General features: G+C 69.6%; 170 protein-coding genes and 22 pseudogenes (1 of these 192 only partly in view). 95 read left to right on the forward strand and 97 right to left on the reverse strand.

Annotated features, from left to right (window positions below; genetic code table 11):
• A protein-coding gene (locus tag SCK26_RS36800; protein WP_318205725.1) for a non-ribosomal peptide synthetase crosses the window boundary here: on the forward strand, positions 1–7095 show its 3' portion. The gene continues 243 nt to the left of window position 1, outside the view; the window shows 7095 of its 7338 coding nt (coding positions 244–7338); its start codon lies beyond the left edge, outside the window; it ends in the stop codon at positions 7093–7095.
• Positions 7096–7233: 138 nt separating this feature from the next.
• Positions 7234–8220: a TauD/TfdA family dioxygenase gene (locus tag SCK26_RS36805; protein WP_318205726.1), complete on the forward strand. Its 987-nt coding sequence runs from the start codon at positions 7234–7236 to the stop codon at positions 8218–8220.
• 408 nt (positions 8221–8628) lie between these two features.
• Here the strand turns inward: SCK26_RS36805 and SCK26_RS36810 are convergent, their stop codons facing one another.
• From SCK26_RS36810 to SCK26_RS36850, 9 genes are all read right to left on the reverse strand, one after another.
• Complete coding sequence (locus SCK26_RS36810) at positions 8629–10920, reverse strand: lantibiotic dehydratase (RefSeq protein ID WP_318205727.1); 2292 nt, start codon at positions 10918–10920, stop codon at positions 8629–8631.
• Positions 10921–10930: 10 nt separating this feature from the next.
• Complete coding sequence (locus SCK26_RS36815) at positions 10931–11194, reverse strand: acyl carrier protein (protein WP_318205728.1); 264 nt, start codon at positions 11192–11194, stop codon at positions 10931–10933.
• A gap of 102 nt (positions 11195–11296) precedes the next feature.
• Positions 11297–12259, reverse strand: a complete 963-nt coding sequence (locus tag SCK26_RS36820) for a threonine/serine dehydratase (RefSeq protein ID WP_318205729.1) — start codon at positions 12257–12259, stop codon at positions 11297–11299.
• Positions 12256–13809: an amino acid adenylation domain-containing protein gene (locus tag SCK26_RS36825; protein WP_318205730.1), complete on the reverse strand. Its 1554-nt coding sequence runs from the start codon at positions 13807–13809 to the stop codon at positions 12256–12258. Before SCK26_RS36825 ends, SCK26_RS36820 begins: the two co-directional genes overlap by 4 nt.
• Positions 13806–16127 (reverse strand): lantibiotic dehydratase, encoded by a 2322-nt coding sequence (locus tag SCK26_RS36830; RefSeq protein ID WP_318205731.1) that lies wholly within the window; start codon positions 16125–16127, stop codon positions 13806–13808. Before SCK26_RS36830 ends, SCK26_RS36825 begins: the two co-directional genes overlap by 4 nt.
• Positions 16120–17073 carry an ornithine carbamoyltransferase gene (locus SCK26_RS36835; RefSeq protein WP_318205732.1) on the reverse strand — a complete coding sequence of 318 codons (954 nt, stop codon included), beginning with the start codon at positions 17071–17073 and terminating at the stop codon, positions 16120–16122. The genes SCK26_RS36830 and SCK26_RS36835 overlap by 8 nt, the downstream gene beginning before the upstream one ends.
• Before the next feature lie 94 nt (positions 17074–17167).
• A complete protein-coding gene (ectB, locus tag SCK26_RS36840) occupies positions 17168–18463 on the reverse strand; it encodes a diaminobutyrate--2-oxoglutarate transaminase (RefSeq protein ID WP_318205733.1) in 1296 nt (431 codons plus the stop codon).
• A gap of 205 nt (positions 18464–18668) precedes the next feature.
• Positions 18669–19334, reverse strand: a complete 666-nt coding sequence (locus SCK26_RS36845; protein WP_318205734.1) for a response regulator transcription factor — start codon at positions 19332–19334, stop codon at positions 18669–18671.
• Positions 19331–19963, reverse strand: coding sequence for a response regulator transcription factor (locus tag SCK26_RS36850; protein ID WP_318205735.1), 633 nt, complete (start codon positions 19961–19963; stop codon positions 19331–19333). Before SCK26_RS36850 ends, SCK26_RS36845 begins: the two co-directional genes overlap by 4 nt.
• Positions 19964–20734: 771 nt before the next feature.
• On the opposite strand from SCK26_RS36850, the pseudogene SCK26_RS36855 reads away from it, so the two are divergent.
• Positions 20735–21027 (forward strand): annotated as a pseudogene (locus tag SCK26_RS36855) (IS630 family transposase); the annotation flags it as partial.
• Between the two features lie 21 nt (positions 21028–21048).
• On the opposite strand, the gene SCK26_RS36860 reads toward SCK26_RS36855, so the two are convergent.
• Positions 21049–21588 (reverse strand): GNAT family N-acetyltransferase, encoded by a 540-nt coding sequence (locus tag SCK26_RS36860; RefSeq protein ID WP_318205736.1) that lies wholly within the window; start codon positions 21586–21588, stop codon positions 21049–21051.
• Positions 21589–21993: 405 nt separating this feature from the next.
• On the opposite strand from SCK26_RS36860, the gene SCK26_RS36865 reads away from it, so the two are divergent.
• The 6 genes and pseudogenes from SCK26_RS36865 (at position 21994) to SCK26_RS36895 (ending at position 29652) form a co-directional block, all read left to right on the forward strand.
• Positions 21994–22557, forward strand: a complete 564-nt coding sequence (locus tag SCK26_RS36865; protein ID WP_318205737.1) for a TetR/AcrR family transcriptional regulator — start codon at positions 21994–21996, stop codon at positions 22555–22557.
• A gap of 76 nt (positions 22558–22633) precedes the next feature.
• Positions 22634–23536 carry an SDR family NAD(P)-dependent oxidoreductase gene (locus SCK26_RS36870; protein ID WP_318205738.1) on the forward strand — a complete coding sequence of 301 codons (903 nt, stop codon included), beginning with the start codon at positions 22634–22636 and terminating at the stop codon, positions 23534–23536.
• 143 nt (positions 23537–23679) lie between these two features.
• Positions 23680–24413: pseudogene (locus tag SCK26_RS36880) on the forward strand (transposase); the annotation flags it as partial.
• 552 nt (positions 24414–24965) lie between these two features.
• The gene (locus SCK26_RS36885; RefSeq protein ID WP_318205739.1) at positions 24966–27035 is read left to right on the forward strand and encodes a hypothetical protein; all 2070 of its coding nucleotides are present in this window, start codon (positions 24966–24968) and stop codon (positions 27033–27035) included.
• Positions 27032–28567 (forward strand): ABC transporter substrate-binding protein, encoded by a 1536-nt coding sequence (locus SCK26_RS36890; protein ID WP_318205740.1) that lies wholly within the window; start codon positions 27032–27034, stop codon positions 28565–28567. The genes SCK26_RS36885 and SCK26_RS36890 overlap by 4 nt, the downstream gene beginning before the upstream one ends.
• 485 nt (positions 28568–29052) lie before the next feature.
• The gene (locus SCK26_RS36895; protein WP_318205741.1) at positions 29053–29652 is read left to right on the forward strand and encodes a YdcF family protein; all 600 of its coding nucleotides are present in this window, start codon (positions 29053–29055) and stop codon (positions 29650–29652) included.
• Positions 29653–30284: 632 nt separating this feature from the next.
• Here SCK26_RS36895 and SCK26_RS36900 read toward each other — a convergent pair.
• The 3 genes from SCK26_RS36900 to SCK26_RS36910 all read right to left on the reverse strand — a co-directional run bounded on the left by SCK26_RS36900 (position 30285) and on the right by SCK26_RS36910 (position 32491).
• The gene (locus SCK26_RS36900; protein WP_318205742.1) at positions 30285–30818 is read right to left on the reverse strand and encodes an AAA family ATPase; all 534 of its coding nucleotides are present in this window, start codon (positions 30816–30818) and stop codon (positions 30285–30287) included.
• A gap of 102 nt (positions 30819–30920) precedes the next feature.
• Positions 30921–31097 carry a hypothetical protein gene (locus SCK26_RS36905; RefSeq protein ID WP_318205743.1) on the reverse strand — a complete coding sequence of 59 codons (177 nt, stop codon included), beginning with the start codon at positions 31095–31097 and terminating at the stop codon, positions 30921–30923.
• A gap of 587 nt (positions 31098–31684) precedes the next feature.
• Positions 31685–32491 (reverse strand): SDR family oxidoreductase, encoded by an 807-nt coding sequence (locus SCK26_RS36910; RefSeq protein WP_318205744.1) that lies wholly within the window; start codon positions 32489–32491, stop codon positions 31685–31687.
• A gap of 64 nt (positions 32492–32555) precedes the next feature.
• Between SCK26_RS36910 and SCK26_RS36915 the strand changes: the two genes are divergently transcribed.
• The 8 genes and pseudogenes from SCK26_RS36915 (at position 32556) to SCK26_RS36955 (ending at position 39084) form a co-directional block, all read left to right on the forward strand.
• Positions 32556–33341 (forward strand): helix-turn-helix transcriptional regulator, encoded by a 786-nt coding sequence (locus SCK26_RS36915; protein WP_318205745.1) that lies wholly within the window; start codon positions 32556–32558, stop codon positions 33339–33341.
• A 385-nt stretch (positions 33342–33726) separates the two neighbouring features.
• On the forward strand, positions 33727–34542 hold the full coding sequence (locus SCK26_RS36920) for a class I SAM-dependent methyltransferase (protein ID WP_318206176.1): 816 nt from the start codon (positions 33727–33729) through the stop codon (positions 34540–34542).
• A gap of 521 nt (positions 34543–35063) precedes the next feature.
• Positions 35064–35338: pseudogene (locus tag SCK26_RS36930) on the forward strand (hypothetical protein).
• Between the two features lie 18 nt (positions 35339–35356).
• Positions 35357–35692, forward strand: a complete 336-nt coding sequence (locus SCK26_RS36935) for a hypothetical protein (protein WP_318205746.1) — start codon at positions 35357–35359, stop codon at positions 35690–35692.
• A 118-nt stretch (positions 35693–35810) separates the two neighbouring features.
• Positions 35811–36272 (forward strand): GNAT family N-acetyltransferase, encoded by a 462-nt coding sequence (locus SCK26_RS36940; RefSeq protein ID WP_318205747.1) that lies wholly within the window; start codon positions 35811–35813, stop codon positions 36270–36272.
• A gap of 188 nt (positions 36273–36460) precedes the next feature.
• A complete protein-coding gene (locus tag SCK26_RS36945) occupies positions 36461–36643 on the forward strand; it encodes a hypothetical protein (RefSeq protein WP_318205748.1) in 183 nt (60 codons plus the stop codon).
• Entirely contained in the window at positions 36640–36801 is a 162-nt protein-coding gene (locus SCK26_RS36950) for a hypothetical protein (RefSeq protein ID WP_318205749.1), read from the forward strand. Before SCK26_RS36945 ends, SCK26_RS36950 begins: the two co-directional genes overlap by 4 nt.
• A 921-nt stretch (positions 36802–37722) precedes the next feature.
• Entirely contained in the window at positions 37723–39084 is a 1362-nt protein-coding gene (locus tag SCK26_RS36955) for a cytochrome P450 (protein ID WP_318205750.1), read from the forward strand.
• A gap of 349 nt (positions 39085–39433) precedes the next feature.
• Here the strand turns inward: SCK26_RS36955 and SCK26_RS36960 are convergent, their stop codons facing one another.
• Positions 39434–39700 (reverse strand): hypothetical protein, encoded by a 267-nt coding sequence (locus tag SCK26_RS36960; protein ID WP_318205751.1) that lies wholly within the window; start codon positions 39698–39700, stop codon positions 39434–39436.
• A 1286-nt stretch (positions 39701–40986) separates the two neighbouring features.
• On the opposite strand from SCK26_RS36960, the gene SCK26_RS36965 reads away from it, so the two are divergent.
• The 3 genes and pseudogenes from SCK26_RS36965 to SCK26_RS36975 all read left to right on the forward strand — a co-directional run bounded on the left by SCK26_RS36965 (position 40987) and on the right by SCK26_RS36975 (position 42271).
• Complete coding sequence (locus SCK26_RS36965) at positions 40987–41346, forward strand: hypothetical protein (RefSeq protein ID WP_318205752.1); 360 nt, start codon at positions 40987–40989, stop codon at positions 41344–41346.
• A 37-nt stretch (positions 41347–41383) separates the two neighbouring features.
• Positions 41384–41683: pseudogene (locus tag SCK26_RS36970) on the forward strand (transposase); the annotation flags it as partial.
• A 213-nt stretch (positions 41684–41896) separates the two neighbouring features.
• On the forward strand, positions 41897–42271 hold the full coding sequence (locus SCK26_RS36975; protein WP_318205753.1) for a peptidoglycan-binding domain-containing protein: 375 nt from the start codon (positions 41897–41899) through the stop codon (positions 42269–42271).
• 384 nt (positions 42272–42655) lie between these two features.
• On the opposite strand, the gene SCK26_RS36980 is transcribed toward SCK26_RS36975, so the two are convergent.
• On the reverse strand, positions 42656–43186 hold the full coding sequence (locus tag SCK26_RS36980) for a hypothetical protein (protein ID WP_318205754.1): 531 nt from the start codon (positions 43184–43186) through the stop codon (positions 42656–42658).
• 173 nt (positions 43187–43359) lie between these two features.
• Here SCK26_RS36980 and SCK26_RS36985 point away from each other — a divergent pair.
• The 4 genes and pseudogenes from SCK26_RS36985 to SCK26_RS37000 form a co-directional block, all read left to right on the forward strand.
• A pseudogene (locus tag SCK26_RS36985) lies at positions 43360–43500 on the forward strand (XRE family transcriptional regulator); the annotation flags it as partial.
• 3 nt (positions 43501–43503) lie between these two features.
• Positions 43504–43797 (forward strand): hypothetical protein, encoded by a 294-nt coding sequence (locus SCK26_RS36990; RefSeq protein ID WP_318205755.1) that lies wholly within the window; start codon positions 43504–43506, stop codon positions 43795–43797.
• A 268-nt stretch (positions 43798–44065) separates the two neighbouring features.
• Positions 44066–44500, forward strand: a complete 435-nt coding sequence (locus SCK26_RS36995; RefSeq protein ID WP_318205756.1) for a hypothetical protein — start codon at positions 44066–44068, stop codon at positions 44498–44500.
• A gap of 269 nt (positions 44501–44769) precedes the next feature.
• On the forward strand, positions 44770–45300 hold the full coding sequence (locus SCK26_RS37000) for a DUF6584 family protein (RefSeq protein WP_318206177.1): 531 nt from the start codon (positions 44770–44772) through the stop codon (positions 45298–45300).
• Between the two features lie 633 nt (positions 45301–45933).
• On the opposite strand, the gene SCK26_RS37005 is transcribed toward SCK26_RS37000, so the two are convergent.
• The gene (locus SCK26_RS37005; RefSeq protein WP_318205757.1) at positions 45934–46368 is read right to left on the reverse strand and encodes a VOC family protein; all 435 of its coding nucleotides are present in this window, start codon (positions 46366–46368) and stop codon (positions 45934–45936) included.
• A 577-nt stretch (positions 46369–46945) separates the two neighbouring features.
• Between SCK26_RS37005 and SCK26_RS37010 the strand changes: the two genes are divergently transcribed.
• Positions 46946–49270, forward strand: coding sequence for a glycoside hydrolase family 9 protein (locus tag SCK26_RS37010; RefSeq protein WP_318205758.1), 2325 nt, complete (start codon positions 46946–46948; stop codon positions 49268–49270).
• 132 nt (positions 49271–49402) lie between these two features.
• On the opposite strand, the gene SCK26_RS37015 is transcribed toward SCK26_RS37010, so the two are convergent.
• Positions 49403–50059, reverse strand: a complete 657-nt coding sequence (locus SCK26_RS37015) for a cytochrome P450 (RefSeq protein ID WP_318205759.1) — start codon at positions 50057–50059, stop codon at positions 49403–49405.
• A gap of 173 nt (positions 50060–50232) precedes the next feature.
• Between SCK26_RS37015 and SCK26_RS37020 the strand changes: the two genes are divergently transcribed.
• A complete protein-coding gene (locus SCK26_RS37020; RefSeq protein WP_318205760.1) occupies positions 50233–50838 on the forward strand; it encodes a lytic polysaccharide monooxygenase in 606 nt (201 codons plus the stop codon).
• 124 nt (positions 50839–50962) lie between these two features.
• On the opposite strand, the pseudogene SCK26_RS37025 reads toward SCK26_RS37020, so the two are convergent.
• Positions 50963–51247, reverse strand: a pseudogene (locus SCK26_RS37025) (IS5/IS1182 family transposase); the annotation flags it as partial.
• A gap of 320 nt (positions 51248–51567) precedes the next feature.
• A complete protein-coding gene (locus SCK26_RS37030; protein WP_318205761.1) occupies positions 51568–52548 on the reverse strand; it encodes a hypothetical protein in 981 nt (326 codons plus the stop codon).
• A 226-nt stretch (positions 52549–52774) separates the two neighbouring features.
• Here SCK26_RS37030 and tap point away from each other — a divergent pair, with 226 nt between their 5' ends.
• The 3 genes from tap (at position 52775) to SCK26_RS37045 (ending at position 56339) form a co-directional block, all read left to right on the forward strand.
• On the forward strand, positions 52775–55006 hold the full coding sequence (tap, locus tag SCK26_RS37035) for a telomere-associated protein Tap (RefSeq protein ID WP_318205762.1): 2232 nt from the start codon (positions 52775–52777) through the stop codon (positions 55004–55006).
• A 9-nt stretch (positions 55007–55015) separates the two neighbouring features.
• On the forward strand, positions 55016–55573 hold the full coding sequence (gene tpg, locus SCK26_RS37040) for a telomere-protecting terminal protein Tpg (RefSeq protein ID WP_318205763.1): 558 nt from the start codon (positions 55016–55018) through the stop codon (positions 55571–55573).
• A 376-nt stretch (positions 55574–55949) separates the two neighbouring features.
• The gene (locus SCK26_RS37045) at positions 55950–56339 is read left to right on the forward strand and encodes a transposase (protein WP_412080820.1); all 390 of its coding nucleotides are present in this window, start codon (positions 55950–55952) and stop codon (positions 56337–56339) included.
• Positions 56340–56436: 97 nt separating this feature from the next.
• Here the strand turns inward: SCK26_RS37045 and SCK26_RS37050 are convergent, their stop codons facing one another.
• The 6 genes and pseudogenes from SCK26_RS37050 to SCK26_RS37085 form a co-directional block, all read right to left on the reverse strand.
• Positions 56437–57744, reverse strand: coding sequence for a ricin-type beta-trefoil lectin domain protein (locus tag SCK26_RS37050; protein WP_318206178.1), 1308 nt, complete (start codon positions 57742–57744; stop codon positions 56437–56439).
• A gap of 74 nt (positions 57745–57818) precedes the next feature.
• Positions 57819–59801, reverse strand: a complete 1983-nt coding sequence (locus SCK26_RS37055) for an alpha-L-fucosidase (protein ID WP_318205764.1) — start codon at positions 59799–59801, stop codon at positions 57819–57821.
• Between the two features lie 68 nt (positions 59802–59869).
• Positions 59870–62278, reverse strand: coding sequence for a ricin-type beta-trefoil lectin domain protein (locus SCK26_RS37060; RefSeq protein WP_318205765.1), 2409 nt, complete (start codon positions 62276–62278; stop codon positions 59870–59872).
• Positions 62279–62671: 393 nt separating this feature from the next.
• Positions 62672–63356: pseudogene (locus SCK26_RS38115) on the reverse strand (arabinofuranosidase catalytic domain-containing protein); the annotation flags it as partial.
• 140 nt (positions 63357–63496) lie between these two features.
• Positions 63497–65104, reverse strand: coding sequence for a glycoside hydrolase family 27 protein (locus SCK26_RS37080; RefSeq protein WP_318205767.1), 1608 nt, complete (start codon positions 65102–65104; stop codon positions 63497–63499).
• A gap of 302 nt (positions 65105–65406) precedes the next feature.
• The gene (locus SCK26_RS37085) at positions 65407–66369 is read right to left on the reverse strand and encodes an RICIN domain-containing protein (RefSeq protein WP_318205768.1); all 963 of its coding nucleotides are present in this window, start codon (positions 66367–66369) and stop codon (positions 65407–65409) included.
• A gap of 756 nt (positions 66370–67125) precedes the next feature.
• Here SCK26_RS37085 and SCK26_RS37090 point away from each other — a divergent pair.
• Both SCK26_RS37090 and istB read left to right on the forward strand, forming a co-directional pair.
• Entirely contained in the window at positions 67126–67569 is a 444-nt protein-coding gene (locus SCK26_RS37090) for a hypothetical protein (RefSeq protein WP_318205769.1), read from the forward strand.
• Between the two features lie 72 nt (positions 67570–67641).
• The gene (istB, locus tag SCK26_RS37095) at positions 67642–68349 is read left to right on the forward strand and encodes an IS21-like element helper ATPase IstB (RefSeq protein ID WP_318206179.1); all 708 of its coding nucleotides are present in this window, start codon (positions 67642–67644) and stop codon (positions 68347–68349) included.
• 204 nt (positions 68350–68553) lie between these two features.
• On the opposite strand, the gene SCK26_RS37100 is transcribed toward istB, so the two are convergent.
• The 4 genes and pseudogenes from SCK26_RS37100 to SCK26_RS37115 all read right to left on the reverse strand — a co-directional run bounded on the left by SCK26_RS37100 (position 68554) and on the right by SCK26_RS37115 (position 70802).
• Positions 68554–69267, reverse strand: coding sequence for an N-acyl homoserine lactonase family protein (locus SCK26_RS37100; RefSeq protein ID WP_318205770.1), 714 nt, complete (start codon positions 69265–69267; stop codon positions 68554–68556).
• A 254-nt stretch (positions 69268–69521) separates the two neighbouring features.
• A complete protein-coding gene (locus SCK26_RS37105; protein WP_318205771.1) occupies positions 69522–69779 on the reverse strand; it encodes a DUF6221 family protein in 258 nt (85 codons plus the stop codon).
• Positions 69780–69812: 33 nt separating this feature from the next.
• Positions 69813–69994: pseudogene (locus SCK26_RS37110) on the reverse strand (IS5/IS1182 family transposase); the annotation flags it as partial.
• Positions 69995–70079: 85 nt separating this feature from the next.
• Positions 70080–70802, reverse strand: coding sequence for an MIP family channel protein (locus SCK26_RS37115; protein WP_318205772.1), 723 nt, complete (start codon positions 70800–70802; stop codon positions 70080–70082).
• 544 nt (positions 70803–71346) lie between these two features.
• On the opposite strand from SCK26_RS37115, the gene SCK26_RS37125 reads away from it, so the two are divergent.
• Positions 71347–71520 (forward strand): hypothetical protein, encoded by a 174-nt coding sequence (locus SCK26_RS37125; RefSeq protein ID WP_318206192.1) that lies wholly within the window; start codon positions 71347–71349, stop codon positions 71518–71520.
• Positions 71521–71840: 320 nt separating this feature from the next.
• The gene (locus tag SCK26_RS37130) at positions 71841–72050 is read left to right on the forward strand and encodes a hypothetical protein (RefSeq protein ID WP_318205773.1); all 210 of its coding nucleotides are present in this window, start codon (positions 71841–71843) and stop codon (positions 72048–72050) included.
• 50 nt (positions 72051–72100) lie between these two features.
• On the opposite strand, the gene SCK26_RS37135 is transcribed toward SCK26_RS37130, so the two are convergent.
• Positions 72101–72601: a DUF4232 domain-containing protein gene (locus SCK26_RS37135; RefSeq protein ID WP_318205774.1), complete on the reverse strand. Its 501-nt coding sequence runs from the start codon at positions 72599–72601 to the stop codon at positions 72101–72103.
• Between the two features lie 136 nt (positions 72602–72737).
• Between SCK26_RS37135 and SCK26_RS38120 the strand changes: the two genes are divergently transcribed.
• Positions 72738–73187, forward strand: coding sequence for a hypothetical protein (locus tag SCK26_RS38120; RefSeq protein ID WP_412080881.1), 450 nt, complete (start codon positions 72738–72740; stop codon positions 73185–73187).
• A 480-nt stretch (positions 73188–73667) separates the two neighbouring features.
• On the opposite strand, the gene SCK26_RS37140 is transcribed toward SCK26_RS38120, so the two are convergent.
• The 3 genes from SCK26_RS37140 to SCK26_RS37150 all read right to left on the reverse strand — a co-directional run bounded on the left by SCK26_RS37140 (position 73668) and on the right by SCK26_RS37150 (position 77099).
• The gene (locus SCK26_RS37140) at positions 73668–75239 is read right to left on the reverse strand and encodes an alpha/beta hydrolase (protein ID WP_318205775.1); all 1572 of its coding nucleotides are present in this window, start codon (positions 75237–75239) and stop codon (positions 73668–73670) included.
• A 180-nt stretch (positions 75240–75419) separates the two neighbouring features.
• Positions 75420–75728 carry an AzlD domain-containing protein gene (locus SCK26_RS37145; RefSeq protein ID WP_318205776.1) on the reverse strand — a complete coding sequence of 103 codons (309 nt, stop codon included), beginning with the start codon at positions 75726–75728 and terminating at the stop codon, positions 75420–75422.
• Between the two features lie 438 nt (positions 75729–76166).
• The gene (locus SCK26_RS37150) at positions 76167–77099 is read right to left on the reverse strand and encodes an NmrA family NAD(P)-binding protein (RefSeq protein ID WP_318205777.1); all 933 of its coding nucleotides are present in this window, start codon (positions 77097–77099) and stop codon (positions 76167–76169) included.
• A gap of 101 nt (positions 77100–77200) precedes the next feature.
• Here SCK26_RS37150 and SCK26_RS37155 point away from each other — a divergent pair, with 101 nt between their 5' ends.
• A complete protein-coding gene (locus SCK26_RS37155) occupies positions 77201–77833 on the forward strand; it encodes a TetR/AcrR family transcriptional regulator (RefSeq protein ID WP_318205778.1) in 633 nt (210 codons plus the stop codon).
• A gap of 240 nt (positions 77834–78073) precedes the next feature.
• On the opposite strand, the gene SCK26_RS37160 is transcribed toward SCK26_RS37155, so the two are convergent.
• The 4 genes and pseudogenes from SCK26_RS37160 to SCK26_RS37175 form a co-directional block, all read right to left on the reverse strand.
• Positions 78074–78562, reverse strand: coding sequence for a carbonic anhydrase (locus tag SCK26_RS37160; protein ID WP_318205779.1), 489 nt, complete (start codon positions 78560–78562; stop codon positions 78074–78076).
• A 502-nt stretch (positions 78563–79064) separates the two neighbouring features.
• Positions 79065–79261: pseudogene (locus SCK26_RS37165) on the reverse strand (DUF4872 domain-containing protein); the annotation flags it as partial.
• Between the two features lie 125 nt (positions 79262–79386).
• Positions 79387–80739 carry a uracil-xanthine permease family protein gene (locus tag SCK26_RS37170; protein WP_318205780.1) on the reverse strand — a complete coding sequence of 451 codons (1353 nt, stop codon included), beginning with the start codon at positions 80737–80739 and terminating at the stop codon, positions 79387–79389.
• Positions 80736–81860, reverse strand: a complete 1125-nt coding sequence (locus tag SCK26_RS37175; protein ID WP_318205781.1) for an aryl-sulfate sulfotransferase — start codon at positions 81858–81860, stop codon at positions 80736–80738. Before SCK26_RS37175 ends, SCK26_RS37170 begins: the two co-directional genes overlap by 4 nt.
• Before the next feature lie 192 nt (positions 81861–82052).
• Between SCK26_RS37175 and SCK26_RS37180 the strand changes: the two genes are divergently transcribed.
• A complete protein-coding gene (locus SCK26_RS37180) occupies positions 82053–82607 on the forward strand; it encodes a helix-turn-helix domain-containing protein (protein WP_318205782.1) in 555 nt (184 codons plus the stop codon).
• 45 nt (positions 82608–82652) lie between these two features.
• Here SCK26_RS37180 and SCK26_RS37185 read toward each other — a convergent pair whose 3' ends face one another.
• Entirely contained in the window at positions 82653–82970 is a 318-nt protein-coding gene (locus tag SCK26_RS37185; protein WP_318205783.1) for a membrane dipeptidase, read from the reverse strand.
• Between the two features lie 502 nt (positions 82971–83472).
• Here SCK26_RS37185 and SCK26_RS37190 point away from each other — a divergent pair.
• Together SCK26_RS37190 and SCK26_RS37195 are read left to right on the forward strand one after the other, a co-directional pair.
• The gene (locus SCK26_RS37190; protein WP_318205784.1) at positions 83473–83850 is read left to right on the forward strand and encodes a hypothetical protein; all 378 of its coding nucleotides are present in this window, start codon (positions 83473–83475) and stop codon (positions 83848–83850) included.
• Positions 83851–83854: 4 nt separating this feature from the next.
• Complete coding sequence (locus tag SCK26_RS37195) at positions 83855–84508, forward strand: hypothetical protein (protein ID WP_318205785.1); 654 nt, start codon at positions 83855–83857, stop codon at positions 84506–84508.
• A 393-nt stretch (positions 84509–84901) separates the two neighbouring features.
• On the opposite strand, the pseudogene SCK26_RS37200 reads toward SCK26_RS37195, so the two are convergent.
• The 3 genes and pseudogenes from SCK26_RS37200 to SCK26_RS37210 all read right to left on the reverse strand — a co-directional run.
• Positions 84902–84985: pseudogene (locus tag SCK26_RS37200) on the reverse strand (IS5/IS1182 family transposase); the annotation flags it as partial.
• Between the two features lie 247 nt (positions 84986–85232).
• A complete protein-coding gene (locus tag SCK26_RS37205) occupies positions 85233–85865 on the reverse strand; it encodes a transposase (RefSeq protein WP_318205786.1) in 633 nt (210 codons plus the stop codon).
• The gene (locus SCK26_RS37210) at positions 85775–85981 is read right to left on the reverse strand and encodes a winged helix-turn-helix domain-containing protein (RefSeq protein WP_318205787.1); all 207 of its coding nucleotides are present in this window, start codon (positions 85979–85981) and stop codon (positions 85775–85777) included. Before SCK26_RS37210 ends, SCK26_RS37205 begins: the two co-directional genes overlap by 91 nt.
• A gap of 172 nt (positions 85982–86153) precedes the next feature.
• Here SCK26_RS37210 and SCK26_RS37215 point away from each other — a divergent pair, with 172 nt between their 5' ends.
• Entirely contained in the window at positions 86154–86642 is a 489-nt protein-coding gene (locus tag SCK26_RS37215; RefSeq protein WP_318205788.1) for a hypothetical protein, read from the forward strand.
• Positions 86643–88151: 1509 nt separating this feature from the next.
• Positions 88152–88346, forward strand: a pseudogene (locus SCK26_RS37225) (IS630 family transposase); the annotation flags it as partial.
• 146 nt (positions 88347–88492) lie between these two features.
• Here SCK26_RS37225 and SCK26_RS37230 read toward each other — a convergent pair.
• Entirely contained in the window at positions 88493–88918 is a 426-nt protein-coding gene (locus SCK26_RS37230) for a helix-turn-helix domain-containing protein (RefSeq protein WP_318205789.1), read from the reverse strand.
• Positions 88919–88993: 75 nt separating this feature from the next.
• Here SCK26_RS37230 and SCK26_RS37235 point away from each other — a divergent pair, with 75 nt between their 5' ends.
• Entirely contained in the window at positions 88994–89914 is a 921-nt protein-coding gene (locus SCK26_RS37235) for an NADP-dependent oxidoreductase (RefSeq protein ID WP_318205790.1), read from the forward strand.
• Between the two features lie 426 nt (positions 89915–90340).
• Here SCK26_RS37235 and SCK26_RS37240 read toward each other — a convergent pair.
• Positions 90341–90478, reverse strand: a pseudogene (locus tag SCK26_RS37240) (transcriptional regulator); the annotation flags it as partial.
• 852 nt (positions 90479–91330) lie between these two features.
• On the opposite strand from SCK26_RS37240, the gene SCK26_RS37245 reads away from it, so the two are divergent.
• The 3 genes from SCK26_RS37245 (at position 91331) to SCK26_RS37255 (ending at position 93634) form a co-directional block, all read left to right on the forward strand.
• Positions 91331–92245 (forward strand): YceI family protein, encoded by a 915-nt coding sequence (locus tag SCK26_RS37245; protein WP_318206180.1) that lies wholly within the window; start codon positions 91331–91333, stop codon positions 92243–92245.
• Between the two features lie 118 nt (positions 92246–92363).
• On the forward strand, positions 92364–92999 hold the full coding sequence (locus SCK26_RS37250) for a YceI family protein (RefSeq protein ID WP_318205791.1): 636 nt from the start codon (positions 92364–92366) through the stop codon (positions 92997–92999).
• A gap of 71 nt (positions 93000–93070) precedes the next feature.
• Positions 93071–93634, forward strand: coding sequence for a GNAT family N-acetyltransferase (locus SCK26_RS37255; RefSeq protein ID WP_318205792.1), 564 nt, complete (start codon positions 93071–93073; stop codon positions 93632–93634).
• A 188-nt stretch (positions 93635–93822) separates the two neighbouring features.
• Here the strand turns inward: SCK26_RS37255 and SCK26_RS37260 are convergent.
• From SCK26_RS37260 to SCK26_RS37280, 4 genes and pseudogenes are all read right to left on the reverse strand, one after another.
• Positions 93823–94227: pseudogene (locus SCK26_RS37260) on the reverse strand (alpha/beta fold hydrolase); the annotation flags it as partial.
• A gap of 590 nt (positions 94228–94817) precedes the next feature.
• On the reverse strand, positions 94818–95978 hold the full coding sequence (locus SCK26_RS37270; RefSeq protein ID WP_318205793.1) for a serine hydrolase domain-containing protein: 1161 nt from the start codon (positions 95976–95978) through the stop codon (positions 94818–94820).
• 210 nt (positions 95979–96188) lie between these two features.
• Positions 96189–96554, reverse strand: coding sequence for a hypothetical protein (locus SCK26_RS37275; protein WP_318205794.1), 366 nt, complete (start codon positions 96552–96554; stop codon positions 96189–96191).
• 79 nt (positions 96555–96633) lie between these two features.
• Positions 96634–96925, reverse strand: a pseudogene (locus tag SCK26_RS37280) (transposase); the annotation flags it as partial.
• 3 nt (positions 96926–96928) lie between these two features.
• Here SCK26_RS37280 and SCK26_RS37285 point away from each other — a divergent pair.
• Positions 96929–97291 (forward strand): annotated as a pseudogene (locus tag SCK26_RS37285) (transposase); the annotation flags it as partial.
• Positions 97292–97426: 135 nt separating this feature from the next.
• On the opposite strand, the gene SCK26_RS37290 reads toward SCK26_RS37285, so the two are convergent.
• Positions 97427–97954, reverse strand: coding sequence for a GNAT family N-acetyltransferase (locus SCK26_RS37290; protein ID WP_318205795.1), 528 nt, complete (start codon positions 97952–97954; stop codon positions 97427–97429).
• A gap of 89 nt (positions 97955–98043) precedes the next feature.
• On the opposite strand from SCK26_RS37290, the gene SCK26_RS37295 reads away from it, so the two are divergent.
• Positions 98044–98814 (forward strand): transposase, encoded by a 771-nt coding sequence (locus SCK26_RS37295; protein WP_318205796.1) that lies wholly within the window; start codon positions 98044–98046, stop codon positions 98812–98814.
• Positions 98815–98970: 156 nt separating this feature from the next.
• Here the strand turns inward: SCK26_RS37295 and SCK26_RS37300 are convergent, their stop codons facing one another.
• The gene (locus SCK26_RS37300) at positions 98971–99462 is read right to left on the reverse strand and encodes a helix-turn-helix domain-containing protein (protein ID WP_318205797.1); all 492 of its coding nucleotides are present in this window, start codon (positions 99460–99462) and stop codon (positions 98971–98973) included.
• Positions 99463–99555: 93 nt separating this feature from the next.
• On the opposite strand from SCK26_RS37300, the gene SCK26_RS37305 reads away from it, so the two are divergent.
• The 3 genes and pseudogenes from SCK26_RS37305 (at position 99556) to SCK26_RS37320 (ending at position 102153) form a co-directional block, all read left to right on the forward strand.
• Complete coding sequence (locus tag SCK26_RS37305; protein ID WP_318205798.1) at positions 99556–100053, forward strand: hypothetical protein; 498 nt, start codon at positions 99556–99558, stop codon at positions 100051–100053.
• Between the two features lie 403 nt (positions 100054–100456).
• Positions 100457–101114: pseudogene (mobF, locus tag SCK26_RS38125) on the forward strand (MobF family relaxase); the annotation flags it as partial.
• 364 nt (positions 101115–101478) lie between these two features.
• The gene (locus tag SCK26_RS37320; RefSeq protein ID WP_318206193.1) at positions 101479–102153 is read left to right on the forward strand and encodes a hypothetical protein; all 675 of its coding nucleotides are present in this window, start codon (positions 101479–101481) and stop codon (positions 102151–102153) included.
• 441 nt (positions 102154–102594) lie between these two features.
• Here the strand turns inward: SCK26_RS37320 and SCK26_RS37325 are convergent, their stop codons facing one another.
• A complete protein-coding gene (locus SCK26_RS37325) occupies positions 102595–103128 on the reverse strand; it encodes a MarR family winged helix-turn-helix transcriptional regulator (RefSeq protein ID WP_318205799.1) in 534 nt (177 codons plus the stop codon).
• Positions 103129–103266: 138 nt separating this feature from the next.
• Here SCK26_RS37325 and SCK26_RS37330 point away from each other — a divergent pair, with 138 nt between their 5' ends.
• Both SCK26_RS37330 and SCK26_RS37335 read left to right on the forward strand, forming a co-directional pair.
• On the forward strand, positions 103267–103806 hold the full coding sequence (locus tag SCK26_RS37330) for a phenolic acid decarboxylase (protein ID WP_318205800.1): 540 nt from the start codon (positions 103267–103269) through the stop codon (positions 103804–103806).
• Between the two features lie 438 nt (positions 103807–104244).
• Positions 104245–104871, forward strand: coding sequence for a hypothetical protein (locus tag SCK26_RS37335; protein ID WP_318205801.1), 627 nt, complete (start codon positions 104245–104247; stop codon positions 104869–104871).
• A gap of 268 nt (positions 104872–105139) precedes the next feature.
• On the opposite strand, the gene SCK26_RS37340 is transcribed toward SCK26_RS37335, so the two are convergent.
• The 3 genes from SCK26_RS37340 to SCK26_RS37350 form a co-directional block, all read right to left on the reverse strand.
• Positions 105140–105997 carry a hypothetical protein gene (locus tag SCK26_RS37340; protein WP_318205802.1) on the reverse strand — a complete coding sequence of 286 codons (858 nt, stop codon included), beginning with the start codon at positions 105995–105997 and terminating at the stop codon, positions 105140–105142.
• A gap of 401 nt (positions 105998–106398) precedes the next feature.
• Positions 106399–106635, reverse strand: a complete 237-nt coding sequence (locus SCK26_RS37345; protein ID WP_412080821.1) for a hypothetical protein — start codon at positions 106633–106635, stop codon at positions 106399–106401.
• Between the two features lie 250 nt (positions 106636–106885).
• Positions 106886–107752: an SDR family NAD(P)-dependent oxidoreductase gene (locus tag SCK26_RS37350; protein WP_318205803.1), complete on the reverse strand. Its 867-nt coding sequence runs from the start codon at positions 107750–107752 to the stop codon at positions 106886–106888.
• A 57-nt stretch (positions 107753–107809) separates the two neighbouring features.
• Between SCK26_RS37350 and SCK26_RS37355 the strand changes: the two genes are divergently transcribed.
• A complete protein-coding gene (locus tag SCK26_RS37355; protein WP_318205804.1) occupies positions 107810–108274 on the forward strand; it encodes a MarR family winged helix-turn-helix transcriptional regulator in 465 nt (154 codons plus the stop codon).
• Between the two features lie 531 nt (positions 108275–108805).
• Here SCK26_RS37355 and SCK26_RS37360 read toward each other — a convergent pair.
• Positions 108806–109312: a helix-turn-helix domain-containing protein gene (locus tag SCK26_RS37360; RefSeq protein WP_318205805.1), complete on the reverse strand. Its 507-nt coding sequence runs from the start codon at positions 109310–109312 to the stop codon at positions 108806–108808.
• 56 nt (positions 109313–109368) lie between these two features.
• Between SCK26_RS37360 and SCK26_RS37365 the strand changes: the two genes are divergently transcribed.
• Both SCK26_RS37365 and SCK26_RS37370 read left to right on the forward strand, forming a co-directional pair.
• Entirely contained in the window at positions 109369–110937 is a 1569-nt protein-coding gene (locus tag SCK26_RS37365) for an MFS transporter (RefSeq protein ID WP_318205806.1), read from the forward strand.
• 624 nt (positions 110938–111561) lie between these two features.
• Positions 111562–111780 carry a hypothetical protein gene (locus SCK26_RS37370; protein ID WP_318205807.1) on the forward strand — a complete coding sequence of 73 codons (219 nt, stop codon included), beginning with the start codon at positions 111562–111564 and terminating at the stop codon, positions 111778–111780.
• 863 nt (positions 111781–112643) lie between these two features.
• On the opposite strand, the gene SCK26_RS37375 is transcribed toward SCK26_RS37370, so the two are convergent.
• The gene (locus SCK26_RS37375; RefSeq protein WP_318205808.1) at positions 112644–113177 is read right to left on the reverse strand and encodes a hypothetical protein; all 534 of its coding nucleotides are present in this window, start codon (positions 113175–113177) and stop codon (positions 112644–112646) included.
• 276 nt (positions 113178–113453) lie between these two features.
• Positions 113454–113837: pseudogene (locus tag SCK26_RS37380) on the reverse strand (LysR substrate-binding domain-containing protein); the annotation flags it as partial.
• Between the two features lie 93 nt (positions 113838–113930).
• Between SCK26_RS37380 and cynS the strand changes: the two are divergent.
• Both cynS and SCK26_RS37390 read left to right on the forward strand, forming a co-directional pair.
• The gene (gene cynS, locus SCK26_RS37385; RefSeq protein WP_318205809.1) at positions 113931–114401 is read left to right on the forward strand and encodes a cyanase; all 471 of its coding nucleotides are present in this window, start codon (positions 113931–113933) and stop codon (positions 114399–114401) included.
• Between the two features lie 150 nt (positions 114402–114551).
• Entirely contained in the window at positions 114552–115049 is a 498-nt protein-coding gene (locus SCK26_RS37390) for a nucleoside deaminase (RefSeq protein ID WP_318205810.1), read from the forward strand.
• A gap of 16 nt (positions 115050–115065) precedes the next feature.
• Here SCK26_RS37390 and SCK26_RS37395 read toward each other — a convergent pair.
• Together SCK26_RS37395 and SCK26_RS37400 are read right to left on the reverse strand one after the other, a co-directional pair.
• Positions 115066–115626 (reverse strand): annotated as a pseudogene (locus tag SCK26_RS37395) (IS5/IS1182 family transposase); the annotation flags it as partial.
• A gap of 111 nt (positions 115627–115737) precedes the next feature.
• Positions 115738–116637: an alpha/beta hydrolase gene (locus tag SCK26_RS37400; RefSeq protein ID WP_318205811.1), complete on the reverse strand. Its 900-nt coding sequence runs from the start codon at positions 116635–116637 to the stop codon at positions 115738–115740.
• A gap of 85 nt (positions 116638–116722) precedes the next feature.
• Here SCK26_RS37400 and SCK26_RS37405 point away from each other — a divergent pair, with 85 nt between their 5' ends.
• Together SCK26_RS37405 and SCK26_RS37410 are read left to right on the forward strand one after the other, a co-directional pair.
• Positions 116723–117313 carry a TetR/AcrR family transcriptional regulator gene (locus SCK26_RS37405; RefSeq protein ID WP_318205812.1) on the forward strand — a complete coding sequence of 197 codons (591 nt, stop codon included), beginning with the start codon at positions 116723–116725 and terminating at the stop codon, positions 117311–117313.
• Positions 117314–117596: 283 nt separating this feature from the next.
• The gene (locus SCK26_RS37410; RefSeq protein WP_318206181.1) at positions 117597–118226 is read left to right on the forward strand and encodes a hypothetical protein; all 630 of its coding nucleotides are present in this window, start codon (positions 117597–117599) and stop codon (positions 118224–118226) included.
• 144 nt (positions 118227–118370) lie between these two features.
• On the opposite strand, the pseudogene SCK26_RS37415 reads toward SCK26_RS37410, so the two are convergent.
• A pseudogene (locus tag SCK26_RS37415) lies at positions 118371–118989 on the reverse strand (transcriptional regulator); the annotation flags it as partial.
• A 387-nt stretch (positions 118990–119376) separates the two neighbouring features.
• Positions 119377–119751, reverse strand: a pseudogene (locus SCK26_RS37420) (nuclear transport factor 2 family protein); the annotation flags it as partial.
• A gap of 73 nt (positions 119752–119824) precedes the next feature.
• Between SCK26_RS37420 and SCK26_RS37425 the strand changes: the two are divergent.
• Both SCK26_RS37425 and SCK26_RS37430 read left to right on the forward strand, forming a co-directional pair.
• Positions 119825–120187 (forward strand): hypothetical protein, encoded by a 363-nt coding sequence (locus tag SCK26_RS37425; protein ID WP_318205813.1) that lies wholly within the window; start codon positions 119825–119827, stop codon positions 120185–120187.
• A gap of 481 nt (positions 120188–120668) precedes the next feature.
• Positions 120669–121547 carry a TylF/MycF/NovP-related O-methyltransferase gene (locus tag SCK26_RS37430; RefSeq protein ID WP_318205814.1) on the forward strand — a complete coding sequence of 293 codons (879 nt, stop codon included), beginning with the start codon at positions 120669–120671 and terminating at the stop codon, positions 121545–121547.
• Between the two features lie 125 nt (positions 121548–121672).
• Here the strand turns inward: SCK26_RS37430 and SCK26_RS37435 are convergent, their stop codons facing one another.
• The 7 genes from SCK26_RS37435 to trxB all read right to left on the reverse strand — a co-directional run bounded on the left by SCK26_RS37435 (position 121673) and on the right by trxB (position 128518).
• Positions 121673–123178 carry a peptide ligase PGM1-related protein gene (locus tag SCK26_RS37435; protein WP_318205815.1) on the reverse strand — a complete coding sequence of 502 codons (1506 nt, stop codon included), beginning with the start codon at positions 123176–123178 and terminating at the stop codon, positions 121673–121675.
• Positions 123179–123268: 90 nt separating this feature from the next.
• Positions 123269–123508 (reverse strand): hypothetical protein, encoded by a 240-nt coding sequence (locus SCK26_RS37440; RefSeq protein ID WP_318205816.1) that lies wholly within the window; start codon positions 123506–123508, stop codon positions 123269–123271.
• Positions 123509–124107: 599 nt separating this feature from the next.
• Positions 124108–124857: a transposase family protein gene (locus SCK26_RS37445; protein WP_318205817.1), complete on the reverse strand. Its 750-nt coding sequence runs from the start codon at positions 124855–124857 to the stop codon at positions 124108–124110.
• A gap of 436 nt (positions 124858–125293) precedes the next feature.
• Positions 125294–126100 carry an ABC transporter ATP-binding protein gene (locus SCK26_RS37450; RefSeq protein ID WP_318205818.1) on the reverse strand — a complete coding sequence of 269 codons (807 nt, stop codon included), beginning with the start codon at positions 126098–126100 and terminating at the stop codon, positions 125294–125296.
• 212 nt (positions 126101–126312) lie between these two features.
• A complete protein-coding gene (locus tag SCK26_RS37455) occupies positions 126313–126858 on the reverse strand; it encodes an OsmC family protein (protein WP_318205819.1) in 546 nt (181 codons plus the stop codon).
• Positions 126859–127165: 307 nt separating this feature from the next.
• Positions 127166–127492 (reverse strand): thioredoxin, encoded by a 327-nt coding sequence (gene trxA, locus SCK26_RS37460; RefSeq protein ID WP_318205820.1) that lies wholly within the window; start codon positions 127490–127492, stop codon positions 127166–127168.
• Between the two features lie 48 nt (positions 127493–127540).
• Positions 127541–128518, reverse strand: a complete 978-nt coding sequence (trxB, locus tag SCK26_RS37465) for a thioredoxin-disulfide reductase (RefSeq protein WP_318205821.1) — start codon at positions 128516–128518, stop codon at positions 127541–127543.
• Between the two features lie 132 nt (positions 128519–128650).
• Here trxB and SCK26_RS37470 point away from each other — a divergent pair, with 132 nt between their 5' ends.
• Positions 128651–129301, forward strand: coding sequence for a GntR family transcriptional regulator (locus SCK26_RS37470; protein ID WP_318205822.1), 651 nt, complete (start codon positions 128651–128653; stop codon positions 129299–129301).
• Positions 129302–129554: 253 nt separating this feature from the next.
• Here SCK26_RS37470 and SCK26_RS37475 read toward each other — a convergent pair whose 3' ends face one another.
• From SCK26_RS37475 to SCK26_RS37485, 3 genes are read right to left on the reverse strand one after another with little or no spacing between them, the layout of a single operon-like run.
• Positions 129555–130088 (reverse strand): DinB family protein, encoded by a 534-nt coding sequence (locus SCK26_RS37475; RefSeq protein WP_318205823.1) that lies wholly within the window; start codon positions 130086–130088, stop codon positions 129555–129557.
• A 39-nt stretch (positions 130089–130127) separates the two neighbouring features.
• The gene (locus tag SCK26_RS37480; protein WP_412080822.1) at positions 130128–131315 is read right to left on the reverse strand and encodes a flavin monoamine oxidase family protein; all 1188 of its coding nucleotides are present in this window, start codon (positions 131313–131315) and stop codon (positions 130128–130130) included.
• Positions 131312–132355 carry an alcohol dehydrogenase catalytic domain-containing protein gene (locus SCK26_RS37485; RefSeq protein WP_318205825.1) on the reverse strand — a complete coding sequence of 348 codons (1044 nt, stop codon included), beginning with the start codon at positions 132353–132355 and terminating at the stop codon, positions 131312–131314. The genes SCK26_RS37480 and SCK26_RS37485 overlap by 4 nt, the downstream gene beginning before the upstream one ends.
• A gap of 202 nt (positions 132356–132557) precedes the next feature.
• On the opposite strand from SCK26_RS37485, the gene SCK26_RS37490 reads away from it, so the two are divergent.
• From SCK26_RS37490 to SCK26_RS37505, 4 genes are all read left to right on the forward strand, one after another.
• Entirely contained in the window at positions 132558–133517 is a 960-nt protein-coding gene (locus tag SCK26_RS37490) for a LysR family transcriptional regulator (protein WP_318205826.1), read from the forward strand.
• Between the two features lie 122 nt (positions 133518–133639).
• Positions 133640–133921, forward strand: coding sequence for a hypothetical protein (locus SCK26_RS37495; protein ID WP_318205827.1), 282 nt, complete (start codon positions 133640–133642; stop codon positions 133919–133921).
• Between the two features lie 182 nt (positions 133922–134103).
• Positions 134104–134883, forward strand: a complete 780-nt coding sequence (locus SCK26_RS37500) for an SDR family oxidoreductase (protein WP_318205828.1) — start codon at positions 134104–134106, stop codon at positions 134881–134883.
• Positions 134884–134940: 57 nt separating this feature from the next.
• On the forward strand, positions 134941–136356 hold the full coding sequence (locus SCK26_RS37505; RefSeq protein WP_318205829.1) for a mycothione reductase: 1416 nt from the start codon (positions 134941–134943) through the stop codon (positions 136354–136356).
• A 22-nt stretch (positions 136357–136378) separates the two neighbouring features.
• Here the strand turns inward: SCK26_RS37505 and SCK26_RS37510 are convergent.
• Positions 136379–137070: pseudogene (locus tag SCK26_RS37510) on the reverse strand (IS5 family transposase); the annotation flags it as partial.
• Between SCK26_RS37510 and SCK26_RS37515 the strand changes: the two are divergent.
• Positions 137069–138280 (forward strand): competence protein CoiA, encoded by a 1212-nt coding sequence (locus SCK26_RS37515; RefSeq protein WP_318205830.1) that lies wholly within the window; start codon positions 137069–137071, stop codon positions 138278–138280. The pseudogene SCK26_RS37510 and the gene SCK26_RS37515 overlap by 2 nt on opposite strands.
• The gene (locus SCK26_RS37520; protein ID WP_318206182.1) at positions 138261–138521 is read left to right on the forward strand and encodes a hypothetical protein; all 261 of its coding nucleotides are present in this window, start codon (positions 138261–138263) and stop codon (positions 138519–138521) included. The genes SCK26_RS37515 and SCK26_RS37520 overlap by 20 nt, the downstream gene beginning before the upstream one ends.
• Here the strand turns inward: SCK26_RS37520 and SCK26_RS37525 are convergent.
• Positions 138508–139092 carry a DUF6233 domain-containing protein gene (locus SCK26_RS37525; RefSeq protein WP_412080823.1) on the reverse strand — a complete coding sequence of 195 codons (585 nt, stop codon included), beginning with the start codon at positions 139090–139092 and terminating at the stop codon, positions 138508–138510. The genes SCK26_RS37520 and SCK26_RS37525 overlap by 14 nt on opposite strands.
• A 218-nt stretch (positions 139093–139310) precedes the next feature.
• Between SCK26_RS37525 and SCK26_RS37530 the strand changes: the two genes are divergently transcribed.
• Positions 139311–139508: a hypothetical protein gene (locus SCK26_RS37530; RefSeq protein ID WP_318205831.1), complete on the forward strand. Its 198-nt coding sequence runs from the start codon at positions 139311–139313 to the stop codon at positions 139506–139508.
• Positions 139509–139716: 208 nt separating this feature from the next.
• Here SCK26_RS37530 and SCK26_RS37535 read toward each other — a convergent pair whose 3' ends face one another.
• Positions 139717–140352, reverse strand: a complete 636-nt coding sequence (locus SCK26_RS37535) for a TetR/AcrR family transcriptional regulator (RefSeq protein WP_318205832.1) — start codon at positions 140350–140352, stop codon at positions 139717–139719.
• A 107-nt stretch (positions 140353–140459) separates the two neighbouring features.
• Between SCK26_RS37535 and SCK26_RS37540 the strand changes: the two genes are divergently transcribed.
• Positions 140460–141398 (forward strand): alpha/beta hydrolase, encoded by a 939-nt coding sequence (locus tag SCK26_RS37540; protein WP_318205833.1) that lies wholly within the window; start codon positions 140460–140462, stop codon positions 141396–141398.
• Between the two features lie 314 nt (positions 141399–141712).
• Here the strand turns inward: SCK26_RS37540 and SCK26_RS37545 are convergent, their stop codons facing one another.
• Together SCK26_RS37545 and SCK26_RS37550 are read right to left on the reverse strand one after the other, a co-directional pair.
• Positions 141713–141868, reverse strand: a complete 156-nt coding sequence (locus SCK26_RS37545) for a hypothetical protein (RefSeq protein ID WP_318205834.1) — start codon at positions 141866–141868, stop codon at positions 141713–141715.
• Between the two features lie 875 nt (positions 141869–142743).
• Entirely contained in the window at positions 142744–143142 is a 399-nt protein-coding gene (locus tag SCK26_RS37550) for a hypothetical protein (protein WP_318205835.1), read from the reverse strand.
• A gap of 41 nt (positions 143143–143183) precedes the next feature.
• Here SCK26_RS37550 and SCK26_RS37555 point away from each other — a divergent pair.
• The 6 genes and pseudogenes from SCK26_RS37555 to SCK26_RS37585 all read left to right on the forward strand — a co-directional run.
• Positions 143184–143467: pseudogene (locus SCK26_RS37555) on the forward strand (transposase family protein); the annotation flags it as partial.
• Positions 143468–144205: 738 nt separating this feature from the next.
• Positions 144206–147769, forward strand: coding sequence for a LamG domain-containing protein (locus SCK26_RS37560; RefSeq protein ID WP_318205836.1), 3564 nt, complete (start codon positions 144206–144208; stop codon positions 147767–147769).
• Between the two features lie 144 nt (positions 147770–147913).
• Positions 147914–154438: an RHS repeat-associated core domain-containing protein gene (locus SCK26_RS37565; RefSeq protein WP_318205837.1), complete on the forward strand. Its 6525-nt coding sequence runs from the start codon at positions 147914–147916 to the stop codon at positions 154436–154438.
• A gap of 11 nt (positions 154439–154449) precedes the next feature.
• Positions 154450–154776, forward strand: coding sequence for a hypothetical protein (locus SCK26_RS37570; RefSeq protein ID WP_318205838.1), 327 nt, complete (start codon positions 154450–154452; stop codon positions 154774–154776).
• A gap of 1031 nt (positions 154777–155807) precedes the next feature.
• On the forward strand, positions 155808–156326 hold the full coding sequence (locus tag SCK26_RS37580; RefSeq protein WP_318205839.1) for a hypothetical protein: 519 nt from the start codon (positions 155808–155810) through the stop codon (positions 156324–156326).
• 84 nt (positions 156327–156410) lie between these two features.
• Positions 156411–156908 carry a DUF6420 family protein gene (locus SCK26_RS37585; protein ID WP_318205840.1) on the forward strand — a complete coding sequence of 166 codons (498 nt, stop codon included), beginning with the start codon at positions 156411–156413 and terminating at the stop codon, positions 156906–156908.
• Between the two features lie 292 nt (positions 156909–157200).
• Here the strand turns inward: SCK26_RS37585 and SCK26_RS37590 are convergent, their stop codons facing one another.
• Entirely contained in the window at positions 157201–158385 is a 1185-nt protein-coding gene (locus tag SCK26_RS37590) for a hypothetical protein (RefSeq protein WP_318205841.1), read from the reverse strand.
• On the reverse strand, positions 158382–162476 hold the full coding sequence (locus SCK26_RS37595) for a hypothetical protein (RefSeq protein ID WP_318205842.1): 4095 nt from the start codon (positions 162474–162476) through the stop codon (positions 158382–158384). The genes SCK26_RS37590 and SCK26_RS37595 overlap by 4 nt, the downstream gene beginning before the upstream one ends.
• An 802-nt stretch (positions 162477–163278) precedes the next feature.
• Here SCK26_RS37595 and SCK26_RS37600 point away from each other — a divergent pair.
• The 3 genes from SCK26_RS37600 to SCK26_RS37610 are packed head-to-tail and all read left to right on the forward strand — an operon-like array spanning position 163279 to position 166954.
• A complete protein-coding gene (locus SCK26_RS37600) occupies positions 163279–164490 on the forward strand; it encodes an ABC-three component system protein (protein WP_318205843.1) in 1212 nt (403 codons plus the stop codon).
• Positions 164487–164972, forward strand: a complete 486-nt coding sequence (locus tag SCK26_RS37605) for a three component ABC system middle component (protein WP_318205844.1) — start codon at positions 164487–164489, stop codon at positions 164970–164972. The genes SCK26_RS37600 and SCK26_RS37605 overlap by 4 nt, the downstream gene beginning before the upstream one ends.
• A 32-nt stretch (positions 164973–165004) precedes the next feature.
• Positions 165005–166954 (forward strand): DUF3732 domain-containing protein, encoded by a 1950-nt coding sequence (locus SCK26_RS37610; protein ID WP_318205845.1) that lies wholly within the window; start codon positions 165005–165007, stop codon positions 166952–166954.
• 311 nt (positions 166955–167265) lie between these two features.
• Here SCK26_RS37610 and SCK26_RS37615 read toward each other — a convergent pair whose 3' ends face one another.
• The 4 genes from SCK26_RS37615 to SCK26_RS37630 form a co-directional block, all read right to left on the reverse strand.
• Entirely contained in the window at positions 167266–168342 is a 1077-nt protein-coding gene (locus tag SCK26_RS37615) for an ATP-binding protein (protein ID WP_318205846.1), read from the reverse strand.
• The gene (locus SCK26_RS37620) at positions 168339–170669 is read right to left on the reverse strand and encodes a Mu transposase C-terminal domain-containing protein (RefSeq protein ID WP_318205847.1); all 2331 of its coding nucleotides are present in this window, start codon (positions 170667–170669) and stop codon (positions 168339–168341) included. The genes SCK26_RS37615 and SCK26_RS37620 overlap by 4 nt, the downstream gene beginning before the upstream one ends.
• 86 nt (positions 170670–170755) lie before the next feature.
• Positions 170756–171460: a TnsA-like heteromeric transposase endonuclease subunit gene (locus SCK26_RS37625; protein WP_318205848.1), complete on the reverse strand. Its 705-nt coding sequence runs from the start codon at positions 171458–171460 to the stop codon at positions 170756–170758.
• Positions 171461–171527: 67 nt separating this feature from the next.
• Positions 171528–172481: a TniQ family protein gene (locus tag SCK26_RS37630; RefSeq protein WP_318205849.1), complete on the reverse strand. Its 954-nt coding sequence runs from the start codon at positions 172479–172481 to the stop codon at positions 171528–171530.
• Positions 172482–172672: 191 nt separating this feature from the next.
• On the opposite strand from SCK26_RS37630, the gene SCK26_RS37635 reads away from it, so the two are divergent.
• From SCK26_RS37635 to SCK26_RS37645, 3 genes are all read left to right on the forward strand, one after another.
• On the forward strand, positions 172673–175096 hold the full coding sequence (locus SCK26_RS37635; protein ID WP_318205850.1) for a DEAD/DEAH box helicase: 2424 nt from the start codon (positions 172673–172675) through the stop codon (positions 175094–175096).
• 221 nt (positions 175097–175317) lie between these two features.
• Positions 175318–176177 (forward strand): IS5 family transposase gene (locus SCK26_RS37640; RefSeq protein ID WP_412080882.1). Its coding sequence is split into 2 segments (ribosomal slippage): positions 175318–175663 and positions 175663–176177, totalling 861 coding nucleotides; the frame shifts between segments, so codons are not numbered across the junction.
• Positions 176178–176198: 21 nt separating this feature from the next.
• The gene (locus SCK26_RS37645; protein ID WP_318205851.1) at positions 176199–177137 is read left to right on the forward strand and encodes a hypothetical protein; all 939 of its coding nucleotides are present in this window, start codon (positions 176199–176201) and stop codon (positions 177135–177137) included.
• Between the two features lie 364 nt (positions 177138–177501).
• Here SCK26_RS37645 and SCK26_RS37650 read toward each other — a convergent pair whose 3' ends face one another.
• On the reverse strand, positions 177502–178080 hold the full coding sequence (locus SCK26_RS37650; RefSeq protein WP_318205852.1) for a hypothetical protein: 579 nt from the start codon (positions 178078–178080) through the stop codon (positions 177502–177504).
• A gap of 628 nt (positions 178081–178708) precedes the next feature.
• Here SCK26_RS37650 and SCK26_RS37655 point away from each other — a divergent pair.
• The 4 genes from SCK26_RS37655 (at position 178709) to SCK26_RS37665 (ending at position 182775) form a co-directional block, all read left to right on the forward strand.
• On the forward strand, positions 178709–178972 hold the full coding sequence (locus SCK26_RS37655; RefSeq protein WP_318205853.1) for a helix-turn-helix transcriptional regulator: 264 nt from the start codon (positions 178709–178711) through the stop codon (positions 178970–178972).
• A gap of 173 nt (positions 178973–179145) precedes the next feature.
• The gene (locus SCK26_RS38130) at positions 179146–180123 is read left to right on the forward strand and encodes a DUF6083 domain-containing protein (protein ID WP_412080824.1); all 978 of its coding nucleotides are present in this window, start codon (positions 179146–179148) and stop codon (positions 180121–180123) included.
• A 109-nt stretch (positions 180124–180232) separates the two neighbouring features.
• Positions 180233–181672, forward strand: coding sequence for a UvrD-helicase domain-containing protein (locus SCK26_RS37660; protein WP_318205854.1), 1440 nt, complete (start codon positions 180233–180235; stop codon positions 181670–181672).
• 243 nt (positions 181673–181915) lie between these two features.
• A protein-coding gene (locus SCK26_RS37665; RefSeq protein WP_412080883.1) for an IS5 family transposase occupies positions 181916–182775 on the forward strand; the annotation gives its coding sequence in 2 pieces (ribosomal slippage) (positions 181916–182261 and positions 182261–182775; 861 coding nt in all).
• Between the two features lie 78 nt (positions 182776–182853).
• Here SCK26_RS37665 and SCK26_RS37670 read toward each other — a convergent pair.
• Both SCK26_RS37670 and SCK26_RS37675 read right to left on the reverse strand, forming a co-directional pair.
• The gene (locus SCK26_RS37670; protein ID WP_318205855.1) at positions 182854–183624 is read right to left on the reverse strand and encodes a transposase; all 771 of its coding nucleotides are present in this window, start codon (positions 183622–183624) and stop codon (positions 182854–182856) included.
• Positions 183625–183631: 7 nt separating this feature from the next.
• Positions 183632–183976 (reverse strand): hypothetical protein, encoded by a 345-nt coding sequence (locus SCK26_RS37675; RefSeq protein ID WP_318205856.1) that lies wholly within the window; start codon positions 183974–183976, stop codon positions 183632–183634.
• 219 nt (positions 183977–184195) lie between these two features.
• Here SCK26_RS37675 and SCK26_RS37680 point away from each other — a divergent pair, with 219 nt between their 5' ends.
• The gene (locus SCK26_RS37680) at positions 184196–184630 is read left to right on the forward strand and encodes a DUF6283 family protein (RefSeq protein WP_318205857.1); all 435 of its coding nucleotides are present in this window, start codon (positions 184196–184198) and stop codon (positions 184628–184630) included.
• Positions 184627–185055 (forward strand): hypothetical protein, encoded by a 429-nt coding sequence (locus SCK26_RS37685; protein ID WP_318205858.1) that lies wholly within the window; start codon positions 184627–184629, stop codon positions 185053–185055. The genes SCK26_RS37680 and SCK26_RS37685 overlap by 4 nt, the downstream gene beginning before the upstream one ends.
• Before the next feature lie 443 nt (positions 185056–185498).
• Here the strand turns inward: SCK26_RS37685 and SCK26_RS37690 are convergent, their stop codons facing one another.
• From SCK26_RS37690 to SCK26_RS37730, 9 genes are all read right to left on the reverse strand, one after another.
• Complete coding sequence (locus SCK26_RS37690; protein WP_318205859.1) at positions 185499–185732, reverse strand: hypothetical protein; 234 nt, start codon at positions 185730–185732, stop codon at positions 185499–185501.
• 255 nt (positions 185733–185987) lie between these two features.
• Positions 185988–187166, reverse strand: coding sequence for a Wadjet anti-phage system protein JetD domain-containing protein (locus tag SCK26_RS37695; protein ID WP_318205860.1), 1179 nt, complete (start codon positions 187164–187166; stop codon positions 185988–185990).
• A 2-nt stretch (positions 187167–187168) separates the two neighbouring features.
• Positions 187169–190600, reverse strand: coding sequence for an ATP-binding protein (locus tag SCK26_RS37700; RefSeq protein ID WP_318205861.1), 3432 nt, complete (start codon positions 190598–190600; stop codon positions 187169–187171).
• Positions 190597–191181 carry a DUF4194 domain-containing protein gene (locus SCK26_RS37705; protein ID WP_062760430.1) on the reverse strand — a complete coding sequence of 195 codons (585 nt, stop codon included), beginning with the start codon at positions 191179–191181 and terminating at the stop codon, positions 190597–190599. Before SCK26_RS37705 ends, SCK26_RS37700 begins: the two co-directional genes overlap by 4 nt.
• Positions 191178–192647 (reverse strand): DUF3375 domain-containing protein, encoded by a 1470-nt coding sequence (locus SCK26_RS37710; protein ID WP_318205862.1) that lies wholly within the window; start codon positions 192645–192647, stop codon positions 191178–191180. Before SCK26_RS37710 ends, SCK26_RS37705 begins: the two co-directional genes overlap by 4 nt.
• A 154-nt stretch (positions 192648–192801) precedes the next feature.
• A complete protein-coding gene (locus SCK26_RS37715) occupies positions 192802–194163 on the reverse strand; it encodes an AAA domain-containing protein (protein ID WP_062760432.1) in 1362 nt (453 codons plus the stop codon).
• Entirely contained in the window at positions 194153–195661 is a 1509-nt protein-coding gene (locus tag SCK26_RS37720) for a hypothetical protein (RefSeq protein WP_318205863.1), read from the reverse strand. Before SCK26_RS37720 ends, SCK26_RS37715 begins: the two co-directional genes overlap by 11 nt.
• Complete coding sequence (locus SCK26_RS37725) at positions 195658–196797, reverse strand: hypothetical protein (protein WP_318205864.1); 1140 nt, start codon at positions 196795–196797, stop codon at positions 195658–195660. Before SCK26_RS37725 ends, SCK26_RS37720 begins: the two co-directional genes overlap by 4 nt.
• A 47-nt stretch (positions 196798–196844) precedes the next feature.
• Complete coding sequence (locus SCK26_RS37730; protein ID WP_318205865.1) at positions 196845–197690, reverse strand: hypothetical protein; 846 nt, start codon at positions 197688–197690, stop codon at positions 196845–196847.
• A gap of 135 nt (positions 197691–197825) precedes the next feature.
• Here SCK26_RS37730 and SCK26_RS37735 point away from each other — a divergent pair, with 135 nt between their 5' ends.
• The 3 genes from SCK26_RS37735 (at position 197826) to SCK26_RS37745 (ending at position 204910) form a co-directional block, all read left to right on the forward strand.
• Entirely contained in the window at positions 197826–199148 is a 1323-nt protein-coding gene (locus SCK26_RS37735; RefSeq protein WP_318205866.1) for an exonuclease SbcCD subunit D, read from the forward strand.
• A gap of 5 nt (positions 199149–199153) precedes the next feature.
• The gene (locus tag SCK26_RS37740) at positions 199154–202324 is read left to right on the forward strand and encodes an SMC family ATPase (protein ID WP_318205867.1); all 3171 of its coding nucleotides are present in this window, start codon (positions 199154–199156) and stop codon (positions 202322–202324) included.
• A gap of 156 nt (positions 202325–202480) precedes the next feature.
• Complete coding sequence (locus SCK26_RS37745; RefSeq protein WP_318205868.1) at positions 202481–204910, forward strand: DEAD/DEAH box helicase; 2430 nt, start codon at positions 202481–202483, stop codon at positions 204908–204910.
• A 177-nt stretch (positions 204911–205087) separates the two neighbouring features.
• On the opposite strand, the gene SCK26_RS37750 is transcribed toward SCK26_RS37745, so the two are convergent.
• Positions 205088–205585, reverse strand: a complete 498-nt coding sequence (locus tag SCK26_RS37750) for a hypothetical protein (RefSeq protein WP_318205869.1) — start codon at positions 205583–205585, stop codon at positions 205088–205090.
• A gap of 308 nt (positions 205586–205893) precedes the next feature.
• Between SCK26_RS37750 and SCK26_RS37755 the strand changes: the two genes are divergently transcribed.
• From SCK26_RS37755 to SCK26_RS37770, 4 genes are all read left to right on the forward strand, one after another.
• The gene (locus SCK26_RS37755; protein ID WP_318205870.1) at positions 205894–207270 is read left to right on the forward strand and encodes a hypothetical protein; all 1377 of its coding nucleotides are present in this window, start codon (positions 205894–205896) and stop codon (positions 207268–207270) included.
• 410 nt (positions 207271–207680) lie between these two features.
• Positions 207681–207890 carry a hypothetical protein gene (locus tag SCK26_RS37760; protein WP_318205871.1) on the forward strand — a complete coding sequence of 70 codons (210 nt, stop codon included), beginning with the start codon at positions 207681–207683 and terminating at the stop codon, positions 207888–207890.
• Between the two features lie 11 nt (positions 207891–207901).
• A complete protein-coding gene (locus tag SCK26_RS37765; RefSeq protein ID WP_318205872.1) occupies positions 207902–208963 on the forward strand; it encodes a hypothetical protein in 1062 nt (353 codons plus the stop codon).
• A 333-nt stretch (positions 208964–209296) separates the two neighbouring features.
• Positions 209297–209833 (forward strand): hypothetical protein, encoded by a 537-nt coding sequence (locus SCK26_RS37770; protein WP_318205873.1) that lies wholly within the window; start codon positions 209297–209299, stop codon positions 209831–209833.
• Between the two features lie 56 nt (positions 209834–209889).
• Here the strand turns inward: SCK26_RS37770 and SCK26_RS37775 are convergent, their stop codons facing one another.
• Entirely contained in the window at positions 209890–210810 is a 921-nt protein-coding gene (locus tag SCK26_RS37775) for a helix-turn-helix transcriptional regulator (RefSeq protein WP_318205874.1), read from the reverse strand.
• Positions 210811–210819: 9 nt separating this feature from the next.
• The gene (locus SCK26_RS37780; RefSeq protein ID WP_318205875.1) at positions 210820–211110 is read right to left on the reverse strand and encodes a hypothetical protein; all 291 of its coding nucleotides are present in this window, start codon (positions 211108–211110) and stop codon (positions 210820–210822) included.
• A gap of 715 nt (positions 211111–211825) precedes the next feature.
• Between SCK26_RS37780 and SCK26_RS37785 the strand changes: the two genes are divergently transcribed.
• The gene (locus tag SCK26_RS37785) at positions 211826–212569 is read left to right on the forward strand and encodes a TIGR02391 family protein (RefSeq protein WP_318205876.1); all 744 of its coding nucleotides are present in this window, start codon (positions 211826–211828) and stop codon (positions 212567–212569) included.
• A gap of 604 nt (positions 212570–213173) precedes the next feature.
• Here SCK26_RS37785 and SCK26_RS37790 read toward each other — a convergent pair.
• Positions 213174–214115 carry a hypothetical protein gene (locus SCK26_RS37790; protein WP_318205877.1) on the reverse strand — a complete coding sequence of 314 codons (942 nt, stop codon included), beginning with the start codon at positions 214113–214115 and terminating at the stop codon, positions 213174–213176.
• Between the last annotated feature and the right edge of the window lie 937 nt (positions 214116–215052).

The following is a 215052-nucleotide window of genomic DNA, read 5'->3' on the forward strand; positions in this document are numbered from 1 at the left end:
CTGGCGGCCCGGCACGAGGTGCTGCGCACCCGCTATCCCGCGGTGGACGACGAGCCGGTCCTGGTGATCGACGAACCGGGACCGATCGCCCTGACCACCGTGGACCTGCGCGCCGCGGACGACCAGGACGGCGGCCCCGGCGAGGCCCTCGCGCGGGCCGAGCGGCGGCTCGCCGAACTGGTGGCCGAGGACGGCCGGCGCCCCTTCGACCTGGCGGCCGAGCATCCGGTCCGGGCGCTGCTCGTCCGGCTCGGCGACGAAGCCCACGCGCTGCTGCTGACCCTGCACCACATCGCCACCGACGGATGGTCCGAGAGCGTGCTGCTCGGCGAACTCGACCAGCTCTACGAGGCCTTCGCCGCCGGGCGGCCCGCGCCTTCGCAACCGGCCGGCCCGCAGTACGCGGACTTCGCCGCCTGGCAGCGCGAGCACCTCTCCGGTGACCGCCTGGCGGCCCAGCTCGCCTACTGGCGCACCACCCTGGCCGGCCTCACTCCGCTGGCGCTGCCCACCGACCGGCCGCGCGGCCCGGTCCGGGACCCCGCAGGCGCCACCGCGTCCTTCACCATCCCGGCCGAACTGGTCGAGCGACTCGTCGAGTTGGGACGAGGCGAGGGCGCGACCCCGTTCATGGTGTTCCTGGCCGCCTTCCAGCTGCTGCTCGGCCGCAGCTGCGGTCAGCGCGACGTGGTGGTCGGTACCCCGGTGGCGGGCCGGGACCGGGCCGAGACGCAGGCCATGGTCGGCCTGTTCGCCAACACGGTGGCACTGCGCACCGATCTGTCCGGTGCCCCGTCCTTCCTCGAACTCCTCGGCCGGGTCCGGGAGACCGCCCTCGGCGCGTTCACCCACCAGGAGACGCCGTTCGAACGACTGGTGGACGAGCTGGCGCCCGAGCGCGACCCCTCTCGCAACCCGATCTTCCAGGTGGTCTTCCAGCTGACCGCCCACACCCCGGCCGAGCCGGGCGCGCTGCGCGCCGAGCTGCGGCCGGTGGACTGGCGCACCGCCAAGTTCGACCTCGGCCTGGCGCTCGGCAGCACCGCCGAGGGCACGGTCACCGGCCAACTGGAATACGCCACCGCGCTGTTCGACGAGGCCACGATCCACCGGACGATCGCGCGCTACCTGCGGCTGCTGGCCGACATCGTCGCCGACCCGGGCAAGCCGATCGACCGGCTGGAACTGCTGCCGGACGCCGAACGCGCGCTCCTCACCTCCTGGAGCGGCTCCGGCCGCAGCCACGCCGTCCAACGGACCCTGCCCGAGGTCTTCGAGTACTGGGCCGGCCGTACGCCCGACGCGCCCGCCGTAGGCTGCGACGGCGTCTCGCTCAGCTACGGCGAGCTGAACGCCCGGGCCAACCGCCTGGCCCACCGGCTGCGCGCGCTCGGCGCCGGTCCGGAGGAACTGGTCGGAGTACGCTTCGAGCGCGGGCTCGACCTGGTGGTGGCGTTGCTCGGCGTGCTCAAGTCCGGGGCGGGCTACCTCCCGCTGGATCCGGCACAGCCGGCCGACCGGCTCGGCTTCATCCTGGCCGACGCCGGGGTGACGACCCTGGTCGCCGACCGGCGCACGGGCGAGGAGGCCGTCACCACCCTGCTGCTCGGCGAGGACGACCGCCTCTGGCCCGACACCGACCCGGTCCCGCTCGCCAGTCCCGGCAACACCGCGTACGTCATCTACACCTCCGGCTCCACCGGAGCGCCCAAGGGCGTCCAGGTCACCCATGCCAACGTGCTGCGGCTGCTGGACTCCTGCCGGCAGGACTTCGGCTTCGGCCCCGAGGACGTGTGGACGCTCTTCCACTCCTACGCCTTCGACTTCTCGGTCTGGGAGCTCTGGGGCGCGCTGCTGAACGGCGGCCGGGTCGTCGTGGTGCCGTTCGCCGTCTCCCGCTCGCCGCAGGACTTCCTCGACCTCCTGGTCACCGAGCGGGTCACCGTGCTCAACCAGACGCCCTCGGCGTTCCGCGGTCTTCAGGAGGCGGTGGCGCTGGCCGGCCTGCGGCCCGAGGCCCTCGCCGTGCGGACCGTGGTCTTCGGCGGCGAGGCACTGGACGTCACCGAACTGGCGCCGTGGTTCCGGCGGTTCGGCGACCAGCGGCCGTCCCTGGTCAACATGTACGGCATCACCGAGACCACCGTGCACGTCACCTATCGCCCGATCCGGGCCGGCGAGGAGGCCGGCGCCCGGCGCAGCCCGATCGGCCGTCCGCTCGGCGACCTGCGGCTGTACCTGCTGGACGCCGACCTCAACCAGGTGCCGATCGGCGTCCCGGGCCAGCTCCACGTCTCCGGACCCGGCCTGGCGCGCGGATACCTGGGCCGTCCGGGCCTGACCGCCGAGCGGTTCCTGCCCGACCCGTTCGCCACCGTGCCGGGGAGCAGGATGTACCGCACCGGCGACCTGGCGCGCTACGGCGCCGACGGCGAACTGGAGTTCCTCGGCCGGGTCGACGAGCAGGTGAAGATCCGCGGCCACCGGATCGAGCCCGGCGAGATCGAGGCAGTCCTCGGCAGCCTGCCCGAGGTGGAGAGCAGCCTGGTGATCGCGCACCGCCGCCCGGGCGAGCGGGAGGCCCGGCTGGTCGCGTACGTAGCGCCACGGGCCGGCCACTCGGTCGAGGTGGCGGAGCTGCGGGCCCGGCTCGGCCGCAAACTGCCCGGCTACATGGTGCCCGCCGTCTTCGTCCCGCTGGACGCCTTCCCGATGACGGCCAACGGCAAGATCGACCGCCGGGCGCTGCCCGCCCCGGAGGCGCACGGCGCCCGCGGAGCCGGCGAGTACGTCAACCCCCGGACCTGGACCGAGCAGATCGTCGCAGAGACCTGGGCCGAGGTGCTCGGCCTGCCGAAGGTCGGCGCACTGGACAACTTCTTCGAGCTGGGCGGCGACTCGATCCGTGCGATCAAGGTGATCGGCGCGCTGCGCCGGCGCGGCATCGACCTGACGGTGCAGAACCTCCTGGTGCACCAGAGCGTCGAGGGCCTGGCCGGGTTCGCCGAGACGGCCGCGCCCGGCGGGCCGGCGAGCGCCGAGGAGGAGCGGGTCGCGCCCTTCGCGCTGCTGTCGCCCGCCGACCGCGCGGCCCTGCCGCCCGGCCTGGTCGACGCCTACCCGCTCGCGATGGTGCAGGCCGCCATGGTCTACCAGATGCTCGCCGACCGGGACGAGAGCCCGTACCACAACATCACGCTCTTCCCGTTCATCGACGACGCGCCGTTCTCGCTGCCGGCACTGCGCGAGGCGGCCGCGCAGCTCACCGGGCGGCACGAGATCCTGCGCACGAGCTTCGACCTCACCGGGTTCTCCGAGCCGCTGCAGCTCGTACACGCCGAGGCCGTCGCCCAGGTCGGCTACGACGACCTGCGCGGGCTCGACGAGGAGCAGGCGCGGGCGGAGCTGGAACGGTTCACCGCCGAGGCCCGCCGCGCCCCCTTCGACATCGGCGAGGCGCCGATGCTGCGCTTCCACGTCCACCAGACCACCGACGACCGCTGGACCTTCTCCTTCATCGAGTGCCACGCGATCCTCGACGGCTGGAGCCACCACTCGCTGATCGACGAGCTGATGAGCGACTACCGGGCGATCCGCGACGGACGGACCCCGGCCGAACCGGCCGCGCACACCGTCCGGTTCGCCGACCACGTCGCTCTGGAGCGCCGTTCGCTCGCCTCCGCCGAGGACCGGGAGTTCTGGCGGGCGCAAGTAGCCGGCTTCGAGCGGGTCGCCCTGCCGTCCGCCTGGGCCGCCGATCCGCGATCCGGCGAGCGGCCGTTCCAGGTCACCGTGCCGTTCCGGGACCTGGAGCCGGGCCTGCGCCGGCTGGCCGCCACCGCCGGCGTGCCGCTCAAGAGCGTGCTGTTCGCGGCCCACCTGAAGGCGATGGCCACGATCAGCGGCAGCCACCGCTTCCACAGCGGCCTGGTCTGCAACGGCCGCCTGGAGACCGACGGCGGCGAGCTGGTCCGCGGCATGCACCTCAACACCCTGCCGCTCGGCGTCGAGCTGACCGGCGCCACCTGGTCCGAACTGGCCGGGCAGGTCTTCACCGCCGAGGTGGAGGCATGGCCGCACCGCCGGTTCCCGCTGCCGGAGATGCAGCGCGCCTGGGGCGAGGGCACCCCGCTCGTCGACGTCGCCTTCACCTACCTGGACTTCCACGTCCTGGACAGCCGGCAGATCGACTCCGGCAAGGTGGTCGACGTCAGTCCCAACGAGTTCGCGCTGGACGTGTGGACCTTCCCCGGCGTGGTCTTCATCTCCGGCCGGCCCGAACGGATCAGCCGCGCGGGCGGGCGCCGGCTGGCCGCGCTGTACCGGCGGATCCTGGAGGCGATGGCCGCCGACCCGCTGGGCGACGCCCGGGGCAGCGTCCTGGGCGCCGAGGAGCACGCCCGGCTGGCCGAGTTCGCGACCGGCCCCGCCGCGGCATACCCGGACGCCTGCCTGCACCAGCTGTTCGAGGCGCAGGCCGAGCGGACCCCGCGGGCCACGGCGCTGCGCTGCGCCGACGGCAGCACCGTGGACTACGCCGCGCTCAACGCCCGCGCCAACCGGCTGGCCAGGCGCCTGGGCGAGCTGGGGGTCGGCCAGGAGTCCCGGGTCGGCGTGCTGCTGCGCCGCGGCCCGGAGCTGGTGGTCGCGCTGCTGGCGGTCCTCAAGGCGGGCGCCGGCTACCTGCCGCTCGACCCGGGCCACCCGGCGGCCCGGCTGACCGGACTCGTCGCCGAGACCGGCGCCCGTGTGGTGGTCACCGAGACCGCCCTGGCCGGCCTGCTCACCGCGAGTTCCGCCGAGCCGCTGCTGGTCGACAGGGACCCCGGCATCGCCGCCCAGGACCCGGACAACCCCGGCCTCCCGGTGACGCCCGAGTCACTGGCGTACGTGATCTACACCTCGGGCTCGACCGGAACCCCGAAGGGCGTGATGATCGAGCACCGCAACCTGGTCAACTACGTGTGCTGGTGCCTGGACGGTTACCGGCCCCTGGGCGGCACCGGCGCTCCGCTGTACTCCTCGATGGCCTTCGATCTCCCGGTCACCTCGCTCTTCCCCGCGCTGCTCTCCGGCCAGCCGGTCACCCTGACCGAGGACGACGGCACGCCGGGGATCGACGCCCTGGTGGCGGAGCTGGAGCGCGGACGGTTCGGGTTGCTGAAGCTGACACCCTCCCACCTCGCGCTGCTGAACCAGACGCTGTCGCCGCGGGCGCTGCGCCGCGCGGCCGGACGCCTGATCGCCGGCGGCGAGGAACTCACCCGGGAGATGGTCTCGCGCTGGGCCGAGCACGCGCCGGACACCGTGGTGGACAACGAGTACGGCCCGACCGAGACCACCGTCGGCTGCTCCCGCCTCGAAGGCACCCCGGGCGAGCTGCCGGCCGGGGTGCTGCCGATCGGCCGTCCGTTCGCCAACACCACGATGCGGGTGCTGGACCGCGACCTGGGACTGGTGCCGGTCGGAGTGGTCGGCGAACTGTACATCGGCGGGGCCCAGGTGGCCCGCGGATACGCCGAGCGGCCGGGGCTGACCGCCGAACGCTTCGTGCCGGACCCGTACGCCGCGCGCCCCGGCGAGCGGCTCTACCGCTCCGGCGACCTGGCCCGCTACCGGGAGGACGGAGTGCTGGAGTTCGCCGGCCGGGCGGACCACCAGCTGAAGATCCGCGGCTACCGGATCGAGCCGGGCGAGGTGGAGGCCGCGCTGCGCCGCGAGGCCCGGGTGCGCGAGGTCGCGGTGCACGTGATCAGCACGCCGGCGGGGGAGAGGGAACTGGCCGCGTACCTGGTGCCGGCGGGCGGCGGCACGCTCGATCCGGTGGCGCTGCGCGACCGGCTGGCCCAGGTGCTGCCGGCCCACCTGGTGCCGTCCAGGTACCTGGTGCTCGACGAGCTGCCGATGACCGCGAGCGGCAAGATCGACCTGGCAAGGCTGCCGAAGGACACCCAGCCGGTCTCCGGCCGCCCCTACCGCGCCCCGCGCACGGCCGTGGAGAACATCCTGGCCCGGGCCTGGGCCGCGGTGCTCAAGCGCGAGCAGGTGGGAATCGACGACAGCTTCACCGAGCTGGGCGGTCACTCGCTGACCGTGATGCAGGTGATCACCAAGCTGCGGGCCGAGTACGGCTACAAACTCTCCTTCCAGGACTTCTACCGGCACCGGACGGTGGCCGAGCTGGCCGCCGTGGTGACCGGCGACAAGACCGCGGAGGACACCGGCGACCCGGACGGCCCGGGCGGCGCGCAGGCCAGGGCGGCGGATTCGATCGTGTGGCTGCGCCGCACTGGCAGCAGGCCGCCGCTGTTCTGCGTGCACCCCGGCAGCGCCCACTGGTTCGCCGAGCTGGCCGACCACCTGGACCCGGACCAGCCGGTGGCCGCCTTCGAGTGGCCGGGCCTGAGTCGTCCCTGCCCGGCGCCGAAAAGCGTCGAACAGGTCGCCGAACTGAACCTGGCCGAGTTGCGGCGGATTGCTCCCAGCGGCCCGTACCACCTGCTCGGCTGGTGCGGCGGCAGTCAGATCACCACCGAGATGGCGCGCCGCCTGCACGCGGCGGGCGAGGAGGTCACCTTCCTGCTCCTCGACCCCGCACTGGACACCTACGAGCGGGAGAACATGCACGAGTTCGTCCGGCGGTTCGAGCGGGCCGAGGCGGCGTTCGCGCAACTCACCGACGCCGCACGCTCCGGAGCCGGCCCGGAGCGGGTGGCCGAGCTGCGGCAGCGGGCCGGTGACCTGCTCAACGGAATCCTGGACGACGGAGAGGTGGCCCCGCCGGAGCCGGGCGACGACTTCTGGCCGGGCCGGGTCCGGGTCTGGCGGGAGCTGCTGCAGACCCGGCTGGCCTACCGCCACACCCCGTACGAGGGCCGGCTGCACCTGCTCGCGGGTGACGACGTCGCGGCGGGCGAGCACGAGGTCGCGGAAGGCGTCAGCTTCGCGGACTTCACCGCGCGCTGGCGGGAGCTGGCCTCCGGCGGGCTGACGGTCCACCGGGTGGGCGGCGACCACCTGGGCGTCCTGAAGGCCCCTCATGTCGCCGAGGTCGCGGCGGTGCTGAGCGGCCTGCTGGCCGGCGAGCAGCGGTAGGCGACCGGGCCGGGGCGGGCGGCCGGGCCCGCCCGTCCCGGTGCCTGACCAACCGGCCGGTGCGCGCACGGTCCCTCCGCCGGGCCCGTCGCCGAGCGCCGGCCGCGACCACGCACCACCGACGAAGGAAGCGAACCGATGCCCCCCGTTCTCACAGCGGACTCGTACGACAGCGCGGTGACCCTGGACCCCGGCGTGTCCATGGCCGTCGAGAGCCTGGCCGCCGGCCTCCTGTCCTTCGCGGACGGACGGATCGACGATCCCGCCTGGATCCGCCAGGCCGGCCGGCAACGCCACGAGCTGCCCGCCTCCTTGCGCAGGTCCCTGGCCGACTTCGGCCGCGACCCGGGGCCGGCCGGCGCGCTGGTGATCCGCGGCCTGCCGGTCGACGAGGAGCTGATCGGGCCGACCCCGGTGGCCAGCGGCTCCGTCCGGCGCCGGGCCACCATGCCCGCGGCCGTCCTGATGCTCCTCACCCACGCCCTCGGTGAGCCGATCTCCTTCCGGCCCGAGAAGTCCGGCGCCATGGTCCACGACGTCGTCCCGGTGCCGGGCAACGAGCGGTTCCAGGGCAACGAGGGCTCGGTCCTGCTGACCTTCCACACCGAGAACGCCTTCCACCCGCACCGCCCCGACTTCGTCCTGCTGCTGTGCGTGCGGGCGGACCACGACCGGGTGGCCGGGCTGCGCACGGCCTCCATCCGGCAGGTGTACCACCTGCTCGGCGCCGGCCACCGCGAAGCGCTCTTCGAGCCCGAGTTCAGCACCGCGCCGCCGCCCTCCTTCGCACTGCCCGCGACGCACTCCCGGCCGCACCCGGTGCTCAGCGGCGCTCGCGAGGACCCGGACCTGCTGGTCGACTTCGCCGCCACCGAGCCGCTCACCGAGCGGGCGGCGCAGGCCATGCTCGAACTTCAAAGACTCTTCGCGGCGCACGCGCTCACCCACCACCTGCTGCCCGGTGACCTGGCGATCGTCGACAACCGGGTGACGGCGCACGGCCGTACCGGTTTCGCGCCGCGCTACGACGGACGCGACCGCTGGCTGCACCGCACCTTCGCGACCCGGGACCTGCGCCGCTCGCGCGTGCACCGGGCCGGCGACGGCCACGTCCTGACCGGCTGACGTCCCGAGCCGGCGGCGGACAGGGCCGGATGCCGCGGCCGAACGTGCCGAGGCGTCACCGTCCCGTCCGCCGCCGTCCTGATCTCGGTCGTGGCCGCGGCGAGCCGCCCGCCGCGGCCCCGCTCCTCCCGCGGCCGGCCGCCGGACCCGGCATCCCGGCCGGAACCGTGGCGCTGCGGGAGCCAGGACGGGGCGGCGTGCACCGCGCGGCCGCACGGGTGGGCCCCCGCCTCGGCGGGGGCCCACCCGTGCGGCCGGTCGGCCGAGCCGGCGCCGCCCGGCACCGGCCCGCTACCGGCCCCCGCGGAGGCGTATCCGTACCGATAACCGCCCCGAGCCGTGGCGGCTCGGGGCGGCATGGTGCCGGGCCGCCCCGGTGGGTCCCCGTGGCGGCCCGGCCGGCCGGTGTCAGTCTCTGAGGGCGACGAAGCGCAGCTCGCTGGTGTAGCGATGGCCCTGGTCGTCGGTGAGCCAGGTCTGCTGCGGGCCGGGCAGCATCTCGGTGACCGTCAGCCGGCCCTCCGGGTCCTGCCGGGCCAGCCGCCGGACCGCCTTGGCGAACAGGTTGACGTACGCCGGGCTCTGGAAGTCCACGTAGAACGGCCGCGGTTCGGCCGGCGTGGTGACGAAGACGAACCGGGGCAGCCCACTCGCGGCGTGCCAGCGGCGGACCCGCACGAAGCGGCGCGCCTCGTTCTTGTCCTGGGCGCAGTCCAGCGCGCCGCCGGCGTACCGCCAGGTCTCCCGGGCCAGTACCAGCCGGTCCACGGTGATCCGGGGCGTGTGATCGGCCTCCGGCAGCAGCCGGCACAGGTCGATCACCAGCGAGGTCAGCACGTGCGCGAAGACGTCCAGCACGCCGAAGACCGCACCGTCGGGCAGCCGGACCACCAGGCGGCCGTCCTGCCGCTCCACCACCGCCTCGGCGCTCGGCACGGTGCGCTCCCGACGCGGGTCGGCGCCGTGGTCGAGCAGGGCGATCTGGTAGTCCTCGGGGCGGACCAGGGCGTGCCGGACCCGGGTGGAGAGCCGGGCCCGGTGCTCCTTGGGCAGCAGCGGCATCAGCCGCGGCCGCGGGTGGTCCCGGCCGGTCTGCGCGAACAGCTCGGCCGGGGCCGGGTGCTGGTGGACGAAGAGCGAGGCGCCGAGAGTGTTGATGGCCACGTGCAGCTCGCCGAGCACCAGCTCGAACTCGCCCCGTTCGACGGCCTGCGGGCCGTCGGCGGCGAGCATCACGTCCGGACTGAGGTAGCGCGCCGCGGTCCAGCCGGCCGACCGCTCGCCGAAGGCGGCCCGCACCGCCCCGGCGATGTCCGCCGCGGCGACCACGACGTTGCCCTCGCGTTCCGGCAGGCGCAGGATCACGGACCAGCGGTGCCAGAACTCGCGCTGCAAGGCGGCCGCCTCGCCGACCGCGTCACCGTGCAGGATCGGCATGCAGGCGAACCAGAACGACGCCAGGTCCACCGGCCCGCCGGCCGTGCTCAGCCGCTCGTGGACCTGTTCGGCCAGGGCCAGCACCCGGGAGGCCAGCCGCGAGGTCAGCCAGCCCGCGCTGGTCATGAGCAGGTCCAGCGGCTCCAGCGCCCGCAGTACCTCGGTGCCGGCCGTGGCGGTCGCGGCCCTGATGCTGTCCGAGTAGACGAGGGTGCGGCAGGGCGCGGTGGTGCCGCCCTTCTCGCGGGCCGCCGCCGTGTCGGTCAGCTCCCGGAAGCCGGCTTCCAGGGCGGCCAGCGCCGCGGTCAGCTCGGGCCCGGTGGCCGCCGCGGCGACTGCGGCCCGGCCGCGTTCGAGCACCTCCAGCATGCCGAGGCCGCGCCGGCGCGCCTGCTCGTCGCCGACCCGCTCCAGCCAGTCCCGCAGGTGCCGTTCGGGATGGGTGCCGGCCGGCACCTCCAGCTTGCGGACGATCCAGCGCCGCCGCACCAGCTGATCGAGCAGGTCCTCGACCTGCTGCGGCGTGGCCCGGCCGGCCAGCTGCCGCCGGATCTCCCGGACGGGGCGCCGGCCGTCGCACAGCCGCAGGGCCGCCAGCTCCAGTTCGGTGGCCGGCTGCGCGGGCCGGCCGGGCGGCAGGACCGCCGCCGCGCCGGTCCGCAGGTACGGCATACGGCGCGGGGCGACCCATTCGCGCAGCCGCGGGTCGGCGTCCAGGACCTTGGCCAGCTCGTCGATCGACCAGCTGGAGAAGTACACCTCGGTCCCGGCCACCAGGCCCTCGCCCGGTTCCACCGTCACGCCGGTCCGGTCCGGGTCGAGAGTGCCCCAGCCGACCGGTCCGAAGAAGCCGATGGTGTCGTTCTTGACGCAGAACCGCTGCCAGTAGTGCGCCACCAGTTCCTCGCGCTGCCGGTGGCCGCTGGTCCGCCCGGCCGCGCTCGGCTCCCAGCGCACGAACGGTTCCACGGCACGGCCGACCACCGCGCGGTTCTGCCAGGCCACGGCGGCCTGGAAGTCCGGCCGGGCGGCGATCCGCTGCAACTCCCGGGCGCCGTCCACCGCGGCCTCGGCGAAAGCCGCCTCGAAGGTCTTCCACGCGGCCCCGGTCAACGCGGCCCGAGGGCCCAGCGCGTCGGCTGCCCGGGCCAGTTCGGGCGCTGCCAGCCGCAGCACCCCGTCGGCCGGGAAGCCCGGCCCGCGCAGGGCGAACTGCCGCCACAGCCGCCATGTGTCCCCCAGCGGGACAGTCGTCCCACCCATGGTGCCTCCTCTAGCTCAGGTGGGCGTCGGCGATGACGACCATGGCGAGGTCCTCGGGCGACGGGTAGGTGAAGACCAGGGCGACCGGCACCTCGACACCGACGGCCTGTTGCAGCCGGGCGGTGATCTGGAAGGCGCTGAGCGAGTCGCCGCCCGCCTCGAAGAAGTCGCTGGAGGTGTCCAGCCCGTCGTCGCCGAGCGTCTCCCGGTAGAAGGAGGCGATCAGCTCGGGCAGTTCTGCCGCCGTCACCTGCGGACTGTGCGTGCTGGTCATCCGGTACCTCCGAGTCAGTGGTTGTCTGCTGTACGGGTCAGTCGGCGCGATGCCGGGAAACGGTGCGGTACCGCCGGCCCGGTGCCGGCGGTACCGCGGGGGTCAGACGGCACCGTCCGGAGGACGGTCCGGCAGCCCGGCGGACAGTGCGGCGGGCGTGTTACCGCCCGACACCACGACGGCGACGCGCTCGCCGCGCAGCCGGCGGCCCGCCGGACAGAGCGCCCCGGCCAGCGCGACGCTGCCGCTGGGCTCGGCGGGGACGCCCGCCCGGTGCAGCAGCCGCATGGCCCGCAGGATCGCCTCGTCCGCGACCACGACCAGCGCGTCCACCCGCTCCCGGACGATCGGGAACGTGACGGTGCCCGGCAGCTGCCCGCGCAGCCCGTCGGCGACGGTGGCCGACGGCGGCACGGCGACCGGTCGTCCGGCGGCCAGCGAGCGGGCGTACCGGTCGGCCCCGACCGGCTCCACGCCGATGATCCGCACCGGGTGGCGGACCGCCCGCGCGGCCAGGCAGATACCGGCGAGCAGGCCGCCGCCGCCGGTCGGGACGAAGACGGTGTCGACCTCGGGCGCCTGCTCGAAGATCTCCAGGCCGACCGTGCCCTGGCCCGCGACCACCAACTCGTGGTCGGAGGAGGGCACGAACAGCGCGCCGGTCCGTTCCGCGTGGGCCAGGGCCCGCCGTTCCCGCTCGGTCACGCCGCCGTCCACCCGGAGCACCCGCGCGCCCAGCGAGCGGATGACCCGCTCCTTGTCGGCGCTGGCCCCGGCCGCCATCACCACGGTGACCGGGACGCCGAGGGCCCGGCCGTTGCGGGCCACCGCGATGCCGTGGTTGCCGGAGGAGCCGGCGACGATCTCGCCGGCGGTGGCACCGGCCATCGCGTTGGCGGCGCCGCGGACCTTGAAGGAGCCGCCGTGCTGGAGGTGTTCGGCCTTGAGCAGGATGCCCGGCAGCGCGTCGAGGGCCAGCAGCGGGGTGCGGCGCACCCGGGCGGCGATCCGGTCGGCCGCCGCCCGGACGTCCGCCAGCCCGAGCCGGGTCGGCAGGGCCGTCACGGTGTCCGGCCCGGGGGCGGGGAGGCCAGCGCGCGGCGGTCGGTCTTGCCGGTGCCGGTGGTGGGCATCCGGTCGATCCGGACGAAGCGGCGCGGTATCAGATGGAACGGCAGGGTCCGCATCAGGTGGGCGCGGAGCCCGGCGTCGGTGATCCCGGCCAGTGACCCGGAGACATGGGCGACCAGGTAGGCGCGGCCCTGGCCGTCGCTCTCCGCGGTGACCACGGCGCCGGTCACCGCGGGATGGCTGAGCAACTCGCCCTCGATCTCCGCCGGGTCCACCCGGTAGCCGCGGATCTTGATCTGCCGGTCGCTGCGGCCCAGGTACTCCAGGTTGCCGTCGGGCCGCCGCCGGGCCAGGTCGCCGGTCCGGTACATCCGCGCTCCGGGCGGCCCCGCCGGATCGGGCAGGAAGCGCTCGGCGGTCAGCGCGGGGCGGCCGCAGTAGCCGCGCGCCACGCCGGCGCCGGCGATGTGGATCTCGCCGACCTCGCCGTCCGCCACCGGGTCGCACCCGCCGTCCAGCAGCCGGACGGCGACCCCGTCGATAGGCGTGCCGATCAGATCGGCGGTGGTCTCCGGCCGTTCGGACAGGTGCAGCCGGGTCGAGGTCATGGTGCACTCGGTCGGGCCGTACTGGTTGACCAGCGCGCCGCCGAGCGCCCGGCGGCCGCCGGCGGCGAGGAACGGACGCAGCGACTCCCCGCTGGAGACGGTCAGCCGCAGCCCGCGCAGCTCCGGGGCGATCGCCTCGTGCCGGGTCAGGAAGGTGAGCAGCGACGGCGTGGCGCTGAGCACCGTGTCCACGCCGAACCGCCGCACTGTCTCGGCGAAACCCTCCGCCCGGAGCAGTACCGAGCGGTCCGCCAGCACCAGCCGGGCGCCGGCGACCAGCGGGGCGAATGTGTCCCGGACCGACGCGTCGTAGCCGAGCGGAGCCAGTTGCAGCGCGGTGGTGTGCGGGCCCAGCCCGTAGTCGCGGGCGATGAACCGCAGGTAGCGGGTGAGCCCGCGGTGCTCGATCAACACCGCGTTGGGCGCACCGGTCGAGCCGGACGTGTGCGAGACGTACGCCAGCGAGGACGCCACGATCCGCGGCGGCGCGGTTCGCTCGGCCGCCTCCGACGCGCCGTCACCGCCGGCCCGGGCCCCGGAGTCGATCAGCACGGTCGGCCCGGGGACGGCGAGCCGGAGCTTCCCGGCCAGAGCGGCAGTGGTGAGCAGGACACCGGCCCGGGCGCTGTCGGTCATCGCCCGCAGCCGTGGCGGCGGCGCGTCCACGTCCAGGGTGAGGAAGGCACCGCCGGCCCGGGAGACGGCGGCCATCGCCACGACGGCGTCCGGGCCGCGCTCCAGCGCCACCGCGCAGACCCGCTCGGGACCGACTCCGCGCGCGGCCAGGTACCGGGCCAACCCGTCGACACGGGTCATCAGTTCGCCGTACGTCAGGACGCCGTCCGCGGTGACCAGGGCGGGGGCGCCGGGGGTCGCCGCGGCGTGCGCCGCGATCGCGTCGACGTAGCACGGCTCCACGGTCGGATCTTCGATCATCCGGCACCGCCCGGCAGCTTCGAGCGGTCGACCGCGACGAAGCGCAGCTCGGACGTGTACCTGTTGCCCAGGTCGTCGGTGAGCCAGGCCTGGTCCGGCGCCGGGAGCATCTCGGAGACGGTCAGCCGTGCCTGCGGGTCCCGGGCGGCCAGCCGGCGGATCGCCTTGGCCAGGATGTTGACGTACACCGGGCTGTCGAAGTCCACGTAGAACGGCCGGGGTTCGGCGGGCGAGACCACGAAGACGTGCCGCGGCAGCTCCGTCGCGGCCCGCCACCGGCGGGCCCGGACGAACCGCTTCGCCTCGCTCTTCTCGGTGGCGAACGGCAGCTGACCGGCGGCGAAGCGCCAGGTCTCGCGGGAGAGGACCATCTTGTCCACGGTGACCCGCGGGGAGTGGTCGGCGTCCGGGCGGAGCCGGAACCGGTCCATCACCCGGTTGGTCATCGCGTGGCAGAAGACGTCGAGCAGGTCGAACACGGCGCCGTCGGGCAGTTCGGCGACCAGCCGGCCCGCCCGCTCCTCCACCGCGACGTCCGCACAGCGCACGGTGCGCGGCCGGCGCGGGTCGGCCGTGTGGTCCACCAGCGCGACGTAGTAGTCCTGCGGGCGGTCCAGCGCCGGCCGGCTGCGCGCGGACCAGCGGATCAGCGGCAATTCCTTGGGCAGCATCGGGACCAGCCGGGGCCCGGGGAAGTCCGCCGTGGTCTCCGCGATCAGCTCCTCGCGGTCCGGGTGCTGGGTGACGAAGAGCGAGGCGCCCAGCGTGTTCATCGCCACGTGCAGCTCGCCGAGCACCAGACTGAACTCGCCCCGCTCCACGGCCCGCAGGTCCTCGGCGATGAGCATCACGTCCGGGCTGGCGTAGCGGGACAGCGACCAGCCGGTGCCCGGCTCCCCGAACGCCTTGTGCACCTGCTCGGCGATGTCGGCCGAGGCCCGCTCCACCCGGCGGACACCCTCGGGGGCCGCGATGACGGCCGCCCAGCGCTCGCGCAGTTCCTCCTGGATGGCGTCGATGTCGGCGATCGAGCGGCTGTGCGGAGCGGGCAGGCACTCGAACCAGAGCGAGCCCAGGTCCACCGTCCCGTCCCGCGCGCACAGCCGCCGGTAGGCCTCGGTGATCCGCGCGCCGACGACCTCGGCGAACCGGTCGGTCATCCAACGGGAGGCGGTCAGGCACAGCTCCAGCGGGGTGAGGGCCTCCAGCACCGCACTGCCGAGCCGGGCGGTCGCCGAGCGGCGGCAGTCCGCGTACACCAGCGAGCGGTTGGGGGCCGTCCTGGCGCTCTTCTCGCGTTGCGCCGGGGCCTGCGTCAGGCGGGCGAAGTCGGCCTCCAGGGCGGCTAGCGCCGCGACCAGCTCCTCCGCGTCGGTCCCGGCGGCCTGCACCTGGTCCCGGCCGTGTTCCAGCACCGCGAGCGCGGCCAGGGCCGGTTCGCGGACCACCGGATCGCCGACCCGTTCCAGGGTCTTTCGCAGGTGGCGCTCGGGGTGGGCGGAGCCGGGGACCTCCAGCCGCCAGACGATCCAGCGCCGCCGGACGAGCAGGTCGAGGACCTCCTCGACCTGCCGCGGCGCGGCCCGGTCGGCCAGCTCCCGCTGGATGTCCCGGGCCGGGCGCACCCCGTCGCAACGCAGCAGCACCTGGCGTTCCAGCTCCGACACCGGCTGCGCGGGCCGCCCCGGGAGCCGTACCTGCTCCTCCTCGATCCGTAGGTACGGCAGCCGGCGCGGCGCCAGCCAGGGACGCAGACCAGGATCGCGGTCCAGCGTCCTGGCCAGCTCGTCGATCGACCAGCTGGAGAAGAAGACCTCGGACCGGGTGATCAGACCCGTGCCGTGGTCCACCTCGATCCCGCGCAGCTCCGGGTCCAGGGTGGCCCAGCCGACCGGTCCGAAGAAACCGATGGTGTCGTTCTTGACGCAGAACCGCTGCCAGTAGTGCGCCACCAGCTCCTCGCGCTGGCGCGGCATGCTGGTGCGGCCGGCCGCGCTGGGCGTCCAGGCCAGGAACGGCGCGATGCCGGTGCGCAGCACCGCCCGGTTCTGCCAGGCCACCGCCGCCCGGAAGTCGGGCCGGCGGGCGATCCTCTGCAACTCCTGCGCGGTCTCCACGGCCGCGGCGGCGAAGGCGGTCTCGAAGGACCGCCAGTCGGCTCCGGCCAGCTCCGCTCCGGCGCCGAACCGGTCGGCCGCCTCGGCCAGGTCCGGCGGCGCCAGCCGGAGCACCCCGGTCACCGGGAAGCCGGGTCCCCGCAGCGCGAAGTGCCGCCACAGGCGCCAGCCGCCGCCGGGCAGCAGCACGGGCTCACGCATCGCCGCCTCCCGCCGAGGCGCCGCCGACACACCACTCCAGCACCGCGCGCGCACTGTGGTACTTGTTCTCGGCCTGCTCGAAGGCGATCGAGGCAGGACCGTCCAGCACTTCGGCGGTCACCTCGTCGCCGCGGTGCGCGGGCAGGTCGTGCATGAACAGCGCACCGGGACTGCTCTCCATGACGGCCTTGTCGACCCGGAACGGCTCGAAGGCCCGCCGCCAGCCGGGGTCGGCCTTGGTGGTGCCGGTGGTCTGCCAGCGAGTGGTGTAGATCACGTCCGCCTCGGGCAGGTCGGCCGGGTCGTGCCGCTGCGTCACCAGCGCGCCGCCGGCCGCCGCGTACTCGGCGGCCCGGTCGAGGTAGTACTGCTCCACCCCGTACCCCCGCGGAGTGCGCAGGTGCAGCTGGGTGCCGGGGTAGCGGGACAGCGCCAGGGTCAGCGCCGAGGCGGTGTTGTTGCCCTCGCCGAGGTAGAGCACTCGCAGGCCGTCGATCCGCCCGAACCGGCGCAGCAGCGTGGTGAGGTCGGTGAGGGCCTGGGTGGGGTGCTCGGCGGCGCTCATCGCGTTGATCACGGCCATCCGCCGCTGGGCGGCGAAGGCCCGCAGCTCGGCCTCGCCGCCGGCGGTCCTGGTCACCAGCACGTCGAGCATCCGGGACAGCACCGCAGTGGTGTCCTCGACCGTCTCCCCGGTGTTCTCCTGGAGGTCACCGGGGCCATAGGTGATCAGTCGGCCGCCCAGGCGCAGGGCGCCGGCCGAGAAGGCGGTGCGGGTGCGGGTGGAGGTCTTGCGGAACAGCACGCCCACCACGGCGTCGTGCAGCGGGCGGGCGTCCTCCCGGCGGCCGGCGGCGTACTCGGCACCCCGCCGCACGATGCCGTGCATCTCCTCGAAGGCGAGGTCGTCGATCGAGATCAAATGTCGGCGTAGCGGACCGGACATCTGCGGTCTCCTTCTTTGACGCGCTTGACGGGTTTGACGGGCTTGACGGTCTGGAACAGGGGTTGACGGACCCGGCGGCGTCGCCGACCGGTCGTCAGATGGTCCGCAGGCCCTGCCGCAGCACGTCGAGGCCGCGATCCAGCACGGCGGGGTCGATGGTCAGCGGCGGCAGCAGCTTGACGACCTCGTCACGGCGGCCGCACAGCTCGACGATCAACCCGTGCTCGAAGGCGTACCGCTGCAGCCGCTCGCCGCGCAGCGGGCCGACGCCGAGGTCGATGCCGAGCGCCATCCCGCACCCGCGCGTCACCAGTCCCCGTCCCCGCGCGTCCAGTTCGGCGCGGAACCGGTCCAGGCGGTCGATCGAGGCGGCGAGCCGGGCGTGGAAGAGATCCTGTCGCCACAGCTCGCAGGCCGCGGTGGCGGCGACGAAGGCCAGCTGGTTGCCGCGGAACGTCCCGGTGTGCTCGCCCGGCTCCCAGACGTCCAGCTCCCGCTTGAACAGGACCATGGAGAGCGGGAACCCGTAGCCGCTCAACGACTTGGAGAGAGTCACCACATCGGGGGTGATCCCGGCGTGCTCGAAGCAGAAGAACCGGCCGGAGCGGCCGCAGCCGGCCTGGATCTCGTCCAGGATCAGCAGGATTCCGTGCCGCTCGGTCAGCTCACGCAGGGCGCGCAGCCAGCCGGCGCTCGCCGGATAGACGCCGCCCTCCATCTGCATCGGTTCCACGATCACCGCGGCGGGCAGCTCGACGCCCGAGGAGGGGTCGGTGAGCAGCCGCTCCAGGTAGCCGATCGAGTCGAACCCGCCCTGCGGACCGTCCTCGTACGGCACGAACGTGACGTCCTGCCCGCTGACCCCGCCCGCCCGGCGGGCCCGGCGGCTGCCGGTCACCGCGAGCGAACCACGTGACATGCCGTGGTACGCGCCGGTGAACGCCACCAGGCCGGAGCGGCCGGTCTGCTTGCGGGCGAGCTTGAGCGCGGCCTCCACGGCGTCGGTGCCGGTCGGCCCGGTGAACTGCACCTTGTAGTCCAGCCCGCGGGGCCGCAGCACGGTGTCGGCGAAGGCGGTCAGGAAGTCCCGCTTGGCCACGGTGTACATGTCCAAGCCGTGCGCGAGGCCGTCGGCGGCGAGGTAGTCGGCCACCCGGGCCTTGATGAAGTCGTTGTTGTGACCGTAGTTGAGCGTTCCCGCACCGCAGAAGAAGTCGACGAACGTCCGGCCGTCCTCGGCGAACAGCTCGGCGCCCTTGGCCCGTTCGAAGACGGCCGGGAACGTACGGCAGTACAGCCGGACTTCCGATTCCAGCTCCTCGAATATCTTGAACTCCGGTGCTGGCCGCGACTCGTGACCGGTGATCGGGGTGTCCTCGGCGATGTCCATCGGGTCCTCTCGGCAGGGAACGCAGCCGCTGTAGCCGCTCGTGGCAGCGCGGGTGGAGGGAGAGCCGCCATGCCCGCCGGGCGGACATGGGCAGGAGCAGCGTGCCGCCGGACCGTGGCACGGCACCAGGGAACGAATGGCAGCCGCGCGGCCGCGTCGTTGCGCGTTTGTCCCGGTCCGGCACTTCGTGCGGCCCGGTCCGGGGTCAGATCAGCCCGGTGCGCACCGCGTGCGCCACCGCGTGGGCCCGGTTACGTACCTGGAGCTGGCCCATCAGCTCGTAGATCACGTTCTTGACGGTGTGCTTGGAGCAACGCAGCGTCGCGGCGATCGCCTCGTTGCCGTGGCCGTCCGCCATCAGCCGCAGCACCTCCAGCTGACGGCCGGTCAGCGTCGGGGTGCCCGGCCGCCGCCCGGGCCCGGCAGGCTCCGGCGTTTCGTCGAGCAGGCGGGCCAGCGCCAGGTGGGAGAGCCGGCCCTCGCCGCGGTGAGCCGAGTGAATGGTCGCGGCCAGCCGCTCCGGCGTCGCCTCGGCGGACAGCACCATGGCCCGCGCGCCCGCCCGCAACGCCTGCAAGGCGCCGTGGCGGGACAGCACGTCGGCCACCACCAGCAGCTGCTCGCGACCGTCCGGCAGGCCGGGCCGGATGACCCCGATCGCGGCCTCCACGGTGTCGCCGACGGCCACCAGCACGTCCTGCGGGAACGGGTCCGGCGTTTCGGCCGGCCGGAGCCCCGCGCTGATCAGTTTGGCCTCCACCACCGCGCGCGCCGTCGCGTCGCTCGACCGCACCCGCACCCGCACCCGCACCCCCGCCCGCGGCGTGGTGGCGGCCGAGGCGGTCGCGGACGGGGCCGCCGTCGCGATCACAGCAGTCCCGTCCGCAGGGCGAAGGCCACCGCGTGAGCCCGGTTGCGCAGCTGGAACCGCCGGGTGACGTCGTGGACCACGGTGGTCACGGTCCGGGGCGAGTAGCACAGTTCACGTGCGATCTCCTCGGTCTCCCGGCCGTCCGCGACCAGCCGCAGGACCGCCCGTTCCCGCTCCGACAGCGCCGAGCCGCCGGGCGCCGCCACACCGCCCGTGTCCGGGCGGCGGACGTCGGCACCCTGGCCGTGCTTCAGCAGCCCGTTCAGCAGGTCCGGCGGCAGCGTGCAGTCACCCGCCGCGGCCGCCACCACCGTCGACGCCAGGCGCTCGGCGGTGCACTCGGAACGACGCAGCAGCCCTCGGATGCCCGCAGCGAACGCCTGGACCGCGTCATCGGCCGCCAGTTCGGTCGCGACCAGAACCACTTCCTGTCGCTCGTCCGCCTCGCGCCCGGCCCGCACCGCGTTCATCACCTGCGGGGCCACCCGGTCCACCATCATGACCGCGACCTGCGCCCGCTCCCCGGACAGCGCCACCGCGATGTCGCCGTGGTACTGGAGGCTGCTCCGGGTACCAGCCTCCAGTATCGGGTCCTGCGCGACGATGCTGACTCTCACCGGTTCGCCCATCGGCTCCTCCTGGGAATCGGCCTCTGCCTGACAGGACAAGAGCATCGGCCGCGGCGCCACGAGCGGCATCGGGGGCGGGCACCCAGTTTCTCCGACCCGACGACGGCGCGGACCGGCAGCGCCGCGACCGCCCCGCACCACCGTCCCCGCGCCCTTCACCGCCCGCCCGGCCCTGCGCCCGCAGTCGCCGTCCGCACCGCCCCACCTGCCCGCCGCCACCGGGTTCCGACGGGCACCGCCGGTGCACCGCCGGGCCCGCAACGGAAACATGGGGGCGATGCCCCCATATCCGCTACGGCCCTTCCCCGAGACCCCGCCGAAGAGCGGCGGGAAGGACCACCGCACCGGCCGCCGGCTCTCCTCCGGAGCGACGACGCCCCGCCGCCGATGAGGACCGCGACGGGGTCACCGGCGCCCCGGCTGCTGCCGATCCGACCCACGCCGAACTCGACGCGCAACGCCGCGCGGCCCGGGCGCTGGCTGCCCGAGGCGCCTCGGGCAGCCAGTGGGCGGGCGTGGGCCCGGGCGACAGCCGAGGGCCTCACTTCGGTGGCGGACGTACTGACCGGACAAGAGCCGGCACCGGACGCGCCGGCCGGCACGAGAAGCGGTGCGGGATCAGATCACCGCACGGCTGCCCACTTGACCCGGGTCGGCGTCGGCGCATTGGCCGACTGTTCTTCGAGTTCGTCCAATTCGCACGACGCGCGGTGTACCGCTCCCGCAATTGGAGACGCAGCACGCGTCGGACCGTAGAAGGCCCAGCCGCCGCAGAAAGGGGCCGGGAACACGCCGGCGGCGCTGAAGCCGATCCGCGCCGCCCGGCCCGCCGGCGCCCCCATCTACGTGATCCTGGACAACCTGTCCGCCCACAAAGGCGCCTACATCCGCCGCTGGGCGAAGAAAAACAAGGTCGAGCTCGGGCCCTGCACGCCTACCTGCGCTGGCGCAACGCCAACGCCCGTCACCGCGACGTCCTGGCCGCCGAACGCAAGGAACGCGCTCGCGTCCGCAGCGAGCAAGGCATCCGCCGGGGCGGACGCCCCCTCGCCACCGGAGCCTGATCAGGCGATCCAGCGCAGGCGTCAGATCCTCGCACCACGGGCGATGCGGTACAGCACGTTCGGACGCAATGGCCCTTCGGGGGCGGTGGGGTCGTCGAAGTCGTCGACCGGGTCCCGGGTCATGCCGATCCGTCGCATCACTGCCTGCGAACGGAGGTTGGTGGCCGTTGTCACAGCAAGGATCTCGGAAAGCCCAAGAGTGTCGAAGCCGTGGGCCAGGACTGCCAGCGCGGCCTCGGTGGCGTAGCCCTGGCCCCAGGCCGAGCGGGCGAGCCTCCAGCCGATCTCCACTCCCGTGAACGGCATGCCGTCATCCACCTGGTCCAAGCCCGCGAAGCCGATGAACGCGCCCGTGGCCCGCACCTCGACCGCCCACCATCCGTAGCCTCGCTGGTCGAACTCGGCCTGGAAGCGGGCCACGGAGGCATCGCACTGTTCACGGGTAAGCAGGTCACCCAAGTGCTCCCGAACCTCGGGATCGGCGTTCATCGCCGCCCATGGTCCAAGGTCGGAGTCCCGCCATCGACGGAGAGTGAGGCGATCGGTACGCAGTTCAGCCATGCTGCCCAAGCCAACGTGAGCTGTGCGCCCGAGGCAATCCCCTTTTTTCCTCAGGACGACATCGCCACGCAGAAGGAAGGATGAAGAAGGGCAGCAGTCGTGCCCTCCTCTCCGTGCCGAAGGCGTCGGCCATGGGGGGGCTGGGCCGGCTCGGGCCGCTGGCCTCGGCCCGACCGTCTTCCGTCCCATCGACACCGACGAGAAGAGAGGAACCCGGTTCCCTTTGCTCGAAGGCCCGGCGACGGCAGGCGGGCGGTCCTTGGTCTCGGCCGTGACCAAGACCACCGCTCCTGAGCCGACCGAGGCTCAAGCGGGTGGCTGCGTGGTACCTGCCGCCGGTGTACGCCGAGGGAAGAGTGCCCTCCCGCATTTGACTGACCGATCACTCTCCTACATGCTGTCCTCATGCCCAGGCCGAGGAGTGACGACAAGCGCGCGGCGATCATGGCCGCCGCCACGCGGATCATCGCTGTCCAGGGACTGGGGGCGGCGACGGCGGCGATCGCGAAGGAGGCCGGTGTCTCGAACGGGTCGCTGTTCACCTACTTCGACACCAAGGCGGATCTACTGAACCAGCTTTACCTGGAGCTGAAGGGCGAGATGGGGGCAGCCGCGCTCGGCGGCCTGCCCGCAGCCGATGCGCGCACCCAGATGCTGCACGTGTGGTCACGATGGATGGACTGGGCAACGGCCTATCCCCTGAAGCGCCGCACTCTGGCCCAGCTCCAGGTCTCCGACGAGATCACGGCGTCCACCCGTGAGTCCACACACCGGATCATGACAGGCATCGGGGAGATCCTGGAGCGCAGCCGGGCGAACGGCCCGATGCGCGACGCCCCGGCGGCTTTGGTGTTCGCGCTGTCCAATGCCCTGGCCGAGGCCACCATCGACTACATCATCGGCGACCCGGACCGTGCCGACGCGCACAAGCAGTCCGGTTTCGACGCACTCTGGCGGATGATCGGCTGACCCGCCCCGGACCCATTTCCTCGCACTCGCGCACACCCATAAATGACTGTCTAGTCAGACATTCACAAGGAGTGTCATGCCCGACAAGGTGTACGTCATCACCGGCCCGACCTCCGGCTTCGGCCGCCGCACCGCCCTCGAACTGGCCAAGCACGGCACCGTCGTGCTGGTCGGCCGCGACGCAGCCAAGCTCGACGACGTGCGCAGCAGCATCGAAGGCAGAGACGGAAAGGCCGTGTCCGTCCTCTGCGACCTCTCGGACCTGACGAGCGTGCGACGCGCCGTCGCTCAGATCACCTCGCTCGGCCTTCCGATCACTGGCGTGCTCAACAACGCCGGGATCTTCCCCACCCGTCCCGGTACGAACGCCCTCGGCTGGGACATCACCTACGCGACCAACCACATCGGGCCTTTCGTGTTCACCGAGACGCTCGTGCCCCACCTCGAAGACGGCACACAGGTGGTGTTCATCGTCTCGGCTGTGGAGGATCCGGAGCGCAAGGCCGCCACCATGTCCGGCTTCCGCGGCGCCCGGTACATCTCGGCCGAGGCGAGCACCCGTGGCGAGTGGAAGCCCGGCGGCTCGAAACTGCCCGGAGGAGACGCCTACGCCACGTCCAAGCAGTGCAACCTGGCAACGGTGCTCGCCTTCGCCCGCGAAACACCCCGACTGCGGTTCAACGCCATCGAGCCCGGCTTCGCGCCCGGCACGAATCTCGGCCGTGACGCCGGCCTGCTCCTGCGTCTGCTGTCGAAGTGCGTGCTCTCGCCACTGGCCCCGCTCATCAAGTACTGGACCAACCCGGGCACCGCTGCTCGCATGATCACCCGGATACTCACCGACGAATCGGACACCACCGGCGTCTACTACGACGAGAAAGGACGACCAATGCGGGGTTCCGCACAGGTGCACGACCCGGCGTTCAACGCCCGGGTAGTCGCCGAGACCCGTGCACTACTGGGGACAGCGCACGTCTGAGGAAAGACTTCGGGTAGTCCCCGGGCAACCGGACTCGGCCCACCGTACGGATGGCTTCGCCCCCGCTCGGCCCGCACCTGATAGGCATCGAGCGTGTCGCGAGAGGAGTCCGGCCAGTGAGCCTCCCGCACCCCGCCCAGCAGGTGAAGAAGCGTATGGGGTCGTACCCGCGTGTCCGCACCGAGGGCGGCGGCCGGACGGTGGTCTCGCAGGCCGGGGGCGTGCTGCTGGTCGAGACCGTCCGCAAGACCGGTCCGGACGCCGCGATATCAGCGGCGCTGACGCCGTGGCGGAAGTCACGGTCGGTGGACGACCCGGGCAAGATCCTGCTGGACGTGGCCCTGGCGGTCGCGCTGGGCGGCGAATGCCTCGCGGATGTCGCCATGCTGCGGGCCGAGCCGGCCGTGTTCGGGCCGGTGGCCCCCGACCCGACGGTCTCCCGCCTCATCGGCACCCTTGCCACTTCCGGCGAGAAGGCCCTGCAAGTCATCCGTGCCGCGCGGGCTGAAATCCAGCGACAGGTCTGGCGGTTGCCCGACGGGAAAGCGCCTGATGCGGGCGGGATGGTGACCGTCGACCTCGACGGGGTGCTGGTGATCGCGCACTCGGACAAGGAGGACGCCGCACCGACGTGGAAGTGAACCTACGGTCACCATCTGCTGATGGAGTTCGTCGACCACGGACCGGGGGGACGGGTAAACCGGTCGCGGCCCTGCTCAGACCAGGCAACGCGGGATCAAACACGGCTGCTCAACTGGCCTTGGCCCGACTACCGGAGAAGTACCGGCGCGGGCGCCGGACGTTGATACGGACCGACTCCGCGGGCGGCACCCACGACTTCGTCGCCTGGCTCGCTCAGCGGGGACGGTGGCTGTCCCTCACGGATGTGTACGGCATGCGGGCGGACCGTATGAGGTCTCCTCCCGCTCTCTGCTGACATACAAGGCCCTCTTGAGCAGAAGGGTGATATGCAGCCCTTCAAGGTCCGACTCGCGGATTCCTAGGAGTACGCCGAAAGATCACCGGCTGGAATGAAGACGGCCACACTGCGACAGCCTCAAGGGCGCATCGTCCGCTGGAGGCGGGCAGTTGACGGCGCGCCCACAGCCGGGTGACGACCTCCTGACCCCCGGGCACCCGACCCCGTACCGGGACCGGGCCGGGGGCGAGCGCAGCAGATGCCGACGTTTCTCCGCAGTAGACACCGCCGCTGTGACCGTTCACGTTCGTCGGCAGGCGTGATCGTTCCGCCGCGGGTGCCGGGGGCTCTGATTACCGCTGCTGGCGGGTTCTCTTCGCGCGTACCTCTCCGTAATCACCTGGGAGGCGGAGAATTCGTAGAAGCGCATGCTGCGCGGGATGTGAGGTGCGACACTCATTCTTCTCAAGCCTGACGAGGCGTCACTGAATCGGACCACGGGGGATCGCAGTGACCTTGTACGGACGGTCGGCCGTGTTCAACGAGCTGGTGCCCGAGCTGGTGGGGCTCAAGCCGGAGGGGCACAGCCTGTTGCCTATCCCTGACGGGAGCCCGCTGCTGGTCCGGTGCACCGGCGGACGGTACTCCGGCAAGACCGCGTTGCTGGAGCGACTCGTGGAGCGGTACGCGCAGCGCGTACCGCAGGCGTACGCGGATCTCGGGGCAGACGATTTCGGTCAGCCCGGGCTAGCACCCCCGGACGACGGCACCGCCAACGCGTCGCGCACGACGGATCTCCTCTTCTACTTGATGGACAGGCTGAGTCAGCAGCCGCGGCAGTTCCGCGGGAAGCTGACCTTTCCACGGCTCACCCAAGGGCTGCTCGCGGTCACCAGCTGGCAGGCGGTCCAGCCCGCCGAACTGGCCGCGGCGCGGAGCCGACTGGCTGGACTGCTCCGGGAGAGCCAGCCGGACGTGCAGAAACGCAGGGACCAGGTGGCGGGCTGGATCACGCAGGTCACGGAAGGCCTCGGCACTGTGCCGGGACTGGGCCCGGGGCTGAGGGAACTCGTGCCGCCGCTCGCGGAGATCGTCACCACCGAGCTGCTCGGTCCTCACGCCAACAGGGACGGACTGAAGTGGTGGTCCAAGCGGCGGGTGAACTCCCAAGGCGACGCGCACGCCCAGCTGACCGAGCTCGCCATGCGGTTCCGTGGCGACCGCGATGACCGGCGACGCGCCGAACGGCACCTGCACGCCGCTCTCCTGGAAGACATGGCCGACCACTACACCCTGCTGCGCAGGATGAACCGCGTGCCGCGCCCGCTGCTCCTGCTGGACAACGTCCACACGGAGCTGGGCCAGGAGGTCTGGGACACGCTGACCCGCGTCTGGCACGAGGAGACCCCTCGGGCCTGGCCGGGTGTTGTGGCTACGTCCCTCGCCGCGGAGCCGGCCGTCCCGGATCCGGACGGCGCACCGTCGACCCGGAATGCGGCGGGCCCGTTCTGGAGACAGGAGAAACCGGAGGCCCCTCCCGGCTGGGTGCTGCGACTGCCGCTGGCGCGACTCGGCCTTGACGAGGTCAAGGAGATGTTCGGCGCCGACCGGCCGGAGCCCGGCGCGGCCCAGGTGATCCACCGGCTCAGTGCCGGACGGGCAGGGATCGCGCACACGCTGGTGCAGGCCGTCCGGGGACAGATTCGCCGCGGGGAGCCCGTCGACGTCCGCTCGCTGCTCGACCTGCCGTACGGCGCCGAACCGGCACCGCACGTGAACGAGCGGCTGCTCGGGATCCTGATCCCCGCCCAGGTCGCCAGAGCGCGCCTGGTCTACTACGCCCCGGCTCTCGACGACACGGCCGCACACCACCTCAGCGCCCACTACCCGCCCGGCGACCCCGGGGGTGTACCCGTGCAGGAGACCCTGGCCCGACTGCGGGACGACCACTGGGGCCGCTGTCCCTGGCCGGGCATCGACGGACCGTTCGTCGCCGACCCCACCCTGCGCACCCTGCTCCTGCACGACCTGCGACTACGGACACAGGAGACACCGGAGGCCGAACGGTGGAAGAACATCCACCTCATGCTGCGCTCCCTGTACGCACCGGACGCCTACGGCAGCACCACGGCGTCACACGACGTCCGCTACCTGCACCACTCGCTCGCGATCGGTGACACGGACACGGTCGCACGGGCCCTGCACCGCCGCCTGGCCCAGCAGGACGCCCCGTCCTGGCTCGCCGCCCTCAGCCTGATCTGCGCGGCACCGCACCCGCCGGCCAACCTGACCGCCCCACCCGCAGCGACCCTGTCCTGTCCGGCATGCACGACCGACGACGACCTCGTGCACCAGGCCGTTCTGCTCCTGCTCATCAACCTCTGGGAACAGTCGCACCCTCTCGCACCACCTGACATGGAAAAAATCAACAGTGTCCGATTGCAACTGCTCACGCTCGCGCAGTGGAGCGCCCCCGCGGCCCAACGGGTCTTCTTCCAGGCGCACGAGCAGTGGCCGCCGCTTTTGAACCGCTGGCGTCAGGCACCCGACTTGCCGACCTACGGAGAGGCCCGCACATGAAGCTCTGGCCCGCCGGCCCCCTCTATCAAGCGCTGCTGGCCATAGCCGCTGCCACCGCCGTCGCGTTCGGCGGCTACTTCGTCTACCGCTCCTGGTTCGCCGACAACCCGGCCTGCGCCACCGGGGTGTCGAAGCGCGGCCCCCAGAACGAGTGCGTGGGGGTCACAGACGGCGCCTTTTTCTACAACAACAACAAGCTGAGGAAGATTTTCGACCTCATCCGTGACGAAAACAGCTCGGCCGAAAAAGCGGCCCAGGAGCAAAATTCGTCACCCGCGACCATCGCGTTGATGATCCCCATGACCTCCGGCAATCCCGCCGAGCAGGCGGAGCAGGTCGAGCAGGTCAAGGGTGCCTACCTGGGCCAGTACCACGCCAACCACAAGGCCTTCACACAACCGCCCATCCGCCTCCTGCTCGCCAACCCCGGCCGCGGCTACAAGCAGTGGCGGGTGGTCGCCGACCAACTGGAGAAAGCCACGTCCGACGACAACCTGCGGGCAGTGGTCGGCATCAACATCAGCCTCCCTGAGACCAAGGCGGCCATCGGCCATCTGACCCGAAAGAACATCCCGGTGGTTGCCGGCCCCATGACAGCAGACGACATCGCGAACGACAAGGACCACCTACATCGGTACCCAGGGCTGGCCCGCGTCGCCCCGAGCAACTCCGACCAGGCCGACGCCCTCGCCTTCTACAGCAAGGACATCAAGCCCGCCGAGACGATGGTGATCGAAGACAGCCGTGACGGCGACAACTACCTGGAGAGCCTGCGCAAGAGGTTCGAGAAGCTCGCGGAAGGCGCCCCCCGCGCACCGGAGACCTTCATCTCCCCGCCCGACTTCAACGACGAAGGATACCTCGCCAACACCTTCGACCAGATGGTCCCGGACATCTGCACCTCACCCGCGAAGACCATCTACTTCGCCGGACGCCCAGTACAACTGAGGCAGTTCCTGTTCGAGTTGGGCGAACGCAGCTGTAACAAGCACTACACCGTCATCACCGGCTCGCACGCCGCCACACTCACGGTCGACGAGAAGTTCACCGCCCACTGGGACGCTCTCACCAAAAGCAAGGGAATCACCCTCCGCTACGCCGCACTGGCCCACCCCGACGCCTGGGGCGACAACAGCACCGAGACGACCGGAGGCAGCAAGGCTGCGTTCCAGGAACTGACCAAGCAGCTTCCCAAGGCCGGGGCGAAGCCATCCGACCTCGTTGACGGACGGATCATCGTCACCTACGACGCGGTCGTCACCGCGGTGAAGGGCATTCGCATGAACGCCATGGACAAGGTGAAGATGCCCAGTCTCGCCCAAGTTGCCAGCAGCTGGCCGCGCCTGCACGGCGAAAAACGGGTCCAGGGTGCCAGCGGCTGGATCTGCCTCGACCAGTACGGCAACCCTTACAACAAGGCGGTCGCCATCGTCCACCTCGACCCGCGCAAGAAGACAGCCGTCTTCGACCGCATCGCCTGGCCCAGACACCGGGCTCCGGACGCCGACTGCTCGATCCTCAACGAAGAATGAACACGAGGGGTGGTCGACGGCCATGGATCATCAGAGAAAGAGGAGGTCACCGACCAAAGTGATCACGTCCTTCCAAGTCGTGCGCTTGTAGACAGCCGCGGTACGGCCCGTTGCTGGAGGCCTTGCCGCCGGTCAGGCTGCCAGGACTGGCGGCGCCCGCCCTGCCCGGCCTCGCCGAGGGCCACCCAGGCGACGTCCGTGGTGGGCCACTCGTCGAGCGGCCCGGGGCTGTCCCGTGGTCGCCGTCCAGGACGACCTGCGCCGTCGGCTGCCTCCGAAGACAGGGCTCATGCCGGCCGGATGCCTGGCCGGGGTGCGCGTCGCCGCGCTCGGCGGGATGTCCGAGAGCGGGCAAGACCACCGCGGGTGAACGTGCGCACCGCTCACAGCTACTCCTGGCTGAAGACCGGCTAGCTCATCGACGACGCCTAGTAGCGTGGCTGGTTCCTTCGCGGCCCGATACCGAGGTGTCCTAGAGTCGCCCCATGCGGCGAAGGACGGGGCTGGCAATAGCCGGGGTTGCAGCCCTGGCCTGGGGCGAGTGGTTGAACTGGCGCTGGTCTCGAGCGCTCGTGGGGAGTAGCGGGGGCGCCTCCGAGGCCGTGGTGGTGTTGGGGTACCGGAATCCCCAAGCGACGGCGAACTTGATCAACCGGTGGAGAGTCCGTGCTGGAATCCGCTCCATCGCCGCTGACGGTGCGCATGGGACCTGCGTGATCTTCAGCGGCGGTGCGACCAGTAGCGGCGCCACGGAGGCACAGCTGATGGCTGACTACGCGAAGTCGGTGCTTGGGTTCGACGGCACGGTGCTCCTCGAAGACCAAAGCACGACGACGTGGGAGAACATCACGAACGTGATCCCACTGCTTGAAGAGATGGATCACATCAAGATCGCCTCCCAGCCGGCTCATGCGCTCAAGGCCCGTGCGTACCTGCGGCGGCAGCGCCCCGATCTTGCAGCGAAGCTGGTGCGCGCGGATGACTACCGCCCTGGCGAGTGGATGGTCGTCAAACCGTTGTTGGCTCTGTACGGACTGTGGACGCTCCGCGGCCTCAAGGCCGACGCGCGAAAGGTATCGCTGTAGACACCCGCTGCTTCTTGGGCTCACGCATGGTGGTTCGTGGCCGACGCCAGCAGATGACGGTCATACCTGAGCCGTAGCCGAGTTCCTGCGGTAGGTGTTCGAAGGGGGCCCGGTGTGCAGCCCGAAACGGGAGGCCTTGGAACACCAGCCGTGCCGGATGCCGTGTGTGCGGCTGGCGGAGAAGGATCTGCTGCTGTTCGACCCTGCATCGCCCACTGGCGGTCCCGGCACTTCTGCGACCCGCTGCCGTTGCTGCGCCCGTACCGCACCGCGCCCTGGACACCCGCCCCTCTCACCGCGGCGGACGACCGGGGACTGCACGCGCGTATGGCGACTGCACACCCGGCTACACCCTCAGCAGCCAGACCAAGCTCGTCTACGACTGCACCACAACGAATGCGTACGAAAACAGGTGGACACACGTCACCGCGTACTACGGCAGCCTGGTCCTCAAGGGTTGGGTCTGCAACAACTCCCTCCCGTTCGAAAGCCAATGGGAATGCCCGCGTGGGACCAGCCTGCGGCTCAGCCCCGGCCCGCCCGGCTCTCGGTCCGCGGCTGCTGATGCTGCGCCCGTTCCGCGCCGCACCGCTGGATACCCGGCCGCCCGCCTCGCCGCGGCGGCCGGCCTCCTATTCGTCGCAGCTCTTGACGGCCTCTGCGATCTGCCGGGCGACCTGGGCGGGGGTGAGGTGCGTGGTGTCGACGACCTCGGCCTCGGCGTGCAGCCACGTGCGGGCCGCCTGGGCGTAGGGCTCGAGGTACTGGAGACGGAACGGGGAGTTGGGGCCGAGAACGGTGTCGCCCGCGATGCGTGCGCGGAGGGTGTCCTGGTCCGCGTGGAGGACGAAATGCCGGACCGGGATTTCGTGCTGGGCAAGGCCCGAACTGATCTCCCGCCAGTACTGCTCGACCAGGACGGTCATGGGCATCACCAGCGTTCCGCCGGTGTAGTCGAGGACGCGTCGGGCGGTTTCGACTACGAGGGGCCGCCATGGCGGCCAGTGCTGGAAGTTGTCCGTCGCGGGCAAGCCCGGCTTGATGTCCATGAGGGTCTCGCCGACTTTCTCGGCGTCGAACACCCGTGAGTCCGGGATCAGCTGCTGGACGAGCGCACTGGCCGTCGTCTTGCCTGCGCCGTGGGTGCCGTTGAGCCATACGATCATGGACTTGACGCTAGCGTCGTGCGGGCCCACGTGGACAGGCAGAGTAGAAGATCCGGTGCAGTCGATCGCCTTGGCGAGTTGCTTGGCGGAGTCTTCGAACGGTCACGGCCCACGCCGACGAGCTCCAGGGCGCTGCGCGAGCTGGGCACGCCCGAGCAGCCCGAGCAGTGCGAAGGCGACGAAGCCGTCCGTGACGAGTTCTCCCGCCATGCCGGGTCGTACGTCCAGGCCGACGTCGACGCCCGGCTCGCCCACGCCCTGGCCGCGCACTGCGGGCACTACGCCGACCGGCCGTACGCGAGGCCGCCGTCGCCCTTCTGCCGCAGCGTGGCCTCACGCACGCCGCGCTGCTGTCCGCGCTCCCCGACTGGTCTCCGGCGCCGACGTCGACCGACTGGCGTATGCCGCTCAGCCGCCACCGCCGAACCCGGAGCCGTCGCTGACCTCGCCGCATTCCTCGCCCGCGCCCGGTCGTAGCGCAGTACTCGGGCGGCCCGTGTCGTCTGGGGCTGTCGAGCTACCACCTACCACGCAGGGGCACCGAGTGCGGAGAATGGAAGGGACGCCCACCGCAGGAACGGCGGATCCGCCAGAAGCGGAGCATGACACGACGGCACGATCCGCAACTGGTCGACGCGATGTGGCGGGCAACCGATCTCAGGCGGGCCTACCTCGCCCGGGACCGCGACAAAGTCGCGACGTGCAGGAGCAGGCTTGTTGTCACCGAGCTGCGGGGCGCCCTGTTCCCGTCACGCCGGCGCGGACAGATGCACCGGCTGCCGTCGAGGTGTCCCGTACTCAATGCCGGTGACAACCTGCCGCAGGTGACGCGCGGAGACCCGGATGTCGCGGGGTGCTCCGTACCGTCACGCACGGGAGGCGAGGTGCCGCCATTCGTTCCACATGTCGAGCCGCTTGCGATAGGCCGCCTCGACAACCGGATAGGGGTAGGTGCCGAGGAAGAGCCGCAAGGGTGGTTCGTCGGTGTCGACGAGGTTCAGGACAACGGCGGCGGTGCTTCGCGCGTCCTGGGGCGTGCGGGCGGACGCACCGGCCCGGCGCGCGGCGCGGACGGGTTCGTAGGCGGGGAGCGGCTTGGTGTGCACCGCGGAGGCGCCCGACCAGTCGGTGCCGTAGGGGCCGGGTTCGACGAGGGTCACGTGGATTCCGAACGGGGCGATCTCCTGGGCCAGGGCCTCGCTCATCCCCTCCAGGGCCCACTTGGAGGCGTTGTACAGCCCGAGCGTGGGGAAGGCGGCGAGACCACCGAGGCTGGAGACCTGCAGGATGTGACCGCTGCCCTGGGCCCGCAGGTACGGCAGGGCCGCCTGCGTCACCCACAGCGGGCCGAACAGGTTGGTGTCGAGCTGGGCGCGCGCCTGTTCCTCGGTGGTCTCCTCGACCATGCCGAACAGGCCGTAGCCCGCGTTGTTGACGACCACGTCGAGGCGGCCGAAGGTTTCGGCGGCCCGCTGCACCGCGGCAGCCGCGGCGGTGCGGTCGGTCACATCGAGGGGTAGCGGGAGCACGTCGTCTCCGTGGGCGTCCACGAGGGGCCGCAGGGTCTCGGGATCGCGTGCGGTGGCGGCGACGCGGTCGCCTCGGCCGAGAGCGGCTTCGGCCCAGATACGGCCGAAGCCACGGGACGCGCCGGTGATGAACCAGGTCTTCATGACATCGAGCCTGCGCCGTTCGCAACCTCGGCAGCCAGCACCCTTGCAGGGTTACCCTCGCACCATGGCGGCCGACAATCTCCTGGGAGACTTCCTCAAGGCCCGGCGCGGACGGGTCGCTCCGGCGGACGCGGCGGTGCCCGCCGGAGGGCGTCGCCGGGTGGCAGGACTGCGCCGGGAGGAGCTGGCCCGGCTCGCCGGAATCAGCGAGCCGTACCTGGTCCGGCTCGAACAGGGCATCGACCGGCACCCCTCGCCCCAGGTGCTGCGCTCCCTCGCGCGGGCGCTGAAGCTGGACGCCGACGCCTCCGCCCACCTGCACGCCCTCGCCGGCCCCGCCCCCGTGCCGCCGTCACGGACCGAAGTCTCCGAGGACGTGCACCGGCTGCTCGACGCGTGGACGGACCGCCCTGCGTACGTCCGCGACCGGTGCTTCGACGTGCTGGCGGCGAACAAGCAGGCCCGTGCGCTCGCCCCGATGTACGAGCCCGGGCGCAACCTGGTCCGAGCGGTGTTCCTCGACCCGGCGTCCCGCCGGCTCTTCCCCGACTGGGCGGAGGTGGCCGCGCAGACCGCAGCGGCCCTGCGCGCCGAAGCCGACCTGCGCGCCCCCAAGACCGTCCGTCTGGTCGCCGACCTGGAGACGGACGAAGAGTTCCGTCGTCTGTGGATGCGGCACGAGGCACGGCCCGCCCGTGACGAACTCAAGCGCTTCGCGCACCCGGTCGTCGGCAGCCTCGCTCTGCGAAGGCAGGCGCTCACCGTCGGCGGCACCGGGCAGCAGGTGATCATCGTGTACCAGGCGACGGCCGGGAGTCCGTCCGAAGCGGCCCTGGCACGTCTTCTGTGACGCACCGGACGTCTGCCGTGGGCCACGCAGTGCCGATGGTGGTTCCGGTGACAGAAGGCCTGCTGAATGATTCGTTCTTCACCACGGATGACGGCGATCCGCAGGAAGACAGGATCTGTTCGCCCCCTGCGGGCAGGTGCCCTGGCTCATTCGTAAGCAGTGGCAATCAGATCACCGCGGTTTCGGCGGTCCAGCTGCGTACGACGTCGCGGGCGCTCCGGACCCACTGTCACGCTGACGGAGCGCGAGCGGCACACCGGTGCCACGCTCCCTTGAGGAAGCCGGCGGTGCGGCATGCTGCAGTCCGGTGACAGCGAATCCCTTGGGATCGATCATCTAGGCTGGCGCGGTGACTGATGACCAGGAGCGGGTGCAGCCGTCGGGAGTGTGGGCCACGGCGGTGGGGGTGGCCCGGGTGCGGGCGCTGGAGACCGAGCGGGAAAACGCCCTGTTCCGCGACCCACTGGCCAAGGCCTTCGCCGCGGCCGGCGGTCTATGGCCCTCCTCGCCGCCGCTGCCCGATGACGAGGCCGCGCGCCGCCGCCGGCTGGCCGTGTCGTTCTCCATCGTCATCAGGACGAAGTTCCTCGACGACCTGTTGCAGCAGGCCTCCGCGTCCGGGATCCGGCAGGTCGTGCTGCTCGGCGCCGGCATGGACAGCCGGGCCTTCCGGATGGACTGGCCCGAGGGCACCCGGCTGTTCGAGGTCGACACCGCCGCGCCACTGGACTTCAAGGCTTCAGTGCTGCGCCAGGAGCGGGCCGTCGCACGCTGCGAGCGGATCACCGTCGCGGTGGATCTGCGTGAGGACTGGCCAGGCGCGCTGGCCGCCGCAGGGCACGACCCTGCGGTGCCGACCGTGTGGATCGCCGAAGGACTGCTGATCTATCTGCCCGAGGACGCGGTGGAACTCCTGCTGGCCCGGATCAGTGCGCAGTCGGCGGCAGGCAGTCGGATGGGACTGACGTTGGGCTCGCGCGGCGTGATCGAGAGCTTCGGCGCGGACGCCGAGCCGGGATCGGCGGCGTCCATGTGGGTCTCGGAGATGCCCGACGACCCGGTGGGCTGGCTGGCCGGCCACGGCTGGGAGGCCGACAGCCACACCCTGCGCGAGCGTGCTGCCGCCTACGGCCGCCCCATCAACACTCCTCCGCAGCGCGAGGAGCGGCCCGGCGGACTGATCTCGGCGGTCCGCCGGTAGATCGCCTCCAGGTGGGCGGTCGAACTTGTGGCAATCGGTCAAGGTTCACTCCCACAGGACGGCGGCCGGCCGGCTCGACGCCTCGGCCGTGACCCAGCAAGCTCCGCAGGCTGGATCTGCTGGGTCCTGGGTCCGGCGTTTTCCCTGGTCGACGCGGAGCGACGCCGTTCCTGGGTCCAGCCGGGTCCTGGGTCCGCGCACGTGGCTTCCGTCGAAGTGGTCCCGACCCGCCGCGGTCCGGCGACACCGCGGTGAGACCCGCCCGTTCCGCGCCCTCCGGAGCCCTTGAAGAGCGAATACCCGGCCCCCGCCGACACTGCCCGGCAGCAGCTGGACCCCGCGGCCGCCGAAGCCGTACGCGTGTACGCCGCCCGCACCCGGGCTACACCGCCGACCAGTTCGCCGGCGTCCTGGAGGCGATCGCCGCCAACGGCCTCCCGCCGGTCGACGAGTGCACCCCCCCGGGAGGAGCTGCGCGAGCAACACCTCGCCCGCCTCGCCCGCCAGCGCCCGACCACCGCCTGACGACCCCGCGACACGGACCGCGCCGCGCCCGGATCGCCTTCTCCGACTCCGCCGCCAAACAGCTGGAGAACATCACCAGCGAAGCCCAGCTGCACGCCTTGGACCGCGCCTTGGTCGTCGTCTCCGTCGACCCCGACATCGGCGAACCGACCCCCGGCGACACCGCCGGCCCCCAACTGCGCCGGCAACTGACGACATCGAGCAGGTCCGCGCCCTGTACTTCGTCACCGCGCTCCGCACCGTGGTCGTCGTCGCATACCTCAAGGTCTGACCGGCGAAAGAGCCACCCGTGCCGTCGATTCTTCAGGAGCCCTCCGGCCGCCGTGAGCACGGAGGGCTCCGCACGCTGGTGGAGTGCCCGTCCAAAGCCACCGTGCTCCGCGAAGGCCCACCGCAGGACTCCGGGGCGGGCGCGACCTGGCTCACCTTCCTGCGCCCGCCGCACACCGTCAGCCTGGCCGGGTGGTCCGGCGCCGCGGACCACCCGGCCAGCGGCACGATGCCGTGCGGCACCGTGCTCGACTACCGCTCCGGTGAGCAGCCGCTCCGGTCGCACGCCGAACTGCGGCTGACCCCGCTGACCGGCGTCGACCCGGTGGCACACATCCGCACCGCGTTCCCCTGACCTGAACTTTCCTTTGGAGGCGAACGGTGTACGCCCTGCGTCCCGTGCACGGCGGTGCGTGTTCTGGAGAACTGGTGCCGCTTCAGTCAACGTTCGCCACGTCTGCCAGACTGCGCGGGTGATCACCAGACTCGCACGAGAGCAGGACTTGCCTGGCCTTCTTGGCTTGGCAGCTGGGGTCGAGCACTGGTTCGGCCCGATGGTCGACAATCCCGGTTTCCTTAGCGCCGTGGACAAGCACATTCGCCGGTCCACGGCGCTGGTCGCCGTCTCGGGATCGAATGTCCTCGGCGGCCTGCTGTTTGGGGGCAAGGCCCCGCTCTACCACGTTCACTGGCTCGTCGTCTCGGAGGAGGAACGCGGAAAGGGCGTCGGTCGTGCGTTGCTGGCGGCTGCGACACGTAGGTTCGTGCGGGGTCCGGGCAGCATTGAGGTGATTACTTTCGGGGCCGACCACCCGGGCGCAGTCGCCAGCGGTGCACGCGCCTTCTACGAGTGCCTCGGTTTCAGCCCGGCCGAGGCCGCCGATCCGGGCCCGGAAGGCGGTTCACGGCAGGTCTATCGCCGGGCCGTCATCTGAGTCAGGCAACGTTTGCCCTGCCGACAGCGATCTGGAGGAACTGCGTGAGCTGGCCGCCGCGGCCGGCCCGCTCGCGGTCGCGGCCGCCCTGGCCGGCGCCCCGGACGCGGGCGCCACCGGCTACGCGACCGTGCTGCAGCGCCTGGTGGCGGCCGATCCGGCCGCCAAGAGACCACGGACGTCCCGCCGTGCTCGCCGCCCTGTACCGGCCGGAGCCCGGCGCGTACTACCTCGCCGCCGCGCACCATCCCGAGGTCTTCCCCGTCAGCCCGGTCGAGGCCGTGCTCGCCGTTGTCGCCCTCAGCCGTGCCCTGACCGCTCCCGCTGACCCGCATGTCCCCGACGCGGCCCAGTGCGCCGGCCGGGCGTGATCCGCCTGCTGACCTTCGTGTGGTGCACCGGTGGCGACCTCGGCGGTAACCTGCCGGCCGTGCTGGACCGCCTGCACACCCTCGCCGAGTCCCTCACCCGCCCTGCCGCCGGCCAAGGCGGCAACGCCCGCCGCCGACCCCCCAGCGGCTGGGCGTAGGGGAAGAAGACGAGCTGCCCGCAGACCTGCTGGACACCCACCCGGCGGTGCGCGCGCTGGCCTGCCTCCTCGACTACGGTGGATCACCGACGTCCCCGCTGTGCTTACCGTCCGGGCCCGGGGTACCTGAGCGCATTCTTCCCGCCGCCGCGAGTGCCGCGCACCGCCCCGGCGGCCGGCAGGCCAGCGCCGTGCTGTCGCCGACCAGGCGCTGTTCGACCCGCAGATGCCGGTGGGGCGGACCGGCGCCGACCTGCTGACCGTCCTGGACCGCCCGCACGCTCTCGCTCGACCCCGCACCCGCCCCGCCGCCGCCCGGCCCGGACGCCCCGCGCCCGCAGTCGATGTCGTAGGCACCAGCGAGGAACATGTCCCGGCGGGGCCTGTCGGACTCGGACCCGGCGCTGTGAGCGCTGGGACGTCTGCTGTAGTACGCCGCCGCCCGGGCCCGCACCGGCGCCGGATCCTGCACCGGTCGCCGACGTGCCGGCCGCGCGCTGGTGACGAGGTGATCGCGAGTCGATGAAGGCGTTTTCGACGTCGGGATTGATCTGCTGCAGCCGGGCGAGGAAGAACTCCGTTCAGCGTCCGGTGACTTCCTTTCCCGAACCGGACATCGCTCCGATCGAACAGGCCCCTGCACAGCCCCGTCGCAGGCCGCGGCCGGCCGAGGCCGCCGCCCTGCACCGGGCCCGGACGGACTCGTGCCAACTCGGCCCAGGCAGGGCCAGTGAGAACAACCCCCGCTCGCGCGGGGACGACAACCGCAGGGTGATGGTCTGCTCGTGGTTCGCCAGGAACCGAGCAGGGCTACCTCACCGGACGAACGGGCAGAACCTTATGGGCTCGGGCGCGCACCGCCCTTGCCCGGCACCACCCCCGCCGGCAGAGCCGCCGGCCCATTCGCCCGAAGGGACGACGATGAGCACCTCCGTCACCCACGCCTCCCCGCCGGTCGCTCCCGGCCGGATGCCCGTGATCGGACACGCCCTCGCCCTGCTGCGCCGCCCCCTGGAGTTCCTCGACTCCCTGGCCGCCTACGACGGCCTGGTAGCCGTCCACCTGGGACCCAGGCCCTCCTACGTCCTGGCCGCCCCGGAACTGGTCAACCGCGTTCTGGTCACCGATGCGGCCCGGTACGCCAAGGGCCGCTCCTTCGAGAAGCTTCACGACTACCTCGGCCAGGGCCTGGCCACGTCCGAAGGCTCCTTCCATCTCCGTCAGCGGCGATTGATGCAGCCGGCCTTCCACAGTCGCCAGATCGCCCTCTACACCCGCACAATGGCGCGGATCGCCGCCGAACGGGCTTCATCGTGGTGTCCCGGCCAAGTCCTCGACGTCACGCGCGAGATGCACGACCTCTCCCTGTCCGTGGTGACCGCGACGCTGTTCTCCACCGCGCTGGACGACGGTCTGCGCGCCGACATCCACCACGCGATGCCCATCGTGCTGCGCGGCATGTACACACGCGTCCTGGACCCCACCGACCTGTGGCACCGGCTCCCGACTCCGGGTAACCGGCGTCTTTCGGACGCACACCGGCGCCTGCGCCGCGCCATCGACCACCTCATCCGCACCCGGCGCGAGGCCCCCCGGATGGGCGACCCGGACCTGCTGTCGATGCTTCTCGCGGCCCAGGACGGCCACGGCGGCGAGGCGATGACGGACCGGCAGGTCCACGACGAGCTCATGACGCTGCTGGTCGCCGGCACCGAAACCGTCGCCGGGGGCCTTGCCTGGCTCTTTCACGAACTCGGGCGGAACCCGGACGTCGACCGCGAGCTCCACACGGAACTTCGGCACCTGGACGACGGTTGCCCGGCGCCCGAGGAACTGACCCGGCTCCCGTACACCCGCCGCGTGCTCGACGAGGCCCTGCGCATGCGCAATCCCGGAGGCATGACCATCCGGCGGGCGGTCACCGACGTCGAACTGGGCGGCCACCATTTCCCCGCCGGGACCGAGTTCATCTTCAGCGCCCTGGTCCTGCACCGGAACCCACGCCTGTTTCCCGATCCGACCCGCTTCGACCCGGACCGCTGGCTGCCCGATCGGCCTCCCGTCCCGCGCGGCGCGTTCGTCCCGTTCGGCGCGGGCGGCCACCGGTGCATCGGGGACTCCTACGCACGCATGGAGATGACGGCGGTGACCGCGGCCGTGGTCAGCCGGTGGCGCCTGGATCCCGTGCCCGGAGCACGGGTACGAGGCGTCATGACCTCCACCAATAACCCCACCGGCCTCCTGATGCGGGCCCGGCCCCGACAGGAGCCCGGGCCGGCCTGACACGACCAGCCGCACGCCGCAGGGTTCAAGGCGATCCTTCCGCTTGACGGGAGATCCGCACGCCTCGGTGCTCCGGGCGGATCCACCCGAAGCACCGATTCGGTTGTCCGCGTCCGCACCGCTGGTGCACGCTGCTGGCCGGACGCAGCAGGCCGGGCAGGTTACGGGGCGGTGGGAACGGTTGTCTCGCCGGTATCGGTGTCCTGCTCCCCTCGGGCCGGTGGGGTGGCGAGGCTCGCGGGTTCGCCGTCGGCCGGTGTGCTGTTCTCGGTGGCCGGGACGTTCGAGGCGGGGGCAGTGCCGTCGTCGAGGGTGATGGTGACCGGCTCGCCGCGGGGGGTGAGGCCGGTCAGGCTGTTCTCGATCCGTTCGTACAGGGGGGTGGCCGTGGTTTGGGGCTGGAGCCGAGCCGGGGCTGCAGCCCTTCCACGGCTCCGCGCGGGTGCGTGATCTCGTGCTGCAGCGAGGCGAGCCCGGAGCGGGCTTCCTCCAAAGCGGTGCTGAGTTCCCGTTTGATCTCCTCGGCCGCTCGGTGCAGCGGGTCCGGGCCGTCGTGCTGGTCGGCGGCCGGGCTTTCGCCGGTATTGCCGTCGGGCGCGGTGAGCGCGGTGAGCACGGGGCGAGTTCGGCTTTCCAGCGAGGCCCGACAGCAGGGCATGCCCGCCCAGTGCTGCTCCTGCGCCGATCAATGCCGCCGCGAGCAGGTGCAACAGGTGACGTCGGCGACCCGGATACGGATTGTCGGGGCCATCCGCGGAGACCGGCGCCGCGTCCACGCCCGAGTCGGACGGGGTAGCGCCGCTGTAGGGGACGGGTCGCCCCTGGCCCAGGGCGAGGCGTCGGCGAGCGTCCCGCCATCGCTCGATGTCGGCTTCATCGAGCCCGTAAGCGTGGGTGAACACCGCGACGAACGGCTCGCTGGGCAGGGTGTTGCGGCCGAGGGTGGTGGCGATCGTGCTGACGGGCATGGCGTCCCCGGAAGCCGTGGATTTTCCTTCCGGCCGGCGGTAGGTCAACCCGCTCCAGATCCGCAGCGCGCGCAATGCTGCTGTGAACTCCTCCGGAGTGCCGGCCTGCTCCGGTTGCGGTGCGTCCGGCGGCACCTCGGCCCTGTTCCTCTCTCGTCCTTGTGGCATCGCTCCGGGGAGCGGCCGGCACCGGCACGCGGTTCGGGCGAACTCGTCAGGTGCGGTGTTCGGCCATGTTCGGAACGCTGGTGAGCAACGTTCCGAAGATTCGCGAACGCCTTACCAGGTTGCTCCTGCCTACCGCCATTGAGACGCTTCGGGCCGTTGTCGCCGGCCGGCGCCGTGCAGAGGCCGGCGGGAGGCCCCGGCCCAGGGGTATTCATGGGTGCCTGCCCGGCCGGGGCCGGCATGGCGACTCACCAACGCGTCAGGCCCGTGGAAGGCGGAGCATGAAATCGAGCTGGACGTACTCAGTCGTAAGTGCCGCAGGTGCTGTCCTGGCCCTGGGGATTTCCGTTGCGCCCGTCCAGGCCGCACAGTCGGCTCCGGTGGCGTCGCCACCGCGTGCCGTACAGGCGAACTGCGGCTGGGAAGGACCCGACGTGGTCCACGCGGAAGGCACCATCATCAAGGACCGCGCAGCCGTTCATACCGGCCCCGCGGCCGAGTGCTGGGTCACCGACCACCGGTCCCTCAACAGCGGAGTGGAGATCTACTGCAAGTACACGAACACTGCGGGAAATCTCTGGTACTACACCACATTCGGGTGGATCTATAGCTCGTACATCAGGGTCGACAAAGTGTCGATGCCTCCGGGCTACATAACCAGCTGCTAGTCGCGGAAACGCGTCGAGGTACCCGCGTCATCCGCGAGGAACGTATCTGCCGTCTTCGGCACGATATTCACCCGCACCAGACTCTGAAAGGACATCACATGCGCAAGAATGCCATCGGCGTGCTCGGAGCGTCGCTTGTCCTGGGCCTCGCCCTTACCGGCACTGCGGTGGCGGACGTCGGGACGGACGCGTCGAGCGGTGCGTCGGCCACCTCCGCCAAGTTGGGCGCGGTGTCCGGCCGTTTCTACGTGGACGGCGTGAGAATCCGCAACGCGCCTAGCCTCGACGCGGGTGTGAACGGGCTCGGGTACATCGGTCACAAGGTGACCGTGTACTGCTTCACCAAGGGGCCGCTGGAGACCGTATGGTGGCGTATCACCGACATCACGACCGGGGTGCCCGGCTACATCGAGCAGAGTTACGGCGGCCCCAACAGCCCGCTGAACGAGCGCTGTTAGAGCGCGTCTCTTTGATGAGTTCATCAGTTGATCGGATATGCCTGTCCGATTAGTGATCACTGATGTGATGTGGGACGGATCGAGCCGCTGATGCCGACCGATCCGGTCCGGGGGCGGCGGTGGGCCGACCACCGCCGCACGTTGGAGGCCATCGCGTGGAAGTACTGCACCAACTCGCCTTGGCGTGACCTTCCCGACGAGCTTGGTTCGTTCCAGACCGCTCACAAGCGGCTGATCAGGTGGGCCGTCGACGGCACGTGGGAGAAGATCTTCGCCGCCCGTCCTCGCGGCAGCCGATGCCACTGACGGCATCGGCTGGGCGGTGCCGGTCGACTCCGCCGCCATCCTTATCCGGGCACGACGCTGACCGAAGAGACAGAACCTAGCCCACGCCCGCCTCCCCATGCCACGTTATAAACGTAGGAAAACCGGGTGCGAAAACTACCTTCCTGAACAGGCGAATCAGGGTTTCTTGGAGGTCAGTCCAGCCCGTCGCAGCAGGCGGCCGACAGTCGATTCAGGACGTCACGCGGGGCCGCCAAATCAAGAGATGGAGGAGATCATGGGATTACGAAAGAAGATAGCGACATATGCCGCCGCAGGCGCAGCGGTCTTCGCGGCCCTCACCGCATCGGCAGTCGCCTCTCCCGTCCCCGCCTCAGCAGCAGTACCTGCGGAGAGCGCCTGCCCCTACAGCAGTACCCACCCGCCGCTCGGCTACGGCGACACCGGATCAGCAGTCAGGCATGCGCAGTGCCTGCTCAACATCTACGGCTATCGGATCGCCGAGGACGGAATGTACGGGTCTGCAACGTTAAACGCCGTTTACGACGTTCAGGGGCGGTGCGGCATCGACCAGATCGGCGGGGTGGACGCAATCACCTGGAACTGTCTGCACCCGGACAAGAGCCCCAACCCGCGCTGAACCTCGTTATGAGGCCCACCTTGCGCTGGGCCCTCATCAGGACGTGGGCACGGCCTCGCACAGCGGGGCGCTGCCCGATGCGCGCAGGCACGGCCTGGCGGAGAACGGCAGGCAACTCCCGGGCGGTGACACGCTGCGCAACCCGTCGCCCATAGGCCTGAAGGCTGCGGCTCGCGAGTTGGGGCGACTGGTGGGGGAGATGGGCGGCCCGGCCCGTGGCGCCGGGCGTGCGGGCTGTTTCGATTTCGTCAGGCGACGGCAGTTCAGGCCGAATGCAGTTCAGGAGCTCGATCGTTCCGACCAATGCTCGGCTTCGGTTTACGAGACGACAGTGGGGCCGGACAGGATCACCCTGCCGACCCCACGGTTCGTTTCTCCGGCTGTTCACCGGCTGAGACGGACGCGCGGTCCCCATGCGAACTCGAGGTCGTCCAGGAAGAAGACCTTCAGCTCCTTCTCCCACTGACCGCGCATGAGCATCGGCGCGGCTTCCATCCGCTTCAGGATGACCAGCGTCTCGGGCTGCCCAACCAGCGCGTAACGGCCGTGCGAGGCGGGTCGACTGCCCGGCCCGTACGCCCGCAGCAGCTCCTCCAAGCGGGCGCGGCGCTGTTCCACGAACGCCTCCAGGCGCTCGACATACTCCTCGTGTTCCCCAGCGCGCACCGCGCTCAGCGCCACGTCCGGGAACTCCCCGTCCGGCCGGTGACGCTCGCCCGGCGCGGCAAGGGCCCACGGGGACCGTTCTACTGCCGCCAGGACGTCCCTCGCGTCCAACCCCGGAGCCGAAGCCGGTTTCTCCACCCGAGCCTCCAACGGGGCCGGGGAGCCAGGCTGTTGAAGGCGGGCCAGCGGCGGGATGCTGTAGGCGGCGATGGTCGCCGGCGGCGTGCCCAGCGCCTCCGGGTGGGCCATGAGCAGGCGTGCCAGGGCGTGGCCGTGGTCGCTGCCGTGCGGTGGCTGGGGAGTGCTGCCGTCGCCCCGATCGCCGGGGTAGGCGAGGTGTCAGGGGTATACGACGGTGCGGTGGAAGAAGCCGGTGAGCACCTCGAACAGGTCGCTCGCTTCAGGGCCGGGTTCGTACCCCGGCCGGCGCCGGCGACCAGTACCTCGAGGAGATCGCAGCCGAAGCCCTCAGGGAGGTGTACTTCCAGGCCAACGGCCGCCGCGCCGGCAGCCTGGAGGAGGTCCGGTTCACGGACGTCGAGCACCTCGAATTCGAGCTGTAGCGCATGTGGTCCGCAAAGGGGTTCGCGCTGAACGAGATGCACGGCTTCGGCGGACAGCACCCCTGGGAGGGCGTCTTCACCACCCTGGCACCTTTGCTCAATCATCCCGACGACGACGGTCCCCACCTCACGCCGGCCCAGTGCGCCGCGATCCTGCCCCGCCTGCAGGAGATCGCCGGCCGGCCTCGCGGCAAAAGCACCGACCCGCTGCTCCAACGGCACATTGACGACGCCCGCCGGCTGGTGGTCGTTCTGCAGCTGTGCGTCGAGAAGGACGTCGACCTCCTCTTCGGCTGACACCTGACACCGGTAAGCAGTACCGGCGCGCTCCGACCAGCCCCGGTGGGGGGCGGGCATGTTCCTCCCGTGCCGGCCGGGAACGAGGCTTCACAGTGATCGGCCCGCGGGCCGAGGAGACGTGCAGAATGGCAAGAGAGAACTACTTCTGCCGGTGGTTCTGCATGGTCTGCCTTCGCCTGCCCGTGATCGACTGATCGGCGGCGCCGGGGGTGCCGGGTCTCTCCCGTCGCCGTCACGACCGATCACTTGACGAAGGAGCATGCACATGCGCAAATGCAAGAGTGTCCTCGCGGCAGTCGCGACCCTGGCCGCGTTCGCAGGCGTCGGGATGGCAGCGGCGCCGGCGCAGGCCGCGACCTACTGCAGGGACAAGGGCGCGACGTACTTCTGCGAGTACGGCATCTCGACCACCGAGTTCGCCAACGGGACGAAGGAGGAGTTCGTCGTCGGCACCGACCACGCGGTGTGGACGAACTGGACCTACCCCGACGGCTCATGGAATGGATGGATCTCCATGGGCGGATGGGTCCAGAGCCACATCGATGCCGACCCGCAGCAGCAGACCAGCGACTCCCTCATCTTCATCTCGGCCATCGGCTCGGACGGCAACACGTGGTTCCGGGCTCGCTACGCCAACGGTACGTGGTCCAGCTGGCAGGTGAGCTGCTTCGTCAACCCCGACGGCCACTTCTGCCCGTAACCACCGCGCGCACCGGGTCGGCGCGGGCCTGCGTACCGACGTGGGCGCGGCGGTGCATCTTCCTCTGGTCCGCCGGTGATCCGATGGCCAGGAGCCGGGCGAAGTCCATCCGGTGCCTCGCGCCGACACCCACGGCACGCTTCGTAAGGTGGTCCGTAAGTGCAGGTGTCCCGTCTCAGTAGGTTCGGTCGATGCCCACCGCCGAGGCAGCCAGTGCTCGGCAACAAACCAGGTCGACGCGGATCTGTACGGTATCCGATCATGTGTTCATGCCGCTGAGAGAGACACTTGCCCGAGTCGACGCAGACCTGGCCGCCGGCCGGATTCCCGTCGCACGCCAGCGTTTGCGCGGTCTTGTCTCATCCTTCCCGTACGACCTGACGCTTCGTCGGCGTCTGGCCGGGGTGTACCGGCTTTACGGCGATGCCGCCGAGGCCGGACGCTGGATGTACCTCGAAGAGGACCGCGACGCCGACGAGACCGCCGCCTTCGAGGCGCGGTACGGGTCTCCCGGGTGGCGGATGAAGGCCCTCGCCTGGCGCGGCCCCGAGGCGATGGCTGCCACCCCCTTCGCGGAGAAGCAGCTGGTGGCAGTGCGGACCGCCTGCGCCGAAGAGCTGGGGCACCCCGTGGACTGGGACGACCCCGCCTCGCATCGGGACGACCTAGAGGAGACCTACGAGGAGGCGCGCTCCGGGCCGTGGACGGTCGGCGGTGTGCTGGCGAGCGTCGGCTGCCTGGTGGGGGCCCTTGCGTTCCTCGCGATCTGGGTCAATGGAGTCGTCGCCCTCTTCGACTGACCCACAGGACACCACGGGCCGGCGGGGAGCCCGCTCAAGGTCGGGTGGCACGCCGAGGACTACCGTGAACGGCACGCCTGGCGACGGGTGCGACGATCTCGCGATGTCCGCTGTGGTCACGGCGTCACGGCCGCCATGGACAGCCCGTTCACTGGGTCGGCTCCCGCCGTTTCGCCACGTTGGTGACACAGCTGCGGGACCAGGGAGCTGACGCGGCCCGCACAGGTCGGCCGTGGAACGGGCCACTGGAGAATCGGGTGCTGCTGGCCACGTACTGGCGCACAAGCCCTGACACCGTCCGCAGTCACCGCAGGGACTTCAGAAGATCACGTATCCCCCGATGGTCACGCGGGGGCCCTACCTGTCTCCAGCCGGGGCCGCCACGCGATGGTGAAGTCGCGAGTGAGCCTCGCGTGCGCCTGCACCTCTCGCCGCGCACCGCCCGGCACATGACGGCCGCCCTCATACAGCCTCGAAGTGTGCGGCCGCTTCGAGGCGGGCCTCAAGGCGGCACAGGGCAGTCGGCTCTGACCGCCGCGCACCCCCCGCCTGTCCCGGCGATACGGTGCCACAGGCCGCCGCGTACCGGCTCGTGGGGAGCGGCACGAGGGGACGAGGAGAGGTACGCGGCCCTCAGTCGAGGCAGAACTCGTTGCCCTCGATGTCCTGCATCACGATGCACGACTCGTTCTCGTCATCGGCGGGCAGCAGCCGCACGCGCACCGCGCCGAGCGCGACCAGCCGTGCGCACTCGGCTTCCAGGGCGGCGAGGCGTTCTTCACCCACGAGCCCGGTGCCGGCCCGGACGTCAAGGTGCACCCGGTTCTTGACGACCTTGCCTTCGGGAACGCGCTGGAAGAACAGTCGCGGACCCACACCTGTGGGATCGATGCAGGCGAACGCCGATCCCTGTCGCTCAGGCGGCAGCGAACGGTTAAAGTCGTCCCACGTGGCGAACCCCTTCGGGGGCGGCGGTACGACGTACCCCAACACCTCACACCAGAAGCGAGCCACGGCCTCAGGGTCCGCACAGTCGAAGGTGACCTGGAACTGCTTGATCGATGCCATCGGATCACCATAGTGGCGCTTGCGGCCGGCGGGACAGCACAGGTCCACGGCCTGACGTATCCGGCCCGGCGCCTCGCGAGAAGTGATGGAGTGCTGAGGGCGGGGGCGACGGAGACGGCACGCACGTCGCCGCCGCGCTGGGCCGCCCGCCACGCGCCACCCGCGATCACTGGTCCCGCGGGCTGCCGGAGGACGACTCGACTGGCCGCCGACCGGCGCCGGGCCGGTTCCGGAGGCAGAGGTCTGCGGACGGCCGCTCCCGAGCCCTCGCCCACGGCGAAGGCGAGCCGAGGCCCAGGGCCCGGCCCACACGGCGTCCGGGGGAAGTGCGTGCGGGATATTGACAGTTGCTGTACGCACTGGCTTCATGAACCAGTGGTTGGGAGCGCTCCCACTCACTCCTGTCTCCATATCCCGAAGCACCGCGCCGCAGCACGAACTCCCCCTGCCCACCGCACGGAAGGAACGTCCGTTGCGCCCGCTCGCCTTCTTCCCCGCCCGAAGAGCCTCCGCGCCCCCCGCGGCGGCTCCCGAGATCCGCCCGGCAGTCCCGACCGGTGCCCGACGCTCCCGACTGGTGAGTGCGTGGGGAGCCGCGGTCGCCGTCATCGCCGGCCTGCTGCTGCCGTCGGCCGCCCCCAGCTCCTCCTCCGCCGCGTCGGCCGCCATCAACTACGGCGAGGCACTCCAGAAGTCGCTCTGGTTCTACGACGCGCAGCGGTCGGGGAAACTCCCGGAGGACAACCGTGTCTCCTGGCGCGGCGACTCCGCCCTCGGCGACGGCAAGGACGCCGGTCTCGACCTGACAGGCGGGTGGTACGACGCCGGGGACCACGTCAAGTTCGGTCTCCCCATGGCCTTTTCCGCCACCCTGCTCGCCTGGGGCGGCGTCGAGCAGAAGTCCGCCTACGCCGCCTCCGGCCAGCTCCGGTACCTCCAGGACAACCTGCGGTTCGTCAACGACTACTTCATCAAGGCGCACCCGTCCGCCAACGTGCTGTACGGCCAGGTCGGCAACGGCGCCGACGACCACAAGTGGTGGGGGCCGGCCGAAGTCATGCCGATGGCACGGCCCGCGTACAAGATCGACGCTTCGTGCCCGGGCTCCGACCTGGCGGGCCAGACCGCCGCGGCCATGGCGTCGTCCTCCATGGTGTTCGCGGACAGCGACCCGGCGTACGCGAACAAACTGCTCACCCACGCCAAGCAGTTGTACGCGTTCGCCGACACCTACCGCGGCAAGTACAGCGACTGCATCACCGACGCCCAGGCGTACTACAACTCCTGGAGCGGCTACAACGACGAGCTGGTGTGGGGCGCCGTCTGGCTGTACAAGGCGACCGGTGACGCCACGTACCTGGCGAAGGCCGAATCGGCCTACGACAAGCTGTCGACCGAGCCCCAGACGACCACCCGCTCCTACCGCTGGACGCTCTCCTGGGACGACACCTCCTACGGCTCGTACGTGCTCCTCGCCCAGCTCACCGGCAAGCAGCGGTACGTCGATGACGCCAACCGGTGGCTGGACTGGTGGACGGTCGGTGTCAACGGGACCAAGGTGCGCTACTCGCCCGGCGGGCAGGCGGTCCTCGACAGCTGGGGATCGCTGCGGTACGCCGCCAACACCGCGTTCGTCGCGCTGTCGTACGCCGACTGGCTGACCGGCGACCCGGTGCGCAAGGCCCGCTACCACGACTTCGCGGTCCGGCAGATCAACTACGCGCTCGGCGACAACCCGCGCAAGTCCAGTTACGTCGTCGGCTTCGGAGCGAACCCGCCGACGAAGCCGCACCACCGGACCGCTCACGGCTCGTGGACCGACCAGCTCACCAACCCGGTGGACAACCGGCACGTCCTGTACGGCGCGCTGGTCGGCGGGCCGAGCGCGGCGGACGACGCGTACACCGACGACCGGTCCAACTACGTGAACAACGAGGTGGCCACCGACTACAACGCGGCCTTCACGGGCGCCCTGGCCCGTTTGTACGCCGAGTACGGCGGCAGCCCGCTCGCCGACTTCCCCCGGGCCGAGAAACCCGACGGGCCCGAGATCTCGGTCCAGGGGTCCGTGAACGCCTCGGGCCCCGGCTTCACCGAGATCAAGGCGTACCTGATCAACAAGTCGGCGTGGCCCGCACGCGCGCTGACGCACGCTTCCCTGCGCTACTACTTCACCCTCGACGGCGGGGTCACGCCCGACCAGATCAGCACCACCACCAACTACAACCAGTGCGGCAAGGTGTCCGGTCCGACGCACTTCGAGGGCGACGTCTACTTCGTCACCGTGGACTGCTCCAACGCGGTGATCGCTCCGGCGGGCCAGTCGGCATACCGGAAGGAGGTGCAGTTCCGCATCGTCTCGGCCGGGGCGTGGAACCCCGCGAACGACTGGTCCTACCAGGCGATCCCGACGACGCCGGGCAGTACGCCGGTGGACGCGCCGCACATCGTGCTGGCGGAGGGTTCGGACACGCAGTGGGGGGCGGAACCCGACGGCACCACGCCGCCGCCCACACCTACTCCCACTCCCACTCCAACTCCCACTCCGACGCCCACCCCCACACCTACTCCCACGCCCACGTCCCCCTCGACCCAGTGCGCCGTGACCTACGCCGTCACCAGCACCTGGAACGGCGGCTTCACCGCCGATGTCGATGTGCGGAACACCAGCACGGTGGCGGTCAACGGCTGGCGGCTCGGGTTCTCGTTCAAGGGTGCCGAGAAGGCGACGAACGCCTGGAACGCCACCGTCTCGCAGACCGGCGCCGACGTCACCGCCACGAACGTCGCGCACAACGCCACGATCTCGCCGGGCTCCAGCGTGAGCTTCGGATTCCAGGGCACGGGCACCCCCGCCGGGACGCCCGCGGCCTTCACACTGAACGGGAAGGACTGCGGCTGACCGGTGGTTCGTTGACCTGTACCCCTGCCGGCCCGCGTCGGGCAGACCATCGAGTGGTACACGGAAGGCTGTGCACCGCGGAGTCCGCACGCGGGCCGGCGCCGGTGGGGCCAGGCGGCCGGGCTGGACATCTCAGCCACGCGCGAGGGGATGCGCGAGCATGGGCAGCGGTCCGGTGCCGAGGGTCGTCCCCGGGCGGGGGCGGACCTCGGCTCCCGGAACGGGGCACAACCGCCGGCGGGCGCAGAGTGTGCTGAGCGCCAGGAGCGCCTCGACGGTGCCGAAGTGTTCGCCGATGCACTTGCGGCTGCCGGCACCGAAGGGGATGGACGCCCCTCGGGGCACGGCGCGGGCGCGGTCCGGGCGCCATCGGTCGGGGGCGGAGGTCCCGGGCTCGGCGAACGGGTGACGGCCGGGTCGGTCGTCAGCGAGTGCTCCCGCGCCCAGGCGTACATCCGCGTGCCTCGCCGGTCCCACGCGGGGTTGAGGCCGCGTGGGGACAGAGGCATGCAGAGGTCGGGGAACTTGTAGCCGAGCTTCGGCGACATGGCCACGGTCTGCGCGCCCGCATGTGGTTCCGTCACATGCGAGGGCGCCGGTACGCGATGAGTGATGCCGTGCGCCCCCGCCCGGAGATTGCGGGCGCGGGCCCGCGGCCAGTGGGGTGGGGACTGCTCGGGTTCCGCACACCGCCACACGCCGTGGAGGCGAGGGGCGCAGTGGCGCACCCTCACTTTCCCGTCTGGGGAAGGGTGACTCCCGGCTCACGGCAGCATCCCTGCTCGCCACCCACCCTTGTGATCAACTCTGTTGGGTTTATTGACATTTCACTCAGACGCCCTACCGTTGGGAGCGCTCCCACAACAGCTTGCAACTGGAAGGAGTCCCCCCACATGCGCATACAGAGTCCGTTAACCGGGCGTTCGCGGTCGTCCCTCCGTCGGCCTCTCCAGGCGCTCGCCATGCTGTTCGCCGTGGTTGTCGGCGCGCTGGCCTGGTCGGCCCCCGCCCAGGCCCACGGCACCATCGTCGACCCCGCCTCCCGCGCGTACCAGTGCTGGAAGACGTGGGGCAGCAACCACACGAACCCGGCCATGCAGACCCAGGACCCCATGTGCTGGCAGGCCTTCCAGGCCAACCCCGACACCATGTGGAACTGGATGAGCGCGCTCCGCGACGGCCTCGGTGGCCAGTTCCAGGCGCGGACCCCCGACGGGACGCTCTGCAGCAACAACCTCTCGAGGAACGCCAGCCTCGACAAGCCCGGGCCGTGGAAGGCCACCACTGTCGGCAACAACTTCTCGGTCCACCTGTACGACCAGGCGTCCCACGGTGCCGACTACTTCAAGGTCTACGTGAGCAAGCAGGGCTTCGACCCCACGACCCAGACCCTGGGCTGGGGCAACCTCGACTTCATCACGCAGACCGGCCGCTACGCACCGGCACAGGACATCACGTTCCCTGTCCAGACCTCCGGCTACACCGGACGCCACATCCTGTTCGTGATCTGGCAGGCCTCGCACCTCGACCAGGCCTACATGTGGTGCAGCGACGTGAACTTCGGCTGAGCCGGGGAGCGCCGCGCACGGCACCGGTTTCTGCCGGCCGGCCGGACTCCGTCGGGGCAGGGTACCTGTCTGATCACCCTGCCCCGACGGGAAAACCATGACCAATGGCATGCGGTTCATTCACGACCGTCCAACGCACCCTGCCCAGCCCTGAGCCATGGGCGGCGGCACCGCGTCGGGCGGTCGTCGGCTTGACGCCGCGCTTCCACAGCAGACGGCGGTCCTTGTCGAAGTCGTCATCCCGGTCGGCGTACAAGAGCCGGGGGTGCGTGGGGGCGTTCGCCGGATCGGTAAGACCGCGTCCGGCAGCGACAGAAGCCGGGTGACGTCATGCCGGCGGTCGCCGGTGAATGTGACGCCGAGCGGTGCTGTGACGATCGACGACCAGATGGCGCTTGGGCGGGGGCTGCCCCGGTCATCTGTGCTGGTGATCGGCTGGAGCGAGCGGCATGGCGTGACTGGGGACCCACTGCCGACGGAGCGCTGTGGCCGAGGCTCGGCCCATGTCCTCGGTCGCCGGTCCGGAGACGATCGCGGCGGCTGTCGACCGACTGATGCTCGCGGGCCGACTACCTCCCCGACTCCTGCGGCACGCGGTGCACGCAACGCCACCGTCGGCAGTCAATGTCTGGGGGCCAAGCCCGTATTCTCCGTACCCGCCCGGCCCGAACCGCTCGGGGCCTACTTCACGTCGATGAAGTCGGCCGCGGAGTCGAGGGTCGGTGACGGTCAGTCGCCGGTCTCCGGCGGATAGCCGTCGTCGAGGACGATGCGGATGGTCTGGCCTTGCCCGGCGGGGTCGGTGAGTTCGGCCGCGATGCGGTGGTACGTCATCGTGGCCAGGGCCCATTCGCTCTGCAGCGGAGCCGCGGTGGAGCGGGTGTTCCACAGCTCGATCAGCAGGGCGATGAGGGAGCGCCCGGACAGGACGGTCTGGACGCGGCCCTCGCGGCCGTCCTTGATGTCCTCGACGGAGGGCGGGGTACGGAAGTGGCTGTGGCCGGCGGCCAGGGCGGCGAGCCACTCCCAGGTGTCGCGGTGCGCGATCAGTTCGACGCCGGCCACGCCGGCGGCCTTCAGCAGCAGGACTCCGTGGGCGATGCGCGGGTCGACCGCTCCGGCGGAGGCCTGCGGCGCGGCTGCGGGGGAGTGGTCGGCGGGGGAGTGGTCGGCGGGTGTGGCGGAGCCCTGGTAGGCGGCCTCGATGGCCTTCTTCAGCGCCGGGTCCTGTTCCTGGGCGCCGTCCTCGGGCTGCGGCTGGTGCTCGGTGTTCTCCATGGTTTCCCCCTGGTGTGCGGTGTCGGCGGCGGTTTCGGCGGAGGCGGGCGGCCAGGCTTCGGCGGAGTCGGTCAGGCCATAGCCGGTTTCGGGGCCGGTCGGCTGCTCCGTCTCCCCCGAAGGCGTGGGCGTGCTCTCGCCCGGCGTCCGGGGCGGAGCGGAGGGCCGTAGGACGTCGGCGAGGTCGAGCAGCTGCCGCAGTTCGCCCCGTGTGTCGTTCAGGTCGCTGATCATCCGGTCCTGACGCCGGCGAATCTCCCGGTTCTCCTCGCGCAGGCCAGTGACGCCCCCCTCGATCCTCTCCAGGATCTTCAGGCGGCTCTGGACCAGCTCGCCGTGCAGGGCGGTCAGCCCGACCGTCGGATCGTCGAGACGCTCGACCTTCTGCTGCGCCGCCTCCAACTGGCGCTCTATATTGGCGAGCTTCTGCATCGCCTTATCGAACGAACATTTCCACCCCACGTGACCCCCTGATTACTCCAAGCGACGAGGACCGCTCCTACCTCCCCATGAAGATCTCGCGTCACGCGATCGTTTCCGGTCTTTCCTCGGCCGGATCACGCCACCCGAATCCGAACGCTATTTGTACGCGACACGTACGCGATGTGAGCGCTGTTGGTACGCTCTTAGAGGTAGGGTGTCGGTCAGGAGGTGCTCCATGTCCGAGTTGTTCGACGCGGTCGACGCGCTGGTCGCGTCCCGCGCCTCGCTGCCGCCGCCGGCGGAGCGCAAGCGGCTGCGTGTCTCGCACGGCCTGACGATCGACGAAGTGGCCACCGCGCTGCGGGTGCGCCGGGCGACGGTGTCCGGCTGGGAGAACGGCAAGACGGAGCCCCGTCCGCCCGAGCGCGACGCCTACGCCCGGCTGCTGGACAAGCTCGCGGAGCTCTACCCCGCCGACGCCACGGCCGCGCCGGTTCAGGACGCGGCGGTACCGGCCACGTTCACCGCACCCGACCCGGCAAAAACGCAGACTGTGTCCACAGGCCAGGCGTCCGAGGCCGCGGGCATGACTGCAACCGAGAACACCCAGACCTCTGCCCCTGTCGCTGCCGCTCCGGCGGCCGCGCCCCGTCCGGCGCGCACCACCGGGACGTCGTCGACGTCGCGCCGCCCGGGTGCGAGGAAGGCTGCCCCGGCCGGCACTGCGGCGGGCGGTACCGACCCGCGGTTCGGGAACGGGCCGCTCGCGGTCGTCGATGTTGAGGACGGCAAGGTGCTGGCGTACTGCGTCGGCGGCCTGGTCCTGGACGTGCCCGCCAGGAGCATCCCGGCCCTGGTCGACTGGACGCTGCGCGAAGCGAAGCTCGGGCAGCCGAAGCTGTCCGGGCCGGGCAAGGACGCCGATCCGCTGCTCGTGCTGACCGAGGCCGCGCTGGAGCGCTACGGCCTGCCCGTGACGCTCACGGAGGAGCAGAAGCACGCCGGGCGGATCCCGGAGAGCCACAAGGTCGTCAAGCAGCTCGCGCGCGCGGAGTGGAAGCTGACCAAGCGCGGGTTCGGGCCGTGGGCACGGATCTACCGCCCCGCGACCGGCTCGGAGCGGGCCTGCGTGCAGCTGTGCATCCCGTCGTGGAACGCGCTGGACACCCGGCACTGGGGTCATGCCGCACAGCTCCCGCCGGCCGAACTCGCCCGGATCCTGGGCGTGTACGCCTCGCGCGTGCTGACGCCGCGCGGCTCCACGGCCGTGACCGGCCTGGAGCTGATGACCGCGCTGCACCCGCCGACCCGGGCCTCCGAGCCGGACGCCGACGGCCGTCGGCACTCCGAGCACAACCCCGGCTCGCTGGGCAAGGACCCGGTCGACCCGGCGCCGTGCGAGGCCCCCGACGGCCACCCCGTCCTCAAGGATCTGCCCCGGTTCCACGTGCGCGGTCCGGGGGAGAAGCTGTTCGAGGAGGCCTACGACTGGGCACGACCGATGACCGACGCGGAGTGCACCCTGCGGCACCTGGTCGGCATCGACGTGAACATGGCCTTCGCGGCCGGCGCGAACGGTCTGACCGTCGGCCTGGGCGAGGCGACGCACGTCAAGGCCCCCGCGTTCGACCCGAAGCTGCCCGGCTCCTGGCTGGTCGACCTTTCCCACGTCGACCTGTCCCGCGTGAAGGTCGGCAAGGAGTGGGTGCAGCTGGACGGCAGCCTGCTGCCGAGCCCGTTCACGCCGAAGGGCGAGCGCCCCGAGGGCCCGGCCTGGTACGCGACGCCCACCGTGGCGTACGCGGTGGAACTCGGCTACGAAGTGCGCCCGGCCGAGGCGTACGTCCGGTACGACAACGGCCGCTACCTGGACGGCTGGTACCAGCGGCTGCGCGACGCCTACCTCGCCACGATGGCCGACCTCGGCGTGCACGCGGACATGGCGCCGGCCGACTTCCTCGCCGCGATGGACGGCTACAAGGACCGTGACCCGGAGCTGGCGATCGTCGTCTCGGCGATCAAGGCCACGGTCAAGGGCGGCCTGGGCAAGCTCCGCGAGCGGCCCCGCGGAGAGGGCTGGCGGCCGGGCGAGCCGTGGCGGGCCCTGTCCCGCCCGACGTGGCGGCCGGACATCCGTGCGGCCGTCATCTCCCGCACCCGCATCAACCTCCACCGCAAGATCGTCAAGCATGCGGCGTTCACCGGGCAGTACCCCATCGCGATCCTGTCCGACTGCGTCGTCTACGCCGCCGCCGGCCCCTCGCCGCTGGACTTCCTGCCCTACCGGGACGGCGTCGCGCTGCCGGGCGGGTTCAGGCTCGGCGTCAACCCGGGCCTGGTCAAGCACGAAGGCACCCAGTCCGTCCTGTGGGGCGAGGAAGTCCGCGAGCGGTTCGACGCCCCGGAGCTCAACCTCGCCCGGTACATCAAGGACGGCACCGTCACCGACGTAGACAACGGGGAGTAGGAGAAGGCGATGAGCCTGTTCGGGGACGGCCTGGAGGCCGCGGTGCAGAAGGCGTTCACCCGCCCGGCGCCCAAGAGCGCGCCCGCGCAGATGCGGTACCTGGTCAGGCAGCTCAAGGGCACGAAGGCGGTGGCCCAGCTGCTGAGGATCTCCCAGCGCACCGTCGAGCGGTACGTGAAGGACCAGATCAAAAAGCCCCGCCCGGAGCTCGCCGCGCGCCTGGAGCGCGAGGTGAGGAAGCGCTGGCAGCCACAAATCCGGGCCAAGGCCCGGCAGAAGGCAGCGACCACGGACGGCATCGTCATCGACACCCGCGCCCGCATGGGCTACACCGCGCCGATCGGGTCGACGGACCAGGACCGCATCCGGCACCTGACCGTCGCCCTGCCCCCGCAGTACGCCGCCCGCCTCTTCGACGCCCAGGAGGCCGGTGCCAGCGACGCCCGCCTCCAGGAGATCGCAGCCGAAGGGCTCAAGGAGGTGTACTTCCAGGACGGCGGCCGTCGCGCCGGCAGCCTGGAGGAAGTCCGGTTCACGGACATCGAGCACCTCGAATTCGAGCTGTAGCAGCCGCGCCCCGAGTAGCACGCGAGCGTCGGACCGCCGTTGCGGTCCGGGGCTCGCTCACGTATCCGGGGGGTGGACGTTCAGGCACGTGATGCCGTGTGCAGCGACGCCGCCGCGCGCCGGTCACCCCGCACCGTGGCGTGCCGGGGCAAGGCTGGTGCCGATGGTCGCATGACGCGCACGGCGTGTCGATCGCGCCGGCCGAAGAAGTGGGGTACCCAGACGGTGAGGTGCAGGCCGGCCGCCAGGTAGTGCATGTGCCAGGCGAAGGCCGCCGCCTCCGCGCACCGGATCGTGCGTCGCGCCGGGCATCTCGCCGTCGATCCCTGCTGCCGAAGTCACAGACCGCTTATCGGCGGCCGCCCTGGCCTGCTACATGGCCGGCCAACCCTCGCGGCTGATCTACCGACCCTGCCCGGACCGCGACTCGCTCACCGTCTTCCAACTGCCGTCCTACGCACCCGACCTCGATCCGGTCGAAGGTATCTGGTCCGTCCTGCGACGCACCACCACAGCCGACCACGCCTTTGCCGACCCCGACGACCTGATCACTGCCGTCCGGCGCCTCCTACGTCGGCTCCACCACCGCCCCGACGTCCTCGCGGCTGCCTCACCGCCACCGGACTCCGACGCCAGCCATCATGACGGCATCACGCATTCAAGCTCGGTTGGCAACCGGTGCGGGATGTCTCTTCGGTGCGCTACCGTGCCAGTTCTTGCCAACGTGCACAGGCATATTGCAGCGCACCAGCGACTTCCGCGCTGAACGGCATCAGCCGCAGGCAACCGGCTCCGAACGATGCGAGGTCGCGATGCTTGGCCCGGGGCCAGGCCGGAACGGTGCCGTGCCTGGCCCCGGTGTGTCAGTTCTGCAAGCGCCAGTGCTGGTTCGTACCGCCCGTGCAGTTCCATAGCTGGACTTTGGTCCCGTTGGCGGTCCCCTGGCCGTTGGCATCCAGGCAGAGCCCCGAGCGCACCGCTGTGATCGTGCCGTCGGAATTGATGTTCCATTGCTGGTCTGTCTGTCCGTTGCAGTCCCAGATCGCCGCCGGAGTGCCGTTGGCCGCTGTCTGGCCGGCGCCCAGGCACTTGTTGCCGTAGACGACCAGTTGCTTCCCGGAGGTGTAGGTCCACCTTTGGTTGGAGCCACCGTTGCAGTCCCACAGTTGTGCCTGTGTGCCGGTGGTCGTGGTGGAGTTGTTGATGTCGAGGCAGCGTCCTGACTGCTGGCCGACGATCTCCTGGTTGCCCGCGGACGGCGGCGAATTCGAGTCGAACTGTGTGAAGAACTGCCACACCGCTGCCGATGTCCAGGTGTGCCAGCCGTCACCGGTGGAACCGTCTATGGGACCGGGGTCGTGGCCCGCTCCGTCGAACGCGGCCCAGACGACGGGGTATCCCGACCGGCAGCCGGAGTAGGCGGTGATGATGTGCGTCAGGCTGCCGTAGGCGGGCTCGGGCGGGTTCTGCGGGGTGCAGCCGTTGTTCCGGACGAAGGTGTCGCGCAGTTGACGTCCGGACGCGATGGGCAGCACGTTGTCCCTGATGCCGTGCAGGCCCATGTAGGCGACGGGCTGGGTACCGCCGTCGCATCCGCTGAGGTTCGCGCCGGAGTAGACCGCGACGGCGCGGAAGACCGCGGCCCGGGAGCAGGCGAGGGCGTACGACATCGCACCGCCGTAGCTGAAGCCGGCGGAGAACAACTGCGCGGTGTCCACGCACAGGCTCGCTTCGATCTGGCTGACCATGGCATCGACGAAGGCCACGTCCTGGCCGCCAGGGTTGGCCCAGCCGTTGCCGTTGCCCTGGGGGGCGACGAAGATGGTGCTGTTGTTCGCGTCGGCCAGGCGCCGCAGGCCGTAATAGGACCAGTTGTACCCGTCCGTTCCGCCTGAGTCCACGTCGTTGGCCGTGCCGCCCCGCCAGTGGAATCCGAAGATCAGCCGGTAGGGGTGGTTGTTGTCGTAGCCGGCGGGGACCCGCAGGATGTAACTGCGGGTCTGGCCGCCGCTCTGGATGGTGTGGGTGCCGCTCGTCAGCGCCGGGGCCTTGCCGCAGCCGGCGGTCGCCCGGACGGTTCCGGTGGTGGCCGGCCCGGTCATTGCACGGGCGCTGCTGAACGAGGTGCCCGCGGCCGACAGGACGAGGAGTATCGCAGCCGCGATCGACATGAAGAGTGGTCTGCGTTTCATGCATTCCTTCTTCGGTGGGTGAGGAGGGGCAGGGGATGCCGGTGGCCGGCGTTTCAGATGCCGGCGATGGCCCATTCGTTGTTGGTGCTGGAGTTCGGCGTCCACATCACCGTGGGGGAGCCGGCCGTGGTGCTGCCACTGCCGTCGAGTGCGGTGCCGGTGCCGCGGTTGACGATCTGGTAGCGGTTGCCGCCGAGGCTGTGGAGCGACCACTGCTGGTTGTCGCCGCCGTTCCACGCCGCCTGGCGGGCGGGAGCGCCGTTGGCGGAGTCGCCCCAACTGTCGGCGGCCATGCCGTTGGTTCGGTTCATGATGCGGTAGTAGCCGTTGCCGAGGTCGATCAGCTGCCACTGCAGGTTGGCGCTTCCGTCGTAGTTCCACTGCTTGAGGTTGGAGCCGGAGGCCACAGTGCCCCCGCTGTCGAGCACCAGCCCGCTGGTCACGTTGGCGATCTTCACCCAGGTGGTCGAGCCGCCCGGCCCGCCCAGTGGGGGGATCCGACCGGAGAAGGTGAGCTTGACCGTGTAGGCCAGGGCGCTGAACGGCGGGTTGGCCGAGGGCATGGTGAGGTGCAGGCCGGATGCGTCCTGGACCGGTGCCGGCAGGTCGGTGTAACTGCCGGCGGCGTTGTTCAGCAGTTGGGCGCTCGTCAGGGTGCTGAGGTTGAACTGGTTGGAGTTCAGGGTCGTGATGGTCATGGTGCCGCCCTGCCAGCCCAGCGCGGTGGCGTAGAGGAACTTGTCGTCCTGGCTGCGGGTGAACCGGACGTCCTTGGCGGTGCCGGCCACCGGTCCGCTGAACGAGCCCCCGCCCATCTTGGTGGGGCCCTCGCCGTAGCTGGTCCAGGAGCGAGTGGAGTAGACCGCTTCCCCGAAGCGGCCGAGCCAGTCGCCCATGCCGAGCAGGATGGACTGCTGCCCGGAGGGTATGACGCCGGCGGCCGTGGGTGCGATGTTCAGCAGCATGTTGCCGCCCTTGCTGACCCGGTCGATCAGCGAGTGGAGCAGTGCCTGCGTCGAGTAGTAGCCGATGCCCGTGGTGTAGCACCAGCTGGAGGAAGAGATGCTGTCGTCGGTCAGCCAGTAGGGGGTGAGCAGCCCGGCCGGGCCGCCGCGTTCGAAGTCGTAGACCTCGCCCTTGTCGTTGAGGCCGTCCTTGTAGGTCGCGGCGACGTCCTTGTTCCAGGAGACGGCCTGGTTGTAGTAGTGCGCGAGGAACTGGAGGCGGTAGGACTCCTGCACCAGGCCCAGGTCGAAGTCCTGCCAGATCAGGTCGGGCTGGTAGCCGTCGATGATCTCGACCAGCTTGTCGAACCAGAGTTTGTTCTCCGCTGACGAGCCCTGCTGGCCGTAGAGCATGCGCAGCGTCGCGTCCGACTGGGACGGCACGTGGTCGTAGTAGCCGTTGAAGTGGTAGGCGTGGTGCAGTGAGGCCATGAACTTCAGCCCCTGCCCGCGGATGGATTGCGCGTGCAGTCCCACGAGGTCGAGTCGGGGGCCGTGCTGGACCGAGTTCCACGGGTTGGTGCGGCTGTTCCACATGGAGAAGCCGTCGTGGTGTTCGGCGACGGGGCCGGCGAACCTGGCGCCCGCGGACTTGAACAGCCGGGCCCAGGCGTCCGGGTCGAAGTCGCCTCCCTTGGAGGCCAGTTCGGGTGCGAATCGCACGTAGTTGCCGGCCTTGTCGCGGGCACCGTCGATGAAGTTGTGGTACGGCCATACCGAGGGATCGCCGTAGGTGGCGATGTGGTGCCTGTTCTCGTTCGAGCCGCCGATGTACATGTTGCGCGGGTACCACTCGTTGCCGAACGCGGGGACGCTGAAGACGCCCCAGTGGTAGTAAATGCCGAACTTGGCGTCCTGGAACCAGGCCGGGGCCGGGGGGTGCCGGTCCACTGACGGCCAGCTCGCGGTGTAGCTGCCGGGACCGTCGGTCGCGGCGGCTTCGGGGGCGAACCGCAGCAGGCCGAAGGCCGTGGCCGCGCCGGCCGCCGCCAGCAGCCGACGGCGGCTGACCGGTGGGGAGGAGGAAGACATGTGGAGGCCTCTCGGGAGTGGTCGACTGGGGTGGTGCGGGAGCCGGTGGTCGTCGGCCGGTCACCGGATCAGTCGCGCGTCCACTGCTGGTTTCTGTTGCCGTTGCAGGTCCACAGCTGGAGGAGGGTGCCGTTGGCCGTTCCCCCGCCGGTGGCGTCCAGGCACAGGCCGGACTGGTCGCCGGTGATCGTGCCGTCGGCGTGGAGCGTCCACTTCTGGTTGCTGCCGCCGTTGCAGTCCCAGATCTCCACCTTGGTTCCGGGGCTGGTGCCCTGGTTTGCGGCGTCCAGGCAGGCGCTTCCGTAGACCCGCAGCTCACCGGCCGAGGTGTTCGTCCACTGCTGGTTGGTGCCTCCGTTGCAGTCCCAGAGTTCCACCTGGGTGCCGGCCGTCTGCGACTGGTTCGGCACGTCCACGCACCGGCCGGACGCGGCTCCGACGATCGCGCCTGTCGTGCCGCCGTCGTTCCCGCCGCTGCCGGGGGTGATGGACAGGTTGTCGAACTGCGCCGTCTCACCCTGGCTGGTCGCGTAGCCGGCCTGCCCGCCGGCCCAGGTGCGGTCGCTCACGGAACCGACCGTGGCACCGTCGATGACGGCGGTGATGGCGGTGCCGGAGAAGGTGAGGGCCAGGGAGTGCCACCGGTTGGTGCCCAGGGCCGTGGTCGTGCCACGGGCCAGGGTGGTGACGTTGCCGTTGGTGTTCGAGTTCAGGACCGACCAGGCCCCGGTGTCGCTCACCCGCAGGTGGTAGGCGTTCAGTCCTCCGGTACTGCTGTAGTCCTGTGCGCCCGCACGGCCGATCAATTCCGCGTATCCGGGCTGTTCGAGCAGCACGTCCGACGAGACGGTGTAGTTGCTCCAGCTCACGTCACCGAGCAGGGCGTGCGGATCGGACAGCGCGTCCCAGGTGATCGGCTTCTGCGGGCTCATCTGGCGCACGCACCTGCCACTGCGGCCGCCGCCACAGCCCACCTCCTCGAAGGCGCCCTGCCAGTCCATGAGGTACCTGGCCTCGGTGCCGGTGGCATAGCCGTCGAAGGAGTCGGTGTAGGGCAGCTTCAGCGTGCCCTGGGCGGGACCGGTGGCGGTGCCCTTGCTCTGGCCGGTCGTGGTGGTCAGGGTGTACACGCGGCCCGGCTGGACGGTGAGGCTGAAGCCGCTGCCGGACGGGGTGATGTCCGCGGTGTGCGCGAAGTAGTCGGCCGGGTTGCCGGAGGTGACGTCGGTCGACCAGACGTGAACGGTGTTGGTGGACAGTCCCCCGGTGACGTTGAAGTTCAGCGTCTGGGCGCTTCCCGCGTCCATCGTCTCGACGACCGTGGAGTAGTCGGAGCCGTTGGGGGACTTCAGGGAGACGTAGCTGCCGTTGTTCCGGTTGCCGCCGATGTAGCCGCTGGAGGCGTCGAGGTAGTGCCAGCCCGGGGCGGTGAACTGGCTGGTCTGCGCCATGACCCAGGCGTTCTTGCCGATCGCGTAGTGGCCGGACCAGGGCTGCGGAGCCAGGACGAGACCCATGGTGGGGTACGGCAGGTTGGGCGTGACCGAGGCGACCACCGGCCAGTTGAAGTACGCGGTCATCCGGCCGTCGATGTATCCGCGGTTGATGCCGCGGGCCATGGCCTGTGCTCCCCCGTTGTAGTCGTCCGAACCGTTCTCGCTGGCCCACAGCGTCTTGCCGGATGAAGTGGCGGCCGACGGCACCGAGCAGTTGGACTGGGACGACCGGTAGCCGCAGGGGTAGTGGGTGCCGATGACGCTCACCGCGGAGGCGAACGCCGGGTTGGAGTTGATGTCGTTCGCCACCGACCAGTCCGAGTCGGCCGCGACGATCTTGACGTTGCGGTAGCCGTTGCTGTCGAGCGCGCCGCGCAGTTGCTCGTACCAGGAGATGTTGTAGCCCCGCTCGTTCCACCCGCCGAGGTAGTCGATGCTCAGCCCGTGCTGCTTGGCGCAGCCCAGCCACGAGAGCAGGTAGTCGACCATGTCGGTGGACCAGAAGTTCCCGCCGCCGATCCAGCCGGGTGCGCCCCAGGCGAGCCCGTTCAGTTTGATGTTCGGGTTGCGGGCCTTGGCCTGTTCCATCAGCCACCATTCGTATCCCCGGTCGCAGTTGAGGTCGGACCGGGTGTGCTGGTGACTCGGCTCGGACCCCGAGGTGGAGTTGGTGTCCCCGCCGATCTCCGTCTTGAGGATCTGCACGGAGGCGCCGTAGCCGGGCTTGAACAGGTAGTCCAGGATCTGTCCGCGCTGGGGCTCGGGGTAGTCGATCAGGAGTCTGCTGTTGCCGCCCCCGCCGCTGATGGCGCCGACGCCGTCGAAGGTCCGGCCGCCGGAGGCGCCGTTGATCGTGATGGAGGTGGCGGCCTGGGCCGGGGCGGCGGTCGTGGCGACGATGCCGCCGGCGGTCAGGAGCAGGCCCGCGAGCACGGCCGTCAAGACGCGCAGGCGCCGGAACAACCGGCTGAATGCTGACACGGTGGAGTCCTTTCGCAGGTGGGAGGTGTCCCGTGCGGGGGCCCGGTCACGGGGCCCGATGGCTGTGCGGTCGTCCGTTACCGGCCGGCTGCGGGCCGCCCCCGCTCTTGATCAGCGCTCCGGCCGGGTTCGGGGCGACGCGGCACGCCCGGTCGCCGTGCATCGCGTAGGTGTGTCCCCTCGCCCACGCCGGCCGGCGGTCTGTGTGCCGACGCCTTCTCGTCCTCATCCGGTCCTCCTGTGCGGTCCGTCGCTGCGGCGTGTGTGAGGGGCGGGACGGGTCCCGCGCGTGGGCGGTGCGGTGACGCGCCGGGGCGGGGGCCGCGTGCCGCCCCGGCCGGTTGCTGCGGGTCCTTCGAGGGGCCAGCTCGGTGACCATTTCTGGTTGGACCTGTTGTTCCTCAGCCGCGCGCTGACGAACGGGTGGTGCACACCGGTGTTGCCGGGATCCCTGTCGGAGCCCGTGTTGGTGTGGTGCATCCCGTTCTCCAGGTCGGCCTCGACCCGTGGACCGCTGCCGGTGCACCCGCCGAACCAGCAGGCGTTGCCCCAGTGGACGGCGTTCATGGTGGCGTTGCCCGTGTCGGTGTGGGAGTTTCTCGCCGCTGCCGCAGTCGAAGCAGCACCACTGGTTCGTGTAGTCCGACGACCTCACCATGTGGATGCCCTCGGGCTGGGAACCGGTGGCCACGCCGTTCGCGTGGTCGATCCGGTAGCGGGCATCGGGCTTGACCTTGACACCGAAGTCCTGGTGACCACCCGCGGTCACCGGCAGGGCCATGGCGTCGGCTCCGGCGTCGCCTCTCGGAGAACCTCTGGATCTGGTACAGCGGCCCGTTGTACGACGCGAAGAGCGCCCTGGTGGTGGAGTGCGCCGTCACGCACGGCGTACCGCCCGCGGCGTAGAGGTCACACGCCACGACGCGTCGGCCGCGGTGGCCTTCGCCGGGTGGGCCGAAGACCGGGCGGTGGTGGCCGTGCTGGTCCGCGAGGACGCGGCGAACTCCGTGCTACCGAACGCGGCCAGGAGCGTGGCTTTCCACCGCCTTGGCCAGCGGTCGACGGCTGATCCGATCACGAAACCTCCTCTGTGACGGTGCCACCCCACGGCGGCGCCGTAGCTGTCCCTGGTCGGTGCGGAGGCACCCGGTTGTCCGCGGCCGGCAGGCACGCGGCAGGCAGACCGGACGGGGCTCCGCCGGGGCGGGAAGGGGGGACTCATGCCAGCGTCCACCGCTGGCTGCTGCCGCCATTGCAGGTCGACAGCTGGACGAGGCTTCCGTCGGCGCCGGCCCCTCCGGCGACGTCCAGGCACAGGCCGGACTGGACGCCGGTGATCGTGCCGTCGGCGTGCAGCGTCCACTGCTGGTTGGTCTGACCGTTGCAGGTCCAGATCTCCACCTTCGTCCCCGGTGTGGTCTGGTTGTCGTAGGCGTCCAGACACCTCAGACTGCTGCCGGAGTAGACGGTGAGCTGGTTGGAGGCGGAACGCGTCCAGGTCTGGTTGGCACCGCCGTTGCAGCTCCAGATGTTCACCTGGGTGCCGGCGGTCGTGGTCGAGTTCGGGACGTCCAGGCATTTGCCCGAGCCCAGCCCGTGCAGCTCACCGGTCACAGTGGTGCCGCCGCTGCTCGTGCCGCCCGCGACCCGGTACATCACCGTGCCGTGTGCGGGCACCGAGGCGCTGATCGTCCCCGAGGTCGTCGAGGACGCCCCCGACCACAGGTCGGTCAGGGTGTAGGAGGACGCCCCGGTCTTGCCGATCGCGGCCGCGCTGGTGGTGATGGTCGCCGTCGAGCCCGTCTCGTTGAACAGCGCCACCGACACGTCCCCGTTCGCCAGCGGCTTGGCCAGGACGTCCAGGCCCCCCGAGGCGGAGACCATGACGCCCTGCCTGCCCAGCGGGTCCTGGTCGACCGCGATCACGCGGGAGTTGGTCAGGGTGGCCAGGGTGTCCCTGCTGGCCGACGGGATGTTGGTGCCCGCGATCAGCGGCGCGGCCATCTCCGCCCACAAACTGAACTCGCTACGGCTCTCGGTGGCCGTCAGCGAGCCGTTGCCGACCTCCAGCATGTCCGGGTCGTTCCAGTGGCCAGGGCCGGCATAGGAGGCGAGCCCCACGTTGCTGTGGAAGATGGAGAGCATGCTGGAGAAGCTCGCGTTGATGTCCCCGGTGGTACGCCAGCTGTTGCCCACGCCCGCGCCCCAGGTCCACACGTTCTCCTGGCCCCAGTTGCACAGACTGAAGAGGATGGGCCGGCCGGTGGCCGCCAGGGCGTCGCGCATCGCGGTGTACCGGGTACGAGCGGGCGCTCCGGTGTTGTTGCAGTTGTCGTACTTCAGGTAGTCCACGCCCCAAGAGGCGAACGTCTGCGCGTCCGTGGTCTCGTGGCCCAGGCTGCCAGGGTACCCGGCACAGGTCGCGGTGCCCGCGTCCTCGTAGATCCCCAGCTTGAGCCCGAGCGAGTGCACGTAGTCAGCGGTGCCCTTGATGCCGTTGGGGAACTTGGCCGGGTCCGGCACCAGGCGGCCGGCGGAATCGCGGCTGTGGGTCATCCAGCAGTCGTCTATGTTGACGTACGAGTAGCCCGCCGCCTGCATGCCGTTGGTGTGCATGGCCTGGGCGGTGGACTTGATCAGCGACTCGGAGACGTCGCATCCGTACGCGTTCCAGTCGTTGAAACCCATCTGCGGTGTCAACGCCAGCCCGTTGCCCAGCGCGGTCGCGGGCTGCGCCGTCTCCAGGGCGAGAAGGGGGGCGGCCACGGCGAGCAGTACGACCGTGAACGTGAGCGCCAGGATCCTGCGCAAGGACGTCAGTGGCATCAGCGGGGACGGCGTTCGCGGTCGCCCCGATCTCTCGATGGTCATGGACATGGTTCATCGCTCCTGGGGTCGAGTTCCGGAGAACACATGCACGGCAGCGGAGGTGGGCTCGCGGCGGCGGCCCCCGGCCATGCGGGGAGGACACCGTCCTCTGAGCCTGTGAGGACGCGCTCGGCGGCAGCCGGCCGCGACGATGTCGGCCCGCACCGCGTTGCCGGTCGCGCCGGAGGGGGAGCCGGCGACGATCGCTCCCTCGGTGCTCTGAAGCCAGCCGTGGGCGGGAGCGCGCGGCGCCGGTCACATCACATGACGTTGCAGTGCCGGTCGGCGCCGTCGTCGGAGTCCCGGATCTGAACGAGGGCTCCGTGGGCACTCCGCCTTGCGGGAGCCTCCAGGGCCCGGCGTGAAGCGATGGTGGCCGGGGTGCAGGTTCCATCGCCGTTCCGGTTGGCCCGCCGGTGCTGGTCCGCTCCGCTGTCGGCATCGCAGGTCTCCCTCCACGTGCCGTTCGCCGTCTGTCCGCCCGCCTCGTCCGGAACCCGCCCACTGGCGCTGTTCGTCGGCGTGTACGAGCTGTCGCCGTTCCGACTCGCCCGCCGCTGCGGATGCACGCCGCTGTGGGAATCCCGCACCCGCAAGGGCGTGCCGTTCGCTGTTCGTCCGCCGCCACGTCCAGCACGCGCCCCGCGGCGGCACCGGTCAGCTCGTACACCTGACCCGTGACGATGCCCCCGGGCCCCCGTGGCGCCGCCCAGCGCGGACAGGACCGCGTCGTCGACCGATTCCTGATTTCCGCTCCCGTTGCACAGCGGTGGGCTGTCGCCCGATCGCCACGAGTCGCTGTCCCGGATACGCCAGGCGGGGACGCCGGTGCAGCGGGGGACCTTCGGACACGCCCGTACGGTGTCGGCGTAGGCGGTCGGCGACGCCTGGGCGATGTCGAGTTCGGTGGTCGGCACGTCCACGCGGCGGGCGGCCAAGCCGGCCGGCGTGCTCTGGAAAGCTCGACGGCGGTCCGCCCGAGGGCAGTGATGTGGTTGTTGTCGAGGATCGTGGCGTAGGGAAGATCGCCGGCCTTCCCGGCGACCACGGCCGCTCCGAAGCAGCGTCCGTTGTCGGCCGCGCTCGGCGCGCCCGAGATCGCCTGGGCCGCGGGCGCCGCCGCGTCGGCCAGGGTCGGCACCGTGCCGACCGTCACATCGGTGGCCGAGGTCAGGGCCTTGCGCAGACGAAGTCCCTCGTTGAGCCAGGACATCAACGATCACTCTCCTTGTGTGGGGGGTGGGACGCCGTCCGCGAGACGGTGCCGCGGGGGAGGCGGGTCACTGGCTCAGCAGACCGGCAGAACGGTCCCCCGCTGGTCGCCGCCGCCGTTGCACATCCGGATCTCCACCGCCGCGCCGTTTGGCCGTACCGGAGCCCGTCACATCCAGTCGCGTCGTCGGAGTGCACCCGGCGGCACCTCGCACCACGACGCCCGGGCGCAGACGCGGAACGGTGCCTGGTTCTAACCTGCACTCCCATAAGGCTGCTTGATGCGGCCATGACAGATACATGAGGTGACGTGCTCCTTACGGCTCGGCCGCTACGGCGGGCGGTCCGGAGGTGCGCTGCTGGCAAGCGGAGCAACCCCGACTGGTTCGATATGCCGAACGAATATCGGAGTATCGAGCAACGTGGATAATAGGGAACCAGTGACCGGCGTCAATGCCTGCAACACGATTCGACAATCGCCTCGAAACGTTCGCAGCGCCCGTGACGGCACGACGCCGTAGGCCAACCCGACCAAATCGCCTGGCGGGACTGCGTGGCCGGGCACCCATCCGCAGCGGATCGGCGCCGGCTCCACGGACGGCACGGACACAGCCGGTCGCCGACCGGGTGCCAGACCCTCAGCTGGATTTACGAAGAGCGTCCGAAATTTCGAAACGTCCAGGGGGCGTTGAGTCCGTTTCGGTTAGCGGCCGCGTCCGGGTTGTCCGAGGAGTCCCTGGCGGACGAGTCGTCCCGGGCGGGAGCGGGTGACGTTCACCGAGGTCTGGGTGCGGGTCGACGGCGAAGCGTTCTGGGCCGCGGCCCGCGAGTCGCGGGGACGCTCGGAGGGGACACGGGCTCTGATCGAGGTCTTGCTGCTGCACCGGCGGCTGCCCGACGAGGCGGTCGTCGCGGGCATGAAGGCGGTCCCGGAGGCCGGTTCCGTCTCGCCGGACCTGGTGGCTAACGAGGCCCGCAAGGCGGTCGCCGCGGCGGGTGGTCCACCACCGGTCTTGATCGCCCCGCAAGCCGCCGTCGGCACGGTCACCGCCGAGCCCGACACGGCGGTGCTGACGGAGCCGGAACCGGAATCGGCCCAGGTCATCACTCTGCCGCAGAGGCGTCCTGTCCTGCCGCCGGACTCCCGGCCCGAACCATCGCTGGCCGCCTACGACCAGTTGCTCTCTATCCAACCGAAAGGCTCAGCATGACGCAGAGCACCACCCCCACCCCACCCGGCCGAGGCGATCGATGCGGCCTGCCGGAGCCTTGGCCTGTCCGGGATTCGCGCACGCTGGGACGAGTTCGCCGCCCAGGCCCTGCGCGAGCGGGCGTCCTACGCGGACTTCCTGGCGGACCTGCTGGAGAGCGAGTGCGAGGACCGTGATGCCCGCCGCAAGGTTCACCGGGTGAAGGGGGCCAACTTCTCCCGGGCCGAAGCGGATCGAGTACTTCGACTTCTTGAAAACACCAACGTTCCGCAAGAAGTGATCAACACCCTCACCCAGCCCGCTTGGGTCCGGGCGGGCAACGCGCTCTGCCTGATCGGTGACTCCGGCACCGACAAGTCGCACCTGCTGATCGACCTGGGCACCGCGATCGCCGAGGCCGGCGGCCGCGTCCGCTACACAACCGCGGCGAACCTGGTGAACGAGCTGGCCGAGGCCGCCAGCGACAAGCAGCTGGGCCGCACCATTAAGAAGTACGGTCGGGTCGACCTCCTCTGCCTGGACGAGCTTGGCTACGTCAAGCTCGACCGCCACGGCGCCGAGCTGCTGTTCCAGATCTTCACCGAGCGCGAGGAACGACATGCGATCGCCGTCGCGTCGAACCGGCCATTCACCGAGTGGGACCCGACCTTCACCGACAAACGCCTCTGCCAGGCCATCGTCGACCGGCTCACCTTCGAAGCCCACATCATCGAGACCGGCACCCAGCCCTTCCGCCTCGCCAGCACCACCGCCAAGCGCAAGGCGGCCACCGCCGCCTGATCTCACCGTCACCACCAACGGGCGGGCGCCACAACACGGCGCCCGCCCTTTCGCATTCCTGTCAGGGGAAGCGGCCGGGCGGGCGTCGTGAATCCCACGCTACCGCCACCGACCCCGGCCAACAGACACGATCCGGCTCCGCTCCAGGACCGCCAGGAAACGTCACCGGATCGAGGGTTGTCCTATGTGACAGGAGGTCGGGCTTCAGCCACCTTCAGTCTGTGGTGGTTCCCAGACCGAGCAGTCGTGGGCGAAGAGCACGCGTCGTGGGTCGAAGTCGGCGAGTCGATCCAGCCAGTGCTGATAGGGAGGAAGTGGCTGTTCCACGCCGTGAAGTGTCGCGTGGCGGGCCAACTGCTCAGACGCGAAGTGGGAAGCGAAGTCGTATGCCTGGCCGGCGAGTACTACTGTGCCGTCGCTTTGCTGGAGGACCAGTGACTGGTGCCCTTGGGTGTGACCGGGTGTCGGAATGATCCAGATTCCGGGCCAGACCTCGGTCTCGCCGGCGACCTCCTCGTAGGTTGCCCCGGGGAAGTCGATCAGCTCGTCGACTGTGTAGTTGCCCCGGCGTGCGGTGGCCAGTTCGACGTCCTGCACCAGGATGGGCTTGCCGCCCAAGAGAGGGTTCCCGCCGATGTGGTCAAAGTGCAGGTGGCAGTTCACGATCACGGAGACGTCGTCAAGGGCGACACCGGACGCGGAGAGGGCATCCTGCAGCGCACGGCGGCGAGGCCGATAGTGCGCTTCGGTTTCGGGGTCTGCATCGCCGATGCCGGTATCGAAGAGGAGCAGCCCGTTGTCGTGTTGCACCAGGTAAGCAAGAACCGGTTCTACTCGCGGTTGCGGGCCGCCCACTTCTGAGGCAGGCCGGATGAAGTACCCGAGATCGAGTCGACGCACCGCCATGTTCTTCCGCATGCAGTCATCCTTGCGGGCCACCGTCTGAAATCCAGCCGGTCTGCTGACAGCGGAACCATCATGGGCCCCGCTGAGACCCGGCAAGGGCGGGGCCAGAAATATCCGTTCCCTCCGTGACGCGTCAGAGCCCTTCACTCGCATGGGGCAAAAGTGGGGCCAGAACAACCCGTTCAAGTGGGGCCAAAACTGCCCGGCGAAAACACAAGGTCGGTCTGCCTTCTGCAACACCCCTTAGGGGCTGTCTCCTTGAATGGCTATGGGCGCCATTCCTGCTGGTAGGCGGGGTGTTCGGCGTATGACTGGCCAAGGACTCGTAGTGCGTATGCCAGGCCAGGCGAGCGGGAGTCCGAGGGGTCCATGGCTTTGTAGTCGTTCGCCAGTTGCTCGATCAGATCGAGCATGGGGAGGTGGCTGTCGAGAAGGGCCTTGCCGCCCAAGGTGCCAGCCACGTAGGCGTAGGCGTGGTTGTCGTCATTGACGCGTGCGATGAGGAACCGTACAAGATCGTCCATGTGGCCATCTTCGCGGACAAGGCGCTTCAGGGGTCACGCGGCTGTCCAGATGAGGATGGTAGCGAGGTGGAGTGCGGCCTGGTAGGCGATGGCGAGCTTGTCCGTTCGCATGGCCAGGCCGCGCCGTTCCTTGAGGCGGTTGGCGTTGCGCTGCTTGTACGCCTCGGCGTCGAAGGCCGGGGGCCTCCGTCGCGGCCTCGCCGTAGTCGGTGGCCGCCCAGTCCCTCGGCGTGCGCCTCGCCACCCACGACGAGTTCGAGTTCGCCGCAATGGTCGCAGAGCTGGTCGACTGACGGCCCGTCAGTCCGCCGCCACCTCGTCGGCGATCGTGCGCTCCTCGCCCGCCGGGTGAGTCACGTGGTGGACGAGCGCCGCGAGCAGACCGCCGACCAGTGGCGCGACGATGAACAACCACAGCTGCGACAGCGCGGAACCACCGGCGAACAGGGCCGGGCCGAGGCTGCGCGCCGGATTGACCGACGTGCCGGTCAGCGGGATGCCGATGAGGTGGATGACGGCGAGGGCGATGCCGATCGGCAGGCCGTCGAAGCCGACGACCGCGACCCGGTGCGTCACCCCGAGCACCACGAACACCAGGAGGAAGGTGAGGACGACCTCGGCGAGGAACGCGCCGCCGGTGTTGATGTGCACCGCGGACCGGTCCCCGTATCCGTTGCTGCCGAAGGCGCCGTCGGCACGGAAGCCGGGCACTTGCTTGGCGAGCAGAAAAAGCAGGGCCGCCCCGGCGATGCCGCCGACGAACTGCGCGATCCAGTAGCCGATCGCGGCGGTCACGTCGATGCGGCGGGCGCACAACATGCCCAGGGTCACCGCCGGATTGACGTGGCACCCGGAGATCGGTCCGAGCGCGTAGGCGAGGGCGAGCAGCACGAAGCCGAAGGCCAGCGCGATCCCCACGGTGCCGATGAACTCGACCCCCAGAACCGCGCAGCCCACGGCGAAGAAGACCAGGAGCAAAGTCCCGAGGAACTCCGACGCCAACGCCCGCGTGCGCTTCGCCATCGCCACCACCCTCACTTACGTCATTTTCAGTCGTGTCGTAAGGAAGCCTCAGCCGGACGGGGTACGCGCGCCCGTCGGAGGGCCGTGATACGGGGCCGAAGGAGTGACGGACGGACGTCGCCGGCCCCGCATCGGCCGCCTCGCGACGGCAGCGCGTGCGGCTTCGGCAGGCCGCCCCATCCAGAAGTGCAGGCGACTTCGCGGAAGGGCCGCCGGTGCGCCCGGTGCGTCGTGGAAGCCCGCGTACAGCGGCCTGCTCGAGGTGCCGCTCGACCCGCTCCCGCAGCGCGCGCCGATCGACACGACCGTGCTGCCGCTCGCCACCGGCGGCAGCACCACGCACGACCTGGCCCACGACCACGCGCCGCGCCCCGTCCTGACCTCCGAGGGGCGACACACATCTGCCCGGCTGGCCACCCTGGAAGCCGACGTGTTCCCGGGCCGGCCGCAGGGTCGGGTGGGTTCTCATGCCGTGACGGGCGCCCGTCGGTTTGCACGCGCGCGGGTGCGTCTGGCAAGGTCGCCGGTCCGTTCCGCTACGCGAATGATGCGATCCGGAAGTTCCTGCTCTCCTGTGCTCCGTTGCGGATCGTCCCCCTCCGTCAAGTACCGCAGAATCGTCTTCCTCGACTACGCCGACCTGGTCGAGGGCCCCCGCGACCCGTCGGCCATCGCCCGGCTGGGCGGCTGCCTGCGGACGGTAGCGGTCGAGCGGTGAGCAGTCGTTCGCCGCGTACCCGAGGTGGGTCGTACAAGTGGCGCTGCTCTGTGGGCGGGCTCATCGTGGGGGCGAGGGACGCGGGCTCCTGGTCCGTAGGCTCTGCCCACCGGTCCCGAGGTCGGTGACAGCCGTCGTCCGCACAACTGCCGAGATCATGGGATCTGCGTATGAAGCGAATGGGAACAGTGAGGGCAGGGGCGCTGCTGAGCCTGGCCCTGTTGGGGTTTTCCGCCCCGGCGGCGGTCTCCGCCGGGACCGGCGGCGCGGGGACAGCACCGAGCGTGCTTTGTGGCACGGACGGCGCCACGGGTCTGGCGGTGTCGACCGGAAGCGCGGCGGACTGCGCGGTCGCCCTGCGGGTGGCAGGCGCCTACACCAAGGCCGGGACGCGGGGGAGCGGGGCGGTCACCACGGTCGACGCGGACGGTACCGTGTGGCGCTGCCAGGAACGGCAGGGCGACCCGAACCCCTACCAGGAATGTGTGGACACGACCGACGAGACCCGGCACATCACGCTGACCTCATGACACCCACCGGTTCTGCCCCTGGGGCCCGGGTCGGCCGGAGCTGGTACGGGTCAGGTGACCGGGCTGACGTAGTTGCCCGGGCGGCTGGCGGCCTCCTGCCGGGTGACGCTGCCCCACCGCCACGTGAGGGTCTTCACGGTGCCGCCGGGCAGGGTGACCACGGCCTGGTCGGGACGGATGGTCTCGTTCCCGTTCTTCCCGGTGTCGCCGAGGAAGGTGATGGTGAACCTCGCGGTCTTGCCGGGGGCGAGATCCACGCTGCCGCCTCCCCGCTGTTGGAGCAGCGTCTCCGGCACGCCGTTCGTGGTGAGCTTGACCGACGGGGCGCCGAGCAGGGAGCAGGCACGGTCCCCGGTGTTCTTCACCTGGACGCGGGCCGTCTCCTGCCGGTCGCTGCCGCCGCCCGGCTTGGCCGTACCACCTGCCCAGGACAGGGCGACGTGATCACAGGCAGGTGAGCCGGGGGCGGCCGTGGCCGGGACGGCGACGGAGAGGGAAGAGACCAGGGCGCCGGCTGCGACCCAGCGTGCGAGGTTCAGGACGCGCTGCATAAGGACCTCCTTTGAGTGTGGCGGCAGTGCTGGCAGGTATCTGGTACCGCGTACGGGACGACGGACCCCTCTTGAACCACGAACCACTGAACGCTGAACCGCTGAGCGCTGAACCGCTGAGCGGGAGCTGGCTTTCCTGGCGGGCGGGTCGCGTCGGCTGGTGGTGACAGAGCTGTACCGGATGGCCGGGCAGGGCCGGCTGACCGTGGCGGAGGACGGCACGGTCACCGTCCATGACGGCGCACACCCGACCGGGGCGGCGGATGGTGTCGAGAAGGCGCTTATCAAGGCGGCGGGCATCTCCCGCAGCGAGCGAGTGGGAAAGTGGTGGTCCGGCCCGCCGAGGGCTGCGCGGTGCAGACATTCGGTGATGCCTGCGGGCGGAGGATCTGCTGATCCACCCCCCTACGGCGCCGGCAGCACCGTGCGCGGCGCCTGCCGTGGTGGTCGGCGGTCCTCACTCCGGCGTCGGCGGTACGGGAACTCGCCACCGGTACTCCGGCCGCCGGTGGGCCGGTGTGGCCTGCCGACGAGCGTGGCCGTCATCGCGATGCTCGTCAGACCGCCCTGGGACCGGGTGCCGTAGCGATTCCAGTCGACGCCCGACACCCTGCGCGGTGAAGGAGCACGTCCGGCGTCCCGGCGTCCGGTCGACGCTCCGACCGCTCTTGCCGTCACCCCTGTGGGCGCGGTGGCCCTCGGCGGGCCGGCCGCCTCGCGCAACCCGGAGCCCGAGGCGCTGGTCATCACCCCGGGGACCTGGAGGGCCGGGGACCTGGAGGGCCGGGGACTTGGCGGGCCGGGGACCCGGCCTACGGCGGCTCCTCTGCCATCGGTGATGGCACGTCAGGGCTTTGGGGTTCGTGCGGATATGCCGGCGCGGGCGAGGATGGCGGGTGTGGCGCAGGCGACGGTGGGAGATGCGGAAGCGCAGGGGCGGGACGGACGACGTGCCATGGGCGAGGCAGCCGGGCACATGGAACCTCCCGACGCGGAGCCCCCTGCCCCGGACCCGTCTGTGGGAACCGCCCCGCCCGCGTGCGGGACCGGCTCCCCGGAGGGTGACCTATCGCCCTGCGGGGGTCTGCCGACCAGCCCCGCGCGGACCCGAGGCCTCGCAGGTCGGGTCGTGCGGGGGCAGCCGTCCCGTGCGCAGGTAGGCGTTGACCAGGTTGTCGACACACGCGTTGCCGTACTCGCCGTACAAGCCGTGCTGGCGGGCACCCTTCACGGTGAGGAGCCGGGAGCTGGGCCACTGCCCGCGCATGGCCTCGGCGCCGGAGTAGGGGGTGCGGGGGTCGCCGGTGGCGGCGACCAGCAGGGCCGGGACGTCGTTGTCGAGTACGGTCGGCGCTTCGGCGGGCCGGTCCCAGAACTCGCAAGGCGTTATGTTGTCGGCCACCGGCCCGGTCAGGGGGAACCGCTCGCGGGAGTCCTCGACCGCACGCCAGTAGCTGCCGACACCGCGCCGCTCCGCGACGTCGCCGCAGACGATCGCGGTCATCTGTCCGGCGGAGGCCGAGCCCGCGCCGGTCAGCAGGAATTCCAACTGCCCGGCCAGCTGGTCGGACGGTTCGACCGGTTCGCGATCCGCGGCGCGCGCCAGCAGCCGTACGGTGCCGGCCAGGTCGGCTCGCCGCTGGTCGAGATCGCTGCCGAGACCGCCGAGGAGGACGGCGGGCAGCACGTGCTCGTCCAGCAGGTACTCCTTTCCGATCCGCAGTGACCTCTGTGCCGCGGCGTCGAGGACGTGCTTCACGGTGGCCAGGACCTGGCCGCGCGTGGCGCCAAGCCCGTAGGTGCCGTCCCGCGTGGCGGCCCAGGATGCCCACGCGCGCAGGGCCGCCTCGTTGGCCGCCTCGGCGCCGCGCAGCAGGGCGGGGCTGTAGCGTGGCGGGAACATGACGCCGTCCAGGACCATGCGTCCGGTGCGGCCGGGGAAGAGCTGGGTGTAGACCTCGCCGAGGTAACTGCCGTAGGAATAGCCGACGTAGGACAAGGTGTCGGCGCCGAGCGCGGCTCGGATGACGTCCATGTCGCGGGCGGTGTTGCGGGTGGTCACATAAGGCAGCACGTCGCCCTGGGCGCGTTCGCACTGCCGGGCCAGCTCGCGGGCCACGGTGACTTCCTCGCGGTAGGCCGCCGAGTCGGTGCCCGCGGAGCGGAGCGGTGCCGAGCCGAGATTCCAGCCGCAGTCCAGGGGGGTGCTCCGGCCGACGAAGCGCGGGTCCATGCCGATCAGGTCGTAACGCTCGGCGACCGTTCCCATCACCTCCGACTTGGTCAACGGCATGTGGAGCCCGGGACCGGCCGGGCCGCCGTCGTTGAACAGCAGCGGGCCCGCGCGGTGGGCGGTGTCGGTGGCCTTCAGACGGGAGATGGCGACGGTGAGGGTGCGGCCGCCGGGCTTGGCGTAGTCGAGGGGCACGGCGATGTCGGCGCAGTCGGCGCCGGCGGCGTCCAGTCTCCGGCCGAGTTCGTCTCCGGGGCCGAGGGCGCAGGCGTGCCAGTCGACGTGCCGGCGGTGAAAGCGGGCTAATGGGTCGGGGTCGGCGGTGGCCGCGGTCGCGGTCGTCGTGAGGCCGGCGAGCACCACCGCACATGTCGCGAATACCGTGATGCGTCGGGAAGTTGGCATGACGACACGCTAGGTGCGGCGGACGCCTCAGCGCACCCCGGGAAAGCCCTGAAACCAGGTGGGGTGATCCCCCGAAGGCATTCAGGGCACACCCCTGAGATTCGCCGCCCGACGGCGTGAACCGTGGTGGACAAGGGTGCTTGCGGCCCTCCCGGAAGGGGCGGGTGGCTGGGTGGGCGGTCAAGTCGTCAGCCTGCGTACGGTGGCGGCCAGGAGGGCTGCGCCGATCAGGACGGCGGGCATGGGCAGTCGGCACCGGCGGAGGAGCGGGACGGCCGTCAGGGCCGCGAGGAGGGCGGGATCGACCGTTCGCCGCCTGTCGCCGGCGATCTCGGCGGTGACGAGTCCTGCCAGCAGCGCGGGGGCCATGAGTGCGATCACCGCCCGGGCGCGAGGGGGCAGCTCTCGCTCGCCGAGCGCAAGCGGACCGGCGGCTTTGAGGGCGAAGCCGAGGGCGGCGACGGCTGCGACGGCCGGCCATGGGGTCATCGCGGGGGCTCCGTTCCGAGCCGTTCGCTCGAGTGCCGCCGGCGCGGACCGTCCTGGTCCTCCTTCGGCAGGGGACGTGCCATAGCCGTCAGAGAGGCGCAGGCGGCGCCGACCAGCGCGGGCCCGGCAGGGAGGAGGAAGGACAGTCCCGCGGCGATGGTGCCGCACAGCAGCGTGCGGCCCTCCCCGAGTCGGTCAGCCCGCCTCCCTGCACATACCTCACGCCCCAGGGCTACCGGTGCCGATAGCCGGCTGTCAGGCGAACGGCACCGACATCACCCAATCAAGTTCAGTTGCTGTTCCGCCAACTCCGACCAGGTAGCGGTTGCGGTGAACGAACCCGTGGTCGGTCGTCACCGTCTCCGTGTTACAAAGCGGCAGGCCGGCCAATGGGTGCCGGGCGAATCCGGCATCCGCTCCGGCGGGCGCTGCCGAAGGTCACAGCGCCGGATGCCCATGGCCGGACGCGGGTGTCAGCTGCTCATCGGCCCACTCGGCGAAGGTGGTGAGCGGGATGCCCAACTCGTGGGCGAATTCGGGCCGGGCGGGCTGGAGGACCACGTTGTTCCACTCGTGTCCGGCTCCCCACTTCGGCATGCCCGCGTCGAGGGCCTCTTGCAGACTCATGGAAGGCGCGGTCACCGGCACGCCCCAGGCGGCGGACAAGGTTTGCGCGATCTGTTCCATCGTGCGCAGGTCACCGGCCAGTTCCAGTTCCACCCGGTGGAACCGGTCGGGGTCTCGGAGGGCGTGCGCCGCGGCGGTGCCGATGTCCCGCACGGCCACCAGGGCCAGTTCGGTATCCGGTTTCAGCACCGTCAGCAGGCCCCCGCGGGGTCCCCGGGGCGCCAGCTGGGGCAGGTTCTCCATGAAGAAGGCGGGCTTGATCACCGTCCAGCGGGCAAAGCCCGCGTTGCGTACCGCCTCCATGATCGCCTGCTTGGTGTGGAAGTAGTCGGCCATCGCCGCCCAGCGGCCTTCGGCCCAACCGGGGACCTGGGTGTGCTCACCGACTCCACTGGTCGAGGACTGCACGAACTGCCGCACTCCCTCGGCCTTCGCCGCCTCCACCAGGTTGGTGGCCTGGGTGAGCTCGCCCGCGAAGTCCACACTGGTATCGGTCATCGGCGGCATCTGCACGGAGAACACGGCGCGGACCCCCTCGACCGCCGGGCCGAGGGTGGCCCGGTCGGAAAGGTCCGCTCGCACCAGCTCGGCGCCCAGCGCCTCGATCGCCCGTGCGGGCTCCGACCACGGATCGCGTACGAGTGCGCGTACGGGTATCCCGGCGGCCAGGAGTGCGCGAGCTGTGGCCCCGCCTTGCCGGCCGGTGACTCCGGTGACCAGGACGGTATCGCTGTCGACGGGCATGGCCGCTGCTCCTCACGAGCCGGAGGAAGAAAACGGCGGGGCCCGCCGTTTTGTCTGCCGCTACGATATGGCGGGGCCCGCCGTTTAGCAATGGGGAGACCATGACCGGCCAACGCTCAGACGCCCGACGCAATTACCGACGGATCCTCGCTGTCGCCGAAGCCGAGGTCGCCGCGCACGGTGCCGACGCATCCCAGGAGCAGATCGCCCGGAGCGCAGGCGTCGGATCGGCGACCGTACGCCGCCACTTCCCCACCCGTCGGGCCCTTCTCGAAGCCGTCTTCCAAGAGCGCATCGAAGCTCTGTGCGAACATGCCCACCGGCTGAGTGCGGCCGAGGACGGCCGCACCGCCCTCTTGGAGTGGCTCCGCGCTCTTGTGGCCTATGCGGTCTCGGCCCGCGGATTCGCCAACATCCTCAGCTACGAGCCCCCCACCGAAGAACCCTCCGCGCACTCCTGTGGCATGAGAATCGAGGCGGCCGGAAATCCCCTGCTGCAGCGAGCCATTCACGACAGGGCGGTCGCACCGCATGTCACCTTCCACGACCTGCTGACCCTCGCTGTCGGCATCGCCCTGGCCACCGAGCATCACGAGGACCCCGACACCCAGGCCGGCCGCCTCTTCCGCCTCGCTGTGGAAGGGCTCAGCCCCGGGCACGGCACCGCTGGGGTGCGCGGGAACTCCGTCTCTTCGGAACTGGTGACAGAAAGCCTGCCGAACGAGCGCGCGTGACAAGCGGGATGCCTAGTCGGTGACAACTACCGAGCTTTGGATCAATTCGCGGGCCGATGCACAGCGCTCTGGCGATGGCCCGCACCTTCTGTCGCCCTGAATGCGCGGCCCTATGAGCAGCCCTCGGCAGACCGCCGGCCCCTCGCCACCCGCACGGTCGCTCCCCGCGAGCCGGTCGGCCCTGCCCGCATCGGCCGACGCGCCGTACGGCGGCAGGCAAAGGGTGCGGCGGGGACCCGGTCAGCGGACTTCCGTGAGCCTGCCCGTGGCCACGTCGAAGACGAAACCGCGGACGCGGTCCTTGTGGACGACGAACGGGTCGGCCTTGATGCGCGCGACGGACTGCCGTACGTCCTCCTCCAGGTCGGCGAACGCTTCCGCCGCCCAGGGCGGGCGGATGCCGGTGTCCTTCTGGACCGCGTCCTTGAACCCGTCCTCGGTGAAGGTCAGCATGCCGCAGTCGGTGTGGTGGATGAGGATGATCTCCTCGGTGCCAAGAAGGCGTTGGCTGATGGCGAGCGAGCGGATCTCGTCCTGGGTCACCACCCCGCCGGCGTTGCGGATGACGTGCGCCTCGCCGTCGTTCAAGCCGAGGATCGCGTAGACGTTCAGCCGGGCGTCCATGCAGGCCAGGACGGCGAGTTGACGGGAGGGCGGCAGCGGGAGCGGACCGGAGAAGGTCTCGGCGTAGCGGGCGTTGTTGGCGAGCAGCTCATCGGTGACGGACATGACGGACCTCGGTTCTCTCGTACGGGGAAGGGCACGGGCGGGGTGATGGCGCAGAGCGGGATCACGAGGCCCGGCTACAGAAACCGTCGAAGAGATACACACGACGCGAGGGCCAGAAGCCCGTCAACGTCGCGACCCAGGTCGGCATCACACCAGTGAACTCCTCAACGCCGGGCCAGGCAAGAGAATGCATGTTCGGCGCCGGCGCCGCGACGGCCGTCGGACCGCCGTAGGATCCGAGAGATCGCCCCCGCGGTGGCGAGCCTGTCCGTACCGCCGCCCGCCCCTGCTGCTGATCACTCACCAGAGCCACAACTGCTCGGTAAAGCCCCAACCCGCATGGCCGTGGTCACACCGGCGTCGGACCCGGCCACCGACCGCTACTGGGGGCTCAGGGAGACCGTCTCCCGGATGGACCTCTGATCCAGTTGGGCAAAGAAGCCGCCCCTGGGGGCGGCCTGGAACAGACCGCTGCCCTCCTGGACGCACCTTGCCGGGCGGCTCATGCGGGGAATGCAACCTTCAGGCGGCTCAGTGCGCGCATGGCGTCGCGTTCGATCCGGGAGAGGTCGCCGAGGACCGAGCCGGCCTGGTCGAGGCACTGGCATCGCCCGTCTCACCGGCCTTCGCGATCAGTGCCGCCGTGTGCGTCCACAGGCCGGCCGCCTCGGTGTACAGGGTGTGACCGATGCGCACGTGGTGGTGCGGCAGGCTGGAGCGCTACGGCGTGGAGGGACTCCAGGTCACCTGGTGACCGTCGGCCCTGCCGCCTGACTCCGGCTCTTCCGCGTTGCGCGAGCAGGTGCCGCAGGATGTCGGCGTGGTCACTCCGGTACACGCGGCTCCGCCGGGACGGCGGCTCGGCGCACCCGGTCGAACCGGCCGAGCAGCGCGGTGAGAAGGACCGCCGTCAGGGTTCCGGCGACGACGCCGCTGCCGAGAATCGTACGGGCCCACTCGGGGAACCCCGCGTACAGCTCCGGGCTGAGCAACGGCAGCAGTCCCACCGTGAGCGCGAGCGCGGCCGTCAGGTTGCCCGTACCCGGACCGGACAGGTCGGCTCGGCGGAGCATCTCGACGCCCATCACGGCGATGACGGCGTAGACGACGAGTGCGGAGCCGCCCACGACGGCCTCGGGCATGCCGGCCAGCGCCCGCGACACGGGCGTGACCAGGCCGACGACGATCAGGAGCACGCCTGCCCCGGCGGTCACGAAGCGGCTGCGCACCCCGGTGAGCCGGCCGATGCCGATGTTCTCGGCGCTGGTGATCATGAGGGATGTGCCGAACAGCCCGCCGGCCAGGGAGACGAGGGCGTCGGCGCGGGCGACGCGCGGAACGTCCCGTTCGGGAGCGGGGGTTCGGCCCACGGTCTCACTGTTGAGCACGGTCTGCCCGGTGATCTCGGCCAGCGTGGTGAGGCTGAACACGAGCAGCGGAAGGGCGGCCACGAGGTCGAAGCGGGGTGGACCGAAGGGCAGGAACGCGGGCAGCGCCAAGCCCTTGCCGGCCGCGGGGGCGAAGGCGCCGAGTCCGGTCGTCACCGCTACGACGGTTCCGGCCGCCATCCCGATGAGGACGGAGGTCTGACGCCAGACTCCGCGCAGCAGCACGTACGCGGTGACGGTCGCCGCGACCGTGAGCGCGGCCAGGAGCACCGCGCGCGGCTCGCCCCTGCCGTCCGGGCCGGTGACGAGCCGGGCGGCGACGCGGATCATGGCGATCCCGATGAGCAGGACGGTCACGCCCATGACCAGGGGTGGGAAGAGCCGTACGACCAGGGTGTACAGGGGAAGTACGGCGAGCAGCAGCGCTGCCGCCAGGAGGACGGAACCGGTGGCGGTCGGCGCGCCGTGTTCCTGGGCGATCTGGAGGAACAGCGCCGTCGCGGCACCGCCGGGCAGCATGACGAACGGCAGGCGGCCGCCGATCCGCCACACCCCGAGGGACTGGAGCAGGGCGCCCGCGCCGCACAGCAGGAGGACGGCGCTCAGCAGCGAGGCCGTGGCACCGGGCGGCATCCGCAGGGTGCCGGCGACGAGGAAGACAGTGGAGACGGGGGCGGCGATCAGCGCCAGGACGTGCTGGGCGGCGAGCGGCACGAGCCGCCGCAACGGCACCCGCGCGTCGACGGCTTCGGCGGAGCGGGAGGCGGCAGGGGCCGGGATGCTCGTCATGCCGTCACGTCCAGCCACGGGATGTCGGCCGCCGTGTAGCGGTAGGCGCGGAAGACGGCGTTGGGTTCGGACGGGAAAAGGCCCCGGACCTCGCTTTCGCGGTAGCCGGCGAAGTACGGGACGACGTACTCCCAGCACAGGTAGCCGTCCTTCGTCACCTCGAACAACCGCCCGGACGGAGAGTCGGTCACGAGCGTGTTGCCGTTCGGCAGGCGCTGTGCGGAGCCCATGAAGGGCGCGAAGAAGAACTCGCGGGCCGGGTCGTGGTACTCCCACACGATGTCTTCGCCCGCCCGGTCGATCTCGATGACGCGGGAGTACGGCACGTCGTGGCCGGGCCGGAAGACGCCGTTGTCGAAGACCAGCAGCCGGCCGTCGTCCAGTTCGGTGGGCGCGTGCTGCTGGCTGACCGTGCCGGGAGGGCTGCGCCAGAGGATCTCGCCGGTCTCGCGGCTGATGACGACGACGGCCGATACGCTGCGCAGGCTGGCGAGGATGTTGCCGTCCCGCAGAGGCGTGACACCGTTGATGAGGGGCCAGTGTTCACGGGCGTACGCCTCGTGCAGCGGGAAGGACGCGCGGTCGAGGTGCTCGGCGGCGCGCCAGGACCACAGGAGTTCATCGTTCGGGCCGACCTCCCTGATGGTGTCCGCCCAGACGATGCCGCCCGCGGCTTCGGAGCCGGGCGCTCCGCCCTGTACGGCCGCCGCTTGGGCGCCGGTCAGGGCCTCCAGGGCCGTATAGAGTATCCGGCCGTCTTCGAGGTGGTGGGCGTCGTGGTGCTGGAGGGGGTCGCGATGCTCGCGCAGTACCGTGCCGTCGGGTGCGGCGCGGAGCATGACGCCGCCCCGGTACCTGTGCCACATCGGGAAGAGGGCCTTCTCCCCCGGGAGTACCCCGTTGTAGGCGAGGGTTCCGTCAGCCAGGAGACGGGCGTGACGGCCGGGCCGGTAGGGGAGGTCCCAGCGGTGGACGGTGCGGCCGTGGATGTCGACGAGGTAGACCTCGCCGCTGCCGGTGAGCGGCGCGTAGAGGGTGTAGCCGTCGCACACGGCCGTCTCGTCGAGGGCGATGAGACCGGTGGGACGCCGGCGGCGTGAGTTCTGGTCGATCGATGGCACGTCGCAACTCCTCGTTCTTTCAAATTTTCTTTGATGTGATCAATTGAATTTGACAGTAGAGACGTTGTGTGACGGGCGTGTGTCGGCAGTACGAAACCGCCTGCGGCCTCTCGGCGGGTGCCGCGTAAGGTGCCGTCAGGCATCGGCGACCAGCGAGAACGGCGCCGCGGGGCGGGAAGGGACGGGACAACCATGGAGGCCGGGAACACACTTCGGGTCGGTGCTGCCGTACGCCGTCGCCGCCGGGCACTCGATCTGACGCTCGCCGAAGTGGCACGGCGCAGCGGGCTCTCCTCGCCGTTCCTGAGCCAGATCGAGAACGACCGGGCGCGCCCCAGCATGCGCTCGTTGCAGCGGATCGCGGACGCCCTCGGCACCACGGCGGTACAGCTCCTCGCGGCCTCGGACGAGACCCGCACGGTCGACGTGGTGCGCGCGGGCGACGACAGCGGACTCGACCGACAGGCGCGCGTGCGGCCGGTGGTGCGCGGCCGACATCAGCTGCACGCGCTGGAGTTCGTCGGCGAGCACGAGGCGGACCGCGAGTTCCTGCACCGCAATGACGAGCTGATGTACGTGGCGGACGGCTCGGTCGAGGTGGAGGCCGAGGGGCGGATCCACCGGCTGGGGCGCGGGGACACGCTGCTGCTGTCCGGCGGCGTCCGGCACCGCTGGTGCTCCACGGAGCCGGGTGCGCGGGTCCTGGTGGTCGCTGTCGGCGACCACGTGGAGGTGGTCGAGTCCTGACGGGTGACACGGCGCGCCGGTACGCCAGCCCCGGTGCGGCGCGGTTCAGCCCCGAGACAGCAGGGAACAAGGGCTTGCTGCGAAAGCGTATCCGACTCCAACCGGTGCTACACGGTCGGCATCGGCTGACTGCGCACTGCCTGCCAGCGCCCGGCCGTAGGCGGTGAGCCCCTCGTCGACCTCGTCCAGGCAGCCACCGCCGGCGGCGTTGCGGTTGTTGTAACTGGGCAGCATCGTGCGGACACCGAGATCGTAGAACTGCCGCACCCGCTCCAGCCGTCCCGCGAGCGGACCGGAATCCTCCAGGTCGAAGGCCACCGCCACGTTCCCGTCACGGCCGACGGCTAGCAGTGCTGCTCCCACAGCAAGCGCGGGCGGCGTGGTACTGAATCTGCGTGTGCCATCTCAGGGATCGTGCCCATCTCTTCCCATCCCCAGACCGGACCCCTTCAGCCGGAATTCCTCCCAGCGGGCTCGCATCACCGGACTTCTCGCTGTCACGTCGCTTCGAGCGGTGCCCGCGCTCCGCACGCGTGCGCCGCCCGAACCCGAAACCGTTGTCGCGCCGGCGCGCAGCTCGTGCTCACTTGGACCGGTGCGCTCGGCGCTTCACCAGGAGCCGGGTCGTATGGCACGCTGCGGCCATGTGCCTGCTGGAGAACCTCGACGACATCGAGCGCCCTCTGGAACAAGCGGCGCACCTCCGTTCTCGAACCGCGTCGTCAACCGTGCGCACCGGAGCGGACTGTTGCATGGACAGACGTGCGACCAAAAACTCAATGGGCTGAATTCCGGAGCAGATGCGGCACTCACGGCTTTCGTGTCACCTGTCGCCGTAGCGGCGCTCCTTCTTGCAGTCCCAGCCATGCCTGCACACGCGGCTACGTACTGGAACAAGCACGTCAAGTGCGAGGCGGTCGACCCGGACGGCCGCCGGATCCCCACCCGCCTGGGCAACGGCGAACTGGGATGGAACCACTTCTCCGGCAAGCACAACATCAGGAAGTACGCGCTCGTCAATATTCCCCTCCGGGACGAAGTCGACAAGGTTGACGGGGCCGATCTGCAGTACTGGGGGTGGGCCTCACACCGGGCCCACGGGCGCGTCAAACTCATCGTGAAGGCCCGCTACGGTCGCAGGACGGACGACAGGCGTTACGACGCCGGAGGAGGACACGTGATCAGCGTGATCACCGCCTGCTGCAACGGCATGCGGAAATGTCCCGACTGGGTGAATGAGTAATGCGGTGAGCGACGACGAACGCGAGATCGAAGACCTCCAGGTCGAGGTAGCCGCCCTCCTGTCGGACCACGTCTACGCCCCACTCCTGGAAGACCAGCACGTACGCGGAGTCCTGCCCGCCCCGTTGCAGACGCCGGCTGTGCGGGCGGTCCTCGGTGACCGGACCGAGACCAACCCGGCGCGGCTGACCGCGTACGAGATCCCCCTCAGAGCCGGCGAGGACCTGCGCACGCCGCACGACGTCGTCGCCCTCCTGCGGGCCGTGCACACCGGAACCCACATCTACCCGCGCAGCCGGGTCACCTCGGTCATGGGCATGGACCTCTACCTCGTCGACCCGGCCGAGGTGACGCAAGCCCCGTTCACCAAGGACGACTGGGCTGCCACACTTCTGCGCTGCCTGGCACATCCGACTGATCCTGTCGAGGAACGGCACGGGGCGCGGCTGCGCGGCTTCCTGTTCCGCGACGGGGGAGTGCTGCGCCTGTACATGGACAGCGACGAGGTCGCCGGAGTGATCGCCGCCGAAGCGCGGCTGGGCGGTGCGCTGACCGCGCTGCTGGCCGTGCTGCCGTCCCTGCTCGGCGAGGAATACCGGATCTCCCAGGAGCCGGACGACCCCCACTGCCGGTATCTGGTGGATCTCACCGACTGGTGAAACCCCGCACCGGGCCACCTGCCGCATCAGCGGGCTGCCTGCCCACCTGGTTGGGCAGCCACCGCCCAAGTCACCGTTCCGGTGCGGGTGTCGTTCGCGTCAGTGACGGGTCTCTTGACGCGGACCACGAGAGGCCCTGGTGAGGAGCCCCGGCTTGCGAGGCAGACAGGTGGTCAGCCGCTGCCTACACCGCAGCCGATCTCCCAGGGCCGAACCCGCTGCGGCAGGCAGCACAACAGGCGCTGACGACCACAACCTGGCATCGACAGGCCGTAGCCCCACCGCCAGATGCAGTCGGGGGCGAACCGGTGCCGCGGCACGGGGCGCCGTCGGCAGGCCGGCCAGGAACGGCGGTCGGGGGGCGGCGCCGGTGTCAGCGCGGCCCGGGAAGCCGATTCGATTCGGGCGGCACCGGGATCGGCGGAGAATGCGCCAGGACTTCAATCGTGGCACACCGAGCTCGACCGGTGCCCGGCTGCGCACGGCGCACGGTGTCGGGTCGGTATTGCTCAGGTTGAACTCGTGAAGTCGACCAGTTTCGGTCTACGTACCCACCCTGCCGACTACGTACGAGGCGTCTGCGATGCGGGTATTGGCGCGGGTCCAAGGGGTGGGGCAAGCGTCCCCAAGCGCCGACCTCCCCTCCCCACGTCCCTCACCCGCCCCTACGTTGGAGTGAGCACGAAACACGAAGAGTCTCCGGGAGGCAGACCTCAGTCGGTCGTCATCCCTGTCCCGTAGCAAGGAGAAGAGGAACCGTTGGCACCGCCATGGGGGCCATCGGCGCCGGGGTGAGCGCCGGCGGTATCCGGGTGACCGTCAACATGATTACGCGGGTGAGGTGCGTGAGGTCGGTGGCGGCGAAGTCGGCCAGGTGCCGCTTGAGGAGCGACCAGATCCCCTCGGCCGGGATCAGCTCTGGTGCGCAGGAGGGCATCTGAAAGATCTGTAACCAGTCCTTGTGCTCCTCGGTGAAAGCGGCCAGCTCTCGGACCAGGTGCAGGGTCAGGTTGTCCCAGCACCACACCACCGGGGTGCCGAGCTGGATGCGGGTCATGACGATCAGGTCGCGGTACTGGCGCCAGGTGAACGCCTTCGCCTCGCCCCGGCGCCCGTGCCAGACGTGCAGCTTGAAGAAGCACCGGCAGCGGCGTCCGGCGCGGTGACAAACCACGCCGGCGATGTTGCCCCGTCCCCGGTTGTGACCGCGTACCCGCACCACCGGCCGGGCTCGGCGCGGTGCCCGGGTGTGTCCCTTGGGCGGCCTCAGCTCCTGGCCTGCCTCGTCCTCGCAGCGAATGTGGGCGCCCAGGTCCGCCGCGGTCCTTTTACCTGTCCCCACACCTCGGCCTTCCACATCCTGATCGCCTCGTCGTCGCGTTCGATCGCCCGCCGCAGGGGCACCTGTGCGGACCGGCCGTGCCGCCGCAACAGCTTCCACATGCTTTGGATCGTGTACCCGACGTGATACATCAGGAGCTCCAGAGGTCGACATGCGCGGTTGCTGCCCCGTGAGCAAGGTGGTTAGCTAGATTTGGCAACACGAATCGGGGAGCTGCTCGATCACTACCCCGCATGAGGACTTCATTCCCGCGGACCGCCGTACCTGCGCTATCTGTCAAGCCTAGGTATGCGAGGTGTGAAGATGAAACTCGGACATGCTGTGGCAGTCGCAGTTCTGCTGGCTCCCATCCCATTCGCGGGTATGACGGATCCCGCTGCGGCGGCAGCCGTTCACATCGTCACTGTCAAGGTGGAACTGATTGCCAAAGATGGGCCGCCGTTCTGGGACATGAAGCGAATCACGCCCCCGCGGAAGAATATCACTCTTGATCACAGTAAGCGAACAAGGAGTGTCACGTTCGAAGTTTGCGCAGATGGCGCCATTGCTGTACTGAAATTGCGAGCTACCCTACTCGGCGACGAAAAGGTTGCCGTCAGGCCGAATCTACTACTTTACGATGGGCCGCCTTGTAGCAGTAATGACCTCGCCGCCTCGGTCTATCCTTCGAGTCAAGTGATAGCCGGGGGTACGGGAAAGACGGGCTGGGAAATACACTTGCCCAGCGAGAAATTCGCCTCGTTCGATTATGCCCACACATCTATTGATGTCAGCCATAACCTCTGGCCATAACAACGACTAACACCTTGACGTGGTCCGGTGCTGACGGCCGTTTCAGAGCCGACACTTGAGCGTTCGCGACGGAGGCTCCTCGAATCGCCTGTTGCCTCATTACCCGAGGGGTGCCAGCTCGACACCCCATCCGGCACAGCGAGCCGAGCCCGGCGCACATCCACGAGCCCGTCGCCGACGCGGCCTCCACCCCGCGAAGGTTGCGTTCACCCTGCCGTCTCGCTCGGCTCGGCCACCGCCGTGCCCAGCTCCATCACTCCGCCCCAACCCTGCCCCGCGGCGTCGTACTGCCCGGCCCCAGCTTCCGCCGTCCTGTACGACGACGCGGTCGCGTGGGGAAGGTGCTGCTGCTCACGGCGGGCTCGCCCGTCCCGCGCGCCGGTGCCGTACGTCCGGGGGCCGCCGTTCGGTCCGCCCTGTTCGGCTTGGCCACCGTCAGGCTCCGCAGTCCCGCGCCGACGGCCGCGCATGCCGCCTGGCGCGTGCCGGCTCCGTGCGCCGGCCGTGGTCGGCGCGTCGTCGACCGGGTCGGCCGGTCTCCGGCATCACGCGGTGGCGGTTGGTCCGAGTCTACGCTGAGCGCCTTCACATCTCGGGAAGTTCGGTTGGTACGGAGGAGCGCGCTCGGGCAGGACTTCCGGCAGTTGCGGGGCGCCTACGCGGTCAGCGCAGCGGGCAGTGCCGTCGGCATGGGGGCATTGCCGTTGATTGCCCTCCTGGTGCTGGACTCCTCTGCGTTCCAGGTCTCCTTGCTCTCTGAAGCCGGGCGGGTCCGTCCGTTTTCGGTCATCCCTCAGGGACCGGGAGGCAAGGGACGGGCAGGGGGTAGGCGCGTAGGTATGGATGGCACACGATTGCGGCAGGACAAACGGAGCCCCCAGGAAGCGCGTGCCCGGGGAACCATGGGAATCTGGCGATGGGCCAGGTGGGTGGCGCTCGTCCTTGCGGTCGGCTGGGCGGTGAACTGGGTTGTCAATCTCGCCCGGGGTGAGGGAGGACGGGATCTGTGGTGGCCTCTGGTCAGTACCGTCATCTGGGCAGGACTGACCGCGTACGGCTTCAGGACCTACCGCCGGATCAGGACAACGACTTTGCCCACCGTCACCGGCCGTCCGCCTGCCTGACTGCCCCCCTTGCCCGGCGCCGGCCTCGGTCGGCCCGCTTCCTGTCGCCTGCCGTAGGAGTCGGTCGACCCCCGCGCCGGCAGGTCGACCTGTGACACGGCGCGCAGACCTGGCGCGGCAGAAACCGAGGCAGGCCAAGGAAGACGCCCGCCTTCACCGCTTCAGCGGGTGCTCCGTCTCTACCGGCACGAGGCAGCGGTGCGGGCGGACTCCGGCCGTGCCCCTTGGACAGGCGCTGCGGGAGATGTTCTCCCGGCGGCGGCCTGCTCACCGAGGCGGATGGTCGCTCGCTGGCGGGCTGTAGCCGACCCCATCGCCACGCACGTGCACCCGGCCGGATTCGACCCCGACACGGGCGCGCTTACCCTGTGCGGGGCCTCCGCCGCTCTGGTCCCTGCTGCGGCGCGGCTGGATCTCCAACATCGCCTCCAGCACCCCCGAACACCTCGTCCAGCGCATCCGACGCGGTGTCCGCCACATCCAGTACCGCAGCCACCTCAGAGACTGTCGCCTCGCCGAAACAGGACTGACCATCAATCCCAGATCACCGAAGACGACATCACAAGTGCAAGCTCAGTGATGACAGGGAGGGTTGGCGACTCCGGCAGCGGGCGTGAAGAAGGCTGCTGTCGGCTCGGAACTTCGTGATCATCCGTCAGCTCTGGCCGGCGGCCGATCCTTGGAGCATGCGCGACGGCGATGGCGTCAACGTGGCGTGGTCGAGAGTCATGGACCGGGTACGGGCGGCTCCGCCGCCACGCCCCGGTCGTAGTTCGTACGGGCGGTCTGGACTTCCTCGATATGGCATTCGGCCCATGCCTTGATCGAGGCCATCACCGGCAGCAGGCTGCGGCCGAGTGGAGTGAGCTGGTAGTCCACCCGGACGGGTACCGACGGGGTCACCGTGCGGGTGAGCAGGCCGTCACGTTCGAGGGCACGCAGCGTCTGGGTGAGCATCTTCTGGCTGACTCCGGCGATGATCCGGTTCAGGTCGCGGTACCGCAGCGGCCCGTCGGCCAGCGCGTTCAGCACCAGGCTCACCCACTTGTCGCTGATCCGGTCCAGCAGCTGCCGGGCCGGGCAGGTGGCGAGGTAGGCGTCGTAGGCGGCGCGCTCATCGGCGCGGCGCTGAGCGGCGTTGCGGGTGGCCATGGCACTCCCGGGTCGGGTAGGCACTCCGAAGTGCGTACTTCCCGGTGGAGAGTAACACCCCATAGGTTCGTGCACATGAAAGCTGTGATCATTCGTTCCTTCGGTGGCCCTGAAGTCCTTGAGATGGCGGAGGTACCGGTGCCGGAACCGGGTACCGGCCAGGTCCGGATCCGGGTCACCGCGGCGGCTGTCAACCCGGTGGACGTCCAGACCCGCTCCGGCGCGCTCACGGCGGCCGGCCTGCTTCCTGAGCGGGAGGTCATCGGCATCGGCTGGGATGTCGCCGGCATCGTCGAGGCGCTCGGGCCCGAGGTCGTCGGATTCCAACTCGGCGACGCGGTGATCGGGTTGTCAGACCGGCTGGCGCTGTCGCTCAAGACGCAGGCCGAGTACGTGGTGCTGGACGCGGACGCGGTCGCTGCGGTGCCGGCCGGCACCGATCTGGTGGCTGCGGCGACCCTGCCCTTGGGCGGACTCACCGCTGCTCAGGCACTCGATACCACCGGGGCCAAGCCCGGCGACACACTGCTGGTCACCGGAGCGGCGGGGGCGGTGGGCGGCTACACGGTGCAGCTCGCCGCGCTGGCCGGCGTGCGAGTGATTGCAGTCGCGGGCGCCGACGACGAGGAGTTGGTGCGCGATCTCGGCGCGGACCTCTTCGTGCCGCGGACCGCGGACCTGCCCGCGGCGGTGCGCGGCCTGGTGCCCGGCGGCGTACACGCCGCGGTCGACGCGGCGTCCGTGGGCATGCCGGCGCTGGACGCGGTGCGCGGCGGGGGCTCGCTGGTCAGCGTGCTGGGCAACGCGCCGACGCCGCTGCGCGGCATCCGGGTGGGCAATGTGTGGATCCGCGCGGACGGCCCCCGCCTCGCCAAGCTGGCCGCCGCCGGACTGCGTCCGCGGGTCGCCGACGTCCTGCCGCTGGACAAGGTCGCCGAGGCGCATCGCAGGCTGGCGGCGGGTGGGCTGCGCGGTCGCCTGGTGCTGGTGCCTTGATGCGAAAGGAACGGACGACGCAGCCGACCGTGACGGCGGGGTAACGACATCAGCCGCCGAACGGGGCACCGATTCGGCGACTTGGGGACTCGACGATTCCGGCGGAGCGGCCGGTGGCCAGCAGACGGCAGCGATCGCCGTTACAACCGGCGGTACGGCCGTCGCCGCATGCAAGGTGTGGGTTGGACGGTTCTCGATGCTGGACCCGTCTTTCCGGGGGCAGCAATGCGGTGCCGACCACAGGGAGGCCGACGGTTCTCTGTGGCTCGGCCAGTCCGCCGACCCCGGGTTTCGAGGCATGGCGGGCGAGGAACCGGGCGAGGACCGCTCGTGTCCTGACAGGTAGCCCGGCGCGCAGGGCAGCGGGCATCGGTCACTCGTCTGAGTGACGGGACAAGCAGACTGCGCATCCAGATCAATGCCCAGGACTACCCGCAGCAACTGCAAGCGCTCGTACGACTCAGTGCCCGGGCGGGCCGTGTGGATGCCGAGTTGCTGGTTGTGATCGGAGTTGACGAGGACCTCGCAGTCGAGTTCGAGGATACCGATCGCAGGATGCCGGAAGAGGTCGACGATTCACTCATGGCCGACTCCCGGGCCGTGCTCTTCACCGTCACCCGACGCTCCGCCTCCAGGCCTGGGGACCGCTCGCCCGGGGCAGCCTCACCGCCGACCCCGACACGCCGGTGAGTCGGGGTCGTCGCGGATCTCGCCCGGCGCAAGGGGACCACAACCACAGACCGTCCCCCTGTGGTGGCTGCAACGCCACCCGGTGGGCATCGTCCCGGTCATCGGCACGGCCCGGCCCGAACGCATCGCCGCCTGCCTGGACGCGGCCCTGCTCGAGCCGGACCTCACCCACGAGGAAAGGGGACGCACTGTGGGTCGCCGCGCGCGGCGTGTCCCTCTCCTGCAACGAGGAGCGGAACTCGGAGCAGGCGAATCCCCGCGTCAGGTGACTCGGTGCGCGCGAGGCCGGCGCGCAGCAGGCCGATCGACGGGCAGTGTGGATATCGAGATACTCGTCGATGTCTGGCAGCGCCTCCTTCTCACCGGCCCACGGAAGGACGGCGGCACGACGAGTTCTGTGTCAGGCCCGTGATGAATCCGCAGATCGGTTGTGAACATCCGGTCCCTTTTCCGTGCCGTTCACCACAGCATTGCCGCAAAGCAGCGAATCGAGCTGTGGCGATATGGCCGGTCGATGTACCGATATGTGGCCTCGCCTCCGTCCCCAGGTAGGTTGAGCAGCTTCGACACCGGTTCGAGTGACCGACTCGCGGAGCGCTTTATGATCGTCGGTGAACTACTGGCCTTGCGTCCGTCCTCCTGTCGTCCACATTTCTGGGCGACCGGGAATGCAAGAACTCTGAGCGAGTCGCGTGACCGAGACGCAGGAGAAGAAGGGTGAACTCCATGGCTCTCGGGCTGCTCCGTCGTCGGCGTTCCCGTGGTGCCTCCGGTGCCGTGTCGAGCATTTCGGTCCCGCTGCCGCCCGGCGCCGGGGCGTTCGGCTTCGAGGTGCTCGATCCCATGGGGCAGCCCATGGGCGGAGCCGAGGTCACCGTGACCGCGCTGGACAGCCACCGGATCGCGACGCGTGGCGCCACGGACCCCCACGGCTACTTCATAGCCACGCTGCCACCCGGCTCCTACAGCGTGATGATCGTGGCCGAGGGCCTGTCACCCGCCCGCGAGGACCTCGACATCGCGGCCGGGGTGGCCCGGCCCACCGCACAAGTCACGCTCCAGCCCGCCCGCCAGCTGGAACTTCCGACAGCCGGTACCTGGCTGTTCGACCCTCCGCACACCGCGATCCGGTTCATCGCCAAGCACGTCGGCATGGCCCATGTCCACGGGCGGTTCACCCGCTTCCAGGGCAGCATCCGCATCGCTCCGAACATGGCCGACTCGCAGGTGGCGGTGCGCATCGACGCCTCCAGTGTCACCACGGGCAACAACACCCGCGACAATCACCTGCGTTCGGCCGACTTCCTGGACGTCGAACGCTACCCGTACATCGACTTCACCAGCACCCGGTTCGCCCACCGCGGCGGCTCCAAGTGGACCGTGCACGGCACCCTCACCATGCACGGCACCAGCCGCTCCGTCGGCCTCGACACCACTTACCTCGGGTCGATCAACGGGGGCTACGAACAGGAACTGCGCTGCGCGGCCCTCGCGAAGGCCGAACTTCATCGGGAGGACTTCACCCTCAACTGGCGCTCCATGCTCGCCCGCGGCATCGCCGTCGTCGGGCCGACCGTCCAACTGGAGTTGGACGTACAGGCGATGTACCGCACCCACGACACGCCCACGCCACCGAAGTAACGCTGGGTAGCGGGTTCACCGTCGACCGCGTCCACCTCGGGCGGGATCACCGATCGGGGCAGCGCCCCGGCGACACCTTGGCAGCACAGAGCAATCAGATGGAAAAGGGCTCACGATCATGGGTATCTTCGGCCGACGCCAGACCGTCGTCAGCGAGCCGCCCCCGGCTCTCGCGGGGGCCACGTCCCAGGGTGTCGCACTCGACCCGGCACTTCAGGCCCTGACCGGGCGATGGACGATCGACCGCCCCCACAGCCACATCGGATTCTCCGTACGGCACGCCATGGTGACGACGGTCCGGGGGGCTTTCACCGATTACGACAGCACGTTGTACTTCGACGGAGCCCAGCCCTCCGAGTCGCGGGCCGACCTCGTCATCCGGGTCGCGAGCGTCGACACAGGCGTGGAGCAAAGGGACGCGCACATTATCGGCGCCGACTTCTTCGACGCGCGCCAGTACCCGGAAATGACCTTCCACAGCACCTCCACCGTCCACGAAGGCGGAGAGACCTTCCGCATGACCGGGGACCTGACCATCCGCGACGTCACCCGGCCCGTCGACCTGCAACTCGACTACCTCGGCTCGGTGCTGGACCCATTCGGCTTCGAGCGGGCCGGCTTCGACGGCACCACCACCATCGACCGCACCGAGTGGGGCCTGGTCTACAACCAGCGCCTCAAGGCAGGGGGCACCATGGTGAGCGAGAAGGTCCGGCTGCAGTTCGACATCTCCGCGATCCGGTCGACGTCGTAGGCGGCGTCGGGAGCGCCCGGAGCCGCAGGAAACCGTTGGGCCGCTCGGCTTGCTCAAGGCATGATCGGCTCGTGGACACCTACCTGGAGACCGAGCGTCTCACCCTGCGCCGCTTCACTGCCGATGACGCGGACCTGCTGATCGAGCTGGACAGCGACCCGGCGGTGATGCGCTACCTGACCGGCGGCAGTCCCACCCCGCCGGAGATCGTCCGCGAGCGTCATCTGCCGAACATCCTCGCCGGCTACGAGAAGTGGGGCGGCCTCGGACTGTTCGCCGCGCACGAGAAGGACGGCGGCGCATTCATAGGCTGGTACATCCTGCGTCCCGAGCCGGAGGGTCCGCTCGGCGAGGTCGAACTCGGTTACCGGCTGCGGCGGGCGGCTTGGGGCAAGGGCTATGCCACCGAGGGCTCTCGGGCTTTGCTGGCCAAGGCGTTCACGGAGCTCGGTGTACGCATGGTCTGGGCCGAGACGATGTCCGTGAACCGCGGTTCGCGCAACATCATGGAGAAGCTCGACATGTCACTCGCGGACACCATCCCCACTCCCTCCGATATGGAGATGGTCGAGGGCTCCGAGCATGGCGGCGTACGTTACGAGATCACCAAGGAACAGTGGGAGCGGCAGCGCTGAGGTCGCACGTCCGGCGCCGAATGCAAGGGGAAGCGGACCGGGGTGGCATACGGGATTCGGTCAAGCGCGGGTGTTTGGTGCGGCCGTACGGACACAGCGAAGAACGCTCGTACACGAGGCAGGAGTTCGGCTGCGACCGGCTCACTTCTTCTTCGGATCGGGATCGAGGTCGAAGAAGTGCGTGCCGGTGGGCGCCAGTGCGGGCCGGCGATGCTGGAGCTGTCGGCGATCGATGCCCTCACCATCGCTCCACCGTCCGGCCAGGCGGCGACGAATGGTGCACCACCGGCCGGAACACCGGAGTCGAGGAAGACCGCGTGTGCTGGCCGGCCGCCGATCCGCCCGGCGGCCTGACCGCTCGGGATGCCCGAGTAGCTGTGGCCTACGAGAACGACTGCACGGAGGTCCTGGCGCTCGGCCTCGTCAACGATGTCCTGGACGTGAGTCTGCTGCCCGGCCGGCACATCTTGCTTCTCCGCGATACCGGACAGCGTCAGTAGGTGGACGCCATCAGTACAAAGTTCGTCATGGCCGCACCGCAGCGGAGCAGCCCGACGACCACTCCGGCAGTACTTTCGAATGCCTCGCCGCATCGCCCGGCACCTCGCCACGATGGGGCTGATCAGAGCCGCGGACGCGGAGGCCACATAGCGCGTCGAGGGGATCGGCGCGGAGAAAGCCCCGGTCGTCGTCGCTGGACTCGCCGAGCTGGCCGAGCAGATCGACCGGCTGGCGGCGGCTGGGCCCTCGATGACCAAGCCGGGCGTCACTGCGCCCGTCCCGGAAGGGAAGGAGACGAAGGGCGACGCCGCCGCGGGCCCGTTGGCCGGAACAAGAAGCCGTGTGTCCTGGAGGTGTCATCGGTGGCCAGGTGTTTCGTGCGCCGGCCGGAGGTCGCCGGAGGCGACGTACCGTCCCGGCAACAGCGTCAGCGGCGTCGTCGGAGGGCCGGTGATCCCGCCGGTCAGCGCTTCTGGGTTCGAGATGGAGATCGGCGGGAATCTGGTCCGCGGCCTGTTCGGGGAACGGCATCCGGACCTGGCTGAGCCGCCGCTCCGCGAAGTGGTGGGCTGCCTGGGGCGACCAGCCGTCCGTTCCGCCGCCGTACGGCGAGGCCGTTCATGCGGGCATTGGCGCGCCTTGGCCACGGCACACGTCTCCGCCGGCGGAGTCCAGCAGTCCCTCAGGAGCCGCAGAACTCGGCGTCGACGACCCGCTGTTCGTGGACGTTCCAGTCGCCGTTGAAGTTCATCGACAGCACGTGATCGCCGTCCGCCGTTGCCGTGGTCTCCGAGATGGAGCCCTGGATGCCGCCGTTGTGCCCCCATACCTCGGTGCCGCATGACAACGTCATTTTCATCAGTCCCAGGCCGTAGGAGAAGTGCGGCACGTTCCCGACCGACACGGTCGTCATCATCTTCTCCAGCTGGGGCTTCTGAAGGAGCCGGCCGGAGAACAGGGCCCGGTAGAATCGGTTGAGATCGCGGTTGTCGGAGATCATCTCTCCGGCGGCGCCCGCGAAGGAGGGGTTGAACTCGGTGACATCGTAGGTCGCGCTGTCCGGTTCCCCGGGTCCGGCGAGTTCCCCGGTCAGCTTCGAGTAGGCGCGCCCGCTCGGCCCCGGGAGCAGAGGGCTGGCCCCCGGCACACTCGTGGAATCCAGACGCAGGGGGCGGAGGATGCGGTGCTCGATCTCGTGGGCGTAGGTGTGTCCGGTGGCCTTCTGGATCACCATGGAGGTGATCACATAGTTGGTGTCCGAGTAGCTCCAGCCGTCGCCGGGGGCGAAGGCGGGCCGGTGGGAGATGGCGAGCCGGACGACCTGGCGGGGCGTCCAGGTGTCGTAGCGGTGCCGGAGGAAGTCGGTGCTGAACTCCTGCCTTTTGAAGGCTTCGTCGTCGGTGTAGCTGTAGATGCCGCTGGTGTGGTTGAGGAGCTGCAATAGTTTGACCTTGCTGCCGTCGTTGCCGTTTCCCGCCACCAGACCCGGCAGCCAGTCGTCCACGGTGTCGTCCAGGCTCAGTTTTCCTTCGGCTTCCAGCTGGAGCATCACCGTGGCCACGAACGTCTTGGTGATCGAGCCGGTCCGGAACCGGTCATCGGTGCGCGGCTTCCGGCCGGTCGCCAGATCCTCAGTGCCCGCACGCCCCGCCCAGGTGGTGTGCCCCAGCTCGGCGAGGGCGATACCACCAGGCGGACCTTCTCGCACGACCGAGTCCAAGGCCGCCTGGGTGGCCCCGTGCCCGCCGCGTGCGGCCGACGCGTCCTCGGCGTCCGCGGCCGACGCCGGCAGGGTGAGGCCAGCGGTGATCGCCGCCGTCGCCAGCGCTGCGACGGCGGCCACCCGCAGCCTGCGCTCACCGCGCCTGCGGCCACCCCGCTCGGACGAACGTGCCCCGACTGCCGCACGCGTGTGCTCGTACACGAAGACTCCCGGTTGGTGGGTGACGACTGAACCGGGCCCAGTATTTTCGATCAAGGTCGGGGCCCGGAATACCGCCAGCCACCTGCTTACGGGTAGGGCTACCCTCACCCGGTGTGCCGGTCGGCTTCTTCAGTCCCGCGGCAGTGCGGGGTGATGACTGCCGCGCCGGGACTCGCCCGCAAGGGCATCGGGCGGTCCCGACACCCGGGCCGTCCGGCTCACTCGGCGACGCTCGTTCAGCACGGTCCCGGCGAGCCGCTGCCGCAGTCGCAGGTCCACCCGGACCCGTGCCAGTTCGTCGGCGTTCTGATCGACCGTTTGGCGCTGGTAGGCGACTTCCACGGCGTTCCAGGTACCGACGGGATTGACCTGTGCCTTACAGCGGGCGTCGGCGGTGGCTACGGCACGCTCGCGGGCGGAAGCCGTCCTCGTCCGCCAGACGGGGTCCGAAGCGGTCTCCTCCGGGCGGGCGTTGCGGTGGCCGTGCGCTTTCATGCAGGCGGACCCACCGGGCGTACGCCTTCGTCACCCGGCCGTCTCGCCGTGACGCCGCGAACGTCTCCATGATGATGCGACGTCTGGTGGTCCTGCCCACGTCGTAGCGGGTGGCAGGGTGCCGGTTTGCCGAGCCGAGTGGCCTGCCGGGGCCCGGCTGGTTGGGTTCGGGTGCACGCGCCGGGTCGGACAGGCTCGGGCGCAGGTTTCTGAACCCCGGCGGACCCGGGCGGGGGTGAGCCGGCCGGGTCCGGCCGGTCTCTCCCAGGGGTGGCGCAGGTCCGCGGCCAGCGGCTGGGCGAGGCGTGGTTGCGTGTGGGCCGCGATGAGGGCCATGTCCACCGGTCCGCCGCCTCGGGGGTGCGGAGCTTAGTGACGCCGACACCCGCCTGGTCGTCGTGGTCGGCCGGCCGCTCGCCGGTAGCCGCAACGACTGCAAGGCGTGGGAGGAGTCCGGTGCCAAGGCCGCCGTCGGCAAGACCCTCACGATCGCCGACGGCGGCTACCCGGGCACCGGACTCGTCATCCCGCACCGCTGCAAGCGCGGCCAGAGTGACCTCCCGGACTGGAAAGAGGAACACAACAAGTTCCACAAGCAGATCCGAGCCCGCGTCGAGCACGTCTTCGCCCGCATGAAGAACTGGAAGATTCTCCGCGACTGCCGCTTGAAGGGCGATGGCGTCCACCACGCCGTGCTCGGCATCGCCCGGATGCACAACCTCGCCCTCGCCGGATAGGCCGGCGGACTACACGGCCACCGAGCCTGCCCGAGGAGACTCAGAGATCATTTACGGGACAGCCCTTAGGCTAAGGCTTGTCCCGTAATCGCTGGTCGCGCGTTATGAAACGCCCTCATGCCGGGGCAGGGGTCGTCACTGGGCCTCGATGCACAGGTCCCGGATGAACCAGTCGAGACGTGTCCCGTCCTCGCCGTACGTGTGCTTGCCGGGGATGAACCCCGCCCGCTGGGCGACTGCGGCAGATGCGGCGTTCTCCGGCTCTACCCGGATCACTGCCTCCTTCCCGCCCTCACTTGCCGCGTACCGGGAGACCAGGAGGACCGCACGGGTGGCCAGGCCGCGCCCCCTCCAGGACGGGTAGAGGCCGTAGGCGACATTCACCTGGCCGGGAGCCAAGCCCTCTGCTGCGAACCGCAGGTCGATCGTCCCCGCGAGCGTCTCATCGGCGCCTACCCGAATGCCGAAAGCGCGGAGTGGCCCGGCGGTCACCCACTGTTCCCGACAGTGCCGGATGTACGCTTCCACGCCCTCGCGTGTGCCGGGACCGCCGCTGAGCCAGCGAACCAGCGGCTCATCCTCCCCCGCGAGGTGCGCCTCGGCATCGTCCAAGCACAGGGGAGACAGAGCGATGATCCCGTCGGACAGCTTCACTTCATGCATCCGGCGATTCTTGACGCCGGAGCTGCGTCGCGCCATCGGATTGCGCGGGGGTATCGCGTAGAGCCACCATCACAGAGGATGATCTTGATGTGGCTGGTGTGGTCACGGCGTCGGAGCCGTCCTGGATAGCCCCGTTCACCGGGCTGAGCCCGCGGCAGTTCAACAAGCTGGTCACCGCGTTGCGGCGCGAGGGCGCGGATCCGGTGCGCAAAGGCCGACCGTGGAGCCTGCCGCTGGAGGACCGCGTGCTGCTGGTCGCGGCGTACTGGCGGACGAACCTGACGCTGCGCCAACTGGCGCCCCTGTTCGAGGTGTCCAAGTCCGCTGCCGACCGGATCGTCGATCATCTCGGCCCGTCGCTGGCACTGCAGCCGCGCAAGCGGTTCCGCCGCGACGCCGTGCTCATCGTGGACGGCACTCTGGTCCCCACCCGCGACCACCAGGTCGCCGAGCAGTCGAAGAACTACCGCTGTTCAACCCATCACCAGGTCGTCATCGACGCCGACACCCGCCTGGTCGTCGCGGTCGGCCGGCCACTGCCGGGCCACCGCAACGACTGCAAGGCATGGGAGCTGTCCGGTGCGAAGGCCGCCGTTGGCAGAACCACGGTCATCGCGGACGGCGGCTACCGGGGTACCGGCCTGGTCATCCCGCACCGCCGCGAGAAAGGCCAGGCCGAACTCCCCGCCTGGAAAGAGGAACACAACACCTCCCACCGCAAGGTCCGCGCCCGTGTCGAGCATGCGTTCGCCCGCATGAAGAGCTGGAAGATCCTCCGCGACTGCCGCCTGAAAGGCGACGGTGTCCACCACACCATGCTCGGCATCGCCCGCCTGCGCAACCTCGCCCTCGCGGGATAACGGGCAAACGGCCAGGCCATCCGACACGTCAGAGATCATTTACGGGAGAAGCCTTAGGGCCGCAGCACCCAACGTTTGTCCCATGGCCCAGGCGTCGGTCCCGCTGCTTGGATCATGCTTCTCGCCATACGGGCTGCTGAGTACGATCCTGGGGTCTCAGGAGCTTTCCAGGAAGCGCGCGCCCGGCCCGGGCGTGCGGCAGACGTCTTCCGGGGCGAGGTGGCTGTGCCCCGCAGCGCACTCGAGGACGACCTTGACCGGCTCGTCGCAGGAGCTCGCATCGTCGATGGGCCGGTGCCGGACGATGACCGACGGGCCCTGCGGGTCGGCGAGGTAGGTGTCGCCCCATTCCAGGAGCGCCACGAGCGTGGGCCGCAACGCCCGGCCCTGCTCGGTGAGCTCGTAGGCGAAGCGCTGCCGGTTTCCGGGCTCCTGATAGGGCACGCGGCGCATCACTCCCGCGGTCACCAAGGTTTCGAGCCGAGTCGCCAGGAGATTCTTGGCGATCCCGAGGCGGGAGTGGAACTCTCCGAACCGGCGCGCGCCGTCCAGCGCTTCACGGACGATCAGCAGCGACCAGCGCTCCCCCACCACCGAGAGGGCGCGCGCCACCGAGCAGTTCACCGGGTCGATTCGCCGCGTCTCCATGGGACGAGTGTACCCGTCTGGGTTTACAAATTGCACTTAGCCCTCGTAGCCTCCGGCCTGAGTTGAAGAAGTAAACTCACAAGGAGATCGACCATGCCCATGCTCGACGTGTACATCCCCGACGGCGCGCTCCAGCCGAACGCCGAGGCGGCGCTGCTGAACCGCATCACCGAGATCCTCATCCGCAACGAGGGATTCGACCCCGCCGACCCGGTGAGCCGCTCCGTCTCCTGGCTCTGGCTGCACCGGCCGGCCGGCATCTACGTCGGCGGAGAACCCGCGGACGCACCTCGCTACAAGGTCGTCCCGTCCGTCCCCGAGGGCCAGCTCGACGAGCAGAAGCGTGCGCGCGTCATCGCCGAGGTCACCGAGGCCATCCTCGACGCGGAGAACGGCGCCTGGCCGCGTGACGCCAGCCGGATCTGGGTATTCCCCACCGAGATCCCCGAGGGCCACTGGGGCGGCTGGGGCCGGATCAGGCCGCTCGCGACGATCCTCGCCCGACTTACCGGCGGCGACACCAAGTGGGCCCGTACCCTCGCGCGTGAGCGGATCGCTGCAAGCCGAGCCGAACACGCCCGCCTGCCCTGATGAGCGCCCAACGAAGTGGAAATCGATGCGGCCGGTGACACAGTCGTGGACGCCCTCGCCGCCGACGCGGCTTCCCTGCTGATCCAGGACGGGTGAGCCGATGTACACGAGCGTCTAGCGGCCCGGGTTGTCGGGCAGGCACACCGGCCATCGTACGGCGCGGCAGGCGGGCGGGGAGCGGTCCAGTACAGTCCCCGGTCACCCGTGTCATGCCGGCCGGCAACACCGCACGTCACGCCGTGTCAGACCTGTTGGGGGGTAACAGAGGCGGCGCGCGAAGCCGGGGTGACGTGGACGAAGGAGCTACGTCCGGTGACAGGGTCTAGAAGACTGATGAAGATCTTGGGTTCTGGCCCCGCCGCGTCGGCGGCGGGGCCAGACTCGTGGGGTGGTTCAAGGGGACGTGGTAAGCGAGCGGCAGGCCGAGCTGCTCTTGGGGGAGGGTCGGCACCCGGACGCCGACCGGATCGAGCGCGAGCTCCTGGCGGCGGGGGAGAGCCCGGCCCGTGCCCGGCGGGTGACCGTGCTGGGCAGGCCCGTCGAGCACAACGCATCCTCGAAAACGGAGAAGGCGAAGGAGCGCACGCCGTGGCTGGCGCTGGACCTGGTGTTCCGGGTCCCGTCGACGGCACACATCGCGTGGGCGCTCGGAGGCGACGAGACCCGGCTGGTGCTGGAGCCGTGTCAGGACGTCGCCCGGGACAAGACGCTGGCGTGGCTGGAGGAGTCGGTCGCGCAGATCCGATGGGGGGAGCGGCGGCAGGCACCGCCGGCCGGTGAAGGACGGGCTGATCGTCGCGGTGTTCCGGCATTACGAGTCCCGCGCTGCCGAGTCCAAGCCACTGCTCCACGACCACGCGGTGGTGTCGATCCGTGCCCGGCGGCCGGACGGGACGTGGGGCAACCTCTCCGCGGACACGACGCTGGCCCACATCGTCGCCGCCGACACCCTCTACACCCGCTACCTGATGGAGGAGGTGTCCGCCCGGCTCGGGTGGGCGTGGGAGCCGCGCGAGGTGACCCCGGGCCGCCGGCCCGTCATGGACATCGCGGGCATCGGCCGGCGGCTGATCTGCTGGCAGTCGACCCGCCGCCAGCAGATCGAGGACGCGCTGCCCGTCCTCACCGCCAAGTACGAGGAATGGGGGGGGGCACGCGCCGGGGGAGCGGGCCTCCTGCGCGCTGGCCTGCCAGGCCGCCGACCAGACGTGGGGCCGTCCGCCGCCCGCGCCACCGGGGCCGCCGTGTCCGCCGAGGGCGCCGCGGAGGCCGCGCCCGCCCAAGCGCACCGAGCTGCTGTCGCTGACCGAGCTGCGCGAGCGGTGGCGTGCCTCGTCGATCCGGGCGTTCGGGGCCTGCACCGTCTACCGGCTCGCACAGCGGCCGCGGGCGGCGGCCGCGGCGGTGTGGACGCGGGTGCGGCCGGTGGCCGACATCGCGCTGGCGGCCGTCGACGTCGTCGCCGTGGTGAACGTGCTGCGCGGCGCCTTCGCATGCCACCACCTGCTCGCCGAAACCCGCCACCACTTCTCCCACGTCCTGCGCGGCCGGCCCCACCAGCCCGGCGTGGACGAGAGAATCGTGCAGACGGTCGTCGACGACTACACCCGCCCCGTCGGGCGCGGCCGGATGATGACCGCCGACCTGCGCGCCCTGTACCCGCGTGACACCGAGGATCAGGCCGTGCTGCGCCCGTTGACCCGCACGCGGACCGCCCCGCCGTACGAGCGGGCCCGCCTCGCCGCCGACGCGCTCGGACCCCGGGCCCGGGCCGCGCGTCGCGCGGACCACTTGGGCTCCCGTACCCGGCGGCGCACCATGGCCGTGCCCGCCCTCTCGAGGCCGCGCCCGCAGCCGTTGCGCACCGGCCGGAAGGGCGGCCATCTCCTGGAGCGGGAGGCCGCCGTCGACTTTATGGGCCAGGAGACCGGCGTCGACACGGTGGAGCAGACCCGCCCGAGACTCGAAGCCGTCGCCGCCAAGCTCCAGGACGGCATCCGCGAGCGCGCCACCACCTTCGGCCCCGACCCGCCCCAGCACACCGAGCAGCCCGGCATCCGGCACACACCGGGCCGGAACCCCACTGGAGGAGTCGCGTGAGCACCCCGCAAGAACGCCCCAGCCCCGACGGCGCACTCGCCCGTGCCCACGCGGCGCGCGCAGATGGCTGCCGCGCTGGACGAGGCCCTGGAGCCTGGGGCCGGTGAGTCCCTGGGGGCAGCCGGTCTGGAGGCGGCCCCGCAAGCCGAAGTCCAAGGGGGAGCTGCGTAGGCAGCAGGGGCGGCTGGAGGCCGCCGGATGGCGCAGCCTTGCTGCCGGGCAGTCGCGTCGGTCCCGGCCCCGGCAGAACCGGATCGGCAACGTGGCCGCGTGCCGCGACGCCCGCATGTGTCCCTGTGGCACTCGACCGCCTGGCTGTGGTGACCATGCCGGGCAGATGCCCTCCGGGCCCGTCGTGGCCGAAGAGCAGGGCATGGCCGGCGGGGATGTTCAGCTCAGAGCCTGATCATGGTCGCACTCGACGGGGTGTTCGCACCGTGATCAAGGACTGATCGAGTCGGGACGGGTGCTGTCGCCCGTCTCCAGCGCGGTGACCAGCCGGTCCAGAGCCGGCAGCGCCTGGTGCAGCGCCGCCCGGTCGGCGTCGGACAGCTCCTCCACGACGCGGGTGAGCGCCGCGGTGCTGGCCCGGTCATAGCGCTCCAGCAGGTGAAGGGCCTCCTTCGACGCGGTGAGCACCACGGTCCGTTGGTCGTGCTCGGGCCGGACCCGTTCCACCAGCCGAGCGGCGGACATCGCCCGCACCAGGTTGCTCACGGTGGACGGTGCCACCCGCACGCGTGCGGCCGCCGCACCGGGGCTGAGGCCCTCGGGCGAGGAGGACAGGGCCCGCAGCAGTTCGATCTGCGCCTCCGGCAGGTCCGGCAACCCCTCGGCGTTGCGGGTGGCGCGCAGGACCGCGCGCCGCAGCGGCCCCAGAAGCTCGCCCAGTCCGGCCGCGACGCGTGCCGCCCCCGGCGCGCCGGGTACACCGCGGTCGCCCGTCCCGTCCGCCGCTCTGTCTGTGTTACGCATGCCACCATTGTGGACCGCGAAAATAAAGTTTTGTGTCAAATATATTTTGTGGCACAGTGGTGAGTGAGGGCGAGGACACCGACCCGGCCGAACCCCACGCCGTCGGTGACCGCTCACAGCACAGCAAGGAGCACCACCATGACCACCGCGCACGACACCCCGACGACCGTCGAGAACCCCAACCCGCCGCAGGATCTGTCCGGCATCGTCGGGCACCGGTTCATCTACACGTACGCCAACGGCTGGCAGTACGAGATGTACGTCAAGAACGCCACGACCATCGACTACCGCATCCACTCCGGGATGGTCGGCGGCCGCTGGGTGAAGGACCAGGAGGTCGACCTGGTGCGGCTCGCCGACGACGTCTACAAGGTGTCCTGGAACGAACCGACCGGCACCTCGGTCGTCGTCAACGTGCTGCCCCGCCGGCGAGTCCTGCACGGCACCATCTTCTTCCCGCAGTGGATCGAGCAGGACGGCAGCAAGACGGTGCTCTACCAGAACGACCACCTGGAGGAGATGCGCGCCTACCGGGACGCCGGCCCCACCTACCCGATCTACGTCGTCCCGGAGTTCGCCCGCATCACCCTGTTCGAGTACGTCGGCGAGAACGACGAGAGCGTCGTCGCGGTGGGCCCCGAGGACCTGCCCCGGGGCTTCGCCGACCGCACCAACTGACGGGAGGCGGCGTCACCCCGCCGCCTCCCGCGGCGGTACCCCCGGGGTCGCGGAGCCGGTCCCAGCCAGTGCTAACCAGACCTCCCCGAGGACCAGACCGGCGCAGACCTCCGGAGCGACGGGTCGCGGTCAACAGCGCGTCGCCATGCCCGAGCCCTGTCCCGGGCGCGGCACTCCACCGCCTGGCTGTGGTGACGACGCCGGGCGGACGATCTCCGGGTCCGTCGCGGCCGAAGACCGTGTCACAGCCGGCCGGGATCGCTGGGCGAGTGCCCCCGGCGTACTGCGGACGGCCCGCAGCGCGCTTCGCCCGGACCGCCGCCAGGCCGCCCTGCCCACGACCCCACTGCCGGCCCCGGCCTGTGTCAGGCCGGGGCCGTGCATCGCCGGGCCGGCGCATGGCCTGCAGGGCCATGCGTAGCGTGACAGGGGGTCTCGGTGCTGTGCGAGGAGGAGTACGACCCGGTCACGGGCCAGCTGCTCGGTGCCGGCTGCGACGACCACGCCGCGGCGGTCACCTCGACGGCCGCCGAACTCCACCGGGCAGGCATCGGTCACCGGCTCGGCTTCCGGACCGAGGTCGGGCACCGGCTCGCAGGCGGCTTCGTGCAGCGGGCGGATCTGGTGGTGCGGGCGCCGGAGGCCGGGGTGCCGGTGCTGCTGGAGGTCGACCGCCGCTCCGAGGACGCACATGTCTTGGTCGCCAAGCTGCGCCGGTACTGGCAGTGGGGCCGGCTGCTGCCGAAGGACGCGGCCAAGCGCATCGTGGACCTGGTCCGCTCCCGGCCGGACGCGATCGACCAGCTGGTCGACCACGACAAGCGGCTGTGGTGCCGGGTCTACCCGCCGACCGGCCGGGAGGGCCTGGTCCCGGTGGCGTTCGTGTTCGCGGACACCACCGAGGCGAAGGTGGCCAACACGGTGCAGGTCCTGGAGCAGCCCGACCGCTGCTACTGGATGCCGCGCCGGTACGACACCCCCTACCCGAAGGCTGTCACCGTGCGGGACTACCGCCAGCGCGTATCAGGCCAATGCTGCTCGAGCAGGAGGACTGTTTTCACATGAAGGCGCTCTCGGCTCTGGGCTACACCTGTCGAGCAGCGCCACAAGATGCGGCGTGGATACGGGCCGCACGCGCTGAGTGGCGGACACGGGTAAGCCCCTCCACGCCCGACGAATCCGGCTATTGGGTCATGGTCGCTGACACGTCCCCGGGCGAAGAGCGTGACCTCGATGCGCATGGGCTGGCCATGGCCTGGATCTACGGAGACGTGGTGCATCACGATCCAGAGCGACGTAAAGAAGGCGACACTTTCGGACTGCGCGATCGGTTTCACGCCGCTGTGCCCCTGGTGGCCTGGGTGCTGGTCGGCACAATCGAACTCCTTAATTTTGTCCGGGCACTGAACGAGGCCGGGGTGCTGAAACTTCGACAGGAAGTGTTCGACGAGCAGGTCGCCTTGAAGTCGACCATCTCGAGTCCGGCGGTGTGCGCGGCGAGCGCGGCGTCGTACACCTCGTGCGCCCGGCGCAGGGCCGCGGCCGGGGAGTCGGCGACGCCGGTGAAGACGTGCAGTCCGTGCCGGTCGGGTCGGTGCTGTGGTGTATCGGGACGTCGATTGCGTAAAGAGGGGGCCGAGGCCGCACGGAGCGTCCGTCGGGCGCGGTAGGTGGGCGAGCGGAGTCCGGCACGGAGTTCGCGGATGATCGAGCAGGGGCCCTTGGTGGCGCAGTACGCGTCGTCGGTGTCCGGGAGGGCGTTGCCCGTGGTGCCCCACATCTCGCGGGCGGCCGCGTTCACGGCGCGCAGCATCTCGCCGTTGTCGGGGCGGCAGGCGCTGTTCTTGTCGCCGACGCCGTGCCGGGCGGCGCTGATGAGGTGCTGGCGGGCCTGGCGGGCGGCCCAGCGTCGGCTGCTGGGGCCGGTGTTCTCGTGGACGTGCCCGCAGTCGTGGAAGGTGTCCAGGTGGCAGCCTGTGCAGTGGTAGGTGACCAGCTGCTGCGGCTCGCTGTCGGGAAGCCACTTGCCTTCGAACTCGGAGACGTTGACCTCCGCACCCGGGATCTCGGTGTGCGCGAAGGCGGTGACGAGGCCGACGCCGTCCGGGATCCCGCCGCGCGCAGCCACGTTCCAGAAGACGCGGGGGAGGAAGTCGTCCCAGCCCTTGCCGTGGGGCCACTGGGCGTACATGACGCCCTGCGAGGCGTCGAAGGTCGCCGTGCCGTCGACGTTGTCGCGTTGGTCCTGCTCGATCTGCGCGATCGACCCGAAGTAGGTGGCGCTGAACTCCTCGGACTCGGAAGATCAGCCCGTAGCCCTCGGGGCGGGTGTCGTGGCCGTTGTCCTTCATGATCTCGACCATGTCCTCGTAGCCGGGGTTCCCCGGGGCGATGGTGCCGACCAGCGATAACCGGTACCGGTCGCAGCTGGTGACGTGGGCCGGGTTGGTCTCGCTGACGTGGTGTGCGGTGCCGTACGTGTTCGTGATCGTGATGCTCATGCGTGGGTGTCCTTGCCGGGGAAGTGCGGGGGTCCGGCGTGGCCGGGGCGCGGCGGGTTCTGGCTGTTCGGCGGAGCGTCGGCGGCGCGACTCACTCGCGGACCGCGTCCGCGTACTGCACTTCCAGGTCGGCGCCGCCCTCGGGGTCGTCCTCCTGGTCCTCGTCGGTGTTCGGGCCGTGGACGGTGCAGACGATGTCCTCGTCGTCGTCCAGGTCTCCGTTGAGCGCCCGGTACAGGCAGGTGACGCTGTAGGGGGGGCACCCAGGCGTGGCCGGTGCATTCGTCCTCGTGCGGGCACGGCACCATGACGTCGAACCCGATGTCACCGTCGCCGTCGCCGTCGCCGTCGCCGTCGCCGTCGACGTCGGTGCGCAGGGCGAGGGTGAGGTACTGCTGACCGAGGCGGATCTCCGCGACGCCCGCCTCCGCGGTCTGACATCACAAGCGGGCGAAAGAAGCACGAGCGGGTCCAAGGCGAGGGCCGTCGAGCGTCGCGGTGCCTGGGCGGTGGGTGGGTAGTACGCGAGCGAGGAAGGCGTGGCTGCGCGCACTTCCTGCAGAGCCAGCGATCCGGTCTCAGTCAGCCAGGCGGGCGGCGAGAAGTGCCGTGGTCGCGTCCCACAACTCCCGCTGTACGCGCGGATCCCGGCCCGGGGCGGGGCACTGCAGAGGGCGGGCGCCGTCGACGGAGAAATAGCCGCCGGTGGTTGCCGTCAGAGCCGGGTCGGTGGCGAGCCGCACAATGATGCCGGCGCCCTTGCGGGGATCGCCGATTCGCAGAGTACGCAGCACCCGCTCCAGGACGGCGGAGCCGGGCAAGTCCCGCCCGAGGCCAGTGGCGTTGAAGCCGGGGTCACAACAGTTCACGGTGACCTTGGCCGCGTCCAGACGGCGGGCAAGCTCCTGCGTCCACATGATGGTCATCAGCTTCGTGCGCCCGTACAAGGCCATCGACTCCCGGCGGGTGTAGGGCGCGGTGCCCCGCAGGTCCTGAGCCGGGTCGATCGTTCCGGCCTGCTGAGCGGCTTCGGAAGCGACGTTGACGATCCGGGCCGGCGCCGAGGCGCCGAGCTTCGCGATCAGCGCCTCGGTCAGGACGTACGGGCCGAGGTAGTTCACCGCCGTCATCTCCGCGAGTCCCTCAGCGGTGACGCGCTGCGCAAAGGCGTGAAGGCCCGCGTTGTTGACCAGAACGTCTAGGCGCGGGTAATAAGCGGCGATTTCCTCGCCCGCGCGGCGGGCGTCGCAGAGCAGGCCGAGATCGGCATGGAAGACATCGACGGGCTCGTCGGTCACCGTTGTCAGTTCGGTGACAAGGGCCTCGGCCCTGCTGCGGGAGCGGGCCACAGTGCCGATGCGGTAGCCCTGGCGGGCCAGCTGGAAGGCGGCGATGCGGCCCAGTCCGGAGGTGGCTCCGGTGATCACGGCGACGGGACGGTCCATCCCACAACCCCTTTGATGAGGTACCTCATGATTGCGTTGTGCGAGGATAACCCGGACATGGAGCGGCATGAAGCGAAAGCAACGGGCAGTACTCCGGATCAGGTGGGGCTGTCCTTCCTCACCCTTGCCCACAGACTGCGCGAACAGGTCGACCAGCACATGCTCACGACCGCCGGCCTGTCCCTGTCCCGCGCCAAGGTCCTTCAGGTCTTGGCCGGCCGGGGCGCGCTTCATCAGGCGGAGCTGGCCGCCCTTCTGGGTCAGGCGCCGCGCTCCGTCACTCAGATCGTGGAGGGCCTTGAGCGCCTCGGCATGGTCGCCCGGACCGGCGACCCCGAGGACCGTCGCCGCAAGACTGTTTCCCTCACGGACACGGGTCGCACGGCCCTGGACGCCGCGGAACTGGCCGGCGCGAACGCACTGCGGCAGTGTTTCGGCTCGCTCGAACCGGACCAACTGTTCACGCTTGACACCCTGCTCTCGCGCTTGGAGGCTGCCCTCACCGGCGACAGGACCGGCTGACGGGATCAGTCCGGTGCAGGAGCAGAATCCTGGTCCCAGCGAGGCCACGGGCCTCGATGAGCGGGTGCACCATCCCGCCGCCTCATCCCTGTGACCCGTTGCGATGCGGCATTGTCTGCGAGCAGCGCGTGGAAGAGCCGGTCGATGGGCGTGGGCTGCCCAGCCACGGCACGATGCGCAGCGCCACGAACCCCAGGTCTCCAACAGCCCTGCGCGGTTCCCACCGCAGACTTGCTCCTGGGGGTACGGCCATGCCGCATCGAGTTGGCGCTACGGGCTGCGGCCCCCGTGCGGCCCGAGTCGCACCAGTGCCGCAGATACGACAAAGCCGGGTCGGGAAATGCCGGGTGCGAGGCACGGGGCGCCGCACGAGGGAGGCGCGGTCGCACTGTGGGCGGCCGCGAATTACGCGGCTCCTGTGACGCGAGACCCCGCCTCGTGGACGCAGCTCGAGGCGGGGTCTCGTTGGCGAATCCTTCGCGATGCGTGCCCCGCTGCCTGATATCGCGGACGGCCGCGAGGAGCACGACATCAACACGAGGCGAGGCGCGCCTCAGTCTCCTCGATGGGCACGTCGTGCCCGGCCTGGCACCGCACCGCGGGCACCAGCAGGGCGCCGCAGTCCGCGTGAGCGAGTTCCACCCCGCCGTGCGCATCGCCCTGGATGGTCCGCCCCCACCGCATCAGCGCGACGAGCAGCGGGAACAGCGCCCGGCCCCGTCCGGTGAGCACGTACTCGTAACGGGTGCGCGCACCCGGCTCGCGATAAGGGATGCGCTCCATGAGTCCGTCGGCCACCAGCTGCCGCAGCCGCTTGGAGGCCACCGTCTCCGCGAGACCGGTGCGCCGCACCAGGTCATCGAAGCGCCGCCCACCGTAGAACGCCTCTCTGACCAGCATCATCGCCGAGCGGGTGCCGACCACCTCCAGCGAGCGCTCCATGGCGCACCAGCCGGCCGCCGTGAAGGCGTCCCGGTCGGCGAACTCGCCCGCGCGCGTGAACACTGTGTCTTCGCCCTGCTGGTCAACGCGTTCCATGCCCCCATCCTAACCTGGCTAGTTTTTTACGCAGTCAGCCTGCTACGTTCCTGGCTATGCAAAACAGCAGTCAGCCGTCCGCGGTGCCGTCCACGCGCCCGCCAGCCCACGCCGCCACCTCCCCAACCCCGCTCGCTGAACGCAGCGGCACACCCGCCCACCCCTGGCGCGGCGTGCTCACCGTCTGCCTCGGCGTGATGATGGCCTTCGTCAACGTCTCGTCCACGATCGGCGCCCTCGGCGCCATCCAGCAGGACCTGCACCCCTCGGCCAGCACACTGGTCTGGATCACGAGCGCCTACTCCCTGGCCGTCGCCAGCCTGGTGATGTCCGCAGGCACGCTCGCCGACCTAATCGGACGCCGTACCGTTTTCCTCAGCGGAGCAGTCGTTTTCACCGCCGGCAGCGTGCTCGCCTTCACCGCGGACAGCACCACGCTGCTGATCACCGCGCAGGCCGTCATGGGCCTGGGCGGCGCCGCCGTCCTCCCCGCCAGCCTCTCGATCGTCAGCCACTCCTTCGCCGACGCGCACCAGCGCACCAAAGCGATCGGCGCCTGGGCCAGCTGCTCTGGCCTCGGCCTCGCCGTCGGCCCGCTCGGCGCCGGACTGCTCCTGAACCACTTCACCTGGCACGCGGTGTACCTGATCGACGTCGCCATCGGCGCGATCACCGTCATCCTGACGCCGTTCCTGGTGGCCGAGTCCAAGCACCCGACCCGCCGACTCGACCTTCCCGGCGTCCTCCTGGGCACCGTTGCGATCGCCTCGGCCACCTACGCGATCATCGAGGGCGGCTCCTCCGGCTACACCTCCGGCCGCATCATCACCATGTACGCCGTCTTCGCCGTCTCCCTCGCCCTCTTCCTGGTCGCCGAGGCGCGCCACCACGACCCCATGCTCGACCTGCGCCTTTTCCGCAACCCCTCCTACACCGCGGTGATGGGCGTCGCGGCAGCATCCATGTTCGGGTTCGTCGGCACCTCGCTGCTGGCCGTCCTGTACATGGAACGCGTTCAGCAACTGTCCGCGCTGGCCACCGGCGTCCGGCTGCTGGCCATGTTTGCCACCTACATCGTCGTCAGCGCCCTGGCCGGACGCCTCGTCCAACGAGTCGGCTTCACCATGATGTTGACCGCGGGCCTCGTCATCCTGGGCGCCGGAGCCCTCTCCCTGCTGGCCGTCGGCCCCTTTACCGGTTACAACGCCCTGTGGCCCGGCCTGCTCATCGCCGGCGTCGGCTCCGCGCTGCTGACCGCCCCCTCGACCGCCGCCGCTGTCAACAGCGTGCCGCGTCTGCAGGCCGGCATGGCCAGCGCCACGGTCAACATGTTCCGCCAGATCGGATCCGTCCTTGGCCCCAGCATCCTCGGCACCATTGTCACTACTCGGTTCCCCGACTACCTGCAAGATCAGCTGACCACCGCAGGCATACCCGCCCCGGACGCCTCCCGGATCACCGACGGCGCCGTCCAGGGCGACGGCGCGGCCTCACTGCCGTCCGACGCCGCCGCTCGCGCCTTCACCGACGCCGTCCACCTGGGCCTTCTCATCGGAGGCATCACCCTGCTCATCATCGCCATCCCCACAGCGATCTTCGTACGACACCGCCACACGGCAAGCTGACGCAGCGAAGAACCATCGAGCCACCGCAGGACGAGAACGACTGTCGTGTGGGCATGGACGGCACCGGTGCATCCGCCGGCCGGGGGCACGTCGGTGCGGCCGCAACCTTGTACTGATGGAAGGTCACCGCGCCGGGTCCCGCCGCAGCGGTGGGAGGCGACGCCACGGGCCCCTCGGCTCCCGGCTCCTCTTCATCCCCCGCCGTAGTGGACGGCTCGACAATGTCCGTGCCATCGAGGCCGCCGTCCTGCGCCGGGCACGGAAGAGCACGGGGAAGGGGCTCCGGGCAGCTCCGCCGTGGCACGCCGGGCCTCCGGTTCCTCAGAGAGTCAGTCCGCATGCCCAAACCAGGTTCAGCGGCCCGGCTGCGGTGCCGGACGTACACGCCGAGGTCCACCAGACGGGCCGGGCCGGCCCTCGACGGCCCAGTGGCAGGTTCCCTCGCCCTCTGCGCCGCCGCTCATCGCCCCGGGTCCCGGTGAACCCATGCGGCGGCCGATGAATACCCCCGTAAAACATTGGCCGTCGTCGGGAACCGGCCTGGCGTGGGGGCGACGCACATCCCCGGCTGCTCGGAGTCACCCGTTAGCCAGCACCTGGCTGGCCGTGGACACGCCCTCGGCCGTGGGACACCCCCTCACCGGTGCCTCCTACGCCACCCTGCTGTTCGGGCCCCACAGCAAGACTTTGGCCACGGCGGGCACCGACGGCGCGATCCGTCTCCTGCCGCTCGACGCCGACCGCGCCATCCGCCGGATCTGTACGACCACGGGCCAGAGCCTGACGAGGAACGACTGGACCCGCTACGTCGGTAGCCCGCCCTACCGCCCGCCATGCCCCTGAACCATCCGGCAGTCAGTTCGTGTGCCGTTCTGGCCGGTCGCTTGTCGGCCCGGTCACGGGCCGCGGGTCCTGAGGAAACAGGAGGCCGCGACCACAGCTGTCCGCGTAGGCGCCGACTCCGGCACACGATGCCGGAGTCGAAGGTACAACGGGCCAACCGGCGGCGCAGCGGCACTGGGTCAAGCGCGGCAGCGGCGATCTTGCTGCCGCTAGCCTCAGCCGCGCTGTAGCCGCTCCTGGCAGCTCAGAGTCATGCCTACCAAGCCCGGAGCAGCGGGCAGGATGACGGCGGTACACATGGTGAACGCCTAATACACGCCTTATGTGTGGATCGCGTACGGCATCTTCTTCCTCCAGCGGTCGATGTGGAGCAGGTGGCAGCCGGCGGGGAAGGGCGACTGGGTGCTGTGGGCCAGGTACACCAGCTCCTCGGTGATCGTGGTGCAGAGGGGACAGCCCGATTCCGGTTCGGGTGATTTCCATGCGCGGGAGAGTGCACAGGGCGGTGGCTTACCGTCTCGGGCTGAACCGGCGGCTCGCCTGGCGGGCGGCGCGGTAAAGACTTGGTGATGGCCTCCCGCCCGCCCGGCGGGAAGGACCCCGGATCGCGCTTCTACGCAGGTCAGCGCCGGGGTTCCACGGCCCGGTGATCAGCAAGGCGGAGGTCCGCCCGGAGGACGGGTGTCGCTACCCCTTCCGTGGCGTGATGGTCGGCGACGGCCACCGCGCGGCGGGCACGCCGCTGCACGGCGCCCAGAAGGGCCGGGGTCTGGCCGCGCCCGGTCGCAAGGACGGGGACGTGGTGACCGAGCGGCAGGCCGAGACGCCGACCCGTGGGCGTGTGGACGACGTACGTCCGGGAGTCATTCCCGTGGGGTGCCGAGCACTGTTCTGGCTTCCTGGACGAAGCTGCGCTGTGCCTCCTCCAGCAACGTGCTGTGCTCTGCGTACATACGGACCCGCTGGTCGAAGGATGCGGCCGGCATGCGCATGGTGTTCGCCTTCGCCGTCACGGCTTCGTGGATGGTGGCTGCCAGGTCGGCCATACGGTCGGGACCGGTGATGGCTACCGCGGTCACCGCTCGCTGCAGGGCGTCCAGGGCAGCGTTGGTGGGATCCCACAGCTCCCGGTGGTCGGCGTCGTCCCGCCAGTCGGGGCGGGCGCGGGCCATGATGATCGGGCCGAAGCTCGTTTCCACCTCGCTGCACCGGTCAAGGACGGCTGCGAACGCGGTCTGCCGCTCCTGGCGCAACCGGTGCCGTATGTCTACAGCCTCTTGATCGCGGACCTGTCGCCGGATCACCCGCCCTTGGACGAGCGCGCCGCCCAGCGCCCCCATCAGCGTGCCCGCGATCCCCAGCGCAGCAGCCCATACGGCTGCATCCCCCTGATCCATGCCCCGCATCATGCCGCCCGGCACTGCGACACATCCACCGGCGAGACCGCTGCGCGACCCCCGCTCGCGCCGGGTCGACTCAGCACGAGCCTTTGTGATCGGTGCAGGGTCTGGGTAAACACGCCGTCGATCGCGTAACGGCGGAGCCGGTACTGCGGCTCGGCCTGCCGTACAGCGTGAGTGCCTGTTTTCGACCGCCGGTCTTGAGTCGCTGCGGGATGCCAGGGTGTCTGACGGTGCCGGGGGGCCGGGGAACGGGTGTCCAGGGCCAGGCCGTCATGGGGTAGGTGTGTAGCCGCGGGCGCGGACGAGGCCATGGGTGAGGTGGGTGAAGCAGCGGGTGGCGGCGCTTTCGTAGGCGTCCGTGCGTCGCAGGAGGGTGACGGTGCGGGTGGGCAGGGGCGGATCGAGGGGGACGAGGGTGAGGTGGGGGTGGTCGTGGGTGATGGCGTCGGGCAGGACGGTGGCCAGGCCGGTGCGTTGGACGATCTCGGTGAGGGCTTGGATGGAGTGGCCTCGACCGTGATGCGGGGGGGGGCAGGTGAAGTAGGTGTCGATATGGCTTCGGGTGGCGAAGTCGTAGCTTAGCAAGGCGAGTTGGCGGCCAGTGAGTTCTCTTGCGGAGAGCGGGGCCGGGGCGGTGCGGCCCGCGGCGGGCGGGTGCTGGTGACCAGGGTGAGTTTCCACTCCAACCAACTCGCCACTCCGCCCCGTCCCCTTCTGCGGAGCGGCCCCCGAAAGGACGTACTGATCATGGTGCACGCACAGTTCGACTCGACCGCCCGTGAGGCCCTGGCCGCCAAGGCCGTGGAGGCCAAGACCGTCAAGAACCTGTCCTGGCGGCAGATCGCTGACGCCTCGGGCCTGTCGGTGGCCTTCACCACCGCCGCCGTCCTCGGTCAGCACCCGCTGCCGGAGAAGTCCGCGAAGGCCGTGGCCGAGCTGCTGGGCCTGGACGACGACGCGGTGATGCTGCTGCAGACCATCCCGGTCCGCGGTTCGATGCCGAACCGGATCCCGACCGATCCGACCATGTACCGCTTCTACGAGATGCTCCAGGTCTACGGCACGACCCTCAAGGCCCTGATTCACGAGGAGTTCGGCGACGGCATCATCTCCGCGATCAACTTCAGGCTCGACGTGAAGAAGGTCGCCGACCCCGAGGGCGGCGAGCGCGCCGTCATCACCCTGGACGGCAAGTACCTGCCGACGAAGCCCTTCTGACCCCCGGCGCCGATACAGCGTCGCATACGGGCAGATGGCAACGGGGCGGGCCGGAAGAACAGCCTTCCGGCCCGCTCCGCCCCGTTCCCCGAACCCCGCGAAGCCGCCCGTCGGCCGCATCGCCCCTTTCCCGTCCTTGGAGGATCTTTCATGGACTTCGTCCAGCGCACCATCGACATCGCCCGTCAGAACGTCGCCGAGGGCGGCCGTCCGTTCGCGACCGTCATCGTCAAGGACGGCGAGATCCTCGCCGAGAGCCCCAACAAGGTGGCCCAGACCAGTGACCCCACCGCGCACGCGGAGATCCTCGCCATCCGCGACGCATGCACCAAGCTGGGCACCGAGCACCTGACCGGCACCACCATCTACGTCCTCGCCCACCCCTGCCCGATGTGCCTGGGCTCGCTGTACTACTGCTCGCCCGACGAGGTCGTCTTCCTCACCACCCGCGACGCCTACGAGCCCCACTACGTCGACGACCGCAAGTACTTCGAACTCGGCACCTTCTACGACGAGATCGCCAAGCCCTGGCAGGAGCGCCGCATGCCGATGCGCTTCGAGGAGCGCGAGGACGCCGTAGACGTCTACCGCTTCTGGCAGCAGCGCAACGGCGGCGAGCGCCGCGTCGCCGGAGCCCCCACCGCCTGAGACCGTCATGCCCGACATGATCGGCGTCCAGGTGCACGGTGATGTCGTCGGGCAGCGGCCCCAGGTCGTCCAGACGGCCCAGGGTGGGGGCGAGCAGCGGGGAGTCGTGGCGGTTGGCACCGGCCAGGACACGGCCCAGTGGAATGCCGTATCCGTCCGTCATGCTTGTGCGTTTCAGGCCCTGTTTGCCGCGGTCGACCGGGGAACGCCCGGCCACCTCGCCGCCTCCAGGCGCCTTGTTGATGGAGCCGTCGATGGCGATCTGGTCGAGGACGAGGCCGACGATCCGGTCGTAGGACTCCAGCGCGATCTGCTTGAACCGGGCGAACACACCGAGTCGCCTTCACTCGGCGTGACAGCTGCGAATCGTGGTGGCCGAGCAGTTCGTGTCGGCGATCGCCTCGTAGGAGCGGCCGAAGCGCAGCAGTTGCAGCATCCTGTCGAAGACGATCCGGTCACTGATGCGCCGACGGTGGCAGCCGAGCGGATGGTCCGGATGGAACTCCGGCCGCTCGGGCAGCAGGGCCACGAATTGGTCCCAGAGCGGTTCGGTCAGCCATGATGGAAGCGCGGGCACAAGTCTCCCCAGTGATCACAGAGCGTCGCAACTCCATGATCACCAGGACGACCTGTGCCCGTTCTGACACCGAGGCCCTCCACCACGCCTCTCTGCGCGGCCCCTGGAGCACTAACGGCCGCTGAAGAAGTCGGTGAGGGCGGTGGCGACGGCCTCGGGCTGCTCCTCGGGGATGTAGTGACCGGCGTCGGGCACGATGACGCCGGTCACGTTCTCGGCCCACGGGCTGAGGGAGGCCGCCATATCCGGGATCGAGCCGTGGCTGCTGGAGATTCCGAGGACGGGCGCGGTCAGGCGTCGTTGCTCGAGTGCCGCGCGGTTCTTGCGCGCGGACTCGGCGGCGTCGCGGTAGTAGGCGAGGCCGGCGCGCAGGCCGCCATCGACGGCGAGGGCCGCGCCGTAGTAGTCGAGCTCTGCTTCCTCGAACGCGTCGGGCGCGAGGGACTTGGTCTTCAGGAACCAGCTGACGTACTCCCGCTCGCGGCCGGTTATCAGCGTCTCGGGAAGGCTGGGCACCACGTGGAACGCGAAGTGCCAGGTCTTGAACGCCAGAGTCGGGTCGAGGGGGATCGCTTCCGGCATGGTGATACCGGGGATTCCGGCGTCGAGCAGCGCGACCCCGTGCAGTCGGCTCTCGTAGTTAAGGGCGAGGGAGAAGGCGACCCAGGCGCCGATGTCGTGCCCGGCGAGCCAGTAGTCCCGCACGCCGAGAGCGTTCACGGCGGCCTGGATGTGCGCGGCGACCGTGTGCGTGTCGTAGCCGAGTTCCGGATGCTCGGAATTGCCTTGGCCCGGCTGGTCGATCGCTATGACCCGGAACCGATCGGCGAGAGCAGGCATGACCTTTCGCCAGGCCCACCACGTCTGCGGGAACCCGGTGAGCAGGACGGCGGCCGGTCCGTCCGGCCGACCGCCTTCGACGGCGTGCAGGCGGACGCCGTCGGCGTCGACCCAGCGGTGCGTGAATCCGGCCAGGTCATGCAGGGGCAGGGCGGGGACGGGGTTGGCCATGGGAATCCTCCATCGAGGCGGGTGGACCGTGTTTCGACGCTAGCACATCTTGAACTGGTCAGTTCAAGATGGGAGGATGGGCCGCATGGCAGGCAAGAAGCAGTTCGACATGGACACGGTGCTCGACGCCGCGATGATCCAGTTCTGGCGCTCCGGGTACGCCGACACCTCGCTCGACGACCTGTCCCGGGCGACCGGCCTGAACCGCAGCTCGATCTACTCCTCGCTTGGCGACAAGGACGCGCTCTTCCTTCGCTGCCTGGATCGCTACGCCACGCGCTACGGTGACAAGTACGACGCCGCCCTCTCGTGCGCGGCCGAGGACCCCGTTGCCGCCGTCCGCGCGTTCTTCGACGTCACCCTGGGGCGCATCGCCGATCCCGCCGTGCCCGATGGATGCCTGATGGCCCAGTCGGTCATGGCGAGTCCGGCGCTGAGTCCGAGCGTCGCAGAGCACGTCAAGAAGTTGTTCGGCCTCCAGCGCCCGCGCCTGCGCACCGCGCTGAAGGCCGGCGGAATGTCGGATGAGAACGCCGAGGACTTCGCCGTACACGTAGCGGCCGTGAACCAGTCTCTCGCGGTGATGGGCAGGGCCGGGTCGAGCCCGGAGCAACTCCGGGCGATCGTTGGCGTGACCGTCGACGCGCTCGCGCGGGCGCTGAGACCGGTCGGATAGCGGTGTTGCGTCTCGAACCAATGTACGCAGAGATTTGACATAAGAGCAGCCGTCACCGCCGCGGCGAAGGCCGCCGCCGCGGCCCGGGATCGCGTGGCCGAGTACCTGTTCGCATCGCGGCTGGAGCAGCTGACGGAGTGGCTGTCACAGGTTGCCGTGCGTTCGCTGGACGGCGAGGTGGCCGGGGCGGTGATCGCGTGAGCACCGAGTCGAGCGGCGTCGACCTCGCCCGCCAGGCCTTGGTCGCCGCCCGGGAGGCGGCGAAGAAGAACGGCGGCGCCATATGGCGAAGCCGTCACGGCGCACCGACACGGTCGTGCACCGTGACGGCCGTGACCCGCTTCCGCTGGGCGCGGCGATCACCCTGATGTTGACCGAGCGCGGCATGGCCGTCCCGGCCGCCGGCGGCAGCGTCCCGGCCCAGTTCGACGACATCCTCGCCGCGGCCGCACCCGAGCTCGCCGGTCACGTCCAGGCGGTGAAGTCCGACGCGGACACCGGCCGCCTGGACGTCGCCCCGGACGCGCCCGCCTGCGGCACGGAACTGCGCTGGAGCGCACCGAAGCTGATCGCGGTGGCCAACGAGACGGTACCGGGGGCGAACGTCCGCGCCCTGCACGTCCTGCCGTCCGCTCCCGGAAAGGTCGGCCCCGCCCTGCCGGTGCCGCGTCTCGCCGCCCGGCTGCCGCCGCGCGAGCAGTGCGTACCGGCAGGCGCCGCCGTCCCTGGGGCCCGGGCCATCACCCCGGCGGTGAAGCGACAGACCGCTGCGATGCGTGCGCACGGTCGCCGCGTAGACACGGCGGCGGCTGGCCGGGAAGCAACAGCTGCCGTGTCGACCGTCCGCGGGACGGCGGCCGTCTTCCGGCACGGTCGCAGGTGCGGAGTGACCGGCACGCGGCGGCATTGTTGAACACGGCATCGCGTGCGCGAACATCCGCCCCCGGGGACACGCGAGCGAGCCCGGGCCAGTTGGTCCGGGCTCGCAGGCTGCTCGGGGTGCGGCTGCTACAGCTCGAATTCGAGGTGTTCGATGTCCGTGAACCGGACCTCCTCCAGGGCCGCGCACGTGGAACCGCGGCACGTCCTCGAGGACCGGGTGGCCGTCGGGGACCTCGCACTGCGGCCAGTTCATCGGGTCGATGGCGTCCTTCCCCGAAGACCCGGGGTTGTGCTCGGAGTGCCGCTTGGCCGTCGGCGTCCGGCTCGGAGGCCCGGGTCGGCGGGGGAGCGCGGTCATCAGCTCCAGGCCGGTCAGGGCGGTGGAGCCGCGCGGCGTCATCACGCGCGAGGCGTACACGCCCGGGAAGCGGGCGAGTTCGGTCGGCGGGAGCTGCCCGGCGCCCCAGTGCCGGGTGTCGAGCGCGTTCCACGACGGGATGCACAGCTGCACGCAGGCCCGCTCCGAACCGGTTGTGGGGCAGTAGATCCGCGCCCACGGGCCGAAGCCGCGCTTGGTCAGCTTCCACTCCGCGCGGGCCAGCTGCTTGATGACCTTGTGGCCCTCCGGGATCCGTCCGGCGTGCTTCTCCTCCTCCGGGAGCGTGACGGGCAGGCCGTAGCGCTCCAGCGGCGGCCTCGGTCAGCACGATCAGCGGGGCGGCGTTCTTGCCGGGCCCGGAAAGCTTCGGCTGACCGATCTTGGCCTCGCGCAGCGTCCAGTCGGCCAGGGCCGGGGCCAGGACCAGCGCGCCTGCATCGTTCTGGGTCCACCATCCACCGCTTACCCAGCGTCGCGGGCGCTCCCTCCGCCGGGTCCGTGACGGCACCAAGCGTACGCGACAGAAATGCAAATCGTGCGCAATATGTACGCCAAATGTACGCTCCAAGAGGTAGTTCCAGGGCCGAGCCGCGCCGCCCGGGTACGAAGAAGGCGGTGCCGGCCGGAACCCGGTTCTCGAACCGCGGATCCGTGCCGCCCGTGGCCCGCTCTCGGTCGTAGACGTCGAGGACGGCGTACTGCGCCGGCGGCCTGGTCCTGGACGTGCCCAAGAGCATCCGCGTTTACGCCGGAGGGTGTCCGAGTCGGACGGTGCGGTGAGCGGCAGATGTCCTCGCTCATTTCGCCGAGACATGTCCTCGTAGTGGCCGACCTGGACCGGTGGTCCGGCAGGGACCATGCCGCCGGTGTGGCCGTCGACGCGGTGGGTCGAGAAGTGCGAGGTGACGGTCGCCGTGTCGGGGGCGGTCACGGTGACCAGGACGTTGGACGTCAGCCGGCGGGACAGCCGGTCGCCGGGGCGGGAGCCGAAGCAGGCGCGCAGGGCCGCCCGGCCCTCGGCGCGGCGTCCGTCCGCCGGCCACTCCCACTCGCCGTCCTCGGCGAACAGCTCGGCCACGTCGGCCGGTTCACCGAGGTCGAGGCAGTGGACGAAGCCGAAGAGCAGGCGCTCGCAGGCGCGCTCGACGAGGAGGCGTTCCAAGGGGTCGGAGTCCATGAGGAGTTGGTATCAGCAGGGGTGCGCACGGGCGATCGGAATTCGCTGTCGGACCCGACGTCAGAACGGGCTGGTGGGCTTCGGGCGCGCGGCCGAGCGGCTGAGCCGGGAGCGGGTGGCGAGCAAGCAGACCGTGGCCGCCGTACGGGAGCCGCTCACCCGGGCCGCCACCGCCGTCGCCCCGCTCATGCGCTGCTGCGACCCGGCTGTCGCCACCTGGCAGCTGCTAAACGCCCTGTTCGACGTGGAGGACACCGCGCGCCTGGAGGCCGCCTTGGAGGCGTTCGGCCGGGCCGTCAACGCTGCAACAGCGCCGCGGCCTGATGGGCACGTCGCCGCGCCGCACGCCGCGGTGTGCTGCCTGACGATGCCCCGCCGACCGGGACACCCTGGGCGGATACGCCGGTATCCGTACGCCCTCGATCGTTCCTCGTAACCTCACGTCTCGAACCTCCATCCGGAACCCAGCGGTTGTGATCTCTCACGGTCGAAGGAGCAGGGTTACAGGCGGTGCTGAGCAGGCCGGCCGCAAGGTAGTCCGTGCCACGTTGGGTGAGGGTGTCGTGCCGGATACCTCGCTGTCGGCCCCTGGAGTCGAAGTCCCAGTAAAAGAGGGCCCGAGTGCAGCGGTACGTTCCGTCGAAGGAGGAGTCGCGGCGGACGGTTCACACCGTCCGCCGCCGACCGGGGGGAGTCCGTCGGTGTTCTCTGCGATGAACTGATGTCGCTGAGATTGCTCCGGGGCCACGGCATGTGCCAAATGGCTTAGGTGTGCTGGTGTTGCAGTACGCGCCGTTTACAGGGTGCGGAACACGCTGCTAGATTATTGCGAATTGACGCCAGAATGGCCTGTATGTCGCATTCTATTGTCACGGTCTGGTGAATTCCCTACGCACTGCAAGGAAAGGTCCACGTACATGGATCGAGTGTCGCAGTCGAGCCCTGCAGAGTTCTCTGGTGTGTCGGTCGAGCATGTGCGTCCTACTATCGCCACGGACGACACCTACACAGAGCTGAAGCGCAAGTTCATCGGCAACGGCTCAACGTCGGCTATCGGCATCGCGCAGCGTCGGGACATGGTTCGCAGGTTCGAGGAGATCGACCGTTCGGTTCCCATCGGCACCACGCCGATGGATGGTCTACTCCTCGCGGAGCTGTTGATGAGCACCTCGGCCGACGGCGATGTGGTGGAGTGCGGATGTTTTTCCGGCGGTTCGTCCGCCAAGCTGTCGATCGTCGCAGCCGCATTGGCAAAGCGACTTGTGATCTTCGACAGCTTCAAAGGGCTGCTCGTGCTCGATGAGTACGACAGGCGTGACTACCACGCACGGCGTCACGTCGACTGGATGCCGGTCTGGTACAGCGGCAAATACAGCGCTTCCGTGGAGACCGTGAAGGATAATATCACGCGGTACGGAGAAATCTCGGTCTGCGATTTCGTTCCCGGGTACTTCGAGGACACCTTGCAGGATTCGGCGCTTCCGGAACGCATCGCGCTCGCCTTCACCGACGTCGATACTCCAACGGCCGTCCGTACCTGCCTGACCAGGCTCTGGCCTCGTCTCGCGCCGGGCGGCGTATACGCCTCGCACGATGTCGCGCTGATCAAGTCCCTCCAGGCCCTGCTCTCCGAGACGGTCTGGCGGGACGAGATCGGCGAATTCCCGCCGATCCTCTTCGGCGCCGGATTCGGAGTGTGCAACTCGGCCCCGAATATGGGTTACTTCGTCAAGGGTGAGGCACTCACAGCGGAGTATCTGAAGTCCCTCACCATCAGCAAGGCTCAAATCGACTGACGCCACCGCGCTTTGGGCGGTCCTCCGCTGCCGGGCGGCCGCCCGGCAGCGGCAGCAGTCATGCAGGGGTGCACACGACTGCCTTCAGCGAAGACGCTGTGCCCCGATCACCTTCAGGCGAACCGCTACAAGTTGCGCCCGGCCCAGTCGTCGACCAGCGTGCGCAGGCGGCTCATCAGGTCGGTCGCATGGTCCCGGTCCACGCCGACGCACGTCGCGCCGAACTTCCCGTATCGGGGCAGCGCACTGAGCATATGCAGGACGACGCCCTGGCCCCGCTCCTGGTCCCAGTGCAGTGGCGACGCGCGTACGAGGTCGATGAGGCCACTCGGGCGCAGGCCGCGGTAGGCGGAACTGGTGATGCTGTCGGAGGCGAGGTAGGTGCGGAGTGACCTGTCCGCAGCGTGCAGGACTCCGTCCTCGGCAGGTGTGGTGCGGAGGAGACCCGTTACCGTGTTGAAGGCGTGCAAGGTGCCGGTGGCGCGGAGATTGAGCTCGATGCCGTAGACGTCCCAGGCTCCTTCGCGGCGTACCGCCACGAAGTCCACTCCGAAGTCACCCTGAGCGACACCGAGGCGCGTGAGTGCGGTTCCGATCCGTCGGCCATGGTCGATGAGTACGTTGCGGTAGTCATCAATGGCGGGGAAGGCACTGCCCGTGAAGGTCTGGCCGTTGGGTCCGAAAACCTGCTCGTGAGTGGAGATCGTCACGACGGCTCCGTCACTGATCCGGCCCTGGTAACTGGGACTGCGCAACTCGTCACCTGTGAGGAGTTCCTCGGCGATCACTCCGGCCTGCGGGATGGCCGCCTGGAACCCTTCCCAGCCGAGGGACGCGTCCAGAACCTGACTGTCCGGGAGGCGTTCCCGGACAGCTGAGGCGATGGGTGCATCGTCGGGCAGGTCCGACAGGTCGAGAAGGGCATTGCCGAGTCCGCCGGCGTAGGCCGTGCTGCTGAGCTTGAGGACGAACCGCCGGTGACCCCGGTCCACGAGACCACAGATACCCTGGACAAGCCGGTCGGTGTCGAAGCACTCTTCGGTGCCCGCAGGCGCCTTGATGCCCTCACCTTCGAACAGGTGACGGCCGGCGGCCTTCTTGCCCAGGGGGATGTGTCGTGCTGCCGCCTGGTCACCGGGAATGCCGATTTCCTCGGCCAGACGCTCCAGATTCTCGGAGGGCTCGAAGTACGAAAGGCGGATGGCGGAGCCGGAGGCCCGTGCCGTAGCCGCCGCCTTGACGAGGTGTTCCCGTGCCGCGCGGGCGTCGGGCCGCTCCTGGTCGAGAAGTTTCTCGCTCAGCCAACGAGGCGAGGAGTCATCCAGCGACAACACGGTCACGCGGCTGCGCATCGCTGCGCGCGCGGATGCGCCGACAGCCCCGGCGGCCGTAGCCGCAAGCTCTGTGTAGTACGCGATCTGCGCTTCGACATCCTCCATCCTGGGGGCGGTGATACAGATGACAGTGTCGTTCGGCTGGCCCAGAGCGTTGATGATTGACGCTCCGACCCCGCGCTCCGGGAAAAGCGTGGAACCAGGGAGATGTTCCAGCAGGAGGGTGCTGCACTCCCGACTCTGGACGCTGATGTTCAGGGTGCTCCGCGGCTTGGTTGCAAGCGGGGATGAGGGCATGCCGCCGATACCTTCCTCACTACGTCGTACTGCCCTCACAGATACGCGAGAGACAGCCGGACTTGGGGCGGCAGTAGCGTAGTGTAAAGATTACACAGAGTGCACGCGCGTCAGTGCGGAGGACCCGATGCCGGCCTTCGTCAGGATCCGGCCCGGCGGTCGGCGCGGCCCGAGGACCCGGTCCACGACGGACGGCTTCGACAGGTACTCGGTGGGCACCTGGTCGTACGAAACGCCGGCCACGGGCCGCACATGGTCCGGCGCCCGCACCCAGACCCGGCCCTCGGCCGCTTCCACGCCGTCCCCGGAGCCGTTCTCCCAGACGGGCATACCGACGGCGTAGCGCCATCCGTCGGGCAGCTGGCGGCGCCCGCCCACAGCCGCGCGACGACCTCCTGGCCGCCGGGCAGGACGATTGTCGCCGGTTCCACCGTGGCCGACAGACGCTGCAAGGTGCGCCTCCCCGGGGAGAGCTGGAGCCAGTCCAGGAGCATGCAGGGCAAGGAGCGTAAGCGCCCGCCACTCGCTTTCGGCACGACCGTCGCCCTTCTTCGCGAACCGCTTGATCACCTTGTCAGCGGTCAATTCGATCGCATGGGTGCCCCATCGGCCAGACCCGTTCCCGTGCCGCGCGTGCCGTGCTGGTCGCCTGTCGCCTGTGGCCTTGCCGTCGTCCGCTGTCGTTTGCCGGGCCCTGTTCGCTCCAGCGCGTCCCGGACCGCCGCGTCCGGCGCGCCGTCGTGTAACCGGTCGCCGGTCTTCGGTCCGGGCCCCCGTTCGCGGAGCCCGGTCGGGGAGGTGTCGCTGCCCATGCCGGGTGGACGACGTCGACCTCGCTCCGCTACTTGACGACGGCGGTACGCCGGTGACGTTCGCCCGCTGGTACACCGGCCGGCTGGAGAAAGCCGAGCGCACAACACTGAGCGTTTTCAGCGTTGCCTCTCCAGGGTGAGGATGGCTTTGGCGATGACGGTCATGCGGTTCGGGCTGATGCGGGATCTGCGGAAGATCTGCCAGGACTTCAGCCGTGCCATGCCGCGTTCGACCGGTGCCCGGGCTGCGGCCAGGGCCCGGTTGACGGTGCGCTGGGTGAGGGTGAGCTCGCCGCCCGGTGGCCGTTTGAGTTCAGTGGTGACCCAGGGGCCGGCGCCGGTGTAGGCACGGTCGGCGAGGACAGGGACACCCTGGCGTTCGCAGATCCGGATGATGCGATGGGTGCGGGCTGCCGTCAGATCGTGGGTGCGACCCGACAGGGCGGGCGAGATCCACAGCAGCTCGCCGGCCGGATCAGTGAGGACCTGGACGTTCACGCCGTGCCGGCGGTGCTTGGCCGAGTAGTCAGCCCGGCTGTCACCGACGCGGTCGCACTCGGCGAGAGTGCCGTCCAGGAGGACGAAGTCTGGATCGTGCTCGCGCAGCGTCTTGAGTAGGCCAGGGGCTCGCTCGGCGAGCAGGTCGGTCACGCTGATGACGTACGCGTGGACGGTGCCGACGGATATCCCGAACCCGGCCGCGATCCGGGCGAGGGTGTCGTGGCGGCGCAGGTACACCAGAGCGACGAGCGCACGCTGGTGCGGCGGGAGTTTGCACCGTCGGTCACCCTCGCGGGTGACGATGAGCATGGTGACCCACTCGACCAGGGCGTGGGGCAGGTCGAGTGCGGCAGGATGGGGAACCAACAGGGCTCCTGTGCCGGTGGGTTGAGACGTCGAACACCTCTCTCAACGGCACGGGGGCTTTGTGCGTTGCGGCCCTCACCTCGACCTGACCGGCGTCACCCGATCAGTGGCCACGCTGAAAACGCTCACTGTCGGCACCGTAGGTCCGCCATGCTGCGCGGGGCGGGGCCAGGAAGCGGGCCGCGGGCCGGCGTCCGCCACACAGCTGGTCTTCGTCGACCGGCTTGTGGCTACAAGGAGCGGCGGATCGGCACCGTCGCGGCCGGCGCCGCCGAGCGCCTGGAGCGTGCCCTTCGAACGCGAACTGCTCGCCCCTTACTACACCGGGGTGGTCAGGTGTCGCGCGCGAGTTTGGCCAGGACGAGTGGCAGCATTCGCGCGGTCCGGGCGGGGACGTGAAGGGTCTGCGTGCCACCGTGGGTGTGGTCGTGGATGGTCAGGCAGTAGCTGCCCGCAGTGTGAACCAGTTGTCCGCGATGGTGCCGTCGAAGAGGTAGGCGTCCTGGGCGACGTATCCGACGGAGCGCCTGAGCTGGCGCAGGTCGAGGTGCTCGACGTCCTGGCCGCCGTTGGTGATCCTGCCTGTCTGCGGGCTGTGGAATCGGGTGAGGAACTTGGCGACGGTGGACTTCCCCGTGCCGGTGGCACCCACGATGGCGGTAGTGCGGCCCGGGGTGAACTGCAGGGAGAGATCGCGCACCACGGGGAGCCGTGAGGAGTAGGAGAAGGTGACATTCGTCAGCCGCACCTCGCCCCGGGCCTGCCGTGCCGTGAGCGGCTTGCCCTGCGCGGACGGCTCTGCGGGCAGGGCACGCAGCCGGCTGACGCGCTCGAGTGCTCCCAGGGCGCGCTGGTACTGGTCGAGGGTGCTGCCCAGGGCGGTGAGTTTGAAGATGGTCTGCATCGGCAGCACGTTCAGCATGCTGAAGACGTCCGGGGAGAGGCGGCCTGCCATGGTTGCTCGTCCTCCGGCGAGTCCGTTGGCGAGCAAGGACGCGGCGGTCACCGACAGCACAGTCTGCGCGTAGCGGGCGGTGTAGCGGTCGGTTTCGCCGCTGCTGGCGCGGTGGGCCAGGCTGAGGTTCCTGACGCGGTCGCGCTCGTACTCCTCCCCGCAGAAGCTCTTGACGGTCGCGTTGGCCTGCAGCGAATTGAGCAGCTGGCTGGTCAGCCGCGTGCGGTTCTCGCTGGCCGCCGCGTAGATCGCTGACGAGCGCTGCTGATGGCGTAGAGAGATCCACACGATGAGTGGCGACACCTTGGTGGCCGCGATGGCGCTCCGCTCACCGGCGCCTGTCCTCGGACCAGGACGACTGGTCGAAACCGCGCGGCGACCGCGTACAGATTGGACGTCTGAGCTCCGCCTTCGCCGCTCGGAGGCAAAAGCGGAGCGTGCTGACGCTCGCCGGTGTACGGCAGGGCCGTGGGGGTGTCCCGTCTGCTCGATGCGGACGATCAGGCAAACGTGGTGGCGACGTTGACGGGGTTAACCAAGGTGTCACGGATCGGCGAGCGGTTCTCCACGAGGGAGACGAGTTCCTCGATCTGTTCGCGGGAGGTGTCCGGGGCGTCGACGTGAAGACGGACGCGCACCTCCTGCAGGCCCGGACGGATGGTGGGGCCGATGCCGAGGAAGCCTCGCAGGTCGATGTCGCCTTCGAGTTCGAGGCGGAAGCCCTTGAGCTCGATTCCCTGTGCGGCGGCGAGGGCGGCAAGAGTCACGGTGTAGCAGCCGGCGAGTGCCTGCAGCACGTACTCGCCGGGCGAGACGGCGGAGTCGGTGCCAAGCAGTGCTGTGGGTTCGTCGCTGCTCATCACGAACTTCGCGACGCGGGAGTCGTCCCGCTCGCCGCCCTGGGTCAGCGTGCCGGTCCGGGCAGTGAGGCGACAGCCGCCCTGCCAGGAGCCGTCGACGGAGAAGGTGGCCTGGCCGAGGCCGGGGTGGGCCCTGACTGCGGCGGTGGTGTCCTGGATGGCCTGAACATCGATCTCGTTGATCATGGTCATGAGTACTGGTTCCTCTCTGCGATGGCGGAAGCGTCGCAGGCGTCGTCGCGTGCGGCGGAAAGCGGTCCTGAGGCAGATGGTCCGATTCGTGGGCCATCTGCGGGTGCGTCGTCTGCGTCGGTGCAGGAGCGGAGCAGCGCGCTGGATGGCTCGTCCAACGGGGGGCGGCCGGCGGCGCGGCCGCGGGGCTGCTTGCGGATACACCGGGGTGCGGGAGCGGCTGTTGGGATGGGGCAGGCTGTGAGGGCCGACCCGCCGGGCGGGCCAGGAGGCCCGACCCGGTTGGTCCAGGTCGCCCGGATCAGCCCAGGTAGGGCGCCAGTTCGGCTTCCAGGGCGGGCTGGGGCAGGGCGCCGACCAGGGTCTTCACGGGCTTGCCGCCCTGGAAGACCTTCATTGTGGGGATCGAGGTGATCCCGTACTGGCGCGCAGTCTGCGGGTTCTGGTCGACGTCGAGCTTGACGACCGTCAGGGTGTCGGCGTGGTCGGCCGCGAGCTTGTCGAGGATCGGGGCGACGGCGCGGCACGGCGGGCACCAGGCCGCCCAGAAGTCGACCAGGACAGGCTTGTCGCTGAGCAGGACGTCATCGGCGAAGGACGCGTCCGTGACGGGGCGGGCTGAAGACATGGTTCTTTCTCTTTCTCGGTGTGGTTTCCGCTGGTACGGGCTGTGGGATCAGGCGGCGGCGAGGCTCTCTGCCGTCTGCGCGTTGGTGCGCTGGAGCAGCTCGCCGGGGAGGGTGGTCAGGTAGTGCTCGGCGTCGAGGGCGGCGACCGTGCCGGAGGCGGCGGCGGTGACTGCCTGGCGGTAGGTCGGGTCGATGACGTCGCCTGCGGCGAACACGCCGGGCAGGTTCGTACGGGAGCTGCGGCCGTTGACGGCGATCGTCCCGTCTGTGGTCAGGTCGACCTGGCCGTGGACGAGGTGGACGCGGGGGTCGGCGCCGATCGCGACGAACAGGCCCTCGATGGGCAGCTCGCTCGGCTCGCCGGTCACGGTGTCGGTGAGGGTGACGCCGGTGAGGCCCTCCTCGCCATGGATCGCGGTGACTTCCGCGTTCCACAGGAACTCGATCTCGTCGTTGGCCAGTGCGCGGTCCTGCATCGCCCTGGAGGCGCGCAGGCTGTCGCGGCGGTGGACGACGTAGACCTTCTTCGCGAAGCGCGTGAGGAAGGTCGCCTCCTCCAGCGCTGAGTCCCCGCCACCGACGACCGCGATGGTGCGGTCGCGGAAGAAGAAGCCGTCGCAGGTCGCGCACCAGGACACCCCGCGTCCGGAGAGCCGGTCCTCGCCCTCGACGCCGAGCTTGCGGTAGGCGGAGCCGGTCGCGAAGACGACAGCCAGAGCCCGGTGCTGCTCTCCCGAGGCCAGGGTGACCGTCTTGACGTCGCCGGCGAGGTCGACGGAGGTGACGTCGTCGAAGACGATGTCGGTGCCGAACTTCTCGGCCTGCCGCTGCATCTTGTCCATCAGGTCAGGACCCATGACCGCCTCCGGGAAGCCGGGGAAGTTCTCGATCTCGGTGGTGTTCATCAGGTCACCGCCCGCCTCGACGGAGGAGGCGATCACAAGCGGGCGCAGGTTGGCGCGCGCGGCGTAGAGGGCGGCGGTGTAGCCGGCGGGGCCGGATCCGATGACGATGAGCTGCCGCACGGCGCGGTCCTTTCTTTCTTGGCCCGCCGTCTTCGGCGGACCGTCTGTGAGGCTCCTAACACGGCCCTTCCAGAATGTATTCCAATGGGACACGACTTGTATCCCAGATGTGTGTGGTAGAGAATGCATGGCATGTCAACCAGTAGTCAGAGCGCCGCCGAGCAGGCGTACGCGACGATCCGTGCGGGCATCCTCGCCGGGACCCACGCGCCGGGCACCATGCTTGGTGAGGCGGGGCTCGCCGCCGATCTGGGAGTGAGCCGCACACCCGTCAGGGCCGCGCTCGTCCGGCTCCAGGACGAAGGCTGGATCACGGTATATCCGAAGCGCGGGGCGCTCGTGCGCGGCCTGAGCGAGAAGGATGCCAGAGATCTGGCCGACACTCGGCACGTCCTCGAATCGGCCTCCGTGCAACGCGCCACGCACCAGTCCCGCCAGGACCTCGCGGAGCGGCTGGCGAACGATCTCGACCTGCAGAAGAGCGCGCTGGCCGACGGCGACCTGAAGCGGTTCATCGAGCTGACGCTCGCCTTCCACCGCTCCTTCGTCGAGGTCGGCGGCAACCAGGTGATGCTCGAACTCAATGATCGTCTTGCCGATCGCCAGCGGTTCCTGCTCTTCAGCCTCGGGGACAGCCTTCTGGCCCGTTGCCAGGACATCATCACCGAGCACGAAAACCTCGTTGCGCGACTGCGTGACGAGGGCGCGAACGGCTTCACCGAGGCGCTTCGATCACACATCGGTGACACGGTCGGTACGGGGCTGCGACGGCCGGACCGGTGATGCCTGTCGTGCGCGAGGGCCGTAGGGCGAGGTGGGCATACTTGGGCAGGATTCACGGCTGGCCGGGGTCATGCGTAGTCGGGGTTCATCGCGGAAGCCATCTTCAGATGCACGGCAGCCGCATCGTCGTGACCCAGCCGCTGCAGGGTCCGGCCGAGCAGGAGACGGACGTAGTGGTGGGTGAACGCCGCGGCCGCGACCAACCCTCGACATCACGTGGGACGTGCTCCTCGGGCTTGGCTACGGCCTCAGCTCAGGCGAGCGGGTTGAGGACGAGATAGCCGTCCAGGCGGGTGACCTGGTCGGTGTCCGGGTCGCTGGGGAGGGCGTGGCCGAGGTCGTTCGCACGGACTTCGCCGATCCACTGGTCGTGCTGGTATTCGTGGTTGATCAGCGCGACCAGGAGGTGCCGGGCGACGACGGCGAGTTGGTCCGGGGCGGCGACGCGGCCACTGCCGATGTCGTTCATACGGGCGTGGACGCGTTCGGCGACGGTGTCGCGGAAGGCACCGAGGCGTTCCACGGTGGGCAGCGCGCCGCGGAACTTCTCCGGGTTCGCGGAGTCCATGAGCCCGTCCAGTTCTGGGTCGGGGCTGGGTTCGGCGGCGGTGAGGTTGCGGACCATGAAGTGGGCGACGTGGGCCTGGTGGCCCAGGTGCCAGCCGATCGCGCTGTAGTCCTCGTGGGGCCGCCAGGTGATCTCGTCCGGCTTGAGGTCCTTCCACAGGGCGTCGGTGTAGGCGCGGGCGCGGTCGTACTCGCGCAGCAGGGCATCTACCTCATACATGGGGGTTGCCTCCGAGGGCCGGGGTCTGCGGGGAGGTGTTCAGGCGGAGAGCGACGGCGCCGCCGGTGCTGGCTCGTCGTTCGGGGCGGGCAGGGCATGGAGGATGGCGTGGGCGGCGCGTTCGCCGCCCACCAGCGCGCCTTCGATGTGGCCGGCGTAGCCGCGGGCGGTCTCGGTGGACGCCCAGTGGAGCCGCCCGTCCAGGGAAGGGCGCTGGTAGAGGCGGTGGCCGAAGAAGGAGTAGTCGCCCAGCTGCGCCACCTGCGCGGTGGATGTCCAGTGCTCGGCGCTCCAGTCCTGGATGTGCAGGGCGAGCGGCTGGGCCGCCTGCGGGCCGAAGAGCTGCGTCAGCTGCCCGGTGACGGCTGTTGGGAAGTCGGGACCGGCACTGCGGGCGGCGGAGGTGTGGGCGAAGCCGAACAGGGCGGCCGGCTGTCCGGCGGGGCCGGACATGTCGTGGATCTCCTGCAGCGGGCCGGTGCGGCTGAAGGCGGCACCGGCCAGGCCGTCCCGGCGCCAGAAGGCGTCGGGGTACGCGGCCACGACCTTCACCACGGCGCCCATCCACACCGGGGTCTGCTCGGCTACGCGGACGAGGTCCGCCGGCAGTCGGCTGCCGAAGTCGATGCGGGCCAGGGCGAGGGCGGGCGGCACGGCGAGGACGACGTGCTCGGCCTTGATCACCGAGTCGGGGGTGTGCACGCTGAGGCCGGACGGGGTGGTCCGGATGGCGGTGACCGGCGTGCCGAGCCGGAGAGTACCCGAGGGAAGCGCGGCTGCCAGTGCGTCGGTCAGCGAGGCGGCGCCTGCGGTGAAGCGGTTGGAGCGGGCGTCGATCGGGTTGCCCGCGAGGCGCTGTACGCCGCCCGCATCCTGGTAGACGGCATCACCGGTGGTGTGCTGCGGAAAGCTGCCAAGCCCTGAATCGGCCAGGAGAGTGCGCACATGCCGCTCGTCGTCCCAGAACCAGGTGGCCCCGAGATCAAACGAGCCGTCCACTGAGGCCGGGGCGGTGAGCAGGCGGCCCCCGATCCGCTCGCGCGCCTCCAGGACGACGACATCGTGCCCGGCCTGAGTGAGGATGCCTGCTGCGGCGAGGCCCGACGCACCCGCTCCGATCACGACGACGGACCGGCTTGTGCGCTGCAACATGCGTGCACTCCTTTCCTGAACGGGTCGGCGGCACCGCCCGGGTATTGCTCGGGGATGGTGAGGCGAGATGGTCACTCGCCCGTGGTGAGGACCATGCGGAAGCGGGCCTGTCCGGCCTGCTGGGTCTTCAGTGCCTCGGCCGCGTGCTCCAGTGGCGCGGTCTGCACCTGCGGTCGTACGCCACTGGCCAGGGCGAAACGCATGGCCTGCTCGGTCTCGACCGGGCTGCCGGTGACATGCCCGGTGACGTGGCGGGCGTACATCACCAGCTTGTCCAGCGGGAGGTCGAGGGGGAGGCCGTCGAAGCCGATGACGGTGAGACGTCCGTGCGAGGTGAGGCCGTCGATGAGCCCGGCCAGCGGCTTGCTGCTGGAGGCCGTGGACAGGAGCAGCCGGGCACCGCCAAGGGCGCGCAGCGCCTTCCCGGCGTCCTCGGCGGAGGCGTCGATGTAGTGGTGCGCGCCGAGGCCGAGGGCGGATTCCCGCTTGTCGGCGCCGCGGCCGATGGCGACCGTCTCGAAGCCCATGGCCGCGGCGAACTGCAGCGCGAAGTGCCCCAGGCCACCGATACCGAGGACCGCGACCCGGTCGCCGGGCTCGGCCCCGCTGTGCCGCAGCGCGTTGAACGTGGTCACACCCGCGCAGCCGAACGGCGCGGCCTCCTCGAAGGACAGCCCGCCGGGAATACGGACGAGCGCCGCGGCGGGGACGGTGATGGTGGTGGCCCAGCCGCCCGGGTAGCTGAGGCCGGGGATCTGCCGCTCGGCGCAGTGGACCACGTCGCCCGACCGGCAAGCCGTGCAGTACCCGCAGGAGCCGCCGAACCAACCGACCCCGGCCCGCTCGCCGACCTCCCAGCCCGCCACACCCTCGCCGACCTCGGCGACGACTCCGGCCACCTCGTGCCCGGGGGTGATCGGGAATCCGTAGGCGGGCGTGGGATTCGCGGCCATCCCCGCATCGGCCCCGCAGATACCGGAGGCCCTGACGTCGAGGCGCACCTCGCCGGGGCCAGGCTCACGGGGCTGGGCCGGGGCAGGACGCACCGGCCCACCCGGATCGGTCACCTGAGCGGCACTGTGTACCTGGCGGCCGTTCTCGTACACGGCGATCACTCCTGGAAAGATGAAGGGGAAATTCGCAAGCGGATTTTCCCGGTACTGTGAATTCGTCGGGCGGCAACAACCAGCGGAAATCATCCGCCCCGCCGTGCCGGCGGATCGTGCTTCGCCAACAGTAGGACGGCTGCCCGGCATCCGGTAGACGACGATTATGAATGCGGCTATATCCTGAGGTTGTAGCCGAGAGGGGTTCACGATGAACATCGAAGGGCTGCGGTACGCGCAGGCCGTGTCCCGGACCAAGTCGTTCAGCGCCGCCGCGCGCGACTACGGCGTCACCCAGCCTGCCCTGTCGAACGGGGTGGCCCGCCTGGAGGACGAACTCGGCGTCAAGCTGTTCGACCGCTCGCCGCGTGGCGTCAAACCCACGGCACACGGCGCGCGCGTGCTGCCGATGATCGACCGGGCTCTGGAGGCGCTGGACTCGATCACGGCCGAGGCACGGCGGCTCACCAGCCCGGCCACCGGGGCGATCCGCATGGGAGTGTCTCCCCTGATCGGCGCGGACCTGGTGGGCTGCGCCTTCAGCGCGGCCCGCGGCCTGGCCCGTCCACGTGACCTGGTGCTGCGCGAGGCCGACCTGGACCTGTTGCGCACCGCCCTGAAGGACGGAGAGCTGGACGTGCTGCTGGTGCCCGAGGTCGAGCCCATGCCCGCCTACCGGCACCGCACCATCTTCACCGAGCCCGTCGTCGTGATCGACCCAGCCGTCGCCCCCGGCGCCGACGGTCCCGTGGAGCTGACCGATGCCGCCGGCGCCGACTTCATCCTCGTGCCCAACAGCTGCGGCTTGACCACGTTCACCACGCAGCTGTTCCGGGACAATGACCTGCCGCTGCGGACCTACGCGGGCGAGGCCGCCAGTTATCGCGTGCTGGGCGAGTGGGCGCGCCTCGGGGTGGGCGCCGCCCTGCTGCCCCAATCGAAAGTGACGCAGGAACACGCGAACTGCCGTCCCCTGGTGCGAGGCGGGCTTCCCGTGGAGATGTCCTACGAGGCCGTCTGGGGGCGCGGCAATCCGCTCGGCGCCGATCTGGAGGAGTTCGTCGCCTGCCTCGCCGACTCCGCCGGCTGTCTGGGGCCCTCTCCCGAGCCTGGCAGCGAGCCCCCTTCCGGGCAGACCGCAGGCGCCCCGCCGGACTCGCCCATGGAGTAATGCAAGCTCGTTATAGCGGCATCACTGAATATCCTCTACCGGACGTCGTCGCGGCGACCTACTTTTGACTCATCCGATCGCCCGTAGAAAAACCTGCGGCAGTGTCGACGAAAGGACGAGTCATGGCCTACCTGGAAATCACCCTGACGGTAGCGGAGGAAAACCGCGTCGCGGCGGCTGGCGTGTACCAGAAGTACAAGCAGCCGTTCCTCGACACCGTCCCGGGCGCCGAGTCCAAGGAACTGCTGGTGCGCGACGAGGACGTACAGGTGCTGCACGGCTTCACCGCCGTCGCCGAAGCCCGCGCCTACCTCAACAGCACCCTGTTCCAGCAGGACGTCGTCGGCGGGCTGGCACCGCTGCTGGCCGCCGACCCCGAGATCCGGATCTACGACACCGTCTGACGGTCCCGGACGGGCTGCCGCCCCTCACCCGGCGGCCCGCCGCCTCCCTCCTCCCCGGCCCCCGGCTACTCGCCTCATGAGGCATTCCCGGCACCCGAGCGGCGATTTACCCCAGCACGGAGATGTTTCGGGGCAGTTCAGGGCGCCACACCCTCGTCCCCCCCTCGCACCAGGAGCACCAGATGTCCCGCACCACCATCGACCTCACCGGCAAGAAGGCTGTCATCATCGGCGGCACCAGCGGCATGGGCCTGTCCATCGCCCGGCACATCCTGGACGCCGGCGGCAGCGTCGTCGTCACCGGCCGCTCCGACGCCAGCGCGGCGAGGGCCGTAGCCGAACTGGCCAGCCCGAACGCAAGCGGCCTCGCCGCCGACCTGAACGACCCCGAGGCCGTCGAGCGTCTGCGCGCCGAGCTGTCCCGCGACCACGCCGACGTGAGCCTCCTGGTCAACGCGGCTGGCGTGTTCGCACCCAAGCCGTTCCTGGAGCACACGCCCGAGGATTACGACCGCTACCAGGCCATCAACCGCGCCGTCTTCCTCATCACCCAGAGCGTCGCCGCAGACATGGTCGAGCGCGGCACCAAGGGCTCCATCGTCAACGTCGGCTCCATGTGGGCCCACCAGGCCGTCGCCGCGACCCCGTCCTCCGCGTATTCCATGGCCAAGGCCGGCCTGCACTCCCTCACCCAGCACCTGGGCATGGAGCTGGCCCCGTATGGCATCCGCGCCAACGCCGTCGCCCCGGCGGTCGTACGCACCCCCATCTACGAGGAGTTCATCCCCAAGGCCGAAATGGACAGTGCCTTGGACGGCTTCAACTCCTTCCACCCGCTGGGCCGCACCGGCACTCCCGAGGATGTCGCCGCCACCGTGGTGTTCCTACTCTCCGACCAGACGGACTGGGTCACCGGCGCGGTCTGGAACGTCGACGGCGGCGTCATGGCCGGCCGCAACTGACGACCTGGTCACCGGAAACGGAAACGCCCTCCAAGGCCTGCAGAGAACGGAGCAGACATGAACACCCCCACGGCAGGCGGCCACTTCGACCTGGTCGTCATCGGTGCCGGATCGGGCGTCGGCGTACTCGACGAGCGGTTCGACGGCCTGAAGGTGGCCATCGTCGACAAGGGCGTCGGACCGCTGCGGAAGTACGCGGGCACCTGCCTCAACGTCGGCTGCGTCCCCACGAAGATGCTCGTCCACACCGCCGACACGGCGCGCGCCGCCCAGCACGGCGCCCAGCTGGGCGTGGACCTGGAGCTGCGCGGTGCCGACTGGGCGGCCGCCATGGACCGCCTCAACCGGCATATCGACCCGGTGTCGGCCTGGTGGCTGGACGGCCACGAGAAGCGCGCCAACATCACCCTCTACCACGAGAGCACCGCCCGCTTCACCGGTGAGCGCCGACTTGAGGTGGAGACCGCGGAGGGAACGGTCGAACTCACCGCCGACCAGGTCGTGGTGGCGGCGGGCAGCCGTCCGCTGGTGCCGCCGATCCCGGGGCTGGCCGAGGTCGGCTTCCGTACCAGTGACGATGTCCGCACCATGGAGCGGCTGCCGCGCCGGATGGCCGTGGTGGGCGGCGGCTTCGTGGCCACCGAACTCGCGCACGTGTTCTCGTCGCTCGGTGTCGAGGTCACCGTGGTGGAGATGCTCGACCAGCTCCTGGCTCGTGAGGATGCAGAGACCGCGCAGCGCTTCACCGAACTGGCGAAGCAACAGTGGGACGTCCGCCTGGGCCGAAAGATGGTGAGTGCCCGGCGCACCGATGACGGGATTGTGCTGCACCTCGAGGGCCCGCAGGGTGCGGAAGAGGTCGAGGTCGACGAGGTGCTGATGGCGATCGGCCGGCGTCCCAACTCCGATCTGGTGGACGCGGCGGCCGGCGGTCTGGCCACGCATCCCGACGGCCGGATCGTGGTCGACGAGCAGCAGGCCACCTCTGTACCCGGTGTATGGGCACTGGGTGATGTCTCCTCGAAGTGGATGCTCAAGCATGTGGCGAACGCCGAGGCGCAGACGGTCATGCACAACGTCCTCCACCCGGACGACCTGATCGCCACCGACCATCGCTACGTTCCGCACGCGGTGTTCTCCTCCCCGCAGATCGCCGCCGTGGGGCTGACCGAGCAGGAGGCGAAGGCGGCCGGCACGCCCTACGTGGTGGGCCGGACCGACTACTCCGACACTGCGTACGGCTGGGCGATGGAGGACACCACAGGCTTCGCCAAGGTGCTGGCCGACCCTGCCACCGGGAAACTGCTGGGAGCGCACATCATGGGCCCGCAGGCGCCTACCCTGATCCAGCCGCTGATCCAGGCGATGTCACTCGGCCAGGACGCCCGCTCCGTGGCGCGCGGCCAGTACTGGATCCACCCGGCCATGCCCGAGGTCGTCCAGGGAGCGCTCAACAACCTCCCGCTCGACTGACCGGCACCCGGCCTTAGAGGTCCTAACAAAGGCGTTGGACGTGGCGGTGTGTGATGAGGCAGGTGGCGAGGCCGAGGAAGGCTTCGTGGATGTCGTCTCATCGTTCCCAGCGGATGCGCAGGCGGCGGAAGCCGTGCAGCCAGGAGATGGTGCGTTCGACGACCCAGCGGAAGATGCCCAGGCCGGTGCCGTGTGGCTGGCCGCGTTCGGCGATCGCGGGCCGGATGCCTCGTTTCCACAGCAGTCGCCGGTACTTGTCGTGGTCGTAGCCGCGGTCCGCGAGGAGCATGTCCGGCCGTCGCCGTGGCCTGCCGACGACGCCGGCGACCGGTGGGACCTGGTCGAGCAGGGGCAGGAGCTGGGTGACGTCGTTGCGGTTGCCTCCGGTCAGCGACACCGCGAGCGGGATGCCCTGGCCGTCGACAAGGACGTGGTGCTTGCTGCCCGGCCGTGCTCGGTCGACCGGGCTGGGACCGCTTTTGGGCCCCGGCGGGCGGCCCTGACGTGGGAGGAGTCGATCACCGCCCTCGACCAGTCCAGCTTCTTCGCCGACCGCAGCTTCATCAGCAGCACCAGGTGCAGCTTCTCCTAGACGCCGGCCTCGTTCCAGGCGGCCAGGCGCTTCCAGCAGGTCATACCGGATCCGAAGCCCAGCTCCTGCGGCAGGTACTCCCACTGAATTCCGGTGTGCAGCACGAACAGGATCCCGCATGTGCTGGCCACCGACCTGGCCGGAACCTGGAAGACGGCTCTGGAAGCCCAGCTCGCGCCGATCACAGACACCGACATCACCGCCCGCACCGACAAGATGGCCGCCGACGGTGTCACCTCGATCTGGTTCAGTGACCGGCCCCGTCCGCCCTGGCTCGGCACGGTCCCCTCCGTGCGCGTGTCCCGGCCGGACGGGCAGAAGCACCTGGCCGTCACCGAGGGCCTGGTGAAGTTCGAGGAGGGCGGCTGGAGACCGGTCAGGACTTCGCTTCCCCAGTTCCTCAGCTGGGCGTTCGCCCACCGCATCGTCCCCCACACTCCGCGCAGCCCGCTGTGGTATCCACAGCGTCCGCTCGACACGGTGTGGACGGCTCCGCAGTACATTGCGGCCGAGGCCGCCCACTTGGAGGAAGAGGAGCGGCGACGGCGCCTCCACGAAGCCCGGTTGGCCGCCCTGCAACGGGAGAAGGAGAAGAAGAAGGAGCAGATCCGCGCGCGGAACGCCGTCACTCAGGCCAAGGCCTTGGCCGAGGCCACCATCGCCGAGCAGGCCGCTCGCACCCGGCCGCCAAGTACACACTGGCAGGTGGCCCGTGTCTTCCGCCGGGGTGTTGACCAGGCCCTGGCCAAGCTCGCCGACGAACACGGCGTCACCGCGACCGTGGGCTTCAGCACCGGTGCTCCCCGGTACGCCGGCGGCGTACCCCTAGTCGACGGAAGCGGTGTCCCGGCCGCGGTCTTCGATCCCGACCCCCACCGCGTGCGCGGGGAGGCGTTCCTACTGCTGGCCGGACTGCTGCTGATTTTCCCGAGCGAGGCCGACCAGCGCCGCTTTCTGAACGCATCGAACATCAAGAAGAAACACTGGCCGGTCGACGGCTATCGCACCGACTTCGTCGAGGCGCCGGTGGGCGGTCTCGGCCGCGCCTGGGGAACCCGCATCTGCGCCTGCGCTACACCCCAACTCGTGGCGAAGATACAGAACGCAGAGTATCCGGCAGAGCCGAGCGAGCAGATGGGCCCGGCTACGGCACTCTTCCGCGCGGAGTGCCGCACGTGCGGCGGCCGGTACGACAAACCGTGGCGCCGCACCAGCAGCACGCCCGTTGCCCAGCAGCGATTCCGCCGTGCTGAGGAACCTCGGAACAGGAATCAGCTGGGTAGGGCCCAGGGAGGCAGCCACCGTGGGTGCGATGATGGTACAAGGAAGTGACAGCGAGATACTGACCGGCATGGTACAAGGTGCAGATAGCCAGCAGGACGTTACCTACCGAGCGCCGGTCGGCTCTGTCGATCTCAGGGCCTTCGATGACGACGGCAACCCGTACGAGATCTATGCGTGCCACGACTGCCTGCCGTGGCACGCGGAAGTCGTGGTCATCGAAGGAGAGATTCTCGTCAGGGAATGGCACGCCGTCGGCTGCCCACAGTTCCAGCAGCTCATCCGGGACTGAGGCAGGAGCCACACAGGGCAACAGGCTGAGCCCTGGACGTGTCAGTCGTCCAAGGCGTGGTCGAAGCCCTTGAGAATGGGTCAAGCTCGGCGGCGGCGCCGCACAGTGAGCACAGCCGGACGCCCGGCTGCTGGGCACCGTCCAGGGCCCGGTCCAGCGTCAGCACCTGTGCGCGGGCCGGGGCCTCCTCGCAGTCGACGGCGTGTACGGCACCGCCCCGGCCGGGACCGCGGCCGCCGGCCTTCGCCAGCACCCATCCCGACGGGCGGCGTGGCCCGAGGACCTGGTCCACGACCGACGGCTTCGGCAGGTACTCGGTGGGCACCTGGTCGTACGAGACGCCGGGCACGGGTCGCACGTGGTCCGGCGCCCGCACCCAGACCCGGTACTCGGCCGCCTCCACGGTGTCCCCGGGCCCGTTTTTGTAGACGGGTATGCCGATGTGGTAGCGCCATCCGCCGGGCAGCTGGCGGCGTGCCCACAGCCGTGCGACGACCTCCTGGCCGCCGGGCAGGAGGACCCGCACCGGCACCAAGGCCTGATCAGGGGCGGGCGGAGGAGACGTCGGCATGCCTCCACCGTAGACTCCGCCGCCCAGCGCTCCGGGCGAATCTCGGCTTTGCTGATCACCGGCCCATAGAACCCCGGTACTGACCTGCGGAACAGCGCGATCTCGGGTACGTCCCGCCGGGCGGGAGGCCATCGCCAAGTCTTTACCGGACATCCCGCCGGGCGGGCCGCGCCGCCAGCCCGAGACGGTAAGCCACCGACCTGTGCACAGTCCGCCGCATGACTCACGAACTGCTCCACGGAGACCTCTGCCCGCTGTGCGGCCGCCCCCTCACGCTGCGCCCGACCGTCACCATCCACTCGAACGTGCCGTACCCCACCCGGACCGACTACCTGCCCCACTGCAGCAGCTGCGCCAACGACCCGGCCGACAAGCAGAAGTGGAACGACCTGATGAACGCCCGCTACAGCGGCTGACCCAAGCCATGCGAATACTGCGCCACGACCCGTCCCCGGAATCGTGCTGCCACCAGCTGCACCGTCCTTGAGCGTGCACCACCGCACCATTGCCCCGACCACTCACCACCACTGAGCACTACGTCACCGACGCCCCTTCAGCGCCTGTTTCTGAACTCTGTATCAGCAGGTCAAAGGATGACAGCGGTGAGCTGACGCCCTCAAGCCGCTACCGGACGAGGTAGCTCTCGATGTGGTCAATCACCGCTGACACGGCCTGCCGGTAGGCGGTGCTCGACCGGCGGACCTGGGACAGCAGCATGCCGCCCTGGATGGCGGCCAGCAAAGCGGTGGCGAGCGCGGCGGTATCGGCGCGCTCGCTCAGCTCGCCCCGTGCCTGCATGCGTGCGAGTCCCGACCTGATGGGCCCTTCCCACCGGTCGAAGGCGGAGACGAGTCTGGTCCGTGCCGACTGGTCGCCGTCGGCGAGTTCGCTGGCGAGCGAGCCGATCTCGCAGCCGCCTTCGCATCCTCTTTCGTCCTGTCGGCTCCCTGCCCTGTCGCACCACTCGCGCAGGGCCTCGATGCTGTCCAGGTTGTCCAGCAGCGGACGCTGCTGGGCGAGCCGGATGTCCGTCTGGTGGTCGATGACCGCCAGGACCAGGCCCTGCTTGTCGCCGAAGTAGTGGTAGATCTGCGACGCGCTGACCCCGGCGGCCGCCTGGATGTCCGGGATGCTCGTGCCCCCCGCGCCGCGGTGGAACATCAGCTCCGCAGCGGCCTCGATGATGCGTTCGCGGGTCTTGCGGCCCCCCGTGGTGAGCCGCTGTCTCTTCGGCTCTCCGGTCTTCGCTGGTGCGCTCATATGCCCACGCTACTCAAGTTGGAATTGACATTCCAATCATGCCCTGCCGATGATCCTGGAAAGGTCATTCCATACCGGGTGGCCGTCCCTTCAGACAGGTGAGTGCCATGCCCCTCGACCCCCAGATCGAGACCCTGCTCAAGGAAGTGGCCACAGGAGGCAGACCGGCTCCCGAAACCCTGACGGTGGCGGAGAACCGCGCGTTCGGGCGCGCCTTCGGCGCCCTGGCCGGCGCTCCCGTACCGGTCGCCGACGTCCGGGACACCACGGTCCCTGCCACCGGCCGCGACGTACCCGTCCGTATCTACCGGCCCTTCACCGAGCCGGACGCCGGGCCACTGCCCGTGACGCTCTTCTTCCACGGTGGCGGATGGGTCTTCGGCGACCTGGACACCCAGGACAACATCGCCCGCATCATGGCCAGCCGCTCCGGCACGATCGTGGTCTCCGTCGACTACCGGCTGGCACCCGAGCACCGCTTCCCGGCCGCGGTCGACGACGCCTACGCCGCGCTGACCTGGATCGTGGGCAACGCCCCCGGCTTCGGGGGCGACAGAGAGCGCATCGCCGTGTTCGGCGAAAGCGCCGGCGGCAACCTTGCCGCGGTTCTCGCACAGGAATCCCTGCGCCGCGGGGGACCTCGCATCACGCTCCAGGTGCTCGCCTACCCGGCGGTCGACCGGTTCGACGACAGCCCCTCGATGTACGAGAACATGACGGGCCCGGTCCTCTCCCGTTCCTACCTCGAGTGGTTCTGGGGCGCCTACCTCAGCACCCCGGACCAGGGCGCCGACCCGCGGGTCTCGCCGGCACGCTCCGACGAACTGGCCGGACTTGCTCCCGCCGTCATCGTTACTGCCGAGAACGACCCCCTGCGCGACCAGGGCGACCACTACGCCCGCAAGCTAGCCGACGCCGGCGTTCCGGTCCAGCACCTCCCGGTCGAGGGAGCCATTCACGGCTTCCTCTCGTTCACCGGCTCGGTGCAGCTCTCGCGGGACGTACTGAACCAGCTCTCGGACACCGTGGCCGCAGTCTTCAACTGACTTGGCCTTGCACGGCCTCGCCAGCCGCCACCCCTCCACCGCACGCAAGCAGGACAGCGACCACCACTGTGCTGACCCTCGCCATGAGGCAGCCGGTCCATAGCTGCTCGGACCGGCCGCCCCGTCTGCGGGAGCTCGTGGCCACCCGACCGATCAGCCGTTCGGCACCGGTCACGGCCACTGTTCACCGAACGGCAGGCCCTCACGCCCAGAGAGCCCAAACAGACCCTGACTAGCCCAGAAGGAAGTTCAAAAACAGGCCCTGCCGGAGGCGGTGGGGTCGGGCGCAGCGTGTGCACCCGGCCCACTGCCGGTCAGCCGATCAGCTTGTGCAGCACGGGAACGCTGCCTCCAGCGACCACCAGGCCCGCCGCGACGGCCGCGGGCACGGACTCGTCGTGGAGGAACATGAGGCCGCCCATGACGAGGCCGATGATGACGGCCGCCAGGAACACCACGGCGGCGTGCACCGACAGCAGCGGGGTCTCCGACGGCGTCCCTGCGCTGGCCGGGCCGGGCCGGGCGGTTCGGGGCGGGCGGGTATAGGGGAGTGCGGGTGCGGGTCCCGAGACATCGGGAGTCTCCTACGAGGCGGAGGAACAGAGACGGCGGACACCTGTGGTGGTGTCGTCCGCGTGGGGGGGCGCGCGCCTCGCGGTCGGCGACCCCGCTAGGGCTCTCTAAAGAGCATCCCTGTGGAGCTTCGGCCCGGCCCAGGGCGGGCGTGTTCAGCGTAGCGGCGAGCGGCGCGGGTGTTGCCCCGGGTGTCTGGCGGCTGGTCATCGGTACTGCCTCCGGCGTAGGTTCGACATGGCGGGCGGGACAGTGACAGGACTCAGGTGCTTGCGTCTCGTCGTGCTGGGAACGGCTTCTTCACCCCCTGGTGTCGAAAGCCGTGGCTCGGACAGCAGCGACCGGGAAATAAGTTCTGCAAGGGTCCGAGCACGTCGAAGGCCCGGACCACGTGGTCCGGGCCTTGGACCTAGAGCTCGAATGCTTCCCCACAGGTAATGAGGGAAATTGAGCCAGATGTTTGGGCCGGTTGCCGACTTTCTACGCCTGGCGCTGGCCGGGTGGAGTAGCTGTGATTCCGGGGTTCGTAGTTGGTGTAGTGAGGGTGGCTCGAGCTGGGGTGTTGCGGATTCCTTGATAACGGTCTCCGCGCTTGCGGGACGCTGGAGGCGATGCTGATGGGGCATCTGGCCTGCGGTTGTTCGGAGTTTGTTGATAACAGCGGGGTGCTGTTGGTGATAATGCCCGGCATCCAAAGAGCTGATGCGGGTTTGTACTGGTCAGCGGCCTGGTTGCCGGTCGGGGTGGCCGGGTCGTGCTGGTGTGGGCGGGCCTACCGTGCTGCTGCCTGGGGCGGGTTGCCGTTGCCGCCGGTCCAGTAGAGGGCGGTGTCGATGTCGCATGCGGTCCAGCCGTCGGCGTGTGCTCCGCCGTGGTGGAGGAGGTCGTCGAGGAGCTGGAGGTAGCGGCCGTAGCGTCCCGGTGCGGGGGTGAGGATGAGGCGGAGGGTGTCGAGGGCGTGTTGGACGCGGCGGTCGTAGACGGCCATTCGGTGTGGTGCTGCTGCGGTCAGGACGGCTGAGGCGAGGGCGTCGCCTGTGTGGAAGCCGGGCAGTTCGGCGATGATGCCGCGTCCGGTGCGGGTGGCTTCGCTGCGGGTGAGGGTGGTGTCGCGGACGGCGGTGACGGCTCGCTCGGTGACGGCTCGTACGTGGGTGTCGGGCAGGGACATGAGGTCTGTCACCCAGGGCCGGCCTGAGTGATGATCATGATGTGGCGAGAGTGATCACAGCATCGGAGCCTCCTGGATAACCCCGTTCGCTGGGCTGAGCCCGCGCTGCTTCGGCAAACTGCTGACCATGCTGCGGCGTGATGGAGCAGATGGAGTCCACCGAGGCCGGCCGTGGAGTCTGCCGCGGGAGGACCGGGTCTTGCTGGTCACGGCCTGCTGACGCACCAAGTCGACGTTACGGCAACTCGCTCCGCTGTTCGGCATCTCGAAGTCCACGGCCGGCCGAGTCATCAACCATCTCGGCCGCCGGCTGCCACGACGGAGACCAGCTGATGGCGCTGCGCGTGGCCACCATCGCTGGGGAGATCACCGTCGAAACAGCCGAGGCGACCCGGGACTACACCTCCCCAGACCGCTGTTCGCCTCTGGTGCCGAGGCCGCTGGCCACGGTATGCGCCGGGCCATCGACAAGATCTGCCGCACGCGCACCGACGTCACCTAGCGCGTCAACTCAGTGAGTCGACCACTCTTGGGTGGCGTCAGGCAGAGCTTCAAAACGGAAGGTTTCTTCGCTCCAGCGGTGGTCACGGGTTCGTGCGGATGAGAGGTGTGTTCGCGCTGGGCGTTTGTGTGTATACGCGCCTGTACGCAGAGCGAAGTTTGGTCTGGGCCGGACTGTGAGGATCGCTCCCGGTTCGGGACTGCCGAAGCGGGCAGCGGCACTATCTGCGCAGGTCAGCTGCTTTCGGCCATAGTTTTGTGACCCAAGACACACTTGATTGACGCCTCACGGTAACGGTGCATTTACTTTGCGGGTTCTTTGTGAGTCCTGTGTCAGGGGTGGGGTTACGTGGACAACTGGTGGAGATCTTCGGGAGGGTCGTGGAGACTCCGAAGATCACGTGGAGTGCTTCTGGGGGGCGTGGCGGCGGCGCTGGTTGTCTCGGCGCTGCCTGTGCTGCCGGCCTCCGCCGCCCCGGCGTCGGCGGTGACCGCCGAGGCCGGGGCAGGGGCGGTCGATGAGGTCACGGCGTCGGCTCAGGCCCAGGCCTCGGGGGAACCTGTGGAGGTGGCGGCGGACCGTACCGAGTACTCCACCACACATGCGAATCCGGACGGTTCCTTCACGCTCACGCAGTCCACCACTCCACAGCGGGTCAAGGAAGAAGACGGCGGCTGGGGTGTGGTCGATCCGGTGCTGGAGCGGCGCGCGGACGGGCGGATCGCTCCCAAAGGCGCGGTGGTGGACCTCTCGTTTGCCGGCGGCGGCAGCGGAGCGGACATGATCCGGCTGGGCAAAAACGGCCGGTCGATCACGCTGGACTGGACCGGTGCACTGCCGGAGCCGGTCCTTGACGGCCCGACCGCCACCTATGCCGATGTTTTCGACGGGGTGGACCTGCAGCTGGCGGCGACCGCCGAGGGCTACCGCGAGGTCCTCGTCGTCAAGACGCCCCAGGCGGCGCAGAACCCCGCTCTGGAACAGGTGAAGCTGACCGCGGCCGGTGACGGCCTGTCCGTGGCGCCGGGCGCGGGCGGTGGCCTGCGCGCCGTCGACGAGGACGGCAACGCCGTCTTCCGAGGCCCCGCGGGACAGATGTGGGACTCCGCCGGCGACAACGAGACCGGCCCGCAGCCCCAGCTGACGCGCGCCAGTGCGCCCACTGCCGCCGGCCCGCAGGACAACGACGACCCGTCGCGGCCGGGGGACGGTGACGCCACCGCGGTGTTGCCGGTCAAGGTCGACGACGGCGCGGTCACGGTCCACCCGGACCTGGACCTGCTGCGCGGCAAGGACACCGTCTACCCCGTCTACATCGACCCCTCGGTCGGCCTGGGCGTTGCGGAGCGCACGAAGCTGTCCTCCGACGGCGACAAGTTCTGGATGTTCGACGGTGACAAGGGCGTCGGCAAGTGCGGTACCGCCGACGGCTACTACTGCGGCGGCGGCTATGTAGACCGTATGTACTTCGAGTTCGCGCCTACGAACCTGGCCGGCAAGTACGTGCTGGATGCCACCTTCCGGGCCCGTGAGACGTGGTCGTTCAACTGCGACCCGCACTGGGTGGACCTGGTGCGCACCGACAACATCTCCGAGGGCACCCGGTGGCCCGGCCCCCAGCAGCTCGACCTGATGGGCGATCAGAACGTCGCGGCAGGCCGCGGCGACCTGTGCAGCCCCGACCAGCCCGACAAGACCATCGAGTTCAACGACAGTTCCGCGGAATCGGACGAAAACCTCACCAGCACCGTCCGTTCCTTCGCGGACGGCAAGATCAGCCGGCTCACCCTGATGCTGCGCGCCAAGGACGAGGGCGACCCGCGGGCGTGGAAGCGGTTTGACGACAACGCCGAACTGCAGGTGGTCTTCGCCTACAGGCCGGGCGTGCCGACCAGTGTCGGTGTGATTCCGGGGAGCGGGACGACGGGGTACTGCAACAAGTCCTCCTCCGACCCGCTGGTGGTGACGCGCAAGGACCCGATGGTCCAGGCCCGCGTGCAGACGTTGGTCGAGGCCCACAAGGGCGACGAGGAAGGCTCGCTGCAGGCGGAGTACGTCATCGAGCGCGGTGACGACGCGGCCTGGCACCAGGTGTGGACCGGGCACATGCCCGACACCGGCTGGCACCCGGACGAGACGCTGGAGAAGATGCGTACCAGCGACCGCGCGGACAAGGGGCTGTACCGGTACAAGGCACGCACCCAGTCGCACTGGTCCTACAGCGGCAAGAGCGGCGACCTGTGGTCCTCCTACAGCCCTTGGTGCTACTTCAAGATCGACTCCACGGCGCCGAAGGCACCTCGCATCACTGCGGGCTCCCCGTACACCGAGTGCACGGCGAACCTGTGTGAGGGCAAGGGCGGCCCCGGCATCCCCGGATCCTTCACCTTCCAGCCGAACACCGCGGACATCGACGCCTCCGGGCACACCGACGTCACCGCCTACGAGTACAAGCTGCTGTCCACTGCGGCGAAGCAGATCTCCGGCACCACGAAGGTCCAGGTCAAGGACGTCGCTCCGCCGCTGTCGGGCACGCAGGTGCTGTCGGTGCGGGCCAAGGACGTCTACAACCGGTGGGGCACACCCGAGGAGTTCGTCTTCAAAGTGGCGCCCGCCGAAGGCGAGACAGGCCGCTGGCACTTCGAGGGCATCCCGGGGTCGGGAACCATGACGTCCAAGGACTACGCCACCGTCGGCCCCCGGCACGACGCCACCCTGGTCGGCCCCGAAGGCACCGGATGGTCGACCCGGGCCCGCCTCGGTGATGCCGACAACTCGCTGCGCCTGAACGACGACACCACCGACCCAGCCAAGCAGAACGGCTACGCCGCGACCTCTACCGCGGCCGTCAACACACAGGACTCCTTCACCGTCTCGGCCTGGGTGCAGCTGACCAACGCCTCCGCCAACCGGGCAGTGCTCTCCGCGCCCGGCAGCGACAACAGTTCCTTCGCGCTGTACTACTCCTCCGCTTTGAAGAAGTGGGTGTTCAACCGGGCGGACAAGGACGTCGTCGACCCCGTCTACATCCGTTCGGTCGCCGACCGTGACAACCCGCCGCTGAAGGTATGGACGCACGTGGCCGGAGTCTTCAAGACCGAAGGCGACGACAACATCCCCGACACCGACCCGGGCAACGACACCATCCAGCTGTTCATCAACGGCCGGCCCCAGGGCACGCCCGTCCCTCTGTCCAAGACAGCACCCGGTTACACCCCGTGGACGGCCGCCGGCGGTCTGCAGTTCGGCCGCTCCAAGGCCGGCGGCACCTACACCAACTACCACTTCGGTCTCCTGGACGAAGCCGCCGTGTGGCAGCGGGCCCTGAACCCGGCCGAAGTCGCCGCCGAAGCCGCAGCCAGCCAGGACAACGTCCCCGCCACCGAGCTGGTGGCCCAGTGGGACGCCACCTCGGCCAAGGGCAGCGAGATCCCCGAGCCCACGGCCTACACGCTGGCGCCCATGAAACTGGCACCCACCGGCACGACGGTGAACGAGGACGACAACGCCCTCTTCCTGGACGGCACCGCCCAGTACGCCGCCACCACGGGACCGGCCGTCGACGAGACCGGCTCCTTCACCGTCTCCGTGAGTGCCCGGCTGGATGCCACCGCGCTCGCCGCGAAACCGGTCGGCTACCAGGCCCAGATCGCAGCCCAGAAGATGGGCGGCGAATCGTCGTGGGCCCTGTGGGTGGTCAAGCTCGACGCCGGCACCTACCACTGGAAGTTCACCCGTACCGCCGTGGACTCGGCCGGCAAGGTCACTCAGAGCGCGGAGGTTACCGCCGTCGATCTCGCCGCAACCGGCACATGGGTACAGCTCACCGGCGTCTTCGACGCCCAGGAGCCCTGGGAGTGGACGGACCCGTCCGACGGCACCAGCACCGAGACCCGCTACGGCAAGGCCCACCTGTACGTCGGTGAATACGACCAGGCGTCGGATACGGCCACGTTCACCACGCCGCAGCAGGGCAGCGGGGAGCTGAGCGTGGGACGCGGCACCGCGGGGGGCAGCACGGGCAACTACCTGCCCGGCGGTGTGCAGGAGCTGAGGATCTGGACCGGAGCGATGAATCTCGACCAGATCCGGACCCAGGTCCTGAGTCCCTCCGACAGCATCTGACCCGGCGCCGGCCCGGCTGCCCTACGCCACTGTGCGAGGACAGCCGTGCCAGCCCACTGGCGGCCACCCCCCATTGCTCTGCGCGTCATCCAACGGCTTGCGCCCGGCCCGATGCGGCCGGGCGCCGCGTAGAAAGAACCCAGCATGAACCCCTTGGGCATACCCCGCCCTGACACGGGCCGCCGCAGGCCCGGGACCACAAGACGCTGGTCCCGGCGCATCGCCGCAACCACCGGCCTGGCCTTGCTGCCCGGCCTCCTCACCCCCGTCGCCTTCGCCGCGGACACCGACCCCCTGGGCCGCCCGCACCTGGAACCCGCCCGCTCCGCCAAGGTCAGCCCGTTCACCACCCGGGTGAACAAGAAGGCCGCGGCCGAGGTGAAGAAGGCAGCCGCAGCCGACCAGGCGGCAGCGGCCCGCGCCCGCCACGACCAGCAGCGAACGGTCACCTGGCCGAAGGCCGGCAAGACCTCGCTGACCGTCCCGGACAAGGGCACGGTTAAGGCCGCCCCGGGCTCGCTCCCTGTCACCGTGACCAGCCCCGCCAAGGGCAAGCGTGCCGGCTCCGTCACCGTCGAGGTCCTCGACCAGAAGACGGCCGCCGCCCTCGGCGTCAAGGGTGTGGTCCTCAAACTCACCGGCCAAGGTGCCGGCGGCACCACACAGCTTGGCATCGACTACTCCGCCTTTGCCTCCGCCTACGGCGGCGACTGGGCCGGCCGTCTGCAGCTCGCCCGCCTGGCCGACTGCGCCCTGAAGGACCCCGCCGCGGCCAAATGCCACCACCGCCACGTCCTGGACGCGGTCAACAACCGCGAGAAGAACAGCATCTCCGCACCCGTGACTCTCGCCTCGGGCGGGCAGCCGATGCTCCTGGCCGTCACCGCGGGCGCGACGTCGGGGGCCGGCAGTTACAAGGCAACCGGGTTGTCTGCTTCCTCCACGTGGGAGGCCGGCGGCTCCTCCGGCTCCTTTACCTGGTCCTACCCCCTGCGGGTCCCGCCAGCCGCAGCCGGTCCCCAGCCGGACCTGTCCCTCTCCTACGACTCCGGCGCCATCGACGGGCAGACGGCCAACTCCAACAACCAGGGCAGCCAGGTCGGCACCGGCTTCGACCTGACCTCCTCCTATATCGAGCGCAAGTACCACTCCTGCGACGACGACGGCCAGGACGGCAAGTACGACCTGTGCTGGAAGTACGACAACGCCTCCCTCGTCCTCAACGGCAAGGCCACCGAACTGGTCAAGGACGATCAGAGCGGCACCTGGCGGCTCAAGGACGATGACGCCTCCACCGTCACCCACTCCACCGGCGCCGACAACGGTGACGAGGGCTCCACGGGCCTCGACGGTGAAGGCGAGTACTGGACGGTCGTCACCGGCGGCGGTACCAAGTACGTCTTCGGCCTGAACAAGCTCGACGGCGCCGGGACCGAGGACCGTACCAACTCCGTGTGGACGGTACCGGTCTTCGGCGACGACTCGGGCGAACCCGGCTTCAGCGCCGGCGACTCCTTCGCCGGGCGTGCCAAGAACCAGGCCTGGCGCTGGAACCTCGACTACATCGAGGACACCCACGGCAACGCCTCGTCCTACTGGTACACCGCCGAGCACAACAACTACGACAAGCTCGGCGACGACACCACCGGCACCGACTACATCCGCGGCGGCTACCTCAAGGAGATCCGCTACGGCCAGCGCGCCGGCAAGCTCTTCTCCGCCGCCCCGGCCGCCTCCGACAAGGTCGTCTTCGACTACGCCGAGCGATGCCTGGCCACGGGCACCGGCTGCGACGCACTGACCAAGGACACCCGCGACAACTGGCCCGACGTCCCCTTCGACGCCATCTGCAAGGACGGCGACAAGTGCACCGGCAACGTCGGCCCGTCCTTCTTCACCCGCAAGCGGCTGACGACGATCACCACCTACGCCTGGAACGCCAGGGCAGCCACCCCCGCCTACGAGCCGGTGGACGTCTGGTCGCTCAAGCACCTCTACCTCGACCCCGGCGACACCGGTGACTCCACCGACCAGTCGCTCTGGCTCGACGAACTCCGGCACACCGGCAAGCGCGGCACCGACCTCTCCCTCGACCCCGTCACGTTCGACCACGTGATGCTGCCCAACCGGGTCGACGGCGCGGCCGACAACATCCTGCCCCTGAACAAGCCCCGCCTGAAGGCCGTCACCTCCGAGACCGGCGCCCAGACCATCGTCACCTACCTGGACGCCGACTGCACCGCGGCCGGAACCAAGCCCAAGCTGGACGAGAACACCCGGCGCTGCTACCCCGTGTACTGGTCGCCCAACGGCGAGAAGGACCCCCGGCTCGACTGGTTCCAGAAGTACCCGGTCAGCGCCGTGTCCACCACCGATCCCCACGGCGGCTCCGAAGCCGTCCAGCACAGCTACCAGTACACCGGCGGCGGCGCCTGGCACTACAACGAGGACCCGATGACGCCCGCCAAGGAGCGCACCTGGTCCAACTGGCGCGGCTACCAGCAGGTCACCCACCTCACCGGCCTCTCCGGGCACACCCAGAGCAAACAGACCAGCATCTACCTGCGCGGCATGAACGGCGACCGCGTCCTCGGCTCCGACGGCAAGACCCCGGATCCCGACCAGCGCAAGATCACCGCCGTCACCGGCATCAAGGCCGACCAGATCACGGACGCCGAGCAGTACGCCGGCTTCACCCGCGAATCGGTCACCTACAACGGCACGGAAGAAGTCGGCGGCACCGTCAGCGACCCGTGGTCCAAGCGCACGGCGACCCAGCACAAGTCCTACGCCGACACCGAGGCGTACTACGTACGCACCGCCGCCACCCACACCCGCACCCGCATCACCAGCAAACTCACCCCCTACGACCGGACGACCACGGTCAAGACCACCTACGACGACTACGGCATGGCCGCCACCGTCGAAAACCAGGGCGACGACGCGGTCACCGGCGACGAGAAGTGCACCCGCACCTGGTACGCCCGCAACGACGACAAGGGCATCAACTCCCTCGTATCCCGCACCCGCACCGTCGCCGCGACGTGTGCCACCGCCGACTCGGCACTCGACCTGCCCGCCGACTCCACCCGGCCCGGCGACGTCATCGCCGACACCGCCACCGTCTACGACGACCCGGCGGCCACCGCCTGGTCGCCGTCCCAGAAGCCGGTCAAGGGCGAGGTCACCTGGACAGGACGCGCCAAGGGCTACGCCGCCGACGGCACCCCTGCCTGGCAGAAGGTGTCCAAGGCGACGTACGACGATCTCGGGCGCGCCAGGGCCGTCACCGACACCAACGATCTGACGGTTGCCTCGACCGCCTATGAGCCGTCCGACTCGGGCCCGCTGACCTCGACAACGGTCGCGGACGCCAAAACCTACACGACAGCCCAGGACCTGGACTTCGCGACCGGCGCGACCCTGAAGGTCACCGACCCCAACGGCAAGGTCACCGAAAGCGAATACGACAGCCTCGGCCGCATCACCAAGCTCTGGCTGCCCAACCGGCCCCGGGTGCTGAGCAAGAACCCCAACTACGTCTACGCCTACCACGTCACCAGCGCGGACATGTCCTGGGTCTCCACCGGCACCCTGAGAAACGACGGCTCCGCCTACAACACCGTCTACGAGTTCTACGACTCCCTGCTGCGCTCCCGCCAGACCCAGGCCCCCACTCCGCAGGGCGGCCGGCTCATTTCCCTCACCGAGTACGACGCGCGCGGTCTCGCGGTCAGCCAGCAGAGCGACATCTGGGACAGCACCGCACTGCCCGGCTCCACCGCCGTAGAGGTCTCCGGCGGCCAGGCACCCCTCCAGACGGACACCACCTACGACGGGGCGGCCCGGCCGGAGAAGGCGGTGACGAAGGTCCATGGCGTCACCCGCTGGACCACCGACACCACCTACACCGGCGACACCGTCGCCACCACCGCCCCGACGGGTGGCCAGGCCACCGCCGTCACCACCAACGCCCTCGGCCAGACCACCCAGCGCCGCGAGTACGCCGGCCCCGCACCGACCGGCACCGACTTCACCACGACCGACTACACCTACACTCCCGCCGGACAGCAGAAGACGGTCACCGGCCCCGACCAGACCAAGTGGGCCTACACCTACGACCTCTTCGGCCGCCAGACCACGGCCACCGATCCCGACAAGGGCAAGACCGCGACGGAGTACAACGACCTCGACCAGGTCGTCAGCACCACCCCCAACGACGACGCGTCGAAGGCACTGCTCTACGAGTACGACCAGCTCGGCCGCAAGACCGACATGTGGCAGAAGGACAAGTCCGACGCCAACAAGCTCGCCGCCTGGAGCTTCGACCAGCTCGCCAAGGGCCAGCAGGACACCGCCACCCGCTATGACGGCGGCGTGACCGGCAAGGCCTACACCGACAAGGTCACCGCCTACGACGCGATGTACCACGTGATGGCCCATCAATTGCTCCTGCCCGACAGCGAGCCCCTGGTTTCTGGTGGCTACGTCAAGAACACGCTGTCGTTCAGCACGGGCTACTTCCTGGACGGCTCGATCAGCCAGTACTCCGCCCCGGCCGTCGGCGGCCTGCCCTCCGAAGGCGTCTCCTACACCTCCGGCGCCCTGGGACAGCAGCTCACCGCCAAGGGCACCACCGGCTACCTGAACGGCGCCGCCTTCTCCCCGCAGGGCGACCTGCGCCAGCTCATCCTGGGAACCGACGGCACGTCCTCGGCGAAGAAGGCCTACCTCAACTGGGACTACGAGGAAGGCACCCGGCGCCTCACCCGCTCCTACGTCACCGACGACGTGCACGGCTACATGCCGCAGGAGCTGAAGTTCACCCAGGACGACGCCGGCAACGTCACCTCCATCACCGACGCCACCACCCTGGGCGGCACGGCCAAGGCCGACAACCAGTGCTTCGCCTACGACGGCAACCGCCGCCTGACCGAAGCCTGGACCCCCAAGACCGCGAACTGCGCCACAACCGGCCGCACGGTCGCCAACCTCGACGGCGCGGCCCCCTACTGGACGTCGTACACCTACACCGGCGCCGGCCAGCGCAAGACCGAGACCCAGCACACCACCACCGGCGACAAGACCACCACCTACACCTACGACGACCCCGCCGACAACAAGCCCCACACCCTCGACAAGACCACCGGCACCCGCACCGCCACCTACACCTACGACGCCGCCGGCAACACCACCTCCCGCCCCGGCCCCACGGCCCAGCAGACACTGACCTGGAACACCGAAGGCGACCTCGCCAAACTCACCGAGGGCACCAAGGAGACCGGCTACCTCTACGATGCGAACGGCGACCTGCTGATCCGCCGCGCCAAGGGCGACGGCGACACCGTCCTCTACCTGGGCGCCGGCACAGAACTCCACGTCACGGTCAAGGGCACCACGAAGACCACCTCGGCGACCCGCTACTACACGGCCAACGGACAGACCATCGCCGTCCGCACCGCCACCACCGGCGTCACCGGAACCAAGCTCAACTTCCTGGCCGCCGACCACCACGGCACCTCCAGCATCGCCCTGGCAGCCGGCACCTACGCACTCACCAAGCGCTACAGCACCCCCTTCGGCGCCCCCCGCGGCACCAAACCCACAACCTGGCCCGACGACAAGGCCTTCCTCGGCAAACCCGCCGACGACACCACCGGCCTCACCCACATCGGCGCCCGCGAATACGACCCCGCCACCGGCCAGTTCATCAGCGTCGACCCCATGCTGGTCCTGGACCAGCACCAGTCACTCAACGGCTACGCCTACGCCAACAACTCACCGATCACCTTCAGCGATCCCACCGGCCAATGCCTCTACCTTCCTGGCGGCATGTGCGGAGGCAAGGGATCGATTGAGGAAGCCGAGAAAAGGCACAAAAAACGGTTCCCTCAAGAGTCTTCCGATAACGCAAAATCTGGGAACTCGGGCACTGCCTCTGTGAATTCTTCCGGAGGAACAGGCGACGGTGGTTTCCATCTTCGTTGCACTGGGGCCGGCCTTACGACTTATTGCACCTCGACCCTGGACCCAGGGCCTGGAGATTCTCAAAGTAGTTTCGGTAACTACATATCCAGCCTGGTGATGGACAGTGACTTCTGGTCGGGGCTCGGGCAAACCGTTCTCGGAGGGTTCAGCACAGGCGGCGGAGTCGTCCTTGGCGCCTCGGGTGTAGTCGAATGCAGCACCGGAGTGCTGTGCGAAGTAGGAGTCCCTTCGATCGCCGGCGGCGTGGGAGCCGTGATCTTCGGTAAGAAGATGATCGACTCGGGTGCCGACAAACTAGGCCAAGCCTTCCGTGAGGCTGACGGTGAGGCATCGGGAGGAACCCCTAATAAGGCTGCAAAAATCGAGGGCGATCTGGGTTCCGATTGGAAACCGAGTAACCCTTCGAAAATCTGCGGCAGTAGTGGCTGCGAAGACGTTGCCGTTAAGATTCAATCGGAAATAGGCGGGGAGCGGATGAGAATAACGGATGCCTACAACGCTCCGAGTCTGGGTCAGTACCGAGGGCAGGATACAAACTGGGGGCATCATGACGTGGTGCTTCGGGAGGGTAGAGTTTACGACGCCTGGACCGGGCGTCATGGTGAGCCGGTAGACGAGTACATGGCACATTGGCAGTATGGCGAGTATCTAAAGATGTCGCCGAGCCCGTACAGTCCGTGAGGTGGTAGTAAGTGGAGTTTCCCCAGATTCTTTCCGATGTGAAGCGGCGTCCCGGCGCCTATGGTCTGGATGGCGGCTATAGGGAGTTTGTGGCCTTCATCAATGGTGCGAATGCGGCTCATCAAGGGAGGCTCCTTCAAGGGTTTTCCTCCTTCTTGGCTGGCAAGCTGGGGGAAGGGGAAAACCTGTACTGGTCTCTCCTCGTGGCCAAAATATCGATGGCCCCTCACCTTGTGTCGTCTCCCGACGACGTGCTAGGGTCAAACGAGGGGGTAGCCATTGAGTGTTTGTTCCGTGAGATTCTGGAGTTTCTGGAGCAGCGCTGGCCTCTCCTCTGAGATGAGGCAGTCCGACAGCGTGCGAGTGCCGAATCAGGACGGCGAGAGTGCTCTCTCGTATCCGAGGCCCTGATCTGCCTTGCGCCAGAAATCTCCCGGTCGCAGACCATGCCGGCCCTCGGGGGCGAGCAGGTTCTTGCGGTGGGGATCGATTTTACCGGCGCGCAGCGTCTCGCGTGGCTGGTGAACCTACCGCTTAAGCGGAAACGCCTTCCCCTGCGATTTCGACCTCGACGTCGTAGGGGAAGGCATAGAGTCCAGTGATCTCGTTCTCTGCTCGCCAACGGAGCAGGGCTTGGTAGCCCCCCAGTCAAACCAGGGGGCTCCGGTCGGCAGACCCATGTGCTCCTCAGAGGGCAGGAGCAGAGATCCTTCACATTCCTGTTCATCTTCTCCGCGCGATGTTGTGGCGGCGGTAGTGGTCGCACCATGAGCGGCGCACCTGCCGCCCCTGCATTACCGCGCCGGTGCGTTCACCGCCGTGCGTTCCGAGCTGTACGCCCTCATCCCCGGTCGGATGACGTCGGCCGCCGCCTAGCTGCGCTGGGACGGGTACGACCCGCTGCCGGCCGCCCTGGGCCCCGGTCGGATCCTCGGCGCGGTGCACGGACACGTGCCCGGCCCGGCCGGCGCCCTCGCCTATGTCGTCTCAGTTGTGCTGCAGCCTGATGGTCTTCTAGTAGGGCTCTGACCTGTGATGCTGCAAGGAGTGAGAATGCGATCAAGTGAGATCTAACCGGCCAAACAGCGCTTTGACCTGCAAGGCTGCAAGGATTGAGACCAGCCTGCAACCTCATTGAGAGGGCTATATGTAGGGGAGGAGATCGGGTGTGCTGTGATCATATCCGGGGGCCCCTGGGCGGGAGACGCCAGGTGCCTCCTTGTTTGGGCAGTTGGCTGCACCGAGCCCTGGTCGACGGCCGCTGGGTTCGTTGGGCCTGGGGGCTGGAGCCCGTGGCCGGGTGGAAAACGGCGGTGATGCGGCGCCTCGCCCGGCAGAATCGGGTGATCGACACGCCCTTGAGGGGAGTATGCAGGAACTCCGCTTCGACGACGACATTCGGTTTACCGCGGTGGTCAGGACCGACCAGACGTGGCTGCGCCGCGCGCTGGGAGCCCACGAGCTGAGCATTCAGCTCGCCGTCGGGGTGTCGCCCTTCACCGAGGCCCGGAAGATCCTCGCCCTGGAGGCGGACCTGTTCGGCTTCGAGGCGACGGGACAGCGCTCGCGGCTCGCCCGGACCACGGTGAACCTGGCGTACACCCCGGAGGTGACCGTCCACCGCGTCAACCTGTCGTTCCCGCTGACGTCGTTGCAGATCCACGCGATCGAGGAAGGCCGCACCGGCGACGCACGGTTCGAGATCGACCTCAACGCGACGCTGCCGCAGGCACCCGGCTACCCGGGGAGCGCCCAGGACACGGCGCACATCACCATCGCCAAGAGCCGGTGGGAACAGCAGCTCGCGCGGCTGGGGCCGTGCGCAGCGTTCGAGATGGCCGTGCCGTATCCGCTCGGCGACCCGGAGCGGAGACGCTGCTGGCGATGACCTCCACACTGCTGCGGAACGTGCCCGGCACCAGCGCGTGACGGGACGGCCCGGCGCCCGCCCCGCGACCGAGACGAGGACAGCATGGCAATCGAGCACAACGGCATTGCAGGCCCCTACTTCGAGTACGACGGACTGCCCGCCCTGCACGCGGTGGACAAGGATCTGCCGCTGATCCATCCGTACGGCCCGGTGACACCGGGCCGCTATGTCACGCCCGGCGGCGGCCGGCTGACCATCCGCCCGGCCGAGATGCGCGCCCACATCCGGATCACGCTGGATCAACTGGGCTGTCCAGCCCAGCTCACCGATGAGAAGAACGGCGCCTTCAGGCGGCTCGCCCTGGCCGCCGAGGGGTACTGCGTGCAGTCCAAGTGCCGACACCGCGCCGCGTACGCGGACGGGGTGTTCCGCATCTTCGAGGTGCGCAACGGAAGCATCGCGCTCGCCGCGTTCGTGCGCGCCGCGCTCGCGGTCGAGCTGGGGGACTTCGCTCCAGCAGACCGGCTCATGCAGGAGGCCGAAGCACTGGCCGGGCCTGTCCGCCGGGAGGGCGAGGAGGACCAGGCCAGCGGCGGCTAGACGCCCCGTGTCCGCCTGCCACAGTGATACGGGCGAGCCCCTGAAGGCGGGTCGGCGCGGCGCCACGGGTGAGCGCCGCACCTGCGACCAGCGTAGCGATCCACCCCTCTGCCCGAGCCCGTATGTTTGGCTGGTCGGTAGTCCTGCACCCATGGCTGACCTTTTGAGCACGGCATGTGCCCTCCACCCACTCCGGTGTTTCGCAGGCGCTGTCGAGGTTCTGAGATGAGTCCGGCCGAACGCTGCGGAAGCAGACCGCGGGGGCAGGGAGGCGAGCGTCGCGGGGGTGTTCTCAGTCCTCGTCGTCGGGGAGGTCGTCGTCCTGGGCTGCTGTCATGTGGCGGACGTTGATACCTGCCTGGCAGCGGGAGGGGCCGATGGTGGCGTGCAGGCGGGTGAACAGGTCTGGGCGGATGAGCAGGTCCGCTCCCGCGATCACGGGCAGGAGGGGTTCAAAGCTTCCGTCGTGGACGAGGTGGCCTCGCCACTGGCGGCAGATGAGTGCTTCCCCTGCTGTGTCGCTGAGGCTGTACCCGCAGATGCCGCCTGTGGGTTGAAGTCCAAGTGCCGCCACGACGCTGGCGGCGGGTGCAAGGACGTACGGGGGCAGGCCAGGGCCGCTGCGGCGTGGGGGCGCGTCGACCATGGGCGTGGCGCTGGCGTCGGTGAGGGCCACGAAAGCCTGGTCCGTGGTGCTGATGTGCTTGGCTGCCGCTCCCGCCTGGGTGAGGGCAGGTGCCAGGTGCTGCAACGGGCGGGTCCACAGTTGCCAGGGAGCCTGGGAGAGGGGCAGCGTACCGGGTGGTGGATCGTCGTCGGCAGCTTCGAGACCGACGATGATCAGTACTTGGCGGGCGGGCTGGTCTGGGTAGCGGCGTGCGGGGGTGCGTTGCCGCTCGATCAGTCCGATCTGTATCCAGCCCGCGTGTGGCCCGTCGTCCACCCGGGCGAAGGCCCGGGCGGCTTCCGGCAGGGACCGCAGGCCCGCGACCGAAGCGAGACCGAGCGGCGGCCAGGGCTGTTGCTCCTGGTGGCTGTCGCTGAACCAGGGCGCGGGAGCGAGTGACCAGCGCAGCGCTCCGGGGCGTGTCAGGGGCCGGGGGACGCGGGCGAGTTCGCCGCGCAGGGCCGGACGGGCATCATCGCGCAGGCGTGCGGCCGCGCCGCGTTCGAAGGCCTGGGCGTTGACCAGATGTCCGGCTTGGGCGAGCGCGGCACGCAGGCCTGCCGCAGCCTTCTGCAGTGCGTCTTCGGCGGTGGCCCGATCAGCGAGATAGGCGTCGGGGAACTGGTCGCTGCTGGGGTGGGTCAGCAGGTCCAGTTGTGCGCGCATCAGCGGCTCGAGATGGCCGGGGGCGGCTGCGGCCACGAGGTCGATGACGGCCTCACGCAGCCCGGGAGCATGGCCGGCGGCGTCGATGCGGGCGCCCAGGTAGTGGTCGACGAGGTGGGTCGCATAAAGCCGAGGGTCTTTCATGCGCTGTCCTCGCTGCTGAGATTGGCGGCGATGGCGTGGGCGAGTGTCGGATGGGCCGCGGTTGCCGGCGGGGAGGGCGGCTGGTGTCCGGCGAGGGTGAGAATGGCGGAGGCTTCCACCCGTACGGACAGCATGTCGCTGGTGCACAGGGCGACGAGCTGCTCATGCAGAGCCGCACCCAGGGGCCCTTCCGGCAGATGACTGTGCAGGACGGTCAGGAGCCAGGTCAGGGGCCCGGCGCCGAGGTCGAAGGACAAGACGTGCGCCAGCGCGGCCTGCGCCTGGCGGGGACGGCTGGCCAGCAAGACCGTCGCCGCGAGCAGGGCTCGGCGCTTGTCGCCGCGTTCAGGCAGGGCGATGGTGGCCACGGCAAGACGGCACAATGCGGTGTCGATGTCGTGCTGTGTGGCCGGCTCCGGCACCGGGTGGTAGGCGCCGTCGCCGAGTCGGACATCGCCTGGCAGACGGTGGGCGATGACGTCATATGCGGCGTCCCAGCAGGCGAGCGCGTCGGCAGCCGGGGGCCGGGAGACGTCCGGGGGCTGGATGGCGAACGCCGAGACCAGGGCCTGGCTGACGCCGATGGTGCGGCCGTAGGACGGGTTGGCGACGGCGTTGGCCACCTGGTCCGCGAGGTCCTGGGCCGCGATCGCGGCATCCGCGGTGTGCGCCTGCTGCCATAGCTCCAGGCGGTCGTTGCCGGCGGAAGAGCGCCATCCGCCGCCGCCTCGGATCTTGGTGTAGGCGAGCATGCCCGCCGTCGCGGCGAGCGGGCCGAAGACGTCGGGGGCGATGCCGTGGCGCAGATAAAGCCCGGCGGTCACATCGGCGAGGACATCGACGGGGCCGGAGGCGTTCATCTCCTGGGCGATCCGGTGCAACAACTGGGCGGCCGCGCCGGGACCCTGGCGTTCGGTGATCTCCACAAGCCGCCATCCGACCGCGTTGGCTAGCGCATCGGCCGACCACCGCGGCCCCGGCGGATCGTCGTACGCCTTGCTGCCGCAGTCACGGACTGCGGCGAGAACACCGGCCGCGCCCTCTGGCAGCACGGGGCGCTGCTGGGCGTGCAGAAAGGCGCCGGTGGGGTAACGCCCTTTGGGGCCGGACCAGTTGCGGGAGGATGTGCTGGGCACGGGCCTGGGCGTCCAGGGCGGGCCGCCCTCACCGCCCAGACGCTGTGCCGCCGCACGCAGGGCAGGACTCAGCGTGTCCCCGGCCAGGTGCGATGCGTGGATCAGCGTCTGGTCGTCATAGGTGGAGGTGATCGCGTTGGCGAGCACCGGCAGGAGACGCAGAGCGTGTGCCGCGTCGTCGCCGGGCAGGTCTGCGAGCTGGCCGAGCAGGACGACGTCGGCGTCAAGATTGCGGCCACGGGAGCCGGCGGCGATACGGAGCGCTGCCAGGACGACGGGGTCGGCCGTGTTGGCCTGCATGGCCAGCAGCTGCTGGTGGGCGGCGTCCACCCGGGCATCGGGCAGTCCCGGCTCGGTCAACAGCACCTGGGCGGCCAGCTGCGCGGCGGCTCGCGGATCCAGGCCTGCGAGAAGACGCCACCACTCTTGTGGTGTTCCTGCCGTGCCCCGTCCGTCGGTGCACTCCGCAACGAGATACACAAGCGGCTGCGTACGCGCCAGCCGCACCCGGGCCTGGACCGGGTCGGCCTGCACCAGCTGGGGGAGGGGTTCCAGCAGTTCCTCGATGGTGATGTCCTTGTGGCCGCCGTAAGCGCCCATGTAGTGGGCGGCACGTTCCCAGCAGCGCTGCGCCTCGTCCGGGTCGTCGCAGGCGAGACTCACGCGGGCCATCTCGAGTTCGAAGTCGGCGTCCTCCGCATACATGGACCGGCTGTCGGCCTGTGCCGTGCGCAGTGTGCGCATCAGCTCGTGGATGATGTCGGACCCGGCCTGGCCCACGCTGTGGGCCAGCAGGGACAGCAGCTCCGTGGTGATCAGGGGACCGGACCCGGCCATGCCCATCAGGGATGTTGTGGTGCCGTGACTGACGGTCTGCAAGGACGCGATGCCCAGGGCGACGTCGTTGCCGCGCAGCAGGGCGACCGCCTCGTGCAGCACCTGCCGCACGAGCCGGTGGATGTCGCCAAGCTCGCTGGCATTGGGTTGGCCCGTGAACGGGGCAGCGTGCTGGGCCAGTTGCTCAAGCGCCACACGGACGGCAGTGGACGCACGCTCGGCGGAGATCCGGCCCGCATCGACGTCGCGGCCCAGACCGAGCGTGGTGACGGTGAACCGCAGCCAGGCACGATAGAAACCCTCGCCGTCCAGGAGTGCCAGCAGCCGGGTGGGCGCCTGCGGATCAGCGGCCTGGGCCACCTCCAGCAGCTCCAGCCACCTGCTGACCGGCCTCGACAGATCGCCGTAACGGCCAGTCAGCACCGCGTGGGTTGCTTCCTGAAGCACCGTGGTGACGTCGTCCCCGCGGAATACCTCCTCGGCTAGGTCAGCCACCGGCACGCCCCGGTCCAGTAGACGTCGTAGGCCGCACGGAGCGCTGGCCCAGACCGCGACGGCCAGTGTGCGCGCCGACGGCAGTATCCCGCCCGCGCCGTCGTGGGCGTCGGCGAGATGCAGCAGAAGCGCCGCACGCCGCTCGGGACGCTCGATGAGCGCCGCGCTCTCCAGCAGCAACTCGGCGCCGAGGCAGTCCAGCAGCACACCGAGCGCCGGTTCGGGGGAGTCCAATGCCTCCTGATCAAGGAACCGGGCCACCCGCTGAGCAAGTGTGAGCGGGTGGCCTTCCGGCGATTCCCGCTGGTCGGTGCCATGGCCAGGCAGCCTGATCCGCCCACGCAACTCCGCCAGGAACACCGCCTCATTGCCAGCGGAACCGTCGTGGCCGGACTTACCACCGCGATCTTTGTCCCGGGCCGTCAGATACGCCTCCCACGGGGCGGCGAACCCGGCCCGGTCGACCGCCGCGCACAACTGCAGGCCCCACCGCGCCGACAGCGTCGGCGCCCCCTCATACAGCAGGCTCGCCGCCACATGGTCGGCTCCCGACAGCGCCACCAGCACATCCGCATACGGCACCAGGGAACCCGGCAGGCCTTCTTCCTCATAGGTCGACCGCGCCCGGCTCAGTTCGATGCAGCGCACCAGCGTCAGCCAGTCACAGCGTGCCGCCGCCCGCTGGGCGACGACGGCCAGGGTGTGGACGATGGCCTGCGGCGGCTGCAGGCCGGCGATCGCACGGGAGAGGAAGTCGGGCCCGATCAGCAGGGCCAGGTCCTCGTCACGGCCCAGAGCGGACAGGAGTTCGGGCAGGTGCCGGAAGGCACGCGCGTCCGTGAAAAACCCGCGCTGGGAAAGCCACTGGGCGGCCTGAGCCCGGACCTGGTCCACCCACCGGGAGTCACCCTCGGTCCGGCGCACGAAACGGCTGAAGCTCTCGTGGTGGATCTTCAGCCCGCCGATCCCCGGCTGCTGCGCGATGATCGGTGCCACCCGGCTCAGGGCGGCACCGATCATCATCGCCGGCATCGGGAAGATCTCCCCGAGCTCGTCCGCGCTGACAGCGAAGTCGCAGACCGCCAGCGTGCTGGCCGCGTAACGCTGCTCGACCGTCAACGCCCGCAGCAGATAGGCGTAGTAGTCGTCCAGGTCGTGCGCCGATGACGGAACCGCGCGCAGCCGCTCAAGCGGATCACCCACGGCGCCCGGCGCAAGCGGCGTCCCAAGGCCGGGAGCCGGCCCCACGGCCTGACGGCACAGATACGTGGCGTACAGAGCGTTGCCTCGTGAGCGCTCCTCGATCAAGGTGACAGCGGCCTCAGTATCCGTGGCAGCCCCCAGACCGGCAGCCGACGGCGCCAGCGCCGACAGCACACCCAGACGCTCCGCCAACGCACCCAGCTCGGCGCGGTCGAGAGGGGGAACAGTCAAACGGGCGGCTTGGGCGTCGACCGCCTCCAGATGAGGCCCGGGCTGACTGGCCAGAACAAGAACGACGCCGGGCGGCAGGCTGAGCGAAGTGAGTTCCTCGACCAAGCAGGCCGCCGGATCCACCGGCCCGCCGAAGGCGCCGCCACTGCTGTGCCCAAGGACCCGGCTGACGTGATCGATCCCGTCCACGACTGTGTCACCTCAATGAGAATGCGTATGGCTAGCGCCCCCAAGCCTGTTGGGCTCGGGGGATGCAAGTTTTGAGAAAACGGATCAATGGTTCGTTTCGTGATCCTAGACAGGGCCTTAGCCGGTCTGACCTGCAAGGATGCAGGTTGTGAGAGTATTTGCAGTTCTGTTGCGGCGACCTATAGTTGCTCACAACTGTGGGGACGGTAGTGGTCATAGCTGCAGTGCCGAGGGCTGCTGGTTTGTTGTTGGGGCCGTGCTCGGGGGGCTTTGGGGCAGCCAGCGGGTCGCTGGACCAGTAGCTTTTCTGCTGCATGCCAAGGACTCGCCTCGTACTGGCAGGACACGCGATCTCTCGCGTGGAGCCGATGGCGACCAGCAGACGGCGCCGTTGGCTACAGCGGCGGCTGCGGCAACCGACATCTCCATACCGCGGTGGAGCGCGGTCGCCCGCCTCGCGTCCTGGCGGATCGCCGGCGAGGAACCGGCTCCCAGGGTGAGTAAGGAGGCCCCGGCAGGCTCCCGAGCCCAGCTGCTTCAGCGGTCCGGCGTCTGCTCTGGAGGATGCTCATCTCTCTGGGCTCAGCAGCCCCGATTGGCAACATAATGGACCTGGCTGCGGAACGCGTCTGGGGTGCTACGTTGTTGCGGTGGGGGAGCTGAGCCGATCCTGACGCCAGGGACAGATCTGCCTCCCGTCTTGGTTGGCTGGCCGCAGGGTGGGATGTGCGCGGCGCGCAGACAAGCTCGATCAGTAGTGGGGAACGTGGCACAAGCAGGGGCGCACTCGGCCGCAGGCCAGATGACCGGATACCTCTACCAGTGCGAATTGGCTCTGCTGGAACTCGCAGAACGCAGCTGGGGCGAGGCCACGATCGAGGTGCGGATGGAGCTCCTCGACGACATCGAGTTCTTGGACCCCGAGACCCACACGCCGCTGGAGCTGCTCCAGTCCAAGCACCGCGAGGCAGCCGGCCCCCTGAGCGAGACAGGCAAGGACTTCTGGCGCTCGGTGGCGTCGTGGATCGACGCGCTGAAGGCACTGGCCGATCCATCGGCCGAGACGATGCCCCTGTTGCGGCTGGTCTCGACTCAAGTTGCTCCCAAGGACACCTTCTTCCATCTGCTGCGCCCTGGATCGGACAGGGATGTGCGAAAGGCCCTGGCCCGGATGGAGCAGATTGCCGGTGACGCCGACGGTCCTGGCACTACTGCCAAGGACCGTGACCTGTTTATGGCCCTGGCCCCGGAACGGCGCTATCAGCTGGTCAACGCCGTGATCGTCCACGACGGTGCACCAGTGATGTCAGACCTGAACCCTAGTCTGGCCAAAGAACTGGGGATCACGCCGAGCGACCATGCCGAGGCCGCCCTCGACGCGATCAAAGGGTGGTGGTACCGGATGGCTGTAGAACTACTAGAACGCAAGAACCCCCAGCGCATGAGGGCCTCGGTCAGTGCGCAAGAACTGGCGTGTCTGAGGGATGAAGTCCTCCACCGCTACGCGGAGAAGGACCTGCCGATCACCGAGACCCTGCGCAACCTCACAGAAGCCGAGATCGCCGGCTACGAGGACCAGCTCGTGGTGTCCCAGATGCGGTGGATCGACTTGCCCGACGACGAGATCGCCATGCACCTGCGCAGCTACCACCACGCGCGTGCACAGCGATCCGCGTGGCTGCGCACCTTCAAGATCACTCCAGAGCGGCTGGAGGAGTATGAACAGGAACTCCACTACGAGTGGGAGCGTACCTTCCGCCGCCATACCCGACGCCTCCGCGATGGCATCCCCGACGCCGAGCGTCAGGAGGTAGGTCAGCAGGTACTGGACGACACCATGGACAAAGTCGCCAGCAAACCGGCCCGCCATGGCAGTACCACTGCGGCATGGATCGGTCACGGCACCCTTCACGGCCTGGCCGACCAAGCGGACACCGCGCACCCCGACCGCGCCCTTGGGTGGCATCCCGACTACACCGACCTGTGCAAGCAGCGGGAAGAGCAGGACCAGTGACCACCGCCCCTCACCGCAGCACGCTCGAGGCCAGAGCCCTGTTCAATCCGGCCTTCGGCGCCTACCTCCTCGCCAGCAGCATCCACGCCGCAGCCAAGAAGGCGCGCACTCCCATGCCCTGGCCCAGCGTCTTCCTGGTCCTTCCGCTCGTCCTGCCTGACGACACACGAGACTCCCTGCCGACCAGATCCACCATGACCCTCAGCGCCTGGGCCAACGCCAACCCACGCCAGCAGGCCGCCTTCGCCGAACGAGCCGCGGTACTGACCGCCTACACCCGTGCCAGCCTGCGCACCGCCCTGCGCCACCGCGCCATAGAGGTCAATGCCGGCAACCTGAACTGCCCCCGCGCGCCCAAGCCGCCCTCAGCCGCCCCCGGCGCCGAAGTCGCCGAGTGCGCCCGCGCCGCAACCCTCGTCGGCCGATGGCTCGCCACCACCGACCCTGCCCGGGCTTTCACCATCCTCGGCGTCCGTCCCTGACCACCCCTCTCACAAGGAGCCCCAGAACCGCCATGCAACTGCTCGCCCTGGCCCTCTACCACCGAGACGGCAGGAAAGACCACAGGGTCCTGCGTTTCCGCCCCGGGGCGTTGAACATCATCACCGGTGAGTCCGAGACCGGGAAATCCGAAGTCCAGGACATCATCGACTACTGCCTGGGACGCCGCACCGCCAACCTGCCCGACGAACCGATCGACCAGTCCGTCGGCTGGTACGCCCTCCTGGTCACCTTCAAAGACGGCGGCCGCATGGTCCTCGCCCGGCCCCGGCCGACCGGCGCCTCCACCGTCCACGCGATGGTGCGAACCGGAGACGCCACCCTTGAACTCCCGCAGGCTGACGAGCTCATCGCCAACTCCAATGTCGCAGCCCTGCGTAGCGAAGTCAGCGCCCGGCTCGGCATCGAAGACTTCCGCTTCCAGCCACCCGCCGGAGCCACACGAAACGCCTTCGACGTATCCATCGCCCACGCAGCCCTGCTCTGCTTTCAGAACCAGAACGAGATCGCCGACAAGACAGCACTGTTCCACCGCCAGACCGAGACCGGCATGGCGCAGACCCTCAAGGACACCCTTCCCTACTTTCTCGGCGCCGCCGGCCCCGAACAGTCCCTACGCCGCCACCACCTCGGCGAAGCCATCCGCGCGCAACGCCAAGCGCAGCGCAAGTACGACGACGCACTGCGCCAGCAGGCCGCCACCGACGCGGGCGGCCTGGCTCTCGTCCGCCTCGCCGAGAACGAAGGACTGCTCACCGACGTCCCGCCGGCGCCTGACACCGGACAAGTTGTCGCACTGCTCCAGCAGGCCCTCGACGCCTCGCCGCGAACTGCCGCCCCCCTGGATCTGCCAGACCGGCGTTACGAACTCAACGAAGAGCGTCGCGCGTTGCGCGAACAACTCCAGGAGTACGACGACACTCTCGCCGTGGTTGACCGCTGGCAGGAACAAGGCCGTGCCTTCACCGGAGAACTGCACCTCCAACTAGACCGCCTCAAGACCCTCGCCCTCCTGGGCCCCGAGCACCTCCACGACACCACCGTCTGCCCCATGTGCACGCAGCCGCTCCAGGAGCCCGACCCCTCAGCACAGGACGTCTCCGACCTCACCACACGGCTGGCCGAGGAACTTACCCACGCGCAGACGCTCCAGCCTGTCCGCGAGGAGCACCGCCGCGCCCTGCAGGCAGAACGTGCAGCCGTCGCCGAACGCCTCCGGCTCAACGGGATCCAGCTCCGAGAACTGCTGGCCAGCGACGAGCGCATGCGTAACCTGCAGGAACAGCAGATGCGTATCGCCCACATCCAGGGGCGGATCGCCGAGGCCCTCAGCCGCACCGGAACGGCCAGTGACCTCAGCAGGCTGCGCCACGAACTCGAGCTGGCCAAGGAGCGTGTTGCCGCGCTTCAAGTCCTCGTCGACGAGGACGACGTAGCCGCCGAGACCGAACGCTGCCTAGCCGACATCGCGGTCAACATGACCGCCTGGGCCAAACGCCTCAACCTCGGACAAGCCGCGAACGCGACCGAGGTCAGCATCAGCCTGAACCTCCTCAACGTCGTCGTCAGAAGCCCTGACGGCCGACGGCCGCTCCGACGCATCGGAAGCGCCAAGAACCACATCGGCTACCACCTCGTCGCCCACCTGGCCTTGCACACCTATCTGCGAAGTAACAGCCGGCCCGTCCCCAGCTTCCTCATGCTCGACCAGCCCACACAGGCGTTCTTCCCGGAGAAGCCCCGAGACGCCTCCAAGGTCCAGGACGCCGACTGGGCCACCGTCACCGCCTACTTCATGCTCCTCAACGAAGTGGCACAACTCAACGAGGGCAATCTGCAGATCATCGTCAGCGATCACGCGAACCTGCCCGAACCGTGGTTCCAGAACGCTGTGATCGCCAACTGGCGACCCGACGATGAAGGCAACCGCAACGCACTTATCCCCTTCGACTGGACCCCCTGACGAAGGCGCGAGAGCGAGACTCGCGGTCAAATGCGCTGAAACGGCGGACGTTGTACGGCGGAAACCACCTGGCTTGTCACACACCGAGTCCGGCCACGGCAGCGGGAAGCGGCACGCGATGGCGTCGCAGGCCCCTCGGGCCTGCCGGACGTCAGCGGCCTTGCGGGTCCGGTCGGCTGCCTCCTCGTACTTGTGATGTTGTGCCATGCAGGGCGGGCTTGTCCAAAGCAGCTCGCTCGATTCACGCGAGCATAGGGCAGATCTGCCTGCTGGGCGGCCCTGCGGATCGACGGTCACTGCCGGTCGGACGTCTACACACCGGCCTCGTCCAGGTCGCCGCGCCCGGTGTGGATGTCGTCGAGGAGGTCCTTGGTGAGGGCTTCGGTGCCTCGTTCGATAGCTTCCTGTGCGGCCTGGCAGATGAGGTGGTTGAGGGTTTCGATGTAGCCGCCGGTGCGCTTGTGCAGGTACGAGGCGAGTCCGATGAGGGTGCCCTTCTGGTGCTTGTGCAGGCGTAGGTCGTCTTCGAAGGCTTCGACAACGTCCTCCCAGTCCTCGGGCGCGGTGGGGGAGTAGTCGATGGTGCCGACCCACAGCACGGGCATGTCGCTGTCGAACTTCATGCCCTGGTGGGGGAGCTTGGAGCGGCGTCCGGTGTAGCGGGCGGCGTGGATGGCGTCGCGTGCCCCGGTGCCGCAGTAGATGAAGGTGACCCGGGTGTGGTCCTGCAGGCTCTCGAAGTAGGACAGTGCGGTGCGGGCCTCGCCGTCACTGAGCCGGTCGATGCCGTCGACGAGGACGAGCTGAGTGCCCGCGTGCTTCATGACGTGCGTGACAGGGAGGGTCACGTCGAGAGTGCGGTAGTCGCCCTTGGCCGGGTTGCGCATGTACTGCAGGCCGAGGAACTCGGCGAAGGGCAGCGACCAGTGCATGCTGCTGTCCCGGTCCGGGGGTACGTTGATGTAGATGACCGGGACACGGTTCGGGTCGGTGCCGGAGTCGCTTTCGATCATGCCTTGGTAGCCGCGGCCGATCTGGCACAGCAGAAGTGTCTTTCCGGCACCGCGCTCGCCGTCGATGACCATGTCCATGCTGCGGCCGACGCTGCGGAAGCGGTTGGTGCGCAGAATCCTGCGCGCGTCCAGCAGGCCGCGGCGCAGAGCGGGGGTCAGGACGGGCAGCATCTCGCCGTGGTACCGCATGCGCGGGTCATTGTCCGTGACAGTGATGCCGGCAGGCGCGCAGTCCTGCAGGTCCGGCGGGAGGACGATGCGGTGGACGAAGTCGTTCCAGCCCTCCTTGGTGGTCAGGAGGCCGGCGGTGAGGGGACTGGTGCGAGCATCGGCGAGGACGTCCGGCACTGTGTTGATCAGATCGTCGCGGCTCATCGCGTCTCCTTGCTGGGACGGGTGGCGGGGGAGGGAGCGGCTTCGGCACCAGGCGCGGATCTTTCCGGGGCAGCGCCCGTGAACTGTGCGAACAGCCCGGAAGCCGGGCCGGTGAGGCTGTGGGACTGTTTCTTGCGGCCTGGCCCGGTGGGGGATGCCGGCTGTTGTGGGGGCGTCGTGATGGCAGCGGGCCTGGGTTCAGGAACGCTGCTCGCCGCGGCCGGGGCGTCCGCAGGCAGGACCGGCTCCACGCCCTGCAGAGGGACGGTCATCGGTGCCTCGGCGGCGGGGGAGGGGGCCGGGCGGGGGAACAGGTCTCCTGCGGGAACATTCAGGGACGGTGCCCGCTGGACCATGCCGGGAATGGGGGCGCGGATGCCAGCGTAGCGGTCGGTCTGCGGTTCACGCAGAGTGAGCTTCGTTCCGGTGAACAGGGCCGGCACGCGCGGTGCGGAAGCCTGGGGGCCGCGGCGTGCCCGTTCGCGCAGTGCCGCGACGGCACGGGTGATGGCGCGTTCGTCATCCTTGCTGCCACCGAGTTCGACGTGCACGGCTTCGGCCTGCTCCCACAGGTACTGGGTCCAGGCGTCGCCGATGAGCCGCTGGTGGATGAACTCGGCCTCGACCCAGGCGTCCTTGGTGTGGTCGTAGAGCCACACGAACCTGGGGGCGTAGGGGTTGTAGCGGACCTGCCACTTCATGCCCTGCCCGCGGATCCCGGAGTGCTTGTTGCAGTACTGCTGGAGGTCGGGGCTGTTGTAGGTGCGATTGTTGATCTTCACGCCCTTGCGGCTGACCTTCAGCCGCGTGAACGGCAGCAGCTTGCGGTTCTCGTGCACGCCCAGGGGGAGTGGCAGGTGGCCTTCCATGGCGACGAGCGTGGCGTACATGCGGTTGGGACTGATCTTCATGCCGGGCAGGAACGGGTTACGCAGCCCGTCGTGGGGGCGCTGCTGCCAGTGCAGGGCGATCCACTCGTCCAAGAGGTCCTGCAGCTCGTTGATGCTCCACAACGGGCCGTCGTGAATGTTCTTGCCCCGCCGGGCGAGGTCGGAGCCGGTGTAGCCGGCCACGTACTGGCAGAACAGCTTCTTGATCGCGCTGAACAGGCTCTCCACGATGGCCTTGTCCGTCGGTGTCCGCTCGCGGGCGCTGCGCACCGAGATGCCCAGCGTGGTGCACACGTCGTTGAAGTGCTCGCTCTTGAAGATCTTGCCGTGGTCGACGACGACCATCTTGGGCCGGATCACGGGCCGGGCAGCTGCGCCCACCATTCGCGGGTCGCAGGCCACCAGGTCGGCATAGGGCATCTCGGAGTTCTCGGCGAGAGCCAGCGGTGACCAGCCAGGCCGGCCGGGCATCGGAGCCAGCGCCTGGGCGAGCATGAGCACCGCGTCGAAGGATTTCGTGGCCCGACCGCCGAGCCTCTTGCCCCGTGGGCCTCGGCCAGCGCTCCTGGGTACGATCAGTGCACCGATGATCGTTCGGCTGACGACGTCGATCGCGGCGGTCAGCTCAAGCTGCACCGGCCGGCCGTCGTCACCGATGGCGATGATGTCCAGCCCCGTGGAATCGATCTGCACCTGTTCGCCCAGCATGTTCGCCGTGGTTGGCGTATAGGGCGCCACCGGAAGGCTCGCCTCGTCGATGCGTTTCTGCGTCGGCCTGCGCAGCGAACGCGGGGAAATCCCCAGCCGCTCGAGAAGCCGGTAGAACGTGGCATCCGATATGTCCAGCCGGTCGTACTCGTTGGGGTAGCGCAGCAGGATCGCAGCGCGCAAACGTTCCAGCAGACGGCTGCCGTACCCGTCCGACTCCTCGAGACTGGCCTGCACCTCCGCCAGGAGCAGCCGCACCACGCGCTCGTCGGTACGCCCCCACGGGGAACCCGGTACGACCTCGCGCATCAGCCCGGCGACGCCCTCGGACCTGTAGGCGCTGTAGCGGCGCGCCACCGTGCCGGCCGAGGAACTCTTCCAGCCGAGCGTCTTCAGTTCGGCTGACTTCGCCGCGAACCGCTGCTTCAACGTGAACCGGGCGGGGTCGTAGCCCGGCCTGGGCTTGGTACCGGGCTCGGCGTCCGGCGGCACGCCGTCGCGGACCTCAACGAGGTGACGTTCCCAGTCCCGCAGCCGCTGGCGGTCGGCTTCTCCCAGCAGCTCCAGCCCGCTCACATCAGGGATGGTCGCGCCCGGCAGCGGCGTGCCGTTCTCATCGAGCAGAGCGAAGTCCTCGGCCCGGACGACGACGGACACGAGCGCACAGGCGTCCTCGCCGTCCTGCTGTTCACAGACCAGATGCACGGTGGTCCCCTGGAGCGCGGCCACGACGTAGTCGGCTCCCTGCCAGCGAAGCCGACTGCCCGGCCGCAGAGCATGCTCGGTGTGTGGGGGAGAAGAGGCGGCAGCGGCTGTCATGCAAGATCCTTATGGGGCATCCATATGGTTGAGGCAGGGGTCAGGGGCAGGCGGTGGTCCCAGGCGAGCTCACCTGTCCACAGCAGATGCCAGGCACAAGACAGAGCCGCCGGGCTGCCGACGGCTGCCGCTCCCGAGGCAAGAGGCCGGGGGCGTGCGAAGACCTCCAACAGCTGCTGCCGGGCCTCAGGGTCGGCGAATGCCGGATTGCGGTAGTTCGCAACCCGCAACAGCGACGCCTTCAGCACCCCTGGCGGAATCTGCAACGGACGCAAGGTCCAGCCTGCGCTCGCGGCCGCCACGAGCATGGCTTCTTCCTCATACATGCCCCGGGTGCCGGCAGCCCAGGGATGCATCAGTGCCAGACGCTCGCCGTGGGCGGTGCGGGCGAAGAACGCCGGACGCACAGCGCCGCGCTCCGAACCCTGTTCCCAGCGCACTTCCAGGCAGGAGGCGCCGAAGAACACGACAGACGGATCGAAGTCGAGCATCATGGCCGCGTGCATCTGCGACTCGGTACTGCACACAACCTTCTGCCCGGTTGTAGCGGACCACCACTGAGTCAGGATCGAGCGCCGTCCTCTGAAGGCACGCGGCACGGCCAGCGGACGGTATTCCTCGATCGCCACCCCGCGCAGCAGGTCAGGCAGCTGCGTTTTTTCGGCTCCGTGCAGATCGAGGTAGCGCACCTGGACCTCCACCTACGGCCTCCCTTCAGCGGAGGCCGGACACGCGCCTCTTCCGTAGTCGGCCATGGCGACCTTCCCCTCAGCCATAGGGGCGCTCCACCGTTGCTAGGACCTCCCACGGCACGCAGGTGAGCTCGTTGACGGACTGCAGGGCGCCCACCCGCTCGTGCGGAGCGGCAAGAGGTAGATGCGTCCCGGGGCGCGCCTTGGGAACCGGTGTGTGGGGTAGCGGGTGCTTCGCGGCCCAGGCGCCGAGGACCCTGCCGATGAACAGACCGAATTGCGACGGGGCCTGCTTGACCCACAGTGCGTATTCCTCGGATGTCATCCGCCCCTCGACGCGGCGACGCTCGACCGACGCCATCGCAGAGGCCAACCGTACTGCGGCGGGCAGCAGCCGCAGGGGCGTGGTGCGGGCGGCACCCAGCCGCGGCAGATGGGTCGCCTCGTGGGCGAGGACACCGAAGGCGTCGGCCACCAGGACCCGCCCCGCAGGCCCCAGCCGGCGAACGAGGTCCCGGCGCCAGCGTTCGGCCTCCACCACATGAGGGCCGGGAGACAGGTCGATGAACGGGACCCTGTCGTCGCGGGAATTGTCAGTGAAGCGGCCATGCCGCATGCATATATGCCACATATCTGAAGATATCCGCCATGTTGTGGCGTCGGTCTCCCGTGCGGCGGCGCACAGCGCGCATCCCCTCACCAGGAACCCGCCACGCGGAGCCCACGGCCACCTCCACACCGGCCCGCTGTTCCTCTCTGTCAGGAGATGCTCGTCCGCAGTGCTGGGCAGCGCTCTGATCAGCTCCTCCACGGGCCGTGCCACCAGCGCGGCCAGACGGTCCCGGGCTGCTCGGTTCACATACAGCTCGGTATAGCGCGGATCCACCTCGGGCGCGGACCGGCCTTCTCCGACGCTGTCGAGCAGCCGGCCGACTGTCAGGCCGTTGCGGGAGGCGAGCCGTGTCACGTACGAGCCGGTGGATTCCTCGGCGATGAACCGTACCTGCAGCGGCAGTGGCCGTATGTGCACCGTGAAATCCCTGTTCTCGCTCGCAGACCCGTCCCTGGCCCCGTGCACTGTGATCTCGGCAACGACGAGGCGCGATTACTTGGAACACAATACTTAGCTGACGCAAAGTCGAACGCAGCGCCTAGGGCAGCACCCTGCCCTCAAGCCCAGGGTGCCCCGTCCGCAGGAAAATGATCAAAGGCTGTATCCCCATGAAACGCGTTGGCATCCAGATGCGGGACCACCAGCGTGAAGCATTCAAAGCCGCCGTGCGCGGCCTGACGCACATGCCGCGCGTGACCGTGATTTCCGCCACTGGAAGTGGGAAAACGCTCACCGCCATGCGTGTCGGCGAACACTTTGCGGACCGCGGCAACATCCTCGTTGTCGTACCGTCGCTGAACCTGATCAGCCAAACCGCCTCACACTGGGCCAGACACAGCATCGTCGAGAACATGCTCGGCGTCTGCTCCCTCCCCCCTGCCCAGGCAGCCACCGTCCGCCTCCCCCTGACCACGGACGCCCGCCGCATTGCCCAGCTCGTAGCGGCCAACACCGGCCCCACCGTCGTCTTCGCCACCTACGCCTCCTTGCCCGCGCTCACACGCGCCCACAAGAAGCACCGCCTGCCGCGCTGGTCCATCGTGATCATCGACGAAGCCCACCGCAGCAGCGGCAGCAGCAACAAACAGTGGGCAGACATCCACAAGGACAGCGCTATACCCGCCCGGCGGCGCCTCTACATGACCGCCACCCCCCGCACCTGGGCGCTCCCCGACCCCAAACAGAAGCGCCGGAAGAACACTCGCCCGCAAAAGCCGCTCGGGCCTCTCGCTTCCATGGACGACCCCACCATCTACGGCCCCGTCGTCTACCGCCTGGGCCTGGCCGACGCCATCGACCGCGGCATCCTCGCCGACTACCGCATCGTCGTCCCCGTCATTAACGACGAAGAACTACGTGAAGTGCTCCAGAGCCCCGGCGCCACCCGGCACATTGACGGACTACGCCTGTCCGCCCTCCAGGTCAGTCTCCTGCGCGCTATGGCCACCCACAAAGCACGCCGCGTCATCAGCTTCCACAGCCGCATCGTCAACGCCCACCAGTTCAGCCAGACCCTCCCCGCGACCGTCGCCGCGACCACGCGCAGCACCGGAATCCGCAAACTGTGGACCTACTCCCTCCACAGCAGCCAGCCCACCAGCGAACGTGCGTACCGCCTCGCCGAGTTCGAAAACGTTCCCCTCCTCACCAACAGCACCAGAATCCCCGGAGCCGTCGACGGCGCCGTGCTGTCCAACGTCCGCGTCCTAGGAGAAGGCGTCGACGTACCCGACGCTGACACCATCCTGTTCGCCGACCCCAAACGCAGCTCCTCCGACATCATCCAGGCCCTCGGCCGCGCCCTACGCCAGCCCCCAGGCGCCGGCAAGATCGCCCTCCTGGTCATCCCCATCTACGTCGGCCGCCGCCAAACCACTGAGAAAGCCCTCGAATCGTCCGCGTACAGAATTCTCTGGGAGGTCCTCAACGGACTGCGCGAACACGACTCCAAACTCTGGCGCCGCTTCGGCGACCCCGAGTCCAACCCCGACAAACCCAAAGAACCCCTGCCCCCAGCACCCGAGCGCGCCGCCGAGATCGCCCCACTCACCGGCCTGCGCGCCCACGAGGTCGACACCCGAGTATGGGCAACCGGCTGGACCGCAGCCGTCGGCTACTACGAGCGCTACCACCACCTCGACGTCCCCAGCGAATACACAGACCCCTTCAACTACCCCCTCGGCCTGTGGCTCGGGCAGCAGCGCTCCCTCTACGCAAAAGGCGACCTCGCCCCCGACCGGGCCCTCGCCCTGGAAACCCTGCACATCTGCTGGCCCCACCCAGCACGCAGCTTCGAAAGCCACCTCGCCCAGGCCATCACCTTCGCCGACACCCACGGCACCCTCACCGTCACCACCGCCCCCAGCGCCAACGACCGTCCCATGTTCCGCTGGCTCCACCGCCAGCGCGCCCTCGCCGATAGCGGCCGCATGCACTCCGCGCGCAGCGAAGCCCTCAAAGCCGTCGACCTCTGGTGGAACCCACCCTGGGGGATTGAATGGCAGCACGACTACACACACGTCTGCCTCCAGGCAGCCAAAAAGACCGCCACGCCCACACCCGTATCCGGTGATACCCCGACCGCTTGGCTGGACCGCCAGATCACCCACCAGCATGATCTGCACCCTCAGCAGCTCCGGCTCCTGAGCGACCTTGCGGCCCAGCACCCCGGCACGCATCCCCACGGCATGCTGCTTCTGCCGGCCTCCCGCCCCAGGACGCGGGCCTTCCACCGCGGTCTGAAAGCTGCTCGCCAATTCCACGACCGCGAAGGCCACATCGAGGTCCCCGTCGGACATCGGGAGAATCTCCACGGCGACAAGGTCCTCCTCGAGCGCTGGATCACCAAGCACCGCAACGGCGCCATACAACTGACCTCGCAGGAGATCACCGCACTGACCGCCCTGGGCATCGAACTGGAGCAAGCCTCCCAGAAAAGCGCACCCCCGCCTGCCGCTCCTGAAGAAGCAGACACGTGGTGGGCAACGCCGGACCCTTCCCGGCCCTCGTCCGGCCGGCGGCTCGCGGGCTGACCGCCGCACCGCTCCACCCGAGAGCAGGGCAGACACGGCCGGTATCCGTCCGGCTCGGCCACCCAGCGGCACAGCTCGGGCTCCCTTGTCCGCGAGCGGCTTGTGTCCCCACAGACTGCACGACTGGCCGCGCCGCACAGCACGAGAGCCGACGAGCGCTGGGGGGCAGGAGCTAGGGTCCGTCTTCAAAGATCATCCAGGTAGGCGATCATGGTGGGGTGATACGTCGCCATGAACTCACCGACCAGGAGTGGGAGTTACTCGCTCCGCTGATACCCCGGGCCGCGACAGGCCGGCCCCGCGTGTCAGACCGGCAGGTCATCAACGGGATGGTCTACAAGATCCGTACCGGGATCTCCTGGCGTGACCTGCCCGAACGCTACGGGCCATGGAAGACCGTCTACACCCGCTTCCGCCGCTACGCCCTGGACGGCGTGTTCACCCGGGCCCTGCAGCAGATCCAGGCCCATGCCGACGCGGCCGGCGACATCGACTGGCTGGTCCAGATCGACTCCACCATCGTCCGCGCTCACCAGCACGCCGCCGCCACCGGCCGAAAAGGGGGCGGCACCGGCCGGACGAACCGGACGATCACGCCCTCGGCCGATCCCGAGGAGGACTGACAACCAAGATCCACCTCGCCTGCGACGGAAGGGGCCGCCCTCTCGCGCTCCTGATCACACCAGGCCAGCGCCACAACAGCATCTGCGCACAAGCCCTGCTGGACAGGATCCGTGTTCCTCGCACCGGCCCGGGCCGGCCACGCCGCCGACCTGACCATGTGATCGCGGACAAGGCATACAGCTCGCGCGGCTTCCGCAGCTACCTCCGGCAACGCGGCATCCCGCACACGATTCCCGAAAAGGCCGACCAACTGCGGCACCGGCACAATCGCGGGAGCGGCGGTGGTCGGCCGCCGGGCTTCAACCGGGAGATCTACCGCCGACGGAACGTCGTCGAACGCTGCTTCAACAAGCTCAAGGGCTTCCGCGGCATCGCCACCCGGTACGACAAGACCGCTACTTCCTACGAGGCAGCGGTCAGTCTCGCGTCGTTCCTGCTCTGGGCAAGATCCGTTTGAAGACGGACCCTAGTCAGTGCGTTGCCGGTCAACCGTGATGTCTACCGTCTGTTCACCGATGCTCACCCGGAGTTCCTCCCCGACGACCACGAGTGGGAGCAGGGCACGCGGTTACAGGCCGCAAACACTACTTATGGTCCCGCGTTTACGGGTATCCCGCCGGGCGCGCCTGAAGCGCTGGTGCGGTGGGTGAACGACGTCCTCGATGGCTCCGCCGTATTTCGGCTGCCCACCTGGGACGAAGCCTGCGATCCCGCCATGCAGCCGCTGCTGCCGCCTGGGTGCTCCCTCTGGAGCCAGCCTCCGCGCGATTGGAGCGACCGAAGGCCGGTCTGCTGGGCGCCGGAGGGGGTGCCTCATCCCTGGTCTGTGCCCCTGGCGCGGGTGTACGAGAGGGCTGTAAACAGTTTCCTCCACGACCTTCAGCACTTCAATTTCTCCGCCCTGATAAGCTACAACAGAGGGATGGGTGATTTCCCGTATCAGCACACGGATGAAGCCTTTCAGGAATTGTTGATTGATACAGCCTCTCAAGTTTACAGAAGGCACCTCGCTGACGATCCCGTCGCCACCTTCCCCGCAATCAACATCAGCTCAGCTCAGGCGCTGATCCGACCTTTCTCGCCTGAACTATTTGTGGGGCTTCTTGAGTCTCTTCCTGAATTGGTGGTGGAAGAAGTGCGACGGGTCTTCGGCCACGACAACTCCTCGACCGCGGGTGAACGCAATCTGGCGAACAGCATCGCTGCCCTGGGAGCGGAAATCGTCGCCCGTGGTGTAGAAGCAGAGCCAGATGCATCTGACTTGCTGAGGCTGGCCGTCATGACCCTCGCGAACCGCAGCGACGAGATGGAAGTTCAAACGACATGCCGTGACATCGCTCTTGGCATCACCACCCTGCAAGACCGCGCCGACGGCTTGATTCCGACACGCGAGGTGGTCCTTTTAGTACGCGCTTGAGTGCCGTATAACGCACTGAACCGTTCCGGTTTCACACCCAGGGCTTCGGCGTAGGCGTGTGACGCCCGGTTCGTGGTGATCTTCGCGCTCGGCAGCGCACCCGGAACGCGGCAGGCACGGTTTCCAAGAAACGGGCCCCGCGCGATGGCTACCTGGCGCAACCTCGCCATAGGGGCCCTACGAGCAGCCGGGGTGAAAACCATCGCGGCCGGCCTCCGCCGAAACGCCCGTGACCCGCGGCGGCCCCTCGAACTCCTCGGCCTCGGGTGATCACAAACCGGACGTCATGCGACTACGCCGAAGCCCTGGCCCGCCCCCGACCCAGCTCAGGGCTTGCTCCTCGGGCTGAGATACGTTGCCGGCGTCAGATGAGCCCGGACGAAGCAGTCCTTGCCGTGTGCCTGCAGGCCAGTTCCCAGGTCACTTCGTCAGTGTCCGTGCGGTGATGCCAGAAGGCCAGTACGCGGCTGGCGACGAGCCGGTCGAGAAGCTCGGCGGTCTGGTGCGGGGAGTGGCCGCACAGGCGGGCCAGCACATCCATGTCGACGGTGTGCACGCCCCGAGGGCAGAGATGGACGGCCAGGACGAGCGCAGTCAGCCGCACGGCGGGAGGTGCCGCGGCGGGAAGGGGTGGCGTCCCGGGCTGCAGTGCCCAGTGGGCGGCCCGGCGGCGAGCGCTGCGGCCGGGCATCTGGTCCCGGACCGCGGCATCAAGCAACTCCACCTCCACCGGCGTGACCTTGAGATCCGGTGGCCGGAGCCAGTGTCCGTGAGCGAGCTCCTCCCAGATCTCCGCGCGTCCGTGCAGCCGCATTCCGCGCAGTAGTCCCGCGGGCAGCCGGACAAGACCGAGAGTGTCTGCGCGCAGGGCGCACTGCAGAGCGAGTAGCCGGCCGGCGGGGGAGGTGCATCTGGGAAGCGCGGTGGCCAGATAGGTGAGCATCTCCCGTACGCGCATCCCTTCATCCTGAACGGGCCGGTGCACGCGGTGTGCAGCCGGGGACGGCGAAGCGGGGGAGCGCGGAGCGCTGAGCGAAGTCCAGGGGACGACGGAGGTGTTGCCGGTCGCGGCCGCGCAGGCAGCGCAGGTGTCGGCCAGCCGCCAGACACGGCCGCCATCGTCGCGGGTGAGGGCCAGCAGGACAGGACCGGCGCAGCCACGGTGACGCCGATGCCACAGACAGCCAAGGGACCGGCACTGGCAGGTCCGCAGATGCGCGGGCAATGCCTCGGCGCGGGCGTGACAAGCCAGATGCGCCAGGGCGGCGGACCTTGCAGACGTGGCCCCAGGGGAAACCGTGTGGTCGGTGCAGCGGACGCAGACCAGCGCAGGCCCGTCTGGCCGCGGGCGCAATTCGACCGTCCAGACGCGCCGTACCGTGGCGCCGGCGAGCCTCATGGGCTGGCTCTCCTCCTGTCTTGTCCATCGGGGCGGGACGCCTGACAGCAGGCACCCAGAACGGACACGCGCTCGTGCAGATCAGTGCACCGCCGCTGTCCGCGATCTTCTGAAGCAAATAGTGCAGAAGTCTGCACTGACAGGGCAGAGGTCTGCACCGTCGGATGGTGGAGTGACGATCATCCCGCCCGACCCCAACCTCACCGCCCTGCGAGTCGTACTCGCACGGCTACGGGGCCAGCGCGGATGGACCTTCGACGAACTCGCCGAACGCAGCGGCCTGGCAAGGCGCACCCTCATTGACCTCGAACACGGCCGCACCACCGGCAGCATCACCACCTGGCACGCCCTGGCCCACGCCTTCGACGTCCCCATCGAACGCTTCCTCACCTCACTGTGCGAAGGCCACCCAGCCCCCGGCGCCCCACAGCCTTGACCCGTCACCACCGCAAGCCTCTCCCGGCCCCCACGAGAACCACCCGCACAGGTGAGACGCCCTCGAACGACAGAACCTCACCCGGCCACACGTTCCCGCCCACTGGGCCGATCGCATGACATCCGCGAAAGCCGCCACCACTGACCGGCGCGCCACCTGGCACGGTCGCCGCCATGCGCCACCACAACCCACCCGCCGGCCGTCACCGGGACGGCAGCCCCCGCCACCTCCCTCCCCGCCGCTCCCTGCAGATCGCCACACACAGCCCGAGCCGACTCCTGCGCGCGGGCCAGACGACCGGCCGCTGCCGCCACTGCGGCAACCGCATCGACTGGTACCCGCGATCCGAGGGCCGGCTCATCGCCCTGCACCCCGCGGAAGTGGCCACCACCAGCGTCTCCGCCGCCTACCGCTGGCACCTCAGCAGCGGCGTCGCCTACCCCCACGATGACGCCAGCGGATGGTGCCGCATCCCGCACGCCGCCCTCTGCCCCCCAGCGGCCATCAAGACTCCGCACCGACAGCATCCGCCTTACATCACTGCGTCGCGAACTCGGCCTGCACTCCAGACGTCTGATCGACACAGGCGTCCTCACCCCGGCGACCCGCCCACCCGCCACTGCAGGGCTGAGCGGACACGACGAACGACCCACCCGCCCCATCGTCCGGATCCTCCTCGTCAACTACCTCGGCGAAAGCACCATCGAGACCATCCGCTGTACCGCCCAGACCACCCAACGAGGCCGCTGCACACGCTCCCTCACCGCTCAGACCCCAGGACGCTGGGTCCTGCTGCCCACCCAGCCGATCTGCAGCCAACTCGCCCCGCCCAGCACCAGCATGGCGGCCTACGACCTCAGCCACCTGCCCTACACAGAACAACGACGCTGGCGCACCCAACACTGCACCGCTCACGCCGCCTCTGCCACGGCCGCCGACCTGACCCCGGCCACCTGGAAGCCCTTCGACCCTCTCCTGCACGCCCGATACATCCGCACCGAGCTACCCACGCCCGGAAGGCACCGCCCTCGTCCACGGTGACCGAAGCGCACCCCGCTCCGCGTGCCAGCCTCAACGGTCCACACCTGGCACGAAAGCCCACCCGGAAATGGCGTCATCGAGCTGGTGATGCGCCAGAGCGTGGCGGATGACGCCGAGCAGGACGCGGTCCCCTCCCTCCACCAGCTGTGCGCACCCGTCGGACCCGCGCACGCTCCCCTCGCCGGACCAGACCTCACCTGCCTCGCAAGGAACCCTGAGATGAAGCCCACCGACGAACAGACAGCCGCACTGGATGCCTTCCGCGCTGGCGACCACTTGACCCTGCAAGCCGGGGCCGGCACCGGAAAAACCACCCTGCTGGCCATGCTCGCCCGATCAGTCCCGCACCGCGGCTACTACCTTGCCTACAACCGGGCCATCGCCCGAGAAGCCACCACACGCTTCCCGCGCACGGTCCAGTGCAAGACCGCCCACGCCCTCGCCTACGCAGCCGTCGGCCACCGCTACACCAGCCGCCTGCACGCACCCCGTCGCCCCGCCTGGCAGACCGGGCAAGCCCTCGGCCTCACCAAAGCCATCCGTATCGGCGAACGCGACATCTCCCAACGAGCCCTGTCCAACGCCCTCCTGCGCACTATCACCCACTTCTGCCATACCGCCGACGAGGCGATCACCCGCCACCACGTACCGAAACTACGCGGCTTGGAAGACGCAGGCATGCACCGCGAGCTTGCCACCCACATCCTGCCCGCCGCCCATAGAGCCTGGACCGACCTGCAAAACCCCGCCGACGGCCACGTCCGCTTCGAACACGACCACTACCTGAAGATCTGGGCCCTTGACCAACCGAAAATCGAAGCCGAGTACCTCCTCCTGGACGAAGCCCAGGACACCAACCCCGTCGTGGAGGAAGTCTTCCTCGCCCAGCGTGACCACGCCCAGCTCGTCATGGTCGGAGACTCAGCCCAGGCCATCTACCAATGGCGCGGTGCCAAAGACGTCATGGCGGGCTTCAACGGCACCAGGCTGACCTTGACGCAGTCCTTCCGCTTCGGGCCTCACCTCGCTGAGGAAGCCAACCGCTGGCTCCACCTGGCCGACGCCCCCATCCGGCTCACGGGCACACCCACCGTGCCAACCGAGATCGGCCCCATCACCAGCCCCGACGCAGTCCTGTGCCGCACCAACGTCGGCGCCATGGCCAACGTAATGCAACACCTGAACACCGGACAGCAAGTCGCCCTGACCGGAGGAGGAGACAGCCTTTACACCCTGGCCCGGGCAGCAGGCGACTTGAAAGAAGGCCGCCGCACCCATCACCCCGAACTGACCCTGTTCCCCAGCTGGGGCGACGTGCAGGACTATGCCGCTCACGATCCCGCCGGACGCGATCTGCAGCCACTGGTGAACCTCGTCGACACCCACGGTCCCGGCGCCATCCTCGCCGCCGTCGCCCGGCTCGTGCCCGAACCGAACGCTCAGGTCACCATCTCCACCGCCCACAAGGCCAAAGGACGGGAGTGGCCCCGCGTACTCATCGCGGACGACTTTCCCCGGCCGAAAGAAGACCACAACGAAGCGGCCACACCCACCGATCCGATCGACGACGCCGAAGCCCGACTGGCCTACGTAGCTGTCACCAGGGCCCGCCGACACCTCGACCTCGGCGGCCTGGCCTGGATTCACGCAACCCGCTGACGGCAATCAGAAGCCCGCTCCAGTCACTTCGACCACCATCGGGCCGGCCATCCGGCAACGAACGATTGGCGAGTTTCTCGGGCCTGGACACCGCTTGCCCCCGTTCATTGCTGCCGTCAGCCTTTTGCTCCCGCCCTGCCGACCGGCAGCTCGGTGGTGACAAATGATTCCCCCACAGTGAACATCGCCCAGTACTAGGGTCCGTCTTCAAAGATCATCCAGGTAGGTGATCATGGTGTGGTGATACGTCGCCATGAACTCACCGACCAGGAGTGGGAGTTACTCGCTCCGCTGATACCGCGGGCCGCGACAGGCCGGCCCCGCGTGTCAGACCGGCAGGTCATCAACGGGATGGTCTACAAGATCCGTACCGGGATCTCCTGGCGTGACCTGCCGGAACGCTACGGGCCATGGAAGACCGTCTACACCCGCTTCCGCCGCTACGCCCTGGACGGCGTGTTCACCCGGGCCCTGCAGCAGATCCAGGCCCATGCCGACGCGGCCGGCGACATCGACTGGCTGGTCCAGATCGACTCCACCATCGTCCGCGCTCACCAGCACGCCGCCGCCACCGGCCGAAAAGGGGGCGGCACCGGCCGGACGAACCGGACGATCACGCCCTCGGCCGATCCCGAGGCGGACTAACGACCAAGATCCACCTTGCCTGCGACGGCAAGGGCCGCCCGCTGGCGATCCTGGTGACACCCGGCCAACGCCACGACAGTGTCTGTGCACGTCCTCTGCTGGAACGGATCCGGGTTCCGCGCACCGGCACTGGCCGACCGCGCTGCAGGCCCGACCGGGTCATCGCAGACAAGGCTTACAGCTCCCGAGGCTTCCGTGCCTACCTGCGACAACGCGGCATTGCACACACCATCCCCGAGAAGACTGACCAGCGGCGGCACCGGCTGAAGCGCGGTGGCCACGGCGGCCGACCGCCAGGGTTTGACCGGGAGACCTACCGACGGCGCAACACGATCGAGCGCTGCTTCAATCGACTCAAGGGCTTCCGCGGCATCGCTACCAGATACGAAAAGACCGCCACCTCATACGAGGCAGCGGTCAGTCTCGCGTCGTTCCTGCTCTGGGCAAGATCCGTTTGAAGACGGACCCTAAGGGCTGTCCCGTAAGTGATTTTCTGGTTGTCTCAAGCATGGTTAGCCGCCGTGCGGCCCGCTTGCTTACCCAGCGAGGGCGAGGTTGTGCATCCGGGCAATGCCGAGCATGGCGTGGTGGACACCCTCGCCCTTGAGGCGGCAGTCGCGGAGGATCTTCCACGTCTTCATACGGGCGAAGACGTGCTCGACGCGGGCTCGGACCTGCTTGTGGGACTGGTTGTGCTCCTCTTTCCAGTCCTGGAGTTCGGCTTGGCCGCGCTTGCGGCGATGCGGGATGACGAGTCCGGTGCCCGGGTAGCCGCCGTCGGCGATCGTGACGGTGTTGCCGACGGCGGCCTTGGCGCCGGATTCCTCCCATGCCTTGCAGTCGTTGCGGTTCCCGGCGAGCGGTCGGCCGACTATGACGACCAGGCGAGTGTCGGCGTCGATGACGACCTGGTGGTTGGTGGAGTACCGATAGTTCTTCGACCGCTCAGCGATGGCGTGATCCCGGGTGGGGACGAGAGTGCCGTCCACGATGAGCACGGCGTCCTTCGCGAACCGCTTGCGGGGCTGGAGCGCCAGTAGCGGCCCGAGATGGTCGATGATCCGGTCGGCCGTCGACTTCGACACCCCGAACAGCGGCGCAAGCTGCCGCATGGTCAGGTTCGTGCGCCAATAGGCTGCGACCAGCAGGGCCCTGTCCTCCAGCGGAAGGCTCCAGGGCCGGCCCCTGCGAGCCGTGTCCGCACCCTCGCGCCGCAACACCGTCACCAGCTTCCCGAAGGCACGCGGGCTCAGCCCGGAGAACGGGGCTATCCAGGAAGGCTCCGACGCCGTGATCACACCAGTCACTGCGTGATCATTCCACTGCTTCAGGTTCCCCCTGCTCGAACGCAATGCGACAGCGTTCTACCTGGTCGGCCACCTGCTCCATGTACCAGCTCATGACCTCGTAAGGGACGACACGCTCGTCAGGACTCCAGACTCGGACGGTCGGTCGCAGATTCGGGTCCTCGTCCGGAACATGTGTCACCAGGAAGGCAGCGCCAGGCAAGTGGGTCACCGCGGCGTCGGGGTTCTCGGCCCCCTCGGCCGACGCCGGCTTAGCTTCGCTCAGTTCCACGGCCCAGGCGTCGTCGGGCAAGGCGTAGTGGAACAGGACGGCGTAGTGGCGACCTGCGTGCTCTTTGACTTCCCATGGCATGTCGGCAGGCTGCCACAGATGCCCTGTTGGAGGCTCGCGGGTATCCCGGGTCCCACCTGGGTGCAACCCGTCCAGCGTTTGCGGGACAGCCCTTAGACTGCCCGTTCCACAAGGGCCTGCCGTTACACGCGTCCGCGATGCCACGGCAGCACGTCGGCGCCGACCATGTGAAGGACACGCCGTGAGCAAACCGTTCGTAGCCGCTTCCCAGGAGCGTTCGTGACGATCCTGCCTCCCGCTCCACGGCCCTGCCAGTACTGCCCGTACCGGCGGGACGCCCCCTCGGGCGTCTGGTCAGCGGAAGAGTACGCGAAACTACCGGCGTACGACCGGCCCACGCCCGAACAACCTGTCAAACCGTTCCAGTGCCACCAGCACGACCACGACAGCGGCCGCGCCCGAATGTGCGGTGGTTGGGCCGGATGCCATGACGGGGACGAACTACTGGCGCTGCGCGTGGCCACGAGCACCGGCAAGATCACCGCGGAGACAGCCGAGGCGACCCGCGACTACACATCCCCCGTGCCACTGTTCGCCTCAGGTGCTGATGCTGCTGCCCACGGCATGCGTGAGATCCTCAACCCCGGCCCGGAGGCTCGCCGAGCCATCGACAAGATCCGCCGCATCCGCACGGACCTCACCGGGGGAACATGAACACCCGCCTCACCGCCGCCACTGTGCTCTGCGCCGCCGCTCTCCTCGCCCTCCCCGCCTGCTCCTCCAGCAGCGACGACGCCGAGACGAAGCCCACCAAGGCCAGCACACCGAAGGCGCCCCCGACGCCCAGCACCGACTGGAGCGCCGCCGAGAAGCCCGCTGGCATCCCGCCCGAGCCGACCGGAGCCAAGCGCGAAGAACTGCTCCGGGCGCTCGCCGCAGCCAACCCGGACATCGTGAAGTACGAGGACAAGGCCATCGACGCGGCCCGGAACCAGTGCACGTCACTGAACGCGACCGGAGTATCACGACTCGACTGGATGGCGGCGCAACGCTTCACGTACAGGGAGGTCACCACCACCGAGGCGCAGGGCAAGCAGATCAACGAGGCCCTCAAGGGCATCGGCTTCTGCAAGGCCTGACCGGCACCGCACACAGGACCGGCCCAGCGCTGCCGGGCCTTTCGCATGCTCCGAGGAGGTGGCCGTGCCCACTCCGCCACGCAGGTCAGGCACCGCTCCACCTGCTCCAGGCGCGCCGCGCACCAGTTCAAGGACGCGGAGGATCAGCGCCGGGTGCTCTCCTCGGTAGGGCGGGCCGAGCAGATGCGGATGCCCGGCGCGACCTGCTGCCCCCCGAGCGGGGGACCTTCGGGAGTCCGAGCAGCGCGCGGCTCGGTGCGTGCTACAGGCCGCTCAAGCAGATTCTCGCCGAGCGCCCGCCCTTGTCCCAGGCCTAAGGGCGGATTGCCTTCGAACTGTAGCCCTTGGCCCCGATGACGTGAGACGGCCTGGCCCCGGATCGGCCCGGAGCGCTACCTGCGGCTTTGACGCTCAATGCCCAGATCCCTACTGGGTCCGCGCCGTCATCTGGTGGGAGTCGGGTTGAAGGGCCATGGTCGGCTGATGCCCGGCCCGAACGGCACCGCCTGGGCGTCTTCTACACGCCGGCAGTGGGCCACTACGGCTCCCAGCGCACCACCGCGGCCCGTGCCGAATCCCAGCAGCGCTCCGCTGTCGGCGTCGTGGATCCGGTAGTGGATGTCCTCGTTCACGCTCTTGGCGTCTGCCAGCGGTTCGCCGTTCCAGGTATCGGTCACTGCCGGTTCCGTTCGTCGAGGCGGGTTGTTGTCGTCCGAGGCTGCAGAGGGTTGACCGACGGGCTGCCGGTCAGTGCTGGCGGGTGAGGAAGATTCGTGCGCGTTCGTCGGGCTCGGCCGTGACCCTTACCCTGCGGGCACGGTAGGGGCGGAGACTGGAGCGCAGGGAGCCGCGGACCGCCCGGCAGGCCGGGCGCGGGAGTAGCCTCGTCCTCGACCACGGTCCTGGCATGCGGCCGTCCGCAGCCCCCGGTGTCACTCCCGGTGCCGCGCCAGAGCCTCTCGCACGGCGGTGATGGCGATGCGCTCCTGCTCCAGGCGCAGGTGCGGCCGGTAGGCGCCGGTCCGCAGCTCCTGCTCGAGGTGGGCCTCCTCGGGGGTGAGGTGTGTCAGGCCGCCGCGTGCCTGTGTCTTCTCCTGGCCCCAGTGGAACTCGTGGGCGAGGAGGGTGGCGCGGTCCATGAGCAGTGACGTGGTGTGCGGGAAGCGTCCGCGGACCTGGTTGAGGATGGCGAAGCCATGGGTGTCGATGTCGCCCCAGTAACAGAGGTCGACGTCGTCGAGCCAGGGCAGGTGACGCAGCAGGGCGGCGGCGTACCCGGAGCCGAGGATGGCGATGGCGTCGGGGACCGGCGGCAGGGAGAGGTAGGTGATCTCGTTCTCGAGGACGAAGACGGTGCGCACCCCGGGGGACCAGTCGGCCAGTTCCTCGGCGCGGACGGTGAGTTCGCTGAAGGGCAGGGGAGAGGCGCCGAGGTAGCGCAGGCGGATGTAGATGGGCTTGGTGCGGAAGCCGTACCGTGCGACGAGATCGCTCTTCGGTGCGCTGGTGTTGACGCGGCTTTCAGGGAGCACACAGTCGAGGAGGTCGGCGAGGATTCCCTTGTTGGTCTCGATGAACTTGGTGTCCACGCCCGGGGTGTCGATCTCGCGCAGGTAGACCGCCTCGGTGTCGTGGTCGCGGATCCAGCATGTGGTGCGCACGAGTCGGCACCAGTCTGCAGCGTTGGCAAGGACCTTCATGGGGTGGTCGGCCATCCACCGTGCGATGCCGGGGTCCTGGCGTGCGGTCTGCTCGTGCAGCGTGTGGAAGCGGTCGACCTGGGTGGTGACGCGGAGCAGCGTCCAGAGGCGGTCGCGGCTGTCGACCCAGGCCCGGGCCGGGACGGTATTCGACGGGATGCCGTTGCGGCCTCCGATGGATTTGGTCTGGATGCGCAGATGGGGGTTCCGGTCGGGGGCCCAGCACTGGGACCAGGCGAGTGCTTGCTCGTAATACTGCAGGGCATCGGCCGCGGTCGGGCCCTTCAGCGACACCCCGATGGGCTCGAAGGGATGACCGCCCGCGGCGGCGGTGAGGTAGCGGCCGCTGGCCCACTTGCGGCGCAGAGTTTCCACCACATGCTCGGGGCGGGTCCATTCTGCCGGGGGCACGACTACTCCTTCGGGGGCTGGTTCGCCTGCTGGGCCGCTGCCTGCCTGTAGGCGCGGAACTCCTCGATAGTGAGGTTGTTTAGGCGGGAGCGGGTCTTGTCAGGACGGTCGACATAGCCGACGCGGGTGACGTGGGGCTCGATGACATGGAGTTTCTGGAGCGGGGTGACGACGAGGAGTTGCAGGCCCAGGCGCTGGAACAGGTCGAGGGCGAAGTGGGCGGAGGGGTCGTCACCGCGTCCGAAGGCTTCGTCGATGGTGACGAAGTGGAAGGTCTTGGGGCTGACGGCGGTGGGGTCGATGCGGAACTGGTAGGCGAGGGAAGCCGCGAGGATGGTGTAGGCGAGTTTCTCCTTCTGGCCGCCGGACTTGCCACCGGAGTCGGAGTGGACCTCGTACTCGGCGTCGTCCTCGCGATTGAGCTCGCTGGCGGAGAAGACGAACCAGCGCCGCACATCGGTGACCCGGGCGGTCCACTCCTTGTCGAGACGGGTGTGCTCCGGGCGGCCCTTGAAGCGGTCGAGGAGCGCCTTGACCTGGAGGAACTTCTCTTCGGTGTACGCGTCATCGGCGTCGTTCGAGAGCGCTTCGCTGGTACAGGCGCGCAGGTCGTGCTGGAACTCGCGGACCTCCTTGTTCGGCGTGGGGGCGGCGTTGAGCCGGATGTAGCGGCCGGGGTTGTAGTCGATGCCGGCCAGCGAGGTGTTGATCACGTCGATGCGCTCGCGGATCTGCTGCTCCTGAGCGCCGAGATGGGCCTGGAAGGAAGCGATGTCGCGGATGACGTTGGTGCGCAGGTACAGGAGGAACTGCTCCTCGAATCGGGGCAGGTCCTCGTCGGTGAGCCGGCTGTGCAATGCGCGGTAGCCGCCGGCGGATTCGATGGTGTTGTCCAACTCGGCGGTGTGGACCGGGTACCTGCCGCGGAAGGCGGTCATCAGCCCCGCTGCCTGGCTGCTGGCGTGGCGCAGGGCGTCGTGGCGACTGCCGCTGCTGCGCAGCAGACGTGCTTGGGCATGGCGCTCGGCGTCGTCCAGCATCTCCAGGAGGCCGTCGCCGTCGGCTGCGGGCAGGAACTTCCTCAGGGCTTCCTCGTGCTCCGTCATGCCGTCGAGGTCGCACCTCGCGAGGAACGTGGTGGTCCTGCCCAGCAGGTCGGCGATGTGCTGGACGTCGCGGCGCAGGCCGCCCAGCTCCTCCTGCCCAGTGGTGAACGTCTTGCTGCTCTGTACGATCTCGTCCTCGGTCCGCCGGAGCTGCGCGGTGAGCTTGTCCAGACCGGCTTCTGCTTCCAGGGCGCTCTTCTGCTGCTCGAACTGCTCGATTTCCGCGACGGTCCTCTGCCAGTCGAGTTCCGCGTAGGTGTCGACGCTGGCCAGCAGGGTGAGGGCGGCACCGGTTCCGGTGCGGGCCTGCTGCTGCTTCTCGAGTTCCCGGGTGGCCGTGGTGATGTCGGCGCTTTCGCGGCTGAGGCGGGTGGCCTCGGCGAGGAGAGCGTCGAGCTTGGCCTGATTGCTCCAGCCCAGCACCCAGTTGCGCCGGTCGTCGATGCGGTGGGTGTCGTTCTTCTCGTGGCGGCCTCCGCCGCCCCTGATAAGGCCCTGCCGGGTGACGGCGGGCCGGGTGGCGCGGGCGAATGCGTCAAGGTCTTCGGCGCACAGGTAGTCGGCACGCGAGCGCAGCCGAGCGGCGAGCCAGTCGCGGGCCCAGCTGTCGGATTTGAGCTGGAGTTTCCCGGTCAGCAGGGTGGAGTCGTCCGGCAGCATGGTGATGGGTGTGTGGGCGGGGACCTGGTAGTAGACCAGCCTGAGGCCCAGGTGGCGGCCGTTGACCCAGGCCGAGACGGTGTCGTAGTGGGCGTGTGGGACCAGCAGGGACAAGGCGAACCCGTGCAGTACGCGCTCGGCGGCGCCGGCCCACTCGGCTTCGTCGTCTCGGACCTGGATCAGCTCGCCGGCGAACGGTAGGACCTCGTCGGAGACGCCCGTGGCGGTGGCGAGTTCGCGGCGCAGGGCCAGCAGTTGGGCGGGGATGCTGGAGCGCTGCTGCTGCAGGCTGGTGATCTCGCGTCGCACCGCGTCGGTCGCGGTGGTGTTGTCGTGGCGCGCGATGGCGAGATCGTCGAGTTTCCCGCGGGCCTGCTGCTCTTGTTCCTCGGCCCGGGAGCGGGCGGTGGAGATCTGGTCGGTCCGCTCGCGGAAGGAGGCGGCGTCGGTGACGGGATCCATGCCGGCCTGCGCGAGCCAGGCGCCGTACTCGGTAGCGCGCTTGCGGCGCCGTTCGCGTTCGCGGCCGAGTTCTTCGATCCGGCCGGTCAGGGAGATGAGCTTCTCCCCGCCGACGCCGTCGATACGGCGCCGCAGGCCGTCGGCCGTCCCGCGCAGTTGCTCCAGCTGCCGTTCGCGAGTGGACTGCAGTTCCTCCAGTTCCGCCGTACCGGACATAAGTGTGGTGTGACGTCTCGTGAGGAGCCGGTGGCGGTGCTGGGCGAAGAACGCCGGGACGGCACTGCGGCGCTTGTCCAGGGCGGTGATCTCCCCCTGGACGGTGTCGTACCGGTTGCAGGCCACCACGATCGGCGTCAGGTCCTCGATCATCCGGCGGGCCCGGACGACTTCGTTGTGGCTGGCGGTGAGCGCATCGAAGTGGGCAACGATCTTGTCGACGGCTGTCCTCGCGTCGAACGGCTCCAGCATCCGCTCGCGGACGAACTCGTCCAGGCTGCCCACGGCCTTCATCGACACCGTCTGGTGGAACAGGTCCAGGGCCTGCAGGCTGGGGATGCCCAGGCCTCTCAGCAGTGCCTTGCCGTACTGGGTGTATGCGCTGCCGTGGATAGTGGCCCCGCGCTGTTTCAGCTGCCGGCGCAGGTCGGTGATGTCGGTACCGAAGCCGGTGAAGTCGGTGTCGATGGACAGCGGTGCTTCGGCGGTGAGGTAGAACCGCTCGGGCTGCCCGGTGCTGGTCGGGGATGTCCAGTAGAAGACCTGTGCGAGCGTGAGATGGGCGCCGAGGGCATAGTTGGTGAAGACGCCCAGGATCACGCTGTAGGAGGTGTGGTCGCGCAGTCCCACGGGGCGTGTGGTGTCGGAGGCCTCGACGCGCTCGTTCTTGTGATGGCCGAGGACGTAGGACCGCAGGTCGCGCTCCTTGGCATCGGCGCCCGCCGCCTTGTTGTAGGCGATCTTGTGGGCGGGCAGAAGCAGCGTGGTGAGCGCGTCCACCAGGGTGGACTTGCCCGATCCCACGCCCCCGGTGAGCAGGGCGCAGTGCCCGTCGATGGTGAAGGTGCAGGTGGTGCGGTGGAAGGTGCCCCAGTTGAGCACCTCCAGGCGGGCGAGCCGGTAACCGGGGCCGACGTCGAACGTGCCGGCAGGCTCTGCGGTCGTTGCCGGCCGTGGGATGAGCGCTGCCGGGTCGATGGTGAGGGTCATGTGTCGTCCTTGGCCGAGGCAGCGTCGCGGTAGGTGGCGAGGAGGTCGTTGAAGTCGTTGAGGACCTGGGCGTCGACCAGGGCCTTGACGTGGCGGCGGACCTCGTAGGTGCTGGTCTGTTTCGTCTGGCGCAGTGCCTTGAGGTCGACGAGCTTCTTGATGTGGGCGTCGATCTGGTCGACGAGCTGGGCTTCGTTGCTGCGTGGTGGGAGGAAGCTGCGGATCATCTCGACCAGGTCGTCGCGGGTAAGTACCAGGCGCGGGTCGGCGGAGTCGGCGTCGCTGTCCGCGAGTCGTCCGCGCAGCAGGACGAGCATCAGGCTGACGGGGAACGAGAGCCGGTGGCGGGTGACCAGCCGCGGCACCGGGACGCCGTCGTCACGGGAATCGAGATCCTGCTGTCGGACGTAGGCGTAGCCCTCGGCGCGGTCGATGACGACATCGAGGCCGATCACACTGAGGTAGTCGCCGATTGCCGCCTGATGGCTGATGATCTGCTCCCAGACGGCAGGTGCATCGCTCTGATAAAGCACGCCCGCTTTTAGCAGGTGGACCACGGGGACGGTCAGGGCGTCGCTCATTCCTGCTCCGCCTTTCCGGTGGCGGTGCCGCCTTCGTCGCGTACGAACGTCACGTGCGGCACTCTCGCCTGCGTGTGCCCGGGCACGTGGACGCGCGGGTAGACCAGGAGGTCGGTGCGGTCCGGGTCCACGATCATGTCCAGGCCGGGGTGCTCCACCTGGAAGTAGGCGAGCAGTTCCGCGAGCCCCAGGGTCAGCGGGTGGTCGTCGACGATGGAGGCCAGGTTCGCCTGGCCGCTCGGGCTCATGGCGACCGCCTCCAGAACATGACCGGTCAGCGCCTCGGTGTCGACGTGGACGCCGGAGAAGAGCTCGGAGATGTCCACCTCCGCGTCCTCGGATTCCTCCACCGCAGCGGTGTCCAGCTCGATGCGTTCGACCGGCATGTACAGCCGTCGCTCCATCGGCAGCGTCAGATGTGCCTGAGGGACGTCCAGCGCCATGCCGGGCAGGTCGGCCTGGCCTTCCAAGGCGGTGACGTGACGCTGGATGGAGCGCACCAGCGCCAGTACGCGGCGGTCCTCTGCTCGGTTGCGGTCGACCAGGAAGCGGCGCAGCTGCTCGGTCAGCTGCCGGACCGTGTCCTGGGTGTTCTCGGCCGCCTCCAGCCAGGCGAAGGGGATCTTCAGCAGGCTCTGGTTGGCCCTGCCTCCCAACTGCGGCAGTTGGTTGACCTGCTGCAGCAGCTCCCGCAGTTCCTGCTGGCGGCGGGGCGAGAGGAGGTAGTCGAAGAACGCCTGGAAGCTCTGTCCCTGATCGGACCGGGCGATCTCGTCGCGGTCCAGCAGGAACGAGGCCAGTTGCTCTCCCTTCCCGCCCTCGGCGGTGGCGACCTGGTGGCGCAGACGTACGTCCAGTTCCCGAAGATTGGCCTCCACTTCGCGGAAGTCCCGCAGGAGTTCGACCGCGGTGCTCTCCACCTGCTGGTAGCGGTCCAGCAGTGCGAGCGGGGACAGCATGTCGACCTCACCGGCGCGCAGCCGTGCGATCTGGGCGTCGATCGCGTCACGCTCCCGGCGCAGTTCATCGATGCGTGTCTGCGGATCGATCTCCGTTCCGAACGCCATCTGCCGCAGGAGCGCGACGATGGTGTTCAGGCGAGACTCGGTTCCGATGAACGAACGTGCGGGCAGGTCCCGCACCCAGGCCACGGCCTTCTCGAGGGCCGCAGTCGCGTCGAAATGCGCCTCGTCCTCCCCAGGTGGGTAGTACTTGCGCAGCCAGCCGTTCTTCGTCCACTCCGCCAGATAGGCGCCGGCGGACCGGGGAAACGAGCCGGGGTTTTCCTCGTTGAGGAGGTAGAGCCGGTCGTCCAGCCGGGACTCCAGTACGGTTTCCGGTACACCGCGCGCGTTCTCGTCGACGAACACCGTGCCGCAGAACGACAGCACCAAGGCAGCGTTGTCCGCGCGCAGCAGTACCCATGCTGGGTGGCTGGTGAGAGCCGTGACCTGATCGAATTGCATGCAACCCCCCGATCGCACCCCTGCGGTTTCCGTATCCGCCCGGATGGAGCGGCTACGGAAACCTTAAAGACGAGCACTGACAAAAGCCGGAAAATGGAACAACTGTGCGAATTTGATTGAGATGCCGGGCATCGGGCGGCAGCACCGTGTGGGATCAGGCGGCGACGCGGTGCTGGGCAAGCTTGTCCAGCATGATCTGGTTGGCTTCCCAGCCGTCCGGGAACTTGGCGCGCACGGACAGATGCACCGGGTCGGTCGAGGGGTGGCTGTCCAGAAGATCGGCGATGCCCTCGCGGGCGACGACGATGCACGCCTGCCGGTGACGGGAGGCGAGCACGCACAGCCGCCCGGCCTCCAGATGGAAGGCCGTGGCGTCCCGGCGGCCGGACAACGGGTGCACGACGATGACGACTTCGAACTCGCGGCCCTGCAGCCGGTTCGCGGTGTCCACCGCCACGCCCGGCGCGCCGGGGCTGCCTGTCCGGGCGAGCGCGGCCCTGACCAGGTCCGCCTGGTCGCGGTGGGCGACGCCGATGGCGATGTCGCCGGGTTCCAGGGGCCGGCCGCCATGGTGGCGCTCGCAGGTGGCGACCGCTCCGCGGTCCAGCAGCCGGCCGGCGAGGTCGGCGGCGGTCTGGAGGGTCTCGGTGTCGGTGCGCGGGACGTGCTGGCGGCGCAGTTCGTGCAGGGCCCAGCCGGTGGCGAACGCCTGCGCGAGGGTCTCGTCCAGGTCGGTGCGGGCGAAGCCGGCGGTGCGGAACTCGAGGGCGCGTGTGTCTTCACCGGTTCCGGCGGTGAAGTGGGTGAAAGGGTAGAACGCTCGGGAGATAGTCGGTGCGGCCGAGGACGGCAGGCGCCAGGACACCGGCAGCCGGTGCACGGGAATGTTCTGGTTGTGCTCCAGCATCACGCTGACACCGTTCTGAGTGGGGTCGTGCGGCAACCCGATCCAGCGCTCGGTACCGACGATCGTGAACGGGTCCAACTGGCCGGGATCGCCGACGAACAGGCCCCGATCGAAGCGTTCGACGATCTGCAACAACATGTCCGAACGCATCTGGTAGGCCTCATCCAGGATCGCCCAGCCGAACGTGGCGTCGCGGACGGTGGCCCACTTCGCGGCGGTCGCGACGATGATCCGGCAGCCGGCCAGGTCGGCCAGGGTGCGGCCGACGGTGGTGTTCGTCAGGGCACCCAGGGCCGGAGATGGGGTGTAGCCGGTGGCACTCAACCGTCCGACGGCGATGCCGGGATGCTCCCTGGCCAGACGCACGACCAGGTCGTCGACCTGGTTGTTGGTCTGGGCGACGATGATCGGGCGCTCGCCGCCTTCGGTGAGCTCCTGGGCGGCGCGGACCACCAGGGTGCTCTTGCCGGCGCCCGGCGGGGAGTCGACGACCACGGCCCTGTGACGCCCATCGGCCATGTTCGCGAGGATCGCCTCGGTGGCAGCGGCAGCGGCCGTTGCAGGGTCGGGCACGGCCGGTTCGGGCGTTGTGCTGTTGTCATTCCTCATTGCCCCACTCCTCTGCTGCGGCGTCCTCGGGTACGGCGGATTCGGCGGCGACCCCGTCGGCTGCACTGTGTGTCCACGGGGTGGCGTCGGAGGCCGGGAACTGCGGTGCCGGGCGCCACCCCGGGTCGGGCAGGTAGGCGACGCGCTGGCCCGGTTCCGGCACGGTGCCCTGCTTCGGGGCGCGTCCGCGTCCCATGCCGCCGGTGATCTCCACCGTGACCCGTGTGGTGTCGCCGTCGGGAAGGACCGAGACGATCACGGCTTTGTGGCCAGCCAGCATGGATGGGCTGATCAGCTTGGTATCGGCGGCCAGCCGCACGGGATCCGCGGTGCAGACGGTGACACGCGGCCGCGGCACCTGCCTGTTCTTGTCCGTAGTGACCGTCCGGCCGGGTTCAGCCTCCACGATCGTCCCGGCGAACGCCTCACCGGCGCTGCGCCGGTCGGCCAGCACGAAACGATCGTCGAACGCCATGTCGGACTCGAATTCGGCCAGCGCGCGCTCCAGAAAGCCCAGCCGCCGGGCCGCGCCGATCGCGGTGTCCCGCTTGCGCTGCGGAAGCCCGCCGGAGTCCCGGTAGTCGGAGTAGTCCGTGAAGGCCTTGCAGTCGCCCTCGAAGCGCTTGGCGGACCGCGGTGCCTCGGGCACGGAGCGCAGCAGTGATATGGCCTGCCACACCATGCGCCAGGTGGGCTGGATCTGTCCCGCGATCAGCTCCCGCAGCTCGGTCTCAGCGGCGGACAGCGCGTGCGGGTCGCCGAGCTTGTGGGCCGTGTCGAACTTTCTGATCGCCGGGGCCAGGTCGCGGTTGTCGAACTCGGGGGAGGTCGACGGGCCCGCCGGCGGGCACACGTCCGGGTTCTCCGCATCGGCCATGGCCTGCTCGACGCTCAAGCCCGGCGGAGGAGCGATCCAGGCCATCAGGGAGGCGAGGTTCTGGTCCTCGAGCGTGCTCTGGCCGGTCGCCCAGTGTTCGGTGAGCATTGCGGTGATGGGCAGCAGCATGGAGGTGCCGGCCTGTTCGGCTCTCTCGACGAGGAACGTCAGCCACATGCCGAACTCCGGTACGACGTCTGGCACCGCGTACGGGCCGGACGTCGCGCGGAAGCGGCACATGCGGCCCAGGCCGGCCAGGGCTTTGACGCCGCCGGGGTTCGGCACCAGGATCTGCGGCGCGTCGGTATACCGGGAACGCTCGCCATCCCCGCGGCGGTCCTGGCGGAAGGAGTCGATGTAGTCCATCACGATCCGGCCGAGGTCGGCGGCGAACGCGAACCGCTGGTCGCGGTTGCGGGGCTGGGCCACGATCAGCAGGTTCCCGTTCCTCTTCGCGGAGCCGACCATCGCGGCCAGGGGAGCCCCAGCCTCTCCGGCCATGGCCAGCGGGACGATCACCAGCGGCCGGCCCGACAAGTGCCGGTGCCGGAACTCGGTCAGGCGCACTGCCTGCATCGACTCCATCGCCTGCACGTGTGCCAGCGCCGACAGCGTGCTCATGCCGCACCCCCCAGGTCTTCCAGTTCTGCGCGCAGCCGTGCGGCGTGCCGCAGGGCCGCGGCCATCTCCACCTGGTCCTCGCTCGGCGTCAGTTCTCCGCGAGCCAGTCCCATGACCATGGTCGTGGTGTCGATGCCGCCGAACTGCTCGCGCACCACCGGCCCGAGGACATCCAGCGAGGCTTCCGCGCGGGCGCGGGAGCGGCAGTAGAACGCCATCTCGCAGTGGTTCAGGCAGTCCGGGCGGTACGTCACGAGGACCTGATCCAGCGCCTCGGTCAGCTCCTCGGCCGGGCGCCGGGGCCGTTTCTCTTTGTCCAGGTCGAGATCGAAGGTGAGGTCCTCGGGCAGCAGGTTCACCAAGTCCCCGATGCGCTCGATGCGGGACAGCTGACGGGTCAGAGCGGCCACTTGCTTGCGGGCGTCGACGAACGCCCCCGTCGGCCGGTTGGTGAAGTCCTTCGGCGCGACCAGCACGATCGTGTCGGAGACGGCCTCCTTGCCGATGCCGGCCCGTCCGAGCAGGTCGCGCAGCGCGATGATGTACGCGCCCGCCTGCGTGGTCGCCGCCCGCACCTGTGCGGAGTCTGCCTGTTCGTCGATGATCGGGAAGCTCTTGATCTCCACGACGTGGAAGCGCCCGTCGATGCGGAGGGCGACCAGGTCCGGCTCCAGGTACGCCTTGTGCCCGCCGATCTGCAGGCACAACATCGGGTGGTCGAACAAGGTACCGTCGCCCTCGCCCCGGGCGGCCCGCAGCAGGACCTCCTCGGTGCGCTCATGGCGCTCCTTGGAGCGGCCGTCGCCGCCGACGTCGTTCAGGTCCTCATACCCCACCTCCGGCAGCGTCAGCTGCAGGGTCTCGCGCAGGACACGCAGAAGCTCCGCGCAGCCGTTGTCCTTCACCATCGCCTCGAAGGCGTTGCCGCGGGTGATGGCGAAGGAGGACTGGCCGAAGGACGGAGGGTGGCCGACGTGTGTGGCGATCGCGGCCTTGTCGGAGCCGGAGGCGTCCAGCAGGGCCCGTAGCGTGCAGCGCGGGTTGTTCTCCAGGGCCGCCAGCGACCGGGCGTTGTAGTCCAGGCGCTTCGCGGATCCGCGCAGTGCGGCGAGGCGGTCGTCGACTGGTTTTTTCACGGTCTCGTAGATCCTTGCGGGGGAGAAGGGGCTGCGGGGGATGGGAGTCAGGCGCGGGCCGACCGCAGATGCGTCACACCCCGCAGGGGCGCGCCGAACAGCTGCTCGTCGTCACCGAGGGACTTACGGGCCCGCCGCGCGGCTGCCGCCCGGGTGGCACGGTCGGCGTCCGTATGCACGTCCAGCTCGGTCTGGGCGGCGCCAAGCACCTGCTGGGGATCCAGCGCCCCCTCATGGCCGGAGGCGTTCCTCGGCATGGCGTCGGGGATGTTGACGGCGAAGCGCCACAGCAGCCGCATGGCCTCCGGACTGGGCCCGGCCGCTGTGGACTCGGCCGCGGAGTGCACCGCTTCTGCGATGCGGATCGCGCTGGTGAGGAAGTCCACGCGCGGTGACAGCGGGCCGATGATGCGCTGCTCCAGCGTCCAGGTGCTGATGGTGATCAGTGCCCGCACCGGTGTCAGCAGGTCGTGTGCCAGTGCCGGGCACAGATAGTACGGCCGGGCACCGGGACTGGAGCGGTAGGAGCGCTCCTCGTCCCGGCGCAGGCTGGAGAGCTTGGACGCGGACAGCTCTCCCGGGAAGAACGCCTCGTGCACGCCGACGATCAGCTTGGGGGCGGCCGGGGCCCCGAGGAGCATCAGGGCGCGGTGGACGTGTTCGCGTGCCGGGAGCTGCGATCCCTGGGCGGCTGGAGCCGCTTGCGGGACGGAACGGGGCGAGGCAGCTGCCGGTTCACCGGCATCGACGAGGGCGTCCCAGGCCCGCTCGGCGCGGCGCAGCTGCATGCGCAGCTCCCCGGCCCGTTCGGCGTCACCGGCGGCGGCGGCGTCGCGGATCGCGCGGCGCAGGGTGCCGATGCTCTTCTCCAGGGCGTCCAGCGGATCACTCATGTACCAGACGCTACCAGGGGTTCCAGAGTTTTCCAGACTTCTTCCTGTGATTCGCGGTACAGTCGGCGTCACCGAACCTCCGGCCGCGGCGGCGCAACCCGCGCTGCCCTGCAGGCCGTTCCTCTGGAGGCACCCGTGACGGGACGCGTATTCCACACCTCCGACTGGCACCTGGGCCGCCAGATCGGCCGACATCGACGTGACAGCGAGGTCGACGCCGTCCTGGACGAAATCATCGCCATCGCCGAGGACTACGCCCCCGACCTAATCGTGCACAGCGGCGACCTCTTCGACAGCCCCCGGCCGAGCCTGGACGACATGCGCCGCGCGGCCCAGGCACTGCGCAGCCTCGGCACGATCGCGCCCGTGGTCGTGGTCGCCGGCAACCACGACACCACTCACGTCCTGACGTTCCTGGAGTACGTCCTCAACGACATGGGCGCCCGCGAAGGAGACCAGAGCCGGGTCCGCTTCGCCACCGATGCTCACCCCGACAGACTGCTCGTCGCCGAGTACCCGACCAGGAACGGGGAGTTCACCCTGCGCATCGGCGCACTGCCCTACCTGCACCCCAACCGCTTCACCTACGACTTCGCCGACCCCGCCCTGACCACCGCGACCTACGCCGAACGGATGCGCACCGTCCAAGCCGAGGTCTACCGTCGTCTGACCGCCGACCGAGGCCCCCGGGACGTCCTCGTCTACGCCGCCCACCTGTTCATCGAAGGAGCCCTCCCGTCCTACTCGGAGCGGCGCATCTCCCTGAACACCGAGTACGCGGCCGCAGCCGCGGACCTGCCCGACGTCGCCTACGGCGCCCTCGGCCACATCCACAAACCCCAGCCCGTCGGCCGTTCCGGATTCCCCGCCTACTACGCCGGCAGCCCCCTGCAGATGGACTTCGGCGAGACCGGCGACACCAAGAGCGTCGTACTCGCCGAGATCGGCCCGGATACCAATCCCCGCATCGAACTCGAACCGCTGACCGCAGGCCGCCGTCTGGTCCGCCTCGAAGGAACCCTGGAACAGATCGCCCACCGCGCCGTCCGCGTGGGGGACGCCTGGGTGAAAGCGGTGGTGAACGTCGACGTCTTCGACCCGTCCCTGCCGGACACCCTCGCCAAGATGCTGCCGCACGCGACGCTCGTCGACATCGACGAGCGCCGCACCGGCACAGCACACCGCGTGCTGGACCGGCAGACCTCCGCCACCGAACTGCCCGACATCGACGACCTGCTGCACGACTACCTCGCCGACCGCGGCACAGGCGGCCCGGCCTTGGACCGCGCCATGGCCGCCTTCGCCCACCTGCGAGCCGAACCCGACCCCGATGACCCCGCACCGTGCTGCGAGGAGACGCTGCTGACCGCGGCCATCGCCGGCCAACCCCTCGACACCCTTGACCGCTCCAGCCTGCTGACCGGCATCGACACCACCGACGCGGAGACGACGCGATGAAACCGATGACACTCACCCTCACCGGATTCCGCAGCTACCCCGCCCAGACCACCGTCGACTTCACCGGTAAGAGCCTGGTCGCGGTCCTCGGCGACACAGGCGCTGGCAAGAGCAGCCTGCTTGACGCCATCGCCTTCGCCCTGTTCCGCAAAAGCTCCTGGGACGCCAAGGAACCCCGGCAGCTCATCGCCGACGGGGCACAGGCCATGAGCGTCGAACTCACCTTCGTACACGATGGGCAGAACTGGCGTGTCCACCGCACCATGCACGCCACCAACCCAAACGCGGGCCGGCACCACCTGAAAAACCTGGACACCGGCGAGGAGACCGACGGCGCCACGGCCGTCGACAACCGCATCAAGACGGTGCTGCAGATGAGCTACGACACCTTCCTGCGGGTCGGGCTGCTCCCGCAGGGCAGGTTCGACCAGCTCCTCACCGCCGCTCCCAAGGAGCGCAGCGAACGGCTCCGCGAACTGTTCGGTGCCGAATCACTGGAAGCAGTCCGGAGCCTGGCCGCCCGCCACGGCCGCACGCTCCAGCAACTCCTGGGCGACGCGAAAGCCAAACGGGCTCCCATGCCGGACAACCCGCAGGAGACGGCCGCCGCAGCCGGAGCGGCCGCCGACGCGGCCACAGCCCAGTCCGAACACCTGAACACCGCCGTCGTCTGTATCACGGCACTGCAGGAAGAGATCTCGCAAGCCCGGGACACCGCGGCGGCCGCCACCAGCGCCTATCAGAGCCTGGCAACACGCCAGGTGACCGACGCCGGCACCATCCTCAACACGCTCGAGTGCGCCGCCAACGACCTCACCACACGGCGCGACCTCCTCAACCGGCGTGCCGAACAGGCTGCGACCAGGGAAGAGGAACTGACCGAAGCGATCACCGAGGCGGAAAAGCAAGGAGAAGGCCGGGACGCCCTCGCCCAGGCCGCGATGCTCCTGAAAACCCTCGCAGAAACCGCCGAGGAACACCGAGACGAACGCGACCGGCTGGCCTCCCTCACCACACAGCTCGACGACGAACACGATGCCATCGCCACGGGTGAAGCGGAACTGGCCGAACGGGCCGCACACGTCGAAGCGACAGCAGAGGTAGCCCGCACCGCGACCCAGACCAGCAAGCAGATCCGCACCCACAGCACCACTGTCCGCACCGCGTTGGACGCGGTCCTCTCGGCGGCCCGGCGCGTCGCTGACACCGCGCGCGCCCATGCCACCGCAGTGGGCCGGCAGAAATCCGCCCACAAAAACCTCGGCCCGGCGGAGGCCGAGGCATCTGCGGCCCACAAAGATCTCACCGCGGCTGAGACACACCTGGAGGTGCTCCGGCTGCGGAAAAAGGCAGCCGCGATCGCCGCCGACCTCCACCCCGACGACGACTGCCCTGTATGCCGCCGGCAACTTCCGGCCGACTTCCACCCCACAACGGCCGACGCGGAAGAACTGACCGAAGCGCACACACAACGAGAGCAGGCCAAGAGCGCACACGACAGGGCCATCGACCTGCGCGCCGAAGCCCGCGCCGCCGTGACCGCCGCCGATAAAGCGGTACTCGAACGTGACCACGAGCACCAAAGCGCACAGCAGACGGCGCAGGAGACGACCCAGGAAGCGGAACGAGCCTTCCGAAGCCTGGAGGCTCTGGCCACCGAGGCAGGCACAGACTTCGACGCCCGATCAGCCTTGACCGCCGCTACCGCACCCGCCGCTAGCACCACCGCATCACCGCACCAGCAGCACCTCGAGCAGGACACCGCAGCGATCACCCACGCCATCGCCGCATGCGAAAACGCGGCCACCGCCCACGCCGAAAAGCTGCAGGCCGAAACGCACCGCCACACCGCTGGAATCGAAGCGGACCGCAAAACACTGGCAGAACGCAAGAAAACACACCACCGCGACAAAGAAGATGCATCCGCAGCTCAAGAGCGGCATGCCCGGGCCGTAACAAGGACCGCCGCCGACATCGGCATGCTTCCCGCGCGCATCCAGGCGATGCTGCCCCACGACCCGATCGACATCGTCGTCGGACAGACGGACGCCGCCACCACAGCCGTCAACGCTCGCCAGACCGAACTCCAAGAGCTGCTCGACCAGAGAGAAGCAGCCCGAGCGGAGAAGGCCGCGGTACTCGCCGACCAGCGCACCCTCGACCACGACACCCACGCCCGCCTGGCACGCCCCCTCGACAGATTGCGTGCCAACCTCGACGCGTGGGCCCAGGCCGCAGACCAAGCTCGCACCCGACTCGAAGAGGCCGACCGGCCAACGCTGCCAGAAGCTCCCACCCAGCCGACGATCGCCGAGGTCCGCAACTACGCCGCCGCCCTATTGACGACGACCTCAGTACTCGGCGACAAGCTCATCGAGCGAGCCACCACGGCGACAGAACGCGCATCCGCCGCCGAAAGCCGCCTCGGCGAGCATGCAGCCGCACTCGCCGACATCGACGACTTCGACGCCTCAGCCGACCTGACCACACCCAAATCACTTCACCCCCTCGTTGCCGCAGCCGCGCAGGCAACCAAAGAAGCCGAAGACCAGCGCTGCAAACAGCGAGAAGCGCAGGACCTGATCAAACCGGCCGCTGACTTGGACTTCGCCATCACCGCAGGCGAAGCCCGCTATGAAGCCCTCGAGGTACTACGCCGCGAACTGGTCGACGCCAAGTTTCTGGGCCACCTCACCACCCTGCGAACCCGCGCACTGCTCGGCGTCGCCAGCGACCTGCTCGGGCAGATGTCCGACGGTCGATTCGGTTTCGCAGATGACTTCGACATCATCAGCCGCAGCTCCGGGGTCGCACACCACCCAAATCGCCTGTCGGGAGGGGAGAAGTTCATGGCGTCCCTCGCCTTGGCCCTGGCACTTGCCGAACTGCATTCCCGCAGCGGGCCGACTCTCGGCTCCCTCTTCCTCGACGAGGGCTTCGCCGCTCTCGACAGCACCGCCTTGGACCTGGCACTGGAGGTACTGCGCGCCCAGGCCGGCGGTGACCGCCTGGTAATGGTGATCAGCCACCTGCACGCCGTCGCCGAGGCCGTCGACGATGTGCTGTGGGTGGAGCGGACCACCGCCGGTTCATCCGCCCGGTGGCTCACACCGGCTGAGCGAGACGACATGGCCCAGGACAACCTCGCCAGCGGACTGCACTCCCAGGCGCGATAACCAACACAGGGCACGGAAGGGCTGACCGGAAACGGCTGGGAGACACCGCCGGGCTCCTCTGCGCACGGCTGGCCTGCCGTGCGGTCCCAGGCCAGGTAGCCTCGGCGGTTCGCCGTCTACCCGGCCGCCGCCTGCTTCGGATCGAGGAAGAGCTGTATGACTGTGGTGGAATTGCCGAGGCCCGGCCGCCCCGAGCGGTCGCGGCTCTTCCCCGACCAGGCCGAGGCCGTTAAGCGGCTGGCACGGCACCTGCGGCGCGCGGGGACGCGGGGACTGTTCGTGTCGGCGACGGGTACTGGCAAGACGCTGGTGTCGATCCGGGTGGCGGACGAACTCAGCGCGCGGCTGGTGCTGTTCGCGGTCCCCACCCTGGACCTGGCCGCGCAGACTGCACTGGCCTGGCGCCGCGACGGCCACGGCGAGCACATGGTGATCGTCTCCTCGCTGGACGCCGCCGGCCGCGATGACCTGGTTGCCGCGCGCGTTGGCTCGACCAGCGACCCGCTCGCGCTGGCGGCGGCGATGTCGGTAGTGGGGGAGGGGCCCGACCAAATCCAGGCTTTGACGGTGATCTGCACCTACGACTCCCTGGACAAGATCGAGCAGACCCAGAGCAGCGGGTACGCGGTGCCGCCGTTCGACCTGGCGGTCATGGACGAGGCACACCGGATCGCCGGCCGCGCCGACAAGAAGTGGGCGATCGTCAACGACGCGAAGCGAATCCGCGCGGACCGCCGCCTCTACATGACTGCCACCCCCCGCATCTTCGGCGCCCCCGAGCTGGCGGAGTCCGCCGACATCACCCGCCCCCGCCGCCGACGCCCGCAGGGCCCGGAGCTGGACGCGTTTGCCAACTCCATGGACAACGAGGCCGTCTACGGCAAGAAGGTCTTTGAGTACCCGCTGGCGCAGGCGGTCGCCGATGGCCGGGCGGCGGACTACCGCATTGTGGTGCCCACCCTCACCGACACCGACCTGTGCCGCCGCCTGAACCTTCCCACCCCCGCTGCCCCCGGGGACGGCAGCGGCGAGTATCAGGACGGTGCGTTGCGCACCACCGCCCTGCACCTCGCGGTCCTGCGTGCTATGACCGAGCACGGTCTGAAGAAGGTGCTGGTCTACTTCAACCTCGTCTCCGACGCCCGTCGCTTCGCCCGCGAACTCCCCCACACCCTGCGCCTGCTGGCCAAAAGCGACCCCAGCCTCAGCCCGGGCACCGCCCCCGCTCTGTTCTTCGCCCACGGCGAGCACACCCTCGCCCAACGTGCCGATATCTTCGATTCCTTCGCTACCGCTGACTGCGCGATCCTCGCCAACTCGAAGCTGATTGCCGAGGGCGTCGACATCCCCAGCGTCGACGCGATCGTCTTCGCCGACCCCACCCGCAGCGTCACCCGCTGCGCCCAGGCCCTCGGCCGTGCCCTGCGCCTGGACGTGTCCGGCAAGACCGCCTCGCTGATCGTCCCCGTCTACATTCCGTCCGGCGCCGACTGGGAGGACATCCTCGGCACCGCCTACGAGCCAGTGTGGGCGATCGCCTGCGCGCTGGCCAGCCACGACCACCGCATCCTCGAACGCCTCCCCGACAAGGCCAACCGCCTCCCGAAAGAGACCAGCGACGTCATCGAACGCCGCTGGCACTTCGACTTCACCGTCCACCCCGAACGCATCGCGCGCGCAATGGACCTGGCCTCCTTCGACCCCCGCGACCCGGCCACATCCCGCTCCCGCCGCCTCGGCCTCGCTGCCGCCCAGTCCTATCGCGACCAGCACGGCCACCTCGACGTCCCCGCCGACTACACCGACCCCACCGGCTACACCTTGGGCACCTTCATCAGCACCATGCGCGACGCCCGCACAGCCGGACGCCTGGAAGCCGACTGGACCGCCGAACTCGACGCGCTGGGCATGATCTGGGACAAGCACGACGCCGCCTGGCGCGCCCGCCTCGCCGCGGCCGCCGACTACCTGCGCGCCCACGGTCACCTCGCCGCCCCCGCCACCACCCCCGTGGGCGCCTGGCTCGCCGAACAACGCCACCTCGCCACCAAGGGCGAACTCGACACCGCCCGCGCCGAGGCCCTTACCGCCCTCGCCCCCGACTGGCGCCTGCCGCACGGAGCGGACTGGCACCGCAAATACCACCTGCTGCGCGCCCACCTCGCCTCCGGCGCCGACCCCGCCGCCCTCACCCGCGACACCGTCCTCGCCGGCGTGAAGATCGGCTCCTGGCTGGGGCGCCAGCTCACCACCTGGCCCACCCTTACCCCCGGCCAGCAGCAGCTGATGACCGCCCTCAGCCTCACCCCCGAGGCCAACCCGCTCGTCCCCGCCCGCCGTACCCGCCGAACGTTCGAGGAGACCGTCCAGCTCCTGGAGCTCTTCCTGCACCGCGAGGGCCGCGTTCCCGCCGCTCGGGAGACGGTCCGCGTGGACGGCGACACCGTCAAGCTCGGCGCCTGGCTGGCCAAGGCCCGCCACCGGCACCGCGCCGACCAGCTCCCGGACCACCACGTACGCCTGGTCGCCGCCCTGTTCGAGGGGGACTGGACGGCCGAGGACGCCGCCCCTGCCGCCCTGCTGTAGCCCCTTGAAGACCTGCGCAGTGGTTCGTCCCCGAGTCGTACGCCATTGCTGGATGGGCCTTCCCGTCCCGCTGGTCCAGGAGGCCCTGCCCTAGGGAGGAAGGCCTGCCAGGGCCGCGTTGCCGCTACCAGGGGGCGCGGTTACCGTGGCCGCCGCGCGCCAGCTGCTGGGGCACCGTCAGCCGCCCTTCTCTCTCGAGCCGACGCAGGGTGCGCCGGACCCTGCCGACGCGGGGGAGGGGGCTTTGCCGGTACAGGCTCTGCTCCATGAGGTCTCGCAGCCACCACGTCCGGTCGGCGTCGCGGAAGATGACCAACGCCGGCCGGGACCACTCTGGGGAAGGGACGGGGAGATGGATGTGGTCGGCGACACCGGGGGCAGCATGTTCGCGAGCAGGTGGCGCTCCCCCATGGTGTCGGTCTCTGAGTCGTAAGTGATCAGGTAGACGTTGTGTATGGGGCGCTCACTGCCGTTGGCCGCACTGGCGATCCAGTAAGGCGCGGCGAGGTCGTACCCGCAGCAGTCGCCGCGTTCATCGCGGCAGACCACTGCTTCGGCTTCTGAGCGGCTTTCTTTGTTCTGCGCGCGCCGCAGGGTGACGGCGCCGACCCACAGCGCTCCGGTGCTGCCGAGTCCGCTGACCCAGGCAGGGATCGTTCCCCAGTCGATGTCCATGCCTGCACCGTGTCCTGGCCAGCCGCACGAGACGTGCGTCTTGAGCGACTTCTGAGCTCTCCGCGGGCGTTGCGGGACCCGCGCGCGGCGAAGCGCCCTGGCAGCCGCAGGGGCAGACCGGTCAACACCGCGATATGCGTGGCGTAGTGGCCGCCGTCGGGTGCCACCCCAGGGCGACGGCCGCCTCCCCCGCAGCTGCGAAAACCTGTCCCGAAATCGCTGTGCCGATCCGTTTTCCAGTCGTGTACTACTGGGCATCAATAGTGCTGTAGCCAAGTACAGCACTTGAGTTGAGGAGGGGGAGCACGTTGGTCTACGACATTCGTCCGCTCGCGAACGGGCTGCGGACGGACCACCCGGTTCCGGGTCTGCCGTTCGTCGACGACTCGCACCTGCCGCTCGATGACGGCCCCGAAGCCATTGAGGCGGTCGGCCGCAACAGGGGCGAAGGCATGTGGGGCCGCTGCGACACCTCCCACGAGGGAGGCTGGCTGGCCTTCACCACCGACCCGATCGCCCACCACCTGGGCTGGGCCGTGCGCTACCACCCCGAGCACGGCCGCACCGTCCTCCTGCTCCGCGACGAGGACACCGCCAGCCTGCACACCTACTGGTCCGGCGCCCCGCTGCTGTTCCGGGCCGGCGGCTACTGGTGGGACGGCGACACTTGGTACCGGCCCGGCCAGATCTGGGACCCGGTCACCGAGGACTACGCACGCCACACGGCACGCGCCACCGCCACCGTCCACGCCGCCGACATGCTCGACGGCCACGCCCACCCCGACCGCGCCCACCTGCACAAGGTCGCCACCTTCGACCCGGCCACCGCCACGCCGCAGAACTGGATCGACGACCTGACCCGGTGGGCGCAGCGCCACCAAAAGCAGGACGATCCCCTGCCGCTGGAGAAGTGCGTCGTCGACCTGGCCAGCCCCGAACTCGCCGGAGACCGGCTGCTCGGCGTGCCCGAGATGGCCGCACTCGGCGGCATCACGGCCTCCACCCTGCGCGGCTACATCTCCCGCGGCGAGAACGACATCCCCCTGCCCCAGGCGATTGTCGGCGGCCGCGCCCAGTGGTCCCGCCCGGTCGCCGAAGACTGGACCGAAGCCCGGCGCCGCTCCTCCGAAGGGCTGAAGGAGGCCATGTCGGCCGGCGACCGCCACCATCTCGCTCCAGGAGCGGCCCAGATCCGCGACCGGCTCAGCGAGACCTTCTTCCGCTACCTGTGGAAGCGCCCCGACATCCGCAAACGCTGGTCCCTGCGCCACCGCAACGAGCCGAACGTGCGGGAAGTGGCCGACCAACTCGCCTTCGACGTCGCCGACAACCTCCGGCAGGTCATCCCCACCGACGCCCTCGGCCCGACCATCCGCCACGCCGTCCTGGAGGACTTCACCACCTCGCTGCGCACCGCCAAACGCCGGGGCGGTGAACTCAAGGGCTTCGACCTCATGCTGTCGCTGCCCCTGGCGAAGATGGTCAGCTGGTTCATCCAGCACTTCCCGACCTCGGCCCAGTGGTACCTCGGCGAGATCATGAGCGAGGCGGACCGGCAACTCGACATCCCTGCTCAGGTGTCCGGCGAAGCGCTACGGCGGTCCGCGATCACGAACGGGGACCTCGACGCCCAGGCGGCGAAAGAGTTCTTCTCCCGTCTGGAGCCGAGGGAACCGGAGAGCTGAGACCACCAGCGGACACCGGGGAGAGGTGTGGCAGTTAGGGCGCAGGAGCGTCCCGAGCCTGCACGGCCCGCCCTGTGAGGTGTCCGTGTACCGCACGGGGGATGGACGCCAGGCGTTCGTTCCGGTGCGGTAGCAACGTCCGAGAGGCTCTCCAGACGGAGCCCCGCCCGCTCGCGGGCGGGGCTCCGTCTGGAGAGCCGAGGCGGTAACACCCCTCAGCCACACCCCTCGAGACCGCCCGGTCCGCTCCTCACCCCTGCCGGTCATCGCGGATCCAGAACACGGACAACCCGCCACCTCCATCCCCGCCGGGTGGTCCACAACAGCCCACGCCCTGCGGCGAGCCGGGGAGGCCATAACTCCCCTTCGACCAATTGGCGTTGTCAGTGCCGCGCCGTAGGGTGCCGGGCATGGCCCATTCCTGGACACGCCTGCATGAGCATCTCGGGGCTGCGCCCGGCCCCCTGGACTTCGAAATGGTCGCCAAGGCGGCCGCCGACCGGCTGACGGAGTCCGACGACCTGGACTGGAAGGAACAGCTTCCCCAGCCCCCGCGGGAGGGCCGCTGGAACGAACTGGCCAAGGACGTCGCCGCGATGGCCAACACCCGCGGCGGCTGATCATCTTCGGCGTGCGGGATGCCTCGTGCGAGCTGGTCGGTATCGACCCCGACGAGGTGAACGTCGAGCAGTACGCCCAGTGGGTCCGCAACCACGTCCAGCCCTACCTGCCCGACCTCACCTTCACGGTCCTCACCTCGGTCGACGGCTCCACCAGCGTCCTCGTGGCCGACGTCCCGGCCAGCCCCATGGCACCCCATCTCGTCTACGGCACCGCCGCCCGGGACAAGGACCAGCAGGCCGCCGTCGCCCCCTACCGCGACCGCGACCACACCGCCTGGATGGCCGAGCACCAACTCGAACGCGCCTACCGCGACCGCTTCATCCGCGCTCAGCACGCCGAGGACGAAGCACACTACTTGCTCGCCCACGCCAAGGAGACCGTGGCCGCCCAGCACAGTGAGCCGGCCGCCTACTTCTTCGCCCTGGCCCGCCCCGAGCGCCCGCTGCCGCGCACCGCTCCCCGCCTGACCCGCGAAGAGACCACCGCCGTGGCCCAGGCTGCCCGCCGCCGGGGCCGTGATCCGATGCGGCCCGGCCCCCTGGCCAGCCTGGAGGTCGTCACCGGCAACCCGCGGCCCGGACTGCGCCGCTGGGTCCTCAGCACTCTCCTCCTGCAGGGCGCCCGCGAGGTCCACGCCGAACTGCACCACGACGGGACCGTGCTGCTGGCCGCCAGCGTCTCCTGGAACGCCGTACGCAACCTGGCCGCCGACGACATGCCCGATACGGGCGTCGCGGTGTCCCAGGACTTCATCGGCGCCTGCTGCCGCGACCTGACCACCACCGCCTGGGAACTGGCCCGCCGACTGCGGGTAGACAGTGCGCTGCAGCTGACCGCGAGCCTCGCCACCGTCACCCTTTCTCCCACGACGCCGCCGCCCGCCTTGGTTCCGGTTGTTACCGGATTCGGCGGCTTCACCGACGTTCCCGGCCACGCCCGTCACCCCCGCCGGATCCAGCCCGTCACCGCCACTCTGACTCCGCTCGACGAGGTCGAGGCCCTGCAGGAGACCGCACAGGAGCTGTTCACCGACGTGATGAACCAGTTCGGCCTCGACCCGCAGCTCTAACGCCCCCGTACGCCCGTCCCACGCCGAGCACGGTGACGTCCACGCCCCGCACCGCGCGGCGCTCCCAGCCCGGGGCATTTCGCACATCGTCCCGGCACTGGGATCCGGCAGGCCGGCCGTCGCGCCGTGACTCCGGCACGACGACCGTCGTTGTCCCGGCTGGTGCCGCCCCTTCGCGCTGTGACGGTGCCCGGCCGAGTGCCGCGTCAGCCCACGACTGACGCGGACAGGTAGGCCCTAGACGCGCCGCGTCACTCACAGCGCCCCGCCCGTGTGGCCACGCCACCCAGCAGGCGCCGGATCGTGGGACCGGCCGTAAGGGACGGCACGGCCATGACCTCCACCCACCCGCGCAAGCGACCGCAGCGGCGCAGCGAGATCCCCCACGGCCCGCAGCAGGACACCGGCCTGCAGCAGATCCGGGACACCCTGCCGCCCGCACCCGCCCCCTGCACGGTCAAGCCCGCCCCGCGCTCGGTGGGCGACGAGGTGCCCCCGGAGCTGCTGGCGCTGGTGACCCACCACTGCCGCCGCATCAACGCCTACCTCGCCCGCGCCCAGCACCTGCAGACCCTGCACGGCGACAGCATGAAGCAGTGGCAGCGCCTGGTCCTGTACGCCCTGACCGACGCTCTCGCCCACAACCACCTCCTGGTCGGCACCCTCGCCGCCTACCTCCAGCGCCGAGACCTCGACCCGGACCTGCTGCGCCGCTACCTGCAGTCCCCCGACCCCGACCGCTACATCACCGTTGAGGCCGTCCAGCACCTCGACGGCCTCACCGGCGCCGTGCCCGAGGAAGCGGCCGAGGAAGCGGCCGAGCCGGTCTGGACGACCGTCGGTCGGCACATCGCCCGCGACGGCCGCTGACACACAAGGCCCCGCGCCTCGCGTTCCGTGCCTGGCGTACGCCGTCGGCCGGACGGTCAGGCGGCGCGAGGTACGGGTGCTGGCGGCGGTGGTGGTTCGGGGCTGCGGGCATGCAGGGCAGCCCCGGGCGGGTATCGACGCTGGAGGAGCCTTGCGGCGCCGTCGGGGAAGCGCGTGAGGAGCTCGTCTTCGTCGGCGCAGAGCCAGCCGGAGAAGGAGACGGCATCGACGCCCCCGGGTAGGGCGGCGCCGTTGCGCCGGACGCGTTCAGCGACGACGTAAGCGACGCCGATGGCGAGGGCGGTCTCGACGTCGCCGGCGGACAGGGAGTCGAGCAGGTTCCTGAACCGGGGGCTGATCTTGTCGGTGTAATGGGACAGCCGCGGTGGGGGCGCAGGGGTCACACGCACGCCCCGGACGGCGCAGAAGCGGCTGTAGGCCTCGGCGTACAGCCGCTGCTCGGCCGGGCTGACGCCGCAGGCAGTCAGAAACGTCACGAGTTGCTCGAGGCTGGCGGGCAGGCCCTTGCGGTGCACGATCCGCCAGGCGGTGGTGGGCGGCAGCGGCGGCCGGTGGGGGACTCTGCGGCTGAGTTCCCGCAGGGAGGGGGCGCCGGCTCGCTCGTACGCCGCGGCCAGCGCGGCGCCGAGGTCGTCCTCGGTGTGGATGAGCGCGGGTTTGGGTGCGTTGAGAGAGGGGAGCCGCCCGCGCAGCCCGGTGCGGCCGCGGTCGCGCAGCAGCCGGGCCCGGGTCTGGTCGGGCGCGCTGGCCCGGCACGCTCGCAGGTAGGCGTCGAGGACGGTGGGGGAGGGCGCCGCGGAGCCGGACTCGGCGCGCTGGACGGTGCCGCGGGAGATGCTGGCGGCCTCGGCCAGGGCGCGCTGGGTCAGCCGAGCGGCCCGGCGCAGGCGGACAAGGTGCTCGGCGAGGGCCGGGAAGGGGCCGTCCGGGGTGCTGGCGGGGTCAGAACGGGTCACGGCTCCCCCCTACCTGCCCGTGGTGGACCGCACCGCGGCCTCGATGAGGATCGTCATCAGTCGGCGGCCGCCGCCGGCCGCGGTGAGGGTGGCCGCGCCGATCAGCCCCAAGCCGCCCAGCAGCGCGAAAATGATGCTGAGTTGATGGCCGGCGAGGAACAGGCCAGTGCCCAGTCCCAGGACGGCGACCAGCAGGATCAGCGCGTGCGTAGGGCCGAAGCGTCCGGCGGCGCCACAGCTGCACGCCGGAGCCGGAGCCGGGGCCGGGCCGGCCGGGCGGGGAACAGGGAGGTCGCTCATGGTGCGGGGGTGTCCATCCTGACGGGGCCCGCCGACGAACACGTCGGGGACCGGGCTACTGGTCGCAAGGTGGCGCAGCCCAGGGGCAGTTGGCCCTGCCCCAGAGTGCGGGCTGCGCGGGCTCACAGCCTTCCACGCCCGAGCTGCGCGCCGCTCACCCTCGTGAGGGCTTTGCCGGATATGCGGCATCCTGGCCCCGGTGGTGTTCCGCATCCGCCGAACAATCCGTAAAGCACCTGTCCCGCGAAAGCGGGCCTGTTGACCACGACGTGAACGGCTGCTGCGCCCGCGGCGGCCCACTGTTTGTTCCAGCGGACTTGCGGCCAAGACCCCTTCAACAAGACGCTGCTCCTCGTACGCCACCAACAGCTACAGGTGGCCTCCTGACGGCTCCCGGTCGCAAGCCCAAACCCGCTTCAGGACCTCGGCAGACGCGTTGGCCCGCGCCCGCCGACACAGAAGCCGGCACCCTCCACGGTGCCGGCTTCCGCGCTACCCCCTGGGACTCGCCGCTCCTGGACCAGGCACGCACGGCCAGCACCCACGCGGCCTCCTACCCGCCGACAGCTCCGGTCGACTGCGTACGCCCGCCCCACCCTCCCGCAGGCGCGGTGGACCGAAAGCGGCATGTCGACCGACTAATAGTGCAGGCCCGGGCCCGAACGCCAGTGCCGCAAGTCCTGAATGTCAGTGCTGCGCCGTACGGTTGTGACTCATGAACTTTCAGTACATACCTCCGGTTCCGGCGGAGCAGGTCCGGCTGCTGCCCACGCGGGATGTCGCCCTCCTTCTTCTGCAGCACCTCGCCAGTGGTGCCGGATATCTCCAGTACGCGAGCGTCATGAACTCCGCGCGGCAGGCGTTCCTGGAAGAGCCGGATGTGAACGCGCTCGTGAACCGGCTGTCCGATGCCTGGTGCTGGCTGGAGGGGCAGGCGCTGCTGACGCGCGAGCCCAGCCAGTCCGAGGCGTTCCGTCGGATCTCCCGCGACGGTATGGACCTGGCGAAGGATCCGCAGGGCATCAAGCGGTTCGAGGCCCGCGAACGACTGTCGGGTCCCCTCCACCCGGCTCTGGAAGACACGGTACGCACCAACTTCGACCTGGGTGACTACGAGACGGCGTGCTTCGCAGCGATGAAAGCGGTCGAGGTCGCCGTCCGCGACGCCTCCGGACTCGACAACTCCCTGGTCGGCGTGAAGCTGATGCGGGAAGCGTTCCGACCGCACGAGAACGGCAAGACCGGCGGCGCCCTTGCCGACGCGGAAGCCGAAGGCGGCGAACAGACGGCCACCGCCAACCTGTTCGCCGGCGCCATGGGCGCCTACAAGAACCCCGCCAGCCACCGCACCGTCGACTTCGACGACCCCATCGAGGCAGCAGAGATCATCCAGTTCGCCGACCTGCTGCTGCGCCAGGTCGAACGCGCCAAGCGCCGCCAGCTTGCGGCAACGACATAAAAATCCGTACGTGATGCCCGAGCGAGGCTGGGCCTCCTGGTCAGGTGCCGGGTCGCACGGGAATTCCCGTGCCGGGACGTTCGGCGCGCAGACCCACCTCGGTCCGCCTGCTACCCCCGGCCCGCACTCGCGCCGGCCCGGATCTGGCCTCCTGATGCCGGGTCCGGGCCGGCGGGTGCGGTATTCCCTGTCTCTTCCGGGTGCGCCGCACCGAGGTCGCGGCCGCGTTCGAGGCGACGGCCACCAGCTGGGTCGGACGCGCGTGGTCAAGACCCAGCATCCCGAGCTGTCGGGCCAGAGTGCGGCAGGCGCGGGGTGGGCCGCACTCACCCAGGCCGAGAAGAACCTCGAGGCTGTCCGGCAGCGCGGTCGCCCGGTGCGGTGGGCAGGGCACGGAGTGCGATGTCGTACGCCATCGTGCCGAGGGCGAGGACTACGAGCGGCCACACGAGCGGGGACCCGGCCGGGACGGTGCCGTAGACCAGAGCCGTGCCGACGCTGCCGGTGCCAAGGACCGCGGTGCAGGCTGGAAGGCGCGGCAGGGCGAACCGCAGCACCACCTCCCGTCGCCGGACCGGGCGGGCTGAGATGGGGCGGCGGGCGCTCATCGCCCGCTCACAGTGCCCGTCTCGGCCTGTGAAGAGCGGCCGGTGATGCGCGCAGCGAGCTTCTTCACCTTCCGGCGGACCTTATTGCCCTGACGCTCCGGCTCCGCAGCACCGGCGACCATGGCCGCTTCGGCCCAGGTGACGACCCCGGGACAGCCGAGGGCGAGCATCACCGTCCGCTCGTCCGGGGAGAGGGCCTCCAGGATCTCGGCCAGGCGCGGGTTGTCGAGGACGGCCTCGATCCCGGTGTCGGCGGCAGCCTGTGCGGGGACCAGGTCGTACAGGGTCAGTCCGTCGCCGAGCGGGGTGTCGAGCAGCAGCAGCCGCTCCTGGGCGGTCTTGCGGCGCCATACCGGGGTGAGCTGCCGGTGGATGACGCTGGCCTCTGACTTCAGCTTGCGCAGGGCGTCAGGGGTGAGGCGGCCCTGGTCGAAGAGAGAATCCGCCCAGTTGCCGAGCAAGGCGGTGGAGACCGGCTCATTCCATCCGCTCCACCTCCCCAGCACATCCGATGTGAAGGAGCGGATGGTGGATCCGTCGCCGCCGAGGGCGGCCTCGCGGGCGCTCAGTGCCTGGATCACGTCGGGGACTGGGATGTTCAAAGTCCGGAACCCGGACTCGATGGTCTGGTTGGCCGGGTGGCCGGCCTTGAGTACCGCCATGCCGGTGGTGGTGGTGATCATCATGGGAGGGGCGACACGGTCGAACGGCTCCGGCAGCCCGAACGTGCCGTCCACGTCGAGAGCGACGCTTCCGTCCTCCCGGAGGGTCGCGGTATCGCCGTTGTTCTCGCTCCAGTGGGCCGGGAACAAGGCCGTGACCCCCGCGCCGCGATACGAGAAGTAGTTGAACTGGCTGATCCGCTCCGCCAGATCAGTGTGGACGGAGTCGTCGTCCTCGACCATGGTGTAACTGGGTGTCTGGTCTTCGGTGGCCATGGGCGTCTCCTTGTCGGGAACAATCCTTCTCCTCTCGGTCCCGGCACGGACCCAATCCGACACCGCACCCCTGATCTATTTTGTGATCTGAATCACAGCGCCCGAGATGCTCAAGGCCCGGCACATCTCCAGTGCCCGGGGCGTTGGCCCGTTCCCGGCGACGGGTGCCCGGTGGACGCGGCAGGCCCCCTCCCGGCCGGCACGAGACCGTCCCGGTACGCGGCGGCCGCGTACCACGCGTCCTGTCCTTCCTCGCCCGCCCCGGCCACACTGCGCGCGAACTCCACCAGCCGCTGCGACGCCGAGCGCTGCAGCGCCCACACCAGGGGCTCACGCACGGCGGCCACCGGCGGCTCCGGCACCCGGGCCGTCCCCGGCCGCACCGGTGGCGTCCCGGCCTCGGCGAACCACGCCAGCATGGCCAGCCGCTGATCACGGCCCTGCCGAAGATGCCGGGCCAGCGCCGCCGCCCCACGACCAGGGTGCGCCTGCTCCCGCCTCGTGGCGGCGCCTCGTCTCCGCAGCGCTCCTCGCCGGGGCCGTCCGCCACCTCGGGGTCTTCTGGCCGGCCTCGCAGTGACCTGGCAGCACGACTGGCACCCCCGATACCCGCCTGACACACACCCGCTGAGGCGATGTCAGGCGGGTACGGCTGCACAGAGATTGAGCACCCCTCCGTGCTCCCACCCGACACACCACAGACCCGTCCACCGTAATCTCCCGCTCAGGGAGGCACATACCCAAACCCGGATTCATTCAAAATTCTGAGACGAAGGAGTCGCCGGCTCGGAGCGTAAGCGGAGAGCCGGAAGACCATCCCCCCAACGTGCGGATCCAGCGAAAATTCTTGGGGAAGGAAACACGGCTCGGAGCGCAGCGCAGAGCCAACTCCTCGCAACGCGAGGAGTTCCACTTCTCTACCCGCGCGCAGCGCGGG

The organism is Streptomyces sp. SCL15-4, assembly GCF_033366695.1.
Classification (GTDB): domain Bacteria; phylum Actinomycetota; class Actinomycetes; order Streptomycetales; family Streptomycetaceae; genus Streptomyces.

Bases quoted from the DNA above. Each gene is read 5' to 3' on its own strand.
- SCK26_RS37520 (WP_318206182.1), top strand. From the start codon at position 138,261: ATGATGGTACAAGGAAGTGACAGCGAGATACTGACCGGCATGGTACAA.
- SCK26_RS37790 (WP_318205877.1), bottom strand. From the start codon at position 214,115: ATGGCCACCGAAGACCAGACACCCAGTTACACCATGGTCGAGGACGAC.
- SCK26_RS36815 (WP_318205728.1), bottom strand. From the start codon at position 11,194: ATGACCAGCACGCACAGTCCGCAGGTGACGGCGGCAGAACTGCCCGAG.
- SCK26_RS37405 (WP_318205812.1), top strand. From the start codon at position 116,723: ATGGCAGGCAAGAAGCAGTTCGACATGGACACGGTGCTCGACGCCGCG.
- SCK26_RS37470 (WP_318205822.1), top strand. From the start codon at position 128,651: ATGTCAACCAGTAGTCAGAGCGCCGCCGAGCAGGCGTACGCGACGATC.
- SCK26_RS37170 (WP_318205780.1), bottom strand. From the start codon at position 80,739: ATGACGAGCATCCCGGCCCCTGCCGCCTCCCGCTCCGCCGAAGCCGTC.
- SCK26_RS37390 (WP_318205810.1), top strand. From the start codon at position 114,552: ATGGACTTCGTCCAGCGCACCATCGACATCGCCCGTCAGAACGTCGCC.
- SCK26_RS36990 (WP_318205755.1), top strand. From the start codon at position 43,504: ATGTGGTCCGCAAAGGGGTTCGCGCTGAACGAGATGCACGGCTTCGGC.
- SCK26_RS37745 (WP_318205868.1), top strand. From the start codon at position 202,481: ATGACTGTGGTGGAATTGCCGAGGCCCGGCCGCCCCGAGCGGTCGCGG.
- SCK26_RS37275 (WP_318205794.1), bottom strand. From the start codon at position 96,554: ATGAAAGCGCACGGCCACCGCAACGCCCGCCCGGAGGAGACCGCTTCG.
- SCK26_RS37780 (WP_318205875.1), bottom strand. From the start codon at position 211,110: ATGAGCGACCTCCCTGTTCCCCGCCCGGCCGGCCCGGCCCCGGCTCCG.
- SCK26_RS37150 (WP_318205777.1), bottom strand. From the start codon at position 77,099: ATGCCCGTCGACAGCGATACCGTCCTGGTCACCGGAGTCACCGGCCGG.
- SCK26_RS37290 (WP_318205795.1), bottom strand. From the start codon at position 97,954: ATGCATGAAGTGAAGCTGTCCGACGGGATCATCGCTCTGTCTCCCCTG.
- SCK26_RS37245 (WP_318206180.1), top strand. From the start codon at position 91,331: ATGGCTCTCGGGCTGCTCCGTCGTCGGCGTTCCCGTGGTGCCTCCGGT.
- SCK26_RS37600 (WP_318205843.1), top strand. From the start codon at position 163,279: ATGACCGGATACCTCTACCAGTGCGAATTGGCTCTGCTGGAACTCGCA.
- SCK26_RS37430 (WP_318205814.1), top strand. From the start codon at position 120,669: ATGGATCGAGTGTCGCAGTCGAGCCCTGCAGAGTTCTCTGGTGTGTCG.
- SCK26_RS37215 (WP_318205788.1), top strand. From the start codon at position 86,154: ATGAAACTCGGACATGCTGTGGCAGTCGCAGTTCTGCTGGCTCCCATC.
- SCK26_RS37145 (WP_318205776.1), bottom strand. From the start codon at position 75,728: ATGACCCCATGGCCGGCCGTCGCAGCCGTCGCCGCCCTCGGCTTCGCC.
- SCK26_RS36965 (WP_318205752.1), top strand. From the start codon at position 40,987: ATGCGCAAGAATGCCATCGGCGTGCTCGGAGCGTCGCTTGTCCTGGGC.
- SCK26_RS36810 (WP_318205727.1), bottom strand. From the start codon at position 10,920: ATGGGTGGGACGACTGTCCCGCTGGGGGACACATGGCGGCTGTGGCGG.
- SCK26_RS37760 (WP_318205871.1), top strand. From the start codon at position 207,681: ATGGCCCATTCCTGGACACGCCTGCATGAGCATCTCGGGGCTGCGCCC.
- SCK26_RS37030 (WP_318205761.1), bottom strand. From the start codon at position 52,548: ATGCAGAAGCTCGCCAATATAGAGCGCCAGTTGGAGGCGGCGCAGCAG.
- SCK26_RS37435 (WP_318205815.1), bottom strand. From the start codon at position 123,178: ATGCCCTCATCCCCGCTTGCAACCAAGCCGCGGAGCACCCTGAACATC.
- SCK26_RS37250 (WP_318205791.1), top strand. From the start codon at position 92,364: ATGGGTATCTTCGGCCGACGCCAGACCGTCGTCAGCGAGCCGCCCCCG.
- SCK26_RS37750 (WP_318205869.1), bottom strand. From the start codon at position 205,585: ATGGACATCGACTGGGGAACGATCCCTGCCTGGGTCAGCGGACTCGGC.
- SCK26_RS37105 (WP_318205771.1), bottom strand. From the start codon at position 69,779: ATGGACGATCTTGTACGGTTCCTCATCGCACGCGTCAATGACGACAAC.
- SCK26_RS37705 (WP_062760430.1), bottom strand. From the start codon at position 191,181: ATGAGCGACGCCCTGACCGTCCCCGTGGTCCACCTGCTAAAAGCGGGC.
- SCK26_RS37500 (WP_318205828.1), top strand. From the start codon at position 134,104: ATGTCCCGCACCACCATCGACCTCACCGGCAAGAAGGCTGTCATCATC.
- SCK26_RS37140 (WP_318205775.1), bottom strand. From the start codon at position 75,239: ATGCCAACTTCCCGACGCATCACGGTATTCGCGACATGTGCGGTGGTG.
- SCK26_RS37660 (WP_318205854.1), top strand. From the start codon at position 180,233: ATGAAGCCCACCGACGAACAGACAGCCGCACTGGATGCCTTCCGCGCT.
- SCK26_RS37055 (WP_318205764.1), bottom strand. From the start codon at position 59,801: ATGTCTTCCTCCTCCCCACCGGTCAGCCGCCGTCGGCTGCTGGCGGCG.
- SCK26_RS37565 (WP_318205837.1), top strand. From the start codon at position 147,914: ATGAACCCCTTGGGCATACCCCGCCCTGACACGGGCCGCCGCAGGCCC.
- SCK26_RS37160 (WP_318205779.1), bottom strand. From the start codon at position 78,562: ATGTCCGTCACCGATGAGCTGCTCGCCAACAACGCCCGCTACGCCGAG.
- SCK26_RS36865 (WP_318205737.1), top strand. From the start codon at position 21,994: ATGCCCAGGCCGAGGAGTGACGACAAGCGCGCGGCGATCATGGCCGCC.
- SCK26_RS37340 (WP_318205802.1), bottom strand. From the start codon at position 105,997: ATGTACGCCCAGTGGCCCCACGGCAAGGGCTGGGACGACTTCCTCCCC.
- SCK26_RS37180 (WP_318205782.1), top strand. From the start codon at position 82,053: ATGGAGGCCGGGAACACACTTCGGGTCGGTGCTGCCGTACGCCGTCGC.
- SCK26_RS37650 (WP_318205852.1), bottom strand. From the start codon at position 178,080: ATGCTCACCTATCTGGCCACCGCGCTTCCCAGATGCACCTCCCCCGCC.
- SCK26_RS36915 (WP_318205745.1), top strand. From the start codon at position 32,556: ATGGCGGCCGACAATCTCCTGGGAGACTTCCTCAAGGCCCGGCGCGGA.
- SCK26_RS36900 (WP_318205742.1), bottom strand. From the start codon at position 30,818: ATGATCGTATGGCTCAACGGCACCCACGGCGCAGGCAAGACGACGGCC.
- SCK26_RS37770 (WP_318205873.1), top strand. From the start codon at position 209,297: ATGACCTCCACCCACCCGCGCAAGCGACCGCAGCGGCGCAGCGAGATC.
- SCK26_RS37190 (WP_318205784.1), top strand. From the start codon at position 83,473: ATGCCTGCACACGCGGCTACGTACTGGAACAAGCACGTCAAGTGCGAG.
- SCK26_RS37785 (WP_318205876.1), top strand. From the start codon at position 211,826: ATGAACTTTCAGTACATACCTCCGGTTCCGGCGGAGCAGGTCCGGCTG.
- SCK26_RS36980 (WP_318205754.1), bottom strand. From the start codon at position 43,186: ATGGCCCACCCGGAGGCGCTGGGCACGCCGCCGGCGACCATCGCCGCC.
- SCK26_RS37740 (WP_318205867.1), top strand. From the start codon at position 199,154: ATGACACTCACCCTCACCGGATTCCGCAGCTACCCCGCCCAGACCACC.
- SCK26_RS36860 (WP_318205736.1), bottom strand. From the start codon at position 21,588: ATGGCTGAACTGCGTACCGATCGCCTCACTCTCCGTCGATGGCGGGAC.
- SCK26_RS37505 (WP_318205829.1), top strand. From the start codon at position 134,941: ATGAACACCCCCACGGCAGGCGGCCACTTCGACCTGGTCGTCATCGGT.
- SCK26_RS36805 (WP_318205726.1), top strand. From the start codon at position 7,234: ATGCCCCCCGTTCTCACAGCGGACTCGTACGACAGCGCGGTGACCCTG.
- SCK26_RS37210 (WP_318205787.1), bottom strand. From the start codon at position 85,981: ATGTATCACGTCGGGTACACGATCCAAAGCATGTGGAAGCTGTTGCGG.
- SCK26_RS37610 (WP_318205845.1), top strand. From the start codon at position 165,005: ATGCAACTGCTCGCCCTGGCCCTCTACCACCGAGACGGCAGGAAAGAC.
- SCK26_RS37700 (WP_318205861.1), bottom strand. From the start codon at position 190,600: ATGACCCTCACCATCGACCCGGCAGCGCTCATCCCACGGCCGGCAACG.
- SCK26_RS37045 (WP_412080820.1), top strand. From the start codon at position 55,950: ATGGCCGGCCAACCCTCGCGGCTGATCTACCGACCCTGCCCGGACCGC.
- SCK26_RS36890 (WP_318205740.1), top strand. From the start codon at position 27,032: ATGAAGCTCTGGCCCGCCGGCCCCCTCTATCAAGCGCTGCTGGCCATA.
- SCK26_RS36850 (WP_318205735.1), bottom strand. From the start codon at position 19,963: ATGGGCGAACCGGTGAGAGTCAGCATCGTCGCGCAGGACCCGATACTG.
- SCK26_RS37550 (WP_318205835.1), bottom strand. From the start codon at position 143,142: ATGTCCCTGCCCGACACCCACGTACGAGCCGTCACCGAGCGAGCCGTC.
- SCK26_RS37590 (WP_318205841.1), bottom strand. From the start codon at position 158,385: ATGAAAGACCCTCGGCTTTATGCGACCCACCTCGTCGACCACTACCTG.
- SCK26_RS36895 (WP_318205741.1), top strand. From the start codon at position 29,053: ATGCGGCGAAGGACGGGGCTGGCAATAGCCGGGGTTGCAGCCCTGGCC.
- cynS (WP_318205809.1), top strand. From the start codon at position 113,931: ATGGTGCACGCACAGTTCGACTCGACCGCCCGTGAGGCCCTGGCCGCC.
- SCK26_RS37365 (WP_318205806.1), top strand. From the start codon at position 109,369: ATGCAAAACAGCAGTCAGCCGTCCGCGGTGCCGTCCACGCGCCCGCCA.
- SCK26_RS37125 (WP_318206192.1), top strand. From the start codon at position 71,347: ATGATGCGATCCGGAAGTTCCTGCTCTCCTGTGCTCCGTTGCGGATCG.
- SCK26_RS37115 (WP_318205772.1), bottom strand. From the start codon at position 70,802: ATGGCGAAGCGCACGCGGGCGTTGGCGTCGGAGTTCCTCGGGACTTTG.
- SCK26_RS37050 (WP_318206178.1), bottom strand. From the start codon at position 57,744: ATGTCGATCGCGGCTGCGATACTCCTCGTCCTGTCGGCCGCGGGCACC.
- SCK26_RS37455 (WP_318205819.1), bottom strand. From the start codon at position 126,858: ATGATCAACGAGATCGATGTTCAGGCCATCCAGGACACCACCGCCGCA.
- SCK26_RS37410 (WP_318206181.1), top strand. From the start codon at position 117,597: ATGGCGAAGCCGTCACGGCGCACCGACACGGTCGTGCACCGTGACGGC.
- SCK26_RS37355 (WP_318205804.1), top strand. From the start codon at position 107,810: ATGGAGCGGCATGAAGCGAAAGCAACGGGCAGTACTCCGGATCAGGTG.
- SCK26_RS37580 (WP_318205839.1), top strand. From the start codon at position 155,808: ATGCAGGAACTCCGCTTCGACGACGACATTCGGTTTACCGCGGTGGTC.
- SCK26_RS37305 (WP_318205798.1), top strand. From the start codon at position 99,556: ATGCCCATGCTCGACGTGTACATCCCCGACGGCGCGCTCCAGCCGAAC.
- SCK26_RS36870 (WP_318205738.1), top strand. From the start codon at position 22,634: ATGCCCGACAAGGTGTACGTCATCACCGGCCCGACCTCCGGCTTCGGC.
- SCK26_RS37720 (WP_318205863.1), bottom strand. From the start codon at position 195,661: ATGAGCACGCTGTCGGCGCTGGCACACGTGCAGGCGATGGAGTCGATG.
- ectB (WP_318205733.1), bottom strand. From the start codon at position 18,463: ATGGACATCGCCGAGGACACCCCGATCACCGGTCACGAGTCGCGGCCA.
- SCK26_RS36975 (WP_318205753.1), top strand. From the start codon at position 41,897: ATGGAGGAGATCATGGGATTACGAAAGAAGATAGCGACATATGCCGCC.
- SCK26_RS37000 (WP_318206177.1), top strand. From the start codon at position 44,770: ATGCCGCTGAGAGAGACACTTGCCCGAGTCGACGCAGACCTGGCCGCC.
- SCK26_RS36955 (WP_318205750.1), top strand. From the start codon at position 37,723: ATGAGCACCTCCGTCACCCACGCCTCCCCGCCGGTCGCTCCCGGCCGG.
- SCK26_RS37325 (WP_318205799.1), bottom strand. From the start codon at position 103,128: ATGCGTAACACAGACAGAGCGGCGGACGGGACGGGCGACCGCGGTGTA.
- SCK26_RS37020 (WP_318205760.1), top strand. From the start codon at position 50,233: ATGCTGTTCGCCGTGGTTGTCGGCGCGCTGGCCTGGTCGGCCCCCGCC.
- SCK26_RS37730 (WP_318205865.1), bottom strand. From the start codon at position 197,690: ATGAGTGATCCGCTGGACGCCCTGGAGAAGAGCATCGGCACCCTGCGC.
- SCK26_RS37440 (WP_318205816.1), bottom strand. From the start codon at position 123,508: ATGCCCGTCTGGGAGAACGGCTCCGGGGACGGCGTGGAAGCGGCCGAG.
- SCK26_RS37525 (WP_412080823.1), bottom strand. From the start codon at position 139,092: ATGCCGACGTCTCCTCCGCCCGCCCCTGATCAGGCCTTGGTGCCGGTG.
- SCK26_RS37490 (WP_318205826.1), top strand. From the start codon at position 132,558: ATGAACATCGAAGGGCTGCGGTACGCGCAGGCCGTGTCCCGGACCAAG.
- SCK26_RS37005 (WP_318205757.1), bottom strand. From the start codon at position 46,368: ATGGCATCGATCAAGCAGTTCCAGGTCACCTTCGACTGTGCGGACCCT.
- tap (WP_318205762.1), top strand. From the start codon at position 52,775: ATGTCCGAGTTGTTCGACGCGGTCGACGCGCTGGTCGCGTCCCGCGCC.
- SCK26_RS37135 (WP_318205774.1), bottom strand. From the start codon at position 72,601: ATGCAGCGCGTCCTGAACCTCGCACGCTGGGTCGCAGCCGGCGCCCTG.
- SCK26_RS37715 (WP_062760432.1), bottom strand. From the start codon at position 194,163: ATGAGGAATGACAACAGCACAACGCCCGAACCGGCCGTGCCCGACCCT.
- SCK26_RS36910 (WP_318205744.1), bottom strand. From the start codon at position 32,491: ATGAAGACCTGGTTCATCACCGGCGCGTCCCGTGGCTTCGGCCGTATC.
- SCK26_RS37615 (WP_318205846.1), bottom strand. From the start codon at position 168,342: ATGAGCCGCGACGATCTGATCAACACAGTGCCGGACGTCCTCGCCGAT.
- SCK26_RS37710 (WP_318205862.1), bottom strand. From the start codon at position 192,647: ATGCAATTCGATCAGGTCACGGCTCTCACCAGCCACCCAGCATGGGTA.
- SCK26_RS37495 (WP_318205827.1), top strand. From the start codon at position 133,640: ATGGCCTACCTGGAAATCACCCTGACGGTAGCGGAGGAAAACCGCGTC.
- SCK26_RS37230 (WP_318205789.1), bottom strand. From the start codon at position 88,918: ATGGCCACCCGCAACGCCGCTCAGCGCCGCGCCGATGAGCGCGCCGCC.
- SCK26_RS37100 (WP_318205770.1), bottom strand. From the start codon at position 69,267: ATGCGGAAGAACATGGCGGTGCGTCGACTCGATCTCGGGTACTTCATC.
- SCK26_RS37685 (WP_318205858.1), top strand. From the start codon at position 184,627: ATGAACACCCGCCTCACCGCCGCCACTGTGCTCTGCGCCGCCGCTCTC.
- SCK26_RS37300 (WP_318205797.1), bottom strand. From the start codon at position 99,462: ATGGAGACGCGGCGAATCGACCCGGTGAACTGCTCGGTGGCGCGCGCC.
- SCK26_RS37360 (WP_318205805.1), bottom strand. From the start codon at position 109,312: ATGGAACGCGTTGACCAGCAGGGCGAAGACACAGTGTTCACGCGCGCG.
- SCK26_RS36995 (WP_318205756.1), top strand. From the start codon at position 44,066: ATGCGCAAATGCAAGAGTGTCCTCGCGGCAGTCGCGACCCTGGCCGCG.
- SCK26_RS37635 (WP_318205850.1), top strand. From the start codon at position 172,673: ATGAAACGCGTTGGCATCCAGATGCGGGACCACCAGCGTGAAGCATTC.
- SCK26_RS37235 (WP_318205790.1), top strand. From the start codon at position 88,994: ATGAAAGCTGTGATCATTCGTTCCTTCGGTGGCCCTGAAGTCCTTGAG.
- SCK26_RS37540 (WP_318205833.1), top strand. From the start codon at position 140,460: ATGCCCCTCGACCCCCAGATCGAGACCCTGCTCAAGGAAGTGGCCACA.
- SCK26_RS36825 (WP_318205730.1), bottom strand. From the start codon at position 13,809: ATGATCGAAGATCCGACCGTGGAGCCGTGCTACGTCGACGCGATCGCG.
- SCK26_RS37530 (WP_318205831.1), top strand. From the start codon at position 139,311: ATGACTCACGAACTGCTCCACGGAGACCTCTGCCCGCTGTGCGGCCGC.
- SCK26_RS36835 (WP_318205732.1), bottom strand. From the start codon at position 17,073: ATGTCCGGTCCGCTACGCCGACATTTGATCTCGATCGACGACCTCGCC.
- tpg (WP_318205763.1), top strand. From the start codon at position 55,016: ATGAGCCTGTTCGGGGACGGCCTGGAGGCCGCGGTGCAGAAGGCGTTC.
- SCK26_RS37475 (WP_318205823.1), bottom strand. From the start codon at position 130,088: ATGTATGAGGTAGATGCCCTGCTGCGCGAGTACGACCGCGCCCGCGCC.
- SCK26_RS37080 (WP_318205767.1), bottom strand. From the start codon at position 65,104: ATGCCACTGACGTCCTTGCGCAGGATCCTGGCGCTCACGTTCACGGTC.
- SCK26_RS38130 (WP_412080824.1), top strand. From the start codon at position 179,146: ATGCGCCACCACAACCCACCCGCCGGCCGTCACCGGGACGGCAGCCCC.
- SCK26_RS37400 (WP_318205811.1), bottom strand. From the start codon at position 116,637: ATGGCCAACCCCGTCCCCGCCCTGCCCCTGCATGACCTGGCCGGATTC.
- trxA (WP_318205820.1), bottom strand. From the start codon at position 127,492: ATGTCTTCAGCCCGCCCCGTCACGGACGCGTCCTTCGCCGATGACGTC.
- SCK26_RS37375 (WP_318205808.1), bottom strand. From the start codon at position 113,177: ATGGATCAGGGGGATGCAGCCGTATGGGCTGCTGCGCTGGGGATCGCG.
- SCK26_RS37350 (WP_318205803.1), bottom strand. From the start codon at position 107,752: ATGGACCGTCCCGTCGCCGTGATCACCGGAGCCACCTCCGGACTGGGC.
- SCK26_RS37585 (WP_318205840.1), top strand. From the start codon at position 156,411: ATGGCAATCGAGCACAACGGCATTGCAGGCCCCTACTTCGAGTACGAC.
- SCK26_RS36830 (WP_318205731.1), bottom strand. From the start codon at position 16,127: ATGCGTGAGCCCGTGCTGCTGCCCGGCGGCGGCTGGCGCCTGTGGCGG.
- SCK26_RS37155 (WP_318205778.1), top strand. From the start codon at position 77,201: ATGACCGGCCAACGCTCAGACGCCCGACGCAATTACCGACGGATCCTC.
- SCK26_RS37330 (WP_318205800.1), top strand. From the start codon at position 103,267: ATGACCACCGCGCACGACACCCCGACGACCGTCGAGAACCCCAACCCG.
- SCK26_RS37675 (WP_318205856.1), bottom strand. From the start codon at position 183,976: ATGCCATGGGAAGTCAAAGAGCACGCAGGTCGCCACTACGCCGTCCTG.
- SCK26_RS37535 (WP_318205832.1), bottom strand. From the start codon at position 140,352: ATGAGCGCACCAGCGAAGACCGGAGAGCCGAAGAGACAGCGGCTCACC.